Origin of the sequence: Kitasatospora atroaurantiaca (assembly GCF_007828955.1) — a bacterium.
Taxonomy (GTDB): Bacteria; Actinomycetota; Actinomycetes; order Streptomycetales; family Streptomycetaceae; genus Kitasatospora; species Kitasatospora atroaurantiaca.
Genome location: NZ_VIVR01000001.1, coordinates 2,270,434 through 2,500,485, shown reverse-complemented (window position 1 = coordinate 2,500,485; position 230,052 = coordinate 2,270,434). Strand labels below are relative to the sequence as shown.

General features: G+C 71.4%; 204 protein-coding genes, 5 tRNA genes, 5 pseudogenes and 1 riboswitch (2 of these 215 cut by a window edge). Of the genes and pseudogenes, 139 read left to right on the top strand and 75 right to left on the bottom strand.

Annotated features, from left to right (window positions below):
• From ngcE to FB465_RS11580, 3 genes are all read left to right on the top strand, one after another.
• Positions 1-280 carry the 3' end of an N-acetylglucosamine/diacetylchitobiose ABC transporter substrate-binding protein gene (gene ngcE, locus FB465_RS11590; RefSeq protein WP_145790072.1) on the top strand. The gene continues 1,127 nt to the left of window position 1, outside the view, so only the last 280 of its 1,407 coding nucleotides appear in the window; its start codon lies off the left edge, out of view; it ends in the stop codon at positions 278-280.
• 77 nt (positions 281-357) lie between these two features.
• Positions 358-1,290, top strand: a complete 933-nt coding sequence (locus tag FB465_RS11585) for a carbohydrate ABC transporter permease (RefSeq protein ID WP_145790071.1) — start codon at positions 358-360, stop codon at positions 1,288-1,290.
• 13 nt (positions 1,291-1,303) lie between these two features.
• The gene (locus FB465_RS11580) at positions 1,304-2,245 is read left to right on the top strand and encodes a carbohydrate ABC transporter permease (RefSeq protein ID WP_145790069.1); all 942 of its coding nucleotides are present in this window, start codon (positions 1,304-1,306) and stop codon (positions 2,243-2,245) included.
• A gap of 84 nt (positions 2,246-2,329) precedes the next feature.
• Here FB465_RS11580 and pepN read toward each other — a convergent pair whose 3' ends face one another.
• Positions 2,330-4,891 (bottom strand): aminopeptidase N, encoded by a 2,562-nt coding sequence (pepN, locus tag FB465_RS11575; RefSeq protein WP_145790067.1) that lies wholly within the window; start codon positions 4,889-4,891, stop codon positions 2,330-2,332.
• Between the two features lie 181 nt (positions 4,892-5,072).
• Between pepN and FB465_RS11570 the strand changes: the two genes are divergently transcribed.
• Positions 5,073-5,708: a mycothiol-dependent nitroreductase Rv2466c family protein gene (locus FB465_RS11570; RefSeq protein ID WP_145790065.1), complete on the top strand. Its 636-nt coding sequence runs from the start codon at positions 5,073-5,075 to the stop codon at positions 5,706-5,708.
• A 131-nt stretch (positions 5,709-5,839) separates the two neighbouring features.
• Here FB465_RS11570 and FB465_RS11565 read toward each other — a convergent pair whose 3' ends face one another.
• Positions 5,840-7,246 (bottom strand): amino acid permease, encoded by a 1,407-nt coding sequence (locus FB465_RS11565; RefSeq protein ID WP_145790063.1) that lies wholly within the window; start codon positions 7,244-7,246, stop codon positions 5,840-5,842.
• A gap of 276 nt (positions 7,247-7,522) precedes the next feature.
• Here FB465_RS11565 and FB465_RS11560 point away from each other — a divergent pair, with 276 nt between their 5' ends.
• Together FB465_RS11560 and FB465_RS11555 are read left to right on the top strand one after the other, a co-directional pair.
• On the top strand, positions 7,523-8,122 hold the full coding sequence (locus FB465_RS11560; RefSeq protein ID WP_145790061.1) for a biotin transporter BioY: 600 nt from the start codon (positions 7,523-7,525) through the stop codon (positions 8,120-8,122).
• A gap of 191 nt (positions 8,123-8,313) precedes the next feature.
• Positions 8,314-8,799, top strand: coding sequence for a ribose-5-phosphate isomerase (locus FB465_RS11555; RefSeq protein WP_145790060.1), 486 nt, complete (start codon positions 8,314-8,316; stop codon positions 8,797-8,799).
• A gap of 27 nt (positions 8,800-8,826) precedes the next feature.
• On the opposite strand, the pseudogene FB465_RS11550 reads toward FB465_RS11555, so the two are convergent.
• A pseudogene (locus tag FB465_RS11550) lies at positions 8,827-10,151 on the bottom strand (GNAT family N-acetyltransferase).
• A 234-nt stretch (positions 10,152-10,385) separates the two neighbouring features.
• Here FB465_RS11550 and FB465_RS11545 point away from each other — a divergent pair.
• Both FB465_RS11545 and FB465_RS11540 read left to right on the top strand, forming a co-directional pair.
• On the top strand, positions 10,386-11,618 hold the full coding sequence (locus FB465_RS11545; RefSeq protein WP_145790058.1) for a PP2C family protein-serine/threonine phosphatase: 1,233 nt from the start codon (positions 10,386-10,388) through the stop codon (positions 11,616-11,618).
• 562 nt (positions 11,619-12,180) lie between these two features.
• Positions 12,181-12,375, top strand: coding sequence for a hypothetical protein (locus FB465_RS11540; protein ID WP_145790056.1), 195 nt, complete (start codon positions 12,181-12,183; stop codon positions 12,373-12,375).
• Positions 12,376-12,463: 88 nt separating this feature from the next.
• On the opposite strand, the gene FB465_RS11535 is transcribed toward FB465_RS11540, so the two are convergent.
• A complete protein-coding gene (locus FB465_RS11535; RefSeq protein ID WP_145790054.1) occupies positions 12,464-13,240 on the bottom strand; it encodes a DUF6348 family protein in 777 nt (258 codons plus the stop codon).
• Between the two features lie 387 nt (positions 13,241-13,627).
• Positions 13,628-13,804, top strand: a riboswitch (cyclic di-AMP (ydaO/yuaA leader).
• A 9-nt stretch (positions 13,805-13,813) separates the two neighbouring features.
• Here FB465_RS11535 and FB465_RS11530 point away from each other — a divergent pair.
• Complete coding sequence (locus FB465_RS11530; protein ID WP_145790052.1) at positions 13,814-14,800, top strand: M23 family metallopeptidase; 987 nt, start codon at positions 13,814-13,816, stop codon at positions 14,798-14,800.
• 343 nt (positions 14,801-15,143) lie between these two features.
• Here FB465_RS11530 and FB465_RS11520 read toward each other — a convergent pair.
• Positions 15,144-15,217, bottom strand: a tRNA-Gly gene (locus FB465_RS11520).
• A gap of 176 nt (positions 15,218-15,393) precedes the next feature.
• Between FB465_RS11520 and FB465_RS11515 the strand changes: the two genes are divergently transcribed.
• The 6 genes from FB465_RS11515 (at position 15,394) to clpX (ending at position 21,909) form a co-directional block, all read left to right on the top strand.
• Positions 15,394-15,467 (top strand) — tRNA-Pro (locus FB465_RS11515).
• A gap of 136 nt (positions 15,468-15,603) precedes the next feature.
• Positions 15,604-17,085: an MDR family MFS transporter gene (locus FB465_RS11510; RefSeq protein ID WP_145790050.1), complete on the top strand. Its 1,482-nt coding sequence runs from the start codon at positions 15,604-15,606 to the stop codon at positions 17,083-17,085.
• Positions 17,086-17,322: 237 nt separating this feature from the next.
• Complete coding sequence (tig, locus tag FB465_RS11505; RefSeq protein WP_145790048.1) at positions 17,323-18,708, top strand: trigger factor; 1,386 nt, start codon at positions 17,323-17,325, stop codon at positions 18,706-18,708.
• A gap of 270 nt (positions 18,709-18,978) precedes the next feature.
• Positions 18,979-19,596, top strand: a complete 618-nt coding sequence (locus tag FB465_RS11500; protein ID WP_344016082.1) for an ATP-dependent Clp protease proteolytic subunit — start codon at positions 18,979-18,981, stop codon at positions 19,594-19,596.
• 52 nt (positions 19,597-19,648) lie between these two features.
• A complete protein-coding gene (locus FB465_RS11495) occupies positions 19,649-20,305 on the top strand; it encodes an ATP-dependent Clp protease proteolytic subunit (RefSeq protein ID WP_145790047.1) in 657 nt (218 codons plus the stop codon).
• Positions 20,306-20,619: 314 nt separating this feature from the next.
• Positions 20,620-21,909 carry an ATP-dependent Clp protease ATP-binding subunit ClpX gene (gene clpX, locus FB465_RS11490; protein ID WP_145790045.1) on the top strand — a complete coding sequence of 430 codons (1,290 nt, stop codon included), beginning with the start codon at positions 20,620-20,622 and terminating at the stop codon, positions 21,907-21,909.
• Between the two features lie 74 nt (positions 21,910-21,983).
• Here clpX and FB465_RS11485 read toward each other — a convergent pair whose 3' ends face one another.
• A complete protein-coding gene (locus tag FB465_RS11485) occupies positions 21,984-22,784 on the bottom strand; it encodes a hypothetical protein (RefSeq protein WP_145790043.1) in 801 nt (266 codons plus the stop codon).
• A 29-nt stretch (positions 22,785-22,813) separates the two neighbouring features.
• Complete coding sequence (locus FB465_RS11480; protein ID WP_145790041.1) at positions 22,814-23,767, bottom strand: hypothetical protein; 954 nt, start codon at positions 23,765-23,767, stop codon at positions 22,814-22,816.
• A gap of 178 nt (positions 23,768-23,945) precedes the next feature.
• On the opposite strand from FB465_RS11480, the gene FB465_RS11475 reads away from it, so the two are divergent.
• Entirely contained in the window at positions 23,946-26,585 is a 2,640-nt protein-coding gene (locus tag FB465_RS11475) for a valine--tRNA ligase (RefSeq protein WP_145790040.1), read from the top strand.
• Positions 26,586-26,989: 404 nt separating this feature from the next.
• Positions 26,990-27,523 (top strand): hypothetical protein, encoded by a 534-nt coding sequence (locus tag FB465_RS11470; protein ID WP_145790038.1) that lies wholly within the window; start codon positions 26,990-26,992, stop codon positions 27,521-27,523.
• Between the two features lie 33 nt (positions 27,524-27,556).
• On the opposite strand, the gene FB465_RS11465 is transcribed toward FB465_RS11470, so the two are convergent.
• Entirely contained in the window at positions 27,557-29,065 is a 1,509-nt protein-coding gene (locus FB465_RS11465; RefSeq protein WP_145790037.1) for a chitinase, read from the bottom strand.
• Between the two features lie 110 nt (positions 29,066-29,175).
• On the opposite strand from FB465_RS11465, the gene murQ reads away from it, so the two are divergent.
• From murQ to FB465_RS11360, 21 genes are all read left to right on the top strand, one after another.
• On the top strand, positions 29,176-30,117 hold the full coding sequence (gene murQ, locus FB465_RS11460; protein WP_145790035.1) for an N-acetylmuramic acid 6-phosphate etherase: 942 nt from the start codon (positions 29,176-29,178) through the stop codon (positions 30,115-30,117).
• A 9-nt stretch (positions 30,118-30,126) separates the two neighbouring features.
• Positions 30,127-31,524 (top strand): bifunctional tetrahydrofolate synthase/dihydrofolate synthase, encoded by a 1,398-nt coding sequence (gene folC / locus FB465_RS11455; protein WP_145790033.1) that lies wholly within the window; start codon positions 30,127-30,129, stop codon positions 31,522-31,524.
• A 2-nt stretch (positions 31,525-31,526) separates the two neighbouring features.
• Positions 31,527-31,859, top strand: coding sequence for a DUF4233 domain-containing protein (locus tag FB465_RS11450; RefSeq protein ID WP_145790031.1), 333 nt, complete (start codon positions 31,527-31,529; stop codon positions 31,857-31,859).
• A 272-nt stretch (positions 31,860-32,131) separates the two neighbouring features.
• The gene (gene ndk / locus FB465_RS11445) at positions 32,132-32,545 is read left to right on the top strand and encodes a nucleoside-diphosphate kinase (protein WP_145790029.1); all 414 of its coding nucleotides are present in this window, start codon (positions 32,132-32,134) and stop codon (positions 32,543-32,545) included.
• A 296-nt stretch (positions 32,546-32,841) separates the two neighbouring features.
• Complete coding sequence (locus FB465_RS11440; protein ID WP_145797275.1) at positions 32,842-33,867, top strand: rod shape-determining protein; 1,026 nt, start codon at positions 32,842-32,844, stop codon at positions 33,865-33,867.
• Between the two features lie 103 nt (positions 33,868-33,970).
• Positions 33,971-34,915 (top strand): rod shape-determining protein MreC, encoded by a 945-nt coding sequence (mreC, locus tag FB465_RS11435; protein ID WP_145790027.1) that lies wholly within the window; start codon positions 33,971-33,973, stop codon positions 34,913-34,915.
• A gap of 3 nt (positions 34,916-34,918) precedes the next feature.
• Positions 34,919-35,560 carry a rod shape-determining protein MreD gene (gene mreD, locus FB465_RS11430; protein WP_145790026.1) on the top strand — a complete coding sequence of 214 codons (642 nt, stop codon included), beginning with the start codon at positions 34,919-34,921 and terminating at the stop codon, positions 35,558-35,560.
• Positions 35,561-35,573: 13 nt separating this feature from the next.
• Positions 35,574-37,781: a penicillin-binding protein 2 gene (mrdA, locus tag FB465_RS11425; protein WP_145790024.1), complete on the top strand. Its 2,208-nt coding sequence runs from the start codon at positions 35,574-35,576 to the stop codon at positions 37,779-37,781.
• Positions 37,778-38,977 (top strand): rod shape-determining protein RodA, encoded by a 1,200-nt coding sequence (rodA, locus tag FB465_RS11420; protein WP_145790022.1) that lies wholly within the window; start codon positions 37,778-37,780, stop codon positions 38,975-38,977. Before mrdA ends, rodA begins: the two co-directional genes overlap by 4 nt.
• 213 nt (positions 38,978-39,190) lie before the next feature.
• Positions 39,191-41,116, top strand: a complete 1,926-nt coding sequence (locus tag FB465_RS11415; protein WP_145790020.1) for a TIGR03960 family B12-binding radical SAM protein — start codon at positions 39,191-39,193, stop codon at positions 41,114-41,116.
• A gap of 73 nt (positions 41,117-41,189) precedes the next feature.
• Positions 41,190-41,834, top strand: coding sequence for a hypothetical protein (locus FB465_RS11410; protein ID WP_145790018.1), 645 nt, complete (start codon positions 41,190-41,192; stop codon positions 41,832-41,834).
• A 152-nt stretch (positions 41,835-41,986) separates the two neighbouring features.
• Positions 41,987-42,751 (top strand): TIGR03936 family radical SAM-associated protein, encoded by a 765-nt coding sequence (locus FB465_RS11405; RefSeq protein ID WP_145790017.1) that lies wholly within the window; start codon positions 41,987-41,989, stop codon positions 42,749-42,751.
• Positions 42,752-43,170: 419 nt separating this feature from the next.
• Positions 43,171-46,608 carry an Rne/Rng family ribonuclease gene (locus FB465_RS11400; RefSeq protein WP_145790015.1) on the top strand — a complete coding sequence of 1,146 codons (3,438 nt, stop codon included), beginning with the start codon at positions 43,171-43,173 and terminating at the stop codon, positions 46,606-46,608.
• A gap of 223 nt (positions 46,609-46,831) precedes the next feature.
• Positions 46,832-47,146 (top strand): 50S ribosomal protein L21, encoded by a 315-nt coding sequence (rplU, locus tag FB465_RS11395; protein WP_145790013.1) that lies wholly within the window; start codon positions 46,832-46,834, stop codon positions 47,144-47,146.
• A gap of 16 nt (positions 47,147-47,162) precedes the next feature.
• Entirely contained in the window at positions 47,163-47,420 is a 258-nt protein-coding gene (gene rpmA / locus FB465_RS11390) for a 50S ribosomal protein L27 (protein ID WP_030058248.1), read from the top strand.
• A 112-nt stretch (positions 47,421-47,532) separates the two neighbouring features.
• On the top strand, positions 47,533-49,008 hold the full coding sequence (gene obgE, locus FB465_RS11385) for a GTPase ObgE (RefSeq protein WP_145790011.1): 1,476 nt from the start codon (positions 47,533-47,535) through the stop codon (positions 49,006-49,008).
• A 103-nt stretch (positions 49,009-49,111) separates the two neighbouring features.
• Entirely contained in the window at positions 49,112-50,248 is a 1,137-nt protein-coding gene (gene proB, locus FB465_RS11380) for a glutamate 5-kinase (protein WP_145790009.1), read from the top strand.
• Positions 50,249-50,328: 80 nt separating this feature from the next.
• On the top strand, positions 50,329-50,838 hold the full coding sequence (locus FB465_RS11375) for a hypothetical protein (protein ID WP_145790007.1): 510 nt from the start codon (positions 50,329-50,331) through the stop codon (positions 50,836-50,838).
• A 165-nt stretch (positions 50,839-51,003) separates the two neighbouring features.
• Positions 51,004-52,320 (top strand): glutamate-5-semialdehyde dehydrogenase, encoded by a 1,317-nt coding sequence (locus tag FB465_RS11370; RefSeq protein WP_145790005.1) that lies wholly within the window; start codon positions 51,004-51,006, stop codon positions 52,318-52,320.
• 75 nt (positions 52,321-52,395) lie between these two features.
• Positions 52,396-52,980, top strand: a complete 585-nt coding sequence (locus tag FB465_RS11365) for an SCO2584 family spore wall biosynthesis protein (protein WP_145790003.1) — start codon at positions 52,396-52,398, stop codon at positions 52,978-52,980.
• Between the two features lie 90 nt (positions 52,981-53,070).
• Positions 53,071-54,132, top strand: coding sequence for an SCO2583 family membrane protein (locus tag FB465_RS11360; RefSeq protein ID WP_145790001.1), 1,062 nt, complete (start codon positions 53,071-53,073; stop codon positions 54,130-54,132).
• A 25-nt stretch (positions 54,133-54,157) separates the two neighbouring features.
• Here the strand turns inward: FB465_RS11360 and FB465_RS11355 are convergent, their stop codons facing one another.
• Positions 54,158-55,213, bottom strand: coding sequence for a M48 family metallopeptidase (locus FB465_RS11355; protein WP_145789999.1), 1,056 nt, complete (start codon positions 55,211-55,213; stop codon positions 54,158-54,160).
• A 191-nt stretch (positions 55,214-55,404) separates the two neighbouring features.
• On the opposite strand from FB465_RS11355, the gene FB465_RS35770 reads away from it, so the two are divergent.
• The 8 genes from FB465_RS35770 to FB465_RS11325 all read left to right on the top strand — a co-directional run bounded on the left by FB465_RS35770 (position 55,405) and on the right by FB465_RS11325 (position 59,853).
• The gene (locus FB465_RS35770; protein WP_170290568.1) at positions 55,405-55,551 is read left to right on the top strand and encodes a hypothetical protein; all 147 of its coding nucleotides are present in this window, start codon (positions 55,405-55,407) and stop codon (positions 55,549-55,551) included.
• 153 nt (positions 55,552-55,704) lie between these two features.
• Entirely contained in the window at positions 55,705-55,851 is a 147-nt protein-coding gene (locus FB465_RS35765; RefSeq protein WP_170290567.1) for a hypothetical protein, read from the top strand.
• A gap of 106 nt (positions 55,852-55,957) precedes the next feature.
• Positions 55,958-56,584 (top strand): nicotinate-nucleotide adenylyltransferase, encoded by a 627-nt coding sequence (gene nadD, locus FB465_RS11350; protein WP_145789998.1) that lies wholly within the window; start codon positions 55,958-55,960, stop codon positions 56,582-56,584.
• Between the two features lie 16 nt (positions 56,585-56,600).
• Positions 56,601-58,391: an LCP family protein gene (locus tag FB465_RS11345; RefSeq protein ID WP_145789996.1), complete on the top strand. Its 1,791-nt coding sequence runs from the start codon at positions 56,601-56,603 to the stop codon at positions 58,389-58,391.
• A 91-nt stretch (positions 58,392-58,482) separates the two neighbouring features.
• Positions 58,483-58,920: a ribosome silencing factor gene (gene rsfS / locus FB465_RS11340; protein WP_145789995.1), complete on the top strand. Its 438-nt coding sequence runs from the start codon at positions 58,483-58,485 to the stop codon at positions 58,918-58,920.
• Complete coding sequence (locus FB465_RS11335; RefSeq protein WP_145797274.1) at positions 58,917-59,564, top strand: histidine phosphatase family protein; 648 nt, start codon at positions 58,917-58,919, stop codon at positions 59,562-59,564. Before rsfS ends, FB465_RS11335 begins: the two co-directional genes overlap by 4 nt.
• 106 nt (positions 59,565-59,670) lie before the next feature.
• Positions 59,671-59,743, top strand: a tRNA-Ala gene (locus tag FB465_RS11330).
• Between the two features lie 37 nt (positions 59,744-59,780).
• Positions 59,781-59,853: transfer RNA gene (locus tag FB465_RS11325), tRNA-Ala, on the top strand.
• A 73-nt stretch (positions 59,854-59,926) separates the two neighbouring features.
• Here the strand turns inward: FB465_RS11325 and FB465_RS11320 are convergent.
• Positions 59,927-60,838 (bottom strand): helix-turn-helix transcriptional regulator, encoded by a 912-nt coding sequence (locus FB465_RS11320; RefSeq protein ID WP_246192617.1) that lies wholly within the window; start codon positions 60,836-60,838, stop codon positions 59,927-59,929.
• Between the two features lie 101 nt (positions 60,839-60,939).
• On the opposite strand from FB465_RS11320, the gene FB465_RS11315 reads away from it, so the two are divergent.
• From FB465_RS11315 to FB465_RS11280, 8 genes are all read left to right on the top strand, one after another.
• Entirely contained in the window at positions 60,940-62,376 is a 1,437-nt protein-coding gene (locus FB465_RS11315) for an MFS transporter (RefSeq protein WP_145789993.1), read from the top strand.
• Positions 62,377-62,610: 234 nt separating this feature from the next.
• Positions 62,611-62,683 (top strand) — tRNA-Ala (locus tag FB465_RS11310).
• A gap of 111 nt (positions 62,684-62,794) precedes the next feature.
• Positions 62,795-64,090: an NsdA family TPR-like regulatory protein gene (locus FB465_RS11305; protein ID WP_145789991.1), complete on the top strand. Its 1,296-nt coding sequence runs from the start codon at positions 62,795-62,797 to the stop codon at positions 64,088-64,090.
• A 229-nt stretch (positions 64,091-64,319) separates the two neighbouring features.
• Entirely contained in the window at positions 64,320-67,202 is a 2,883-nt protein-coding gene (gene leuS / locus FB465_RS11300) for a leucine--tRNA ligase (protein ID WP_145789989.1), read from the top strand.
• A gap of 217 nt (positions 67,203-67,419) precedes the next feature.
• Positions 67,420-68,148: a hypothetical protein gene (locus tag FB465_RS11295; protein WP_145789987.1), complete on the top strand. Its 729-nt coding sequence runs from the start codon at positions 67,420-67,422 to the stop codon at positions 68,146-68,148.
• 79 nt (positions 68,149-68,227) lie between these two features.
• Complete coding sequence (locus FB465_RS11290; protein ID WP_145789985.1) at positions 68,228-69,073, top strand: DegV family protein; 846 nt, start codon at positions 68,228-68,230, stop codon at positions 69,071-69,073.
• A 117-nt stretch (positions 69,074-69,190) separates the two neighbouring features.
• Positions 69,191-70,096 (top strand): ComEA family DNA-binding protein, encoded by a 906-nt coding sequence (locus FB465_RS11285; protein WP_246192616.1) that lies wholly within the window; start codon positions 69,191-69,193, stop codon positions 70,094-70,096.
• 7 nt (positions 70,097-70,103) lie between these two features.
• The gene (locus tag FB465_RS11280) at positions 70,104-72,722 is read left to right on the top strand and encodes a ComEC/Rec2 family competence protein (RefSeq protein WP_246192615.1); all 2,619 of its coding nucleotides are present in this window, start codon (positions 70,104-70,106) and stop codon (positions 72,720-72,722) included.
• Here the strand turns inward: FB465_RS11280 and FB465_RS11275 are convergent.
• Positions 72,688-73,557 (bottom strand): helix-turn-helix transcriptional regulator, encoded by an 870-nt coding sequence (locus FB465_RS11275; RefSeq protein ID WP_145789983.1) that lies wholly within the window; start codon positions 73,555-73,557, stop codon positions 72,688-72,690. The two genes, FB465_RS11280 and FB465_RS11275, sit on opposite strands and share 35 nt — an antisense overlap.
• 114 nt (positions 73,558-73,671) lie before the next feature.
• Positions 73,672-73,929: a hypothetical protein gene (locus tag FB465_RS11270; protein ID WP_211785966.1), complete on the bottom strand. Its 258-nt coding sequence runs from the start codon at positions 73,927-73,929 to the stop codon at positions 73,672-73,674.
• Between the two features lie 101 nt (positions 73,930-74,030).
• Here FB465_RS11270 and holA point away from each other — a divergent pair, with 101 nt between their 5' ends.
• The gene (gene holA / locus FB465_RS11265; RefSeq protein ID WP_145789979.1) at positions 74,031-75,026 is read left to right on the top strand and encodes a DNA polymerase III subunit delta; all 996 of its coding nucleotides are present in this window, start codon (positions 74,031-74,033) and stop codon (positions 75,024-75,026) included.
• A 24-nt stretch (positions 75,027-75,050) separates the two neighbouring features.
• On the opposite strand, the gene FB465_RS11260 is transcribed toward holA, so the two are convergent.
• The 3 genes from FB465_RS11260 to FB465_RS11250 form a co-directional block, all read right to left on the bottom strand.
• Positions 75,051-75,809 carry a hypothetical protein gene (locus FB465_RS11260; protein WP_145789978.1) on the bottom strand — a complete coding sequence of 253 codons (759 nt, stop codon included), beginning with the start codon at positions 75,807-75,809 and terminating at the stop codon, positions 75,051-75,053.
• A 388-nt stretch (positions 75,810-76,197) separates the two neighbouring features.
• Positions 76,198-76,455: a 30S ribosomal protein S20 gene (rpsT, locus tag FB465_RS11255; RefSeq protein WP_145789976.1), complete on the bottom strand. Its 258-nt coding sequence runs from the start codon at positions 76,453-76,455 to the stop codon at positions 76,198-76,200.
• A gap of 132 nt (positions 76,456-76,587) precedes the next feature.
• Positions 76,588-76,893 (bottom strand): antibiotic biosynthesis monooxygenase family protein, encoded by a 306-nt coding sequence (locus FB465_RS11250; protein ID WP_145789974.1) that lies wholly within the window; start codon positions 76,891-76,893, stop codon positions 76,588-76,590.
• A 236-nt stretch (positions 76,894-77,129) separates the two neighbouring features.
• On the opposite strand from FB465_RS11250, the gene lepA reads away from it, so the two are divergent.
• On the top strand, positions 77,130-78,998 hold the full coding sequence (gene lepA, locus FB465_RS11245; protein WP_145789972.1) for a translation elongation factor 4: 1,869 nt from the start codon (positions 77,130-77,132) through the stop codon (positions 78,996-78,998).
• Positions 78,999-79,063: 65 nt separating this feature from the next.
• Here the strand turns inward: lepA and FB465_RS11240 are convergent, their stop codons facing one another.
• Together FB465_RS11240 and FB465_RS11235 are read right to left on the bottom strand one after the other, a co-directional pair.
• Complete coding sequence (locus FB465_RS11240; RefSeq protein ID WP_145789970.1) at positions 79,064-79,657, bottom strand: hypothetical protein; 594 nt, start codon at positions 79,655-79,657, stop codon at positions 79,064-79,066.
• A gap of 41 nt (positions 79,658-79,698) precedes the next feature.
• Positions 79,699-80,208: a MarR family winged helix-turn-helix transcriptional regulator gene (locus FB465_RS11235; protein WP_211785760.1), complete on the bottom strand. Its 510-nt coding sequence runs from the start codon at positions 80,206-80,208 to the stop codon at positions 79,699-79,701.
• A 73-nt stretch (positions 80,209-80,281) separates the two neighbouring features.
• On the opposite strand from FB465_RS11235, the gene FB465_RS11230 reads away from it, so the two are divergent.
• Positions 80,282-81,247: a DMT family transporter gene (locus FB465_RS11230; RefSeq protein WP_145789968.1), complete on the top strand. Its 966-nt coding sequence runs from the start codon at positions 80,282-80,284 to the stop codon at positions 81,245-81,247.
• 19 nt (positions 81,248-81,266) lie between these two features.
• On the opposite strand, the gene FB465_RS11225 is transcribed toward FB465_RS11230, so the two are convergent.
• Both FB465_RS11225 and FB465_RS11220 read right to left on the bottom strand, forming a co-directional pair.
• Positions 81,267-83,165 (bottom strand): ABC transporter ATP-binding protein, encoded by a 1,899-nt coding sequence (locus tag FB465_RS11225; protein WP_145797269.1) that lies wholly within the window; start codon positions 83,163-83,165, stop codon positions 81,267-81,269.
• A gap of 152 nt (positions 83,166-83,317) precedes the next feature.
• Complete coding sequence (locus tag FB465_RS11220; protein ID WP_145789967.1) at positions 83,318-85,051, bottom strand: ABC transporter ATP-binding protein; 1,734 nt, start codon at positions 85,049-85,051, stop codon at positions 83,318-83,320.
• Between the two features lie 281 nt (positions 85,052-85,332).
• Between FB465_RS11220 and FB465_RS11215 the strand changes: the two genes are divergently transcribed.
• On the top strand, positions 85,333-87,228 hold the full coding sequence (locus FB465_RS11215) for an AMP-dependent synthetase/ligase (RefSeq protein WP_145789965.1): 1,896 nt from the start codon (positions 85,333-85,335) through the stop codon (positions 87,226-87,228).
• Positions 87,229-87,276: 48 nt separating this feature from the next.
• The gene (gene hemW, locus FB465_RS11210) at positions 87,277-88,506 is read left to right on the top strand and encodes a radical SAM family heme chaperone HemW (protein WP_145789963.1); all 1,230 of its coding nucleotides are present in this window, start codon (positions 87,277-87,279) and stop codon (positions 88,504-88,506) included.
• Between the two features lie 371 nt (positions 88,507-88,877).
• Here hemW and FB465_RS11205 read toward each other — a convergent pair whose 3' ends face one another.
• On the bottom strand, positions 88,878-89,705 hold the full coding sequence (locus tag FB465_RS11205) for a DUF3097 domain-containing protein (protein ID WP_145789961.1): 828 nt from the start codon (positions 89,703-89,705) through the stop codon (positions 88,878-88,880).
• 84 nt (positions 89,706-89,789) lie between these two features.
• Between FB465_RS11205 and FB465_RS11200 the strand changes: the two genes are divergently transcribed.
• Positions 89,790-90,443 (top strand): hypothetical protein, encoded by a 654-nt coding sequence (locus FB465_RS11200; RefSeq protein WP_145789959.1) that lies wholly within the window; start codon positions 89,790-89,792, stop codon positions 90,441-90,443.
• A gap of 4 nt (positions 90,444-90,447) precedes the next feature.
• Here the strand turns inward: FB465_RS11200 and pspAB are convergent, their stop codons facing one another.
• A complete protein-coding gene (gene pspAB / locus FB465_RS11195; protein WP_145789957.1) occupies positions 90,448-91,032 on the bottom strand; it encodes a PspA-associated protein PspAB in 585 nt (194 codons plus the stop codon).
• A 24-nt stretch (positions 91,033-91,056) separates the two neighbouring features.
• Positions 91,057-91,980 carry a zinc metalloprotease HtpX gene (htpX, locus tag FB465_RS11190; RefSeq protein WP_145789956.1) on the bottom strand — a complete coding sequence of 308 codons (924 nt, stop codon included), beginning with the start codon at positions 91,978-91,980 and terminating at the stop codon, positions 91,057-91,059.
• Between the two features lie 265 nt (positions 91,981-92,245).
• Between htpX and hrcA the strand changes: the two genes are divergently transcribed.
• The 11 genes from hrcA (at position 92,246) to FB465_RS11135 (ending at position 104,645) form a co-directional block, all read left to right on the top strand.
• The gene (gene hrcA / locus FB465_RS11185) at positions 92,246-93,334 is read left to right on the top strand and encodes a heat-inducible transcriptional repressor HrcA (protein WP_145789954.1); all 1,089 of its coding nucleotides are present in this window, start codon (positions 92,246-92,248) and stop codon (positions 93,332-93,334) included.
• A gap of 70 nt (positions 93,335-93,404) precedes the next feature.
• A complete protein-coding gene (gene dnaJ, locus FB465_RS11180) occupies positions 93,405-94,547 on the top strand; it encodes a molecular chaperone DnaJ (RefSeq protein WP_145789952.1) in 1,143 nt (380 codons plus the stop codon).
• A gap of 335 nt (positions 94,548-94,882) precedes the next feature.
• Positions 94,883-95,632 carry a 16S rRNA (uracil(1498)-N(3))-methyltransferase gene (locus FB465_RS11175; RefSeq protein ID WP_145789951.1) on the top strand — a complete coding sequence of 250 codons (750 nt, stop codon included), beginning with the start codon at positions 94,883-94,885 and terminating at the stop codon, positions 95,630-95,632.
• Between the two features lie 57 nt (positions 95,633-95,689).
• Positions 95,690-98,902 carry a S41 family peptidase gene (locus FB465_RS11170; protein WP_145789949.1) on the top strand — a complete coding sequence of 1,071 codons (3,213 nt, stop codon included), beginning with the start codon at positions 95,690-95,692 and terminating at the stop codon, positions 98,900-98,902.
• A 133-nt stretch (positions 98,903-99,035) separates the two neighbouring features.
• Positions 99,036-99,395, top strand: coding sequence for an HIT domain-containing protein (locus FB465_RS11165; RefSeq protein ID WP_145797268.1), 360 nt, complete (start codon positions 99,036-99,038; stop codon positions 99,393-99,395).
• Between the two features lie 4 nt (positions 99,396-99,399).
• A complete protein-coding gene (locus tag FB465_RS11160; RefSeq protein ID WP_145789948.1) occupies positions 99,400-100,383 on the top strand; it encodes a ribonuclease Z in 984 nt (327 codons plus the stop codon).
• A gap of 171 nt (positions 100,384-100,554) precedes the next feature.
• Positions 100,555-101,658 (top strand): PhoH family protein, encoded by a 1,104-nt coding sequence (locus FB465_RS11155; protein ID WP_145789946.1) that lies wholly within the window; start codon positions 100,555-100,557, stop codon positions 101,656-101,658.
• 14 nt (positions 101,659-101,672) lie between these two features.
• Positions 101,673-102,167 (top strand): rRNA maturation RNase YbeY, encoded by a 495-nt coding sequence (ybeY, locus tag FB465_RS11150; protein WP_145789944.1) that lies wholly within the window; start codon positions 101,673-101,675, stop codon positions 102,165-102,167.
• A 12-nt stretch (positions 102,168-102,179) separates the two neighbouring features.
• Positions 102,180-103,505 carry a hemolysin family protein gene (locus tag FB465_RS11145; protein ID WP_211785759.1) on the top strand — a complete coding sequence of 442 codons (1,326 nt, stop codon included), beginning with the start codon at positions 102,180-102,182 and terminating at the stop codon, positions 103,503-103,505.
• Between the two features lie 280 nt (positions 103,506-103,785).
• A complete protein-coding gene (locus FB465_RS11140) occupies positions 103,786-104,016 on the top strand; it encodes a hypothetical protein (RefSeq protein WP_145789942.1) in 231 nt (76 codons plus the stop codon).
• 89 nt (positions 104,017-104,105) lie between these two features.
• Positions 104,106-104,645: a DUF4383 domain-containing protein gene (locus FB465_RS11135; protein WP_211785758.1), complete on the top strand. Its 540-nt coding sequence runs from the start codon at positions 104,106-104,108 to the stop codon at positions 104,643-104,645.
• Positions 104,646-104,695: 50 nt separating this feature from the next.
• Here the strand turns inward: FB465_RS11135 and FB465_RS11130 are convergent, their stop codons facing one another.
• Entirely contained in the window at positions 104,696-106,120 is a 1,425-nt protein-coding gene (locus tag FB465_RS11130) for an MFS transporter (RefSeq protein WP_145789940.1), read from the bottom strand.
• A 58-nt stretch (positions 106,121-106,178) separates the two neighbouring features.
• On the opposite strand from FB465_RS11130, the gene FB465_RS11125 reads away from it, so the two are divergent.
• Positions 106,179-107,057, top strand: coding sequence for a helix-turn-helix transcriptional regulator (locus tag FB465_RS11125; protein WP_145789938.1), 879 nt, complete (start codon positions 106,179-106,181; stop codon positions 107,055-107,057).
• Here FB465_RS11125 and FB465_RS11120 read toward each other — a convergent pair whose 3' ends face one another.
• The gene (locus FB465_RS11120) at positions 107,058-107,993 is read right to left on the bottom strand and encodes an AraC family transcriptional regulator (protein ID WP_145789936.1); all 936 of its coding nucleotides are present in this window, start codon (positions 107,991-107,993) and stop codon (positions 107,058-107,060) included. It abuts the gene before it with no gap.
• Positions 107,994-108,125: 132 nt separating this feature from the next.
• On the opposite strand from FB465_RS11120, the gene FB465_RS11115 reads away from it, so the two are divergent.
• The gene (locus FB465_RS11115; protein ID WP_145789934.1) at positions 108,126-108,644 is read left to right on the top strand and encodes an anthrone oxygenase family protein; all 519 of its coding nucleotides are present in this window, start codon (positions 108,126-108,128) and stop codon (positions 108,642-108,644) included.
• A gap of 4 nt (positions 108,645-108,648) precedes the next feature.
• Here the strand turns inward: FB465_RS11115 and FB465_RS11110 are convergent, their stop codons facing one another.
• Positions 108,649-109,521, bottom strand: a complete 873-nt coding sequence (locus FB465_RS11110; protein ID WP_145789932.1) for a LysR substrate-binding domain-containing protein — start codon at positions 109,519-109,521, stop codon at positions 108,649-108,651.
• Positions 109,522-109,608: 87 nt separating this feature from the next.
• Between FB465_RS11110 and FB465_RS11105 the strand changes: the two genes are divergently transcribed.
• The 4 genes from FB465_RS11105 to era all read left to right on the top strand — a co-directional run bounded on the left by FB465_RS11105 (position 109,609) and on the right by era (position 112,271).
• Entirely contained in the window at positions 109,609-110,610 is a 1,002-nt protein-coding gene (locus FB465_RS11105) for an aldo/keto reductase (RefSeq protein WP_145789930.1), read from the top strand.
• Between the two features lie 71 nt (positions 110,611-110,681).
• Positions 110,682-111,035, top strand: a complete 354-nt coding sequence (locus FB465_RS11100; RefSeq protein WP_145789929.1) for a cytidine deaminase — start codon at positions 110,682-110,684, stop codon at positions 111,033-111,035.
• 94 nt (positions 111,036-111,129) lie between these two features.
• Positions 111,130-111,294 carry a hypothetical protein gene (locus FB465_RS35760; RefSeq protein ID WP_170290566.1) on the top strand — a complete coding sequence of 55 codons (165 nt, stop codon included), beginning with the start codon at positions 111,130-111,132 and terminating at the stop codon, positions 111,292-111,294.
• Positions 111,295-111,341: 47 nt separating this feature from the next.
• A complete protein-coding gene (gene era, locus FB465_RS11095) occupies positions 111,342-112,271 on the top strand; it encodes a GTPase Era (protein WP_145789927.1) in 930 nt (309 codons plus the stop codon).
• Positions 112,272-112,304: 33 nt separating this feature from the next.
• Here the strand turns inward: era and FB465_RS11090 are convergent, their stop codons facing one another.
• From FB465_RS11090 to FB465_RS11080, 3 genes are all read right to left on the bottom strand, one after another.
• Positions 112,305-112,907 carry a TetR/AcrR family transcriptional regulator gene (locus FB465_RS11090; RefSeq protein ID WP_145789925.1) on the bottom strand — a complete coding sequence of 201 codons (603 nt, stop codon included), beginning with the start codon at positions 112,905-112,907 and terminating at the stop codon, positions 112,305-112,307.
• A 97-nt stretch (positions 112,908-113,004) separates the two neighbouring features.
• A complete protein-coding gene (locus FB465_RS11085) occupies positions 113,005-115,197 on the bottom strand; it encodes an MMPL family transporter (RefSeq protein ID WP_145789923.1) in 2,193 nt (730 codons plus the stop codon).
• On the bottom strand, positions 115,194-115,688 hold the full coding sequence (locus FB465_RS11080; protein ID WP_145789922.1) for a hypothetical protein: 495 nt from the start codon (positions 115,686-115,688) through the stop codon (positions 115,194-115,196). Before FB465_RS11080 ends, FB465_RS11085 begins: the two co-directional genes overlap by 4 nt.
• Before the next feature lie 168 nt (positions 115,689-115,856).
• Between FB465_RS11080 and FB465_RS11075 the strand changes: the two genes are divergently transcribed.
• Complete coding sequence (locus FB465_RS11075; RefSeq protein ID WP_170290565.1) at positions 115,857-117,050, top strand: sensor histidine kinase; 1,194 nt, start codon at positions 115,857-115,859, stop codon at positions 117,048-117,050.
• Positions 117,047-117,697 carry a response regulator gene (locus FB465_RS11070; protein WP_145789918.1) on the top strand — a complete coding sequence of 217 codons (651 nt, stop codon included), beginning with the start codon at positions 117,047-117,049 and terminating at the stop codon, positions 117,695-117,697. Before FB465_RS11075 ends, FB465_RS11070 begins: the two co-directional genes overlap by 4 nt.
• Here FB465_RS11070 and FB465_RS11065 read toward each other — a convergent pair.
• From FB465_RS11065 to FB465_RS11055, 3 genes are all read right to left on the bottom strand, one after another.
• The gene (locus FB465_RS11065) at positions 117,694-118,329 is read right to left on the bottom strand and encodes an NAD(P)H-binding protein (protein WP_145789916.1); all 636 of its coding nucleotides are present in this window, start codon (positions 118,327-118,329) and stop codon (positions 117,694-117,696) included. The two genes, FB465_RS11070 and FB465_RS11065, sit on opposite strands and share 4 nt — an antisense overlap.
• 173 nt (positions 118,330-118,502) lie before the next feature.
• Positions 118,503-120,137, bottom strand: coding sequence for a phytoene desaturase family protein (locus FB465_RS11060; RefSeq protein ID WP_145789914.1), 1,635 nt, complete (start codon positions 120,135-120,137; stop codon positions 118,503-118,505).
• 57 nt (positions 120,138-120,194) lie between these two features.
• A complete protein-coding gene (locus tag FB465_RS11055) occupies positions 120,195-121,109 on the bottom strand; it encodes an ACP S-malonyltransferase (RefSeq protein ID WP_170290564.1) in 915 nt (304 codons plus the stop codon).
• A gap of 255 nt (positions 121,110-121,364) precedes the next feature.
• Between FB465_RS11055 and FB465_RS11050 the strand changes: the two genes are divergently transcribed.
• The 5 genes from FB465_RS11050 to FB465_RS11030 all read left to right on the top strand — a co-directional run bounded on the left by FB465_RS11050 (position 121,365) and on the right by FB465_RS11030 (position 124,898).
• A complete protein-coding gene (locus FB465_RS11050) occupies positions 121,365-121,640 on the top strand; it encodes an acyl carrier protein (RefSeq protein WP_145789910.1) in 276 nt (91 codons plus the stop codon).
• The gene (locus FB465_RS11045) at positions 121,633-122,856 is read left to right on the top strand and encodes a beta-ketoacyl-[acyl-carrier-protein] synthase family protein (RefSeq protein ID WP_145789908.1); all 1,224 of its coding nucleotides are present in this window, start codon (positions 121,633-121,635) and stop codon (positions 122,854-122,856) included. The genes FB465_RS11050 and FB465_RS11045 overlap by 8 nt, the downstream gene beginning before the upstream one ends.
• A complete protein-coding gene (locus tag FB465_RS11040; RefSeq protein WP_145789906.1) occupies positions 122,853-123,965 on the top strand; it encodes a beta-ketoacyl synthase N-terminal-like domain-containing protein in 1,113 nt (370 codons plus the stop codon). Before FB465_RS11045 ends, FB465_RS11040 begins: the two co-directional genes overlap by 4 nt.
• A 79-nt stretch (positions 123,966-124,044) precedes the next feature.
• Positions 124,045-124,494, top strand: coding sequence for a MaoC family dehydratase N-terminal domain-containing protein (locus FB465_RS11035; RefSeq protein WP_145789904.1), 450 nt, complete (start codon positions 124,045-124,047; stop codon positions 124,492-124,494).
• Positions 124,491-124,898, top strand: a complete 408-nt coding sequence (locus tag FB465_RS11030) for a MaoC/PaaZ C-terminal domain-containing protein (protein WP_145789902.1) — start codon at positions 124,491-124,493, stop codon at positions 124,896-124,898. The genes FB465_RS11035 and FB465_RS11030 overlap by 4 nt, the downstream gene beginning before the upstream one ends.
• 53 nt (positions 124,899-124,951) lie before the next feature.
• On the opposite strand, the gene FB465_RS11025 is transcribed toward FB465_RS11030, so the two are convergent.
• The 7 genes from FB465_RS11025 to FB465_RS10995 form a co-directional block, all read right to left on the bottom strand.
• Positions 124,952-125,968: an SMP-30/gluconolactonase/LRE family protein gene (locus tag FB465_RS11025; protein ID WP_170290563.1), complete on the bottom strand. Its 1,017-nt coding sequence runs from the start codon at positions 125,966-125,968 to the stop codon at positions 124,952-124,954.
• Between the two features lie 381 nt (positions 125,969-126,349).
• Positions 126,350-127,393: a hypothetical protein gene (locus FB465_RS11020; protein ID WP_145789898.1), complete on the bottom strand. Its 1,044-nt coding sequence runs from the start codon at positions 127,391-127,393 to the stop codon at positions 126,350-126,352.
• 86 nt (positions 127,394-127,479) lie between these two features.
• Positions 127,480-128,922: an MFS transporter gene (locus FB465_RS11015; RefSeq protein ID WP_145789896.1), complete on the bottom strand. Its 1,443-nt coding sequence runs from the start codon at positions 128,920-128,922 to the stop codon at positions 127,480-127,482.
• A 172-nt stretch (positions 128,923-129,094) separates the two neighbouring features.
• On the bottom strand, positions 129,095-129,532 hold the full coding sequence (locus FB465_RS11010) for an ester cyclase (protein ID WP_211785757.1): 438 nt from the start codon (positions 129,530-129,532) through the stop codon (positions 129,095-129,097).
• A 47-nt stretch (positions 129,533-129,579) separates the two neighbouring features.
• Entirely contained in the window at positions 129,580-130,284 is a 705-nt protein-coding gene (gene fabG / locus FB465_RS11005) for a 3-oxoacyl-ACP reductase FabG (protein ID WP_145789895.1), read from the bottom strand.
• 64 nt (positions 130,285-130,348) lie between these two features.
• Positions 130,349-130,990 (bottom strand): HAD family hydrolase, encoded by a 642-nt coding sequence (locus FB465_RS11000; protein WP_145789893.1) that lies wholly within the window; start codon positions 130,988-130,990, stop codon positions 130,349-130,351.
• A 54-nt stretch (positions 130,991-131,044) separates the two neighbouring features.
• Positions 131,045-132,052, bottom strand: a complete 1,008-nt coding sequence (locus tag FB465_RS10995; protein WP_145789891.1) for an AfsA-related hotdog domain-containing protein — start codon at positions 132,050-132,052, stop codon at positions 131,045-131,047.
• A gap of 438 nt (positions 132,053-132,490) precedes the next feature.
• Between FB465_RS10995 and FB465_RS10990 the strand changes: the two genes are divergently transcribed.
• Positions 132,491-133,177 carry a MerR family transcriptional regulator gene (locus FB465_RS10990; protein ID WP_246192614.1) on the top strand — a complete coding sequence of 229 codons (687 nt, stop codon included), beginning with the start codon at positions 132,491-132,493 and terminating at the stop codon, positions 133,175-133,177.
• A 13-nt stretch (positions 133,178-133,190) separates the two neighbouring features.
• On the opposite strand, the gene FB465_RS10985 is transcribed toward FB465_RS10990, so the two are convergent.
• Positions 133,191-133,907: a class I SAM-dependent methyltransferase gene (locus FB465_RS10985; RefSeq protein WP_145789887.1), complete on the bottom strand. Its 717-nt coding sequence runs from the start codon at positions 133,905-133,907 to the stop codon at positions 133,191-133,193.
• 250 nt (positions 133,908-134,157) lie between these two features.
• Here FB465_RS10985 and FB465_RS10980 point away from each other — a divergent pair, with 250 nt between their 5' ends.
• The 3 genes from FB465_RS10980 to FB465_RS10970 all read left to right on the top strand — a co-directional run bounded on the left by FB465_RS10980 (position 134,158) and on the right by FB465_RS10970 (position 137,236).
• Complete coding sequence (locus tag FB465_RS10980) at positions 134,158-135,042, top strand: AfsR/SARP family transcriptional regulator (protein ID WP_145789885.1); 885 nt, start codon at positions 134,158-134,160, stop codon at positions 135,040-135,042.
• Positions 135,043-135,495: 453 nt separating this feature from the next.
• Positions 135,496-136,554 carry a sensor histidine kinase gene (locus FB465_RS10975; protein ID WP_170290562.1) on the top strand — a complete coding sequence of 353 codons (1,059 nt, stop codon included), beginning with the start codon at positions 135,496-135,498 and terminating at the stop codon, positions 136,552-136,554.
• The gene (locus tag FB465_RS10970) at positions 136,544-137,236 is read left to right on the top strand and encodes a response regulator (RefSeq protein ID WP_145789881.1); all 693 of its coding nucleotides are present in this window, start codon (positions 136,544-136,546) and stop codon (positions 137,234-137,236) included. The genes FB465_RS10975 and FB465_RS10970 overlap by 11 nt, the downstream gene beginning before the upstream one ends.
• Positions 137,237-137,401: 165 nt before the next feature.
• Here the strand turns inward: FB465_RS10970 and FB465_RS10965 are convergent, their stop codons facing one another.
• Entirely contained in the window at positions 137,402-138,409 is a 1,008-nt protein-coding gene (locus FB465_RS10965) for a LacI family DNA-binding transcriptional regulator (protein WP_145789879.1), read from the bottom strand.
• A gap of 160 nt (positions 138,410-138,569) precedes the next feature.
• Between FB465_RS10965 and FB465_RS10960 the strand changes: the two genes are divergently transcribed.
• The 12 genes from FB465_RS10960 to FB465_RS10900 all read left to right on the top strand — a co-directional run bounded on the left by FB465_RS10960 (position 138,570) and on the right by FB465_RS10900 (position 156,241).
• On the top strand, positions 138,570-139,811 hold the full coding sequence (locus FB465_RS10960; protein WP_342791795.1) for an MFS transporter: 1,242 nt from the start codon (positions 138,570-138,572) through the stop codon (positions 139,809-139,811).
• 26 nt (positions 139,812-139,837) lie between these two features.
• Positions 139,838-140,548 carry an alpha/beta fold hydrolase gene (locus FB465_RS10955; RefSeq protein WP_145789877.1) on the top strand — a complete coding sequence of 237 codons (711 nt, stop codon included), beginning with the start codon at positions 139,838-139,840 and terminating at the stop codon, positions 140,546-140,548.
• A 2-nt stretch (positions 140,549-140,550) separates the two neighbouring features.
• Positions 140,551-143,043: a beta-glucosidase gene (locus FB465_RS10950; RefSeq protein ID WP_246192613.1), complete on the top strand. Its 2,493-nt coding sequence runs from the start codon at positions 140,551-140,553 to the stop codon at positions 143,041-143,043.
• Between the two features lie 164 nt (positions 143,044-143,207).
• Positions 143,208-143,564, top strand: coding sequence for a hypothetical protein (locus FB465_RS10945; protein ID WP_145789875.1), 357 nt, complete (start codon positions 143,208-143,210; stop codon positions 143,562-143,564).
• Positions 143,561-144,541, top strand: a complete 981-nt coding sequence (pstC, locus tag FB465_RS10940) for a phosphate ABC transporter permease subunit PstC (protein WP_145789873.1) — start codon at positions 143,561-143,563, stop codon at positions 144,539-144,541. The genes FB465_RS10945 and pstC overlap by 4 nt, the downstream gene beginning before the upstream one ends.
• Positions 144,538-147,321 carry a phosphate ABC transporter permease PstA gene (pstA, locus tag FB465_RS36275; protein ID WP_211785756.1) on the top strand — a complete coding sequence of 928 codons (2,784 nt, stop codon included), beginning with the start codon at positions 144,538-144,540 and terminating at the stop codon, positions 147,319-147,321. The genes pstC and pstA overlap by 4 nt, the downstream gene beginning before the upstream one ends.
• Positions 147,318-149,924, top strand: coding sequence for a hypothetical protein (locus tag FB465_RS10925; protein ID WP_145789871.1), 2,607 nt, complete (start codon positions 147,318-147,320; stop codon positions 149,922-149,924). Before pstA ends, FB465_RS10925 begins: the two co-directional genes overlap by 4 nt.
• 102 nt (positions 149,925-150,026) lie before the next feature.
• A complete protein-coding gene (locus tag FB465_RS10920) occupies positions 150,027-151,028 on the top strand; it encodes a substrate-binding domain-containing protein (RefSeq protein ID WP_211785755.1) in 1,002 nt (333 codons plus the stop codon).
• A 53-nt stretch (positions 151,029-151,081) separates the two neighbouring features.
• A complete protein-coding gene (locus FB465_RS10915; RefSeq protein ID WP_145789869.1) occupies positions 151,082-152,674 on the top strand; it encodes an Ig-like domain-containing protein in 1,593 nt (530 codons plus the stop codon).
• Positions 152,675-152,794: 120 nt separating this feature from the next.
• Positions 152,795-154,468: a WxL protein peptidoglycan domain-containing protein gene (locus FB465_RS10910; protein WP_170290561.1), complete on the top strand. Its 1,674-nt coding sequence runs from the start codon at positions 152,795-152,797 to the stop codon at positions 154,466-154,468.
• Positions 154,465-155,388 carry a sortase gene (locus FB465_RS10905; RefSeq protein WP_211785754.1) on the top strand — a complete coding sequence of 308 codons (924 nt, stop codon included), beginning with the start codon at positions 154,465-154,467 and terminating at the stop codon, positions 155,386-155,388. The genes FB465_RS10910 and FB465_RS10905 overlap by 4 nt, the downstream gene beginning before the upstream one ends.
• Before the next feature lie 31 nt (positions 155,389-155,419).
• The gene (locus tag FB465_RS10900; RefSeq protein WP_145789865.1) at positions 155,420-156,241 is read left to right on the top strand and encodes a phosphate ABC transporter ATP-binding protein; all 822 of its coding nucleotides are present in this window, start codon (positions 155,420-155,422) and stop codon (positions 156,239-156,241) included.
• Here FB465_RS10900 and FB465_RS10895 read toward each other — a convergent pair.
• Together FB465_RS10895 and FB465_RS10890 are read right to left on the bottom strand one after the other, a co-directional pair.
• Entirely contained in the window at positions 156,217-156,516 is a 300-nt protein-coding gene (locus FB465_RS10895) for a protealysin inhibitor emfourin (protein ID WP_145789864.1), read from the bottom strand. The genes FB465_RS10900 and FB465_RS10895 overlap by 25 nt on opposite strands.
• Positions 156,517-156,595: 79 nt before the next feature.
• Positions 156,596-157,615, bottom strand: a complete 1,020-nt coding sequence (locus FB465_RS10890) for a M4 family metallopeptidase (protein ID WP_145789862.1) — start codon at positions 157,613-157,615, stop codon at positions 156,596-156,598.
• Between the two features lie 315 nt (positions 157,616-157,930).
• Between FB465_RS10890 and leuA the strand changes: the two genes are divergently transcribed.
• The 4 genes from leuA (at position 157,931) to FB465_RS10870 (ending at position 162,320) form a co-directional block, all read left to right on the top strand.
• Positions 157,931-159,712: a 2-isopropylmalate synthase gene (leuA, locus tag FB465_RS10885; RefSeq protein WP_145789861.1), complete on the top strand. Its 1,782-nt coding sequence runs from the start codon at positions 157,931-157,933 to the stop codon at positions 159,710-159,712.
• Positions 159,713-160,038: 326 nt separating this feature from the next.
• A complete protein-coding gene (locus FB465_RS10880) occupies positions 160,039-160,584 on the top strand; it encodes a TerB family tellurite resistance protein (protein ID WP_342791794.1) in 546 nt (181 codons plus the stop codon).
• A 156-nt stretch (positions 160,585-160,740) separates the two neighbouring features.
• Positions 160,741-161,487, top strand: a complete 747-nt coding sequence (gene recO / locus FB465_RS10875) for a DNA repair protein RecO (protein ID WP_145789858.1) — start codon at positions 160,741-160,743, stop codon at positions 161,485-161,487.
• A 2-nt stretch (positions 161,488-161,489) separates the two neighbouring features.
• Positions 161,490-162,320, top strand: a complete 831-nt coding sequence (locus FB465_RS10870) for an isoprenyl transferase (RefSeq protein ID WP_145789856.1) — start codon at positions 161,490-161,492, stop codon at positions 162,318-162,320.
• A 93-nt stretch (positions 162,321-162,413) separates the two neighbouring features.
• Here the strand turns inward: FB465_RS10870 and FB465_RS10865 are convergent, their stop codons facing one another.
• The 4 genes from FB465_RS10865 to FB465_RS10850 are packed head-to-tail and all read right to left on the bottom strand — an operon-like array spanning position 162,414 to position 165,662.
• A complete protein-coding gene (locus FB465_RS10865) occupies positions 162,414-162,827 on the bottom strand; it encodes a Fur family transcriptional regulator (RefSeq protein ID WP_145789854.1) in 414 nt (137 codons plus the stop codon).
• Positions 162,828-162,862: 35 nt separating this feature from the next.
• The gene (locus FB465_RS10860; protein ID WP_145789852.1) at positions 162,863-163,855 is read right to left on the bottom strand and encodes a metal ABC transporter permease; all 993 of its coding nucleotides are present in this window, start codon (positions 163,853-163,855) and stop codon (positions 162,863-162,865) included.
• Positions 163,852-164,694: a metal ABC transporter ATP-binding protein gene (locus tag FB465_RS10855; RefSeq protein ID WP_145789850.1), complete on the bottom strand. Its 843-nt coding sequence runs from the start codon at positions 164,692-164,694 to the stop codon at positions 163,852-163,854. The genes FB465_RS10860 and FB465_RS10855 overlap by 4 nt, the downstream gene beginning before the upstream one ends.
• Positions 164,695-164,711: 17 nt before the next feature.
• Positions 164,712-165,662: a metal ABC transporter substrate-binding protein gene (locus FB465_RS10850; RefSeq protein ID WP_145789849.1), complete on the bottom strand. Its 951-nt coding sequence runs from the start codon at positions 165,660-165,662 to the stop codon at positions 164,712-164,714.
• A gap of 190 nt (positions 165,663-165,852) precedes the next feature.
• On the opposite strand from FB465_RS10850, the gene FB465_RS10845 reads away from it, so the two are divergent.
• On the top strand, positions 165,853-167,235 hold the full coding sequence (locus tag FB465_RS10845) for a glycine--tRNA ligase (protein WP_145789847.1): 1,383 nt from the start codon (positions 165,853-165,855) through the stop codon (positions 167,233-167,235).
• 171 nt (positions 167,236-167,406) lie between these two features.
• On the opposite strand, the gene FB465_RS37480 is transcribed toward FB465_RS10845, so the two are convergent.
• The 3 genes from FB465_RS37480 to FB465_RS10820 all read right to left on the bottom strand — a co-directional run bounded on the left by FB465_RS37480 (position 167,407) and on the right by FB465_RS10820 (position 171,125).
• Positions 167,407-168,747 carry a hypothetical protein gene (locus FB465_RS37480; protein ID WP_170290560.1) on the bottom strand — a complete coding sequence of 447 codons (1,341 nt, stop codon included), beginning with the start codon at positions 168,745-168,747 and terminating at the stop codon, positions 167,407-167,409.
• A 200-nt stretch (positions 168,748-168,947) separates the two neighbouring features.
• A complete protein-coding gene (locus FB465_RS10825; protein WP_145789842.1) occupies positions 168,948-169,526 on the bottom strand; it encodes a riboflavin biosynthesis intermediates N-glycosidase in 579 nt (192 codons plus the stop codon).
• Positions 169,527-169,601: 75 nt separating this feature from the next.
• A complete protein-coding gene (locus tag FB465_RS10820) occupies positions 169,602-171,125 on the bottom strand; it encodes an MFS transporter (protein WP_246192612.1) in 1,524 nt (507 codons plus the stop codon).
• A 102-nt stretch (positions 171,126-171,227) separates the two neighbouring features.
• On the opposite strand from FB465_RS10820, the gene FB465_RS36270 reads away from it, so the two are divergent.
• Positions 171,228-172,070, top strand: coding sequence for a helix-turn-helix transcriptional regulator (locus FB465_RS36270; RefSeq protein ID WP_246192611.1), 843 nt, complete (start codon positions 171,228-171,230; stop codon positions 172,068-172,070).
• Between the two features lie 398 nt (positions 172,071-172,468).
• On the opposite strand, the gene FB465_RS10815 is transcribed toward FB465_RS36270, so the two are convergent.
• Complete coding sequence (locus FB465_RS10815; protein ID WP_145789840.1) at positions 172,469-172,966, bottom strand: hypothetical protein; 498 nt, start codon at positions 172,964-172,966, stop codon at positions 172,469-172,471.
• A gap of 135 nt (positions 172,967-173,101) precedes the next feature.
• On the opposite strand from FB465_RS10815, the gene FB465_RS10810 reads away from it, so the two are divergent.
• The 11 genes from FB465_RS10810 (at position 173,102) to FB465_RS10760 (ending at position 191,843) form a co-directional block, all read left to right on the top strand.
• Positions 173,102-174,325 (top strand): sensor histidine kinase, encoded by a 1,224-nt coding sequence (locus tag FB465_RS10810; RefSeq protein WP_145789839.1) that lies wholly within the window; start codon positions 173,102-173,104, stop codon positions 174,323-174,325.
• Positions 174,313-174,960: a response regulator gene (locus FB465_RS10805; RefSeq protein ID WP_145789837.1), complete on the top strand. Its 648-nt coding sequence runs from the start codon at positions 174,313-174,315 to the stop codon at positions 174,958-174,960. The genes FB465_RS10810 and FB465_RS10805 overlap by 13 nt, the downstream gene beginning before the upstream one ends.
• The gene (locus tag FB465_RS10800) at positions 174,957-175,730 is read left to right on the top strand and encodes a DUF4097 family beta strand repeat-containing protein (RefSeq protein WP_145789835.1); all 774 of its coding nucleotides are present in this window, start codon (positions 174,957-174,959) and stop codon (positions 175,728-175,730) included. The genes FB465_RS10805 and FB465_RS10800 overlap by 4 nt, the downstream gene beginning before the upstream one ends.
• A gap of 109 nt (positions 175,731-175,839) precedes the next feature.
• Positions 175,840-176,601 (top strand): hypothetical protein, encoded by a 762-nt coding sequence (locus FB465_RS10795; RefSeq protein ID WP_145789833.1) that lies wholly within the window; start codon positions 175,840-175,842, stop codon positions 176,599-176,601.
• 18 nt (positions 176,602-176,619) lie between these two features.
• The gene (locus FB465_RS10790) at positions 176,620-178,707 is read left to right on the top strand and encodes a CHAT domain-containing protein (protein ID WP_145789831.1); all 2,088 of its coding nucleotides are present in this window, start codon (positions 176,620-176,622) and stop codon (positions 178,705-178,707) included.
• Positions 178,704-184,040 carry a hypothetical protein gene (locus FB465_RS10785; RefSeq protein WP_145789829.1) on the top strand — a complete coding sequence of 1,779 codons (5,337 nt, stop codon included), beginning with the start codon at positions 178,704-178,706 and terminating at the stop codon, positions 184,038-184,040. The genes FB465_RS10790 and FB465_RS10785 overlap by 4 nt, the downstream gene beginning before the upstream one ends.
• Entirely contained in the window at positions 184,037-185,338 is a 1,302-nt protein-coding gene (locus FB465_RS10780; protein WP_145789827.1) for a hypothetical protein, read from the top strand. The genes FB465_RS10785 and FB465_RS10780 overlap by 4 nt, the downstream gene beginning before the upstream one ends.
• A gap of 105 nt (positions 185,339-185,443) precedes the next feature.
• Positions 185,444-186,622, top strand: a complete 1,179-nt coding sequence (dusB, locus tag FB465_RS10775) for a tRNA dihydrouridine synthase DusB (RefSeq protein WP_145789825.1) — start codon at positions 185,444-185,446, stop codon at positions 186,620-186,622.
• A gap of 564 nt (positions 186,623-187,186) precedes the next feature.
• On the top strand, positions 187,187-189,895 hold the full coding sequence (ppdK, locus tag FB465_RS10770; protein ID WP_145789823.1) for a pyruvate, phosphate dikinase: 2,709 nt from the start codon (positions 187,187-187,189) through the stop codon (positions 189,893-189,895).
• A 238-nt stretch (positions 189,896-190,133) separates the two neighbouring features.
• A complete protein-coding gene (locus FB465_RS10765) occupies positions 190,134-190,589 on the top strand; it encodes a ribonuclease domain-containing protein (protein ID WP_145789821.1) in 456 nt (151 codons plus the stop codon).
• 12 nt (positions 190,590-190,601) lie between these two features.
• Complete coding sequence (locus FB465_RS10760) at positions 190,602-191,843, top strand: ADP-ribosylglycohydrolase family protein (protein WP_145789819.1); 1,242 nt, start codon at positions 190,602-190,604, stop codon at positions 191,841-191,843.
• 7 nt (positions 191,844-191,850) lie between these two features.
• On the opposite strand, the gene FB465_RS36265 is transcribed toward FB465_RS10760, so the two are convergent.
• Positions 191,851-192,270: a hypothetical protein gene (locus tag FB465_RS36265; RefSeq protein WP_211785750.1), complete on the bottom strand. Its 420-nt coding sequence runs from the start codon at positions 192,268-192,270 to the stop codon at positions 191,851-191,853.
• A 577-nt stretch (positions 192,271-192,847) separates the two neighbouring features.
• On the opposite strand from FB465_RS36265, the pseudogene FB465_RS10750 reads away from it, so the two are divergent.
• Positions 192,848-193,461 (top strand): annotated as a pseudogene (locus FB465_RS10750) (MOSC domain-containing protein).
• 54 nt (positions 193,462-193,515) lie between these two features.
• On the opposite strand, the gene FB465_RS10745 reads toward FB465_RS10750, so the two are convergent.
• The gene (locus tag FB465_RS10745; RefSeq protein WP_145789817.1) at positions 193,516-194,235 is read right to left on the bottom strand and encodes a GNAT family N-acetyltransferase; all 720 of its coding nucleotides are present in this window, start codon (positions 194,233-194,235) and stop codon (positions 193,516-193,518) included.
• Positions 194,236-194,923: 688 nt separating this feature from the next.
• Here FB465_RS10745 and FB465_RS10740 point away from each other — a divergent pair.
• Positions 194,924-195,868, top strand: coding sequence for a PAC2 family protein (locus FB465_RS10740; protein ID WP_145789815.1), 945 nt, complete (start codon positions 194,924-194,926; stop codon positions 195,866-195,868).
• 42 nt (positions 195,869-195,910) lie between these two features.
• On the top strand, positions 195,911-196,876 hold the full coding sequence (locus FB465_RS10735) for an SGNH/GDSL hydrolase family protein (RefSeq protein WP_170290559.1): 966 nt from the start codon (positions 195,911-195,913) through the stop codon (positions 196,874-196,876).
• 44 nt (positions 196,877-196,920) lie between these two features.
• Here the strand turns inward: FB465_RS10735 and nirD are convergent, their stop codons facing one another.
• The 4 genes from nirD to FB465_RS10715 form a co-directional block, all read right to left on the bottom strand.
• On the bottom strand, positions 196,921-197,274 hold the full coding sequence (nirD, locus tag FB465_RS10730; RefSeq protein ID WP_145789811.1) for a nitrite reductase small subunit NirD: 354 nt from the start codon (positions 197,272-197,274) through the stop codon (positions 196,921-196,923).
• Positions 197,271-199,877 carry a nitrite reductase large subunit NirB gene (gene nirB, locus FB465_RS10725; RefSeq protein WP_145789810.1) on the bottom strand — a complete coding sequence of 869 codons (2,607 nt, stop codon included), beginning with the start codon at positions 199,875-199,877 and terminating at the stop codon, positions 197,271-197,273. Before nirB ends, nirD begins: the two co-directional genes overlap by 4 nt.
• On the bottom strand, positions 199,874-201,175 hold the full coding sequence (locus FB465_RS10720) for an NAD(P)/FAD-dependent oxidoreductase (protein WP_145789808.1): 1,302 nt from the start codon (positions 201,173-201,175) through the stop codon (positions 199,874-199,876). Before FB465_RS10720 ends, nirB begins: the two co-directional genes overlap by 4 nt.
• A gap of 344 nt (positions 201,176-201,519) precedes the next feature.
• Positions 201,520-203,586, bottom strand: a complete 2,067-nt coding sequence (locus tag FB465_RS10715) for a molybdopterin oxidoreductase family protein (RefSeq protein WP_145789806.1) — start codon at positions 203,584-203,586, stop codon at positions 201,520-201,522.
• A 196-nt stretch (positions 203,587-203,782) separates the two neighbouring features.
• Here FB465_RS10715 and FB465_RS10710 point away from each other — a divergent pair, with 196 nt between their 5' ends.
• Entirely contained in the window at positions 203,783-204,550 is a 768-nt protein-coding gene (locus FB465_RS10710) for a sirohydrochlorin chelatase (protein ID WP_145789804.1), read from the top strand.
• On the opposite strand, the gene FB465_RS10705 is transcribed toward FB465_RS10710, so the two are convergent.
• Positions 204,522-205,835 (bottom strand): MFS transporter, encoded by a 1,314-nt coding sequence (locus FB465_RS10705; RefSeq protein ID WP_145789802.1) that lies wholly within the window; start codon positions 205,833-205,835, stop codon positions 204,522-204,524. The two genes, FB465_RS10710 and FB465_RS10705, sit on opposite strands and share 29 nt — an antisense overlap.
• Positions 205,832-206,428, bottom strand: coding sequence for a winged helix-turn-helix domain-containing protein (locus FB465_RS10700; protein WP_145789801.1), 597 nt, complete (start codon positions 206,426-206,428; stop codon positions 205,832-205,834). The genes FB465_RS10705 and FB465_RS10700 overlap by 4 nt, the downstream gene beginning before the upstream one ends.
• Before the next feature lie 135 nt (positions 206,429-206,563).
• On the opposite strand from FB465_RS10700, the gene FB465_RS10695 reads away from it, so the two are divergent.
• The 3 genes from FB465_RS10695 (at position 206,564) to FB465_RS10685 (ending at position 211,038) form a co-directional block, all read left to right on the top strand.
• Positions 206,564-207,862: a deoxyguanosinetriphosphate triphosphohydrolase gene (locus FB465_RS10695; RefSeq protein ID WP_145789799.1), complete on the top strand. Its 1,299-nt coding sequence runs from the start codon at positions 206,564-206,566 to the stop codon at positions 207,860-207,862.
• A 65-nt stretch (positions 207,863-207,927) separates the two neighbouring features.
• Entirely contained in the window at positions 207,928-209,829 is a 1,902-nt protein-coding gene (gene dnaG, locus FB465_RS10690; protein WP_145789797.1) for a DNA primase, read from the top strand.
• Between the two features lie 81 nt (positions 209,830-209,910).
• Entirely contained in the window at positions 209,911-211,038 is a 1,128-nt protein-coding gene (locus FB465_RS10685) for an RNA polymerase sigma factor (RefSeq protein ID WP_281292333.1), read from the top strand.
• A gap of 24 nt (positions 211,039-211,062) precedes the next feature.
• On the opposite strand, the pseudogene FB465_RS10680 reads toward FB465_RS10685, so the two are convergent.
• The 3 genes and pseudogenes from FB465_RS10680 to FB465_RS10670 all read right to left on the bottom strand — a co-directional run.
• Positions 211,063-211,623 (bottom strand): annotated as a pseudogene (locus tag FB465_RS10680) (pyridoxal-dependent decarboxylase); the annotation flags it as partial.
• A 59-nt stretch (positions 211,624-211,682) separates the two neighbouring features.
• On the bottom strand, positions 211,683-212,021 hold the full coding sequence (locus FB465_RS10675; protein ID WP_145789793.1) for a hypothetical protein: 339 nt from the start codon (positions 212,019-212,021) through the stop codon (positions 211,683-211,685).
• Positions 212,022-212,217: 196 nt separating this feature from the next.
• Positions 212,218-212,412, bottom strand: coding sequence for a hypothetical protein (locus tag FB465_RS10670; protein ID WP_145789792.1), 195 nt, complete (start codon positions 212,410-212,412; stop codon positions 212,218-212,220).
• 280 nt (positions 212,413-212,692) lie between these two features.
• Here FB465_RS10670 and FB465_RS10665 point away from each other — a divergent pair, with 280 nt between their 5' ends.
• Positions 212,693-213,658, top strand: a complete 966-nt coding sequence (locus FB465_RS10665; protein ID WP_145789790.1) for a hypothetical protein — start codon at positions 212,693-212,695, stop codon at positions 213,656-213,658.
• A gap of 8 nt (positions 213,659-213,666) precedes the next feature.
• Here the strand turns inward: FB465_RS10665 and FB465_RS10660 are convergent, their stop codons facing one another.
• Positions 213,667-213,933, bottom strand: coding sequence for a hypothetical protein (locus FB465_RS10660; RefSeq protein ID WP_145789788.1), 267 nt, complete (start codon positions 213,931-213,933; stop codon positions 213,667-213,669).
• A gap of 15 nt (positions 213,934-213,948) precedes the next feature.
• A complete protein-coding gene (locus FB465_RS10655; RefSeq protein ID WP_145789786.1) occupies positions 213,949-214,275 on the bottom strand; it encodes a hypothetical protein in 327 nt (108 codons plus the stop codon).
• A gap of 246 nt (positions 214,276-214,521) precedes the next feature.
• Here FB465_RS10655 and FB465_RS10650 point away from each other — a divergent pair, with 246 nt between their 5' ends.
• Both FB465_RS10650 and FB465_RS10645 read left to right on the top strand, forming a co-directional pair.
• The gene (locus tag FB465_RS10650) at positions 214,522-215,055 is read left to right on the top strand and encodes a helix-turn-helix domain-containing protein (RefSeq protein ID WP_145789785.1); all 534 of its coding nucleotides are present in this window, start codon (positions 214,522-214,524) and stop codon (positions 215,053-215,055) included.
• 150 nt (positions 215,056-215,205) lie between these two features.
• The gene (locus tag FB465_RS10645) at positions 215,206-215,652 is read left to right on the top strand and encodes a hypothetical protein (RefSeq protein WP_145789784.1); all 447 of its coding nucleotides are present in this window, start codon (positions 215,206-215,208) and stop codon (positions 215,650-215,652) included.
• Between the two features lie 76 nt (positions 215,653-215,728).
• Here FB465_RS10645 and FB465_RS36850 read toward each other — a convergent pair whose 3' ends face one another.
• Entirely contained in the window at positions 215,729-216,052 is a 324-nt protein-coding gene (locus FB465_RS36850) for a hypothetical protein (protein WP_246192609.1), read from the bottom strand.
• On the opposite strand from FB465_RS36850, the pseudogene FB465_RS37910 reads away from it, so the two are divergent.
• Positions 216,033-216,254 (top strand): annotated as a pseudogene (locus FB465_RS37910) (hypothetical protein); the annotation flags it as partial. The gene FB465_RS36850 and the pseudogene FB465_RS37910 overlap by 20 nt on opposite strands.
• A gap of 43 nt (positions 216,255-216,297) precedes the next feature.
• On the opposite strand, the gene FB465_RS36845 reads toward FB465_RS37910, so the two are convergent.
• Genes FB465_RS36845 through FB465_RS10625 form a run of 3 tightly spaced genes read right to left on the bottom strand, consistent with a single transcriptional unit; the run spans position 216,298 to position 216,900 of the window.
• Complete coding sequence (locus FB465_RS36845) at positions 216,298-216,462, bottom strand: hypothetical protein (RefSeq protein ID WP_246192608.1); 165 nt, start codon at positions 216,460-216,462, stop codon at positions 216,298-216,300.
• Positions 216,449-216,667 (bottom strand): hypothetical protein, encoded by a 219-nt coding sequence (locus FB465_RS10630; protein WP_145789780.1) that lies wholly within the window; start codon positions 216,665-216,667, stop codon positions 216,449-216,451. Before FB465_RS10630 ends, FB465_RS36845 begins: the two co-directional genes overlap by 14 nt.
• Positions 216,664-216,900, bottom strand: a complete 237-nt coding sequence (locus FB465_RS10625; protein WP_145789779.1) for a hypothetical protein — start codon at positions 216,898-216,900, stop codon at positions 216,664-216,666. Before FB465_RS10625 ends, FB465_RS10630 begins: the two co-directional genes overlap by 4 nt.
• A gap of 189 nt (positions 216,901-217,089) precedes the next feature.
• Here FB465_RS10625 and FB465_RS10620 point away from each other — a divergent pair, with 189 nt between their 5' ends.
• A complete protein-coding gene (locus tag FB465_RS10620; protein ID WP_145789777.1) occupies positions 217,090-218,520 on the top strand; it encodes a helix-turn-helix domain-containing protein in 1,431 nt (476 codons plus the stop codon).
• 115 nt (positions 218,521-218,635) lie between these two features.
• On the opposite strand, the gene FB465_RS10615 is transcribed toward FB465_RS10620, so the two are convergent.
• Positions 218,636-219,025 carry a hypothetical protein gene (locus FB465_RS10615; RefSeq protein WP_145789775.1) on the bottom strand — a complete coding sequence of 130 codons (390 nt, stop codon included), beginning with the start codon at positions 219,023-219,025 and terminating at the stop codon, positions 218,636-218,638.
• Positions 219,026-219,092: 67 nt separating this feature from the next.
• Here FB465_RS10615 and FB465_RS10610 point away from each other — a divergent pair.
• Positions 219,093-219,320: pseudogene (locus tag FB465_RS10610) on the top strand (IS982 family transposase); the annotation flags it as partial.
• Positions 219,321-219,338: 18 nt separating this feature from the next.
• On the opposite strand, the gene FB465_RS10605 reads toward FB465_RS10610, so the two are convergent.
• Complete coding sequence (locus FB465_RS10605) at positions 219,339-220,043, bottom strand: NUDIX hydrolase (protein ID WP_342791793.1); 705 nt, start codon at positions 220,041-220,043, stop codon at positions 219,339-219,341.
• A 251-nt stretch (positions 220,044-220,294) separates the two neighbouring features.
• On the opposite strand from FB465_RS10605, the gene FB465_RS10595 reads away from it, so the two are divergent.
• Positions 220,295-220,705: a hypothetical protein gene (locus FB465_RS10595; protein WP_145789771.1), complete on the top strand. Its 411-nt coding sequence runs from the start codon at positions 220,295-220,297 to the stop codon at positions 220,703-220,705.
• Between the two features lie 404 nt (positions 220,706-221,109).
• Here the strand turns inward: FB465_RS10595 and FB465_RS10590 are convergent, their stop codons facing one another.
• From FB465_RS10590 to FB465_RS10565, 6 genes are all read right to left on the bottom strand, one after another.
• On the bottom strand, positions 221,110-221,463 hold the full coding sequence (locus FB465_RS10590) for a hypothetical protein (protein WP_246192607.1): 354 nt from the start codon (positions 221,461-221,463) through the stop codon (positions 221,110-221,112).
• An 89-nt stretch (positions 221,464-221,552) separates the two neighbouring features.
• On the bottom strand, positions 221,553-221,930 hold the full coding sequence (locus FB465_RS10585; protein WP_145789770.1) for a hypothetical protein: 378 nt from the start codon (positions 221,928-221,930) through the stop codon (positions 221,553-221,555).
• Positions 221,931-221,992: 62 nt separating this feature from the next.
• On the bottom strand, positions 221,993-222,376 hold the full coding sequence (locus FB465_RS10580) for a hypothetical protein (protein ID WP_145789769.1): 384 nt from the start codon (positions 222,374-222,376) through the stop codon (positions 221,993-221,995).
• A 5-nt stretch (positions 222,377-222,381) separates the two neighbouring features.
• Positions 222,382-223,086 (bottom strand): N-acetylmuramoyl-L-alanine amidase, encoded by a 705-nt coding sequence (locus FB465_RS10575; protein WP_211785749.1) that lies wholly within the window; start codon positions 223,084-223,086, stop codon positions 222,382-222,384.
• A 2-nt stretch (positions 223,087-223,088) separates the two neighbouring features.
• Positions 223,089-223,736, bottom strand: coding sequence for a DUF1906 domain-containing protein (locus FB465_RS10570; protein WP_145789767.1), 648 nt, complete (start codon positions 223,734-223,736; stop codon positions 223,089-223,091).
• Position 223,737: 1 nt separating this feature from the next.
• Positions 223,738-224,637 carry a C1 family peptidase gene (locus FB465_RS10565; RefSeq protein WP_145789765.1) on the bottom strand — a complete coding sequence of 300 codons (900 nt, stop codon included), beginning with the start codon at positions 224,635-224,637 and terminating at the stop codon, positions 223,738-223,740.
• A 306-nt stretch (positions 224,638-224,943) separates the two neighbouring features.
• Between FB465_RS10565 and FB465_RS10560 the strand changes: the two genes are divergently transcribed.
• The 8 genes in view from FB465_RS10560 to FB465_RS10525 are tightly spaced (at most 10 nt apart) and all read left to right on the top strand, a layout consistent with a single transcriptional unit that may run on beyond the window.
• Positions 224,944-225,978, top strand: a complete 1,035-nt coding sequence (locus FB465_RS10560) for a glycosyltransferase family 4 protein (RefSeq protein ID WP_145789764.1) — start codon at positions 224,944-224,946, stop codon at positions 225,976-225,978.
• Positions 225,975-226,373, top strand: a complete 399-nt coding sequence (locus FB465_RS10555) for a DUF3307 domain-containing protein (RefSeq protein ID WP_145789762.1) — start codon at positions 225,975-225,977, stop codon at positions 226,371-226,373. The genes FB465_RS10560 and FB465_RS10555 overlap by 4 nt, the downstream gene beginning before the upstream one ends.
• Positions 226,374-226,383: 10 nt before the next feature.
• The gene (locus tag FB465_RS10550; protein WP_145789760.1) at positions 226,384-227,082 is read left to right on the top strand and encodes a glycosyltransferase family 2 protein; all 699 of its coding nucleotides are present in this window, start codon (positions 226,384-226,386) and stop codon (positions 227,080-227,082) included.
• The gene (locus FB465_RS35750; protein ID WP_170290556.1) at positions 227,075-227,242 is read left to right on the top strand and encodes a hypothetical protein; all 168 of its coding nucleotides are present in this window, start codon (positions 227,075-227,077) and stop codon (positions 227,240-227,242) included. The genes FB465_RS10550 and FB465_RS35750 overlap by 8 nt, the downstream gene beginning before the upstream one ends.
• A complete protein-coding gene (locus FB465_RS10540; protein WP_145789756.1) occupies positions 227,239-227,865 on the top strand; it encodes a methyltransferase domain-containing protein in 627 nt (208 codons plus the stop codon). Before FB465_RS35750 ends, FB465_RS10540 begins: the two co-directional genes overlap by 4 nt.
• Positions 227,862-228,947, top strand: a complete 1,086-nt coding sequence (locus tag FB465_RS10535) for a hypothetical protein (RefSeq protein ID WP_145789755.1) — start codon at positions 227,862-227,864, stop codon at positions 228,945-228,947. The genes FB465_RS10540 and FB465_RS10535 overlap by 4 nt, the downstream gene beginning before the upstream one ends.
• 2 nt (positions 228,948-228,949) lie before the next feature.
• Positions 228,950-229,831, top strand: a complete 882-nt coding sequence (locus FB465_RS10530; RefSeq protein ID WP_145789753.1) for an NAD-dependent epimerase/dehydratase family protein — start codon at positions 228,950-228,952, stop codon at positions 229,829-229,831.
• Positions 229,824-230,052 carry the 5' portion of a DUF7213 family protein gene (locus FB465_RS10525; RefSeq protein ID WP_145789751.1) on the top strand. The gene runs 35 nt beyond the window's last position, so the window shows 229 of its 264 coding nt (coding positions 1-229); its start codon is at positions 229,824-229,826; the stop codon falls past the right edge of the window. Before FB465_RS10530 ends, FB465_RS10525 begins: the two co-directional genes overlap by 8 nt.

Genomic DNA, 230,052 nt, shown 5'->3' with positions numbered 1-230,052 from the left:
CAAGGAGGCCTCGGGCAAGTTCGCCCAGACCGCCAACAGCCTCACCTGCCTCAAGGACGGTGTCGGTCCCGAGGTCAAGCTGAAGCCGGGCACCGCCTCCACCGTGGTGGCCCTGAAGGCCGCCGGCGCCAACACCTTCAACTTCCAGTACCCGAACACCGCGAGCAAGTTCGACGAGGACCTGCAGAACGCCTCGGGCGAGCTGATGGCCAAGCGCATCACTCCGGCGGAGTGGATCAAGCGCGCCAAGGACTCGGCCGCCAAGAACAAGACCGCCTGACCAGCGGAGTGACAGACGCACCGGGGGCCCCGCACCGCCCCCGGTGCGTCAACGCCTGACGGACAGGAGAAGTGACGATGCGTCACGGCAAGTACCCCTTCATCGTGGGGTTCCTCTTTCTACCGATCGTGCTGTACGTGGGCCTGGTGCTGTGGCCGTACGCGCAGACCTTCGGCTACTCCCTGACCGACTGGTCCGGGCAGAGTCAGGAGATGAACTTCGTCGGCCTGGCGAACTACGGCAAACTCCTCGATGACCAGGTCTTCCTGGGCGCGCTCTGGCACAACCTGTTCCTGCTGATCCTGCTTCCGGTCGTGACGATCCTGATCGCACTCTTCTTCGCCTTCATGCTCAACGTCGGCGGCAAGGGCGGCACCGGGGGAGTCCAGGGCGTGCGCGGGGCCGGCTTCTACAAGGTGGTCTTCTTCTTCCCGCAGGTGCTCTCCATCGCGATCCTCGCGGTGCTGTGGGGCGCGGTCTACCGTACCGACGGCAGCGGTCTGGCCAACGGCATCCTGATCAAGCTCGGTCTGGCGACCGAGCACGACCCGGTGCAGTGGCTCTCCGACCCGGACATGGTCATGTGGTGCGTGCTCGCCGTGCTGGTCTGGGCGGGCGTCGGCTTCTACCTGGTGCTGTTCTCGGCGGCCATGCAGTCCATCCCCAAGGACATCTACGAGGCGGCGCTGCTGGACGGTGCCAAGCGCGGCCAGACCTTCTTCAGGATCACCCTGCCGCTGCTCTGGGAGACCGTGCAGACCGCCTGGGTGTACCTGGCGATCGTCGCGATGGACGCCTTCGCGCTGGTCTCCAGCATCACCCCCGGCGCCTACTTCGGCGGTGGGCCCGACCACCACAGCGAGTTGATCTCCACCTATCTGATGCGCGGCTTCCTGCGGAACGGCCAGGCGGGCTACGCATGTGCGATGGGTGTGGTGATCTTCTTCTTCACGCTGATCCTGTCCGTTGTCTCGCTGTGGGTCACCAAGCGCGAGAAGATCGAGTACTGAGCGGGGCATTGGCATGAGTACCAGCATCGACAACGCGACCGTACCCGCGCAGCGTTCGGCCAAGAGCCGCCCGGCGAGCAAGCAGCAGCGCTTCGCCGACGGCGGGGGAGCGCTGAACGTCTTCTCGCACGGCTTCCTGGCCCTGTGGGCCGTCCTGATCATCCTGCCGCTGGCCTGGGTGGTCCTCGGCTCCTTCAAGACCGACGCCCAGATCAACGGCAGCGCCTGGTCCTGGCCGTCCAGCTTCGGCTTCGACGCCTTCGGCCGGGCCTGGACCAAGGGCATCGGCGGCTTCTTCCTCAACACCCTGATCGTCCTGGCCGGTTCGGTCACCCTGACCATGCTGCTCGGGTCGATGGCGGCCTATGTGCTGGCCCGCTACGAGTTCAAGGGCAACAGGGTCATCTACTACCTGTTCGTGGCCGGCGCGATGTTCCCGGTCTACCTGGCCCTGGTGCCGCTGTTCTTCATGGTCCGCAACCTCGGCGAGATCACGCCGCTGCTGGGCCTGAACAGCTATGCGGGCCTGATTCTGGTGTACGTCGCGTACTCGCTGCCGTTCACCGTCTTCTTCATGTACTCGTTCTTCCGGACCCTGCCCACCGCCATCCATGAGGCGGCGCTGCTGGACGGCTGCTCGCACAGCCGGGCGTTCTTCCAGATCATGGTGCCGATGGCCAAGCCGGGTCTGATCAGCGTCGGCATCTTCAACGTGCTCGGCCAGTGGAACCAGTACATCCTGCCCGTCACCCTGATGCAGCCGACCACGGCGGGCGAGGCCGACCACTCGATGCTCGCCCAGGGCCTGGTCAACCTCGCGCTGCAGTCCGGCTACAAGAGCGACGCGCCCGCGCTGTTCGCCGGTATGACCATCGCGATGCTGCCGGTGCTGGTGGTGTACCTCTCCTTCCAGCGCCAGGTGCAGTCGGGCCTCACCTCGGCCACGCTCAAGTAGGCGCTCTCCCTGGGCAACCGGGCAACATCAGGGGCGCGGGGCTCTGTGTGGTCAACAGAGCCCCGCGCCCCTGCCCGGCTTGCGTCAGCCGCAGTCGCAGGCCTGGGCCCGCAGTGCGCGGGCCAGGTCGTCCCGGCACTCCAGAACGAGCCGCCGAAGCGCCGGTGCAGCCTGCCGGTGGTCCGCCAGCCACGCGTCGGTGGCGGCCAGCGTCTCCTCGGTGGTCTGCAGCCGCGGGAAGAAGCCGCCGACGATCCGCATCGCGATCTCGATGCTGCGCTGGGCCCAGATGTCCTCGAGCATCTCGAAGTACGGGGCGATGTACCCGGCGGTGAGCTCACGCTGGTTCGGCTGGGCGAAGCCCGCGATCTGCGCCTCCACCAGGGCGTTGGGCAGCTCGCCGGAGTCGACCACGGCCGACCAGGCCGCGGCCTTCGCGCCCGGGGTCGGCAGCGCGGCCAGGCAGTGCGTCAGGTGCTGCTTGCCGCTGGCCGTGTTGTCCCGCTCCAGCTCGGCCCGGAGCTCCTCGGAGCTCGCCGCACCGGCGGCGGCCAGGGTGAGCCAGAGCGACCAGCGCAGCTCCTGGTCGACGGCCAGGCCGTCGATCCGGGCGGTGCCGGCCAGCAGTCCGCTGACCAGCCGCAGGTGTTCGGTACCGGTCGCGGTCTGAGCGAGGAAGCGGGCCCAGGCCAGCTGGTGGTCGCTGCCCGGCGCGGCGGCACGCAGTTCGCGCAGCGCGCTCTCGGCCAGCAGTCGGCCGGCCTCGGGCCGCGAGTCCGGGTCGGCGTACAGGTCCAGCGCGCCCTTGGCCTGCAGGTGCAGGGACTGCAGCACGCCGATGTCCGACTCCGACCCGGCGAAGCGCTGCACCAGGGCGAGGTAGTCGCGGGCCGGCATCAGGCCGTCCCGGGTGAGGTTCCAGACCGCCGACCAGGTCAGCGCGCGGGCCAGCGGATCGGCGATGTCGCCGAGGGCCGCGCGCAGGGTCTCCAGGGAGTGGTCGTCGAAGCGGATCTTGCAGTACGTCAGGTCGTCGTCGTTGAGCAGCACCAGCGCGGGCCGGGGCTGCCCGGCGAGCTCGGTGACAACCGTACGCGCGCCGGTGACGTCCAGCTCGACCCGGTGGGTGCGCTGCAGGTTACCGACGCTGTCGCGTTCGTAGAGGCCGATCGCAATCCGGTGCGGGCGCAGGACGTCCCCGTCCTGGAGCACGGCCAGCTCGGTGATCCGGCCCTCCGCGTCGGCGGTGATCTGCGGGGTGAGCGAGTTGACCCCGGCGGTCTGCAGCCAGGCGGCGGACCAGGAGGAGAGGTCGCGCCCGCTGGTCTCCTCAAGCACGCCGAGCAGGTCGCCGAGCACCGTGTTGCCGAAGGCATGGCGCTTGAAGTACTGCCGCGCGCCCTCGAAGAAGGCCTCGCGCCCGACGTACGCCACCAGCTGCTTGAGCACCGAGGCGCCCTTGGCGTAGGTGATGCCGTCGAAGTTGAGCTTGGCGTCCTCGAGGTCGCGGATGTCCGCGGTGATCGGGTGCGTGGTCGGGAACTGGTCCTGCCGGTACGCCCACGCCTTGCGGCGGTTGGCGAAGGTGATCCAGGCGGACCGGTACTTGGTGGCCTCCAGCTGCGAGAAGGAGCCCATGAAGTCGGCGAAGGACTCCTTGAGCCAGAGGTCGTCCCACCACTTCATGGTGACCAGGTCGCCGAACCACATGTGCGCCATCTCGTGCAGGATGACGTTCGCCCGGCCCTCGTACGCCGCCTCGGTGACCTTCGAGCGGAAGACGAACTCCTCGCGGAAGGTGACGCAGCCCGGGTTCTCCATCGCGCCGATGTTGTACTCCGGCACGAAGCACTGGTCGTACTTGCCGAACGGGTACGGGTAGTCGAACTCCTCGTGGAAGAAGTCCAGCCCCTGCTTGGTGACGGTGAAGATCTCGTCGGAGTCGAAGTACTGGGCCAGCGAGCGGCGGCAGGTGGCGGCGAGCGGGATCTCCAGCGTCGTGCCGTCGGCCAGCTTGCGGCTGTAGTGGTCGCGCGCGACGTGGTACGGGCCGGCCACCACCGCGGTCAGGTAGGTGGAGATCGGCTTGGTCGGCGCGAAGGTCCAGGTACGGGCGGTGCCTTCGGCGGTGACGTCCTCGTGCACGGCGTTGGAGTACACGTCCCAGGCGGCCGGCGCGGTCACCGTGAAGTGGAACGGTGCCTTGAGGTCCGGCTGCTCGAAGTCGGCGAACACCCGCCGGGCGTCGGCCGGCTCGTAGTGGGTGTAGAGGTACGTCTCGCCGTCGACCGGGTCGACGAAGCGGTGCATGCCCTCGCCGGTCCGGCTGTACGCGCAGTCGGCCTCGACCACCAGCAGGTTCTGCTCGGCCAGGCCGTCGAGCGTGACCCGGGCGCCGTCGAAGACCTCCGCCGGGTCGAGCGCGCGGCCGTTGAGGCTGACGGACCGGACGGCGGGGGCGAGCAGGTCCGCGAAGGTGGCCGCGCCCGGTGCGGAGCAGCGGAACGCGACGGTGGTGGTCGACCTGAAGGTGGCGGCCGCCGGATCCACGGCTGAGGTCACATCGAGGTGGACGTGGTAGCTCTCCACGCTGAGGATGCCGGCCCGCTGCTGGGCTTCCTCGCGGCTCAGGTTCTTGCCCGGCACGGGCGGTACTCCTTTGTCCGGCGCGCACGCTGTGCTTGGTGTGTCGGGAGGTCTTCCCGGGGGCATCCTTTCACGCACGGTCGTCCGTGCCATTGCACAGGTCCGGCGGAATCAGCGGCGGCCCTTCGCTGTTGCGCCCTGGTGGAAGAGCCCGCGCACCCCCGACCGAAGGACGCCGTCAGTGACGACCGCAGACTCCCGCAAGATCGCCGACTTCTGGTTCGACCCCATCTGCCCCTGGGCCTGGATGACCTCACGCTGGATGCTCGAGGTGGAGCAGCTCCGCCCGGTGGACACCAAGTGGCACGTGATGAGCCTGTCCGTCCTCAACGAGAACCGTGAGGACCTGCCGGAGCGCTACCGCGAACTGCTGGGCAAGGGCTGGGGCCCGGTCCGCGTACTGATCGCCGCCGCCCAGGCGCACGGGGACAAGGTGCTCGGCCCGCTCTACACCGAGCTCGGCACCCGCTTCCACAACCAGGGCCTGCCCAACGAGCGTTCGACCATCGAGGCCGCGCTGGAGGCGGCCGGTCTGCCGGTCGAGCTCGCGGACGCGGCCGACACCGACGCGTACGACGAGGCCCTGCGCGCCTCGCACGCCGAGGGAATCGGCCTGGTCGGCGAGGACGTCGGCACCCCGGTGATCGCGGTGGACGGCCCGGAAGGCGGCCGGGTCGCGTTCTTCGGCCCGGTGGTCACCCCGACCCCGCGCGGCGAGGCCGCCGCCCGGCTGTGGGACGGCACCCTGCTGGTCGCCTCGACGCCCGGCTTCTACGAGATCAAGCGCACCCGGACGGCCGGGCCGTCCTTCGAGTAAGGCCGACCCTTAACGAGTAACGGCCAACTCGAAGGGGCGCGGGGAACTGCGCGAGGCGGAAGGCGACGGTCCGTACCTTCCGGTTTCGCGCAGTTCCCCGCGCCCCTGGTCGTTGCCCCGACGCGTGAGGGTCAGGCGTTGCGGCGCTGCTTCCAGTACCCGAGCGCCGAGAGCACTGCGACGAGGACGCCCGCCGCGTAGAGCTGCTCGCGGTTGCCCTCGGTGGTGGTCATCAGGGCCAGGATGCCGACCACCGCGGCCAGCGCAGCCCAGGTCAGGTACGGGTAGCCCCACATCCGGACGGTGAGCAGCTCGGGCGACTCGCGCTCCAGCCGCTTGCGCATCCGCAGCTGGGCGACGCAGATGAAGATCCAGACCACCAGGATCGCCACGCCGGTGGTGTTCATCAGCCAGGTGAACACGGTGTCCGGCCACACCTTGCCGGCCAGCACCGCGCCGAAGCCGAAGGCACACGAGGCCAGCACGGCCACGCGCGGCACGCCGCCGCTGACCTTGGCCAGCACCTTCGGGCCCTCGCCCCGGGAGACCAGCGAGTACGCCATCCGGGAGGAGCCGTAGATGTTGGCGTTCATCGCGGACAGCAGCGCGATCAGCACCACGACCTGCATGATCGTGCCGGCTGCGGGGATCCCCAGGTGCTGGAGCACCGTCACGTACGGGCCGTCGGAGGCGACCTTCGGGTCGTTCCACGGGACCAGGGTGACGATCAGCGCCATCGAGCCGATGTAGAAGACGGCGATCCGCCAGACCGCGGTGCGCACCGCGTTCGCGACGTTGCGCTTGGGGTCGTCCGACTCGGCGGCCGCGATGGTCACCGTCTCCAGACCGCCGTACGCGAAGACCGAGGCCAGCAGGCCGACGATCAGGCCGTCCAGGCCGTTCGGCAGGAAGCCGCCCTGGCCGGTGAGGTTGCTGGTGCCGGGGGCGCCGTGGCCGAGGACACCGGTGACACCGAGGATGCCGAGGGCCAGGAAGGCCGCGATCGCGGCGATCTTGATGGCGGCGAACCAGAACTCGAACTCGCCGAAGTTCTTCACGGCGGTGAGGTTGCTGGCGCAGAAGAACACCATGAAGACGCCGACCCAGGCCCAGGCGGGCACGCCGGGGATCCAGCCGTTCATGATCTTGCCGGCGGCGGTCGCCTCGGCGGCGACACCGCAGCAGAGCATCACCCAGAACATCCAGCCGGCCGTAATCCCGGCCCAGGGCCCGATCTCCCGCTCGGCGTGCACCGAGAACGAGCCGGAGGCGGGACGGGCGGCGGACATCTCACCGAGCATCCGCATGACCAGCATGACCAGCAGGCCGGACAGCGCGAAGGCCAGGATGACGGCCGGCCCGGCGGCGGCGATACCGGCACCCGAGCCGACGAAGAGGCCGGCGCCGATCACCCCGCCGAGCGCGATCATCGAGAGGTGTCGCTGCTTGAGGCCGTGCGACAGCTGCTGGCCCGAGGACCCGGAATCGGACGCCAGGTCCGTGGGCTCCAGCGTCTGCTGTTGGGTGGGGGTCGGCATAAGGGCGGATCCAGACTGTACGAATAGCGGCAAGAGCGCTCCACTATTCGGCACGGTCGGTGGCCATGCCAACAGGATGTGCCCGGAGGACCGGTATCCGGACACCGATGTGACCGAAAGTGATCCGATCCGTACGCGACCGGGTGTCGGGCAGCCGATTCCGACAAGTCCCGGGGCTGACGCTTGGTCGGATCCGACGCCGTCAGGGCGTACCCGCACGACATAGGTTCACCAGTGATCACCGAATACGTCGTGCCAGAACTGGAGTCCTGCCCCATGGCCACCGCCACGTCCGTACCGACCACCGCAGTCCTCGCCGACCTGGTCCCGCGCGCCACCACCCGGCTCGGCGGCCAGGCCCGCGAGCTGCTCCTGGTGGGCGGTGGCGCCGCGCTCACGGGTCTCGCCGCACAGCTCTCCGTGAACGTCCCCGGCTCGCCCGTCCCGGTCACCGGCCAGACCTTCGCCGCGCTGCTGGTCGGCACCGCGCTGGGCGCCCGGCGGGGCATCGCCTCGCTCGGCCTGTACCTGCTGGCCGGGATGGCGGGGCTGCCCTGGTTCGCCCAGGGCGCCTCGGGCTGGGCGATGCCGAGCCTCGGCTACGTGCTCGGCTTCGTCCTGGCGGCCGGCCTCACCGGTGCGCTGGCCCGTCGCGGTGCGGACCGCAGCCCGCTGCGGACCGCCGTCGCGATGGTGCTCGGCAACCTCGCGATCTACGCGGTCGGCGTTCCCTACCTGGCCGCCTCGCTCCACGTCTCCCTCGCCAAGGCGGCCGACCTCGGCCTCTACCCGTACCTGCTCGGCGACGGCCTCAAGGCCCTCCTCGCCATGGGCGCCCTTCCCCTCACCTGGAAGCTCCTCGCCCGCCGCGGCTGACCTGCGGCCGGCCATGTGAGGGCGGTCGGCTTCAGGGCTGGGGGGAGAACTGCGCGACGTCGGAAGGTACGGACCGTTGCCTTCCGGTTTCGCGCAGTTCTCCCCCAGCCTTCGGCCGGGAGGTGCCCCCACGCGCCCCTGATCGGCTGGCCCGTCGCGGTTCGGGCGCACGTGCATGCCACACTTCTCGCATGCGCGTGTACCTGGGTTCCGACCATGCCGGATACGACCTCAAGAACCACCTCGTCCAGTGGCTGAAGGAGAACGGCCATGAGCCGGTCGACTGCGGCCCGCACATCTTCGACGCCGAGGACGACTACCCGCCGTTCTGCCTGCGCGCCGCCGAGCGCACCGCCTCCGACCCCGAGGCGCTGGGCATCGTGATCGGCGGCTCGGGCAACGGCGAGGCGATCGCCGCCAACAAGGTCAAGGGCGTCCGTGCCGCGCTGGCCTGGAGCGAGCAGACCGCCTCGCTCGGCCGCGAGCACAACAACGCCAACGTCATCAGCATCGGCGGCCGGATGCACACCGAGGCCGAGGCCACCCGCTTCGTCGAGATCTTCCTCAACACCCCGTACAGCGGCGAGCCGCGCCACACCCGCCGCATCGAGATGCTGAGCGAGTACGAGACCACCGGTGAGCTGCCCCCGATCCCGGCGCACCACCCGCAGGTCTGACGTCACTTCAGCGCTGCCGCACGGGGCCTAGAACCCGTGCGGCAGCCAGGGCGCCACGTCCGACGCGAACGCCCGCGAGGCCTCCGCCAGTGCGCCCTCGCGCAGCTCGGACACCCGCCCGGCCGCGGCCAGCGCCGCGAGCGTCGTCCCGCCGAGGTAGGCCGAGCCCAGCTCCCGTACGGTCAGCGCCAACCCGGCCGGCTCGGCGGTCCGTACGCAGGACGCACCCTTGCCCTGGCCGTCGCTCTGCAGCTTCCAACGCCCGGTGTTCCACGGGCAGAACTCGTCCTCGACGTCCAGCACCACCTCCACCGGCGCCGCGTACCCGCGCTCCTGGAGTGCGGCGCCGACGTCCACCAGCCGCACGAACAGGCCGTCGCGCAGGCGCGGCTCCAGCCGGCGCGGGTCCGCGACCAGGTGCAGCAGCGGGTCGTCCACCGGGCGGCTGCGGATCGTCACCGTGTCCGTCAGGTCGAGGTCCAGCAGGAAGGCCCAGACCGCCGCGTACACCTGCGGTGACAACGCCTCGACGTCGCGCACCCGGACCGTCCCGGCCGAGTTGTTCGCGCTGCTCCACTCCGCGTTGACCGCGTAGCGCGCGTACCCGAGCAGCCGGCCGCTCTCCCGGTCCTCCGCCAGCACGCACTGCAGCGGCGAGAAGCCGCCGCGCGAGCCGGGAGCGTCCAGTACCGGCAGCTGCTCCCAGCCCGGCCGGCGCTCCAGCATCCCGGGGCGCAGCGGCACCTTCGCCGCGTACAGCTCCTCGCAGGCCGGGCCGCTCTTCACCGGGTCGGCGAGCCGCAGCCGGACGCGGCGCCCGTCGTCGGCGGCACCGGGAGGTGGCCGCGCGGAACGGTCAGCGCCATCCGCCAGGTGCCGACGCCGTAGCCGAACCGCCCGTAGATGGCCGGTTCGGAGGCGGTGAGCACCGCCAGCGACTCGCCGCGCTCGTGGATGTCGTCCAGCTGACGGCGCATCATCGCGGTCAGCAGACCGCGCCGCCGGTGCGTGGGCAGGACGCCGACCATGGTGACACCGGCGGCGGGCACCACGGCGCCGCCCGGCACCGCGATCCGGAAGGTGAACGCCCCTGCCCCGCCGACCACCGTCGAGCCGTCCCGGACCGCCAGCGAGCGGTCCAGCTCGGTCAGGCCGCGCCAGAGCTGCCGCTCCTCGGGCTCCTCCTCACGGCCGCCGAACGCGACCTCCAGGCTTCGGTACCAGCCGTCCCACTCCTCGGCTCGGAGCGTACGGACTGTCAGGTCGGCAGGAAGGTGGCCACGAACGTCGCCCCGAACGTCGCCAGGAAGGTCGTCGGGCAGGTCGTCAGGTACGGCGGCATCGGCGGTCATATGCCCAGTGTGACCACCGGCATCCATCGTGCGCGACCGACTTTCGCAATGTCCCGTACATGCCGGTGGGCCGCCCGCCCCTTTCGGCGCGCGCTCACCCCCCGCGCGCCGTGCGCGGGCGCCGCCTCCGACCCCTGTCCACGGCTGAAACCCGCTGAACACGCACGGAACAACCAGACCGAGACCATCCACCCCGTCGACGCCGACCCGCGGCGGTGGATAGGGTCAGAGCCCATGGCTGGCAGCACGCCGGGCGCACCGCCCCAGACGACTGCGACGGGCTCCGCCGCGACAGCGGCCAAGGATCCCTGGACGGCCCGGTGGCGCATCAAGCTCTACCGGGCCCGGCGAAGGCTGCGCAGAACCGGGGTCGACTACTTCCGCGGCGACGCCTCCGACTGGCTCGCCTTCGGCGCCTTCCTGGCGATGATCCCGCTGCTGGTCCTGCTCAACGTCTGGATCCCCGCCTGGATCCCGCCCACCGCACTGGTCCTGCCGATCCTGGCGGGTGCCCTGCTGCTGCGCCCCGGCACCCTGGTGCTGCTCTACGCGGCCGCCGCGCTCGGCCTCTCCACCGAGTCCGTCATCCACACCGGGGAGCGGGTGGCCAGCGACCGGCCCGAGGCCTACGTCTTCGGCGTCACCCCGGGCGCGGCCCTGGTGGTCGGGGCGGTCGGCGTCGCCGGACTGCTGCTCGCCCAGTTCCGCAGCCGGGTCGGCGTGCCCTGGCGCGGCGGCGGCTCGATGCTCTTCGACCTGCGCGAGCGGCTGCGGGTGCAGAGCCGCGTCCCGCAGCTCCCCGAGGGCTGGTACGCCGACATGGCCCTGCGCCCGGCCGGCGGTCAGTCCTTCTCCGGCGACTTCGTGGTGGCCGCCCGCACCGGCCCCGGACAGCGGGTGCTGGAGGCCGTCCTGGCCGACGTCTCCGGCAAGGGCATGGACGCGGGCTCGCGCGCCCTGCTGCTCTCCGGCGCCTTCGGCGGCCTGCTCGGCTCGCTGCCCGCCCACGAGTTCCTGCCCGCCGCCAACGGCTATCTGCTGCGCCAGGACTGGGAGGAGGGCTTCGCCACCGCCGTCCACCTGGTGCTCGACCTGGACACCGGCGAGTACGAACTGCTCTCGGCCGGCCATCTGCCCGGTATGCAGCGGCTCTCGGGTGCCGGGCGCTGGGAGGTCAAGGAGTCCTCGGAGGGCCCGCTGCTCGGGATCTACGACGGCGCCAAGTTCGAGGGCGTCCGGGGCCGGCTGAACCGGGGGGACCTGCTGATGCTCTGCACCGACGGCATGGTCGAGATCCCCGGCCGGGATCTCTCGGAGGGCATGGACCGGCTGATGGGCGAGGCCGACCGCCTGGTCGCCGGGGCCCTGATGAGCAGCGGCAGCCGGGGCGCGGCCGTCCGGCTGATCGAGACGGTGGCCAAGGACGTCAACGACGACCGGGCGGTGCTGTTGCTCTGGCGGCAGTGAGAGCGGTGGCCGCCGCCGCCCGTCGGGCTGAGGCCTGGCGCCCGCATGTCAAGCCCGGGTGGTGATCTTCGGCCATTCCTGACGGCTCGTCGCCCGAGTGGATCTACCCGGTTCCCAGCCGCCGGTCGCCCGCTCCGAAGCCGGTCATCCGGGCCCTGCCGACGCTCCGTCAGAGGAGCTCCGCTATCGTCTCGGTCGGCGGAAATTCGTCTCACATCGCAGGATCTTCGGGCCTGCCTTCCGGCAAGTCCTTTACGCAGTCCGCACGAACGACCACACTGAGTCCGGGTGGGACTGGTCGATTCTCGGGGGATTGGGGGCGCCACATGCGGCTGACGGCAAGCGTCGTACGGCTGCTCGGTGCCCCGGTTGCGGCGTGATCGGTCGGCTTCCGCCCGGGACCGTCCGCGCCACAGCTGGGTGCGGAGGGGGCAGTCCGGCAGCGGCGGCAGCACGCGGTCGGGCGGTCTTCCGGACAGGCCGGGGTCCGGCGTCGCCATGGGGTTTCGGCACGGAGCCCCGACGCAGCCACGCTTCGAAAAGAATGAGGAAGTGAGTCCGGGTGGCCTTCTCCGTCTCCGCGTTGTTCCTGTTCGGCGTCATCGTCGTCATCTTCATCCGCAACAAGCAGCTGAAGACCAGTCATGCGATCATCGCCGCGCTCTTCGGCTTCATGGTCAGCCAGTCCACGGCGGCCAAGCCCATCCAGGACTTCCTCAACCAGCTGGCACAGACCATCTCCTCGGTCGCCAGCTGACGCCTCCTCGGCGGACGCGCGCGTCCACCGAGGCTTCTTCCGTCGAGCACGTGACCCGGACGTTCCCGAGGCCCTCGGGCCGGCGGGTCTACTGGCCTGCCCGCCGGGCCTGCCACCAGCGGCTGACCAGGCCGCGCCGTGGCGCCGGCGCGTGCACCGGAGCGGGTGCCGGCTCGGGGCGTACGGGCTCCGGCCGGGTGACGCCCTCGGCCGCGAGCAGGATGAACAGGCGGGCCCAGCAGAGGCGTTCGCCGCGGGGCCAGTCCATGGCGCGCAGTGCCGCCGAGGCGGGCTCCGACACCTCGCCGTTCACCCGGACCTCGGCGATGTCCTCCCCGGCCCTGCCGCCGAGGAAGAGCTTCACGCCGTTCACGTCCGGCGCCGTCAGCTCGGGCCGCAGCGCCTCGGCCAGCGCGGGCAGCACCTGGTGGTCGGCCAGCCAGCCCGTCAGCCGCTCGGTGCCGAAGCCGAAGACGGCGGCGGGGCCCTGCACGGCGTGCCAGTCGGACAGCTCGGCGTGCCGGTAGTGGTCGGCGTGCTCGCCGCGGTGCTCGAGCAGCTCCAGCACCGTGGTGGCGGTCGTGGTGGCCCACATCTTCACGGCGTTGTCGAGCTTCTCCTCCTCGGTCTTGCCGAGCCCGGCCGCGCAGTCCCACACCACGGGGGCGTCCGCGCGCCCGAGGTGGAGTACGAAGCCCAGGTCGACGTGGCCGGCGCCGCCGTCGCCCGGGTGCTCGCGGACGGCCACCGCGGTGGTGCCGGGCCCGCGCACCACGCTGCCGTCGACCGTGAACTCCTTGCCGTAACGCGCCATTTCGCGGACCACGCTGCGCTGGATCACTGCGAGTCGGTCCTGCGGACGCACGGGCGGCTCCTCGATCGAATGAGGCATCGAACTTCGAACATCGAACGCGAGCGAGAGTATCGGCCCAGGGCCCCAGCGGGAAACGCATCGTCAGCTGTCGAGGTGCCGTGAGGTGACCGGGGTCACCGAAGATTCTTCCGGCGGTGCCGGACCGTGTCCGGACGGGCACACAGGGTCGGATCGGTCACGGCACGGCGGCCGCTCTCGCACGCAGGGTGAAAGATGAGAACGCGGTGAGCAGTACCCGCTCGGCGGAGAGTGACCTCGGGCCCGTTCACCCTTATCCGGGCCTTACATCCCGCTCGCCGGGGACTTGCCTTGTGTACGTCCCATCGGCTTTGCTTCGACACCTGCCCGGCCATCGTCCGGGCGGCTCACCGGGCAGAACGCCAAATCCTGCCGCTGCCCGGCGCCTCGAACCAGGCACTGCACGGCAGGAGCGGGGGACCCAAGGTAAGTCGCCGATCCCGGTGTTCCGGGACGGCTTGGGGTGAAGCCGCTCTCTTTCCGCGGCCGGGCATCTCCCGCCCGAACCCGACAGCTCACCTCGCCGGCGTCGGAGAGGACCCCCTCATGTCCGCAAAGGGCAAGCACCGCCGCATAAAGCTGTCCCGCCTCACCCGCATCGCCGTCGCCACCGGCGTGGCCGGTGCCTCCCTCGCCCTCCCGGTCACCGCCGCGAGCGCCCACGGGACCGACAGCCACCAGTCGACCGCGCCCGCCGCGTCGACGACCACCAAGACCTCCATCGACGCCATCGAGGTCAAGCCGGTCGCGGAGACCACCTCCGCTCCCGCCCCCGCCGCCTCCGCCGCGCGCTCGTACGACGTCGTCAGCGGCGACACCCTCTCGAAGATCGCGGACGCCCAGCAGGTCGGTGGCGGCTGGCAGAAGCTGTACGAGGACAACCGCAGCGTCGTCGGCAGCAACCCGAACCTGATCTTCCCCGGCCAGCACCTCTCGCTCTCCGGCAAGGCCGCCGCCGCTGCGCCGCAGGCCGCGACCCCGAAGCAGGAGGCTCCGAAGCAGGAGGCCCCGAAGCCGTCGACCGCCAAGGCCGCGGCGCCGAAGGCCTCCTCGTCCTCCTCCGCCGCCAAGTCGTCGACCGCGAGCTCCTCCGACTCGGTGTCCTCGTCCTCCGCGGTCGCCGCCTCCTCGGGTTACACCGCTCCGGTGAGCAGCCGCATCACGACCGGCTACGGCGTCGCCGGTTCCTCCTGGTCCAGCGGCCACCACACCGGCGTGGACTTCCCGGTCTCCACCGGCACCTCGGTCAAGGCGATCGCCGCCGGCACCGTCGTCTCGGCCGGCTCGGGCGGTGCGTACGGCAACGAGGTCGTCATCAAGCACGCCGACGGCAAGTACTCCCAGTACGCCCACCTGTCGTCCATCTCCGTCAGGGCCGGCCAGACCGTGACGGTGGGCCAGCAGATCGGCCTCTCCGGCGCCACCGGCAACGCGTCCGGCCCGCACCTCCACTTCGAGGTCCGCACCGGCCCGGCCTACGGCTCCGACATCGACCCGGTCGCCTACCTGGCGAGCCACGGCGTCAAGATCTGACACCCCGTCGGACACCCGCGCGGCCCCGGCCGGTGATCACTCACCGCCCGGGGCCGCGCCCGGCGGACCCTCGCCACCAGGGCATACCGCTCGTCGCCCACCGGACCGCCCCACAGTCCGGAATCGCCACCGAGGGGCTCGACCCGCAGCTCGACGACCAGCGGGCGCACGGCCGCAGCCAAGGCGTCCGCAGTGGCATTACTGAACGGCACCCAGGCCCAGGTCCTCCCGCCGCAGCAAGATCGATCCGGACGGGCACGGCCCGGGCGCGACGCCCTGACGGACCTTCAAACGACTTCGGCCCCAGGCCGGCGGATGAACCGCTGACCTGGGGCCGAACTGATGGAGCGGGCGACGAGAATCGAACTCGCGTGGCCAGTTTGGAAGACTGGGGCTCTACCATTGAGCTACGCCCGCGTGCATGTGCCTGAGCACACGCCGCCCCCGGGCCGTTGCCGGTCGCGAGGACAGGGTCAGCGTACCTGGTCGGGCCGGTTGCTTGCACACCGCTTTCGGCTCCGGGCATGTCCCGCGGCCCGCCGATATAACGGCGAACAGGGTGTTGTCGACGTGTACGCTTCCTCTCGGCACCACGGGGTGTGGCGCAGTTTGGTAGCGCGTCCGCTTTGGGAGCGGAAGGCCGTCGGTTCGAATCCGGTCACCCCGACAGTGCGGCAGGGTCTCGTCCGCGGGCGGGGCCCTGTTGGCGTTTGCGGGGTCGCTCGGGCACCCTGGAATGTTGATTGTTCACCCAATGTGGCGATCGACGGACCCCCCGAGACCCGACTGAACAGCGAGCCCCCATGCCTGCGCCCGACCCCGCCGCCGTCACCCCTCGCCGGGGGCTCGACCCGAAGGTCGCCGTCGGTGTGGTCTTCGTGGCCGCACTCTTCATGTCGATCATGGACACCACGATCGTGAACGTGGCGCTCCCCTCGATCGGCCGCCAGTTCGCAGTCGACCCCGCCTCGGTCGGCGTGGTCAACGTCGGCTACCTGGTCACCCTCGCCGTCTTCGTGCCGCTCTCCGGCTGGCTGGGCGACAGGTACGGCACCCGCAGGGTCTTCCTGGCCGCCCTCGCCCTGTTCACGGTGGCCTCGCTGCTCTGCGGCAGCGCGGGCAGCCTCGACCAGTTGACGGTCTACCGGATCTTCCAGGGCGCGGCCGGCGGCCTGCTCACCCCGGTCGGGATGACCATGCTGTTCCGGGCCTTCCCGCAGGAGGAGCGGATGCGCGCCACGCGCGTCCTGATGCTCCCCACCGCCGTCGCGCCTGCGCTCGGCCCGGTGCTCGGCGGCTGGCTGGTGGACAGCTGGTCCTGGCACTGGGTCTTCATCGTCAACGTCCCGATCGGCATCCTCGCCCTGGTCTTCGGCGTCCTCTTCCTCCCCGACTACCGCACCGAGCGGGCCGGCCGTTTCGACGCCGCCGGCTTCCTGCTGGCGGCGGTCGGCTTCGGCCTGGCGATGTACGCGCTCTCCGAGGGCGCGAGCCAGGGCTGGGGGACCGTCAGGATCCTGGTCCCGGCGGCGGTCGGCCTGGTCGCCCTCGCGGCTCTGGTGGTGGTCGAACTCCGCCGCCCCGAGCCGATGCTGGCCCTCCGGCTGTTCCGCGACCGGATCTTCCGTACGGCGAACCTGCTCTCGCTCTTCTCCGGCGCCGCCTTCCTCGGGATGCTCTACCTCTTCCCCCTGCTGATGCAGGACGCCCTCGGCATGGACGCCCTGCACAGCGGTCTGATGGTCTTCCCTGAGGCGATCGGCGTGATGATCGCCTCACAGGTGGCCGGCCGCCTCTACCCGAGGGTCGGCCCGCGCCGGCTGCTGGTGGCCGGCGCCACCGTGGTGGCGCTCTGCCTGGCCCTGATGGCCGCCATCGGGCCGGGGAGCAACCTGTGGGCCGTCCGGGTGTTGCTGTTCGTCACCGGCTTCGCCATGTCGCACGTCTTCATGCCGTCCCAGACTGCGGCCTTCTCGACCATCTCCCCGGCGTCCACCGGGGGCGCCTCGACGCTCTACAACGCTCAGCGCCAGCTCGGCTCGGCACTCGGCGTGGCGATCCTCGGCACCGTGCTGGCGGCCGTCGGAACGGTGACCACCACGGTCGGAGGTACGCCCACGGCGAACCTTGACGCGTACCGCGCGGCCTTCCTGGTGGCCTCCGCCCTTGCCCTGGTGGCGGCCGTGACGGCCCTGTTCGTCCGGGATTCGGACGCTGCGGCGACCATGCGCAGGGCCCCGGGGACCGACCGTGAGCCCGAGCCCGCGGGCGTGTCGGCGGCCTGATCAGCGTCGCCCTGGCGTCCGCCTTTCGTGGTACCGGTAGGATGGGTCGCTGGCGGTAGTCCCTGTGGCATGCGTGCAGGTCAACCGCCCGAGGGCGAGGAGTCACGCTCACCGTCCACCCCCGTACGGGAGATGCAGCTCCAACCGCCCATCGCCCGTCTCGCCCGCCAGTACCGGCCCACGGCCGCACGAAGCGGGCGGAGACAACCAGACCGCAAGCCCTTAGGAGACCCAACCGTGAAGAGCGCCGTCGAGACTCTGAACCCGACCCGGGTTCGACTCACCGTCGAGGTGCCCTTCGAGGAGCTCAAGCCCAGCCTCGACGCGGCGTACAAGAAGATCAACCAGCAGGTCTCGGTCCCGGGCTTCCGTAAGGGCAAGATCCCGAACCGTGTGATCGACCAGCGCTTCGGCCGTGCGGCCGTGCTGGAGGAGGCCGTCAACGACGCCCTTCCGCGCTTCTACACGCAGGCCGTCGACGAGGGCAAGATCGAGGTCCTCGGCCAGCCCGAGATCACCGACATCGAGGGTGTCGAGAAGCTCGCCGACGGTGGCGACCTCAAGTTCACCGCCGAGGTCGACGTCCGTCCCGAGATCACCCTCCCGGACTTCGCCGGCATCGAGGTGGCCGTCGACCCGATCGTGGTCGACGAGGCCGACGTCGAGAAGTCGCTGGAGCAGCTGCGCGAGCGCTTCTCCTCGGTCAAGGACGTCGAGCGCGCCGCGGCCGCCGGCGACGTCGTGGTCGTCGACCTCGAGGCCAAGGTCGACGGTGAGGTGCCGGAGGACGGCACCGCCACCGGCGTGAGCTACGAGATCGGCTCCGGCCGCCTGCTGGACGGCATCGACGAGGCCGTCATCGGCCTGTCGGCCGGCGCCTCCGCCACCTTCACCACCGAGCTCAAGGGCGGCACCCAGGCCGGCAAGAGCTCCGAGGTCACCGTCACCGTGACGGCCGTCCAGGAGAAGGAGCTCCCCGAGCTGGACGACGAGTTCGCCCAGCTGGCGAGCGAGTTCGACACCCTGGAGGAGCTGACGGCCGACTCCCGCAAGCGCCTGGAGCGCATGCGTGAGTTCGACCAGGCCACCCAGGCCCAGGAGCGCGTCCTGGACGAGCTGCTGAAGCTGGTCGAGATGGAGTACCCGGAGAAGCTCCTCAAGGACGAGATCGAGACCCGCCGTCACAACCTCGAGCACCACCAGCTCGAGCCGATGGGCCTCACCCTCGAGACCTACCTCGCCACCCAGGACAAGTCCCTCGAGGACTTCCTGGCGGAGACCGAGGAGCAGGCCAAGAAGGGCATCAAGACCCAGTTCGTGCTCGACGAGATCGTGGGCAAGGAGGAGCTCGGCGTCAACCAGGAAGAGCTCACCGAGCACCTGATCCGCCGTGCCGCCGGCTCCGGCCTCACCCCGGACCAGTTCGCCCAGCAGGTCGTCCAGGGTGGCCAGGTGCCGCTGCTGGTCGGCGAGGTCGCCCGTGGCAAGGCGCTGGCGCTGGTCGTCGAGGCCGCCAAGGTGACCGACACCAACGGCGAGCTGGTGTCCTTCGAGGACGAGGAGACCGAGGAGTCGGGCGAGACGGTCGAGGCCGCCACCGCCGACGAGACCCCCGAGGCCTGAGTTCAGCAGTAGGCAACACCGGCAGTAGGCATCACCGTGGGCCCGGGCACCGTTTGGTGGCCGGGCCCACTGCCGTCTCTTCCCGTACCAACCCTGCGCTCACAGCGAACAGCTCTGCGTGGGGGATTCTGCGGCCGGGCCTGCGCGTTAGGGTCCATGGACAGCGACATTCACAGCAGTGAGCTCTCAGAGCTGTGCGACATACGACGGCCGCAGGTCGGCCTTCAATTCGACTGAGCAGGTGGCTAAGTGACGTTCCCGCAGATGCAGATGCCTGGCCTGATGGCGCCGCACGCCGCCGCTGGTGACGTGCTCGGCGGCCTGGGGGACCAGGTCTACAACCGGCTGCTCAACGAGCGCATCATCTTCCTCGGCCAGCAGGTCGACGACGACATCGCCAACCGGATCACCGCCCAGCTGCTGCTCCTGGCCGCTGACCCGGACAAGGACATCTACCTCTACATCAACTCCCCGGGCGGCTCGATCACGGCCGGCATGGCGATCTACGACACCATGCAGTACATCAAGAACGACGTGGTCACGATCGCGATGGGCATGGCGGCCTCGATGGGCCAGTTCCTGCTCACCGCGGGTGCCAAGGGCAAGCGGTTCTCGCTGCCGAACGCCAACATCCTGATGCACCAGCCCTCCGCCGGCCTCGGCGGCTCGGCCACCGACATCCGGATCCAGGCCGAGCAGCTGCTGCGCACCAAGCGCCGGATGTCCGAGCTGATCGCGCAGCACAGCGGCCAGTCCTTCGAGCGGGTCACCGCGGACTCCGACCGCGACCGGTGGTTCACCCCGGAGGAGGCCAAGGAGTACGGCCTGATCGACTCGATCATGCACAGTGCCGCGGACGTCCCCGGCGGCGGCGGCACCGGCGCCTGACAGCAGCCGGCAGCAGAAAACCCGACCGTACGCTTCGGAGGACAGACACCCCATGAACACCCCCCAGACGCCCCGCGGCGAGTACTACGGCGCCCGCGCCGAGGGCCGCTACATCGTCCCGCGCTTCGTCGAGCGCACCTCGCAGGGCATCCGCGAGTACGACCCGTACGCCAAGCTTTTCGAGGAGCGCATCATCTTCCTCGGCTCGCAGGTGGACGACGTCTCCGCGAACGACATCATGGCCCAGCTGCTCTGCCTGGAGTCGATGGACCCGGACCGCGAGATCCAGATGTACATCAACTCGCCCGGCGGCTCCTTCACGGCCCTGACGGCCATCTACGACACCATGCAGTACGTCAAGCCGGACATCACCACCGTCTGCATGGGCCAGGCGGCCTCGGCGGCTGCCGTGCTGCTGGCGGCGGGCACCCCCGGTAAGCGGATGGCGCTGCCGAACGCCCGGATCCTGATCCACCAGCCGTACACCGAGACCGGCCGCGGCCAGGTGTCGGACCTGGAGATCCAGGCCAAGGAGATCTTCCGGATGCGCGAGCAGCTGGAGGAGATGCTGGCCAAGCACTCCAACAAGGACGTCGCCACGGTCCGTGACGACATCGAGCGTGACAAGATCCTGACGGCCGAGGAGGCCCTGGAGTACGGGCTGATCGACCAGATCATCTCGACTCGCAAGACCTCGCTCACCGACTGACCTCGGGCAGCTCCGGGGCGGGGCGTACGTGACGTACGGGGTGTACGTGACCTACGCCCCGCCCCGGTCTGTTCCGGTCGGGCCCCTCGGCCCGGCACAATCGGTAGTGGCTCATGCCTCGCGCCCCACGCCTGTCGGACGGCATCTGTTCGGTATCAATTCGCCCAGGGCGTAGGGCAGAGCTGTCGAAGTCGGCGGAATAACCGGCTCGGCAGAGTACCGTCGGATAGCGAGACCGACCGCCGACGGCGGGCCGGTCCACAGCACCAGGCCCCGGAACCCCCGCGGGGCCCCTGGCGAAGGGGAAGCACCTCGTGGCACGCATCGGAGACGGTGGCGACCTGCTCAAGTGCTCGTTCTGCGGCAAGTCGCAGAAGCAGGTGAAGAAGCTGATCGCCGGGCCAGGCGTGTACATCTGCGACGAGTGCATCGACCTGTGCAACGAGATCATCGAGGAGGAGCTCGCCGAGACCTCCGAGGTGCGCTTCGAGGAGCTCCCGAAGCCCCGCGAGATCTACGAATTCCTGGATCAGTACGTGGTCGGCCAGGACCTCGCCAAGAAGGCGCTGTCCGTGGCGGTCTACAACCACTACAAGCGCGTCCAGGCCGGCGAGACGGGCCGCAGCGGCGGCAACGGCCGCGAGGACGCCATCGAGCTGGCGAAGTCCAACATCCTGCTGCTGGGCCCCACCGGCTCCGGCAAGACGCTGCTCGCCCAGACCCTGGCCCGGATGCTCAACGTGCCGTTCGCGATCGCGGACGCCACGGCGCTCACCGAGGCCGGGTACGTCGGCGAGGACGTCGAGAACATCCTGCTCAAGCTGATCCAGGCGGCCGACTACGACGTCAAGAAGGCCGAGACCGGGATCATCTACATCGACGAGATCGACAAGGTCGCCCGCAAGAGCGAGAACCCGTCGATCACCCGCGATGTCTCGGGCGAGGGCGTCCAGCAGGCGCTGCTGAAGATCCTGGAGGGGACCACCGCCTCGGTGCCCCCGCAGGGCGGCCGCAAGCACCCGCACCAGGAGTTCATCCAGATCGACACGACGAACGTGCTGTTCATCGTGGGCGGTGCCTTCGCGGGCCTGGAGCGGATCATCGAGGGCCGGGCGGGTGCCAAGGGCATCGGTTTCGGCGCGACGATCCGCAGCAAGCGGGAGTCGGACGCGAGCGACCACTTCCGCCAGGTGATGCCGGAGGACCTGGTGAAGTTCGGGATGATCCCGGAGTTCATCGGCCGTCTGCCGGTGATCACCAGCGTGCACAACCTCGACCGCGAGGCGCTGCTGCAGATCCTCACCGAGCCGAAGAACGCGCTGGTCAAGCAGTACCGCAAGCTCTTCGAACTGGACGGCGTGGAGCTGGAGTTCTCCCGCGACGCGCTGGAGGCCATCGCCGACCAGGCGATCCTGCGCGGCACCGGTGCCCGTGGCCTGCGGGCGATCATGGAGGAGGTGCTGATGTCCGTGATGTACGAGGTGCCCTCGCGTCAGGACGTCGCCCGCGTGGTCGTCACCGGTGACGTGGTCTCCAAGCACGCGATCCCGACGCTCGTCCCGCGCGACATGATCAAGCGCGAGCGGCGCGAGAAGAGCGCCTGACGCAGTACGCCCGACGCAGTACGCGAAGGGGCCCCGCGCACCGACCGGTGTGCGGGGCCCTTCGTCGTACCGGCCTACTTCTTGATCTCGGCGACCTGACGCAGCTCGCGAACGGCCGCGGCGGCCTTCGCCAGGTCCGGCTGATCCTTGGTGTCCGCCTGGCCGGTCAGCACGCCGACCACCGAGCTGCCGTCGGCCCAGACGCAGAGGCTGTCCGTCTCGCGGGTGGCCTTCATGAGCTCACAGGAGAGCGTGCCGCCGAGCGGCCCGGCGTCGAAGGTCGTGCGGTCGCTGAAGGTGGTGCCCTTGGTGCCGGCGCCCTTCTCGAAGCCCCGGTAGAAGTCGTCCACCTGGACGCTCGGCGCGATCACGTTGCCGTAGCCGCCGAACACGATGACACCCTTGCCGGTGCTCTTGTCGTCGTAGACCGCACTCACGGCGGTGGGGGTCCAGGCGTTCTTGCCCTGGCTGAAGGACTGCTGCAGGCTGCTCTGCAACCTGTCGGCCAACGGGTTGGCGGTGTCCTTCGGCATCCCCTGGAAGCTCTCCGGAAGAACGACCTTGTGGGTGCCGGTCTTTGACGCCACATCGAGGATGAAGTAGCCCAGCAGGCCGCCGCCGAGCAGCAGCACGCCGCCGATGCAGCCGAGCACGATCCACAGCGTCCGGCGGGACTTCTGCGGGGGCTGCGGCGGGTAGCCGTACGCTCCGGGATAACCCGGAGCCGGGTAGCCGGGAGCGCCGCCCTGCTGCGGGACGGAGCCCCAGGGCTGCTGGGGCGCGCCGTACTGCGGTGCGGGCGGTGCGGGCGGCGGCGGAGCGCCGTAGGGCTGGGCGGGCGGCTGGGCCGCGCCGTAGGGGTTCTGCTCGGACACAGCTGTTCGCCTCCGGTGGGGGAGCTGGGCTACTTCGCGACGACCATCGCGTCGCGGATGGTGCGAGCCTGCTCGGCCGCCTGGGACTGGGAGAGCTGGGTGGAGCTGCCGGAGAGCGAGATGTGGGTGAAGGTCACCGAGGCGGCGGTGGAGTGGTTGGCCCAGATGCAGATCGGGACGTCGAAGCCGCTCGTGGTGGCGACACCGCAGGACATCTTGCCGCCGGGGTCCTTGGCGTCCTTGGCGTCGACCGAGGCCAGCGGCGTCTTCCAGCTCATCTTCCCGGAGGCGGTGATCTGCGCGCTGGACTGGGTGATGATCGCGTTCGGGTCCTGGATCTTGCCGTACGAGCCGCCGACCGTGATGGAGTCCGTGCTGTCCGCGCCCTTGACGTAGGTGGCGAGCAGACCGCCGTCGTACGAGCTGTAGCCGTTGCCCTTCTCCGACGGGTCGCCCGGGTTGTCCTTGTTGGACTTCCGGGTGTAGCCGCCCGGCAGGCTGACGGGGGCGGACAGCTTGTACTTGCCCTGCGTCGAACCGCCGCCGCCACCGCTGCCGCCGCTCGTGCTGCTGGAACCGCCGGTGGTGGCACCGCCCGTGCTGACGTTGGTGGTGTGGGTGTTGTCGTCACTGCCGGCCAGCCCGTAGATCGCCAGCCCGCCGCCGACCAGCACCAGCGCGCCGACCACCAGACCGATCACCAGACCCGCGTTGCTCTTGCGCGGCGGGGGCGGGTAGCCGCCGGGCGCGCCGTACGGAGCCTGCGGGGGCACCTGCCCCTGCGGGAAGCCGGGCTGCTGGCCGAACTGCGGCGCGGGCGGCTGCTGCTGCGGGTAGCCGTAGCCGGGCTGCTGCTGGGGTGCGCCGTACTGCGGCGGCTGGCCGTACGGTGGTGCCGGCTGCTGCGGTGCGCCGTACTGCGGCGGCTGCCCGTACGGCTGCTGCGGCTGGCCTTGCGGATACTGCTGCCCCTGGCCGTACATCGGCTTCGATCTCCCCCGCCGCACCAGAGCGGCCGTCTGTGGCTACTTGTCGTCAGTGCCCGTACGAATAGGCGTACGAGTATCGGGGCACGCTACCGTACGGCGCCGCCGCGCCGTCCGGGTGGTCCACCCGGAACGCGTTCGTAACGGACCCCCCGTCTTACGTAAACTGTGCGTCGTGACCGACACGACGAACCAGCGCCCCGAGCACTCCTACCCCGGGGACGACGCAGCCACCCTCCCGACGACCTACGCCCCGGCGGAGGTAGAGGGCGAGCTGTACGAGCGCTGGGTGGAGCGCGGGTACTTCAACGCGGACGCCAAGAGCGAGAAGCCCGCCTACACCATCGTCATCCCGCCGCCGAACGTCACGGGCGCCCTGCACCTGGGCCACGCCTTCCAGCACACGCTGATGGACGCGCTGACCCGCCGCAAGCGCATGCAGGGCTTCGAGACGCTCTGGCTCCCGGGCATGGACCACGCCGGCATCGCCACCCAGAACAAGGTGGAGCAGCAGCTCGCCGAGTCCGGCCTCTCCCGCCACGACCTGGGCCGCGAGGCCTTCGTCGAGAAGGTCTGGGAGTGGAAGGAGAACTACGGCGGCCAGATCCTCGGCCAGATGCGCCGCCTCGGCGACGGTGTCGACTGGTCGCGCGAGCGCTTCACCATGGATGAGGGCCTCTCGCAGGCCGTCCAGACCATCTTCAAGAAGCTCTTCGACGACGGCCTGATCTACCGCGCCGAACGCATCATCAACTGGTGCCCGCGCTGCCTCACCGCGCTCTCCGACATCGAGGTCGAGCACGAGGAGAGCCCCGGCGAGCTGGTCTCCATCCGCTACGGCGAGGGCGAGGACTCCATCGTCGTCGCCACCACCCGCGCGGAGACGATGCTCGGTGACACCGCCGTCGCCGTCCACCCGGACGACGAGCGCTACAAGCACCTGGTCGGGCGCACCATCGCGCTGCCGCTGACGGACCGTCGCATCCCGGTCGTCGCCGACGAGCACGTCGACCCCGAGTTCGGCACCGGCGCCGTCAAGGTGACCCCGGCCCACGACCCCAACGACTTCGCCATCGGCCAGCGGCACAGCCTGCCCAGCATGAGCGTGATGGACGAGCACGGTGTCATCACCGTGCACGGCCCCTTCCTCGGCCTGGACCGGCTCGAGGCGCGCTCGGCCGTTGTGGGCGCACTGCGCGAGCAGGGGCGCATCGTCGCCGAGAAGCGCCCCTACATGCACGCCGTCGGGCACTGCTCGCGCTGCCACACCATCGTCGAGCCGCGCCTGTCGCTGCAGTGGTGGGTCAAGGTCGAGCCGCTGGCCGCCGAGGCCGCCACCGCCGTCCGTGACGGCCGGGTGCAGATCCACCCGAAGGAGCTGGAGCGCCGCTACTTCGACTGGGTCGACAACATGTACGACTGGTGCATCTCGCGCCAGCTGTGGTGGGGCCACCGGATCCCGGTCTGGTACGGCCCCGAGGGCCAGGTCGTCTGCGTCGGCCCGAACGAGGAGCCGCCGTCGGGCGAGGGCTGGCACCAGGACCCGGACGTCCTGGACACCTGGTTCTCCAGCGCCCTGTGGCCGTTCTCCACGCTGGGCTGGCCCGAGCAGACGCCGGACCTGGAGAAGTTCTACGCCACCGATGTCCTGCTCACCGGCCACGACATCATCTTCTTCTGGGTCGCCCGGATGATGATGTTCGGCCTGTACGCGATGGACGGCCAGGCGCCGTTCCACACCATCGCGCTCACCGGTCTGGTCCGCGACCAGTTCGGCAAGAAGATGTCGAAGTCCTCCGGCACCGCCGTCGACCCGCTGGACTGGATGAACGCGTACGGCGCCGACGCCGTCCGCTTCACCCTGGCCCGCGGCGCCAACCCCGGCGCGGACGTGCCGATCGGCGAGGACTGGGTCCAGGGCTCGCGCAACTTCTGCAACAAGATCTGGAACGCCACCCGCTTCGCGCTGATGAACGGCGCCACGGTGGACGGCCCGCTGCCGGCGCCCGAGGAGATGACGGCGGTCGACCGCTGGATCCTCTCGCGCCTCAACGAGACCATCGCCGAGGTCGACGGGCTCTACGACGACTACCAGTTCGCCAAGCTCTCCGACGCGCTCTTCCACTTCGCCTGGGACGAGGTCTTCGACTGGTACGTCGAGCTCTCCAAGACCACCCTGGCCAAGGGCGGCGCGCAGGCCGACGCCTCGCGCCGGGTCCTCGGCGAGGTCCTGGACGTCACGCTGCGGCTGCTCCACCCGGTGGTCCCGTTCGTCACCGACACGCTCTGGACCACGCTCACCGGCGCCGAGTCCCTGGTCGTCACCGAGTGGCCCAAGGACAGCGGCTTCCGCGACGCCGCGGCCGAGTCGGAGATCGCCACCCTCCAGCAGGTGGTCACCGAGGTCCGCCGGTTCCGCTCGGACCAGGGTCTGAAGCCGGGTCAGAAGGTCCCCGCCACCCTCGACCTGACCGGCACGGTGCTCGCCGTCCACGAGGACGCGATCCGCTCGCTGCTGCGGCTGACCCTCCCGGACGAGAGCTTCTCGGCCACCGCCTCCCTCCCGGTCGCGGGCGCCACCGTCGCCCTCGACCTCTCCGGCACCATCGACGTCGCGGCGGAGCGCAAGCGCCTCGCCAAGGACCTCGCGGCGGCCGAGAAGGAGAAGGCCCAGACCACCGCCAAGCTCGGCAACGAGGGCTTCCTCGCCAAGGCTCCCGACGACGTGGTCGCCAAGATCCGCTCCCGCCAGGAGGCCGCCGAGGCCGACATCGCCCGCATCACCGCCCAGTTGGCCTCCCTTCCGCAGGCCTGACACACCGGCAGACCCCGAGGGCCGTACCACCCGCACCGAGCGGGGGGTACGGCCCTCGGCCGTTCACCCGGTGGACGGGTTTGCCATCCACCGTTGCCGGCAAAGGGAGTTGAATATCTCCGGCGCCTTTACTGCGAGCCGCTATTCGGCGCAACGCCGACGGCTGCTGATAACCCGTTCGGCCGAATTCAACCGCCTGCTGCGGCAGGCGGCAGATGTGCACGAAGAGTTGAAACACCGCAGGGTGGAGGGCTGTTCGCCGCCATTCAAGGGTATTGCCGCGCGGCCGAACTCCTGGCGATTATCTCCACACCATATGCGGTCGTGTTAAGCGGAGATTGCAGTTCGACTGTGTACGGTGAGCAGAAGTTCTGCTGCGGTGGCGACTGACGGGAGGGCACAGCGTGGTGGTGACCAAGGAGTTGGCCGACGAACTTCCTGTGGAGGCGGTCGAGGAGGCCAAGGCCCGGGCGGCGACGCTGCTGCTCGCCTTCAGGCACGGAAACCAGCTGGCATTCGACCATGAACTGGACCGGCTCTTCGAGGAGCAGGTCGAACGCGAGGTGACCACCCTGCTGGTCTGGATCGCGGCCGAGGCGGTGCGCAAGGCGTACGCGCCGGAGGCGGGCGACCGGGTGCTGCGGGCGCTGGCCAGGCGGGCCCCGTCGGACACCTCGGGGGTGGCCGTGGACGAGGAGACGGCGGACGCGGCCTGGCTGGTGGACGCCGTCGGTGCGGGCGACGTGGCGGGGGTGCGGGCGATGGTGGCGTCCACCGCGGACACCACGTACCTGCTGGGCGGGCTGCTGCAGGCGGTGGCGATGATGCTGCCGCTGCTGCCCGAGGGCGAGGCGGAGGAGATCACGGCCGAGCTGCGGCACCGCCACGGTGGCCGTACGGGCCGGGCCCCCGGTATCCCGGAGGCCCGGCAGTCGTAGGGGTTGTAGCGCTGTGGCTCGCCCGCTCGCCTGTTACGGCATGGCGTGCAGGTGGCTGCCGACGGTGGAGGCGATGCCGCCGCCGTTCCTGGCGTCCCAGTTGGTCGACCAGGTCATCGCGCCGCCGATCCCCGGCCAGGTCTGGCTCGGCTTGAACGAACCGCAGTTGGTGCCCGAGGCCAGGCAGTCCAGCGCGGCGTTGACCACGCTCGGGCTGACGTACCCGCCGCCCGCCGCGCTGGTGGACGCGGGGACACCCAGGCCGACCTGGCCGGGGCTCAGGCCGCCCTTGAGCTGGATGCAGGCGAGCGCGGTGAGGAAGTTCTCGGTGCCCTGCGCGTAGACGTTGCCGTCGCAGCCGTTCATCGAACCCGAGTTGTAGTACTGCATGTTGACGATGGTGAGGACGTCCTTCACGTTCAGCGCCAGCTTGAAGTACTCGTTCCCGGTGGACTGCATGTCGATGGTCTGCGGTGCCATGGTGAGCACGAATCCGCTGCCCACCCTGCTCGCCAGCGAGTGCAGCGCCTGGCCCATGTAGGTGGCGTTGATGCCGTTCTCCAGGTCGATGTCGACTCCGTCGAAGCCGTACTGCTGGATCAGCGCGTAGGCGCTGTTGGCGAAGTTGGTCGCCGAGGCGGAGTCGCTGACCGAGATGGTGCCGTTCTGGCCGCCGACCGAGATGATCACGCGCTTGCCGGCCTGGTGCTTGGCGGCGATTTCCGCCTTGAACTGGGCGACGGTGTAGCCGCCGAGCCGGCTGGAGAGGGTGCTGTCCAGGGTGAAGCTGATCGCCCCGGGCGTGGTGGTCGCGTCGGCGAAGGAGACGGCGATGATGTCGTACGCGGCCGGCACGTCGCTGATCCGCTGGACGGTGGCGCCGTTGTCGAAGTTCTGCCAGTAGCCGGTCAGTTTGTGCTTGGGCAGACCGGTCGACGGCGGGGTGCTGGTGGGCGTCGGGGTGGGCGTCGGGGTGGGCGTCGGTGTCGGTGTGGTGGTGCTGCCAGTCGGGCTCGGCTGCGGGCTGCCGGGGCCGACCAGCGAGACGTCGTCCGCGAGGTAGGCGCCCTGCGCGTACCAGCCGTGAACGTAGACCGTCACCGAGGTGGTCGAGGCGCCGGTGGTGAAGGTCGTGCCGAGCTTGTTCCAACTCGTACTGCTGGACCAGGTGCTGGGGTCCGCGCCGCCCGTGCCGGTGGCACCGAGATAGACGTACGGCCCGAGCACCCAGGCGCTCAGCGTGTACGTGGAGGACGGTTTGACCGTGACGGTCTGGACGCACTGGGCGTTGTCGCTGCTGGTCGGTGTCGACTGCAGGGCGTACGAGCCGGAGTGGACCTGGCTGCCGGTCGGCTGCCCGGAGTTCGCGGTGCAGACCCAGGGGGCCAGGTGGTTGCCGCTCTCCAGACCGCCGTTGGCGACCAGTTCGACGTCGGCCGCCTGGGCGCCGGGGGTGGCCAGCAGCAGTCCGATCAGGGCGAGGACGACCGACGTCAGGCCGGCGAGGAGGACGTTGAGCGTACGACGAGGTCTTGCGCGCATGCCATCTCCAGTGGGGGGTGTCGATGGGTGCGGTGCGGGGAGCTGACTCACAAGGTGGAGTAGACCAATCACCCTGTCAAGGGCGCGGGCACGGTAGTAGTTTGGGCACCATGAGCTCCGAACTCCTGGCCCGGCTCGCCGAACTCACCACGGAGGCGGTCCGCGAGGACCTCGCCGGGATCGACCTGCTGCCCACCGTCGAGATCGCCCGGCTGATGAACGCGGAGGACGCCGGAGTCCCCGCCGCGATCGCCCCGCTGCTGCCCGCGATCGCCGCCGCCGTCGACGCGGTGGCCGAGCGGATGGCCCGGGGCGGCCGTCTGATCCACGCGGGAGCGGGCACCGCGGGCCGGCTCGGTGTGCTCGACGCGAGCGAGTGCCCGCCCACCTTCAACACCGCGCCCGGTCAGGTCATCGGGCTGATCGCCGGTGGCGCCGAGGCGATGGCCGGGGCGGTCGAGGGGGCCGAGGACTCCCGCGAGGCGGCCGTCGCCGACCTGGCGGCGCTGGGCCTGACCGCCGACGACACCGTGGTCGGCATCTCCGCCTCCGGCCGGACGCCCTACACCGTCGCCGCCGTCGAGTACGCCCGCAGCCTGGGGGCCCTGACCATCGGCCTCGCCTGCAACGCGGACACCGCTCTCGGCGCCGCGGCCGAGCACCCGCTGGAGGTGGTGACCGGCCCCGAGCTGCTGGCCGGCTCCACCCGGCTCAAGGCCGGCACCGCCCAGAAGCTGGTGCTCAACATGTTGTCGACGATCGTGATGATCCGGCTCGGGAAGACCTACGGGAACCTGATGGTCGACGTCCGCAGCTCCAACGAGAAGCTCCGCGCCCGCGCCCACCGGCTGGTCGCCGAGGCCACCGGGGCGCCGGACGAGGAGGTCGGGGCCGCGCTGGCCGCCGCCGGGGGAGAGGTGAAGGTGGCGATCCTGGCACTGCTCGCCGAGGTGGACGCTGCCACCGCGGCCGGCCTGCTCACCGAGCACGACGGCAGGCTGCGCTCGGCACTGCGGCACGCCCCGGGCGGAGGCGCCCCCGGTGCTCCGTAGACTGGCAGCGTGAGCGACAAGGCCGAGCAGAACCCGTACACGATCCGCCCCAGCAGCGCAGACCCCGCCGATCCGGTGGACGGGCTGCGTGCGGTCGAGGCCGCGCTGGCCCAGCGCTGGCCGGAGAACAAGCTGGAGCCCTCGCTCGACCGGATCGAGGCGCTGATGGACATCCTCGGACAGCCGCAGCGCTCGTACCCCTCGATCCACATCACCGGCACCAACGGCAAGACCTCCACCGCCCGGATGGTCGAGCAGCTGCTGAACACCTTCGAGCTCCGTACGGGCCGCTACACCAGCCCGCACGTCGAGACGGTGACCGAGCGGATCAGCCTGGACGGCGTCCCGATCAGCCCCGAGCGCTTCATCGAGACCTACCGCGACATCGAGCCGTACATCCAGATGGTCGACGCGCAGCAGCCCGTCGCGATGTCCTTCTTCGAGGTGCTCACCGGCATGGCGTACGCGGCCTTCGCCGACGCGCCGGTGGACGTGGCCGTCGTCGAGGTGGGCATGGGCGGCTCCTGGGACGCCACCAACGTGATCGACGCGGCGGTCGCCGTCATCACGCCGATCTCGCTCGACCACACCGACAAGCTGGGCGGGACGCCGGGCGAGATCGCGGTGGAGAAGTCCGGGATCATCAAGCAGGGCGCGCTCGCCGTCGTCGCCCAGCAGCCGCTGGACGCCGCGCAGACCATCCTCAAGCGAGCGGTCGAGGTGGACGCCACGGTCGCCCGCGAGGGTATGGAGTTCGGGGTGGTCCACCGCGAGGTCGCCATCGGCGGGCAGCTGGTGACGTTCCGTGGGCTCGGCGGCGAGGAGTACGAGGACGTCTTCATCCCGCTGCACGGCGCCCACCAGGCCCACAACGCGGCGCTCGCGCTGGCGGCGGTCGAGGCCTTCTTCGGGGTCGGCGGAGCCGGCGGCGGGCGGCTGGACGTGGACAAGGTGCGCCAGGCGTTCTCGGGCGTCAGCTCGCCGGGACGACTGGAGGTCGTCCGCCGCAGCCCTACCGTCCTCCTGGACGCCGCGCACAACCCGCACGGCGCCGAGGCGACCGTCGCCGCGATCGGGGAGTCCTTCGGTTTCACCAAGCTGGTCGGCGTCATCGCCACCAGCGGCGACAAGGACGTCTCCGGCCTGCTGGAGGCCTTCGAGCCGATCCTGGCCGAGGTGGTCATCACCCAGAACTCCACCCACCGCGCGATGCCGGTGGACGACCTGGCGGCGGTGGCCGTGGAGATTTTCGGTGAGGATCGCGTGCAGGTCGAGCCGAGGCTCGACGACGCCATCGAGGCGGCCGTGACCCTCGCGGAGGAGGACGACCTCGGCGGCGCAGGCGTCCTGGTCACCGGCTCTGTCATCACGGTGGGCGAGGCTCGCCTGCTGTTCGGGAGGAAGTAACCATGCGGACGCTCTGTGCCTCGACACTGATCGGCGAGGCCCTGCTGATCATGTTCGCCGCTCTGGTGGCGATGCAGCTGACCAGCGTCTCCGCCGTGACCGTCTGGACGGTCAGCGGGATCGCGATGCTGCTGTGCGTGCTGCTCTGCGGCATGATCACCCGCCCCGGCGCGGTCGCGGTCGGCTGGGGGCTCCAGCTCGGCCTGGTCGCCAGCGGGCTCGTGCTGCCCACCATGTACGGTCTGGGCTTGGTGTTCGCGGCGCTGTGGTGGTGCTCGGTGCACTACGGCCGCAAGATCGACGAGGTCAAGGCCGCCCGCGCGGCGGCCGCCTAGTGGCTCCGCCAGTAGGCGAGCACCGATCAGGATTGGGCATCCCAGGGGCGCGAGGAACTGCGCGAAGCGGGAGGCTGCAGGCCGTTGCCTCCCGGTCTCGCGCAGTTCCTCGCGCCCCTGGTAGTGCAACTGGCTCGACTGCCTCACCTACTGGCGGACGCTCTTAACGCCCTGAGCAGCCCGTGCTCGCGTACCGGCTGCTCAGGGCAGGTAACCTCTCGGGGGTAGCCCCCGCATACACCATGCAGTACCGATTCCCCAGGAGCCGCACCGTGTCCCAGCGCACTCTCGTCCTGCTCAAGCCCGACGCCGTCAAGCGCGGCCTGGCCGGCGAGATCATCAGCCGTATCGAGCGCAAGGCGGGATGGCGGCTCACCGCCGTCGAGCTGCGCACGTTCGACCGCGCGACGCTGGAGCACCACTACGAGGAGCACGTCGGCCGCCCGTTCTACGAGCCGCTGCTGGAGTTCATGACCTCGGGCCCGTCGATCGCGCTGATCGTCGAGGGCGAGAACGTCGTCCCGGGCCTGCGCGCGCTGTGCGGCGCGACCGACCCGCTGCAGGCGGGCCCCGGCACCATCCGTGGCGACTTCGCGACCATCACCCGCGAGAACCTGATCCACGCCTCCGACTCCGAGGCCTCCGCCGAGCGCGAGATCAAGATCTTCTTCCCCTCGCACGCCTGACCGATTCCCCTGGTCGGGCGGGGTGCGTGCAGCGCCTGGCCCGACCAGGTGAATCTCAGAATCTGATCCTCAAATACGGAACTCCGAGCTCCGACACGGCGTCCCAATCCCATGAGATGCCATCGCGCCGCCGGAGAATGGGCGGCATGCCGTGCCCCGCTGTTCGCGATGACCGGCGTGGCTACGATGGAGCACAACTCATGGGCCCGGTACGGCTGCTCAGCCGATGTCCGCCCCCACTCCCCGTCACCTGAATCCGAGCTCGGGAAGGCACTCCACACCCCATGGCCAACAACCTGTCGTTCATCGGCCGTGACATGGCGATCGACCTCGGCACTGCCAACACGCTGGTGTACGTCAGGGGCAAGGGGATCGTCCTCAACGAGCCGTCAGTCGTCGCGGTCAACACCAACACCGGCGGCATCCTGGCGGTCGGCTCCGAGGCGAAGAAGATGATCGGGCGTACGCCCGGGAACATCGTCGCCATCCGGCCGCTCAAGGACGGCGTGATCGCCGACTTCGAGATCACCGAGCGGATGCTCCGGTACTTCATCCTGAAGATCCACCGCCGCCGCTACCTGGCCCGCCCCCGCGTCGTGGTCTGCGTGCCCTCCGGTATCACCGGGGTCGAGCGCCGCGCCGTGATCGAGGCCAGCGCCCAGGCCGGTGCCCGCCAGGTGCACATCATCGAGGAGCCGATGGCGGCCGCGATCGGTGCGGGCCTGCCCGTCCACGAGGCCACCGGCAACATGGTGGTGGACATCGGCGGCGGCACCACCGAGGTCGCGGTCATCTCGCTCGGCGGCATCGTCACCGCTCAGTCCATCCGGGTGGCCGGCGACGAGCTGGACAACGCGATCGTCCAGCACATCAAGAAGGAGTACTCGCTCCTCCTCGGTGAGCGCAGCGCCGAGCAGATCAAGATGAGCATCGGTTCGGCCTTCGCGCTGGAGGGCGAGAAGGACGAGCACGCCGAGATCCGCGGCCGCGACCTGGTCAGCGGCCTGCCGAAGACGGTGGTGATCTCCGCCGCCGAGGTCCGCGAGGCCATCGACGAGCCGGTCAACTCCATCATCGACGCGGTCAAGACCACCCTGGACCAGTGCCCGCCCGAGCTCGCGGGCGATGTGATGGACCGTGGAATCGTGCTCACCGGCGGCGGCGCCCTGCTGCGCGGCCTGGACGAGCGGCTGCGCCGCGAGACCGGCATGCCGATCCACATCGCCGAGAACCCTCTCGACTCCGTCGCGCTGGGCTCCGGCAAGTGCGTCGAGGAGTTCGAGGCACTCCAGCAGGTACTCGACGCCCAACCGCGTCGTTGAGCAAGTCAGACAGTCTTTCAACTGAACGGCCCTCACCGGGCGCCCACAGCGCCCGGCGAGGGGCCCGGCACCGGTCACGGAACGAAGGGGCAGCTCCAGCACCGTGAGGGACACCCGAGAGAGCCGGCTACTGCTCATCCTGCTGGTCGCCGTCGCCTTCGCACTCATCACCGTCGACATCAGGGGCGGTGAGAGCTCCCCGCTGGGCGGTGCCCGACGGGCCGCCGCCGGCCTCCTCGGGCCGGTCGAGAAGGCCGCGTCGGACGCCGTCGACCCGGTGGCCGGCACCGTCCGGGCGCTCCGCGACGCGGGCACCCACCAGCAGCGGCTGGACCAGATCACCCGCGAGAACACCGAGCTGCGCCAGCGCCTGGCCTCCTCCGACACCGCGTCCGGCCGTACCAAGCAGCTGGACGAGCTGCTCCGTACGGCCGGCGCCGGCGGCTACACCATCAAGGCCGCCCAGGTCATCGCGATCGGCGCGGCCCAGGGCTTCTCCTGGACCATCACCATCGACGCCGGCAGCGACGACGGCCTCACCAAGGACATGACCGTGATCAACGGCCAGGGCCTGGTCGGCCGAGTCACCACCGTCGCCCGCACCACCGCCACCGTGCTGCTCGCCTCCGACCCCGGCTTCACGGCTGGCACCCGGCTGGAGAGCAGCGGCGAGATCGGCTTCGCCAACGGCCAGGGCACCGGCCCGATGCGGGTCTCGCTGCTCAACGGCAAGGCGCAGGTCAAGACGGGGGACCGGCTGGTGACCTTCGGCTCGCAGAGCGGCCGCCCGTTCGTCGCCGGGGTACCGGTCGGCAAGGTGGTCGAGGTCGAGGCGACGCCGGGCCAGCTCACCAAGACCATCCTGGTCGAGCCCTTCGTGCAGTTCACCCGGCTCGACCTGGTCGGCGTGGTGGTCGTACCGCCGCGTACCGACCCGCGCGACGCGGTGCTGCCGCCGTCCCCGGCCCCGGCACCCTCCGCCGCCCCTTCGGCCCCCGTGGCGGCCGTACCGCCGACCGCCGCAGCCAGTCCCACAGGGGGGAACTGAACCGTGCGCCCCAGCCGCATCCTGCTCTCCGCCGTCCTGGTCCTGCTCGGCCTGGTGATCCAGGTCAGCGTGCTCGGCCAGCTCCAACTGCCCGGCGCCACGCCGGACCTGCTGATGCTGATCGTGGTCGGCCTGGCCCTGGTGTACGGGCCGACCGGCGGCTGTCTGGTCGGCTTCACGGCCGGCCTGCTGGCCGACCTCGCCCCGCCCTCCGACCACGCCATCGGCCGCTACGCGCTGGTGCTCTGCCTGCTCGGGTACGCCGCCGGGCTGCTGCGCCCGGAGGGCGGCCGCCACCGCTCGGTGTCCAGCGCCCTGGTCGTGGTGGCCGGGGCGGCCGTGGTGTCCACCCTGATGTACGCGACGGTCGGCGCACTGGTCGGCGACACCGCCGCCCGGCACGTCGGCCTCACCGGACTGGTCTTCAGCGCGCTGCTGTACGACGTCCTGCTGGCGCCGTTCGTGGTGCCCGCCGTGATGCTGCTGGCCCGCCGCTTCGACAACGATCCCGCCCACGCGGAGGCCGACGACTCCAGCGGCCCCGGTCTCGGCACGCTGGCCCGCTACCGCACCACCCGCGAGGCCTCGCCGCTGCCGAACTACGGCAAGAAGAAGCGCATGCTCGGCCTGGCCAAGCGCCCCTGAGGAGCGACCGCACGTGAGCAATATCCCGGAGACCGGCCGCACCCGGCGGGTGACGATCCGTCTGGTGGTCCTGCAGATCCTGGTGCTGTCGCTGCTCGCCACGCTCGGCGGCCGGCTCTGGTACCTGCAGATCCGCACCGGCAGCGAGTACGTCGCCAAGGCACAGGGCAACCACATCCGCGAGGTGGTCGAACCGGCCATCCGCGGCGAGATCCTGGACGCCTCCGGCCGCGTGCTGGTCGGCAACGAGGCCAAACTGGTGGTCTCGGTCAGCCGGACCTCGCTGCTCCAGCAGAAGGACCACGGCAAGGCCGTGCTGACCCGGCTCGCCCAGGTGCTCGGCGTACCGGCCAAGGAAGTCCAGGAGAAGGTCCGGCTCTGCGACGCCAAGACCCCGCAGCCGTGCTGGAACGGCTCGCCGTACCAGCCGATCCCGGTCACCCAGCAGGCCACCACCCAGCAGGCGATGCAGATAATGGAACGCCGCGAGGACTTCCCCGGCGTCACCGCCCAGCCCACCTCCGTCCGGCGCTACCCGGGCACCGAGGGGGCCAGCGCCGCCCAGGTGCTCGGCTACCTCTCGCCGGTGACGGACGAGGAGGTCAGCAAGTCGGCCGAGAAGACCGGCCGTGAGCGGCGGCTGCCCTCCGACCAGGTCGGCCGGGCCGGGCTCGAGTCCGTCTACGACGACGACCTGCGCGGCACCACCGGCATCGACCGGCTGGAGGTCGACAACCTCGGCCGGGTCATCGGCAGCGCCGGCAACACCCCCGCGCAGCCCGGCAACAACCTGGTGACCAGCATCGACGCGCGGGTCCAGAAGGCCGTCGAGGACCAGCTGGCGCAGGCCATGACGGACGCCCGGAAGGTCTTCGACAAGGAGACCAACAAGAACTACGAGGCCGACTCGGGCGCCGCCGTCGTGATGGACGTGCACACCGGCCGGATCATCGCGATGGCCAGCGCACCCACCTTCGACCCCAACCTCTGGGTCGGCGGCATCTCGGCCAAGGACTACCAGGCCCTGACCAGCAAGGATTCCAACTTCCCGCTGATCAACCGGGCCATACAGGGTCAGTCCGCGCCGGGTTCCACGTTCAAGGTGATCTCCACGACCGCCGCCGTGCAGGCCGGCTACTCCCTCAACGGCCGCTACCCCTGCCCGAAGAGCCTGACCATCGGGGGCCGCGAGTTCAAGAACTTCGAGAGCGAGAGCTTCGGCGACATCTCGCTGGAGAAGGCGCTGGAGATCTCCTGCGACACCGTCTTCTACGGCCTGGCCTACGACCAGTGGATGAAGGACGGCGGCATCAAGCCCAAGAAGGACCCGGGCGACTGGTTCTTCAAGACGGCCCACCAGTTCGGCCTCGGCGCCAAGACCGGCATCGACCTGCCCGGCGAGGTGCCCGGCCGGGTGCCCGACCGGCAGTGGAAGCAGTCCTTCTACGACGCCAACAAGGACGCCTGGTGCGCGCAGGCGGCCAAGGGCGGCCACGAGTACACCGACGAGATCGCCCGCGAGAACTGCATCGACGGCAATGTGATGCGCGCCGGTGACTCGGTCAACTTCGCCATCGGCCAGGGCGACACCCTGGTCACACCGCTGCAGATGGCCCGGATCTACTCCGCCCTCGCCAACGGCGGCACGCTCTACCGGCCGACCGTCGGCAAGGCGATCGTCAGCCCGAACGGCAAGCTCGTCCGGGACATCGCCCCGCACGAGGACGGCAAGATCCCCGCCCAGGGGCAGCTGCTGAGCTACATCGACCAGGCCACCGCCGGCGTCATCACCAGCGGTACCGCGGCGTGGAAGTTCACCGGCGCGGGCTGGCCGCAGGGCAAGATCGAGCTGCACGCCAAGACCGGCACCGCCGAGGTCGCCGGCAAGCAGACCACCTCGTGGCTGACCACGTACAGCGCCGACTATGCGGTCGTGATGACGATAAGCCAAGGTGGCACCGGCTCCGGTGGTTCCGGTGACTCCGTCCGCCGGATCTACCAGGCGCTGTACGGCGTGGACGACAAGGGCAACGTCGACAACAGCAAGGCGCTGCTGCCGAAGCCGCAGGCCGAGCTGCCCAAGTTCAACCCGGACGGCACCGCGATCATCAAGCCCGCCGCCTACCTCGACCCGACGCCGTCGACCGGCGCCGGCACCCCGTACACCCTGGCGCTCGCCGCTCTGGAACCCACCCGCGCCAACGGAAGGGGCCGGGCATGACCTCCTACGGCTCGTACCGGCCCGTCCGGCTCTCACCGCAGCGCGGCTCGGTGGCCCGGGTGCTGGCCAAGGACTCCCCGCTGCGGCGGCTCGACTGGATCATGATCCTGGCCGCGCTGGCGCTCTCGCTGGGCAGCTCGATGCTGGTCTGGTCGGCCACCCGGGGGCGTGACGCGCTGACCCACGGGGACCCGCAGTACTTCCTCTACCGGCACCTGACCAACCTGGTGATCGGGGTGGCGCTGTGCGTGGTGGTGGTGTTGATAGGGAATCGCCGGCTGCGCACCGCCGTGCCGTTCGTCTACATCGCCGTGCTGCTGATGCTCGTGGCGGTGCTCAGCCCGCTGGGCTCGACCATCAACGGCGCGCACTCCTGGATCCAGTTCGGCGGCGGCTTCTCGCTGCAGCCCGCCGAGTTCGCCAAGCTGGGGATCGTACTGGGCATGGCGGTGATCCTCTCCGCCCAGGTGGACGCGGGCGAGCGGGAGATCCCGTCCGACCGCAGTGTGGTGCAGTCACTCGGGGTGGCCGCGCTCCCGATGGCCATCGTGATGCTGATGCCCGACCTCGGTTCGGTGATGGTCATGGGCGTCACCATCATGGGCATCCTGCTGGGCTCGGGTGCGGCCAACCGCTGGGTCTTCGGTCTGATGACGGTGGGGGCCGCCGGCGCGGCCGCGATCTGGCAGCTGGGGATCCTCAGCAAGTACCAGATCGACCGCTTCGCGGCCTTCGCCAACCCGGCCCTCGACCCGGCCGGTGTCGGCTACAACACCGCCCAGGCCCGGATCGCCATCGGCTCGGGCGGGCTGACCGGCATGGGCCTGTTCCACGGCACCCAGACCACCGGCCAGTTCGTCCCCGAGCAGCAGACCGACTTCGTCTTCACCGTCGCCGGCGAGGAGCTCGGCTTCGCCGGCGGCCTGGCGCTGATCCTGCTGCTCGGCGTGGTGCTCTGGCGCGCCTGCCGGATCGCCCGCCAGGCCACCGACCTCTACGGGACCATCCTGGCGGCCGGCATCATCACCTGGTTCGCCTTCCAGGCCTTCGAGAACATCGGGATGAACCTCGGCATCATGCCCGTCGCCGGGATCCCGCTGCCCTTCGTCTCGTACGGCGGCTCGTCCATGTTCGCGGTCTGGATCGCCGTCGGCCTCCTCCAGTCCGTCCGCAGCCAGCGCCCCATAGGGACCTGAGCACCTCTTTCTTGGGCCCTCCGGGCGCTCGTACCCGACGCTGACGCTCGCCCTCCTTGCCCGCCATCGGGCAGGAGGGGCCCACCCTCCGGCACTCCCTCCTGCGTCGGTCGCTTGTCGCTCGTCTCTCTCAGCATCGGCGCGCCCTTCGGACCTCCGCAGTCGGGCTACTCTTGAGGGTCACCTTGTCCACGTCGTAAAGGGCGCACCCGCATGCCAGTCGAATCGGTCTTCCCACGCCTGGAGGCCCTCCTCCCGCACGTCCAGAAGCCGATCCAGTACGTCGGCGGCGAGCTCAACTCGACCGTCAAGGACTGGGACGCCTGCGACGTCCGCTGGGCCCTGATGTACCCCGACGCCTACGAGGTGGGCCTGCCCAACCAGGGCGTCATGATCCTCTACGAGGTGCTCAACGAGCGCGAGGGCGTGCTGGCCGAGCGCACGTACAGCGTCTGGCCGGACCTCGAGGCGCTGATGCGCGAGCACCAGGTGCCGCAGTTCACCGTGGACGCCCACCGCCCGGTCAAGGCCTTCGACGTGTTCGGCCTGAGCTTCTCCACCGAGCTCGGCTACACCAACATGCTCACCGCCCTCGACCTCGCGGGCATCCCGCTGGAGGCCAAGGACCGCACCATCGACGACCCGATCGTCCTCGCGGGCGGCCACGCGGCCTTCAACCCCGAGCCGATCGCGGACTTCATCGACTGCGCGGTGATCGGTGACGGCGAGCAGGCCGTGCTCGACATCACCGCGATCATCCGCGCCTGGAAGGCCGAGGGCCGGCCGGGCGGCCGCGACGAGGTGCTGCTGCGCCTCGCCAAGACCGGCGGCGTGTACGTGCCGCGCTTCTACGACGTCGAGTACCTGCCCGACGGCCGGATCGCCCGCGTCGTCGCGAACCAGGGCGCGCCGTGGCGGGTCAGCAAGCACACCGTCATGGACCTGGACGAGTGGCCCTACCCCAAGCAGCCGCTGGTGCCGCTCGCCGAGACCGTGCACGAGCGGATGTCCGTCGAGATCTTCCGCGGCTGCACCCGGGGCTGCCGCTTCTGCCAGGCCGGCATGATCACGCGCCCCGTACGGGAGCGAAGCATCACCGGCATCGGCGAGATGGTCGAGCGCGGGCTGAAGGCGACCGGCTTCGAGGAGGTCGGCCTGCTCTCGCTGTCCTCCGCCGACCACACCGAGATCGGTGACATCGCCAAGGGCCTGGCCGACCGCTACACCGAGGACAAGATCGGCCTCTCCCTCCCGTCCACCCGCGTCGACGCCTTCAACATCGACCTCGCCAACGAGCTGACCCGCAACGGTCGTCGCTCGGGCCTCACCTTCGCCCCCGAGGGCGGCAGCGAGCGCATCCGCAAGGTGATCAACAAGATGGTGTCGGAGGAGGACCTGATCCGCACCGTCGCCACCGCCTACGGCAACGGCTGGCGCCAGGTGAAGCTGTACTTCATGTGCGGCCTGCCCACCGAGACCGACGAGGACGTGCTCCAGATCGGCGAGATGGCGAAGAACGTCATCCAGAAGGGCCGCGAGGTCACCGGCCAGAACGACATCCGCTGCACCGTCTCCATCGGCGGGTTCGTGCCCAAGCCGCACACCCCGTTCCAGTGGGCCCCGCAGCTCTCCGCCGAGGCCACCGACGCCCGGCTGGCCAAGCTGCGCGACTCGATCCGCGGCGACCGCAAGTACGGCAAGAACATCGGTTTCCGCTACCACGACGGCAAGCCCGGCATCGTCGAGGGCCTGCTCTCCCGCGGTGACCGCCGCATCGGCGCCGTGATCCGCGCGGTCTACGAGGACGGCGGCCGCTTCGACGGCTGGCGCGAGCACTTCTCGTACGACCGCTGGATGACCGCCGCCGAGAAGGGCCTGGCCGGCACCGGCGTCGACGTCGACTGGTACACCACCCGCGAGCGCACCTACGAGGAGGTGCTGCCCTGGGACCACCTGGACAGCGGCCTCGACAAGGACTGGCTCTGGGAGGACTGGCAGGACGCCCTCGAGGAGGTCGAGGTCGACGACTGCCGCTGGACCCCGTGCTTCGAATGCGGCGTGTGTCCCCAGATGGACACCAAGATCCAGATCGGCCCCACCGGCAAGAAGCTGCTCCCGTTGACCGTCGTCAACTCGTAACCGCAGCCCGTAACCTGACGGCCCTTCCCGTGCGTCCTGCACGGGGAGGGCCGTTGCCCGTGCAAGGAGACCGATGGAGCAGCAGAGGCCGGCCGAGGGGTGCCTGGTCGGGGTGGTGCGGGGCGTCGCGCTGGTGGTCGTGGTGCCGCTGCGGTTCCTCTGGGAGTTGCTGGTCATCGTGCTGCGCCCGGTCGGGGTGGCGCTGGAGTGGGCCGGGCGGATGCTCGGCAAGCTGCTGTACGGCCTGCTGGTGTGGCCGTTGGCCGTGCTGTGGCGGTACGTGCTGGCGCCGGTCGGGCGGGTGCTGATCGTCATCCCGCTGAGCCGGCTGTACCGGGAGATCCTGACGCCGGTCGGCCGTGGGCTGCTGGTGGTGTTGACGGCCCTGGTCAAGGGGCTCGCGTGGCTGGTCGAGTACCTGGTCCTGGTCCCGCTGTACACGCTGTGGCGCCATGTCCTCGCCCCGGTCGGCCGTGCGCTGCTGTGGCTGCTGCGCCATCTGCTGGTGATCCCGCTCGTCAGGTTGTGGCGGACGCTGCTGTACCCGGTACTCCGGGAGATCGGCCGGGCGATCGCCTGGGCCTGGCGGATCGGCGGGCGGATCTGGCGCTTCCTGGTGGTACGGCCGTGCCGCTGGGTGCGGCGCGAGGTGTGGTGGCCGGTCAAGGCGGAGGTCCGCCGGGTGCTGCGCGAGGTCCGGCGGGCGCTGCTGGGGTGAGCGGGCGGGCGGGGTAGGTGGGCCACAGCGCGTACCCTTGTGCTGACAGAGTCCGGCTCGAGCGCAGCACGCGCCGCCGGACTGGCAAACTGACTAAGGACTGAGCGACCCTGGCACGCCGTACGCCCGACGGTCCGCCGCCTGCGCCGACGGTGCAGCGCATCCGTCTCCGCTACACCAAGCGCGGCCGTCTGCGCTTCACCAGCCACCGTGACTTCCAGCGGGCGTTCGAGCGCGCGCTGCGCCGCTCGGCCGTCCCGATGGCCTACTCCGCGGGCTTCACCCCGCACCCGAAGGTCTCGTACGCCAACGCCGCACCCACCGGGGTGGCCAGCGAGGCCGAGTACCTGGAGATCGGCCTGGCCGAGATCCGTGACCCGGAGGAGCTGCGCGCGCAGCTCGACGAGTCGCTGCCCACCGGTCTGGACATCACCGAGGCCGTCGAGGTTCGTACCCCGAACTTCGTGGAGCGCCTGGAGGCCTCCGAGTGGCAGGTCCGCCTGGACCGTGTCGCACCGGAGGACGCGGCCCGGGCCATCGCGCTCTTCCTTGCTGCCGAGCAGGTCGAGGTCGAACGGCTCACCAAGAACGGCGTGCGGGTCTTCGACGCGCGCGGCGCCGTGGCGGCCCTGGAACTCCTCCCGCCGCAGGTCGGCGACGGTAACGACACTGCCACGGACGGTACCGCCGATGTTCGTACGGGCAATCCCTGTGCGATACTGCGGCTGGTAGTACGACACGCCACACCAGCCGTACGACCCGACGACGTTTTGTCAGGTCTCCGTGCGACGGCCGACCTGGCGCCGCCGGTCCCCGCTGAGGTGACCAGGCTGGCGCAGGGGCCGCTCGACGAGGAGACCGGCACGGTGACCGACCCGCTGGCGCTCGACCGCGCCGCGGCCCCGGCAGGCCTTTAGCAGCCGCCGGGCCGCGCGCACCTGCGTCCGCCTAGCGGGGGGAAGGCCGGGCCCGGAAGATTCCGGGCCGTGGCCCTCCAGGCCCCCGCGGCTCCCCAGGGGAGCGAGCGCCGTCGCACGCAGGCCAGCCCCTTGTGGCCCGCCGACCCGGATGGTCGGTGGGCCCGAGGACCCGTCCGGCAGCCATCCGGTTCGGGGGACGGCCCGGCTTTGAAAACTCAGAAGACTGGTTACACCAGAAGACTTTCGACACCCCGCACCGTGCGGGGCGCCGAGCGAGACTACGAGCCCCTGTGCGGCCTCGCGTCCGCACGGCGACACCGTGGGAGTCGGCCCGCGAAGCTCGCGGCCGACCGGAACACAGGTGCCGCGCCGTGCCCGGATGCGGAGCCCGGGGGCCTGACGGGAGATCCACCCGCATGCTCGAGAACACCGAACCGCAGCAGTCTGCGGCCCCGGCCGGCTCCGATTCCGACAGCTCCGCCGCGCCGCCGCGACGTCGCCGCCGAGCGGTTTCCCGCCCGGCAGGCACGCCGCAGGGCGCAGCCGTGGAGGCCGCCGAGACCGTACTGCCGGCCGAGACCCCCACCCCCGAGCTGCCGGCCGAGCCGGTCGCCGCCCCGGTGGCGGAGCCCGCTGCCGAGAAGCCCGTACGGGCCCGCCGGACCCGTAAGCGTGCCGAGTCCCCGGCCGGTGCGCCGGAGGCCGCCGAGGTCGTCGTGACGGCCCCGGAGCCGGCTGCCGAGCCCGAGGCTCCGGCGGAGCCGGTGGCCGAGGCCCAGGCCGAGCCCGCCGAGAAGCCGGTGCGCGCCCGCCGGACCCGTAAGCGTGCCGAGTCCCCGGCCGGTGCGCCGGTCGTCGCCGAGGCCGAGGCGGCCGCCGAGCCTGGTGCCGCCGCGCCGACTGCCGAGCCCGCCGCCGAGGAGGCCCCTGCCGCCCCCGCGCGCCGCGCCCGCCGTACCCGCCGGGTGGCCGAGCCCGCGCCGGTCGAGGTCGAGGAGACGCCGGAGGAGGAGCCCGTCGAGGCCGAGGCCCCCGCCGAGGAGCCCGAGGCCGTCGAGGAGCCGCAGCCGGTGGTCGAGGAGGCCCCGGCCCCCCGGGCCCGTCGCCGCGCCGTGCGCCCGTCCACCGCGATCTTCCAGGCTCCGGTCTTCCAGGAGCCGACCCCCTTCGTGGCGCCCGCCCCGGCCGCCGCTCCGGCGGCGCCCGCCGCCGCCCAGGCACCGGCTGCGCCGGCCGCCGAGGTCTCGGAGGAGGACGAGTTCGAGTACAGCGGCGTCGGCCGCCGCCGCCGGACCGGCCGCCAGGCCGTCCGGGTGCAGACCCCGTCCCGGACCGCGCCCGCGGCCAGGAAGCCGGTCGAGAAGGCCCCCGCCGAGAAGCCCGTCGAGGTCCCGGTCGAGGAGCCGGTCGAGGCGGCCGCCGTGACCGCGGGTCCGGAGGCCGAGGAGGAGTGGGAGGACGGTCGTCCGTCCCGCCGTCGCCGCCGGGGCGGCCGTCGTCGCCGCCGTGGCGAGGCCGAGGAGTTCGAGGCCGAGACCGCCGAGGCGGAGCAGCCCGAGGTGGCTGCCGCCGAGGAGGAGGAAGAGGAGGAGGACGACCTGGCCGGTGGCCTGGCCTCTTCCCGTCGCCGCCGTCGCCGTCGTCGCCGCAGCGGTGAGGCCGGTGTCGAGGTCGCCGCCGAGACCACCGAGGACGGCGTCCGTACGGTCGTCAAGGTCCGTGAGCCGCGCCGCCGCTCCACCGAGCCGTCCTTCGACCCGGACGAGGTGCAGTCCATCAAGGGCTCCACCCGGCTGGAGGCCAAGAAGCAGCGCCGCCGCGAGGGTCGCGAGCTGGGCCGCCGCCGGGTGCCGATCATCACCGAGGCCGAGTTCCTGGCCCGTCGTGAGTCGGTCGAGCGCGTCATGGTGGTCCGCCAGAACGGCCAGCGCACCCAGATCGGCGTCCTCGAGGACGGCGTGCTGGTCGAGCACTACGTCAACAAGGAGCAGGCCACCAGCTACGTCGGCAACGTCTACCTGGGCAAGGTCCAGAACGTGCTGCCGTCGATGGAGGCCGCCTTCGTCGACATCGGCAAGGGCCGCAACGCGGTGCTGTACGCCGGTGAGGTCAACTTCGGTGCGCTGGGCGGCCACGGCGGCCCGCGCCGGATCGAGTCGGTGCTGAAGTCCGGCCAGTCCGTGCTGGTGCAGGTCTCCAAGGACCCGATCGGCCACAAGGGCGCCCGCCTGACCAGCCAGATCTCGCTGCCCGGCCGCTACCTGGTCTACGTGCCCGAGGGCTCGATGACCGGTATCAGCCGCAAGCTGCCCGAGAACGAGCGGGCCCGCCTGAAGCAGATCCTCAAGAAGATCGTCCCCGAGGACGCGGGCGTCATCGTGCGCACCGCCGCCGAGGGCGCGAGCGAGGACGAGCTGACGCGTGACGTGCAGCGGCTGCAGGCGCAGTGGGAGGAGATCCAGAAGAAGGCCTCCTCCGGCAACGCCCCGGCGCTGCTCTACGGCGAGCCGGACATGACCGTCCGGGTCGTCCGCGACATCTTCAACGAGGACTTCACCAAGGTCATCGTCTCCGGCGACGAGGCGTGGAACACCATCCACGAGTACGTCGGCGGCGTGGCCCCGGACCTCGCAGAGCGGCTCCAGCGCTGGACCTCGGACGTGGACGTGTTCGCCACGTACCGCATCGACGAGCAGCTGATGAAGGCGCTGGACCGCAAGGTCTGGCTGCCCAGCGGCGGTTCGCTGGTCATCGACCGCACCGAGGCGATGGTCGTGGTCGACGTCAACACCGGCAAGTTCGTCGGCCAGGGCGGCAACCTCGAGGAGACCGTCACCCGGAACAACATCGAGGCGGCCGAGGAGATCGTGCGCCAGCTGCGGCTGCGCGACCTCGGCGGCATCATCGTGATCGACTTCATCGACATGGTGCTGGAGTCCAACCGGGACCTGGTGCTGCGCCGTCTGCTGGAGTGCCTGGGCCGGGACCGGACCAAGCACCAGGTGGCCGAGGTCACCTCGCTGGGCCTGGTGCAGATGACCCGCAAGCGGGTCGGCCAGGGCCTGCTGGAGTCCTTCTCCGAGGGCTGCGTGCACTGCAACGGCCGCGGCGTGATCGTCCACATGGAGCAGCCGACCGCCCCCGGTGGCGGCGGTGGCCCGGTGGGCACGGCCGGCGAGGCCGCCGCGGGTGGCGGCAAGCGCCGTCGCCGGGGCAAGGGCGGCGCCGCGCACGAGGAGCCGCAGGCGGTCGAGGAGACGCACGAGCACGAGGAGTTCGAGATCGTCTCCGGTGCCGAGCAGCTGGAGATCGTCGCCTCCGAGCCCGTCGCGGAGCCGGTGGCCGAGCCCGAGGTCAAGGCGGAGCCCGAGGCGCAGCCCAGCCTGGTCGAGATCCCGGCCGCGCCGGCCGTCGGCGGGCGTACCCGCCGCCGCGCGGTGCGCAAGGCGACGGCACCCGCCGGGGCTCCCGGCGAGGCCGAGATCGTGGTGCTGCAGGCCCGTGCGGACGCCGCCATGGAGGCCGCCCTCGCGGCGGCGCCGACCGCCCCTGTGGCGGAGGCGGCGGAGCCCGAGGCGGCCCCGGCGGAGGCAGAGGTCCCGGCCGAGGCCGTGGCAGCTGTCGAGGCCGTGGAAGCCGTCGAGCCCGCGGAGGTCGTCGAGACCGCCGAGGCCGAGGCCGAGGCGCCCGCGCCGAAGAAGCGCGCGCCGCGCAAGGCCGCCGCCAAGAAGACCGCTGCCGCCAAGACCACGGCGACGGCCAAGAAGACCACCGCCCGCAAGACCGCGACCAAGCGGACGAGCGCGGCGGCCAAGAAGGCTGCGGCTGCCGAGGGTGATTCGGCGGCCGAGTGAGCCCTCACCGAGGGGCGGGCGGACTGCCCGCCCCTCGGTGTGTACGGTGCCGGTTTGCCCCTGGGGCGGCTGGTACGTATTCTTGACAGTCGGCGTGTTTACGCCATGCTCCCGAGCACATCACCTCCCGGTTCTTCGTCAGAAGGGCTGGGGGAGGCCCCTGTGTCCGTACCCAGGTGGCTGGCATCGAGAGTTCCGACCGAGTATGGAAAGCAGGTACCGCATGTACGCGATCGTTCGCGCCGGCGGCCGCCAGCACAAGGTCGCCGTCGGCGACGTGCTGGAGATTGACCGCATCGACGCCAAGCCGGGTGACTCGGTGGAGCTCTCGACCATCCTGGTCGTCGACGGTGAGGCTGTCACCTCCGACCCCTGGGTGCTCGCGGGTGTCAAGGCTCACGCCGAGGTCGTCGACCAGACCAAGGGTGACAAGATCGTCATCCTGCGTTACAAGAACAAGACCGGCTACCGTCGGCGCCAGGGTCACCGCCAGCGTCACACCGCCGTCCGCATCACGAGCATCGACTCCGCGAAGTAAGTAAGGGGATAGCGAGATGGCACACAAGAAGGGCGCAAGCTCTACCCGTAACGGCCGTGACTCGAACGCCCAGCGCCTCGGCGTGAAGCGCTTCGGCGGCCAGGTCGTCAGCGCGGGCGAGATCCTCGTCCGCCAGCGTGGCACCCACTTCCACCCGGGTGCGGGCGTCGGTCGCGGTGGCGACGACACCCTGTTCGCGCTGACCGCGGGTGCGGTGCAGTTCGGCAACCGTCGCGGCCGCAAGGTCGTCAACATCGTGGCCGTCGAGGCCTGAGTCTTCTGACCCAGCGTCAAGACTCGCAGGAGGGTGGACCGGAATATTCCGGTCCACCCTCCATGCTTTACAGAAGTTCGACTCTTCTTTCTTTGCTCTGGAGGCACATCCAATGACCACCTTCGTGGACCGCGTCGAGCTGTACGTCGCCGCGGGTAACGGGGGCCATGGCTGCGCCTCCGTGCACCGGGAGAAGTTCAAGCCGCTCGGCGGCCCCGATGGCGGGAACGGTGGTGAGGGCGGCAGCGTCATCCTCACCGTCGACGCCAACATCACCACCCTGCTCGAGTACCACCACTCGCCCAAGCGCAAGGCCACCAACGGCAAGCCGGGCGCGGGCGGTCACCGTACCGGCGCCAACGGCGAGGACCTGGTGCTGCCCGTTCCGGACGGCACCGTCGTCATGGACAAGCAGGGCAACGTGCTGGCCGACCTGGTCGGCCACGGCACCAGCTTCGTCGCCGCCGCCGGCGGCCGCGGCGGTCTGGGCAACTCGGCGCTGGCCTCGGCCCGTCGCAAGGCCCCGGGCTTCGCACTGCTCGGCGAGCCCGGCGAGGCCCGCGACATCGTGATGGAGCTCAAGTCCGTCGCCGACGTCGCCCTGGTCGGCTACCCGAGCGCGGGCAAGTCCTCGCTGATCTCGGTGCTGTCCGCCGCCAAGCCGAAGATCGCGGACTACCCCTTCACCACCCTGATCCCCAACCTCGGCGTGGTCACCGCCGGCGACCTGGTCTACACCGTCGCCGACGTCCCCGGCCTGATCCCGGGCGCCAGCCAGGGCAGGGGCCTCGGCCTGGAGTTCCTTCGGCACGTCGAGCGCTGCTCGGTGCTCGTGCACGTGCTGGACTGCGCGACCCTGGAGCCGGGCCGTGACCCGCTCTCCGACCTGGAGACCATCGAGGCCGAGCTGAGCGAGTACGGCGGGCTGGACGACCGGCCGCGCCTGGTCGCGCTCAACAAGGTGGACGTCCCCGACGGCCAGGACCTCGCCGACATCACCCGTGCCTCCCTGGAGGAGGCCGGCTACCGGGTCTTCGAGGTCTCGGCGGCCTCCCGCCACGGCCTGCGCGAGCTGAACTTCGCCATGGCGCAGATCGTCGCCGAGGCCCGCGCCGCCAAGCCGATCGAGGAGGCGACCCGCATCGTGCTGCGGCCCACGGCCGTTGACGACGCCGGGTTCACCGTCACCGAGGAGGACGGCGCCTTCCGCGTGCGCGGTGTCAAGCCGGAGCGCTGGGTCCGCCAGACCGACTTCTCCAACGACGAGGCCGTCGGCTACCTCGCCGACCGGCTGGCCCGCCTCGGCGTCGAGGACCAGCTGTGGAAGGTCGGTGCCAAGGAGGGCGACACCGTCATCATCGGCCCGGACGACAACGCCGTCGTCTTCGACTGGGAGCCGACCATGGCCGCCGGTGCGGAGATGCTCGGCCGCCGCGGCGAGGACCACCGCTTCGAGAGCCCGCGCCCGGCCGTCGACCGCCGGCGCGAGAAGCAGAAGGTGCGCGACTCCGCCGAGTCGGAGTACCTGGCCTTCGAGGCGATGTCGAGCAACCGTCCGGCCGTCGAGGGTGACGACGAGGACTACTGAGTCCACGGCGTCCGCCTGCTGAAAAGCTGATGGGGCCCGCTGTCCGGATCGCGTAGATTACGCACCGGCGGCGGGCCCGCCCCATGTACCAGCGGAGGACTTGATGACGGATCAGACACTGCGGCAGGAAGTCCTGACCGCCCGGCGGATCGTCGTCAAGGTCGGTTCCTCCTCGCTCACCACCGCCGCCGGCGGCCTGGACGCCGACCGGGTGGACGCCCTGGTGGACGCGCTGGCCAAGATTCACAAGCAGCCCGGCGCCCCGGAGATCGTGCTGGTCTCCTCGGGCGCCATCGCGGCCGGCCTCGCCCCGCTGGGCCTTGAGCGGCGCCCGCACGACCTCGCCCGTCAGCAGGCCGCCGCCAGCGTCGGCCAGGGCCTGCTGGTGGCCCGGTACACGGCGTCCTTCGCCCGGTACGGCGTACGGGTCGGCCAGGTGCTGCTGACCGCCGAGGACGCCAGCCGGCGGGCCCACTACCGGAACGCGTACCGCACCCTGGACCAGCTGCTCGCGATGGGCGCGATGCCGATCGTCAACGAGAACGACACCGTCGCCACCGCCGAGATCAAGTTCGGTGACAACGACCGGCTGGCCGCCCTGGTGGCCCACCTGGTCCGGGCCGACCTGCTGATCCTGCTCTCCGACGTGGACGGCCTCTACAACGGCGACCCGAGCAAGCCCGGCACCAGCAGGATCGCCGAGGTGAGCGGCCCGCACGACCTGGACGGCATCGAGATCGGCAGCGCCGGCAAGGCCGGGGTCGGCACCGGCGGCATGGTCACCAAGGTCGAGGCGGCCCGGATCGCCACCGGCGCGGGCATCCCCGTGGTGCTCACCGCCGCCAGTCACGCGGCCGACGCCCTGGCCGGCCGCCCGACCGGCACGCTCTTCCTGCGCACCGGCAGCCGCTCCGCCGACCGCCTGCTCTGGCTGGAGCACGCCAGTTCCCCCAGGGGCGCCCTCCAGCTCGACCCGGGGGCCGTCGAGGCCGTGGTCTCGGGCGGGAAGTCACTGCTCCCGGCCGGGGTCACCCGGGTCGACGGGGACTTCGCCGCCGGTGATCCGGTGGACCTTCTTGGCGAAAACGGCCACATCGTGGCTCGTGGACTGGTCAACTTTGATGCGAGGGAGTTGCCCCGTCTGCTCGGCCGGTCCACCCGAGAACTGGCCCAGGAGCTCGGTGCCGCGTACGAGCGCGAGGTCATCCACCGCGACGACCTGGTCATCCTGCGCGGCTGACGGGCAGCTCGCGGGGTGCCCTCCCTCCGGGGTAGGGCCCCGTCGGCCCGGACACGACGTCGCCGAACAGGAGGCCGCCGGTGGGACGCAGGCGTCAGAGAGCGCTGCCCGGTCAGCCGCCCCAGCGGAGGCTGACCAGCATCGCGGGCGGCCGGGGCGAGGGCGAGGGCGAACCCGTGGCCGAACCACGGGAGGTCGTACGGGAGTTGCGCTCGACGGCCGATGATGCCGCAGCCGCCGAGGCCGAGCAGCCCCGGCTCTGGCACGTGGTCCTCAGCGTCGCGGGAAAGGTCACCCCGCTGGCCGAGCTGCGGGCGGGCCTCGAGCGGCTGGCCCACGACCACTCCTTCTTCCTGACGGCCCGTTACGCCGCCGACCACGCCGAGCTCCGCTACTGGGAGCAGGCCCGCGACCTCCACGACGCGGCGGCGATCGCGCTGCGGCTGTGGGGCGAGCACAAGGTGACGGCGAACTTACCTCCGTGGGAGATCGTCGGCCTGGAGGTCGTCGACCGGCCGACCTACCACAAACGGGTCGCCGAGGGCTTCGGGGACCCGCCCCCGCACCTGGGCGGCGTGCACCCGTACTGAGGGCCTTCAGGGGCGCGGGGAACTGCGCTGCCAGGCATGCACCTCCGTAGAGGGCTGGTCGCGCACGCAGTTGATCGAGCAGAGCCCCGCGCCCCCGGTGGTAGCCCGATCTCACCGGGTGAAATGCGCGCAGCCCGGGGGTGCCGCAGTCGCTACCCTTGCGGCATGACCAGCGATCACGCCAGCACCGAGAGCCCCGTCCTCGCCGTCGCGCGCCGAGCCCGTGAGGCGGCCGCCGAGCTCGCCCCACTGCCGCGCAAGGCGAAGGACGCCGCGCTGCTGGCGATCGCCGATGCGCTGGTGGCCAGGACCGCCGAGATCACCGCGGCCAACGCCGAGGACGTGGAGCGGGCCCGCGCGGCCGGCACCCCCGAGTCGGTGATCGACCGGCTCACCCTCACCGAGGAGCGGGTCGCGGCGATCGCCTCCGACGTACGGGACGTGGTGAGCCTGCCCGACCCGGTCGGTGAGGTGGTCCGCGGCTACACCCTGCCGAACGGCCTCGACGTCCGCCAGGTCCGCGTCCCGCTCGGCGTGGTCGGCATCGTCTACGAGGCCAGGCCCAACGTCACCGTCGACGCCGCCGCGCTCTGCCTCAAGTCGGGCAACGCCGTCCTGCTGCGCGGCTCGGCCTCCGCGTACCGCTCCAACACCGCACTGGTCGCCGTCCTGCGCGACGCGGTGGCCGAGGCCGGTCTGCCCGCCGACGTGATCCAGCTGGTGCCCGGCGAGAGCCGGGACTCGGTGCAGGAGCTGATGCGCGCCCGCGGTCTGGTCGACGTGCTGATCCCGCGCGGCGGCGCCTCGCTGATCCGTACGGTGGTCGAGGGCTCCACCGTCCCGGTGATCGAGACCGGTACCGGCAACTGCCACGTCTACGTGGACGCCCAGGCGGACCTCGCGATGGCCGTCGGCATCCTGCTCAACTCCAAGGCCCAGCGGGTCAGCGTCTGCAACTCCGCCGAGACCCTGCTGGTCCACCAGGACGTCGCGGACAGCTTCCTGCCGCTCGCGCTGGCCGCGCTGGCGGAGGCGGGAGTGACGGTGCACGGCGACGACGCCGTCCTCAAGGCCGCCGAGGGCTCGCAGGCCACGGTCGTCCCGGCCACCGAGGAGGACTGGGAGACGGAGTACCTCTCCTACGACCTCGCGGCCGCCGTGGTGCCCTCGCTGGAGGCGGCCGTGGCGCACATCCGCCGCTGGTCCTCCGGCCACACCGAGGCGATCGTGACCACCTCGCAGGCGGCCGCCCGCCGGTTCACCCAGCTGGTCGACTCCACCACCGTGGCCGTCAACGCATCCACCCGGTTCACCGACGGGGGTGAGTTCGGCTTCGGTGCGGAGATCGGTATCTCCACCCAGAAGCTTCACGCCCGGGGCCCGATGGGCCTGCCGGAACTGACCTCCACCAAGTACATCGTCACCGGTGACGGCCATGTCAGGGGCGAGGCGACGCAGACCGTGGGCGGCGACGGGAGCTGAAATCCCGCCCCGATCGTGACGGTGCAACTGCGAGGAGCCACAGACAAAAGGCCCGCCCGGTAATACATTGAGTCCGTGGCTGAGGATGTGGGGGGCTCGCCGTACTCCGACGGCGCCGACCACGGTGGTGCGGACGACGAGTTCGCCACCGTGGTCTTCGACGAGGCTTTCGTCCGGTCCGCCGCCGTGCACGAGCCGAGCGCCAAGGAGCGGCAGCTCGCCGCCGCCGAGGCCAGGTTCGAGCCGGACACCGCGGCGCTCGGCCGGAGCTACGAACCGACGGGCGCGGACGGGCTGCCGCTGGAGCTGCGCCCGCACCCGAGCGGCCTGGACGACGACCGCCTCTACCCTGACCCGTGGTCAGGCCCCGGCCGGGCCGCCCGGGCCAGGCGCCGCTCCCGCTGGGGCCGCCACGCCGGGTACGACCCGGTCCGGGCCGGCCGCGGGCGGTACGTCGCCCAGCAGCGGTGGCACCGGCCGGTGGCCTGGGTGCTCGCCGTGGTGATGGGTGTCAGCGTGGTCGCGGTCGCGGTGGCGGCGATCTACCGGGGCACCGGCGGCGCCGCCGAGCCGCCCGGCCGCCCGGAGACCGGCACCAGCTCGCCCGGCGCCGCCTCCAGCCCGCCACCGCCCTCCTCGATGGCGCTGCAGACCGGGTGAGAGGCACTGCCGGCGGCGGTTACCGTCCGCCACGCAGAAGTTACGCCCAGACCCTCGTAGCGGGCCGTACCCCCGCCTTACTCTGGTGTTATGGGTGACCCGCGCGAGCCTCCGGAGGGTACGCCCGACGGTGGTTCCGGAAACGAGGACGAGTACCGATCCGTCGTCTTCGACGAATCGTTCGTGAGGGCTGCCCGGATCCAGGAGCTGTCCGCCCGCGAGCGGCTCGGCAGCAACTACTCCCGTGCCGTGCGGTCCAGGGTGGGGCTCGGCCCCTTCGGCTCGCTGCCCCGGCAGGCGGTGGCACTGCTGCTGCTCGTCGTGCTGGCCTTCGCCGCCGCCGTGTACTTCGGGGTGAGTTCCCCGCGCCGGCAGGCCGCTCAGCCGACCGGCAACCAACTGACCGTCAGCCTGGTGGCACTCAGCCCGAGTTCGGCCGTCACCGGCGTCGACCCGAAGAACCCCTTCGCGGGCCTGCCCACCGGCTACGCCGACGGCGCGGCCGGCCTGGGAACCCCGTCGGGCACCGCGACGGCCCACTTCACCAGGACCGAGGTCACCCGGGCCCTGGACACCGTCCAGCGCTTCCTGGTCACCTCCTCGCTGAGCCCCGCCGGTCTGGTGCAGGGCGAGACGGGCGAGGTCCGCAGCCTGGTGACGCTCGGCGAGCAGGCCCAGTACGACCAGAGCTTCGGCACACCGCGTGACGACCAGCACCATGCCGCGACCGGCTGGCTGGTGCGCTTCGACCCCGGGCAGGTGGCACTGGCCGACAACGCGGTCAAGGTGACCGGCAGCATGCGGGTCGCCGAGGCGGACAGCGGGACGCTCGAGGTCACCACCGACCACACCTTCGTCTACGCGCTGCGGCCCGCCGGGACGGACGTCTCCGCGCCGGTCAGCCTGTTCTCCGTCCGCCGCGAGCTGCGCTTCGAGTTCGACCGCTCGGACATCGGCGCCGCCCGGCTGCGGCTGGTCGACTCCGTCCTGCAGTCCGGCCCGACCTCGTGCGGCGCACAGCTGGCCGACCACCTCCAGCCGATCCTCGCCACCCCCGGCGCCGCGTCCTCCACGCCGCCCGCCGTCGACCCGGCTGACCACTCCCGCCCGGCCTGGCAGCTGTGCGGGACGCTCGGCCGGATCACCGGCTGAACGCCCCGCACAGCCCCGCGTTCCCTCAGCTCTCCTCGCGCGGCGGCTCGGCAGGGCCGCGGGCGCCGGCGAAGGTGTCCCGGAGCTTGCCGCCCACCGTGCCGACGCCACCGGCGACGTCGCGGATCAGGCCCATCAGCGGGTCCTTGCTCTCCTTGACCGACTTCGAGTAGGAGTCGGCAGCGGCCTTCCACTGCTCGCCGACCGAGGTGTCCGGGTCGTCGGCGCGGCGCGGGTAGGCCCCGGCCAGGATCGAGCGGTACTCGTCGCTCTCGGCCCACTTCTTCAGCTTGGCCACCCGGACCACCGCGAAGGGGTGGGTCTGCGGCAGCACCTGGAGCAGCTTGATCACGCCGTCGCGCAGGTCTCCGGCCTTCTCGTACTCCTCGGCCTGCTCCAGGAAGGCGTCCACGTTCATCTCGCCCAGGTTGTGGCCGCCGGCCAGCTTCATCAGGCCGCGCATCGAGGCCTGCAGGTCCTGGCCGGCCAGCAGACCGGCGCGGTCGCAGGAGAGCTCGGCCTTGCGGAACCACTCCTTGAGAGCGGTGATCACGGCGGTGATGGCGAGGTTCCCCAGCGGGATCCAGGCGATCCGGGCGGCGATGTTGGTGAGGATCAGCAGCATCGTCCGGTAGACCGCGTGGCCGGACATCGCGTGGCCGACCTCGTGGCCGATCACGGCCCGCAGCTCCTCCTCGTCGAGCAGCTCGACCAGGCCGCTGGTCACCACGATGATCGGGGTGTCCATGCCGATGCACATGGCGTTCACGGCCGGGTCCTGCGTCACGTACAGGTCGGGGACCTGCTCCAGGTCCAGGACGTACGCGGCGTCACGGACCATGCTGTGGAGCTCGGGGAACTGCCGCTCGGAGGTCTTCACGGCCGTCGCCAGGAACATCAGCCGGACGCTGCGCTCGGAGACCAGCCCCGCCAGCTTCTTCAGGACCTCGTCGAAGCCGGACAGCCTCCGCAGGGCGACCAGGGCCGAGCGGTCCGCCGGGTGCTCCCAGGCCCGGGTGGAGATTCCGGGGAAGCGCTCGCGGCGACGGCTCGGGCTGTTGTCCTTGGTCATGTCGGTCATGGTGTGAGTACCTCCTGGTCGACGCCGGCACCGGCTCCCCGCCGGCCCCCGCTGCTGTTGGCTACAACGTCTGTTCGTGCGTACTCGTCCCCGGCGCTCACGGTACCCCCGGGGGTGCCGTCCGATGTCCGGTACGCCCCGGTCTACGCTGGGTGGACCGGACCGAGCAGTACAGACCGAGGAGCCCGCCGATGTCCCCCGCCACCCTTGTGAGCCTGGCCGGACCGATCTCCACCGAGGCCGGCCCGGGGCTGTTCCTGCGGATCGTCCTGATCGCCTCCGTGGTCGGCGTCGGCCTGCTGGCCTGGCTCCTGGTCAGGGCCGGGCGCAACAACTGACCTACGGGGGACCGCGCGCGGCACCCGACCTACGGGGGATCAGACGCGGTGGGCCGCCGCGCGGTTGCGCAGGCCCCACCCGTACGATGAGCCCGCGGGTCCTCCCGGCCCGCGTCCTGGTCCCCTCACCGAGCCGAGAAGGTCCCGCCGACCATGAGCACTGCTGCACTCCCCGCCCTCGCCCAGCTCGCCGAGGGCGGCAACCACGAGAGCCTCAACCCGCTCCTGACCGGTGGCGTGGCGCTCTTCATCCTCCTGCTGCTGCTCTACGTGACCACGCGCTTCAACCGCGACCGCTGAGCCGGGCCACCGTCAGGGAGCGCTCGGCGAGCAGCCGAACGCTCCCTGTAGTCGCCCTGGGGCGGGCTTGCCCTGGCGCAAGGCACGTCGCGTAAGGTGTGGCGGCATGGGACAGCAGGCCGAGACCCCCGGCGGACCGGTGAAGAAGCGCCTCGGCGTGATGGGTGGCACCTTCGACCCGATCCACCACGGGCACCTGGTCGCCGCCAGCGAGGTGGCGAGTGCATTCCACCTCGATGAGGTGATCTTCGTACCGACCGGCCAGCCGTGGCAGAAGACCGACCGGCAGGTCACGCCCGCCGAGGACCGCTATCTGATGACGGTCATCGCCACCGCGGAGAACCCGCAGTTCTCGGTCAGCCGGATCGACATCGACCGCAAGGGCCCCACCTACACCGTGGACACCCTGCGCGACCTCCACGCCCTGCACCCGGACGCCGACCTGTTCTTCATCACCGGCGCCGACGCCCTGGCCCAGATCCTCTCCTGGCGGGACTCCGAGGAGCTCTTCTCGCTCGCCCACTTCATCGGATGCACCCGCCCGGGGCACACTCTGTCGGACGCCGGCCTTCCGGTGGGCGGGGTCTCCCTGGTGGAGGTCCCGGCGCTGGCCATCTCCTCCACGGACTGCCGGATGCGCGTCGCCAAGGGCGAGCCGGTCTGGTACCTCGTGCCGGACGGTGTGGTCCGTTACATCCACAAGCGGGCGCTCTACGCGCCGGCCCAGCCTTGATCCCGGGAGGGACGGCGTGACCGGATCGGCAGACCGCAGGGGACAGGACGGCGACGGCTACGGCCAGCAACAGGCCTGGCAGCAGCAGCCGGTCTACGACCAGTACGGGCAGCAGCAGGGCTACGTCCAGGAGCCGTACCCGCAGGAGCAGCAGTACCAGGAGTACTACCAGCAGCCCGGCTACGACCCGTACGCGCAGCAGCAGGCGTACGTCCAGGACCATCCCCCAGCCTCCGGCCGGGGGTACCCCCATCAGGGCTACCAGCAGCAGTACCCGCAGCAGCAGGAGTACCAGCCGCAGCAGCCGGTCTACGACCCCTACGGCCAGCAGCAGGCCTACGTGCAGGACCCCTACGGCACCGGGCAGCAGCCCGTCGTGCAGCCGGCGGCCCAGCCCGTGGCACCCGTCCAGCCCGTGGCACCCGTGCAGCCGGCCCGGCCCGTCCGGCCGGTCGTCCCGCCGCGTCCGCGTCCGGCCGAGCCCGTCGTGCCGGTCCGGCCGGAGGAGCCCTCCGAGCAGGTCGGCGGCCGCCGTACCGCCAAGGTGCAGGCCGAGGACTACGGGACGGGCGAGTTCACCTTCGTCGACGAGGAGGCGGAGGAGACCGAGGACGTCATCGACTGGCTGAAGTTCGCCGAGTCGCGCAGCGAGCGCCGTGACGAGCGTCGCCGCAAGCTGCGCAACCGCGCGATCGGCCTGGTCGTGGTGCTGGCCCTGGCGGCCGGCGCCAGCGCGGGCTACCTCTGGTGGACCGGCAAGATCGGCGGCGCCCCCACGGCGGCCAAGGCCGCCGGGCCGCGGCAGGTGAACGTGGTGCATCTGAGAGACCTTCAGGGCAAGGTCAGCACCGCCCTGCTGGTCAACGACGAGGCGGGCCAGAAGGGTTCGGTCCTGCTGCTGCCGGAGACCCTCAAGCTGCCCAGCACCGGGGACACCGCGACCGTCGCCCTCGGCCAGGCGATGGACTCCGTCGGCCCCTCCGCCACCCGGGACGGGCTGAACACCGTGCTCGGCGCGACCGTGGCCGGCACCTGGCGGCTGGACACCCCGTACCTGCAGCTGCTGGTGGCCCAGCTCGGCGGCATCAAGGTGGACACCAACGCCGAGGTGCACGACGCGGCCGGCAAGTCGCTCGCGCCGGCCGGCAAGGCGGTCACGCTGAACGGCCAGGCGGCCGTCGCGTACGCCACCTACCAGGCGACCGGTGAGGGCCGGGACGCCCAGCTGGCCCGGTTCGGGCAGGTGCTCGACGCGCTGGTGCGCACCATGCCCACCGACCTGGCCGAGGCCCAGGACGACGTGCACCGGATGAACGCGGTGCTCGACCCCTCGCTGCCCGAGCAGGCGCTGGCGGGCGTCCTGGCCCAGCTCGCCAAGCAGGCGAAGAACGGCCACTTCGGCACCGCCACGCTGAAGGTGAAGCAGGACGGCACGCTGGACGAGGCGACCGCCGGCCAGCAGGTCAAGGAGGTCCTCGGCGGCACCGTGCACAGCGCCCAGGGCGGCAGCAGCGCGACGGTCCGGGTCAGCATCCTGAACGCCTCCGGCAACGCGGATGCGGCGAACTCGGCGGCCGTCCAGGTCACCAACTCCGGTCTGGACGTCGTCCCGGCCAGTGACAAGTCCGGCAGCACCCAGGCCACCAGCGAGATCCGCTACGCCGACGACTCCAAGCAGGCCGCCGCGAAGTCGCTGGCGACCAGCCTCAACCTGAAGGAGACGGCGGTGAAGAAGGTCACCGACGCGCAGAACGCGGACCTGGTGGTCGTGCTGGGCAAGGACTATCAGGTCCCCAAGCAGCAGTAACGCGGCGAGGCCCCGGTAATCCGACCGGGGCCTCTCGTTCTTCGTGAGATCCTGGAAGGCGTTATCTCTGTAGCCAAGCCGGAAGAACACTGTGACTGCCACGGACCACAGCCAGGAACTGATCAACGTCGCCGCCCAGGCGGCGGCTGACAAGCTGGCCCACGACATCATCGCCTTCGACGTCAGCGACGTGCTGGCGATCACCGACGCCTTCCTGATCGCCTCCGCGGCCAACGACCGCCAGGTGAAGTCGATCGCCGAGGAGATCGAGGACCAGCTCCGCGAGAAGCTCGACGTCAAGCCGGTGCGCCGGGAGGGCGAGCGCGAGGGCCGGTGGATCCTGCTCGACTTCCTGGACATCGTGGTGCACGTCCAGCACTCGGAGGAGCGCTCCTTCTACTCCCTCGACCGGCTGTGGAAGGACTGCCCCGAGCTTCCGATCCCCGCCGACGCGCTGGCCACCCGCAACCGTCCCGAGAACGCCGTCACCGACGCCGCCGGCAACGTCACCGCCGAGGACGAGAGCTGAGCCGCGCCGCGCGGGGCCCGCGCATCGTCTTCTGGCGACACGGCCAGACGTCCTGGAACCTCGAGTCGCGGTTCCAGGGCACCACCGACATCGAGCTGACCGACCAGGGCATCTTCCAGGCCCGGCGGGCTGCCAAGCTGCTGGCCGGGCTCCGCCCCGACCTGCTGATCTCCTCGGACCTCAAGCGCGCCAAGCACACGGCCGCCCAACTGTCCAAGATCACCGGCCTGGACGTGCAGCACCACGAGGGCCTGCGCGAAACCTACGCGGGCGAGTGGCAGGGGCTGACCAACGCCGAGATCCGGGCCCGCTTCCCGGAGCAGTACGAGGCGTGGGCGCAGGGCGAGCCGGTCCGGCGCGGTGGCGGCGAGCTGAGCACCGAGGTGGCCGACCGCTCGGTCCCGGTCGTGCTGCAGGCGGCCGAGAAGCTGCCGGAGCACGGCACCCTGGTCGTGGTCAGCCACGGCGGCACCATCCGCACGATGCTCGGGCGGCTGCTCGGCCTGCACCCGGCCCAGTGGGAGTGCTTCGGCGGTCTCTCCAACTGCTGCTGGTCCGTGCTGGGGCAGGGCGCGCGCGGCTGGCGCCTGCTGGAGCACAACGCGGGCACGCTGCCGCAGCCGGTGATCGGCGACGACACCTGAGCGACGGGGAGGGGATTTCGCAGTTCCGGGCCTGACCAGCTAGAGTCTTCCTCGTTCGCAGGAAAGAACGCCGCCCGAGAGGGAGGCGGGGAGTTCCTCCGAGTGCGGGGCTGTAGCTCAGTTGGTAGAGCGCTTGCATGGCATGCAAGAGGTCCGGGGTTCAATTCCCCGTAGCTCCACTCCGCACCAGTGGTCCGCGAGGGCCGCGCGTGTCGCGGGGCTGTAGCTCAGTTGGTAGAGCGCTTGCATGGCATGCAAGAGGTCCGGAGTTCAATTCTCCGTAGCTCCACAGCGAGACCGAGGCCGCCTTCCCGTCAGGGAGGCGGCCTTCGTCGTACCGGTAGCCGTGAGTGCCACGGTGGTCAGCAGTCGTGGCGGTGGTCGGCCGGCGGGGTGCCGGGGTTCGCCGCGAGCCACTCGATCCGCTCGCGGTCCCGCGGGCCCTCCGGGGTGTAGACCACCAGGTAGACCTCGGGTGCGGCCGGGATGGTCAGGTACGAGGCCTGGAACCGCATCTCGCCCACCGCCGCGTGCCGGAAGACCTTGAGCGAGGTCCTGGGCGGCGCGACCTCCTGGCGGGCCCACAGCTCACGGAACTCCGGGCTGGCCGCCGCGAGGTCCCGGATGTACTCCTCCCAGACCGGCTCCCCGACGTGCCGCCCGTACGCGCCCCTCAGCACGCCCACCATCCGGGGCAGCTCCTCGTCCCGGTTGAGGAACGGGTTGCAGCAGTCCGGCACGGTGAACGCGCACCACATGCTGTTGCGCCGCCCGTCCGGCGAGCGCGGGCGGGTCGCGCCGGGGAACAGTGCGTCGTACGCGCCGTTGAACCGCAGCAGGTCGTAGCGGCCGTTGCAGATCGCGGCGGGCAGCGGGTCGAGCTGGTCGATGATCACCTGGTTCACCGGGTCCAGGATCGGGCAGGCCGTGTCCGCGAGCCGCTGCGGGCTGAAGCCGGCCAGCCGGAACAGGTGGTCCCGTTCGGTGCCGTCGAGCCGCAGCGTCCGCGCCACCGCCTCCAGCACCTGCTCGCTCGCGTTGATCGGGCGCCCCTGCTCCAGCCACGTGTACCAGGTCACCCCGACCCCGGCCAGCTGCGCCACCTCCTCGCGGCGCAGCCCCGGCGTACGGCGGCGCAGGCCGGGCGGCAGGCCGACGGCCTCGGGGGTCACCCGGGCGCGGCAGGCCTTGAGGAACCTGGCCAGTTCCGTCCGCCGCCGGTCCTTCCCCGGTGCGGCGGCCACGGCCTCGGTACGTTCGTCCAGCATGGTCATCCCCCCATCGTGACGGATCCCCGCTGCCGCTGACAGGTGCTGTCAGTACCAGGATCAGCAGGCTCTAACCACCAGTATCAGCGCGCCCGCACGATGGGTCCATGACGGACCTTCAGATACGCGCCACCGCCGCACCCGCGGCCCCGGGGACGACGGCCCGGCCGGGGCTGCTCCTCCTTCTCGTCCTCACCGGCCAGTTCATGGCCCTGCTCGACGTCTCCATCGTCAACGTCGCCGTCCCGACCATCAGGACCGACCTGCACGCCTCCGGCGCGGCCCTCCAACTGGTCATCGCCGGCTACACCATCGCGTACGCGGTGCTGCTGATCTCCGGCGCCCGGCTCGGTGCCCGGTTCGGCTACAGCAGGCTGTTCCAGTACGGCCTGGTCGGCTTCACCGCGGCCTCGCTGGCCTGTGGCCTCGCCCCGAACACCGGCTCGCTGATCGGCTTCCGTCTGCTCCAGGGCGTGGGGGCGGCGCTGATGGTGCCCCAGGTGATGAGCCTCATCCAGCGCACCTACACCGGCGCCGCGCGCGCCCGTGCGCTCGGGCTGTACTCGGCGGTGATCGCAGGCGGTATGGCCATCGGACAGGTGCTCGGCGGCCTGCTGGTCAGCGCGGACCTGTTCGGCGCCGGCTGGCGGCCGGTCTTCCTGGTGAACGTACCGATCGGGCTGGCGCTGCTGGCGTTCAGCCGGCGGCTGCTGCCGGTACTTCCGGGCGACAGCAGCCGCCGCTTCGACCTGGTGGGGCTGGTGGTGCTGGCGGTGGCCCTCGGGTTGCTGGTGGTGCCGCTGGTGCTCGGGCACGAGCTCGGCTGGCCGGTCTGGGCCTGGGTGGCGCTGGCGGGCAGCGCGGCGATGTTCGGGCTGTTCGGCGTGGTCGAGCGGCGGATCGCCGCCCGCGGCGGCCAGCCGCTGATCCCGGGCCGGGTGCTGCGCGCACCCGGGCTGGTACCGGCGGCCGGGGCGATCTTCCTGATCATGGCGGGCTTCGCCGGCTTCATGTTCGCCTTCGCCCTGCACCAGCAGGCCGGCCTCGGCCACAGCGCGCTGCGCGCCGGTCTGCTCTCCGGGCCGGTCGCGGTCGGCTTCGGCCTCTCCAGCCTGCACTGGCAGCGGCTTCCCCAGCGGCTGCACCTGCCGCTGCCGATGCTGGCTCTGGCCGTGGTGGCGCCCGCCTACCTGGTCTTCGGGGTGATCCTGCGCGGCGGCGCCGAGATCGGCTTCGGTGCCGAGGCGGTGCTCACAACGGCGGGCCTGGCGGCCGGCTGCGCGTACAGCCCGCTCTTCGCCCGGGCGCTGAGCAGGGTCGACCCGGCGGACGCCGCCGACGGCAGCGGGGTGGTGGTGACGGTGATCCAGGTCGGCCAGGTGGTCGGGGTGGCCCTGCTCGGGACCGTCTTCCTCGGCGAGGTCAGCTTCCCGGCCCCGGCCCGTACGTCAGGGCACGCGCTGCTGGTCACCAGCGCCGCCATCGCGCTGGCGTTCGCGGCGGCCGCCGCCTTCGCCCTGCGCACCCGCCGCGCGGCCGGCTGAGCGGGTCCTGATCCGTCCGTCCATGACGTGGCCGGCGCTGCTCAGCGGGGGTGAGCAGCGCCGGGCGGCGGTCCGAGCAGGTGGCCGTGCTCCCGTCGGGGAACGGCGTGCGCTGACCGGTCATCAGCGGGACCCGGCTGTTCTCCGGGGCGGAACTGATTAGTGGACTGGGCCCAGGACCGTGTAAAGTAGGCGACGTCGCCGAGGGAAACAACCGGTGACGTCGCAGGTCAAGGGGCTGTAGCTCAGTTGGTAGAGCGCTTGCATGGCATGCAAGAGGTCCGGGGTTCAATTCCCCGTAGCTCCACAGGACATGAAGGCCGCCTCCCGAATCGGGAGGCGGCCTTCGTCGTGTCGGCAGCGGCGCGGGATGCGGGGACCCTACCGAGGCGCCGGGCCCGCCCGCTACGGTCGTGGCATGGCCGATCTGGCGCGCAAACGGAACGAAGAGCTGGCCCGGATACTGCACCAGCTCGGGTGGAGCCCCGAACGGCTGGCCCGCGAGGTCAACGCCGCACTCCCCGCCGCGCTGGCGATCAGCTCCACCGCCCCGTACAAGTGGCGCGACCGGGGCATGGTGCCCCGGGCCCCGCACGACCAGACCGTCTGCGAGGTGCTCAGCCGCACCGTGGGCATCGCCGTCACGTACGAGCAGCTCTGGGGCCAGATGGGCAGCAACCGCGGCGCCAAGATCCTCTCGCCGCGGCTGCTGACCGACCCGTGGACGGCCGACACCGCGCAGACCGCCCTCCGGGAGGCCGGGGCGGACGCCGCACCCGTACGGCTCACCGACCTCTTCCGCGGCGACGAGCTGGAGCAGGCGGCCCGCCACTGGGCCTCGCCGGCCCCCGAGGTCACCGGCGGCGAGGGCGCCCTGCGGATCGCCCGCGAGCAGCTGGCCGACCTCCGGCTCTCGTATGACAGCAAGCAGCGCCTGGAACGAACCTACGGCGGCGGACTGATCCTCGACCTCGCCAAGGCCGAGCTGGCCATGGTCGGCAAGCTGCTGGAACTCGGCGCGTACGACGAGACGCTCGGCCGGGAGCTGTACGGCGCGGCGAGCCGGCTGGCCAGGCTGGTCGGCTGGGCCAACTACGACATGGGCAACGACGCGGCGGCGCAGCGGGCCTTCGTCGCGGCCCTGCGGGCGGCCCATGTGTCGGGCGATCCCCGGCTCGGGGTGAGCGTGGTGGGCTGTCTCGCCGTGCAGGCCACCCACAACTCGGGCGGGCGCGGCCTGGACGCGGTGGCGATGCTCTCCACCGCGCTGCGGGCGGCCGAGGAGGTGCTGACCCCGCGTGAGCGGGCACTTCAGCTGGGCCGGATAGCGCGGGCGCACGGCAAGAAGGGGGAGCAGATCAGTGCCGAGGCCGTCGCCGAGCGGGCGTTCCTGGCGCTGGAGGGCGAGTCCGGGCACGGTCAGGAGTGGGCGGACCTGGAGGGCATGGTGGGGGAGGGGTACCTCTTCCTGGGCGACCACGAGCGGGCACAGCACCTGCTGGCGGGTGCCGTCGCCGCGCTGTCGCCCGAGCGGGCGCGCGCGAAGGCGCTGCTGATGGTGCGGCTCGCCGACTCGTACCAGCGCACCGGGGAGCACCAGGAGGCCGAGCGGATCGCGGACGAGGCGCGGCGGCTGGCGGCGGGGATGCAGTCCGCGCGGGTGGCGCGGGCGCTGCGGGACTTCGACGCGGCGGCGCGGGCCACGGTCGGCTGACCGGAGGCGGCGCTCCGCGCCGACCCGGCCTTGGGGCGCTTGGCCGTGCGGTACCCTGAGCCCATGCGAACCGTGCGCCTGCTCCTTAGCCGGCCGCGCTGACCAGGACCGGCTGAGCCTTCGGGCGGGTGCCGGAGTCGGCGTGGCGTCCCCTCCTGCGAGGGGCTTTTTTGTTTCCCGGACCTGGCCGCTGGTTCGCTAACTGACATCGATGGAGCCCTGAAGGACCATGAGCGAGACGACCCCTGCTTCCGGCGCGGCCGAGGCCGCCACCGAGCCCTTCCGCTACGGCGCCGCGCTGGCGGCCGAGATCGAGTCCCGCTGGCAGGACGTCTGGGAGAAGGAGGGGACGTTCAACGCCCCCAACCCGGCCGGTGCCCTGTCGGACGCGGCGGCCGGTGACGTCTCCGCCAAGCCGCACAGCTTCATCATGGACATGTTCCCGTACCCCTCCGGTGCCGGCCTGCACGTCGGCCACCCGCTGGGCTACATCGCGACCGACGTCTACGCCCGCTACCAGCGGATGACCGGCCACAACGTGCTGCACACCCTGGGCTACGACGCCTTCGGCCTGCCGGCCGAGCAGTACGCCGTCCAGACCGGCACCCACCCCCGCGTCTCCACCGAGGCGAACATCGCCAACATGCGGCAGCAGCTGCGCCGCCTGGGCCTGGGCCACGACTCGCGCCGCTCGATCTCCACGATCGACCCCGAGTACTACCGCTGGACGCAGTGGATCTTCCTGCAGATCTTCAACTCCTGGTACGACTCCGAGGCCGACCGGGCCCGTCCGATCGCCGAGCTGATCGCGCAGTTCGAGAGCGGCACGCGTCGGACCCCGGACGGGCGCGCCTGGGCGTCGCTGTCCGGCGCCGAGCGCGAGGAGCTGCTGGGCGAGTACCGGCTGGCGTACTCCAAGGAGGTGCCGGTCAACTGGTGCCCCGGGCTGGGCACCGTGCTGGCCAACGAGGAGGTCACCGCGGACGGCCGCTCCGAGCGCGGCAACTTCCCGGTGTTCAAGTCCAACCTGCGCCAGTGGATGATGCGGATCACCGCCTACTCCGACCGGCTGATCAAGGACCTGGACCTGCTGGACTGGCCCGAGGCCATCAAGCTGCAGCAGCGCAACTGGATCGGGCGTTCCGAGGGCGCCCGGGTCGACTTCGCCGTCGGCGGCGACCGGGCGATCACCGTCTTCACCACGCGCCCTGACACCCTGTTCGGCGCCACCTACATGGTGCTGGCCCCCGAGCACGAGCTGGTCGACGCGATCGTCCCGGCCGAGTGGCCGGCCGGCACCCACGAGGACTGGAAGGGCGGCGCCGCCACCCCCGCCGAGGCCGTGGCCGCGTACCGCGCCGAGGCCGCCGCCAAGTCGGACGTCGAGCGCCAGGTCGACGCCAAGATCAAGACCGGCGTCTTCACGGGCGCCTACGCCGTGAACCCGGTCAGCGGCGAGCCCGTCCCGGTCTTCATCGCCGACTACGTGCTGATGGGCTACGGCACCGGCGCCATCATGGCCGTCCCCGCCCACGACCACCGCGACTTCGCCTTCGCCCGCGCCTTCGACCTGCCGATGCGCTGCGTGGTCGAGCCGACCGACGGCCGCGGCGAGTCCACGCGGACCTGGGACGACGCCTTCGACACCTACGACTCCGTCATCGTGAACTCGGTGCACGACGAGCTGTCGCTGAACGGCCTGAGCGTCGTCGACGCCAAGGCCGCCGTGACGGCGTGGCTGACCTCCCACGGCATCGGCGAGGGGACGGTCAACTACCGCCTGCGCGACTGGCTGTTCAGCCGTCAGCGGTACTGGGGCGAGCCCTTCCCGATCGTCTACGACGAGGACGGCGTGATGCACGCGCTGCCCGAGTCGATGCTGCCGGTCGAGGTCCCCGAGGTCGAGGACTACTCTCCGCACACCTACGACCCCTACGACTCCACCTCGTCGCCGAAGACTCCGCTGTCCCGCAACGAGGCCTGGGTCACCGTCGAGCTGGACCTGGGCGACGGTGTGAAGACGTACCGCCGCGAGACCAACACCATGCCCAACTGGGCCGGTTCGTGCTGGTACGAGCTGCGCTACATCGACCCGGTCAACGGCGAGAAGGTGGTCGACCCGGCCAACGAGCGCTACTGGCTGGGCGCGACCGCCGAGAAGCCGGCCGGCGGCGCGGACCTGTACGTCGGCGGTGCCGAGCACGCGGTGCTGCACCTGCTGTACGCCCGCTTCTGGCACAAGGTGCTGCACGACCTGGGCCACGTCTCCTCGGTCGAGCCGTTCCACAAGCTGTTCAACCAGGGCATGATCACCGCGGACGTCTACCGCGACGAGCGCGGCTTCCCGGTGCCCGCCGCCGAGGTCGAGGAGCGCGGCGGCACGTACTTCTGGAACGGCGAGCCGGTCAAGCGCGAGGCCGGAAAGATGGGCAAGTCGCTGAAGAACGCGGTCGCGCCCGACGAGATCGCCGACGAGTACGGCGCGGACACCCTGCGCCTGTACGAGATGTCGATGGGCCCGCTGGACGTCTCCCGCCCGTGGGACACCCGCGCGGTCGTCGGCTCGTACCGCTTCCTGCAGCGGCTGTGGCGCAACATCGTCTCGGAGGCCAACGGCGAGCTGGTGGTGACGGAGGAGGAGCCCGACGAGGCGACTCTGCGGGCGCTGCACAAGGCGATCGACGGCATCCGCGGGGACATGGCCGGACTGCGCTTCAACACGGCGGTCGCCAAGGCCATCGAGCTGAACAACTTCCTGGTGAAGCGCGGCTCCACGCCGCGTGCGGTGGCCGAGCAGATCGTCCTGCTGGTCGCCCCGCTGGCCCCGCACATCGCCGAGGAGCTGTGGCGCCGCCTGGGCCACACCGAGTCGCTGGCCCACACCGACTACCCGGTCGCCGACCCGGCGTACGTGGTCGACGAGACGGTGACCTGCGTCGTCCAGATCAAGGGCAAGGTCAAGGCCCGGCTGGAGGTCGCGCCGTCGATCTCCGACGCCGAGCTGGAGGCCCTGGCGCTGGCCGATGCGGCGGTCGTCGCCGCGATCGGCGACGCGCCGGTCCGCAAGGTGATCGCGCGGGCACCGAAGCTGGTGAACATCGTCACCGGCTGACCGATGCCGGTTCGCGGCGGGCGGCCTCTCCCGGGGTTTCGGGAGGGGCCGCCCGTTGCGTTGCCCTGTGCCTGAGGGGAGTCCTGAGGGAGATCCCTGAGCCGTCCCTGATCTCCTGCGCGATGTCCGGTTTGACCCGCCCCGGTGGTGGCCTCGGCGGCTACCGTGGGAGTCCTGGTGGTCGTAGCCGGCCGCATCCGGTGGAAGGTGGCTCGTGATGGACGTGCTCGGCGTGGTGATCGCCCTGGTCGTGCTGTTCGGGGTGGGCGTGCTGACCATGGTGGTGATCGGTGCGGTGAAGGCCGCGCGAGCGGTCGCGGCGAAGGTCGAGCAGCATGAGGCCAACGCCCGGCGGGCGGTCGAAACCGCCACCCTGAAGGCGAAGAAGTACACCAAGCCGGGTTCCCAGGGGCAGATCGCCGCAGTCCGGCTGTCGCTGCGGACCTCGCTCGACGGGACCAGGAGGGTGCTGGAGGACGGTCTGACGCAGGACGGCCAGCTGGCCGAGGCGCTGCAGCTGCTGACCCGGCTGGACGCATACGCGGCGGAGCTGGACGGCGAGCTGCGGGTGCTGGAGCGGGAACCGGACGCGGGCCGGGTCGCCGCCAAGCTCCCGGAGCTGCGGGAGCGGGCCGAGCGGATCACGCACTCCGCCGAGTCGATGCGCTGGGCGGCGCAGGACCGGATGCGCCGCTTCGCCGACGACGAGCTGGCGCGGCTGAGCGAGGAGTGCGCGAGCGAGGCGGGCGCGCTGCGGCACTGGGACTCCGGCCCGGTGCCGTCGTCCTCCCCCGCCGGTCCTGACCCTGTGCGGAAGGGGCTCTCCACGGGGCGTCAGATGAGCGCGGAGGAGGTTCTCGGGCTCGCGGAACCGCTGACCCGCCTCGCGCAGCGCCTGCGCAAGCCTTCCACGGGCCCCTCGACGGGGAGTTCCTCGGCGATGTAGGCGGTGTGGGCGGGTTTCACGAAACCATCGCAGCTGGGAGCGCTGTCTTCTGCCTCGCACGGGGAGTAACCTCCGGCTCATGCCCGACCACCTCGCACTCGTCACCGATTCAACGGCCTACCTGCCGCAGGACGCCGTGGACCGTCATCGGATCGCGGTGGTCCCGCTCAGCGTCGCGGTGGGCGACGAGGTCCTGGCCGAGGGCGTCGAGATCTCGCCCAAGGACGTCGCCGAGGCGCTCCGCGGCAAGCACAGGGTGACCACTTCCCGGCCCAGCCCGGAGACCTTCGCCGCCGCCTACCGCGCGGCGGCCGAGGAGGGGGCAAGGGCGGTCGTCTCGCTGCATCTCTCGGCCGAGCTCTCCGGTACGTACGAGGCCGCTCTGCTCGCTGCCGCCGAGGCTCCGATCCCGGTCCGGGTGGTGGACAGCCGGCTGGTCGGTATGGCGCTGGGCCACTGCGTCCTGACGGCCGCGCAGGCCGCCGAGGACGGCCGCGGCCTGGACGAGGTCGTGGCAGCGGCGACCGCGCGGGCGGCGCGGACCAGCGGCTTCTTCTACGTCGACACCCTGGAGCACCTCCGACGAGGCGGCCGGATCGGGCCCGCGCGAGCCCTGCTCGGCTCGGCGCTCGCGGTGAAGCCGCTGCTGCATCTCTCCGGTGGCCGGATCGAACCGCTGGAGAAGGTCCGGACGGCCTCGCGTGCGATCGCCCGGCTGGAGGAGATCGCGGTGGAGCGGGCGGGGGAGGCGGAGGTCGACATCGCGGTGCACCACCTGGCCGCCGAGGACCGGGCCGAGCCGCTCGCGGAGCGCCTGCGGGAGCGCGTACCGGGCCTGCGGGACCTGTACGTGGGGGAGGTCGGCGCGGTGATCGGCGCCCATGTGGGGCCCGGGCTGCTTGCCGTGGTGGTCTCGCCGCGCTGAGCACTGCGCAGCGCAAACTCCCTCGTTCGAGTGAGGGAAGTTATCCACACCCCCGAGTTGTCCACAGGGAATTGAGCATTTCCGGGCGGGCGCCGATTCCTCCGTACCGTCCTCGGCATGAGGACGATGACCCCGGGCGCCGTGCGGCGCCGAGAGACCACCGAGACCGTCCGCGACCGGATGTCCAACCTGTTCGCGACCTCTGCCGCCGACGAGGGGGAGATGCTTCTGCGGGCCGCCCGCAGCGCGGGTCCACCCCGGCCGGGCCCGCTGCCCGGCGCCGATCCCGAGCCTTCGACGGGCACGTCGAACGAGGCCGAGCGTGAGCCTGAACCGGATCTCCCGGCTGAACCTGCTTTCAGGCACCCTTGTGCCCGGAGCCGGTGGCGGTCCGCCCTGATGCTCCACCCCGCGATGATGCTCGACCGTAGGGCCCTTCTGGGCCTGGGTGTTCTGCTCCTGTTCGCCGTCGGCTACGCCGTCCAACACTTCTGGCTGGCCCGTCCACAGTCGGTCGCGATTCCCGTCTCCACAGCGGTGACGGCCCCGGCCGCCACGCGCACCGGCGCCGGGCCACCGCCCGGGTCACCTGCCGGCTCGGCTCCGTCCGGGCCGACGGTGGTGGTCGATGTCGCGGGCAGGGTCCCGCACCCGGGCCTCCGTACGCTGCCGAGCGGCTCCAGGGTCGCCGACGCGCTGGGCGCAGCCGGCGGCCCGCTGCCGGACACCGACACGGCCGGCCTCAACCTGGCCCGTGTCCTGACCGACGGTGAGCAGATCGTCGTCGGCGCGCCCGCCGGACAGCCGGCCTCGGCCGTCGGCGGTCCGAGAACGCCGCTCAGCCTCAACCACGCGACCATCGAGCAGCTCGACGCACTTCCGGGAGTGGGCCCGACGCTGGCTCAGCGCATCGTCCTCTTCCGGCAGGAGCACGGCGGCTTCCGCTCGCTCGACCAGCTCCGCCAGGTCTCCGGCATCGGCGAACGGAAGTTCGGCGAGCTGCGTGCCCTGCTCAATCTCTGAGGCCCCGTTGGCTCCGCCGACCGTCACCCCGACCCGCCTGCCGGGCAAGCACGAGCCCGCCGACCTCCGCCTCCTCGTCCCGGCCGTGTCGGCCTGGGCGGTCACCTTCACCGTCCTCCACCTCGGCCCGGAGCACCGCACCTTGCTGCTCCTGCTCGCCGCGATGGCAGCCGCCGCAGCTCTGGTCCTCTTGGTCGGCACAGGCCGCCGGCCCTCCGCCACGGTCCTCGCCGCCGTTCTTGTCACCGCGGCCGCTGCCACCATCACCACCGTGCTGCACACGGCGGACCTTCATCGCGGCCCGCTACCGGTGCTCGCCCACCCACCGCCCATGGCCTCGGCCGCCGAGTCCGACGGCGTCCCGGGCCGCGTTCCCGACGCGGGCCCCGACCCGCCCGCTGAGCTCAGCGTCGACCTCACCCTTGCCGGCGATCCCAAGTCCCACGTCTCCCGGACGCGCGGAACCGCGCCGGGCCAGTCGCTGCTCACCATCAGCGCCACCGTCGACCGGGTCACGCTGCCGGAACCTCCGACCGCCATCCGTACCCGAACGCCCGTCACCGTCATGGTCCGCGCCCAGGACGCCCCCGCCTGGCAAGGGCTGCTCCCCTCCACCCGGCTCAGCGCCGACGTACGGGTCCTCCCCGCCGACGACGGTTCCGTGAGCAGCGCGGCCGTCGTGCTGGCCCACGGTCCGCCCAGGCTGCTTGCTCGGCCCGGCCTGCCGCAGTGGGTGGCCGGCCGACTGCGAGCGGGCCTCCGCGCGGCCTGCGACCACCTGCCGCCCGACACCAGAGGCCTGCTCCCGGGCCTGGTCGTCGGCGACACCTCACGACTGCCCGACGGCCTTCACGAGGCGTTCCGGGCCACCGACCTCGGACACCTCACCGCGGTCAGCGGTGCGAACCTCGCGATCATCCTGACGGTCCTGATCGGTACGCCGGCCAGGGCCGGTTCGCCAGGACGCGGCGGTCTGGCAGGTCTGCTGGGTCTACCGCTGCGCGTGACGGCCCTCCTCGGCACCGCGCTGACCCTGGCCTTCGTGACCGTGTGCCGCCCGGACCCGAGCGTGCTGCGCGCCGCCGCCACCGGCCTGATCGGTCTGCTCGCCCTCGCCACCGGACGTCCCCGCCAGGCGCTGCCCGCTCTCTCGGCGGCTGCGCTCGTCCTGATCCTGCTCGACCCGTACCTCGCCCGTTCCTACGGCTTCGTGCTCTCCGTCCTCGCCACCACCGGGCTGCTCACCCTCGGCCCGCGGTGGACGGCCGCGCTGCTCCGTCGGGGCTGGCCCCACCGCCTCGCCACCGCCGTTGCCGCCACCGCCGCGGCCCAGGCGCTCTGCGCACCCGTCACCATCCTGTTGGCGCCCCGGATCAGCCTGGTCGCCGTCCCCTGCAACCTGCTCGCCGAACTCGCGGTCGCACCGGCCACCCTGCTCGGCTTCGCCGCCCTGTCCATCGACCCGTTCTCCCGTGCCGCCGCCCGCCTCCTCGCCGATCTGGCCGCTCTGCCCGCCGGTTGGCTGGCGGCGGTCGCTCGGCACGGCGCTGCTCTGCCCGGCGCGCAACTGGCCTGGCCAGGAGGCCTGTTCGGCGCCGTCACACTGGCCCTGACCACCCTCGCCCTCGGCTGGGCCGCCCGTCCTTTCCTTGCTTCGTCCCGACGCTCCGACCGCAGTCACGTCCGCGCGGCGCTGGCCGCCGCGCTCGGGCTGGCCCTGCTGGTCGTCCTCCTGCGCCCGCCGCTGCTCACCCGGATCGCCACCGGCTGGCCGCCGCCGGGGTGGAGGTTCGTCATGTGCGACATCGGCCAGGGAGACATGACCGTTCTGCCGCTGTCATCCGACCCCGGCGGGGTTCCCGACAGCGCGATCGTGGTCGACGCCGGTCCCGACCCGGGTGCTGCCGACACCTGCCTTCGCGACCTCGGCATCACCCGGATCGCGCTGCTGATCATCAGTCACTTCCACGCGGACCACGCCGAGGGGCTGCCCGGGGTCCTGCATGGCCGTAGCATCGGCGCGCTCCAGGTCACCACCCTGGACGCCCCGCCGGGCGAGCACGCCCGCGTCCTCGGCTGGGCGGCCGACGCCCGGGTCCCGGTCCTGCGCGCGCAACGAGGCGAACACCGAAGCGCGGGCCCCCAGCTCTCCTGGGACGTCCTCTGGCCGGACGGGCAGCTCGGCCCGGCCACCCCAGGCGCGAACAACGCCAGCATCGCCCTCCTCGCCACGGTCGGCCCACCTGAGGACCCGCTCAGGATCGCCCTCCTCGGCGACCTCGAACCCCCGGCGCAGGCCGCCCTCCGCGCCTACCTACGCCCACCCCGGGTCGACATCCTCAAGGTCGCCCATCACGGCTCCTCCAACCAGGACTGGGACCTCATCGACGCCCTGCACCCCCGCCTCGCCCTGATCTCCTGCGGCGTCGACAACCCCTACGGCCACCCCTCCTCCCACACCGTCAGCCGACTCGGCGCCCTCGGCTCCGCCGTCCTGCGCACCGACCGCTCCGGCGACATCGCCGTCCTCGGCACCCCCACCGACCTCCGTGCCGCCACTCACCCCCGCGAGCGCCGGCACTCCCAAGGCCTCAGAGCTCCTCGGCCCCGCCCGCCGCCGAGCTGAACTGCTCCTGGCCCACGACCCGCACCAACTCCAGATGGTTGATGTCCGGCGTGCCGGGTGGCGGGGTGAAGATGAGGAGGCGCTGGTCCTCCACCGGGGTCAGCAGGGACTGGCAGTCGAGGTTGATCGGGCCGACCGTCGGGTGGATGACCCGCATCCTGCTGGTGCGCCGGACGCCGACCTCGTGGAGCTCCCAGAGGGCGGTGAACTCGCGGCTCGCGGCGGACAGGCGCTTGACCAGCGCGGTGGACTCGGCGTCGTTCCCCCGTCGCGCGACGGCCGCGCGCAGGTCGGCGGCGTGCACCCGGCTCAGGCGGTCGTGCTCCTCGGCCGGGTACGCCTGCCGGACAACCGGGTCGGTGAACCAGCGCCAGATGACGTTGCGTTCGTCCTCCTGGACGGAGCAGACGGTGCCGAACAGCGCCGTCGCCATGTCGTTCTGCGCCAGCAGGTCACCGAGGTCGCTGAGGATCTGCGCCGGGGTCTCCTTGAGCTGGTCCAGCAGGTAGAGCAGGCCGGGCGAGACGTGGGTGCCGCAGTGGCGGCCGGCGGGCGGGCGGTGGCCGGCCAGCAGGTAGAGGTGGTCCCGCTCGTCCTCGGTGAGCCGCAGCGCGCGGGCGAGCGAGGCGAGGATCTGCGGTGAGGGCTGCGGGCTCCGGGCCTGCTCCAGGCGGATGTAGTAGTCCGTCGACATCCCCGCGAGCTGGACCACCTCCTCGCGGCGAAGCCCCGGCGTGCGGCGCCTGGGCCCGGACGCCAGCCCGACGTCCTGCGGGCGGAGGCGCTCGCGGGAACGGCGGAGGAAGTCGGCGAGTTCGCGTCTGTCCATGTCCATGGCTGCCATGATCCCTGCAGCATCGCCGGTCAACCAGGGATTCCCGATCCCAGGCACAGCGCCTGCCATGAGGCGTCAGGGAACTGTCGACGCGTCAGCACCCCGCGAAACGGCTCAGGCCTCCTCGCGCCAGCCGTCGTGCTCGGCGGCGGCAGCGTCCAGCGCGGCCAGCTGCTCCGCCGTCCATCCGGTCTCCTCCGGCGCCTCGATGACGACCAGCCACTGGGCGTCCTCCGCGTCGTCCTCGCCGGCCAGCGAGTCCCGGACGAGTTCGAGATCGCCCAGGTCGGGCCGGCGGGCGGACAGTTCCTCCGCCGCCTCCTCGGCGGCGTCGCGGTCGGGGAGGACGAGCAGTTGGCGGCTGTTGTTCAGGGTCACGGGACCATTGTGCAGATGCCGCAGCCGACCGAGGTGCCCGGGTCGGGCGCCTGCGCGCACGGTGCTGTCGGTGCCCCGTGCGATCCTGGTACGCGATGGCCAGGAAGAGTGCACCCGACGACCTGCTCGCCCCGCTGACCCTCGCGGTCGGCCAGGAGGAGCTGCTGCTCGACCGCGCGGTTGCCCAGGTGGTGGCTGCCGCCAGGGCGGCCGACCCGGACACCGACGTACGCGATGTCGCCCCCGGTGCCCTCCAGCCCGGTAGCCTCGCCGAGCTGACCACGCCGTCGCTCTTCGCGGAGCGCAAGGTCATCGTCGTCCGGGCCGCCCAGGATCTCTCCGCCGAGTCGGTCAAGGAGGTCAAGGCGTACATCGAGGCACCCGCCGAAGAGGTGATCATGGTGCTTGTGCACGCCGGCGGCGCCAAGGGCAAGGGCCTGCTGGACGTCGGCCGCAAGGCGGGCGGCCGCGAGGTGGCCTGCGCCAAGCTGACCAAGGCCGGGGACAAGCTGGCCTTCATCCGGGGCGAGTTCCGCACGCTCGGCCGTTCGGCCAGTCCGGAGGCCTGCCAGGCACTGCTCGACGCGCTCGGCAGTGACCTGCGCGAGCTGGCAGCCGCCTGCAGCCAGCTCACCGCGGACGTCGAGGGCACCATCGACGAGTCGGTCGTCGCCCGCTACTACAGCGGCCGGGCCGAGGCCACCGGCTTCGAGGTCGCCGATCTCGCGGTCACCGGCCGGGCGGCCGAGGCGCTGGAGCGGCTGCGCTGGGCGCTGGCGGTCGGCCAGCCGCCCACCGGTATCACCTACGCCCTGGCCTCCGGTGTCCGCAGCATCGGCCGTCTCGCCACCGCCGGCCGGAACATGCGCCCGGCCGACCTCGCCCGCGAGCTGGGGATGCCCCCGTGGAAGGTCGAGCGGGTCCGCCAGCAGATGCGCGGCTGGACGGGCGATGCCGTGGCCACCGCCCTCACCGCGATCGCCCAGGCGGACGCCGCCGTCAAGGGTGGGTCCGACGACCCCGCCTACGCGCTGGAGCGGGCCGTGGTCGCCGTCGCCCGGGCGGCCCGCTCGGGAGCCCGCCCCTACTGACGCTCGGAGCTCCGGGGCCGGAGCTCAGGCCCCGCCGATCGCCTTGAGTACGTCCCGACTGTCCATCAGCAGCGCCTGCCGGATGGTGTCCCGGTCCGGCGGCGTGCCCTTGCCCTCCTGGTACGAGCCGGACCAGCTCAGGTAGTAAGTCAGCCCGCCGTCGCGCACGTACAGCACCTGGGTGAGGTAGTGCCAGGTCCGGTCCGAGCTGCTGGGGTCGTCGAGGTAGCCGATGTACGCCTGCTCGCCGAGGCTCGGCACCTCGCTGATCTGGTACTTGCGCTGCTGAAGGCTCGACTTCTGCGCCTCGAACTCCTGCCGCGGGTCGACCGCCTTGTGCAGCTGAGCCTCCAGGTAGAGCGAGGAGTACTCGGTGTCACTGCTGCTCTTCTTGAGGTACTTGCTGCAGTACATGTCGTCCATCGCCGCGTGCCGGGTCGAGTAGTGGTACGGGGTGCCGGACTGCGCGGGGTAGAGCTGGGTGAAACGGGTGAACCGGGCGGTGGTGCACAGGTCGTCGACCACGCGGTAGCCGCCGAGACCGGGGGCCTTGCCGCCGGTGGTGACGATGCCCGGCACGGTGATGACGGCCGTCGCCCACACCACCGAGGCCACCAGCGCGCCCGCCACGCCCCACAGCAGACTCCGGCGCGAGGACGAGGCGGCCGGGCGTGCCTGGACGGGCGCCGGTCCGGAGGACACCGGGGGAGGAGGCGGCCCGTAGCCCGACGGCCGGCCGGGGAAGCTGCCGTACCCGGGGCCGGCGTCTGTTGGTGTCGACATCTGTTGAGCCCCCAACTGGGTGTCCTGCGCGCTGGTCGTAGCACCGAACCATATCGGTGAACAGGATGTCGCAGAGAGTGAGGGGGTGTCACCGTCCGCCGACCGGGGCGACCCGGGCCCGGAACGCCGACAGGCGCCGCAGCCGCCCGGGGAAGGGCCAGCTGCGACGCCTGTTCGGTTCTGCCGTGTGTACCGCACCCGCGTGGCGAACGCAGGCCGCGTGCGGTACGAGTCTTTGCGCCTCAGGGCTCCGGGTAGAGGGCCGGAGTTCCGACCTGAGGGGAAGGGTCCACGGGGGGCGGGTAGAGGGCCGCCGGTCGCGCAGACCGTGCCGGGACGGGCCCGGCGGGGAAATCGGTCAACCAAAAGGTCAGCCGGAATCCGACAATCAGGCAGCGACGCGCTTGGTGATCGCGGACTTCTTGTTGGCGGCCTGGTTCTTGTGGATGATGCCCTTGCTGGCGGCCTTGTCGAGGGCCTTGGAGGCCTCGCGGGCCAGCACGGTGGCCTTCTCGGTGTCACCGGCGGCAGCGGCCTCACGGGCCTTGCGCAGGGCGGTCTTCAGCGAGGACTTGACGGCCTTGTTGCGCAGGCGCGCCTTCTCGTTGGTCTTGTTGCGCTTGATCTGGGACTTGATGTTCGCCACGAAGGAGCCTCAGTCTTGTCTGTGAAAAACGATGAACGGGCTGCACCGGCGGCTCGGTCAGGCTGAGAGGGCATGCCGAGGCCGGGTGCAGCGCCCCACGCTACCAGGGGCCCGGGGCCTGCCCCAAACCGGCTACGCCGTGAGAAGCGGCTCGCCGTAGTGCTCCACCTCGGGGAACGGCGCGTAGAAGTGGTGCAGCAGGGCCCGCCACTCCTGGTACTCGGGCGATCCGCGGAAGCCCTCGGTGTGGTCCTCCAGGGTCTCCCACTCCACCTGGAGCAGGAACCGCGCGCCCCGCCCCTCGTCCAGGCAGCGCCGCAGCGCCAGTGAGCGGAAGCCCTTCTGGACCGCGATCAGTGGCTTGGCCTGGGCGAACGCGCCGAGAAAGGCGTCCTCCCGGCCGGGCAGGACGTCGAGCAGTGCACTCTCCAAGATCATGAGAGTCGATCCTGCCGCATCCACCGGCCGGGCGGGAAGAGCGGGAGAGCGGGCCGGAAGGGCACAGGCAGGGCAGGGGAAAAGCAGGCCGGAAGAGCTGCCCGGCGCAGTGGTCCCGGCTCGTGGGAAGATGGACGGAACCATTTCGATCGGACGAGACCGTCCGGTCCCCGGGAAGCCGGTCAGTGATGACCAGGGCACTCCCGGCCCCCGGACCAACGGAGAATCGGACCAAGGTGCCCGCGACCCCCAGCAATGTGCCAGAGCCCAGCCGTACCGACCCGGCGCTGATCCGCAACTTCTGCATCATCGCCCACATCGACCACGGTAAGTCGACGCTCGCAGACCGGATGCTGCAGATCACCGGCGTGGTCGACCCCCGGCAGATGCGCGCCCAGTACCTCGACCGGATGGACATCGAGCGCGAGCGCGGCATCACCATCAAGTCGCAGGCGGTCCGTCTCCCGTGGGCGCCGAACACCGGTGACAACACCGGCACGACGCACATCCTGAACATGATCGACACTCCGGGCCACGTCGACTTCACGTACGAGGTGTCCCGCTCGCTCGCCGCCTGCGAGGGCACGATCCTCGTGGTCGACGCCGCCCAGGGCATCGAGGCGCAGACCCTCGCCAACCTGTACCTGGCGCTGGAGAACGACCTCACGATCATCCCGGTCCTCAACAAGATCGACCTGCCGGCCGCCCAGCCGGAGAAGTACGCGGCCGAGCTCGCGCACATCATCGGCTGCGACCCGTCGGACGTCCTCAAGGTCAGCGCGAAGACCGGCCTCGGCGTCGAGGACCTGCTCGACCACGTGGTCGAGAAGATCCCGGCCCCGGTCGGCGTCAAGGACGCCCCGGCCCGCGCGATGATCTTCGACTCGGTCTACGACTCCTACCGCGGCGTGGTCACCTACGTCCGAGTGGTCGACGGTCAGCTCACCAAGCGCGAGCGGATCTCGATGATGTCCACCGGCGCGACCCACGAGCTGCTGGAGATCGGCGTCATCTCGCCCGAGCCCAAGGTCGCGGACGGCCTCGGCGTCGGCGAGGTGGGCTACATCATCACCGGTGTGAAGGACGTCCGGCAGTCCAAGGTCGGTGACACCATCACCTCGATGCACAAGGGTGCGACCGAGGCGCTGGGCGGCTACAAGGACCCCCGTCCGATGGTGTTCTCCGGCCTCTACCCGCTGGACGGCAGCGACTACCCGCTGCTGCGCGACGCCCTCGACAAGCTGCGCCTCAACGACGCCGCGCTGGTCTACGAGCCGGAGACCTCGGTCGCGCTCGGCTTCGGCTACCGCTGTGGCTTCCTCGGCCTGCTGCACCTGGAGATCATCCGGGAGCGCCTGGAGCGCGAGTTCAACCTCGACCTGATCTCCACCGCCCCCAACGTGATCTACCGGGTGGTCATGGAGGACGGCAGCGAGCACGTCGTCACCAACCCGAGCGAGTTCCCGACCGGCAAGATCGCCGAGGTGCACGAGCCGGTGGTGCGCGGCACCATCCTCGCCCCGAACGAGTTCGTCGGCGCGATCATGGAGCTCTGCCAGGCCCGCCGCGGCAACCTCCAGGGCATGGACTACCTCTCCGAGGACCGGGTCGAGCTCCGCTACACCCTGCCGCTCGCCGAGATCGTCTTCGACTTCTTCGACCAGCTGAAGTCCAAGACCCGCGGCTACGGCTCCTTCGACTACGAGCCCATCGGCGAGCAGACGGCCCAGTTGGTCAAGGTCGACATCCTGCTGCACGGCGACGCGGTGGACGCGTTCTCCGCGATCGTGCACAAGGACAAGGCCTACAACTACGGCGTCATGATGGCCGGCAAGCTCCAGAAGCTGATCCCGCGCCAGCAGTTCGAGGTGCCGATCCAGGCGGCCATCGGCTCGCGCGTGATCGCCCGTGAGACCGTCCGCGCGATCCGCAAGGACGTTCTCGCGAAGTGCTACGGCGGTGACATCTCGCGTAAGCGGAAGCTGCTCGAGAAGCAGAAGGAGGGCAAGAAGCGGATGAAGATGGTCGGCCGCGTGGAGGTCCCGCAGGAGGCCTTCATCGCCGCGCTGTCCACCGACGCGGACGCTCCCAAGGAGAAGAAGTAGGCGGTAGCGCCTGAGGGCCCGCCACCCGGGAACGGGTGGCGGGCCTTTTCGCACTTCGGGTGCCGTCAGCCTTGGCCGGGGAAGGCCGGGTCGACCGTGATGACCACGTGCGGTGCGTGTCTGGCGATGGTGGTGAGGAGCCGTTGGGTGTCGAGCTGCCAGAGGTGGACGGGGCGGCTGGCGCTCAGCAGGTCGAGGCACATGCCGGAGGCCCGCTCGTTGGCCCGGGCCAGGGCGGGGTTGGAGGAGGCGGCGGGGAGCGGTGGCGCGCCCTCGGTGCGGTGGAGGCCGACGAAGGCCATGGAGCCTGCACGTTGGACCCAGAGCTCGACCCCGACGATGTCGCTCCACGGCACGAGTGCCGTGGTCCTCGCGTACCCCAGGGGGTAGCCGCCCAGCAGGATGCCGTCGGTGTCGACGCGCAGGGCGACCTGCCGTCTCCGGACGGTCGCGAACGAGAGAGCGGCGGAGCCCGCTCCGAGCAGGAGCGCCAGAACTCCCAGCACCACGATCACCGCGCCGAGGGTTCCCCCCTTTGCCGCGCCCACGGCGAGCGCGAGCACGGCGACGGCCGCGGTCATGGCGTTGGTGACGGCCTTTCGAGAGGTCCTTCTGGTCCAGCCATAACGGGTCTCGTACACATCGTCCGTTGTCAGCACGGGTGTGAGTGTGGCAGTGGTGGGGCCGCTGCGGAAGATGTTCAGCCGCTTGCAGTGGTCGCGTCGAGCAGTCGCCGCAGCAGCCGGTTGAGGGTCTCGGCCTCGTCCGGGTCGAGTGCGCCGAGCGCCTCCTGCTGGACGGCCAGGCCGGCGCCGACGGCCCGGTCGACGATGTCGAGGCCGGCGGGCGTGAGGGTGATGCGCAGGCCGCGGCGGTCGTTCGGGTCGGGGGAGCGGCTGAGCAGCCCGGCCCGTTCCAGCTTGTCCAGCCGGCCGGTCATGCCGCCGGTGGTGAGCATCAGGGTGGCGGTCAGCTCGCGGGGCGAGAGGGTGTACGGCTCGCCGGCGCGGCGGAGGGTGCCGAGCACGTCGAACTCGCCGCGGCCGATGCCGAGGGGCGCGTAGGCCTGCTCCATGCGGTCGCCCATGGCGCGCGATAGCCGGAAGATCCGGCCGAAGGCCGCCATCGCCTCGGTCTGCAGGTCGGGCCTGACCCGGGCCCACTGCTCGGTGATGGCGTCCACGGCGTCCGGTCGCAGGGCGTTGTCCATACGGAAAGTCTGGCACAGGATCGCTTGCACGGAAGTAGCTTGACATTAAGTAGCTTAGAGCTAAGTTACTTACATGCTTTCGACATTCGGCGCCAAGCGCGCCCTGGCCCTGACCGCCCTGGCCCCGCTCGCCTGGGGCTCCACCTACGCCGTGACCGCCGAGCTGCTCCCCGCCGACCGGCCGCTGCTCGCCGGCACCCTGCGTGCCCTGCCCGCCGGTCTGGTGCTCCTCGCGGCCACCAGGCGGCTGCCCCGGGGCGACTGGTGGTGGCGGGCGGCCGTACTCGGGGCGCTCAACATCGGGGTGTTCTTCGCGCTGCTCTTCATCGCCGCCTACCGCCTGCCCGGTGGTGTCGCGGCCGTGCTGGGCGCGATCCAGCCGCTGCTGGCGGCCGGGCTCGCCGTGCCGCTGCTGGGGGAGCGGGTCGGGCGGCGCGCGCTGCTGGCGGGCCTGGCCGGGGTGCTCGGGGTGGCCCTGGTGGTGCTGCGGGCCACCGCGCGGCTGGACGTGATCGGGGTGCTCGCAGGGCTCGCGGGCGCGGCCTGCATGGCGGCCGGCACCGTACTGGCCAAGCGCTGGGGCCGCCCGGAGGGCGTCGGCCCGCTGGTCCTGACGGGGTGGCAGCTGACGGCCGGCGGGCTGATGCTGCTCCCGGTCGCCCTGCTGGTCGAGGGCCCGCCGCCCGCGCTCACCGGCATGAACCTGCTGGGGTACGGCTACCTGGCGGTGGCCAACACGGCGCTCGCGTACTGGCTCTGGTTCCAGGGCATCGGCCGGCTGCCCGCGACCTCCGTCGCCTTCCTCGGTCTGCTCAGCCCGCTGTCGGCCGCCACGATCGGCTGGGCCGCCCTCGGGCAGTCGCTGACGGCCCTTCAGCTGCTCGGCATGGCGGTGGCGCTCGGCAGCACCCTGCTGGGCCAGCGGCCGCAGCCGAGCCCGGCCCAGGCCCAGGCCAAGGAAGGCCGCGACACGACAGTGGGAGACAGGCCGAGCCTGTCTCCCACTGAAGATGACCAGTCCCGCCGGTCCCGTGCCTAGTCGCCCGGTCGCCCGTTGGCTAGTCGACCTCGGCGACCGCCTGGGCGAACTGGGCCTCGTACAGGCGGGCGTACGCGCCCTTGGCCGCGATCAGCTCGTCGTGCGAGCCCTGTTCGACGATCGAGCCGTTCTCCATCACCAGGATCACGTCGGCGTCCCGGATGGTGGAGAGGCGGTGGGCGATCACGAAGCTGGTACGGCCGCTGCGCAGCCGCGCCATGGCGCGCTGGATGAGCACCTCGGTACGGGTGTCCACGGAGCTGGTCGCCTCGTCCAGGACGAGGATGCTCGGCTGGGCCAGGAACGCCCGGGCGATGGTGATCAGCTGCTTCTCGCCCGCGCTGACGCCGGTGCCCTCGTCGTCGATGACGGTGTCGTAGCCGTCCGGCAGGGTCCGGACGAAGCGGTCGACGTGTGCGGCCCTCGCCGCCTCGACCACCTGCTCGCGGGTCGCCTCCTCGGCGCCGTACGCGATGTTCTCCGCGATGGTGCCGCCGAACAGCCAGGTGTCCTGCAGCACCATGCCGATGCCGGAGCGCAGCTCCTCGCGGGACATGGCGGCGATGTCCACCCCGTCCAGGGTGATCCGGCCGCCGCTGACCTCGTAGAACCGCATCAGCAGGTTGACCATCGTGGTCTTGCCGGCGCCGGTCGGGCCGACGATGGCCACGGTGTGGCCCGGTTCGACCTTGAGCGAGAGAGCGTCGATCAGCGGCTTCTCCGGGTCGTACCGGAAGGAGACGTCCTCGAAGGCGACCCGGCCGCGCAGCTCCGCCGGGCGCTCGGGCATCGCCGGCTCGGGCGTCTGCTCGGGGGCGTCCAGCAGCTCGAAGACCCGCTCCGCCGAGGCCACCCCGGACTGCACCAGGTTGGCCATGCTGGCGACCTGGGTCAGCGGCTGGCTGAACTGCCGCGAGTACTGGATGAAGGCCTGCACGTCGCCGATCGACAGCGCACCACTGGCCACCCGCAGACCGCCGACCACGGCGACCAGTACGTAGTTGAGGTTGCCGATCAGCATCATCGCGGGCTGGATGATGCCCGAGATGAACTGGGCCTTGAAGCTGGAGGCGTAGAGCGCCTCGTTCTCCTTGCGGAAGGTCTCCGCGGCCTCCTGCTGGCGCCCGAAGACCTTGACCAGCGCGTGGCCGGTGTACATCTCCTCGATGTGCGCGTTGAGCTTGCCGGTGGTCCTCCACTGGGCGACGAACTGCGGCTGGGCGCGCTTGCCGACCTTGGTCGCCACCATCACCGAGACCGGCACCGAGATCAGCGCGATCAGCGCCAGCAGCGGTGAGATCCAGAACATCATCGCCAGCACGCCGATGATGGTGAGCAGCGAGTTCACCACCTGGCCCATGGTCTGCTGCATGGACTGGCCGATGTTGTCGATGTCGTTGGTGGCCCGGCTCAGTACCTCGCCGCGCGGCTGCTTGTCGAAGTAGCTGAGCGGCAGCCGGGAGAGCTTGGCGTCGACGGACTCGCGGAGCCGGAACACCGTGCGCTGGATCGCGCGGGCGGCCAGCCGGCCCTGGAAGATGCCGAAGACGGCCGAGGCGAGGTAGATCGCCAGCACCCAGAGCAGCACGGTGCCGATGGCGTTGAAGTCCATGCCCTGGCCGGGGGTGAAGTGCACCGTGGAGAGCACGTCGGCGATGCCGCCCTGGCCATTCGCCCGCAGGTCGGCCAGCACCTGAGCCTGGGTCACCCCTGCGGGGTAGTGCTTGCCGACCACCCCCGCGAAGATCAGGTCGGTGGCATGGCCGAGCACCTTGGGCCCGATCACCGCGCAGCCCACGCTGAGCACGCCGAGGGTGAGCACCCCGTAGAGGGCGCCGCGCTCGGGGCGCAGCAGCTTCAGCAGGCGTCGGCTGGAGCCCTTGAAGTCCATCGACTTCTCGGTCCCCTGACCGCCCATGAAGCGGGCGGGCCCGGCCGGACCGCGCCGCGCGGCGGCGGTCTGAGAGTCGCTGACCGCGGCCGGCTTCTCGAGCTTGGTCGCGGGTGTCGTGGGCGTTGTGGGCGTCGCAGTAGTCTCGGGTGTCTTCTCGGGCGTTTTCTCGGGCGTGGTCACGCCGCCTCCTGCTCGGTGAGCTGGGAGAGCACGATCTCCCGGTACGTCGGGTTGTCGGCCATCAGCTCGTGGTGCGTGCCGCTGCCGACCACGGCGCCCTCGTCCAGCACGATGATGCGGTCGGCGTCCCTGATGGTGCTGACCCGCTGGGCGACGATCAGCACGGTCGCCTCGGCGGTCTCCTGGGAGAGTGCCTTGCGGAGTCTGGCGTCGGTCGCGTAGTCGAGCGCGGAGAACGAGTCGTCGAAGAGGTAGATCCCGGGCTTGCGCACCAGCGCGCGGGCGATCGCCAGCCGCTGCCGCTGACCCCCCGACACATTGCCGCCGCCCTGGGCGATCGGGGCGTCCAGGCCTTCGGGCAGCGCCTCGACGAAGTCCTTGGCCTGCGCCACCTCCAGCGCGTGCCAGAGCTCCTCGTCGGTCGCGTCCGGCCGGCCGTAGCGCAGGTTGCTGGCCACCGTGCCGGAGAAGAGGTACGGCTTCTGCGGCACCAGCCCGACCGACTCGGCGATCAGGGCGGGCGACATCTCCCGTACGTCCACGCCGTCCAGCAGCACCTGGCCGCCGGTGGCGTCGAAGAGCCGGGGCACGAGGCCGAGCAGGGTGGACTTGCCGCTGCCGGTCGAGCCGATCACGGCGGTGGTCTCGCCGGGCCGGGCCAGGATGTCGATGCCTCGCAGCACCGGGGCCTCGGCTCCGGGGTAGCGGAACTCGACCTCGCGCAGCTCCAGGTGGCCGCGGCGGAGCAGCTCGGTGACCGGGTCGGTGGGCGGGACGACGCTGGTCTCGGTGGCCAGCACCTCCTGGATGCGTTCGGCACAGACCTCGGCGCGCGGCACCATCATGAACATGAAGGTGGCCATCATGACGCTCATCAGAATCTGCATCAGATAGGAGAGAAACGCCGTCAGGGCGCCGATCTGCATCTCGCCGCTGTCGATCCGGTGCCCGCCGAACCACATCACGGCGACGCTGGAGACGTTCACGACCATCATCACGGACGGGAACATGAAGGCCATCATCCGGCCGACCCGCAGCGAGACGTCCGTGAGCTCCTGGTTCGCCCCGGCGAACCGGTCCTGCTCGTGGCCGTCCTTCACGAAGGCGCGGATGACCCGGATGCCGGTGATCTGCTCGCGCAGGACCCGGTTCACGGTGTCGATCCTGGTCTGCATGCTGCGGAACTGCGGCCGCAGCCGGCGGACGAGCACGGTGACCACGGCGCCCAGCAGCGGGACCACGATCAGCAGCAGCCCGGAGAGCGGTACGTCCTGGTTGAGCGCCATGACGATGCCGCCGACGCACATGATCGGCGCGGCGACCATCAGGGTGAAGCCCATCAGCACCAGCATCTGGACCTGCTGGACGTCATTGGTGGTGCGGGTGATGAGCGAGGGCGCGCCGAAGCCGCCGAGCTCCCGCGCGGAGAAGCTCTGCACCCGGTCGAAGACGGAGGCGCGGATGTCCCGTCCGATCGCCATCGCGGTACGGGCGCCGTAGTACACCGCGCCGATCGAGCAGACGGCCTGGGCCAGCGAGACGGCGATCATCACTCCGCCGATCCGCAGGATGTAGCCGGTGTCCCCCTTCACGACCCCGTCGTCGATGATGTCGGCGTTGAGGGTGGGCAGGTACAGCGCCCCGATGGTCGAGACGAGCTGAAGCAGTACCAGCAGGGAGATCGGTTTGGTATAGGGGCCCAGATGGGCCCGCAGGAGTTTGATCAGCACCGTGACACTCTCGTTGTCGGCTGGGGGATTCGCACCCCATTTTCGGTCTTCCCACGGGTCTGCGTGCGGGTTTACCGTGGCCCGGCCCGCAGACTTGTCCTGTCCTTTGCACTGCCGGACCGACGGTGTGCCAGCTGGCGTCACCCCCTTACGGAACGGCTCCGCACCCCCTAGGCTGCTGATTGCCCTCTTGTTACTCGCTGGTTAACAAGGTGGCCGGTCGGCTGCCCCCCACCGCCACCGCTCTCCACCCTCGACCACCCGCCCCCCGGAGGTCCTCGTTGAGTTCCGCGCAGTCCATGATCGAGCGGCGTCCGCCCTCTGTGGCACACCTCTTCCTGAGCAGAGTAGAGGCCACACCTGACGCCGAGGCCTACCGGTACCCCGCCCCCGTGGACGAGCACGCGGCAGACGGCGCCCCGGGCGCCGAGCAGTGGCGCTCGCTGACGTGGGCGCAGACGGCCGACCGGGTCAAGGCCGTGGCCGCGGGTCTGATGGCGATCGGGATCGGGTCGGAGGACCCGGTCGCGCTCTCCTCCTCCACCAGGATCGAGTGGATCATCGCGGACATGGGCAACATGTGCGCCGGTGCCGCCACCACCACGGTGTACCCCAGCACCAACGCCGACGAGACGGCGTTCATCCTCTCCAACTCCGGCAGCAAGGCCCTCTTCGCCGAGAACGAGGCCCAGCTCGCCAAGGCCGTCGCCCACCGTGACCAGCTCCCGGCGCTCAGAACGATCATCCTCTTCGACGCCCCGGCCGAGCTCCCGGAGGCCGAGGGCTTCGAGGTCATGACCCTGGCCGAGCTGGAGAAGCGCGGCACGGAGTACCTGGCCGAGCACCCGGACGCGATCACCAAGGCGGTCGACGCGCTCGACCGCGAGCAGCTCGCCACCCTGATCTACACCTCCGGCACCACCGGCCGCCCCAAGGGCGTGCGCCTGGTGCACGACTGCTGGTCGTACGAGGGCGTCGCCCAGGAGGCCAGCGGTCTGCTGCGCTCGGACGACGTGCAGTTCACCTGGCTGCCGCTGTCGCACGTGTTCGGCAAGATCCTCATCTCCGGCCAGATCGTCACCGGCCATGTGATGGCCGTGGACGGCCGGGTGGACCGGATCGTCCACAACCTCCCGGTGGTCCGGCCCACGCTGATGGCCTCGGCGCCGCGCATCTTCGAGAAGGTCTACAACGGCATCGCCGGCCGGGCCCGTGCCGAGGGCGGCCTCAAGTACAAGATCTTCCTGTGGGCCGCCAAGGTCGCCCGTGACCACGCCCGGATCACCCAGGCCAACCGGGTCGCCACCGGCAAGGACAGCGCACCGCTCGCGCTGACCGTCCAGCACGCCATCGCCGACAAGCTCGTCTACACCAAGATCCGGGCCGCCTTCGGAGGTCGCCTGCGCGGTTCCGTCTCCGGCAGCGCGGCGCTCGCTCCCGAGATCGGCTACTTCTTCCTGGGTGCCGGTGTGCCGATCCTGGAGGGCTACGGCCTGACCGAGACCAGCGGCGGCTCCAGCGTCAACCGGGCCGAGGACATCCGGGTGGGCACCGTCGGCGTGCCGCTGCCCGGCACCGAGGTCCGGATCGCCGAGGACGGCGAGATCCTGCTGCGCGGCCCCGGCGTCATGCGCGGCTACCACGACCTGCCCGAGCAGACCGCCGAGGTCCTGGAGCCGGACGGCTGGTTCCACACCGGTGACATCGGCGAGCTGGTCGACGGCTTCCTGAAGATCACCGACCGCAAGAAGGACGTGTTCAAGACCTCCGGCGGCAAGTACGTCGCGCCGAGCGAGATCGAGGGCAAGTTCAAGGCGATCTGCCCGTTCGTCAGCAACATCCTGGTGATCGGCAACGGCCGCAACTTCTGCAGCGCGCTGATCGGCCTGGACGAAGCGGTGATCATGCCCTGGGCCGCCGAGCACGAGCTGGCCGGAAAGTCGTACGCCGAGGTGGTCGCCTCCCCGCAGGTGCGGGAGCTGATCAACGGCTTCGTCCAGAGGCTCAACACGGACCTGCAGCGCTGGCAGACGATCAAGAAGTTCAGCCTGCTCCCGCGCGACCTCGACATCGAGCACGGCGAGCTGACCCCGAGCCTCAAGATCAAGCGCCCGGTGGTCGAGAAGACCTACGCCGACGCCGTCGCCGAGATGTACGCGGGCTCCGTCGAGGCGTGATCCTTCTGTCCGGTACGGCTCACCCGGGCCGTACCGGACAATAGGGGTATGCCCTCCGCACTTCCCGACGGCGAACCGCTGCCGTCCGACGGTTCCCTGCCCGCCCACGCCCTCAAGGGGCTCGGCGAGCGGCCCTTCGGTTTCTACGTGCACGTGCCGTACTGCGCGACCCGCTGCGGGTACTGCGACTTCAACACCTACACCGCCACCGAGCTGCGCTCCTCGGGGGCGGTCGCCTCGCAGGAGACGTACGCCGACAACCTGGTCGCGGAGATCCGGCTGGCCCGGAAGGTGCTCGGCTCCGTGGACCTGCCGGTGCAGACCGTCTTCCTCGGGGGTGGCACGCCGACGCTGCTGCCCGCCGGGGACCTGGTGAAGATGCTGGCGGCGATCCGTGAGGAGTTCGGGCTGGCGGCCGGCGCCGAGGTCACCACCGAGGCCAACCCGGAGTCGGTGAACCCGGCCTATCTCGCCGAGCTGCGCGAGGGCGGCTTCAACCGGATCTCCTTCGGCATGCAGAGCGCCCGGCCGCACGTGCTCCAGCTGCTCGACCGCCACCACACCCCCGGCCGCCCGGAGGCCTGCGTCGCCGAGGCCCGCGCGGCGGGCTTCGAGCACGTCAACCTGGATCTGATCTACGGGACCCCCGGCGAGTCCGACGACGACTGGCGCGCCTCGCTGGACGCCGCGATCGGCGCCGGGCCCGACCACATCTCCGCGTACTCGCTGATCGTCGAGGACGGCACCAAGCTGGCCGCCCGGATCAAGCGCGGCGAGCTGCCGATGGTCGACGACGACGTGCACGCCGACCGGTACCTGATCGCCGAGGAGGCGCTGTCGGCGGCCGGTTACTCCTGGTACGAGGTCTCCAACTGGGCCACCACCGAGGCCGGGCGCTGCCGTCACAACGAGCTCTACTGGACGGGCGCGGACTGGTGGGGCGCGGGGCCCGGTGCCCACAGCCATGTCGGCGGGGTCCGCTGGTGGAACGCCAAGCATCCGGCGGCGTACGCCCAGGCTCTCGCGGAGCAGCGCACGCCCGGGCAGGGGCGGGAGGTCCTCCCGGACGAGGACCGGCGGGTCGAGCGCATCCTGCTCGAGCTCCGGCTGCGGGAGGGGTGCCCGCTCTCGCTCCTGGCGCCGGCGGGCCGTGAGGCCGCGGAGCGGGCGCTCGCGGACGGCCTGCTGGACCCGGTCTCGTACGAGGATGGCCGGGCCGTCCTCACCCTCCAGGGCCGCCTGCTGGCAGACGCGGTCGTCCGCGACCTGGTGGACTAGCCGCCACAGCGGGTCGCGAGCGTGACCGCTCAGGGCAACCACAACAGGGGCGCGGGGCTCTGCTCGATTAACTACGTGCGCGCGCAACCGTGCACCGACGTTGTGCCCTGGTCGCGCAGTTCCCCGCGCCCCTGGGGGTGCCCCCGACTCGAACGGTGAGCCCGCGCCCCTGGGCTCAGGCCTGCCGGCCCCAAGGTCACCGCCCCGAGATCGATGCGGGCGGCCTCGCCGGGTTCGTCGGGCTCGAACAGGGCGTCGCCGTAGCTGCCGGGTACCTCTGGGTCCTCGGGCATCGCGTCCTTCCGCCGGGCTCCTCCCCAGTGTGCGGCGACACCTGCACGGACCCGGGCATGTCGGGCCCGTGTCCCGGCTCAGTCCGTCGAGGTGACGAAGTCGATCAGTTCCTCGACGCGGCCGAGGAGTTGTGGTTCGAGGTCCTTGTAGGAGTTCACCGAGGCCAGGATGCGCTTCCAGGCGGCAGGGGTGTCGACCGGCCAGCCGAGGCGGCGGCAGATGCCCTCCTTCCAGACCTCGCCGCGCGGCACCTGCGGCCACGCCGGGATGCCCACGGCGGACGGCTTCACCGCCTCCCAGACGTCGATGTACGGGTGGCCGACGACCAGCACCGAATCGCCCGTCACCTGCGTGGCGATCCGGTGCTCCTTGGTACCGGGCAGCAGGTGGTCGACCAGGACGCCGAGCCGCCGCCCGGGCCCGGGCCCGAACTCGGCGACGATGGCGGGCAGGTCGTCGATGCCCTCCAGGTACTCGACGACCACGCCCTCGATCCGCAGGTCGTCGCCCCAGACCCGCTCCACCAGCTCCGCGTCGTGCCGCCCCTCGACATAGATCCGCGACTCGCGCGCGACCCGCGCCCGGGCGCCGGGCACCGCCACCGACCCGGAGGCGGTCCGCCCCGGCTTGACGACGGGCGCGGGCCCGCTCGGCCGGACCAGGGTGACGACCCGCCCCTCCAGCAGGAACCCGCGCGGTGTCAGAGGGAAGACCCGCTGCTTGCCGAAGCGGTCCTCCAGAGTGACCGTCAGCCCCTCCGCCGTCTTCTCGCACCGCACCACCGCCCCGCAGAACCCGGTGGCCGCCTCCTCCACCACCAGATCACGCTCGGCCGCCACCTCGGGTGCGGGCTGCTGCCGCTTCCAGGGCGGGGTCAGGTCCGGTCCGTACTGCCTGCTGCGCATTCACCGGAGTCTACGAGGTCCGACCCGGCATCAGCCGGAAGTCCGTCAGCCGGTTGGCCGTCAGCCGGTTGATACGGTCACGCCGTGTCCGATGCGCCTGGATCCCCGAGAGTCCCCGTCACCGCGGCCGATGTCGCACACGCCGTGGGGCTGGCGGTCACCGCCCTGCGTACGGCGCCGCCGGCGGCGGACTGGGACGCCCTCGCAGGCTCCTCCGAGTGGGGCTGCTGGGAGACCGTCGAGCACCTCGCCGACGGTCTCTTCTCCTACGCGGCGCAGCTGGCGCCCGAGGCACCCCCGATGGACGGGTTCATCCCGTTCGTGTGGACCCGTCAGAAGCCGGGCGGGCCGGCGAACGTGCTCCTCGCGGACCGCGGCTCGGGCCCGGCAGGGCTGCTGCAGATCCTGGAGGTGGGCGGCACGCTGCTGGTGGCGATGGTGCGTACGGCGTCCCCGCGGACCCGCGCGTTCCACGGCTACGGGGTTGCGGATCCGGAGGGCTTCGCCGCCATGGGCGTCGTGGAGACCCTGGTGCACACGCACGACGTCGCCGAGGGCCTCGGCGTGGCCTGGGTGCCGCCCGCGGACCTGTGCGACCGGGTGCTGGGCCGCCTGTTCCCCGACGCGCCGGTGGACACCGAGCGATGGCCGACGCTGCTCTGGGCCACCGGCCGGGCGGAACTGCCGGGCCGTCCGCGCCTGACCTCCTGGCGCTGGTACAGCGCGCCCCGGGACTGACCGCTCACAGCCCCGGCGCGCCCCAGACGGGGAACCAGCGGCTGAGGTCCTGTTCGACCCGCAGGTCGTTGGTGAGCATCGCCTTGACCTGGAGTTCCAGCGGATTGTTGCGCTTCTCGCCGCCGCCCGGCATCGGGGCGAAGGGGTAGAAGGTGCCGCGCTTGTAGAGGTAGACCAGGCCGAGGGGCTGGCCGGCCTCGTTGCGGAAGCCGACGATCGAGCAGAGCAGCTGGGGGCCGAAGCCGTTCGCCTCCAGTTCGCTGTTGACCGCGTGGAGGTCGTTGACCAGGTCGGGGAGTTCCTCGGGGGTGTGCCGGGCGAGCAGCCAGGAGTAGCCGTAGGAGTCCTGGCTTGCCTCGACCGGGACGCCGCCGGTCGCGGTGTCCGCGTCCAGCAGGGCGCGGACCTGGCGCTCCACCTCGCCGAAGGCACCGCCCTCCACGGCGGCGAAGCAGACCGACCCGAGCCCGGTCGGTCTGAAGCCGGCCGCCGCCTCCAGGGTGAGGGCGGCGGAGGGCACGCCGAAGAGCTGGTCGAGGTCGGGCCTGACCGGCTTGCTACGGCCGAACAGGGCATCCAGGAATCCCATGAAGTCTCCTCAGCGGTGTGTCCGTCACTGGCCGAGCTGGGCGGAGATCCGGCCGAGCTGCTCCAGCCGCGTCTCCAGCGACGGGTGGGTGGAGAACAGCTGGGTGGCGGCGTCGCGGGCGCTGAGCGCCGGGGCGAAGTAGAAGGCGTTGTACGCCTGCGCCTTGCGCAGGTCCTCGCTCGGGATGGCGGCGATCTGCCCGGTGACCTTGGTGAGGGCCGAGGCCAGCGCGCTCGGCCGTCCGGTGAGCTGGGCGGCGGCGCGGTCGGCGGCCAGCTCGCGGTAGCGGGAGAGCAGCCGGGTGAGCAGGAAGCTGATCGCGTAGACCACCATGCTGACCACCGGGATGATCAGCATCGCGATGGCGGTGTTGCTGTCGCTGCTGTTCCGGTTGCCGCTGCCCATGAACCCGCCGTACAGGGCGATCCGGGTCATCACGCCGGCCAGCACGCCGAGGAAGCCGGCGATGGTCATCACCGCGACGTCCCGGTGTGCGACGTGCGAGAGCTCATGCGCCAGGACGCCCTCCAGCTCCTCGGGCTCCAGTCGTCGCAGCATTCCGGTGGTCACGCAGACCACCGCCTTCTCGGGCTTGCGGCCGGTGGCGAAGGCGTTCGGCATGTCGTTGTTGGCGACGGCGACCCGGGGTTTGGGCATGTCGGCGAGCGCGCAGAGCCGGTCAATGGTGCCGTGCAGCTGCGGGTACTGCTCGGGGGTGACCTCGTGGGCGCCCATCGCCCGCTCGGTGATCTTGTCGCTGAACCAGAACTGGGCCACGAAGAGCCCGCCGGAGATCAGGACGATCAGCGGCCACGCCCCGCGCAGCAGGGCGATCAGCACACCGGTGAAGCCGACGTAGAGCAATCCGATCAGGAACATCGTGGTGACCATCCGACCGGTCAGCCCACGGTCGGGTGCGAAGCGGGAGTGCTGCGGTGACGCCGACATCGCTGCTCCTCAGATAGCGCGCGAAACAGCTCGCGAAGTAGCTCGCTCGCCTTCGATGCTGCCACTCGCCGGGCCTGGCGGCACGATCCGCGCGCGGCGGATCTGCCGGGGATCACGTCGAGGATCACGTGGGCGGGCCGTTCCTGCCGTCGTACCCGCCCCGTACACTGGCAAGTACGGTTCTGGCACTCTGCCTTCCAGAGTGCCAAGGGCTGGTGGGTTGACGGTTCAGACGGTTCAACGGACGAAGACGGAGGTGCGTGCCATGTTCAGCGAGCGCAGGGCCGACGAACGCAAGTCGGATGCTCGCCAGCTCGACACCCGTCTTGACGTCCGGCCGCTGGACGAGCGCAAGCTCGCGGTGCTGCGCGCCATCGTGCAGGACTACGTGGGCACCGAGGAGCCGGTCGGCTCGAAGGCCCTGGTCGAGCGGCACAACCTCGGCGTCTCCCCGGCCACCGTGCGCAACGACATGGCGACGCTGGAGGAGGACGGCTACATCCACCAGCCGCACACCAGCGCCGGCCGTATCCCGACCGACAAGGGCTACCGCCTCTTCGTCGACCGGCTGGCCGAGGTCAAGCCGATGAGCGCCCCCGAGCGCCGGGCCATCCGGCACTTCCTGGACGGCGCGGTCGACCTGGACGACGTGGTGGCCCGTACGGTGCGTCTGCTCGCGCAGCTCACCCGGCAGGTCGCGGTGGTCCAGTACCCGTCGCTGTCCCGGTCCACCGTCCGGCACGTCGAGCTGGTCGCGCTCGCGCCGGCCAAGGTGATGCTGGTCCTGATCACCAACACCGGCCGGGTCGAGCAGCGGATGGTCGACTGCCCGGGCACGGTGGGCGAGACCGTCCTGGCCGAGCTGCGTGCCAAGCTGAACGCCCACGCGGGCGGCCAGCGCCTCCCCGACGTCCCCGGTCTGCTGGAGGACCTCCCGGCGGCCTTCGAGACGGCCGACCGGCCGACCGTCACCACCGTCCTGGCCACCCTCTTCGAGACCCTGGCCGAGCAGAACGAGGAGCGGATCATGCTGGCCGGCACGGCCAACCTGACCCGCTTCGGGCACGACTTCCCGCTCACCATCCAGCCGGTGCTGGAGGCCCTCGAGGAGCAGGTGGTGCTGCTGCGCCTGCTGGGTGAGACGGCCGATGCCGGGATGATGGTCAGAATCGGGCACGAGAACGAGTACGAAGGCCTCAATTCCACCTCGGTGGTCTCGGTCGGCTACGGTTCGGGCGACCAGAGTGTTGCGAAGTTGGGTGTGATCGGTCCGACCCGGATGGACTACCCGGGCACAATGGGGGCGGTGCGAGCGGTGGCACGGTACGTGGGCCAGATCCTGGCCGAGTCGTAGCAACACAGCACCGTTTCAACGGTGACAACCAGTCGCAGCACTTCTAGAGGCGGAACAAGCGGAGCATTTGGTGGCCACGGACTACTACGCGGTACTCGGCGTCCGACGGGATGCGGGGCAGGACGAGATCAAGAAGGCGTTCCGACGCCTTGCCCGTGAACTGCACCCGGACGTCAACCCGGACCCGAAGACGCAGGAGCGGTTCAAGGAGATCAACGCCGCCTACGAGGTGCTCTCCGACCCGGCCAAGCGCCAGGTCTACGACCTCGGCGGCGACCCGCTCTCCCCGAACGGTGGCGGCGGCGCGGGCGGCTTCGGCGCGGGCGCGGCCGGCTTCGGCTTCTCCGACATCATGGACGCCTTCTTCGGCGCGGCCTCCGGCCAGCGGGGCCCGCGTTCGCGCACCCGGCGCGGCCAGGACGCCATGATCCGCCTGGAGATCACCCTGGAGGAGGCCGCCTTCGGCACCACCAAGGAACTCCAGGTCGACACGGCCGTCACCTGTACCACCTGCTCCGGCGAGGGCGCCGCTCCCGGCACCTCCGCGCAGACCTGTGACATGTGCCGCGGCAAGGGCGAGGTCTCCCAGGTCACCCGGTCCTTCCTGGGCCAGGTCATGACCTCCCGTCCCTGCCCGCAGTGCCAGGGCTTCGGCACGGTCGTGCCGACCCCGTGCCCCGAGTGCGCCGGCGACGGCCGGGTCCGCGCCCGCCGTACGCTGACCGTCAAGATCCCGGCGGGCGTCGACAACGGCACCCGGATCCAGCTGGCCGGCGAGGGCGAGGTCGGCCCCGGCGGCGGCCCGGCAGGCGACCTGTACGTCGAGATCGCCGAGACCGCGCACCCGACCTTCCAGCGCCGTGGCGACGACCTGCACTGCACGGTCACCATCCCGATGACGGCCGCCTCGCTCGGCACCCAGGTGCCGCTGCAGACGCTGGACGGCATGGAGGAGGTCGACATCCGGCCCGGCACCCAGTCCGGCCAGTCGATCCCGCTGCACGGCCGGGGTATCACCCACCTGCGCGGTGGCGGGCGGGGTGACCTGATAGTGCATGTCGAGGTGCAGACGCCCACCAAGCTCGACCCGGAGCAGGAGGAGCTGCTGCGGCGGCTTGCGGTGCTGCGAGGCGAGGAACGGCCCTCCGGCCAGTTCGCGCCGGGCCAGCAGGGGCTCTTCTCCCGCCTGAAGGACGCCTTCAACGGCCGCTGAGCAGCACCTTCAGGGGCGTCCTTCTGGAAGGGCAACCTTCAGGGGTGCGAGGAACTGCGCGAAATCGGAAGACCGCCTGCCGCACCGTCTCAACGGACGGGTACCGGGTGCCACCTGCTCACCGAGACCGGGTGAACGGAGTCGCCTCCCGTCTCGCGCAGTTCCCCGCGCCCCTGGGGTTCCCTGAGCAGTTCGTGGGGGCGGCACGGGTTGCTCCGTACGGTTCGGTGCGGCTCCGGAGCCTTCCGGTTCGCGCAGTTCCCCGCGCCCCTGAGGGTTGACCCGACCAGTTCGTCTGGACGCACTATCAGTACGTATGACCGGAGGTTTGCCCCGTGACCGCGCCCGTGTTCGTTGTCGAGACCAGCAGGCTCACCGGGGTGTCCGTGGGCGACGTGGTACGGCTGGACGGCCCGGAGGGGCGGCATGCCGCTGCCGTGAAGCGGCTGGAGCCCGGCGAGGCGGTCACCCTCGCGGACGGGCTCGGCCTGGGTGCGGACGGCACGGTCACGACCGTCCACGGCAAGGACGCCCTGGACGTCACCGTGGCGACGGTGCGTCAGGAGCCGGAGCCGGCGCCCCGGATCGTGGTCGTCCAGGCGCTGCCCAAGGGCGACCGGGGTGAGCTGGCCGTCGAGACCATGACCGAGGTCGGCGTGGACGTGGTGATCCCGTGGGCCGCCTCCCGCTGTATCACCCAGTGGAAGGGCGAGCGGGGGGCCAAGGCCCTGGCCAAGTGGCGGGCCACCGCCCGGGAGGCCGGGAAGCAGTCACGCCGCCTGCGCTTCCCCGAGGTCCGCGAGCTGATGACGACCCGCCGGCTGGCGCCGTTGCTGGCCTCGGCCTCGCTGGCCGCCGTCCTCCACGAGGAGGGAGCCGAGCCGCTCGCGTCCGCCTCCCTGCCGGACACCGGGGACATCGTCCTGATCGTCGGCCCCGAGGGCGGGGTCTCCCCGGACGAGCTCGCCGCCTTCGCCGAGGCCGGCGCGAAGCCGTACCGGCTCGGCCCGTCGGTGCTGCGCACCTCGACCGCCGGGGTGGCGGCCGGTGCGCTGCTGCTGGGCCGGACCGGCCGCTGGTCCTGAGCGATCGCTCACGGAGAAACGCCTGAGTTCGCCCCCGGTGCTTTGTACCGTGGATCCGTGACCGAACCCCAGAGCACCGACGTCGGCGCCTATCTGCGCCACCCCCACCTGCACGGTGACCTCGTCACCTTCGTCGCCGAGGACGACATCTGGCTGGCGCCGATCAGCGGAGGCCGCGCCTGGCGGCTGACGGCCGACCAGGTCCCGGTCGGCCACCCGAGGTTCTCGCCCGACGGCCGGCACATCGCCTGGACGTCCACCCGCGACGGCGCACCCGAGATCCACGTCGCCCCCACCGAGGGCGGCCCCTCCCGCCGCCTGACCTACTGGGGCAGCGCCAGGACGGGCCTGCGCGGCTGGACCGCGGACGGCCGCCCGATCGCCGTCACCACCGCCGGCCAGGCCACCCTGCGCCGCACCTGGGCCTTCGCCGTGCCGCTGGACGGCGGCGAGCCCGGCAGGCTCCCGTACGGGCCGATCGGCGGCCTCGCCCAGGAGCCGGACGGCGAGCGCACCCTGCTGCTCTCCGCCTGGAGCCGCGAGCCCGCGCACTGGAAGCGCTACCGGGGCGGCACGGTGGGCAAGCTCTGGATCGGCGCGCGGGAGTTCCACCGCCTGCACGTGGACCTGGACGGCAACATCGAGTCCCCGCTCTGGGTGGGCGGCCGGGTCGCCTTCCTGTCGGACCACGAGGGCACCGGGCAGCTGTGGTCCAGCCTCCCGGACGGCTCCGACCTCCGCCGCCACACCGAGGGAGAGTTCTACGCCCGCAACGCCTCCACGGACGGCACCCGGGTGGTCTGGCACAGCGCCGGGGAGCTCTGGATCCTCGACGACCTGGACGGCGCCGAGCCGCGCCGCCTGACCGTCCGGCTCGGGGGCTCCCGGACGGGCCGTCAGCCGCACCCCGTCCCGGCCGCCGGGCAGCTGGAGAGTGTCGCCCCCGACCGCACCGGCCGGGCCGGCGCCGTCGTGGTGCGCGGCAGCGTGCACTGGCTGACGCACCGTGAGGGCCCAGCCCGGGTGCTGGAGGAGACGCCCGGGGTCCGGGCGCGGCTGGCCAGGGTCGTGCCCGGCGCCGACGGCGAGCAGGGGGCCGTCTGGGTCACCGACGCCGAGGGTGACGACGCGATCGACTACGCCCCCGCGGTGCTGGGCACCGAGCGCCGCCGGCTCGCCGCCGGGCAGCTCGGCCGGGTGCTGGGCCTGGCCGTCTCGCCGGACGGCAAGCAGCTCGCGGTCGCCTCGCACGACGGCCGGGTCCTGCTGGTCGGTCTGGCCGACGGCGCCGTCCACGAGCTCGCCCGCAGCGAGAACGGCGAGGTCAACGGCCTGGTCTTCGCCCCGGACTCGGGGTGGCTGGCCTGGTCCCAGCCGGTGCTCAGCCCCTGGGCGCTGCGGCAGATCATGCTGGCCGACCTGACGACCCGTACGGTCAGCGAGGCCACCCCGCAGCGCTTCATCGACTACTCGCCGGCCTTCACGGCCGACGGCAAGCACCTCGCCTTCCTGTCGGTGCGCAACTTCGACCCGGTGTACGACGCGCACGTCTTCGACCTCTCCTTCCCGACCGGCTGCCGCCCCTACCTGATCACCCTGGCGGCCGACACCCCGTCACCCTTCGGCCCGCAGCGGGCCGGGCGCCCGGTGGGCGAGGACGAGGAGCCGAAGAAGAAGGACGCCGCCGAGGAGAGCACCGACACCGCGCCCGCGACCCGGGTCGACCTGGAGGGGATCGCGGACCGGATCATCCCGTTCCCGGTCGAGGGCGGCCGCTTCGGCAGCCTGCGCGCGGCCAAGGACGGCGTGCTCTGGACCCGCCTGCCGCTGCTCGGCGAGCTCGGCGACAACGCCGCCTCGCTGGAGGACGACCATCCGCGTCCGGCCCTGGAGCGCTTCGACCTCAAGAAGCTCAAGGCCGAGCAGCTCCTCGCCGAGCTGGACGGCTTCGCCGTCAGCGGCGACGGCGGCCGCCTCGCGGTGCTCGACGAGGACGGGCTGCGGATCGTCCCCGCCGACCACAAGGCCGGTGACGACGAGGACCTCGACGTGGACCTCGCCCGGGTCCGGGTCACCATCGACCCGGCGGCCGAGTGGCGGCAGATGTTCGACGAGAACGGCCGCCTGATGCGCGACAACTACTGGCGCGCCGACCTGAACGGCTTCGACTGGGCCGGAGCGCTGGCCCGCTACCGGCCGCTCGTGGAGCGGGTCGGCTCGCACGACGAGCTGGTCGACCTGCTCTGGGAGACCGTCGGCGAGCTGGGCACCTCGCACGCGTACGTCATGCCGCCCGGCCGGGGCACCGAGGCGGCCCGCCGCCAGGGCCTGCTCGGCGCGGACCTGGTGAAGGACGGCGAGGTGTGGCGGGTCGGGCGGATCCTGCCCGGCGAGTCCTCCGACCCGCGGGCCCGTTCGCCGCTGGCTGCGCCCGGTGCCGCCGTCCGGGTCGGGGACGCAGTGCTCGCCGTCAACGGCCGCCCGGTCGACCCGGTCACCGGCCCCGCCCCGCTGCTCGCGGGCACGGCCGGCCAGCCGGTCGAGCTGACGGTGGCGGGCAAGGACGGCTCGGACCGGCGGCACCCGGTGATCGTCCCGCTGGCCGACGAGGAGCCGCTGCGCTACCACGACTGGGTGGCCGGCCGGCGGGCCGCCGTCCGGGAGCTGTCCGGCGGGCGCCTCGGCTACCTGCACATCCCGGACATGCAGAGCGTCGGCTGGGCCCAGATCCACCGTGACCTGCGGGTGGAGATGGCGAAGGAGGGCGTGATCGTCGACATCCGGGAGAACCGCGGCGGCCACACCTCCCAGCTGATCATCGAGAAGCTCAACCGCCGGATCGTCGGCTGGGACCGCGGCCGCGACCTGGCCGACCCCGCCTCGTACCCGGCCGACGCCCCGCGCGGACCCGTCGTCGCGCTGGCCAACGAGTTCTCCGGCTCGGACGGTGACATCGTCAACGCCGCCATCCAGGCCCTGAAGATCGGCCCCGTGGTCGGCACCCGCACCTGGGGCGGTGTGATCGGCATCGACGGCAAGTACAGCCTGGTCGACGGCACCGGTGTGACGCAGCCCAAGTACGCCTTCTGGCTGGAGGGCTACGGCTGGGGCGTGGAGAACCACGGCGTCGACCCGGACGTCGAGGTACCGATCGCCCCGCACCAGTGGGCCGCCGGCGAGGACCCGCAGCTCGCCGAGGGCGTCCGGATCGCCCTCGCCTCGCTCGCCGAGAACCCGGCGAGGACCGCTCCGGAGATGCCGGAGATCTAGGCCCTGTCCGGCGGGGGGTGGGGAGGCCCGCACCGGGCCTCCCCACCTCGCACCGGCGGCTGACTCCTGATCAGCAGGCGGCTCGGCTAGGCTGCCGCCCGTAGCGATGAGAGCTCAGCACGAGGAGACCCAGATGGCCGGCGAGGCGCAGTCCGACTGCCTGTTCTGCAAGATCGTGGCGGGCGAGATCCCGGCGACCGTCGTCCGGGAGACGGCGGACACCGTCGCCTTCCGGGACATCAACCCGCAGGCCCCGACGCACGTCCTGGTCGTTCCCAGGGCGCACTACCCGAACGCCGCCGCCCTCGCGGCCGCCGACCCGGCGCTCACCGCCAGGGTGATCACCGAGGCCGCCGAGGTCGCCGCGGAGGAGAAGATCGCCGAGTCCGGCTACCGGATGATCTTCAACACCGGCGCGGGCGCCGGGCAGACCATCTTCCACGCCCACGTCCACGTGCTCGGCGGCCTGGCGTTCCACGAGGGCCTGGTCTGACACCGTGTCACAGCGCGAGCTCGTCGTCCTCGGCACCGCCAGTCAGGTGCCCACCCGGCACCGCAACCACAACGGCTACCTGCTCCGCTGGGACGGCGAGGGCCTGCTCTTCGATCCCGGTGAGGGGACGCAGCGGCAGATGCTGCAAGCCGGGGTCTCGGCCACCTCGATCACCCGGATCGCGGTGACGCACTTCCACGGCGACCACTGCCTGGGCCTGCCCGGGGTGATCCAGCGGATCAACCTGGACCGCGTCCCGCACCCGGTGGACGCCTACTACCCGGCCACCGGCGAGGTCTTCTTCGAGCGGCTGCGGAACGCCTCGGCCTTCCACGAGACCGCCGAGCTGCGCCCGCGCCCGATCTTCGAGTCCGGCCCGCTGGAGGCGCCCGGTGCCGCCTTCACACTGGACGCGGTACGGCTCTCGCACCCGGTCGAGTCCTTCGGCTACCGGCTCACCGAGCCGAGCGGCAGCCGGCTGCTGCCGGACCGCCTGCGGGCCCTCGGGCTGGGCGGCCCGGCCGTCGGCCGGCTGCAGAAGGAGGGGCGGATCGAGCTGGACGGCCGTACCGTCACGCTGGACGAGGTGAGCGTGGCCAAGCCCGGCCAGCGGTTCGCCTTCGTGATGGACACCCGGCTGTGCGACGGCGTCGGGGAGCTGGCCGAGGGAGCGGACCTGCTGGCGATCGAGGCGACCTTCCTGGAGCGGGACGCCCACCTCGCGGAGGACCACGGGCACCTCACCGCGGCCCAGGCCGCCAGGGTGGCCACCGAGGCCGGCGTACGGACCCTCGTCCTGACCCACTTCTCCCAGCGCTACCCGGATCTCGGCGAGCACCTCGCGGAGGCCCGCAAGCACTTCGACGGGGAACTGGTGATCGCCCAGGACCTGGTACGCGTCCCGGTGCCGCCGCGCCGGGCCGATGACCACAGCCCGGTGCCGCCGCGCCGGGCCGACGGACAGGGTCCGGTGCCGCCGCGCAGATGAGCGAAAACCATTCGCGTCGGCAGGTGATCTGCCCCAGCATCGAATCCGCCGCCCGGCGGCGGTGCCGTGCCGCCGCAGCGATCATCAGTGCGGCGTACCCTGGTGACCCCGGACAGACCGAGCGGCACCCCGAGACGACGGATGGGATGAGGCAGGCCGTAGCGCCGACCCATGAGTGACACATCACAGACCCGTACCGATGGACAGCCGCGCCCCGACGGCGAGACCAGCGCCCGGATCGTCATCCCGGAGAAGCACCCGATGGTCACCCTGCTCGGTGCCACCGACTCCCTCCTGCGGGTGATCGAGCAGGGCTTCCCCGACGCGGACATCCACGTCAGAGGCAACGAGGTGACCGCGACCGGCGACCGCGCCGAGGTCGCCCTCGTCAAGCAGCTGTTCAACGAGATGATGCTGGTGCTGCGCACCGGCCAACCCCTGACGGAGGACGCCGTGGAGCGCTCCATCGCCATGCTCCGCAGCGCCGCGGACAACCCGGACCACCCGGCCCCGTCCGAGGTCTTCACCGCGAACATCCTCTCCAACCGGGGCCGGACGATCCGCCCCAAGACGCTCAACCAGCAGCGCTACGTCGACGCGATCGACAAGCACACCATCACCTTCGGCCTCGGCCCCGCCGGCACCGGCAAGACCTACCTCGCGATGGCCAAGGCCGTTCAGGCCCTGCAGGCCAAGGAGGTCAACCGGATCATCCTGACCCGCCCGGCCGTCGAGGCGGGGGAGCGGCTCGGCTTCCTGCCCGGCACGCTCTACGAGAAGATCGACCCCTATCTGCGGCCGCTCTACGACGCGCTGCACGACATGATCGACCCGGATTCGATCCCCCGGCTGATGGCCGCCGGCACCATCGAGGTCGCCCCGCTCGCCTACATGCGCGGCCGCACCCTCAACGACGCCTTCATCATCCTCGACGAGGCCCAGAACACCTCGCCCGAGCAGATCAAGATGTTCCTCACCCGCCTGGGCTTCAACTCCCGGGTGGTGGTCACCGGTGACACCACCCAGATCGACCTCCCGAGCGGTACCAGGAGCGGCCTCAAGGTCGTCCAGGAGATCCTGGCGGACGTGCCCGACATCCACTTCTCCGTCCTGACCAGCACCGACGTGGTGCGCCACAAGCTGGTCGGCCGCATCGTGGACGCGTACGAACGCTGGGACGCCCTGCAGGAGACCGACGTCCCGACGCCGCCCCGCAAGCCCGTCCAGCGGAAGGGCGCCCGCGCCCCCCGACAGTCCCATCGCACCGAAAGCTGAGTACCAAGCCCTCCATGTCGATCGACATCGCCAACGAGTCCGGTTGGGACGCCGACGAGGAGTCCATCCTCGACGTCGCCCGCTTCGCCCTCGACAAGATGCGGATCCACCCGCAGTCCGAGCTGTCCGTGATCCTGGTGGACAGCGCGGCGATGGAGGAGCTGCACATCCAGTGGATGGACCTCCCGGGCCCCACCGATGTGATGTCCTTCCCGATGGACGAGCTGCGGCCGGGCAAGGAGGGCGAGGAGCTGCCGCAGGGCCTGCTCGGCGACATCGTGCTCTGCCCCGAGGTGGCCGAGAAGCAGGGCCTGGACGCACCCTCCAAGCACTCGATGGACGAGGAGCTGCAGCTGCTCACCGTCCACGGGGTGCTGCACGTGCTCGGGTACGACCACGAGGAGCCCGAGGAGGAGCGTGCGATGTTCGCGCTCCAGAAGCGCATCCTGGACGACTGGCGGGCCGGCCGCGGGCTCTCGGGGATCTCCCCGGCGCCGACCACCCACTGAGGCCGGTCGTCTGTGAGTGGTGAGAGTACGAGCTTCCTGTTCGGGGCTCTTCTGCTGGTCGTCCTGGGCTGGTTCGCCGCCTGCGCCGAGGCCGGCATCTCGCGGATCTCCAGGTTCCGCGCCGAGGAGGCCGTCCGGGCCGGGCGGCGCGGCGCCGACCGGCTGCTGACACTGGCCTCAGACCCGATCCGCTACCTCAACCTGGCGACCCTGATCAGGGTCGCCTGCGAGATGGCGGCCGCGGTCCTGGTCACCGTGGTCTGCGTGCGCAGCCTGAACCAGACCTGGCAGGCCGTGCTGCTGGCCGTCGGAGTGATGGTGCTGGTGTCCTTCGTCGCGGTGGGTGTCTCGCCGCGTACGATCGGCCGCCAGCACCCGCTGACCACGGCGACGGCGGCCTCCTTCGTCCTGCTGCCGCTGGCCAGGATCCTCGGCCCGATCCCGAAGCTGCTGATCCTGCTCGGCAACGCGCTCACCCCCGGCAAGGGGTACAAGGAGGGGCCGTTCGCCTCCGAGGCCGAGCTGCGGGCCCTGGTGGACCTGGCCGAGAAGGACGACCTGATCGAGGACGAGGAGCGCCGTATGGTGCACTCGGTCTTCGAGCTCGGTGACACCATCGTCCGCGAGGTGATGGTGCCGCGCACCGACCTGGTGATGATCGAGCGCCACAAGACGGTCCGTCAGGCGCTCACCCTGGCGCTGCGCTCCGGCTTCTCGCGCATCCCGGTGGTCGGCGACAACGAGGACGACGTGGTCGGCATCGTCTACCTCAAGGACCTCGTCCGCCGCACCCACATCAACCGGGACGCCGAGTCGGAGCCGGTCTCGGACGTGATGCGGCCGGCGGTGTTCATCCCGGACAGCAAGCCGGCCGTCGACCTGCTGCGCGAGATGCAGCAGATGCGCTCGCACGTGGCGATCGTGATCGACGAGTACGGCGGCACGGCCGGCCTGGTCACCATCGAGGACATCCTGGAGGAGATCGTCGGCGAGATCACCGACGAGTACGACCGGGAGATCGCCCCGGTGGAGGACCTCGGGGACGGCTCGTACCGGATCACCGCGCGGCTGCTGGTCGAGGACCTCGGCGAGCTGTTCGGCCTGGATCTGGAGGACGAGGACGTCGAGACGGCCGGCGGCCTGCTCGCCAAGCACCTCGGGCGGGTGCCGATCCCCGGCTCCTCCTGCGAGATCCCGGTACCGGAGGAGGCCGCGACCGACCTGACGGCGATCCGGCTCACCGCCGAGAGTTCGGCCGGCCGGCGCAACCGGATCGGCACGGTGGTCGCCTCGCCGGTCCGCGAGGGCGACGACGCCGAGGACACCGAGAACGACTGACAGGGGCCTGCCGGGCTTGGAGCGTCCGCCACCAGGTGGGGCAGCGGGCCAACCACAGGGGCGCGGGACCCTGCTTGATCAACTGCGTGCGCGAGATCGGAAGGCAACGGCCTGCAGTCTTCCGTTTCGCGCAGTTCTCCCCCAGCCTTCGGCCGGGAGGTGCCCCCACGCGCCCCTGGGATGCCCAAACCTGAACGATGGCCCGCCTACTGGCGGAGGCTCCCATCGGAAGGCCCAGCAGGAATTGCCGGGCCGTCCGGCTCCGCCGCACCATGGAAACATGACGCATCAGTTGCGCGCGGAGTACGGCCCGGCGGGCAGGTCCGGCGGGGCCAGGATGTGGCACGTCGTCCGGAACGCCGCCCCCAACACCGGCCTGTGCGGCCGCGAGCTGGACCCCGACGCCGAGTCGAAGCCCGAGGAGGACTGGGGGACGGGCCTGCGGGCCTGCCAGCAGTGCGGCTCGCTGTACATGCACGAGGTCCCGCACCTGCCGGCCGACCACTTCTAGGACGCTTCCCGGTCGCCGTAAAGGCGCCGCCGTGCGGCCTGCGCCATCCGGAGTAGCGTGGAGACGGCTCGGATTCTGTGGAGGTCATCATGAAACTGCAGGACGAACTTCCCATGGATCACAAGCTCGCCCAGGTCTACCGGTTCGGCGCGGGGCTGGGCGGCGTGTTCCTGCTGGTCTTCGGCATCCTGGGGCTGCTGGACCACCCCGGTTTCCTGAGCACCCATGGCGACCACATCGCCGGGCTGTCGACCAACGGCGCGCTGAGCGTGCTGTCCGTGGTCATGGGGGTGGTGCTGATCGGCGGGGCCGTGATCGGCCGGAACTTCGCCTCGAATCTCAACATGGTCGTGGGTGTGCTGTTCATCCTGGCCGGCTTCGCCGGGCTGACCGTGCTCGGCCGCTCGGACGCCAACATCCTGAACTTCCGGATGTCCAACGTCCTGTTCAGCTTCATCTTCGGCTTCGTGGTGCTGACCTTCGGCATGTACGGCAGGGTGAGCAGCCATCTGCCGCACGACAATCCGTACTGGAAGAAGCGCCAGCGACAGCGCCAGGAACTGCCGTCAGGACCGCCGACCTTCGTGAAGATCCTCAAGCCCGGCCCGCCGAATCCCATCGGCCACTGAGATGCGACGACGGCCCGCGGGGAGCGATCCCCGCGGGCCGTCCGCGTTGCTCACGCCCGGCGCCGCAGGCCGAGCCGCACCAGCAGGGCGACCACCACGACGATCGCGGCGTCCAGACCGAGACCGAGCCGCACACCGCCCAGGGTGGCGGCGGCGAAGCCGTCCCCGGCGCTCTGCAGGACGTCGATCCGGGCCGCCGCCACCGCGCTCAGCAGGGGGATGCCGATGGTGAGGCCGACCTGCTGGGTGCTGGTCACCAGTCCGGTGGCCAGGCCCTGCTCCTCGTCCGCCAGGCCGGAGGTCGCGGTGATGCTGTACGCGACGATGGCCCACAGGTGGCCGATGCAGGCGAGCGAGCCGGACAGGACGACCAGCCAGGCACCGCTGTGCGCGCCGACCGTCACCATCACGGCGGTGAAGGCCGCCTGGATCAGCAGCCCGGTCACCAGGGTGCGGTGCGCCCCGAGGCGGCCGACCACCTTGGGCGCGATCGCGCCGCTCCCCGCCGCCGCCAGGCCCAGCACGCCGAAGACCAGACCGGAGGCGCCCGGGCTGAGGTCCAGCACCTGCTGCAGGTAGAGGGTGCTGAGGAAGATCACCGAGCTCATCATCGAGAAGGTCACCAGCCCGCCCACGTTGCCCCAGGCGACCGTGCGCCGCCGCAGCACCCGCAGCGAGACCAGCGGCTCGGCCGTGCGGGACTCGATCACCACGAAGGCGGCGAGCAGGGCCAGGCCCCCAGCCAGCCCGACGAGCACGTCGGCCCGGCCGAAGCCGGTCTGCGCGGCAGTGGAGAGCGAGTAGATCAAGGCCAGCAGGCCGCCGGTGATGGTCGCAGCGCCGGGCAGGTCCAGCTTCGGCCGTTCGGGCAGCCGGCTCTCGGTCAGCAGGCCGGGGGCGGCGAGCAGGACGCCGAGGCCCATCACCACGTTCAGTGCCATGGTCGAGCGCCAGCCCAGGCCCTCGGTGAGCACGCCGCCGAGCAGCATCCCGGCGGTGAAGCCCAGCGAGAGCAGCAGGCCCGAGACGCCCAGCGCCCGGTCGCGCTCGGGGCCCTCCCGGAAGGTGGTGGTGAGCAGGGACATCCCGGCCGGAACGATCATCGCCGCGCCCAGGCCCTGGAGTGCCCGCCCGGCCAGGAAGGAGGCCGGGTCCCAGGCGAGGGTCGCCAGCAGCGAGGCGACGGTGAAGGCGGCCAGACCGGCCAGGAAGAGCCTGCGCCGCCCGTACAGGTCGGCGATCCGGCCGAACAGCAGCAGGAAGCCGCCGGAGGGCAGGGCGAAGGCGGTGACGCCCCACTGCAGGTCGGCCTGGCCCAGGCCGAGGTCCTCGCCGAGGACGGGCAGGGCCACGTTGAGGATCGAGAAGTCGAGCGCGACGGCGAACTGCGCCGCGCAGAGGACGAAGAGGATCAGTTTGGCCCGGGTGCTCAGCCGTGGGGCTGTCGCGGGCGCCGCGATGGTGTCGGTTGCCATGCCTGCCATCCTTCGGCGGATCAGCACGCCGTGGAGAGTGGGTACTTATCCTGGTGGCATGACCACCAGCCAGGCACTGACATCCGATCCGGACCTCCAGCGACGGCGCGATCTGCGCGAGTTCCTGATGACCCGTCGGGCCAGGGTGACCCCGGCCGAGGCGGGGCTGCCCGACGGAGGCGCCCGGCGCCGTACGCCGGGTCTGCGCCGGGAGGAGGTCGCGGTGCTCGCCGGGGTCGGGGTCTCCTGGTACCAGTGGCTGGAGCAGGGGCGCGACATCACGGTCTCCCCTCAGGTACTGGACGCCGTCTCCCGGGTGCTGCGGCTCAACGACGCCGAGCGGCGCCACCTGTACGTCCTGGCGGGCCTGAACCCGCCGCTGCCCTCGGCGGCCGCGGCGCCGGTCTCGGACGGCCTGCGGCGGCTGATCGACGCCTGGATGCCCTTCCCGGCGCACATCCTGGACCCGTACTGGAACACCATCACCTTCAACGAGGCGGCCGGGCTGGTCTTCGGCTACGGCGAGCAGGACGTGAACTGCCTGGTCAGCTACTTCACCAACCCGATCTACCGGGCACGCAACACCACCTGGGAGGCCAACGCGGGGTTCGTGGTCGCGCAGTTCCGGGCGGCCGTCTCGGAGCGGCCGGGGGACACCGGCTACCAGGCGATCGTGGACGAACTGGCCGGGATCAGCCCGGAGTTCGCGGAGCTCTGGTCCCGGGGTGACGTCAAGGCGGGCGGGATGCTCGGCAAGGAGATCGACCACCCGACGGTCGGGGTGCTGCGGTTCGAGAGCACCCAGCTACGGGTGCCCGAGCGGCCGGACCTGACCATCGTGCTGCACAACCCGGCGCCGGGAAGCGAGACGGGGGCCAAGCTGGAGTGGCTGACCAGCCCGCAGGGCCGGCGCGGGCTGATGCGGCCCGCCGGGTGATCACCGTCTGCCGTCGCGGTGCTCCTGCGGGCTGATGCCGCGTTCACGCTTGAAGGCGGTGCTGAGCGCGAAGGCGCTGCCGTAGCCGACCCGGCGGGCCACCGTGCCGACGGTGGCCTCCGGTTCGAGCAGCAGGTCGGCGGCCAGCGCCAGCCGCCAGCGGGTCAGGTACGCCATCGGCGGCTCGCCGACCAGCTCGGTGAAGCGGCGGGCCAGCGCCGCGCGGGAGACGCCGGCCTTCGCGGCCAGCCCGGCGACCGTCCACGGGTGGGACGGGTCCTCGTGCAGCAGCTCAAGGGCGCGGCCCACCACCGGGTCACCGTGTGCGCGGTACCAGGCCGGGGCCTCGGCCTCCGGACGGGAGAACCAGGCCCGCAGGACGGTGATCAGCAGCAGGTCCAGCAGCCGGTCGAGCATCACCTCCTGGCCGGGTTCGTCCCGTCCGATCTCCTCCGCGAGCAGGGGGAGGAGAGGCGAACTCCAGGCGTCGGCGGCCAGCACCAGCAGGTGGGGCAGTGCGCCGGTCAGCCGCCGGCTGACCTCGCCCTCCAGTTGGTAGGTGCCGCTGAGCAGCACCGCCGAGCCGTCCGGTCGCTCGCCCCAGGTGCGGACGCCCAGGTCCATGTCGTCGCAGAGCTCCTCACCCGCGGGGGTGGTGGAGAGCTGCCCGGGCTGGATGAGGATCCGTGGCGGGGTCGCCGGGTCGTCGGCGACCGTGTACGGCTCCGGGCCGCGGACCACAGCGACGTCCCCGGGGCGCAGCCGCACCGGCGGGGCGCCGTCGGGGACCACCCAGGCCTCGCCGCGCTCGACGGCGAGCAGGGTGAGCGGCGCCCGGTCCTGGATCCGCAGCGACCACGGCGGCTCCAGCACCGACCGCAGCAGGAATGCGCCACGTGCTCTCGGCCCGTCCAGCAGCCCCGCGAGTGCGTCCATGCGTACGAGTGTATGGACGCTCGCGCATGGGCGGGAGCGTCTCGGCGATGGTCGGGACCCCCGTGCGGGCGGTGGACTGACGGTACGACGGAAACGCCGACCGACCACGTCCGATCCGCCCTGGAGGCTGCCATGTTCGCCCTGTTCCGGACCACCTCACTGCTCGCGGCCACGGTGTGCACGGGGCTCACCGCGGGCCTGTTCTACGCGTACGCCTGCTCGGTGATGCTCGCGCTGGGCACGGTGGACGACCGTACCTTCGTCGACGTGATGCAGCGGATCAACACGGCCATCCTGAACGGCTGGTTCGCGGTCGGCTTCGGCGGCGCGGCGGTCTTCGCCGTGCTGGCCGCGGTGCTGCACGGGCGCGGGGACGGGCGGTCCGTGCTGCCGTGGATCGTGGCGGCGATCGTGCTGTACGGAGTGATGTTCGTGGTCACCGGCGTGGTCAACGTGCCGCTCAACAACGAGCTCGCCGCCGCCGGGGAGCCGGGCGGGATCGCCGATCCCGCAGGCCTGCGGGCGCACGTCGAGGGCACCTGGGTGCGCTGGAACATCGTGCGCACGGTGGCCTCCACGGCCGCCTTCGGCTGCCTGGCCTGGGCTCTGGTGCTGGAGGGGCGGATCCCGTCGGCCGGGGCGGCCGGCTGAGTGCTCAGCCGCTGCGGGTGACGAAGGCGGCCACCAGCTCCGCGATCTCCGGGCGGGTGTCGGCGGTGCGCCAGACCACGGCCAGTTCGGCCGGGGCCAGGCCGCGTACCGGGCGGCAGACCACGTCGGGGCGCTGGTAGAGCAGCGCGTTGCCCTCGGCCAGCAGGACGACGCCCAGGCCGGAGGCCACCGCTTCGAAGACCTCGTCGGGAGAGACGCCCTCCGCCCCGATCAGCGGCTCGCGGCCGGCCCGCTCCGCCGTGCCGAGCCAGAACTCGCGCAGCGGTCCGGCGGCGCGGGGGAGGGCGATGAAGGGCTCGTCCAGCAGCTCGGCGAAGTCGATCTCCGGCTGGGCGGCTCTGCGGTGACCGGCCGGCAGGGCGACCCAGCGGCGCTCGCGGACCAGGGTGTGGGAGCTCAGGCCGGTGCCGGTGAGCGGGAGCCAGAGCAGCGCCGCGTCCGAGCCGCCGTCGGCGAGCCCCGCGCTCGGGTCCTCCCAGCTCACCAGGCGCAGCGCGATCCGCCAGCCGCGTTCGCGGAAGCCTGCCAGCACCTCCCGCTGCAGGTCGCGGCCGACGGCCGTCTGCATCCCCATGGTGAGCGAGAAGGGCGCGCCCGCCGCCCGCGCCTCGCGCAGCGCGTCCTCCCACTCGGCCACCAGCCGGCGGGCCCGGGGCAGTAACGCCGCCCCCTGCGGCGTGAGCACCACCTCGCGGGCTCGGCGCTCGAACACGGCGAAGCCGAGCTGCCGTTCCAGCGCCCTGATCTGCTTGGAGAGCGCCGGCTGGGAGATGAACAGCCGTTCGGCGGCCCGGCTGAAGTGCAACTCCTCGGCTACGGCGGTGAAGTAGCGCAGATCCCGTACGTGGACGTCCATATCCGATGGTTATAGCCGAGGGTCTTGGACGGTGCGTCAGTTTCGGAGGGAGAGTGGATCTCGCCACCACACCTGAGGAGATTCACGATGAGCGTTCGTACTCTCGGCACCTTGACCACCAGCCCGATCGGCTTCGGCGCGATGGTGCTCTCGCCCGGCATGTACGGCGAGATCGACGACGACCGCGCCGAGCGCGCCCTGCGGGCGGCCCTGGACGCCGGGGCCACCCTGATCGACACCGCCGACGGCTACGGCGTGGACGGCCACAACGAGAAGGTGGTCGGCAGGGCGATCGCCGGGCGCCGGGACGAGGTGGTGCTCGCCACCAAGTTCGGCTTCCGCATCCCGGAGGGCGCCGAGTCGCACCGCTTCCCGGTCACCGCCGCCTTCGGCGAGCTGGCGCTCAACGCCGACCCCAAGTACGTCCGGGGCTACGCGGAGCAGTCGCTGCGCAATCTCGGCACGGACGTGATCGACCTGTACTACCCGCACTTCCCGGACCCGGAGGTGCCCTTCGAGGAGACCGTCGGCGCGGTCGCCGAGCTGATCGGGGACGGGCTGGTGCGCCAGCTGGGCCTCTCCAACGTCACGGCCGCTCAGCTGCGCCGCGCGCACGCCGTGCACCCGGTGGCGGCGGTGCAGGTGCAGTGGTCGATGTGGGTGCCGGTCGACCCGGAACTGCTGGCCACCGCCCGGGAGTTGGGCGTGGGCCTGGTGGCCTGGAGCCCGCTCGGCGGGGGGTTCCTCACCGGCACCGTGCAGCAGCTGGGCGAGGGGGACTTCCGGCGGAACCTGGAGCGCTTCGACGAGGCGAACCTGAAGGCCAACAACGACCGCTACGCCCCGCTGCGCGGGATCGCCGCCGACCTCGGGCTCACGCCGGGGCAGCTGGCGCTGGCCTGGCTGCTGCACCAGGACGAGCACGTGGTGCCGATCCCCGGCAGCCGTACCCCCGCGCACATCGCCGACAACCTCGCCGCCGCCCGGGTGGAGCTGCACCCGGAGACCCTGGAGCGGATCACCGAGGCGCTCGACCGCTTCGCGCCGGTCGGCCGGGGCGACCTGCTGGAGGGCCGGACCGACGTCTGAGCGGCAGGGGCCCGGTGGTCCTGCCGGAACGTGCCGACGCCCGAGGAGCACGGACGCCTATGCTCAGCGGCATGAGCGACCTCACCGAACTCGACCCTGAAGACAAGAAGATCATCACGCTGGCCCGCTCCGCCCGCGCCCGCAACGGCGTGCCGGAGGGAGCGGCCGTGCGCGACGAGACCGGGCGGACGTATGTCGCCGGAACCGTCGCCCTGGAGTCGCTGCGGCTCAGCGCGCTGCAGACGGCGGTCGCCATGGCGGTCGCCAGCGGCGCGAAGAGCCTGGAGGCGGCCGCCGTGGTCTCCGAGGCGGCCGAGCCCGCCGAGGCGGACCTGGCGGCCGTCCGCGACCTGGGCGGCGCCGGCACGCCGGTGCTGCTGGCGGGGCCGGACGGCGCACTGCGGGTCGCGGCCGAGGCGCGCTGAGCCGGGCGGGTGCTTCGTACGGACCCCGAGGGTCCGGGCGAAGCACCCGCCGCGCGGGACCGGGCGGATAGTCTGACCGGCGAGGGGGTGTGTCATGGGGGCACTGGGGTTCTTCGCCGCGCTGCTGCTCAGCGTGATGGGCATGGGCCGCTGGAAGGAGACCGGTTCGCCGTACTGGCTGATCGGCTCGATCGCGCTGTTCGTCCTGACCCTGGTCGGCGCTCTGACCTCCCGGGGAGGGCGTAAGAAGGCCGGCTGACGCGGGCGTGTCCGTTCGCGCTCGGGTGATCAGGGAGAATGGTGGGCATGAGTGCCCCTTCATCCCCGTACCGCTCCGGGTTCGCGTGCTTCGTCGGCCGTCCCAACGCGGGCAAGTCGACCCTGACCAACGCGCTGGTCGGGACGAAGGTCGCGATCACCTCCGACCGCCCGCAGACCACCCGCCACACCGTGCGCGGCATCGTGCACCGCCCGGACGCGCAGCTCGTCCTGGTCGACACGCCCGGCCTGCACAAGCCCCGCACGCTGCTCGGCGAGCGGCTCAACGACCTGGTCCGCTCCACCTGGGCGGAGGTCGACGTGATCGGCTTCTGCCTGCCCGCCGACCAGAAGCTCGGCCCCGGTGACAAGTTCATCGCCAAGGAGCTCGCCGAGGTCAGGAAGACCCCCAAGGTGGCGATCGTCACCAAGACCGACCTGGTCGACTCCAAGAAGCTCGCCGAGCAGCTGATCGCGATCCAGCAGCTCGGGGTCGAGCTGGGCATCGAGTGGGCCGAGATCATCCCGGTCTCGGCCGTCGGCGACAAGCAGGTCGACCTGCTGGCCGACCTGCTCGCGCCGCTGCTCCCCGAGGGCCCGCCGCTCTACCCGGACGGCGACCTCACCGACGAGCCCGAGCTGATCATGGTCGCCGAGCTGATCCGCGAGGCGGCGCTGGAGGGGGTCCGGGACGAGCTCCCGCACTCGCTCGCCGTGGTGGTCGAGGAGATGATCCCGCGCGAGGGGCGTCCGGCCGACCGTCCGCTGCTGGACATCCACGCCAACGTCTACATCGAGCGGCAGAGCCAGAAGGCGATCGTCATCGGCGCCAAGGGCTCCCGGCTCAAGCACGTCGGCACCACGGCCCGCAAGCACATCGAGGCGCTGCTCGGCACGCCGGTCTACCTGGACCTGCACGTCAAGGTCGCCAAGGACTGGCAGCGCGACCCGAAGCAGCTGCGCAAGCTCGGCTTCTAGCCCCACGCGGGCCGGCTTCCGGGGCCAACTCCTTCACAGAGGCGAGGGGTTGGCCCCGGCTCCGCGCAGCAGGGTGTCCATCACCAGGGAGGCCAGCTCGGCCGGGCTCCGGCCGGCGCCGTCCCCCTCGACGGCCTCGCCGATCAGGACGTAGTAGACCCGGCGCAGCCAGTCGAGGTCGACGTCGGGGCGGAGCAGCCCGGCCTGCTGGGCGCGGCGGAACAGCTGGTCGCAGCGGGCCAGGATCTCGGCCCTGATGCGGTCGCTCTCCGGATCTACGCCGGCCGGCCGGCCCATGCCGTACCCCCAACTGATCTTCACCTCAAGGACGTTGACCGTCACCTGGTAGAGCGCCACCAGCGGTGGCAGCTGCTCGGGCCGGCTGCTGTCGATGGCGTCCGCGAACTGCCTGGTGGCCCAGGCTCCCAGTGCCTCGATCAGGGCCTCCCGGGTGGCGAAGCGGCGGTGGACGGTGGTCCTGGCCACCCCGGCCTCCGCGGCGATCTGCTCTATGGTCGCCGCCGGGTCCTTGCGGAGCACCCGTTCCGCCGCGGCCAGAATCGTCCGGACCGTCCGCTCGGAGTCCGCGCGCAGCGCGCGCCGCCCCCGAGCAGCCGCCTGCCCGCGCTGCTCCATCACGCCTCCCGTGTGCCGAGTCAGCAGACTACCTCGGCAGCACGTTCGGAACGGGTGGAGAGGCGCAGGTCAGGCGGCCGCTCGGCCAACGATTCCGTCAGCCGTTCACCGGCTCCTCGACGAGGGCGGCGGTCGGGGTCGAAACCTCGTCCCCGTGTGCAAGGTTGACGCGCCGCCAGATCCGCTTCAGGGGCGCCGGCGCCCACCAGGCCCGGTGGCCGAGCAGCTTCATCGTCGCGGGGACGAGCACGGCCCGGACCAGGGTCGCGTCCACCACGATGGCGATGACCAGGCCGACGCCGATCATCTGCATGAAGGCGATCGAGGAGGTCAGGAAGCCGCAGACGACGACCACCAGCAGCAGGGCGGCACTTGTGATGATCTTCCCGGTGCGCTGGAGGCCGAGGGCGATGGACTCGCCGGGGTCGTTGTTGCGGTCGTAGCTCTCCTTGATCCGGGAGAGAAGGAAGACCTCGTAGTCCATCGCCAGGCCGAAGGCGATGGCCACGATCAGCACCGGGAAGTTGGCGTCGATCGCGCCGATCGGGGTGAAGCCCAGCAGGTCGTGCAGATGCCCGTCCTGGAAGATCAGCTTGATCGCGCCGAACGCCGCCGAGAGCGAAAGCAGGTTCAGCAGAACGGACTTGAGCGGGATCGTCACCGAGCCGAAGGCCAGGAAGAGCACCAGCGAGGAGACCACGGCGACGAACAGCGCCATCCACGGCACCCGGGCGCCGATCATGTCGACGATGTCCACCCGGGAGGCCGGCATACCGGTGAACTGTGCGGTGGCACCGTCCGGCGGGGTCTGGGAGCGCAGTTCGTCGACCATGGTGCGGGCGTCCCGCGACATCGGGTCCATCGAGTAGTGGGCGGTGATCCGGGCCAGGTTGTCCTGGGTGTTGGTCACCGTGGCACCGGTCACGCCGGGGACGGAGTCGAGCCGGGCGGCGTACTCGCCCAGCGGGCCGGTCGAGCCGCTCGCCGGGCCCGGGAGGGCGACCACGGCGGTGATCGTCTTGGTCGGGTCCTGCCTGAAGTCCGTGCCGAGCTGCTGGGTGACCACCCGGGCGTCCGAGCTGCTGGGCAGCACCCAGTCACCGGGACGGGCCCAGTTGACGCCCAGGAACGGTGCGCCCAGCCCGATCAGCAGCGCCACCACGGCGAGCGTGGTCAGCAGCGGGCGGCGCATCACCGCCTTGGCCGTCCGGTACCACCGGCCCTCGATCTCCAGCCGGGGCGGCGCGTTCCTGCGGTCCCAGGGCATCGGCACCCGCCAGGAGTTGATGCGGTGTCCGGTGAGGTGGAGCAGCGCGGGCAGCAGGGTGAGCGAGCCGATCACCGCGAAGGCGACCACGGAGACCGCCGCGTAGCCCATCGAGCTCAGGAAGCGGGAGGGGAAGAGCGTCAGGCTTGCGAAGGAGATGGCGACCGCGAGGCCGGAGAAGGCCACCGTACGGCCTGCGGTGGCGCTGGTCCGCTCGACCGCGAGGTCTACCGACGCTCCCGCTGCCAGTTCCTCACGAAACCGGTTCACCATGAACAGGGCGTAGTCGATGGCCAGTCCGAGCCCGAGGATGGTGATCACGTTGATCACGCTGCTGGAGATGTCCACGAAGAGGGTGAGCACCCGGAGCACGGCGAAGGAACCCAGTGCCACCACCGCTCCGACGGCCAGCGGGAGGGAGGCCGCGACCGCGCTGCGGAAGATGAACACCAGCAGGATCAGCAGGAGCGGCACCGAGAGCATCTCGGCCCGCCCGATGTCCTTGCCGGTCAGCCCGTTGACCTGTTCGGTCATCGCGGTGATGCCGCCGAAGCGGACCTCCGTGCCGGGGACCTTGAACTTCTCCTCGATGGCCTGCAGCGCCTTGACGCGCTCCTGGTCGTCCGAGGACTTGAACTGCAGCGCCACATAGGTGGAGTGGCCGTCCTTGCTGAGGAAGTCCGGGTTGTTGCCGGTCGACCAGTAGGTGTCCACCCGGTCGAGGTCGGTGCGGGGCACGGCGGCCACGGCCGACTGGATCGGCCCGGCGAGGGCCGGGTCGGTGACCGGCCGGTCGGTGCTGCGGTAGAGCACCACGACGTCGTCGGCCTGGCGGCCGAGCGGCCCTGCGAGCACCTTGTCGGCCTTCGAGGACTGGCTGGCCGGGTCGTCGAACCCGGCCCCGCCCGTGATGGCGCCGAACACCGTGGTGCCCCAGCCGCCGGCCACCAGGGTGAACAGGACGGCACCGATGATGACCCATCGCCGGTGCGCGGCGGCGAACCTCCCGATTGACGCGATCACTTGAAGACTCCTTCGGGGGATGGGGAGAGAGGCGTGCCGGTGGTGCGGCGGTGCACCCGCAGGGCGAAGAGCACACAGCCCACCGCGTAGGGCAGTTCCAGCGTCGCGGCGGTGAGCAGCGCCATCGGCAGGTAGTCCGAGGGCGCGGTGGCCACGTCGAACCACAGGTCGGTGACCATGAAGACGGCGAGTCCGGCGGCGACCAGGCCGACCCGGGAGTCGCGCCGCAGCGCGAGCCGGGCGGCCAGCAGCATGGTGACGGTCACCAGGCTGTTGAAGCCGACCCAGAGCACCCGGCGGTCCGGCTCGGCGTAGAAGCCGACCATCACCGTCCAGACGGCGATCACCAGCGCGGAGAGCGCGAAGACGTACCCGGCGAACGGCCGCCGGGCCCGGCCGTGGGCCCGCCCGGAACCGGTGCGGTCGTCCTCGGCCGCAAGAGGGAGCAGCGCCACATTGGCCGGGACGCCACCGGCATGAGCCTTGGTCATGAATCCAGGGTTCCGGCAGGATGGAGCCGTGGCCTCGGGCGACCGGTCGGACCTCCCGGCCACCTGGACGTGCTCCGGCGGCCTGAAGGAGGAGATCGCTCCTCCCTCTGGGGGAGGATCATGAAGCGCGCTGACCGCCGTACAGTCTCACGTGTGGTGCGGGAGTGGATGGGACGTCTCTTCGGCCGCCGGTTCGGGCCGATGCGGCTTGCGCTGGTGGCCTTCGGCCTGGGGTATCTGCTGCTCCTGCGCAGGCCCGCCGAGCTGGGGGCGATGGACTGGTTCGTCGGCCTCGGGGTGCTGGTGCTCGCCTCGCTCGCGGGGTTCCGGCCGTTACCGGTCGTGCTGGGCCAGGCGGGGATGCTGGCGCTGGCGGAGCTGTACGCACCGGCCGTGATGGTCGAGGTGAAGGTCGGAGCCAGCGCCGCGCTCTTCGAGCTGGCGGCACGCCGGTGGGGCCGGCCGACCGTGGTGGCCGGGACGGCCCTGATGGCGGCCCAACTGGTCTCCGCCGCCGCCACGGTGGAGGGCATCGGCTCGGCGCTCTACCGCGCGGCGGTGATCGTCAGCGTGCCGGTGCTGCTGGCCGGCTACATCCGTTCCGCGGAGGCGGCCGCTCGTACCGCCCAGGAGAGGGCCCGCGAGGCCGAGCACAGCCGGGACCTCGCCGAGTGGGGCGCCAGGATGGGTGAACGCGCCGCGATCGCCCGCGAGTTGCACGACATGGTGGCGCACCATCTGGCCTCGACCGTGCTCCGGGTCGGCGTGGCGCGGCACGTCCTGCCGCGGACCGACCAGCGGCTCGCCGAGGTGCTGGACGACGTGCACGCCAGCGCCACCACCGCGCTCACCGACCTGCGGCGGCTGCTCACCGCGCTGCGCGACCCGGCCGCCGACCACCTCGCCCCGCTGCTCGCCGAGACCACCGACCTGCCGGCCACCGTGCAGGGCGTGGTGGAGCAGTCCCGGCAGGCGGGGCTGACGATCGAGGCCGAGATCGGCCTGCAGATCGCCGAACTGGACGCGATCCGCAGTCTGACCGTGCTGAGGCTGGTCCAGGAGGGGCTGGCCAATGTGACCAAGCACGCCGGGCCGTACGCCAAGGTCCGGCTCCGGGTGGCGATGGAGGAGGGGACCTTGCAGCTGGACCTGGAGAACGACCTGCCCCGACCGGGCGGGCTGAACGGCCTCGGCATGCCGGAGCAGGACGGCACCGGGTACGGGCTGCTCGGGATGCGCGAGCGGGTCGCGCTGGTCGGTGGCACCATCGACGCGGGGAAGATCCCCGGAGGCTGGCGGCTCACCGCGAGCCTGCCCGCCTCGGGTTCGGGCGCGGCCACGACGGACAGGAGGCGACCGTGATCAGTGTGCTGATCGCCGACGACCAGCACCTGGTCCGGGCGGGCGTACGGATGCTCTGCGAGTCCACGCCGGACATCACGGTGGCCGGGGAGGCGGTGAACGGTGCGGAGGCGCTGCGGCTGGCCGAACGGCTGCAGCCGGACGTGGTGCTGATGGACCTGCACATGCCCGGGACCGACGGCATCACCGCGACCCGCCAGATCCTCCAGGTCCGGCCCGCGACGCGGGTGGTGGTGCTGACCACCTTCGACGACGACGACCGGCTCTACCCGGCGCTCAGCGCGGGTGCCTGCGGCTTCCTGGCCAAGGACGTCTCGCCGTCGTCGGTGCTCGACGCGATCCGCCGGGCGGCGGCGGGCGAGAGCCCGTACAGCCCCACCGTGCTGCACCGGGTGGTGGCCAGGGCCTCCTCGAACTGGAACGGCGAGGGTGACCGGCGGCGCGAGACCGTGCACTTCACCGAGCGTGAGCAGGTGGTGCTCCGGCTGGTCGCGGAGGGGCTCTCCAACACCGAGATCGCCGAGCGGATGCACATCGGGGTGACCACGGTGAAGACCCATGTGTCGAACCTGATGACCAAGACCGACAGCCCGAACCGGGTCCGGCTTGCGGTGCTGGCGATCCAGCAGGGCCTGGCCGGCGGCTAACCGGCGAGGCCGGCGAGGGCGGTGCCGATCGGTACCGCCCCGCCGCCGACCTCGAACATCCGCCGGTGGGTGGTCGGTTGGCCGATCGAGTCGACCACCACGGCCGCCAGGTCGTCCCGGGAGAGCCGGCCGTCGCCGATGCCCCGGACCGCGATCCGGCCCGTCCCCGCGGTCTCGGTGAGCCAGGGCGGACGGACGACCGTCCAGGCCAGTTCGGAGCAGGCGAGGAAGTCGTCGGCCTCCTGTTTGGCGAGGCCCACCTCGCGCAGGACGCCGGGGAGCCGGGTCACGTCGTCGACACCGGCCATCGAGACCTGCACCCAGCGGGTGACCCCGGCTCGCTGCGCCGCGCCGATCGCGGCGATCACGCCGTCGCGGTCGACCTCCTTGGCATGCAGGACGTTACGGGCGGCGGCGGCGTTGAGCACCACGTCCGTCCCCGCGAAGGACCGCTCCAACTCCGAGGCGGAAGCGGTGACATCGATCACCGCGGACTCCGCACCGCAGGCCCTGAGCCGGGCACCCTGGCTCGGCGTTCTGACTGCCGCGAACGGTGAAAGCCCCTTTGCCACAAGGAGGTTGACGATTCGAAGACCGGTGGCGCCCCCGGCGCCCAGCACGGTGATCCGCATGAGGACCTCCTCAGACTCGCGTCAGAAAAGACGCCTTAATTCTACGAGTTGAGACATTCGCGTAGCAACTAGGCGTCAATGATCGGTGGTTGACGTCAGCATGGCCCTGCCGCCCTGGAGAACCGGGCGGCAGGGCCATGCGGTGCCATGTGGTGCCATGCGGGGCCCGCCGGTCAGCGGGAGACGGCCAGGGGATCCCAGTCGGCCGGCCGGTCCGGCAGCCGGGCGGGGTCGCCGAGCACCCGTCCTGAGTGCACCTCGTGCATCAGGCGCTCCTCGAGGATCTGTGCCGCGCAGGCGATGCCGCTCACCGCGACACCCGTGATCCCGTTGCCGTAGCGGGTGTTGGCCCCCACCACGTGCAGACCCTCGATGAAGGTGCGGGTGTCGGGGCGGCCGCCGGGCCCGCCCCACTCCGCCATCCCGAACGGCGTGCCGCCGGTGGAGAGGGTGTACCGCTCCTGGGTCAGCGGCGTCGCCGTCTCCAGGTGCGTGATGTGGCTGCGGAACGGCCCCATCGCCTCCTCGGCTGCATCGAGGACGGCCTCGGTCAGCCGCTCCTTCTCGGCTCGGTAGACCTCCTCCCGGCGGTAACTCCCGCCGTCGGCCGGGCCGTTCTCCACACCCCAGCGCCGGTACCCGGGCGGGCAGAGCGTCATCAGCTGGAAGTTGCTGTGGCCCGGCGGGCGGAGGTGGCGTGCGTGCGGGTCCTTGAGCGAGGCGTACGAGGCGAAGACGAACGGGATCGGGTAGAGCTCGTCGGCGGCCAGCTGCCGGTAGTAGGCCGAGATGTCCTCGCCCCGGTACCACCAGAGGTTGGCGTTGGGACGGTCCGGTAGCTCGGTGTCGAGCGCCACGTACACCGTCGCCCAGGGCAGCGCCATGACCGCCTCCCCGGTCTTCGCCGCGAGCTTGCGCGGGAAGTGCTCGGCGCCGACCAGGTCGAGCACCGTCCGGCGGTAGTCCGCGTTGGAGACCACCAGCTCGCTGCGGACCACCGAGCCGTCCGCCAGGCCGACCCCGGTCACCCGGCGGTCCTCCACCAGGATCCTCTCCACCCGGCTCCGGGTGCGCAGCTCGCCCCCGTACGCCCGGATCACCTCCAGCAGCGAGGCGGCGAGCATCTGGCCGCCGCCCTCGGGGTAGTAGGCGCCGCGGATGTAGTGGTCGGTCATCGTCGCGTGCATCGCCACGGTCGCCTGCTCGGGCCCCATGCCGTAGTTGGGCGAGAGCGCGGCCAGCGCGGTACGGGCCGGGGCCGAGAGGCCGTGGTGGTCGAAGAGTTCGGAGAGCAGGCGGCGCCCCCAGGACACGGTGTACGGGGACCGCTCGGGCAGTTCGGCCAGCGGGATGTCGGCCGCCGAGATGATCGCGCTGCGGCGCTCCTCGCCCAGGCCCGCGATCACGTCCAGTGCCCCGGCGATCCCGGCCGCGTCCTGCGGCAGCGCCGCCACCAGACGCTTCCGGTAGGCCTCCCAGTCGGCCGGGACGTCCACCGAGACCCCGGGCAGCACGATCCGGTCGAAGCCGTCCTGGTCCATCGGCAGGTAGCGCACCCGGCCGTCGAGGCCGAGCCCGCCGAGGATCGCCGGGAGCAGGCCGTCCGGGCCGCAGTCGCCGAGATAGTGCAGGCCCACGTCGAACTCGTAGGAACGGCGGCGCCGGAACACGTGGCTGTTGCCGCCGGCCACCGCGCCCTGTTCCAGGACCAGCACCCGCCGTCCGGTAACCGCCAGATATGCGGCGCACACCAGGCCGCCCACTCCGGACCCGATGACAACGGCATCCCAGCGGCTGTCGTCCGACATTGAGAATTCCCTCCCGATTAATGTGCAGGAAAAGACCGGCTGTTATGTGACGGACCGTCAGGCAGGGAGCAGCGCAAGCTTCGCGGGCTCGCTGACGGAGAGCCGGGGCACCTCCGGCGCGATGGATTTCGCCATTCCGCCGAGCGCCCGGCCCGGACCGACCTCGACCAGCAGATCGCAGTCGAGCTCGCGGACGAGCGTGCGCACCGAGTCGCTCCACCGCACCGGGCTGACCACCTGGTGCTTCAGCAGCTCGGGCCAGGGGGCGAGGTTCCAGTACGGGCGGGCGTCCACGTTGGCGACCACCGGGACCCGGGCGGGGCCGAACTCCACCGAGTCCACGACCCGGCCGAAGGCGGGCAGGGCGGAGAGCATCAGCGGGGTGTGGAAGGCGCCGTCCACGGTGAGCGGCTGGACGCGCAGGGCGCCGAGCCGCTCGGCGGCCTCGGCGCAGCGGGCGACGCCGTCCAGGTCGCCGGAGATCACGGCCTGCAGGGGCGAGTTCAGGTTGGCCACCCAGACCCGGCCGCCCTCGGCGCGGATCTCGGCAGCGGCCTCCTCCAGCGGGGCGAGGTCCAGGCCGAGCACGGCGCTCATGGTGCCGGGGGCGGTCCTGCAGGCGCTCCGCATGGCCCGCCCGCGGGCCGCCACCAGCCGTACCGCGTCGTCGAAGCCGATCACCCCGGCGGCGGTGAGCGCGGTGTACTCGCCCAGGCTGTGGCCGGCGCACGCCACCGGGGTGACCACGCTGGGGATCTCCTCGCGCAGCTCGCCGAGGATCACCCACTCCAGGACGAAGGTGGCCAGCTGGGCGTTGTCGGTGCGCCGCAGGGTCTCCTCGTCGGCGTCCAGCAGCAGGGCGGCGACATCCTCGCCGCTGACCTCACTGGCCCGCTCGACGGCCGCCCAGGCCGGGCGGTCCGCCCAGGGCCGGCCCATGCGGGGGCGCTGCGCGCCCTGGCCGGGAAACATCAATGCCAGTCTCGGTGCACTCATCTCGCTGCCTTTCCGTGGGGTTCCTGACGGATACGCGCGCCACAATCCTGCGGGGTCCGATTGAAAGCCGGATAGCAGCGCGATAAAAGCTCGCAATCGGCCGATCGGACGGAATGTCACTTTCGGTGCACCCTTTGCCTCTTTGGTGCAGAGCGCCTTGTCGGGCCGCCGAATACGACCGTACGTTCGTGGCATTCCACCGAAGAATCGGAATCTCGAGAGGGAATGAGCATGACTCAGCAGACCGTCGAGTCGGGGACCGACTACCGCGAGCAGGTCAGCGCGATCGTCATCGAGGAACTGGAGCTCGAACCTGACGAGTTGACCGAGACCGGACACTTCATCGAGGACTACGACAGCGACTCGCTCTCGCTGATCACCGTGATCGCCCGGATCGAGCGCGAGCTCGGCGTCACCATTCCCAAGACCGACCTGGGCGAGCTCGTCAACCTGAAGCTCCTGGTGGAGGCAGTGACCAAGTACGCCGGGGAGCGTACGGATGCCTGAGCAGCCGCACCGCCGGGTCGTCATCACGGGACTCGGCGCGGTCAGCCCGGTGGGCATCGGGGCGGACGCCTTCGCCTCGGCCATCCGGGCCGGCCGCAACGGGACTTCGGAGATCCGAAGCTTCGACGCGAGCCTGTTCCCCAGCCGCCGGGCCGGTGAGGTGCACGACTTCGAGCCCTCGGAGATCCTCACCAGCCTCGACCCGCGCTACTGGGGCCGTAGCGGTCTGCTGGCCGCGGCGGCCGCCCGCCTGGCGGTGGGGGACTCCGGGCTCGACCCGGAGCTGCTCTCGCGCAGCCGGGCAGGCTCCATCATGGGCACCACGAGCGGCGAGTCCGCCGTGCTGCAGGAGCTGGCCGGGCAGTGGATCGGCGAGGGGCTGAAGAACCTGGAACCCCGGCTGGTCAAGCAGGCCCCGGCCAGCCAGATCGCCAACGCGGTCAACAGCGAACTGGGCCTCACCGGCGACGCCCAGACCATCCCGACCGCCTGCTCGGCGAGCAACTACGCGCTGGGCTACGCCTACGACATGGTGCGCAGCGGCGAGGCCGACTTCATGCTGGCCGGCGGCGCCGACGCCGTGAACCGGCTCACCCACGCCGGGTTCTACGCGCTCGGTGCGATGGCCGAGGACCTGCCCCGGCCGTTCGACGCCAACCGCACCGGCATCCTGACCGGCGAGGGCGGCGCAGCGCTGCTGCTCGAACCGCTGGAGCACGCCCTGGCGCGCGGCGCGCAGATCTACGCCGAGGTGCTCGGGTACGCGGCCAACTGCGATGCCGAGCACATGGTCCACCCGGACGCGGCGAGCATCGCGGATTGCATCCGCGCCGCCCACCGCAACGCCGGGGTGACGCCCGACCAGATCGACTACATCTGCGCCCACGGCACCGGCACCCCGACCAACGACGCCACCGAGGTGCAGGCCGTCCGGGAGGCCTTCGGCGACCGGCTGCCGCCGATCAGCTCGATCAAGTCGATGCTCGGGCACACCATGGGTGCGGCCAGCGGCTTCGGCGCGATCGCCTGCTGCAAGGCGCTGGAGCAGGGCTTCCTGCCGCCGACCGCCAATGTGATCGAGGTCGATCCGGCCTTCGGTCCCGGCGTGGACTGCGTACCGGGGCAGGGCCGTTCGGCTGAGCTGAACATCCTGCAGAACCACGGCTTCGCATTCGGCGGCAACAACGTGATCACCATCCTGGGGAGGCTCAAGTGACAACGGCGGTCGCCATCCAGCCGCTGGCGGTGGTCGGCTGCGGCGTGGTCTCGCACGCCGGCTACGGACTGGCCCCGCTGGGCGAGCTGCTGCGCGCCGGCGCGGCCGGGCCTGCCGAGCCGGCCGGCCCGGACGCCGGGGACTACCCGCCGCGCGCCGTCCGCACCGTGCCGGAGTTCAAGGTCGCCGACCACCTCGGCCGCAAGGGCAACCGGTACCTGGACCGGCTCACCTCCTTCGGTCTGGTCGCCTGCAAGCAGGTGCTGGAGGAGGTCGGGGCGCCCGAGACGGCCGAGGAACGGGCCCGGACGGGCGTGGTGATGGCCACCAACACCGGGAGCGTGTCGAGCCACAGCGCGCTGCTGCACGACACCCTGGCCCAGGAGAAGCCGTACCAGCTGAACCCGGCCCAGTTCCCGAACACGGTGATGAACTGCGCCGCCGGGCAGATGGCCATCCGCAACAAGCTCAAGGGCCTCAACGCCACGGTGGCCGGCGGCCAGACGGCCGGACTCTTCGCCTTCCGGCACGCCCGGATCGCGATGGCGCTCGGCCGCGCCGACCGCTTGCTGGTCGGCGGGGCGGAGGAGCTCAGCGGACCGGCGGCCTGGGCCTGGCACCGGACCGGTGTGCTGACGGAGCAGGCCGCGCTCGGCGAGGGCTGCGCGGTGTTCGTGGTCGAGGAACCGGGCGAGCGCGAGCCGCTGGCCCTGCTGCTCGGCTGCGAGGTCGGCTACTTCGGCCCCTCCGCCGAACCGGCCGGGCAGCGGCACAGCCTGTCGGGCGGCCTGGCCCTGGTCATCGAGCGGGCGCTGGAGCGCAGCGGCGTACGGCCGGAGGAGATCGACACGGTCTCGCTCGGCGCGACCCACCACATCGGCCTCGACCGGGTGGAGGAGCGCGGCGTACGGGCTGCGCTCGGCGGCGCGCTGCCCTCGCCGGTCCGGGTCGGCGAGGTGCTGGGCGAGACGTACAGCGCGGCCGGGGCGCTGCAGCTCGCGGCGCTGCTGGCGCTGTGGGCCGGCGAGCCGGCCGGGCCGAGGACCGGTCTGGTCACCTCGGTCGGCCATGACGGCAACGCCGGTGCGCTGGTGGTCCGGCGGGCCTAGGAAGAGCTGGTGCGGGCAGCGGCGCTCCGGGAGTGGGCGCCGCTGCCCGCTGTGCTGTGGTGAACTCTGGGAGAGAACAATGGTGTTGAGTCAGTCGTACGCCGGGCGGCGGTATCCGAGGACGGAGCCGTACGAGGTCGGCCGGGAGAAGATCTGGGAGTTCGCGCAGGCGATCGGCGAGCCGCACCCGGCGTACCGGGACCCGGAGGCGGCCAGGAAGCTCGGCCACCCCACGGTGATCGCGCCGCCGACCTTCGCCATCGTGCTGTCGATGCAGGCGGAGGAGCAGGTGACGCTGGACCCGGGCTTCGGCTTCGACTTCTCCCGGGTGATCCACCGGGACCAGCGTTTCGAGTACTCCCGCCCGGTGCTGGCCGGGGACCTGCTGACGGTCGCCGTCGAGGTGGTGGCGGCCGACTCGGTGGACGGCAACGACGTGGTGACGCTGCGCGGGGACGTCCGCGACGCCGAGGACCGGCACGTCTGCACCACGACCTCGACCCTGGTCTCGCGGGCGGTGACGGCATGAGCGCCGTGCTGGTGGGCGCCCAGCTGCCGTCGCTGTCGCTGCGGCTGACCCGGGCCGGGCTGGTCCGCTACGCCGGCGCCTCCGGGGACCTCAACCCGATCCACTACAGCGACCGGGTGGCCTCCTCGGTCGCGCTGCCCGGCGTGATCGCCCACGGGATGCTGACCATGGGCGCCTCGCTGCGTGCGGTCAACGAGTGGACGGGGAACCCGGGTTCGGTGCTCGACTACAGCACCCGGTTCACCCGCCCGGTGGTCGTGCCGGACTCCGAGGACGGGGTGGAGGTCACCGTCGAAGGCGTGGTCGCGGCGGTGCAGGACGACGGGCGGGTGCGGGTGGACCTGACCGTCCGCTGCAACGGCGAGAAGGTCCTGGCCAGGACCAGGGTCGTCGTCCGGCTCTGAGCGCACGGCAGCGCCCGCTCCCCGCCTCCGGGAGAGCGGGCGCTGCCGTCTGTTCAGAGCCGGCGCAGGGTGAACTCGGGCGTGGGCCCGTGCCCGGTCTGCAGGGCGAGGATGTGCCCGCTCAGCACGTAGGTGCCGTACGGCGTCACGGCGGCCGCCGTCGGGCCCTCGACCGGCCACCGGTCGGCCGTCCGGACCGGCCGGGCGCTGCGCCAGCCGTCGTAGGAGCGCAGCACCGTCACCGAGTCCTTGCCGTCCGGGACGCCGGAGATCCTGCCGTTGGCGTTGCGGACCACCACCAGGGCGCCGTCGGGCCGCAGCGCGATGCCGTCCGCGCCGGCCAGCGGTGCGGGGAGGCCGACCTCGGTGACCTCCGGGGTGCCCGCGGTGGTCACCCGGAACAGGCGGCCGGTCTCGTAGTGGCCGACCAGCAGGTAGCCGCCGGGGTGCCAGACGATGCCGTTGTCCCCGACCACCTCCGGCGCGAGGCGCGGGTCGGTGACGAGCGGGGCGGCGTGCCCGTCCGGGTCGATCCGCACGATGGTCGCCGAGGCCGGGTTGGTGACGTAGACCGCGCCGTCGTCGTCCACCGCGAGGTCGTTGGCAAAGCTGGCCCCGCCGTCCTCGAACAGCGGTATCCGCTGGGTGAGTTGCCCGGTGACCAGGTCGTAGACCGCGATGCCGGAGGTCGGCGGCTGGGGGAGCGGCATGGCCTGGCGGATCCAGAAGTCGGAGTACGCGACCAGGATCCGGCCGCGCGGCAGGTCCACCTTGATGCCCAGGGTCGACACCATGCCGAAGGCGGGCGCGAGTTCGCGGACGGTGCCGTCGAGACCGACGGTGGAGAGGGTGCCGGCCTGGGCGGACCCGACCAGGAAGGCCCGGCGGGTCGGGTCCCAGGCGACGCTCTCCGGGTAGAGGTCGGTGCCGCGCGCGGCAACCGTGGCCGGGCCCGTCCACCAACGGCCGGAAGAGCCCGCCGCCGGGGCGGCCGAGGCGGCGGGTGCGGCGGAGGCCAGGACGACGGCTGCGGCGAGTGCGGCGGAGAGACGACGTGCGGTGCGGGACAACGTGAACTCCTGCTCGGTGCTGGGGAACTGTGGATGGTGTCGTTCACCCCAGAGATCCCGCTGTGCGCGTGCGGTGCGGCGCAGCTGGTCGGGGCGGCCGGGGGTGGTGCTCGGTCTCGGTCTGGTGGCTCGGACGGGTACGGAACGTCTCATCTCGACTCCTGCCTTGGTGGGCTGACCTGGCGGCTGTCGCCAGGAGATTCGGGGGCGCGGCGGGAAGGCGGTCACCGGCATCGCGCGGGCACCTCGGGTTCGACTCCTGCGACCGTCGACCGTTGACCGGCGGACGGGAGGGTCAGGTCCGGTGCTCGACCTGGGACTGCTGCCGGCGGCGCCCGGGCCCGCCTCTCCGAGGGGGAGCGGGTGCCGCCGGCCGTGCGGTCAGATCCGGTTGAGCGTGAAGGCCGGCGTCGGGCCCTGACCGGTCATCAGGTCGTAGACGTGTCCGCTGAGCACGTAGTCGCCGTACGGGGTGGTCGCGGCCGCGGTCGGGCCGCTGACCGACCAGGGCTCGACGCGCTGGGCGATCCGGGCGCTGCGCCAGCCGTCCCGCGAGCGCAGCACCGTCACCGCGTCGACGCCGCCCTCGACGCCGGCCACCCGGCCGATCGAGTTGCTGACGGCGACCACGCTGCCGTCGGGCTTGAGGGTCAGGCCGTCCACGCCGATGAGCGGCTGCGGGAGCTCGACCTGGCGGACGGCCGGACTGCCGGTGGCGGAGCTGCCGGTGGTCGGGATGCGGAAGAGCGTGCCCTTGTCGTAGAGCGCGAGGAGCAGGTAGCCGGAGGGGTGCCAGACGATGCCGTTCGGGCCGACGGTGGTGGTGGCGAAGCGCGGGTCGGTGACGAACGGGGTGACCGCGCCGTCCGGCGTGATCCGGACGATGGTCGCGGAGACCGAGTTGGTGACGTAGATGGTGCCGGCCGCGTCCACGGCGAGGTCGTTGGCGAAGCTGCCGCCGCCGTCCTCGAAGAGCGGTATGCGCTGTTCGAGCCGGCCGGTGGTGAGGTCGAAGACCGCCACTCCGGAGGTCGGCGGCTGGGGGAGCGGCATGGCCTGGCGGATCCAGTAGTCGGTGTAGGCGACGACGAAGCGGTTGCGCGGCAGGTCGATCTTGATCCCGAGGGTGGAGACGATGCCGAAGGCGGGGGAGAGCTCCTTGACGGTGCCGTCCAGGCCGACGGTGGAGATCGTGCCGTAGCGGGCGGAGCCGACCAGGAAGGCCCGGCGGGTCGGGTCCCAGGTGAGGTTCTCCGGGTAGAGGTTGGGGGCCTGGGCGGTGATCGCCTCCGGTCCCCGGCGACAGGCGGCATCGGCGGCCGCGGCCTCGCGGGTGGTCGCACCGGCGGAGGCCGGGGCGCCGACGGCGAGGGCGCAGGCGGCGGCGACCAAGGCCGCCGAGAGTCTGACCGTGGTGCGGGACATGGTGAACTCCTCTGTGGTGGAAGGTGTCTGGTCATGCGACAGGGCCGCCGGTGGCCCGGCGGCCCTGTCAGGGGGAATGGTGAGGTTCAGTCGACGGCGACGGCCGGCCGGGGCTCGGCCGTCGCCTGCTGCGGGGCGGGCGGCAGCGGCTTGCGGATGAGCAGCGCGCCGAGCGCGCCGATCAGCACGACGGCCACGCCCAGCCAGATGGCCTGCTGCAGACCGTGGACGAAGGCCTCGGGCGCATCGTGCGAGCCCTTGGCCAGCTGCGAGTTGAAGCCGTGGGTGAAGATCGTGGTGAGCACGGCGATACCGAGGGCGCCACCGAACTCGCGGATGGTGTTGTTCACGCCGGAGGCCTTGTTGTGCTCGTGCTCGGCGACACTGCTGATCACGGTGGCCGGGTTGGCGGCGAACACCAGCCCCATCCCGACGCCGGCGAGCACCAGGGCGGGTACCAGTGCCCCGTACGAGATGTCCGGCGTGATGATCAGTGCGATCCAGGCCAGCGACACCGCCTGGAGGGCCGAGCCGGCGGCCTGCAGGATGCCGCCGCCGATGCGGTCCACCAGCATGCTGGCGATCGGGACGACCACCATCGGCGCCGCCGTCCAGGGCAGGGTGCGCAGACCGGCCGCGAACGGTGAGTAGCCCATCGGCCCCTGCATGAACTGGGCGAGGAAGAAGATCGAGCCGAAGACGCCGAAGTACATGGTGAGCGAGACCGCGTTGCTCACCATGAACGAGCGGATCCGGTACATGGCCAGCGGCACCAGGGGCTGCTCGGTGCGCCGTTCGAAGGCGATGAAGGCGACCAGCAGGGCGACGGCCAGCGCCAGGCCCAACACCGTACGGGGCGCGGCCCAGCCGTGGTCGGCCGCGCCGACGATGCCCCAGACCGCGCTGATCACGGCGCCCGTGACCAGCGCCATGCCGACCACGTCGAGGTTGGAGTCGCGCCCCTTGCTCTCGCGGATCGCCCAGAGCGCCAGCGGGACGGCGATCAGGCCGACCGGGACGTTGATCCAGAAGATCCAGTGCCAGTCGAGGCCCTCGGTGACCAGCCCGCCGGCCAGCGGTCCGACCGCGATGCCGAGGCCGTTGACGCCGCCCCAGACGCCGACCGCGAGGGCGCGCTGCGCCTGCGGTACGGCGGCCACCGCCAAGGTCAGCGAGACGGGCAGGATGGCGGCGGCGCCGGCGCCCTGGACCACCCGCGCGGCGACCAGCTGGCCGACCGAGTCGGCCAGGCCGCAGGCGGCGGAGCCGAGGGTGAAGAGCACCACTCCCCAGTTGAAGACGCGGCGGCGGCCGAAGCGGTCGCCGAGCGCGGCGCCGGCCAGCAGCAGGCCGGCGAAGGCCAGCACATAGCCGTTCACCACCCACTGCAGCTCGGACTGCTTGACCTTGAAGTCGTTGCTCATGTTCACCAGAGCGTTGGTCACGACCAGGTTGTCCAGGGACACCATGAACATCGGGACCGAGGTCGCCACCAGTGCCCAGAGAGCACCTGGTCTGTTGCTCGCCATGTCCAGCTCTCCTTCGACGGCCCACAAGAGTGGGTACTGGGACTATCCACTATCGATACTGGACATTATCGGTACCACCGACCCCCGCACGCAAGCAGGAACGAGGGCCGTGGTCGGGCGGGCCGGCGGTGGCGCGAACCGCCGGCCCGCCCGAGTCTCAGGCCCGGGAGACTCAGGCCGCGTCGCCGGTGGGAGGCAGCTGGATCTCGATCGCGCCGAGCTGGGCGAGCAGGAAGAGGTCCTGCCGGCAGGCCCAGTGCTCGACGACCAGGCCGTTCTCGATCCGGTAGATGTGGATGTGCTCGACGTTGACCTGGCGGCCGGTGGCCTCGATCCCCAGGAAGTTGCCGACGTGCTTACCGGTGAACCGGACCCGGATCACCGCCTTGTCGCCGTCCGCGAAGCTGTCCAGGTGCTCCCAGTTGGCGTCCTCGAAGACGCTGTTCATCCAGCGGGCGGTGCCCAGGTAGCCGCCGGGGCCGCCGGGGGTGCCGGGGGGTGCCTCGTAGTCGACGAACTCCGGGGCGACCAGCTTGTGGGCCACCTCCTCGTCGAGGTCGTTGAAGATCCGCCCCATCTCGTAGGCGATCTCGAGCACGCTCTCGGGCATGACGTTCCTCTCCAGGGTCTTTCTCAGGTGGGTGAATTGACGGTTGGTCAGTGGCCGACGCCGGCGCCGCCGGTGACCGGGATGACCCCCGCCGTGACGTACGCGGCTTCGTCGCTCGCCAGGAACCGCACCACGGCGGCGACCTCCTCGGCCGTCCCGGCCCGGCCCAGCGCCGTCTGGCCCAGGACGAAGTCGCGCCGGGCGTCGGTGACGTCCTTGACCATGTCGGTCTCGATCAGCCCGGGGCTGACCACGTTGACCGTGATCCGCCGCCGGCCGACCTCGCGGGCGAGCGAGCGGGCGAATCCGATCATCGCGGCCTTCGAGGCCGCGTAGTTGGTCTGGCCGGGCGCGCCGGCCATACCGCTCATCGAGGACATGAAGATCATCCGGCCCCAGCGGGCCTTGACCATGTCCGTCGTGACCTCCTTGGCGACGTTGACCGCGCCGAGGAAGTTGGTCTCCATCACGGCCCGGAAGTCCTCGTCCTCCATGGCCACCAGCAGCTGGTCGCGGGTGATGCCGGCGTTGGAGACCAGCACCTCGACCGGGCCGTGCTGGATCCGGACCTCCTCCACCGCCGCCTTGACGGCCGCCGGGTCGGTCACGTCGCAGCGCACCCCGAACAGGCCCTCCGGGGGCTCGCCGGAGCGGTAGGTGACGGCGACCTTGTCGCCCTGGGCGGCGAATACGCGGGCGGTGGCCAGGCCGATGCCCCGGTTGCCGCCGGTGATCAGTACGGAACGACTCACTTCTGCTCCTGTCCGGTGAACTTCCGGGAAGGTGTCTGACGGATCTGCCTGATCTGATGTGTCGTCAAGCCGCGAGCAGCCGGTCCAGCTCGGCGCCGGCGCTCGCCGCGTCGGCGAACTGCACCGCCTGCCAGCCGGCTTCGCGGGCACCGGCGACGTTGTGCGGCAGGTCGTCGACGAGTACGCAGCGCTCGGCGGGGACGCCCGCCCGCGCGGCGGCCAGCTCGAACATCCCGGCGGACGGCTTGCGATGGCCGGCCTCGAAGGAGAGCAGCACGGCGTCGAAGTGCTCGTCCGGGTCGACCATCCGGCGCCAGTGCGCGTCCCAGGCCGGCGGCATGTTGGAGAGCATCCCGACGAAGGTCCCGGCGGCGCGCAGCGCGTCCAGCCGGCCGAGCCAGTCCAGATTGGTCTCGCGGCCGTCGAACCAGATGTCGGCCAGCGTGGTCAGCTCGGCCGTGTACCCGTGGTCGGCGGCCAGCACCTCGCCGATCTGCTTCAGCCACTCGCTCTCGCTGACCAGCGGGGTGTCGATCGGCAGCATGAAGTCCTCGGTGCCGTACCGGGCGGTGACCTTGCCGAGGGCCGTCATCAACGCGTCCGGGTCGAGCTTCATGGTGGTGCAGAACTTCTCGAAGGTGTGGCCGAGCGGCGGGGTCAGCACGCCGCCGAAGTCGGTCCACACGGCGAAGGCCGCTGCGCTCATGGGTCGCCTCCTGTCTGTGGGTCTCGGGTGGAGGTGGGGCTCTGGTGGGGCGGGTTACGCCGTCGGCCCGATGGCCGAGGAGGCGACCAGGGTCACGGTGACCGTGGCGATGACCTCGCCGCCCTGGGTGAACTCGACCGGCAGGACTCGCCTTTCCGCGCCCGAGGGCGGGAGCGGGGCAGAGGCGGTGACCGGGGCGTCCAGCTCGGCGAAGCGGCTGAAGCTCGCCTCGACGCCGACCACGTGCGTACCGGACACGGCCGCCGCACCCGCCGTCCCGCCGACCGCCAGCAGCGCCAACTGCCGTGCCGCCTCGACCAGTACGGCCGCCGGCAGGTGGTCGTAGTCGTGGTCGAAGAGCGAGCGGTTGCCGAAGCGGGGTGCGACCAGCGCGCTCGCCGTACCGGCCCCGACCTCCGCGCGGGCCAGTACGACGTTCAGCGGGTTGGCCCGGCCGACCAGGCCGGCCTCGACCTGGCCCGCCGGTGCGAGATCGGGGAAGTCCGAGGTGAGCGGTGCCGGGGTGCCGCGCTGGGAGTGCCGGAGGATGTCGTGCTCGTGGTGGTTGACGAACAGCACGTCCATCGCGTGCTCGCCCACCCGGGTGCCGTCGATGAAGAACTGCTGGTCCACCCGGCCGCGGCGGACCCGCCCGGTACGCGAGCGCTTGCCCGAGTACTCGGTGTCGATCCGGAGCTCGGCCGGGACCCTGCCGATCACCAGTGCCGCCAGGCCGTCCAGCGCGAGGGTGAAGGAGTCGACGATCATCGCCGTTCCCGGCTTCAGGCCCATATGGGCGTGCGAGCCGGCGATCCCGGCCTGCCGGCCGGACTCCAGCAGCAGCAGCGGGTCGAACAGCGCCGGGCGCTGCATATGGTCGCTGAAGTACCCGTGGTTGAGCGGAAGTTGGGCACCGGCGCGGACACTGAACTCGCCCAGCTGCTGCACGTCGGTGACGAACACCTCCGAGACCGCCGTCCGGTGTACCAGCCCGCGTTCGACGGTGCGCCCGAAGCTCAGCCCGGCCCTCGGCCGGACCGCGGGGTCCAGGTCTGTGGTCATACCTGCTGCTCCCTTCGGAAGGAGATCTCGGGGCCGCCCGGAAGGGCACCTCCGGGGCGGCCGGGGATCCGTCCGCGGACGAATCCCGGCTGCGGAGCAACCTTCGCGCAGGGGGGTCAACAGGCCGTCCAAGCCGGATCAAAGGAGTCCGCAGGCCCACGAACGGCCGAGGACTGAACCACGAGCGGCCGAGGGCTGAACCACGAGCGGCCGAGGGCTGAACCACGAACGGCCGAGGGCGGCCACCGCAGAATGTGCGGTGGCCGCCCTCGGCCGTTCCATCGGGATTCACGAAGTCGCTGCACACGGCTGGAGCAACTCCAGTTTGGAGACATATGCTATCCATAACGTCGCCTGGCTGAGCTGAGCACGGGCGTGCGGAAATGGACGGGAGAGACGATGCGAATCGGGGAGTTGAGCAGCCGAACCGCTGTGCCGGTGCCCACGATCAAGTACTACCTGCGCGAGGGCCTGCTCCCGGGTGGGGAGCGGACCAGCCCCAACCAGGCCCAGTACGGCGAGGCCCATGTGCGGCGGCTCAAGCTGGTCCGCGCGATGCTCGACGTCGGCAAGCTCTCCATCGCGGCGACCCGTGAGGTCCTGACGGCGATCGACTCGCCCGGCAACACCCTGCACGGCATGCTCGGCGTCGCCCAGTCCGCCGTCACCACCAAGGTGCCCGCCGGTACCGACGAAGCCTGGAAGTCGGCCGACGAGTTGGTGGCCGAGCTGGTGGAGCGCCGGGGCTGGCAGGTCAAGCCGAGCAACCCGGCCTGGCAGACCCTCACCCAGATCGTGGTCACCTTCCGTGATCTCGGCCAGGACGACCTGCTCGACATCTTCGAGGAGTACGCGGTGGCGGCCGAACGGCTCTCCGCCGCGGAGCTGGCGGTGATCGGGCGCCGGTCCGAGCCGGACAGCAAGGTCGAGGGCGCGGTGCTGGGCACCGTACTCGGCGATGCGCTGATGTCGGCGATGCGCAGGCTGACCCAGGAGGACGCCTCGCACCGCTCCTTCAACGCACCGGCCGCCGACGCCGAGCAGCCGGCGGCTGGGAAGGCGCGGTCCGTACCGGCGAAGCCGGTCCGCACCCGGCGCACCACCCGGGTGGCCGCCGCAGGCTGACCCGTCGGCCTGCTCAGCGGCCCGCCGGTACCAGCGCGCTCCGCATGGAGAGGTGGTGCACCCGGGCCGGGGGCAGGTTGCCCAGGACGAAGTCCTGGCCGAACTGATGCTCCGTCAGGACGCGTGCCAGTACCGCCTGTACGCCGAGGGTGCGGGCCCTGGCCCGCCCGGTGGTGAGGCCGCGCCGGAGGGCGGGCACCCCGGCGTACGCGAAGAAGGAGAGCGTTCCGCCCGGGTTGAGCGTCCTCAGCAGTCCGTCGAGGATGGCCGCCGTGGACTCCGCGTCGAAGTTGGCGAACGGCAGCCCGCAGACTATGGCGTCGTAGCGCCCGAGCTCCTGGTCCTGGACGAAGCCCGGGCGCAGCCTGACCCGGCCGGCGACCGCGCGCAGCGCCGGGTCCGCCACCAGCGCGGTCTCCAGGCGTCGGACGAAGCGCGGGTTCGCCTCCACCAGGTCCAGGGTGTCGGCCGGTCCGAGCGCCCGGGCGATGTGGCGGGTCACGGTGCCGGTGCCGGGCCCGACCTCGAGAACCGCCCTGGCCGCCGGGTACTCCGGCCTGCTCTCGAAGTGCCGGCTCTCGGGGTGCCGGCTGTCGGAGTGCCTGCTCTCGGTGTGCCGGGGCCGGACGTGTCGTGACAGGGCCCGCCCCAGTCCGTCGCCGCTCGGTGCGATGGCGCCGGTCTCCCGGTGGGTGCGGAAGAACTCCTTGGCGAACATCAAGTCGATCATGGTGCTCCGCCCGATGGCTGAGTAATGGATATCACGACTATCGATAGCGGACATTACCAGGATCTGTCCAGCATGCCACTGGCCGGACTCAAGCCCCGCATGCCACGCCCGCCCGTACCTCCAAAGGCACATCGCCCGATCCCCCTTGCGGCGCCCGGCCTTGCCAACGCGGCATCAGGGGTGCCTAGCCTGAGCGGGACGCAACGGGGTGCTGATCGCACCTTGATCCAGTCAGACGGGGGAGAAAGAAATGATCCACTTCGGAGTCCTTGGCGCCCTTGAGTTGACGACCGATCAGGGGGATCGCACACCCCGCGGGCCGAAGGTCCGCAAGGTGCTGGCGCTGCTCCTGCTGAACGCCAACCAGGTGGTGAGCGTCGACGCGCTGACCACCGAGCTCTGGGACGGCGAGCCGCCGAACGCGGCGCTGTCCACCGTCCGGACTCACGTCTACCACCTGCGGCGCCTGCTCGCCGAGGCCGATCCGGACGGCGCCGAGGAGGCTGGGGAGCTGATCGTCACCCGGCCGCCGGGCTACCTCCTGCGGCTCCGAGACAACCAGCTGGACCTGCGGCTCTTCGGCCGACTGGTGTCCCAGGGCCGGGCGTTGATCGACGAACGGCGCCTGGCCGAGGCCCGCGAACGGCTCGACCAGGCGCTCTCGCTCTGGCGCGGCCTGCCGCTCGCCGACGTCCTGCCCGGCCAGCTGCTGACCGGCCACATCTCGGGCCTGGCCGAACTCCGCACTCAGGCTCTGGAATTGCGCATCGACGTGGACCTGCGGCTCGGCCGGCACCGGGAGCTGGTCGCCGAGCTGCGCGATCTGGTGGCGGCGCACCCCCTCAACGAGTGGTACCACGCCCGGCTGATCGACGCCCTGCACCGATCCGGCCGGCGCGGCGATGCGCTCGCGGCCGTGGACGACCTGCGCACACTGCTGGACCGGGAGCTCGGACTCCAACCCTCCCGGGAGATCCGGCAGCTCCAGTACGAGATCCTCACCAGCCATGACCGCTGGGGGGAGCAGCCCCGCGACGCCCAGCGGCATCACTGGCCCGCACAGCAGCTGCCGCACCAGCGCGGCCGGGCCCGTGGCCGGGTGGGGGTTGCGATCTTGCCCAGGACTGATGGATAGTGCTTGTGGATTGTGGGAATTGCCACTATCCATGTAGGGCGAGAGGGAGGGTGTAGCGCACTTAATCGACGGACAGATTTCCGGCCGGCTTCACATTCGTACCGTTCGGTTTTCCGATTGCCGGGTTTCTGTTGACGCAGAGTGCATCATCGATATCACAACAGCGCCATTCCGGACCGGAATACGGCATTCACACCTCCAGGCGGCAAGCTCTCTCCACGTACCGTCCCCCCGCGGTCGGCGAGATTCCGGAACTCCCGTGTCCAGCCTTCTGGTCAGCAGATCTGACGGTCCGTCATGGCGCAGGGGAACGATGTTGACGCTCTCGAACGTATGACGGCATGATGCGAACACCGGCATGGGTGTTCCGCACACGTGTCGACGGGGATACACAAAGAGCCTTGGGGGTGGTTCGACATGGGATGCGAGGTCGGAACTGAAATCGGTTCGGCCATGGCGCGTTCACTGGACGTGCACGGACCGGATATTATCGCCAGATACCGGGAGGAACTCTTCAGAGCCGGTAACCCGCTCGCCGTGGACGAACAGATCTGGCGGGAGTCGGCGCAGCAGGCGCGCGCCGTCCTCGCCGACTGCGTGCTGGCCCTGGAGCTGGGGCGACGTCAGACCGCCCGTACGGCAGCCACGCAGGTGGCGGACCACGGCCGACGTCGCGCCTCGGCCGGAATCTCCCCGCGCTACGCGGTGGTGGCGGGCACCGTGCTCTTCGAGATCGTCATGGACCGGCTGGTCCCTGCCGCCGAGGGCAGACCGGAGGGCGCGGAACAGATCCGGATCGCCGCCGAGGCCCTGCAGCAGAGCATCAGTTCCCGGCTGGAGACGGCGGTGGTCGGCTACGACCAGGTACTGCTGGAGCGGATCAACCGCCTGCAGTCGGGCGGGCAGCGCTCACTGGCCCGGGCCATCCACGACGAGCTCGGCAACACCATCTCCCTGGCGATGCGTCATCTGGAGCTGTACGAGCACCTCACCCCCGGCCCGGCCAAGCCGGCCGATGCCCAACTCGTAGCGGCGAAGCAGGCGCTGGTCGACTCGATGCAGGGCATCAGGGACATCGTCACCTCGCTGCGGAGGGACGAGCTGGCCGGCTCGCTGGAGCAGGCCCTCAAGCTCTTCGTCGCCTCGGTCGGCGGCACCCGCCCCGAGATCGAGGTGCGGGTCACCGGCGACGAGGCGTGGGCGCCGCAGCACGTACTGGTCGAGGTGTTCCTGGCCGTCCGGGAGTGCCTGCGGAACAGCCTGTCGCACGCGGACGCGGACTGGATCTGGGCCGATGTCACGATCAACCCGCACTCGATCGGGGTCAGCGTGGTGGACGACGGTGTCGGCTTCGACGTCACGGCGGCACTGGAGGCCGGCGCCAACGGGCTGACCTCGGTCACCGAGCGAGTGGAGCTGCTGGGAGGAGTCGCCGCGATCTCGGGGATCCCCTCGGTCGGCACCCGGGTGACCATGTCGATACCTCTCCCGGAGTGGGCCGATGGCCATTAGGACAGCCCCGATCCGGATCCTCGCCGCCGACGACCACACCCTGCTCCGTACCGCCCTGTGCCAACTCCTCGACGCCGAGGAGGACATGAAGGTGGTGGCGCAGACCGGCAGTGGTACCGCGCTGCCCGAGCTGGTCGCCGCCCACCGGCCGGACGTCGTCCTGCTCGACGTCGAGATGCCGGGCAGCCACCCGCAGACCATGTCCAGGACCCTGCTCACCCGTTTCCCCTGGATGCGGCTGATCATCCTCAGCATGTACGACGGCCCGCCGCTGGTGCAGGAGTTGCTGGCCCTCGGCGTCCGGGGGTACCTGCACAAGAGCGTCTCCCGCGAGTCGCTCGTCTCCACGATCCGCACCGCGGCCCGCGACGACCAGCAGGTGACGGTCTCGGTGTCCCGGACGAGCCTCTCGGCGCTGACCGCCGACCCCGCGGTGAGCGCGGCTCGGCTCTCATCCCGAGAGCTCGGCGTGCTGGAGCACGTCGCCAACGCACTGAGCAACCGGCAGATCGCCGCACTGCTCGGGATCACCGAGGGGACGGTCAAGCGGCACCTGCGGAACATCTTCGACAAGCTGGGGGCGGTCTCGCGGATCGACGCGGTCAACAAGGCCGTCGCCGCCGAGCTGATCAATCCACCGGTGGTGCCGCCGCAGCGGTCCCCGGTGCTCGAGCGGCTCTGACTCCTTCCTCGCCTCCGGGCGCTCCTGACCCGGTGTCGACACTCGCCCTCCTTGCCCGCCATCGGGCAGGAGGGGCCCACCCTCCGGCGCTCCTTCGTCGCTTGTCGGTCGTCCCTTTCGACACCGGCGCGCCCGGAGGCGAGGGAGACCGGGGCTCGCGCTCCGTCAGGAGGACTCGCGTTCGACCAGGCGGACCGTCAGGAGGTTTCCGGTCACCGGGACGGAGCTCGGGTCGGCGACCAGCTGCTCGACCAGGGAGGCGAGTTCCTCGCCCTTCGGCAGACTCATGTGCACCGTGCTGAGCCGCGGGCGCAGCAGTGCGCCGAGCAGCAGGTCGTCGGCGCCGACCACGGCGACCTGCCGGGGGATGTCCACGCCGGCGTCCTGCAGGGAGCGCATCAGGAGCATCGCGTACTCGTCGTTGTAGGCGAAGACGGCGTCCAGGCCGAGCTCGCGGCAGCGGGCCGCGGCCTGGACGCCGGACTCCTCGGTGTACCCGAGCGGCAGCAGCTCGACCCGGGCGTCGAGCCCGGACGAGGCCACGGCCGACCTGACGCCGGCCGTCCGGGGCCCGCTGAACTGGTCCAGGTCGCGGTCCCCGGGCACCACCACGCCGATCCGCCGGCGCCCCCGGGCGAGCAGATGGGCGCCGGCGGCCGCGCCGACCTCGTGCTGGTCCATCACCAGGGCGTGCGCGCCCGGGACGGGGCGGGTGCCCAGGGTGAGGACGGCCCTGGTGCCGGCCCGGTGCAGGATCCCTACACCGGCGGGAGTGAGGATCGACTCCAGGCAGAGCACCGCCGCCGGGCGGAGTTCGGCCCAGCCGCGCGCGGGCTCCTCGCCGCCGCCCCGGCTGGGGCCGTACAGCACGCTGGTGTACCCGTGGCGCTGCAGTGCCTGCTGGAGCTCGCGGTAGAACCCGCTGAAGAGCGGGCCGATCGGCGCCGAGGAGCCGACCAGCAGGACGAGGCCGGTGCGGCCGGCCCGGAGCGAGCGGGCCGCGGCGTGCGGGACGTACCCGAGCTGGTCGGCGGCGGCGCGGACGCGCTGCCGGGTCTGCTCGCCCACCCGGCCGCCGGCCGTGTCGTTGAGCACGAAGGAGACGGTCGCGCGGGAGACCCCGGCGAGCCGGGCTACGTCCGCGCTGGTCGGGGGCGGCGGGGTGCTGGTCATAACGGATCGAATCTTTTCACGCGCAGGGGCTGGCCCGGGCCGGGGGTGCACTGTTAGATGTGTGCTTACACGAGTAAGCGTTACACGTGTAACCTGCACTTCAGCGATATTCCGCCATGCCCGGCCCCACCCCCCCCGGGCAGTTCTCTTGGAGGGCAATGTGGCCCTTTCCCCCACCTCCACCGCCGACCTGGACTCCAGACCCGACGAGACCACCGCCCGTCGCGGCCTGCTGCCCCTGCTCTTCGTCGGCAACTCCGCGATGTACGCGCTCTACCTCGGCGTCGGCGGCGTGCTCCTGCCCCTGCAGGTCGAGCACATCGACCCGGCGGCGAAGGTCGCCAACCTGGGCCTGATCGGTGGCGTGGCCGCGATCTTCGCCACCTTCTTCAACCCCTTCGCCGGGGCGCTCTCCGACCGGTCCGGCCGCCGCAACCCCTGGATCCTCGGGGGCGGGCTGGCCGCGGTGGCCGTGATGGCCCTGCTCGGCAGCGTCGCCACGGTGCTGCTGGTCGCCATCGCCTGGTGCCTCGGGCAGGCGGCGATGAACTTCTACCAGGCAGCCCTCACCTCGGTGGTCCCCGACCGGGTGCCGCAGGCCCGGCGCGGCGCCGCCTCGGCCGCCGTCGGGCTCGGCCTGCCGGTCGGCAGCATCATCGGTGTGGTGACCGCCTCGGCCTTCTCGGAGCGGTACCGCACCGGCTATCTGGTGCTCGGGCTGCTGGTCGCGGCGGCAGCCGTCCTGTTCAGCAGCTGCGCCAAGGAGCAGCGGATGCCCGCCAAGGCGCCCGCGCCGCTGCGCGAGCAGGCGGCGGCGTTCCTGGGCGTGCTGCGCGAGCACGACTTCCGCTGGGCCTTCATCGGGCGCGCCCTGCTGGTGCTCGGCTACTTCGCGGTGGTCGGCTACCAGCTCTACATCCTGCAGGACCACATCGCCCTGCCCGACGGCCTGTCTCCGGCCGGCGCGGTGGCGGTCCTCACGCCGGTCTCCGCCGTGGCGATGGCGATCTCCACCGTGCTCGGCGGAGTGCTCTCCGACCGGCTCGACCGGCGCAAGCTCTTCGTCGGGATCTCGGCCGGCCTCTCCGGGCTCGCTCTGCTGATCCCGGTGTTCAGCCCGACGTGGGCCGGGATGCTGGCCTTCTCGGCCGTCAACGGCCTGGCGTTCGGCTGCTTCATGGCGGTCGACACCGCACTCGTGACCATGGTGCTGCCCAAGGCCGAGGACGCCGCCCGCGACATGGGCGTGCTCAACATCGCCAACGCCGGCCCGCAGATCCTGGCACCCTTCGTGGCCTCCGCGGTGGTGAGCCTCGGCGGTTACACCCCGCTCTTCCTCCTCGGCGCGGCTCTCGCGGTACTCGGCGCGCTCGCCGTCAGACCGATCAGCAGCATTCGCTGACCGATCATCAGAAAGGTTTCAGACAAGTGAAGTTGCACACCCAGGAATGGGGCTCCGGCGACCGCGTGGCGCTGCTGGTGCACGGCATCATGTCCGACCACCGTACGTGGCGCCGGGTCGGCCCGGCGCTGGCCGACCGCGGCTACCGGGTGATCGCGGTGGATCTGCGCGGTCACGGTCTCAGCCCGCGCGGCTCGGGCGCCACCCCCACAGACCGGTACAGCCCCGCGCTCTTCGCCGACGACCTGGTGGACACCCTCCCGGTCGGTGCCGAACTCGCCCTCGGCCACTCGCTCGGCGCTCTCACCCTGCGGTACGCGGTGGACCGGCTGAAGCCGCAGCGGGCCGTCTACTCCGACCCCGCCTGGCAGTTCGCCAAGGCCGAGGTGGAGCCGGCGATGTTCGTGGCGTTCCAGCAGGCCGGCCGCGAGCAGATCGCCGCCATGAACCCGCGCTGGGAGGAGGCGGACATCGACGTCGAGCTCGCCACCCTCGCCGCCTGGGACTCCGACTCCGCGCTGGCCCTCGCCGGGAACCACGCGTACGCGGGTCTGCCCGAGGCGCCCGCCGTCCCCTCCCTCGTCCAACTCGCCGACCAGAGCTTCCTGATCGGCCCCGAGGACGCGGCACTGCTGCGCGAGCGCGGCTTCGAGGTCAGGACGGTGCCCGGCGCCGGACACACCATCCACCGGGACGACTTCGAGGGCTTCATGGCCTCGCTGGACGGGTGGATCTGAGGATGAACGTGGATCTGCGGACGAACAAGGAGACCGTGATGACCGACGCCCAGCGCGCCGCCGCCGTCGAGTCGGCACTCGCCCGGCTCGACCTGCCCGCCAAGGTCGCCCTGCTGGCCGGGGCCGACATGTGGTCGCTGCCCGCCAACGAGGAGATCGGCCTCGGGCGGCTGGTGATGTCCGACGGCCCGGCCGGGGTCCGCGGCGAGCACTGGACCGCCGACGACCCGTCGGTCGCGATCCCCTCGCCGACCGCGCTGGCGGCCACCTGGGACCTCGAACTGGCCCGCCGCACCGGCCGGTTGCTCGCCCAGGAGGCCCGCCGCAAGGGCGCCCACGTGGTGCTCGCGCCCACCGTCAACCTGCACCGCAGCCCGCGCGGCGGCCGGCACTTCGAGTGCTACTCGGAGGACCCGCTGCTCACCGGCGAGATCGGCGCGGCGCTGGTGGCCGGGGTCCAGGACGGCGGCGTGGGCACTACGCCCAAGCACTTCGTCGCCAACGACTCGGAGACCGACCGCTACACGGTGGACGTCCGGGTCGACGAGCGCACCCTGCGCGAGCTCTACCTGGCGCCCTTCGAGGCCATCGTCAGGAAGGCGCACCCCTGGGGTCTGATGGCCGCGTACAACGGCGTCAACGGCCCCACCATGAGCGAGCACGACGAGCTCAACAACCGCGTGCTGCGCGAGGAGTGGGGCTTCGACGGCATCCTGGTCTCGGACTGGACGGGTGCCCGGGACACCGTACGGGCCGCGCTCGGCGGCCTGGACGTCGCCATGCCGGGGCCGGCCACGGTGTACGGGGAGCACCTGGTCACCGCCGTCCGCGAAGGCCTGGTGCCGGAGTCGACGGTGGACGAACTGGCCCGCCGCGTGCTGCTGCTGGCGGCCCGGGTGGGCCTGCTGGCGGGTGCTCCGGCCGCCGTACCGGCCGAGCTGCTGCCCGCGCCGATCGACGGCGAGGCGCTGGCCCGGGAGGTGGCGGCGCGCTCCTTCGTGCTGCTGCGCAACGAGGGCGGCGTGCTGCCGCTCGACCCGGCGCCGGGCCGGATCGCGCTGATCGGCGCCGCGGCGGCCGAGGCCCGGATCGGTGGCGGCGGCAGTGCCCAGGTCTTCCCGACCGGTGTGGTGAGCCCGCTGGACGGCCTGCGGGCCGCGCTCGGCGAGGGCGTCGAGCTCAGCTACGCCGTCGGGGCCGACCCGCGGACCTTCCTGCCACCGGCCGCCTTCCCGGGAACGGCCGAACTGACCGGTACGGACGGGCAGTTGCTCGGCACGGCCAAGCTGTCGGACGGAGCCGTGCGCTGGCTGGGGGCACTGCCCGGCGGGGTGGAGTTCGCCGAGCTGCGCCACGTCCGGCTGGAGACCACGGTGACGGCGGCCCGGCCGGGGCGGCACGAGCTGGCGATCCGCGGCGTCGGCCGGTTCCTGCTGGAGGCGGACGGAGAGGTCCTCTTCGACGGCGAGCTGCTTCCGGAGGGGGACGACCCGGCGGGCGGCTTCCTCAATCCGCCCGAGCGGCGGTTCGGTGTGGAGCTGGCCGGCCCGGTGGTCGTCCGGCTGAGCCACACCATGCCGGAGACGAGCGCCTTCGCCGGATTCGGCATGGTCTCCTTCGCGCTGGGGCACGGCGAACCGGCCGCCTCGGCGGACGAGCTGATCGAGGAGGCCGTGGCGGCCGCCCGCGCGGCGGAGGTCGCGATCGTGGTGGTCGGGACCACCGAGGAGGTGGAGAGCGAGGGCGTCGACCGTGACGCGCTGCGGCTCCCCGGCCGTCAGGACGAGCTGGTGGCCCGGGTCGCCGCCGCGAACCCGCGGACGGTCGTGGTGGTCAACTCGGGCGCCCCGGTGCTGATGCCCTGGCGGGCCGAGGTGGCGGCGGTGCTGCTGGGCTGGTTCCCGGGCCAGGAGGCCGGGGCCGCGCTGGCCGACGTCCTGCTCGGCGCCGCCGAGCCGGCCGGCCGGCTGCCCACCACCTGGCCGGCCGAGGAGGCGGACTGCCCGGTCTGGGAGGTCACCCCGGCCGACGGCCGGCTGACCTACGACGAAGGCCTGTTCATCGGCTACCGCGCCTGGCAGCGCAGGGGAGAGGCGCAGCCCGCGTACTGGTTCGGCGAGGGGCGCGGGTACACCGAGTGGTCGTACGAGGGGCTGGAGGCGCGGCTGAGCGGTGAGGCCGACACCTTGGCGGAGGTGTCCGTCCGGGTCCGCAACACCGGCCGGCGCACCGGCCGCGAGGTGGTGCAGGTGTACCTGGCGCCGGACGGCGTCGACCGCAGCCGGCCGGATCTGCAGCTGGCCGCCTTCGCCGTGGTGGAGGCCGCGCCGGGCGAGTACGCCACGGCCCGGGTGAGCATCCCGCGGCGCGCGGTGCAGACCTGGGACTCCGAGGCGCGGGCCTGGCGCACCCGTCCCGGGGTGTACACGGTGGAGGCCGGTCGCAGCGCGGCCGATCGTCCGCTGACTCTTGCCCTGGACGTCTCGGCCGGTTGACGGATCGTCAGATTCGTACGTGCGGTGTGCGACTCGTGCAGGAGTCGCGCACCGTTCGTTCAGGCGTCGCGTGTCCGGCGTTCACTGTTCCGCACCTGAGAAGCCCTCCTGAGCCGAGACGGTCTGTTCCGGCCACGGAGCGCTTGCGGAAGGCGAACAGCGGCATGGGGCATTCCAGATTTCTGATCGTCAGCAGACCGCCGCGCCCCGACGTGGCGCCCGGCGGGACGGTGTGGCGGCTGCTCGGTGCGAACAACCGGCACCTCGGGCAGAGCGAGGAGACCTTCCGGGACGTACCGTCCTGCCGGGCGGCCATCGAGCAGCTGCAGCAGCGGCTGGACCAGGGCCGGGCCACCATCGGCGCCGTCGACCGCGGTCAGCTCTGGCGCTGGCGGATCGAGCTGGACGGCCGGACGGTGGCCTGTTCGGCGCGCGGCTACCGGCGCCAGCGCGAGTGCCAGTACAACCTCGCCCGCTTCCTGGCCGGGGCCCGCAGCGCGGAGCCGGGGAGCAACGCGTGACGGACTCCCCGCGTGCGCTGACGGCCGACCCGGGCTTGCCGGACCGCATCTTCCTGGCCTGGGCCCGTGGCAGCGGCGCTCTCGTCCTGCTGGTGATGCTCGGGGTGGGCGGCTACCTCGCCGTCCGTGCGAGCACCGCGCTGCGCACCGCCGGTCTCTCCTTCCTGACCACCGAGGCCTGGAACCCGGACGGCGGCCACGGCCAGTTCGGCATCGCCGCCGTACTGGTCGGCACGGTGCTGATCGGCGGCATCGCCGTCTGCCTGGCCGTACCGCTGGCGCTCGGCAGCGCGCTGTACATCAGCGAGTACGCGCCCCGGCGGCTCAAGCGCACCCTGATCGGGATGGTCGACCTGATGGCGGCCGTGCCCAGCGTGGTCTACGGCGTGTGGGGCTTCGTGCTGCTGCAGTACAAGCTGGCCGGCACCGCCCGCTGGCTCTCCACCTACCTCGGCTGGATCCCGCTGCTGCACGTCAACGGTGTGGACGTGGACGACCCGCTGAACCCGCCGCTGATCTACACCGCGTCCAGCCTGATGGCGGGCACCGTGGTCGCCTTCATGATCACGCCCATCATGTGCTCGATCATGCGCGAGGTGTTCGACCAGGCCCCGGCGGGCGAGCGCGAGGGCGCGTACGCCCTGGGCAGCACCCGCTGGGGGATGATCCGCGCGGTGGTGCTGCCGTTCGGGCGCGGCGGGATCATCGGCGGGACGATGCTCGGCCTCGGCCGGGCCCTCGGCGAGACGATCACCGTGTACCTGATCCTCTCCATGCACTTCGAGATCCAGCCGCACATCCTGCAGACCGGCGGCAGTGCCGTCGCCCCGCTGATCGCGCTGCGGTACGGCGACTCGACGGACTTCTCCATCTCCGCGCTGATGGCCGCGGGGCTGACGCTCTTCCTGCTCACGCTGGTGGTCAACTTCGCCGCGGCCGCCGTGGTCGCCCGCAGCCGCTCGGGGGCCAGCTCATGACGACCGTCGTCCCCGGCCCGGCCCCCGCCGTGGAGCAGCCCCGCCGCCGGACCGGCGCCCGCCGGGCAAGTGACCGCTACGCCTTCCTGTGGAGCCTGGCCGGCGCGCTCGCCTTCAGCTCGCTGCTGTTCCAGCGGTTCGCCCCGTTCAGCGGCGGCGTCGGCTTCGCGGTCTGCACCTGGCTGGCCTTCCTGGGCTTCTACGCGCTGCTGGTCTCCCGGGACGAGAGCGCGCTCGCCGTACGCGACCGGCTGGCCTCGGCCGTGGTGCACAGCATCGCGGCGCTGCTGCTGGGGGTGCTGGTCTGGACGGTCGGCTATGTCTTCCTGCACGGCTTCGACGCGCTGCGGCACACCAACTTCTACACCCAGGACCTCTCCGAGGCCGGCCCCGCCGACCCGCTGACCAAGGGCGGCGCGCTGCACGCCCTGATCGGCACGCTCACCCAGATCACCATCTCCCTGCTGATCACCATCCCGCTCGGGATCAGCTGCGCCGTCTTCCTGAGCGAAGTCCCCGGCCGCTTCAGCCGCTTGGTCCGCACCTTGGTGGAGGCGATGACGGCGCTGCCGTCGATCCTGGCCGGGCTCTTCATCTACGCCGTCCTGGTGCTCGCCCTCGGCTTCTCGCGCTCCGGCCTGGCGGCGGGCGTGGCGCTCTCGGTGATGATGCTGCCGATCCTGATCCGGGCCACCGACGTGGTGCTGCGCCTTGTCCCCGCCTCGCTCAAGGAGGCCTCGTACGCCCTGGGTTCGAGCCGCTGGCGCACGGTCTGGACGGTGACGCTTCCCAGCGCCCGCTCCGGGCTGGCCACCGCGGTGATCCTGGGCGCGGCCCGCGGGATCGGCGAGACCTCGCCGGTGCTGCTCTGCTCCGGCTACACCAAGAACCTCAACCTCGACCCGCTGCACGACCCGCAGGCCTCGCTGCCCTTGATGGCCTTCACGCTGGTCAAGTTCCCCTCCCAGCTGCAGGTCTCGCGCGCCTTCGGCGCGGCGGCGGTGCTGCTGACCCTGGTGCTGCTGCTCTTCCTCGTCGCCCGGACCCTCGGCGGCCGAGGCCCCGGCGAGCTGACGAGACGTCAGCAACTCCGCCGCGCCCGCCGTTCGGCCGAGGACGTGCGGCGGATGGCGACAGCCCGACCCTCCCGGAAGGAACCCGTGATCTCCCGTACCGTCACCGTGCTGGCCGCGCTGGCACTGATCTGCTCCTCGCTGCTGCTCGGTGCGGCACCCCGGGCGGCGGCCGAGGACTACCGCCGGATCAGCGGCGCGGGCTCCACCTGGAGCAGCAACGCGATGGACTCCTGGATCAGCAACGTCCGGCAGTACGGCATGACCATCGACTTCGACGCGCAGGGTTCCTCGTACGGGCGCAACCAGTTCAAGAACGGGGCGACGGACTTCGCGGTCTCCGAGATCCCGTACGGGCTCACCGACGGCGGGCAGTTCGACGCTCCGCCGCCCTGGCCGATGGCCTATCTGCCGATCGTCGCCGGCGGCACCTCGTTCATGTACAACCTGAAGATCGGCGGGCAGCGGGTCACCAACCTGCGGCTCTCCGGGGACGTCATCGCCAAGATCTTCACGGGCAGGATCACCCGCTGGAACGACCCCGCGGTGCAGGCCGACAACCCCGGCCTGAAGATGCCCGACGTGGCCGTCCGCCCGGTGGTCCGCTCGGACGGCTCGGGCACCACGGCGCAGCTCACCACCTGGATGAGCAAGCGGCAGCAGAACATCTGGGACGACTACTGCCGCAGCACCCCGCGGCACACCCCGTGCGGGACGACCTCGTTCTTCCCGCTGCTGAACGGCAGCACCTGGCAGGCGCTGGGCACCTCGGTGGCCGTCGCCAACGCCGTCGCCAACGAGTCCAACGTCGGCGCCATCACCTACGTCGAGTACTCGTATGCGCTGAACAGCAACTTCCCGGTCGTCAAGATGCTGAACCGGTCCGGCTACTACGTCGAGCCCAACGGCAGGAACGTCTCCGTGGCGCTCAAGAGCGCCGCGATCAACCCGTCCGACCTGACCCAGCAGCTCGACGGCGTGTACGACAGCACGGAGCGCAGCGCGTACCCGCTCTCCAGCTACAGCTACATGGCGGTGCACACCTCCGAGGTCGGCACCTTCAGCAGGGACAAGGGGCGGACGCTGGCCGCCTTCGGCTACTACTTCCTCTGCGAGGGCCAGAAGCAGGCCGACGGGCTGGGCTACTCGCCGCTGACGCCGCAGCTGGTCAAGTCCGCCTTCGAGCAGTTCGCCAAGGTCCCCGGCAGCGAGGCACGCGCCTTCGACGCCTCGAAGTGCACCAACCCGACCTTCGGCCCGGGCGGGCACAACCCGTACGCGGAGAGCGCCGATCCGCCGCAGGACTGCGACCGGAAGGGCTCGGCCACCCAGTGCGGGACGGGTACGGGCGGCGCGAAGCAGACCACGCCGGTGGGCACCGGCTCGGGCGGTGGCGCGGGCTCGGCCTCCGGCGGCGCGGCCGGCTCCGGCGGTGCGGGTGGGGCAGGGGCCGCAGGCGGTACGGGCGGCGCGGCCGGGGGGTCGGCGGCCGGCGGTGACCCGGCGCTGACCGGTGGCGGTGGCGACGGGGGAGCGGCGGGCGGCGGCCAGCAGGTCAGCGCGGACTCCGTGGCCATCTCCGCGACGGCCGGCAGCGGTCTGCGGCACGCGCTGATGCTGATCGCGGGCGCGCTGCTGGGCGGGGTCATCGTGCTGCCGCCGCTGGTCGCGGGCCGTGCGGCCCGGAGCCGGGAGGAGCGGCGATGAGACGGTCCGGGACGGTCCGGCGGGCGCTGCGTACGGCCGGTGCGCTCACCCTGGTGCTGGCCACGGCCGGCGGCGCGGCGCTCTCCGCCGACCCGGGCGGGCCCCCGGCCGGGGTCGCCGCGGCGTCCGAGGCGAGCCCGCAGATCCCGGTCGACCCGATCACCGGCGCCCCGGCCCCGATCGATGCGGCCCCTGCCCCAGCCCCCGCCCCGGCGGCCCGGCCCGGAGCCGCGCAGCCCGAGGCGGGGGCGACCGCCGTCCGGCCCGCCGCGGTCAGCCCGGAGCCGGTCACCGTCCGGGGCCAGGGCGAGTTCGCCGGCCTCGAGGTGACCGTCGGCCAGACCACCCACCTGGTCAACCAGGTGGTCGGGATCACCTGGAAGGGCGGCAGGCCGACCTGGCCCAGTCCGATGTCCTTCGGCCAGAACTACCTCGAGTTCATGCAGTGCTGGGGCGACGATGGCACCGGGCCGGACCGCGAGCAGTGCCAGTACGGTGCGACCAAGGGTGACAGCCGCGGCGGCGCGTACGTGCCCAGCAGGCAGCTCAACTACGGCCGTACGCTGGTGGATCCGGCCGAGACCCGGAAGCCGACCGGGGAGAACCAGAACGTCTACGCCCCCTTCCGGCCCGCCACCGGCGCCCCGGCGGAGACCGACGGCACCAGCCAGTTCTACGACGTGCAGTCCACCAACGAGGTGCCCTTCGCGCCGACCCGCGCGGACGGCACCGGGCAGCTGTTCTTCGAGATCCAGACCGGTATGGAGGCTCCCGGCCTGGGCTGCGGCCAGACGCCCAAGGGCGCGCCGGGCCCGTTCGCCGAGGGCCGCCGCTGCTGGCTGGTGATCGTGCCGCGCGGTGAGCACGAGGTGGACGGCCAGGCACCCACCGGGGACTCCGCCAAGCTGCAGTCCTCGCCGCTCAGCGCCACCAACTGGAGCCGGCGCCTGGTCGTCCCGCTGCACTTCGAGCCGGTCGGCCTCTCCTGCCCGATCGGCAGTATCGAACGGCCCACCGCCGGCAGCGAGTTGGCCGCCGAGACGATCTGGCGCTGGCAGCCGGTGCTCTGCCGGCAGGCCGGCGGGATCTTCAGCTACACCCAGACGACCGACACCCTGGCCCGCACCCGCCTGGTACGCAGCGACCCGGGGCTGGTCTACCTCGGCTTCCCGCTGGCCCAGAAGTACCAGGCGCGCGGCCGGACCCCGGTCTACGCGCCGCTCGCGGTCTCCGGGCTCACCATCGCCTTCGACATCGAGAGCCAGTCCTACTCCCGGACCCCGCCGGAGATCCGGCAGAAGGACGGCCAGCGGATCCCGGACATGAACCTGACGCCCCGCCTGGTGGCCAAGCTGCTCACCCAGAGCTACCGGTACGCCGTCAACCCGGGTGATCCCGATGTTCCCGCGGCAAACCCGCTCGACCTCACCTCCGACCCCGAATTCCTGGAGCTGAACCCGCAGTTCAAGGATCTCTACTTCCCGTCCAGAATCCCCGACCTGCTGCTGCCGACTGGCGACAGCGACGCCGCGCTGCTGGTCTGGATCTGGCTGCTGAGCGACCCGGACGCCGCCGCTTTCCTCAAGGGCGCGGTGAGCCCGAAGTGGCACGACTCGGTCAACCCGGCCTTCCTGCGGGACGGCCTCCAGGGGCTGCACGCCAACTACCCCAAGCCGGACGACTACTGCCAGAAGTTCCCCGACGATCCCACCGGCCGCCCGGACTGGTGCAACCTCGACTCGCACCCGCTCTCCAACACCATGCGTGAGGCGGCCAGGGCCGCCGCCCGCGGGGACACCCTGGCGAAGTCGGTCTGGGACGCCACCACCACGCCCGGCTCACTCAAGAAGGGCCCGCCGCAGGCCCAGGGGCTGCGTGGCGTGATGGCCGTGACCACCACCGCGCAGGCGGCCAGGTACGGTCTGAGCACCGCCCGACTGCGCAACTCCGCAGGCGAGTTCGTCGCGCCCACCAACGCCGCACTGCTCACCTCGGCCGCAGCGGCCGTGCCCAGCGGGGTCGCCGACGTGATGCTCGCTGACCCGGCCTCGAAGGCGAAGGGCGGCTACCCGCTGACCAGCATCACCTACGCCGCCACGGTGCCCTCCGCGCTCGACCGGGAGAGCGGCAAATCCTATGCCGCGCTGCTGCGTTACGCGATGGGCGACGGCCAGACGCCGGGCGTCGCGGCCGGGCAGCTCGCCGAGGGCTACGCACCGCTGCCCGAGGCGATGCGGGAGCGGACCAGGTCGGCGGCCAAGCTGATCGAGGACCGGGCCGGCGTACCGGAGACCGTGACGGCGCCGGCTGTCCCCGCCCCTCGGCCCAGCGGCCCGCTCGCGCCCCAACCACCCGAGGAGGCGCCGCCCGGCCAGGCGGCCCGGGACGCGCAGGACGCGCCCGCCCAGCCCGCCTCGCCGGCTCCGTCCTCCCACACCCCGACCACGCTCGCCCCGACGGTACCGGCCGCGCCGGTCGCCCGTACCGCCCGAACCGAGGTCGGCGGTCTCCGCTACCTGCTGCTCGGCGCGCTGATCGCCGGGCTGCTCGCGGGCGCTGCCGGGCTCCTCGTCCCGCGGCTGCTGCGCAAGCGGAGCCGCTGACCCCGACCACCTCTACCCCGACCACCGCCGACGTACGTGCGCCACCCGGCGGAAGAGCCCTTCCGCCGTGCCCGAAAACAGCCCTTGTGAGGAAAGAACACCGTGAAGAGTCTCACCAAGAGCCACCTCGCCAAGTGCGTCACCGTCGCGGCCGGCCTCGGCCTGGTGGTGGCGGGGACGGGCTCTGCCCAGGCCGACCCGTCCGGCGCCCCGACGTACCGGCAGCTCGCCGGCGTCGGCTCGGACACCACCCAGGGCGTGATGAACGCGCTCGCCAACACCATCACCGTCGGCGGCCAGAAGGTGATCGGCTCGTACGACGCGGTCGGCTCGGCCACCATCAACACCCAGGCGGCCGCCGCCTGCCAGGGCCTCAACCGGCCGAACGGCTCCGGTGCCGGCCGCACCGCGCTGCTCAACGAGCTCAACAAGGGCAACAACTGCCTGCAGTTCTCCCGCTCCTCCAGCCTCAACCTGTCGGCCGCCACCCCCGGCCTGACCTATGTGCCGTTCGCCGTGGACGGCGTGACGTACGCCGTCAGCGCGGGCAGCTCGCTGCCGCTCGACCTGTCCACCGCCGACCTGCACGCCATCTACAGCTGCGACCCGGGCTACGTCGGGACCGCGCCGAACTACAGCATCCACCCGCTGCTGCCGCAGGCCGGCTCGGGCACCCGGAGCTTCTGGGAGGCCACCGTCGGCATCACCGAGGCCGATGTCGCCGCCAACAAGTACCCCTGCCTCAGCGACACCAAGGGCGGCAAGAAGATCGAGGAGCACGACGGCCGCGTCCTCGACGCCAACTCGCTGGTGCCCTTCTCGATCGCCCAGTACATCGCGCAGAGCTCCGGCACCCTCGCCGACCTGCGCGGCACCGCCCAGCTGGGCAACGTCAACGGCGTGCCCTCGGTGCTGCTGAACACCAGCGCCGCGGCCACCCGCGACGTCTACAACGTCATCCCGACCGGCAAGGTCGGCACCAGCCCGTGGAGCGACGTCTTCGTCGGCGCCAACTCGCAGATCTGCCAGCAGTCCGCCGTCATCAAGCAGTACGGCTTCGGCACCAATGCCAACTGCGGCGACACCTCCCGTACCACCGGCTGACGCACCGTCACCTCCACTGCGTGAACTCCACTGCCAGAAAGGCACGAATCACCGTGAGCATCCGCATTCCGCGCTCCGTAGCGCTCGGCGCGGCCACCGTCCTGGCCGCCGGCAGCATCAGCATGATCGGCTCGGTCGCCGCCTACGCCGACAGCCCCAGCCCGACCATCGGCACCCTGGCCGTCAACCCGGCCACCGGTGCCGACGACGAGCTGATGAGCGTGGTCTCCTCGGGCTCCTGCCCCGGCGGCACCAACCTGCAGACCCTGGTCTTCGGGCAGGGCTTCCCGGTCGACGGCTACGGCGTCTCGCTCAACCAGGCACAGTCCGTCTTCCCGCCGGACGCCCAGGGCCGCCTCACCGTCCCGCTCAACGACACCATGCGCAGCTTCGCGCAGAAGAACGGCTTCACCACGCTGAGCGGCAAGTACGAGTTCCACCTGCGCTGCCGCGCCAAGATCGGGACGACGTACTTCGGTGACTTCGTCGGCGCGATCTGGTTCACCAGCCCCACCGCCTACACCTCCACCGACCCGAACGCACCGGCCGCCACCGCGACCACCACCGCGCTCACGGTCACCCCGAACGGATCGGCCACCGTCGGCAGCGACGTCACGCTGAGCGCCACCGTCTCCCCGGCCGCCTCCGGCACCGTGCAGTTCCTGGACGGCACCACCGCGATCGGTTCGCCGGTCGCCGTGACGTCCGGCCAGGCCTCGCTCACCTCCAACGCCCTCACCGAGGGCGCGCACAGCCTCTCGGCCGTCTTCACCTCGACGGACGCCGCCTTCCTCGGCTCGACCTCCGCCGCCACCTCGTACACCATCAGCCCCAAGGGCGCGGCGGCCACCACCACCGCGCTGGCCGTCTCCCCGGCGGGCTCGGCGGCCAAGGGCACCCCGGTGCAGCTGAGCGCCACCGTCACCGCGGGCGCCGAGGGCACCGTCGACTTCAAGGACAACGGCACCGTCATCGGCAGCCAGGCGGTCAGCGGCGGCACGGCCCAGCTCTCCACCAGCAGCCTGGCCGAGGGCGACCACTCCTTCACCGCCGCCTTCACCCCGGCCGACCCGGCCAAGTTCGCCGCCTCGGCCTCCGCCGCCGTGGCCTTCACCGTCACCCCCGTGGTCACCCCGCCGCCGTCCGGTTCGACCCCGCCGGCCCCGGTCTCCGAGACCATCACCACCACGGTCGCCCCCGGCGCCCTGGTGATCAGCGTGGCCGGCAGCAACGTCACCCTGCCGCCGCTCACGCTGAACAGCACCAGCACCCTCTTCTCCACCACCGGCCCGATCCAGACCGTCACCGTCACCGACACCCGGGCCGGTGCGCCGGGCTGGTCGGTCAGCGGCCAGGTCGCGCAGTTCAGTTCGGGCGCCAACGCCATCAACGCGCAGAACCTCGGCTGGGCCCCGAACCTGGTCTCCAAGGGCGACAGCCTCAAGGTCACCCTCGGCGGCCAGGTCAACCCGGCCAACGCCGTCGAGGCCAACGACACCGGTGTGCTCGGCCTGAAGTCCGCCCGGACGCTGGCCACCGCCACCGGCCTCGGCACCGCCAAGTTCGGCGCCGACCTCACCCTGCTCGCCCCGACCTCCACCCTGGCCGGGACGTACCAGGGCGTGCTCACGCTGACCGCGATCTGACGATCCGTCGCACAGATCCCGTCCCACGGATCCCGTCACACAGTGGCCGTCCTGGTGGTCCCCGTACCGCCAGGACGGCCCCCTGAACTGTCCGTACCGCACCCGAGGATGACACCGCCGATGCGCAGATGGCTCCTGGTACTCGCCCCAGCCCTGCTGGTCCTGCTGCTCGGCGGCGGACCGGCGCACGCCGACGACCAGCCCGCCGGAAGCCCGCCCGCCGGCGCCGCGCAGACCTTCGGCATCCAGCCCGCGAGCGCCACGGAGCCGGACAGCCGCGGCACCTTCTCCTATGCCGCGACGCCCGGTGCCGTGGTCAAGGACCACGTCGCGGTCTGGAACTACAGTGACCAGCCGCTCACCCTGCGCCTCTACCCGGCCGACGCGTTCAACACCGACTCCGGCGGCTACGACGTGCTGCCCGAGGGCAGACCCTCGACCCAGGCGGGCACGTGGCTCAAGACCGCCGCCGACTCGCTGACCCTGCCGGCCCGCAGCCGGCAGATCGTGCCCTTCACCCTCGCCGTCCCGGCCGCCGCCTCGCCCGGTGACCACGCCGCCGGCATCGTCGCCTCGCTGCGCCGCGAGAGCAAGGACGCCAAGGGCAACGCGGTGACCGTGGACCAGCGGGTCGGCGCCCGGGTGCACGTCCGGGTCTCGGGCGAGCTCCGTGCCGAACTCAGGGTCGAGAACGCCCGGGCGGTGTACCACCCGAGCCTCAACCCTCTCGCCGCCGGGCACACCACCATCAGCTACTCGGTGCGCAACACCGGCAACGTGCGGCTCGGCGGCAGGCAGGCCGTCCGGGTGAGCAACCTCCTCGGCTCGATCGCCACCGGCAACGCGCCCGCCGATCTCCAGGAACTGCTGCCGGGGAACGTCGTCACCTACCGTCTGGACGTGGCCGGGGCCTACCCCACCCTCTGGGCCACCGCCGGGATCACCATCGACCCGCTCGCGATCGGCGGCGACCGGGACCCGAAACTCTCCAGCAGTGTCTCCAAGCAGCGGTTCGCCAGCATCCCGTGGGCGCTGCTGGCAGTCGTGCTCCCCCTGGCCCTGTTCGGCGGCCGGTGGTGGCAGCGGCGCCGCCGCCCGGCCCCTCCCGCCGTCCCGGCGCCGGTCGCGGTCGGAGCGCTGCTCGTGGCGGGCCTGCTGCTCGTCCAACTCCCGCTGGCGCCCAAGGCATCGGCCGCGGACACCGGAACACTCGCCTTCGACTACGCGACGGGGCACGACGACGACGCCATCGATCTGCTCACCTCCGGGCAGTGCCCCGACCCGGCCGCCGACTACCTCGCCGTACGGATCGCCGGCTCCGGCTTCCCCGCCGAAGGCGCGCCGCTCACCGGGACGGTCGCCGCCTCGGTGTACCGGCTCGCCTCCAACGGCGGGTACGTGCTGCCGCTCAGCAACACCCTCCGCGTGGTCGCCACCCGGAACGGTTCCGGGCCGCTGCACGGCGCGTACACCATCACCGCGAGCTGCCGAGGCAAGGTCAACCCGGCCTCGCGACGGGACTTCACCGGCGTGCTGACCTTCACCACCCCGAGCACCTGGCAGGCCGTCACCGTCGCTCCGGAGGGCGTGCTCCACGGTGCCGGGGCCGACCCGGTGACCATGGCGAGCACGCCGCAGGCCGCGCCCGAGGCCGCCGCCGCCCCGAAGCCGCAGGGCGCGCCGGTGGCTTCCTGGGTGGCGACCGGCGCCGGGATCCTGCTGCTCGGCTGGATCGGGCTGCCGTACGCGCGCCGCCTGCGCGCCGGGCGCGACAGGGGCGAGGCCGCCGAATGACCGTGACCGATCTGCCACCCGCGCCCGTCGCCGATCCGTGCGTCGCTCCGCCGGTGGGCCGGACTCGAATGCGCCCGGACGGGCCGCAGTTGGTCGGTGCCGCACTGGCGATCGTGGCCGCCCTGCTGCTGGGGCTGCTCCTCGACCTCGGCCCGCTCGGCGGCCTGCGCCACCTGCGCGACCACGAGACCGGCTACGCCGAACTGCGCGAGAGCCTCGCCATGGGCACCACCCCGATCGGCCAGCGCGCCAAGGACGGGAGACTCGTCGAACTCGGCACGCCTGTGGCCCTGTTGGAGATCCCGGAGCTGGGCCTGCGCGAGGTGGTGCGGGAGGGGACCACCGGCGCCGTGCTGGAGGCCGGGCCCGGTCACCGCCGGGACACCCCGATGCCGGGCCAGGCTGGCACCAGCGTCCTGCTCGGCCGCCAGGCCGGGTTCGGCGGGCCGTTCGGCGCGCTGGGCAGCCTGCGGGCGACCGAGACCTTCACCGTCACCACCGGCCAGGGCACCCACACCTACCGGGTCCTGGACGTCCGCCGGGCCGGCGACCCGGTGCCCGCCGCCCTGAAGAACGGCTCGGGCCGGCTGGTCCTGGTCACCGGGGACGGGCCCCGGTACGCGCCGTCCGGCACGCTGCTGGTCGACGCCGACCTGGTCTCCGAGGTGAAGCCCGCCAACGCCCGCCCGCTCACGGCCGACGCGCTGCCACCCGCCGAGCGGGTGATGGGCACCGACGGCGACGCCTGGATCCCGCTGGTGCTCTGGGGCGAGTCGCTGCTGCTCGCCGCCGTCGCGCTGGCCCTGGCCTGGTCGCGCTGGGGGCGGCTGCAGGCGTGGATCGTCGGCGTCCCGGTCCTGAGCGCGCTCGCGCTCTCGGTCGCCGACGAGGTCGCCCGCCTGCTGCCCAACCTGATCTGACATACCGTCACAGAACGAAGGGGATCGCCGTATGACCAGCATCGACAGCACGGTCGTGCTGCCCGGCCCGCGGACCACCGCGGGCAGCCTGGACGCCCGCGCCGTCTCGGCCTGGTTCGGCGACCGCAAGGTCCTCGATCAGGTCTCGCTGACGATGCCCGCCGGGCAGGTCACCGCGCTGATCGGCCCGTCCGGCTGCGGCAAGTCCACCTTCCTGCGGATCCTCAACCGGATGCACGAGCTGATCCCGGGCGCCGCCCTCGCGGGAGAGGTACTGCTCGAAGGCTCCGACATCTACGCACCCGAGCGCCGCCTCACCAGCGCCCGCCGCGACATCGGCATGGTCTTCCAGAAGCCCAATCCCTTCCCCGCGATGTCCATCTACGACAACGTGGTGGCCGGCCTCAAGCTCACGGGGATCCGGGCCTCCCGGGCCGAGAAGGACCACCTGGTCGAGGAGTGCCTGACCAAGGCCGGCCTCTGGCGCGAGGTCCAGGACCGGCTGCGCCAGCCCGGCGGGGCGCTCTCCGGCGGCCAGCAGCAGCGCCTGTGCATCGCCCGCTCGCTGGCCGTCCGCCCCAAGGTGCTGCTCATGGACGAGCCCTGCTCCGCCCTCGACCCGACCTCCACCCGCCGGATCGAGCAGACCATCCGGGAGCTGGTGCACGAGGTCACCATCGTGATCGTCACCCACAACATGCAGCAGGCGCACCGGGTCTCCGACCGGTGCGCCTTCTTCCTCGCCGAGCACGGGACCCCGGGCGGGATCGTCGAACACGGCCCGACCGAGGCGATGTTCACCACCCCGGCCGACCCGCGCACCTCCGACTACGTCAACGGCCGCTTCGGCTGAGCCGACAGCTGGACGCCCTCGCGCAGGACCAGCGAGATCAGCTCGCGCTGGGACTCGCTCAGCTTCGGGTCGGCGCAGTAGACCGTCCGGCCGTCCACGGTGATCTCGTAGTGGAAGCCGTCCGGCACGCCGTACGAGGGGGCGCGAAGGCCCCCCGCCACGGCCTCGCGGGCGAGGGCGTGGACGTGCGGCGCGTCGTGGCGTTCGGCGGTGTCCAGCTCCGCACGGTGGGCGAGGCCGGCCAGGCCGCCGGTCCGGGTCACCTGGATACGCATGGTTGTCAGTGTGCTACGCAGTGGTGGGATTTGCAGAGTTTTTACAGAGTTGCCCCCGCGCACTGCGCGGCTGCTGTACTCAGGTCGTGCTGACGCCGACCTGGGACCAGGCCGCCACGACCGTGTTCGCCACCGCCTCGTCCTCGTACCTGGCCCGGGCGGCGGCCACGGTGGCCCGGGCGAAGGCGGTGAAGTCGGAGTCGTGGGCCAGCCCGCCACCGGTCAGGGTGTCGTACCAGATCTGCCCGGCGCGCTCCCAGGCGTTGCCGCCGAGGGCGGTGGCCAGCTGGTAGAAGGCGTGGTTGGGGATGCCGGAGTTGATGTGCACCCCGCCCTGGTCCTCGGCGGTGTCGACGTAGTCCCGCAGATGGGCGGGCTGCGGGTCCTTGCCGAGCCGCTCGTCGTCGTACGCCGTGCCGGGGGCCTTCATCGAGCGCAGCGCGACGCCGTGCACCCCGGGCGCCAGCAGGCCCGCGCCGATCAGCCAGTCCGCCTCGGCGGCCGGCTGCCGCAGAGCGTACTGCTTGACCAGGGAGCCGAAGACGTCCGAGACGGACTCGTTGAGCGCGCCGGACTGGCCGCGGTAGTCCAGGCCGGCGGTGTACTGGGTGACGCCGTGGGTGAGTTCGTGGCCGATGACGTCCTGGGAGATGGTGAAGTCGTTGAAGATCACGCCGTCGCCGTCCCCGAACACCATCCGGGCGCCGTCCCAGAAGGCGTTGTCGTAGTCCCGCCCGTAGTGGACGGTGGCGTCGAGCGGCAGCCAGCTGCCGTCGATGGAGTGGCGGCCGTAGATCTCCTCGTAGAGCGCGAAGGTGGCCCCGAGGCCGTCGTAAGCACGGTTGACGGGGGCGTCCTTGACCGGCGGCTGGCCCTCGAGGCGCACCGGCTTGCCGGGTGCGCGCTGGGCGTGGTGGGCGTCGCCGATGGTGCGGCTCAGCCGTTGCGCCGGGACCTTGGGCGCGACCGCGCTCAGGCGGGCCTCGCGGTGGACGACGTCCAGGGCCAGCGAGCGCTGGGCGGCCTCGTGGCCCTGCTCGGCGAGCCGGTCGAGTACGTACGGCGGAATGATCGTGCAGAACTGGGCTGCTGGTGTCATGTCGCCCAGGGTGAGGCATTGATGACCGCTTGTCACGATGCCGTTCGTCTCAAGGAGTGGAATCGTGGCGGGGTTCACTGTGTCCGGCCGGTGACCTGGGTTACGCTCGACAACATCATGCGTTACGGGCTGCTTCTTCTTAGCTGCCGCGGCGAGGGCCTGTAGACCACGTAGGCCGGCTCCCTCGCCGCGGGGATCGTGCTGTGCCCATGTATCGCGCAAGCGATGCAGTTCGATGCGGCGCAGTAGTCGGCCAGTCGGGTGTTCACCTCCCCGGCCAGCCCGCAATCGACAGAGAAGCCGAGAGTCTCCTTCATGACTGAGCAGTCCTCCATCGCTCGCGCGTTCAACGACCGCCCCACTCCCATCACGGCGGCCAGCGTCCAGCAGAAGCCGTCCGGCATGCCGTTCGAGCGCTACGTACCCTTCGGCACCATCGACCTGCCGGACCGCACCTGGCCGAGCAAGATGATCACGCAGGCGCCGCGCTGGCTGTCGACCGACCTGCGCGACGGCAACCAGGCGCTGATCGACCCGATGTCCCCGGCCCGCAAGCGCAAGATGTTCGACCTGCTGGTGAGGCTGGGCTACAAGGAGATCGAGGTCGGCTTCCCGTCCTCCGGCGCCACCGACTTCGAGTTCGTCCGCTCGCTGATCAACGAGGGCGCGATCCCCGAGGACGTCACCATCTCGGTGCTGACCCAGGCCCGTGAGGACCTGATCGAGCGCACCGTGGAGTCCCTGGTCGGCGCGCCGCGGGCGACCGTCCACCTGTACAACGCGACCTCCCCGCTGTTCCGCCGGGTGGTCTTCAAGGGCAGCAAGGACGACATCAAGGGCATCGCCGTCGACGGCACCCGCCTGGTGATGGAGTACGCCGAGAAGATCCTGCGCGACGACACCGTCTTCGGCTACGAGTACTCGCCGGAGATCTTCATCGACACCGAGCTGGACTTCGCGCTGGAGGTCTGCGAGGCGGTCATGGACGTCTGGCAGCCCGGCGAGGGCCGCGAGATCATCCTGAACCTGCCGACCACGGTCGAGCGCTCCACCCCGAACGTCTACGCCGACAAGATCGAGTGGATGTCGCGGAACCTGTCCCGCCGCGAGTTCATCGCGCTGTCGACCCACCCGCACAACGACCGCGGCACCGGCGTCGCCTCGGCCGAGCTGGCCATCATGGCGGGTGCCGACCGCGTCGAGGGCTGTCTGTTCGGGCAGGGCGAGCGAACCGGCAACCTGGACCTGGTCAACGTCGGCATGAACCTGTTCTCGCAGGGCGTGGACCCGATGATCGACTTCTCGGACATCGACGAGATCCGGCGGACGTACGAGTACTGCAACCAGATGGTCGTACCGGAGCGCCACCCCTACGCCGGCGACCTGGTGTACACCTCCTTCTCCGGCTCGCACCAGGACGCCATCAAGAAGGGCTTCGACGCCCTGGAGGCCGACGCGGCGGCGGCCGGCGTGCCGGTCGGCGAGTACACCTGGGGGGTTCCGTACCTGCCGATCGACCCGAAGGACGTCGGCCGCTCCTACGAGGCCGTCATCCGGGTCAACAGCCAGTCGGGCAAGGGCGGCATCGCGTACGTCCTGAAGAACGACCACAAGCTGGACCTGCCGCGCCGGATGCAGATCGAGTTCTCGCGGATCATCCAGGCCAAGACCGACGCCGAGGGCGGCGAGGTCACCCCGGCGGACATCTGGGCGGTCTTCCAGGACGAGTACCTGCCCACCAAGGACAACCCGTGGGGCCGGATCGCGCTGAGCGGCTCGCGCAGCCTGACCACCGAGGACGGCCGCGACGCCCTGTCCACCGAGGCCGTGGTGGACGGCGTGCCGGTCACCCTGACCGGTACCGGCAACGGCCCGGTCTCCGCCTTCGGTGACGCACTGGCCCGGATCGGCGTGGACGTCCGCGTCCTGGACTACGCCGAGCACGCGCTGAGCGAGGGCGGCGACGCCCAGGCCGCCGCGTACGTCGAGTGCGCGGTGGACGGCAAGGTGCTGTGGGGCGTCGGCATCGACGGCAACACCGTGCTGGCCTCGCTGAAGGCGATGGTCAGCGCCGTCAACCGGGCGCAGCGCGGTTAGTTCGTACGAGGGGGCCACCCAAACGGGTGGCCCCCTTTGCATGTGTCCCACGCCACATTTTTACCCGTTCGGGGTGCTGACACATTCCCGTAACCGTGGCAACATCGATCCACCGGAACCAGGGTCGGTGGGACGGCTGTTGGAGTCCGGTCGCGTGACCTGCCCATTGAAGTGCAGGCCGCCTGCCATGTCTGGGGAGTGGCGCCGTGACAGGGTTGTGGGGTGTTCGCCCTCGCTGGCGGACGGACGTCCTCGGTGATTTCTTCTGTCCGGGCTGTGGCGGGGACCGCAACTACCGTCGGCAGCACGGTCGTCGGTGGCTGCGGTTGCTCGGCACCCCTCTCCTGCCCCTCGGCCCGGTGATCGGCAGCGTGCAGTGCACCACCTGCCACGGCCGGTACGGCGTCGAGACCCTGGACCAGCTCACCAGCGTCCGCCTGGCGGCGATGCTGCGCGACGCCCAGTACACGGTGGCGCTGGCGGTGCTCGCGGCCGGCGGCACCGGCGGCCGGGCCGCCAGGGACGCCGCCTGCACGGTCATCCGCGAGGCCGGCTTCGAGGACTGCGGCGAGGCCCAGGTGCTCGCCGCGCTGGCCGCACTCTCCGGCGTCGGCGACGGCGGGCCGATGGACGTCGACGGCCTCGGCAGCGGTCTGACCATCGAACTGCACGCAGCGCTCGAACCCCTCTCCCCGCATCTCGCCCAGCAGGGCCGCGAGCGCCTGGTGCTCCAGGGTGCCTGGGTCGCACTGGCCGACGGGCGCTACCTCCCGCAGGAGCGCGCCGCACTGGCCGCAGTCGGCCGCTGCCTGAAGCTCGCCGAAGGCCGGGTCGACGAACTCCTGGAGGCGGCCACCATCGCGCCGCACTGAGCCCCCACAGGCCGGGCCCGACTCCCCCCTCCGGGCCCGCCGTGACCCGCACCCGCGGGTGTCCCCCCACGGACCCGGGTGCGGGCACACGGCTGCCCGGCGCACTGCCCAGGTGCGGGAGAATGGTCGGATGAACTCTCGAGTCGGGGCACCCGCATGAGTCTGTTCCGTGACGACGGCGTGGTCCTGCGCACCCAGAAGCTGGGCGAGGCCGACCGGATCATCACCCTGCTCACCCGGCAGCACGGCAAGGTCCGGGCGGTGGCCCGGGGCGTCCGCAAGACCAAGTCGAAGTTCGGCGCCCGCCTGGAGCCGTTCTCCCACGTCGACGTGCAGTTCTACAGCCGGGGCAGCGACCTCGTCGGCCGCACGCTCCCGCTCTGCACCCAGGTGGAGACCATCGCGCCGTACGGCGGCACCATCGTCACCGACTACGGCCGCTACACCGCAGGCACGGCCATGCTCGAGACGGCGGAACGATTCGCCGAGAACGAGGGCGAACCGGCCGTCCAGCAGTACCTGCTGCTGGTCGGCGGACTGCGGACGCTGGCCGCCGGGCTGCACGAGTCGCACCTGGTGCTGGACGCCTTCCTGCTCCGCTCGCTCGCGGTCAACGGGTACGGCGCGAGCTTCACCGACTGCGCCAAATGCGGTCTCGAGGGCCCGAACCGCTTCTTCTCGCTCCAGGCGGGCGGGGTGCTCTGCTCGGACTGCCGGGTACCTGGCAGTGCCGTACCCTCCCCTGAGACACTGGTACTGCTCGGCGCGCTGCTGTCAGGGGACTGGCAGACGGCGGACAACTGCGAGCCCCGGTACTGGCGGGAGGGCAGCGGGCTGGTGGCCGCCTATCTGCAGTGGCACCTGGAGCGGGGAATCCGCTCGATGAGATACGTGGAGAAGTGAGCATGGCAGCGCGACGGCTCTTCGGCAGCAAGCAGAGGGAGTACGTTCCCCCGACCCCGCACCCGAGCGGTGCCAAGCCGCCGAAGCTCCCCGGCGAGCTCGTCCCCAACCACGTCGCGATCGTGATGGACGGCAACGGCCGCTGGGCCAAGGAGCGCGGGCTGCCCCGCACCGAGGGCCACAAGATCGGCGAGTCGGTCGTCCTCGACGTCCTCAAGGGCGCCATCGAGCTCGGCGTGAAGAACATCTCGCTGTACGCCTTCTCCACCGAGAACTGGAAGCGCTCGCCGGACGAGGTGAAGTTCCTGATGAACTTCAACCGGGACGTCATCCGCCGCCGCCGCGACGAGATGGACGCGATGGGCGTCCGGATCCGCTGGGCCGGCCGGATGCCGAAGCTGTGGAAGAGCGTCGTCCAGGAGCTCCAGGTCGCCGAGGAGCAGACCAAGGCCAATGACGCCGTCACCCTCTACATGTGCGTCAACTACGGTGGCCGGGCCGAGATCGCGGACGCCGCGGCGGCCATCGCGGCCGACGTCGCGTCGGGGAAGCTGGACCCGAAGAAGGTCTCCGAGAAGACCATCGCCAAGTACCTGTACCACCCCGACATGCCGGACGTGGACCTGTTCCTGCGCCCCAGTGGCGAGCAGCGCACCTCCAACTTCCTGCTCTGGCAGAGTGCTTACGCCGAGTTCGTGTTCCAGGACGTGCTCTGGCCGGACTTCGACCGCCGGGACCTCTGGAGGGCCTGCGAGCAGTTCGCGATGCGGGACCGCCGTTTCGGCGGCGCCATCCCCAACGAGGTCACGGCCGAGGTGCCGAACCAGCGCTGACCCGCTTCCTTGCGCGAAGAAGGGCCCGGGATCTCTCCCGGGCCCTTCTCGCGCACCTGCCGTCCAGCCCTGCTCAGTCCTGCTCAGCTCTGCTCAGCCCTGCTTGGCCGCGCACTCCGCGCAGGTCCCGAAGATCTCCAGGGTGTGGGCGATGTCACTGAAGCCGTGCTCGGCGGCGACCGCGTTGGCCCAGCGCTCGACCGCCGGACCCTCCACCTCGACGGTGCTCCCGCAGTGACGGCAGACCAGGTGGTGGTGGTGCCCGCTGCTGCAGCGACGGTAGACGGCCTCACCGTCGGCGGTGCGCAGCACGTCCACCTCGCCCGCGTCGGCGAGCGACTGCAGGGTGCGGTAGACGGTGGTCAGCCCGACCGAGTCGCCCCGGTGCTTGAGCATGTCGTGCAGTTCCTGCGCGCTGCGGAAGTCCTCGATCTCGTCCAGGGCCGCCGAGACGGCGGCTCGCTGCCGAGTGGATCGGGCGCGCGGCGACGGGCCTGCGGTGGTCACCGTGGGTCCTCCTGGGGGTGGGGGTGTCTCGCACCTCATTGTGCCAGCCCCTGACTTGCCGCCGTGTCGCTCTCCCGGCCTGCGCTCCGGCCTCCGGTCGGCCCTGCGCTCAGGCCTGTGTTCTGGCCTGCGTTCTGCCCTGTGTTCTGGCCTGTGTTCTGGCCGGGCAGGGCGACCTCGCACACCTCGGGCCCGGTGTCGGCCGCGGTGCGGTGCCGCCGCCTGGCCAGTGGTGCGGCGATCGCGCTGAACAGGGCGAAGACCGCGATGGCGAGCAGCACGATCGCCGGGCCTGATGGCACGTCGGCCTGGTACGAGCCGCTCACCCCGGCCACGGCGACGGTGATCCCGAGCGCGATGGCGGCCGCCTGGGTCGCGGCGAAGGACCGGGTGAGCTGCTGGGCGGCGGCGACCGGGACCACCATCAGCGCGCTGACCAGCAGCAGGCCGACCACCCGCATGGCCACCGTCACGGTGACGGCCGCCATCACGGCGAGCAGCAGGTTGAGCAGACGGACCGGGATGCCGGTGACCCGGGCGAACTCCTCGTCCTGGCAGATCGCGAAGAGCTGGCGGCGCAGGCCGATGGTGACGGCGATGACGACGGCGGCGAGTACCGCGATGGTGGCCAGGCCAGTGGCGGAGACGGTGAGGATGGATCCCCAGAGGTAGCTCTCCAGGCTGCCGCTGCCGGCCTGGGCGCTCATGCTGACCAGCAGCTTTCCGCAGGCCATACCGCCGTAGAAGAGCATCGCCAGGGCGATGTCGCCCCGGTTGTTGCCGCGCGAGCGGACCAACTCCATGACGATGGCGCCGAGCACGCAGACCAGTACGGCCATCCAGACCGGACTGGTCTGGAAGATGAAGCCGAGGCCCACACCGGTCAGCGCGACGTGCCCGATGCCGTCGCCCATCAGGGCCTGGCGTCGCTGCACCAGGTAGATGCCGACGGCGGGCGCGGTGATGCCGACCAGTACGGCGGCGAGCAGCGCCCGCTGCATGAAGTCGTAACTGAGCATCTCGGTCATGCCAGCAGTCCAGGGGTGGTGGTGTGGTGGTCGTCCGCGTGCGGGTGGACGTGGTCATGGCCGGGCAGGGCGTGCTGCCCGGTGTTGGGGAGTGGCGGCCCGTCGTGGGCCACGCAGCCGTCGCGCAGCACCACGGCCCGGTCGATCAGCGGCTCCAGCGGGCCGAGTTCGTGCAGCACGAGCAGGACGGCCGCGCCGCGCTCGACCTCGCGGCGCAGGGTGTCGGCGAGCACCTGCTGGCTGGCCACGTCCACGCCCGCCATCGGCTCGTCCATGATCAGGAGGTCCGGTGCACCGACCAGCGCGCGGGCGATCAGTACGCGCTGGTGCTGCCCGCCGGAGAGGTCGGCGACGCCGTCGTCCGCCCGGTCCAGCATGCCGACGGCCGCCAGCGCGCGGTCCACGGCGTCCCGGTCCTTGCGGCGGAACGGCAGCAGCCGGTGCTGCGGGAGCCGCCCGGTGGAGACCACCTCGCGGACCGTCGCCGGTACGCCGCTGGCGGCGGTGGTGCGCTGCGGCACGTACCCGATCCGGTGCCAGTCCTTGAACTTGGCGTACGGGGTGCCGAACAGCTCCAGGCCGCCGCGGTCCAGCGGGACGGAGCCGATCACGGTCTTGACGGTGGTGGACTTGCCGGAGCCGTTGGCCCCGAGCAGGGCGACCACCTCGCCGCGCTGCACCTTGAGGTCGATGCCGCGCAGGACGGGGCGGCCGCCGAGGGAGGCGACGGCGTCGCAGAGACAGACGGCCGCGGGCGCGGCACCCACCGAGAGGGGGTGCCGCGCCTGGTCGGAGTCCGTCGTCGCTGCTGTCGCAGTCGTGGGTATGACAGAGCTCATGGGTGTGGGGTGTCCCGTCAGCTGGTGGCGCCGAGCGCGGCCTGCAGGTTGGTGAGATTGCGCTTCATGATCGAGAAGTAGTCGTCGTGGGAGGAGGCCTGGACGCCCTCGATCGGGTCGAGCACCGCGGTCTTCAGGCCGAGGTCCTTGGCGACGGTGTCGGCCAGCTTGGGGCTGACCAGGGTCTCGAAGAAGATGGTGGTCACGCCGTTGTCCTTGGCGGCCTTCTGGATCTCGGCGAGGCGGGCCGGGGTGGGCTCGGCCTCCGGGTCCACGCCGTTGATCGCGATCTGGTTCAGGCCGTAGTGGTCGGCGAGGTAGCCGAAGGCGGCGTGGCTGGTGACGAAGGTCTTGGACTTGGTGGTCTTCACCCCGGCCTGGAAGTCCGTGTCCAGGGCCGTCAGCTTGGTGACCAGCTCGTCGGTGTTCTTCTGGTAGTCCGCGGCGTGGTCCGGGTCGGCCTTGGCCAGCTCGGCGCCGACGCTCTTGGCGACCGCCGCGTAGCGGGTGGGGTCGAGCCAGATGTGCGGGTCGCCGGCCGGGCCCTTGGCACCTTCGCCGCTCTTCGCCGCCTCTGTGCCCTCGTCGATGTGGTGGTCGACCAGGGGGGAGGCGGCGGTGGCGTCGACGACGTGCTTGGAGTCGGACTGGCCGACCGCCTGGTCGACGGTGGGCTGCAGGCCCTTCAGGTAGACCACCAGGCCCGCCTGCTGGACGGAGGCGACCTGCTTGGCGGTGAGTTCGAGGTCGTGCGGCTCGACACCGGCGGCGGTCAGGTCGGTGACCTTCACGTGGTCGCCGCCGATCTGCGAGGCGAGGAACTCCATCGGGTAGAAGGACGCCACCACGCTCAGCTTCCCGTCACTGGTCTTGGCACTGCTCGTACCGCCGCAGGCGGACAGGACGAGGGCGCCGACGACGGCAGTGGCGGTCAGGGCTATGGAGGTGGGAAGGCGTCGCAGCATCATGACAACCATTCTCAACTTAGGTGGAAATGATTGTCAACTCACCTGCTTGGCCGATCGAAGGACAGGATTCTCGGTGAATACCGATTTGAACCCCCTACCCGCGTGCCCGGTAACCTGAGGTATTCGGGTGCGCGCAACCAGCCGCGCCTTGACCATGCCGTCGTACTGACGTCGTACTGAAGAGAGCACTGTGGCCGCCGACAAGATCGACACGATTGTCAGCCTGAGCAAGCGCCGTGGCTTCGTCTACCCCTGCAGCGAGATCTACGGCGGTACCCGTGCCGCCTGGGACTACGGGCCACTGGGCGTGGAGCTCAAGGAGAACATCAAGCGCCAGTGGTGGCGTGCGATGGTCACCGCTCGGGAGGACGTCGTCGGGATCGACTCGTCGGTGATCCTGGCCCGCGAGGTCTGGGAGGCCTCCGGCCACGTCGCCACCTTCAACGACCCGCTGACCGAGTGTCTCTCCTGCCACAAGCGGTTCCGCGCGGACCACCTGGAGGAGGCGTACGAGGCCAAGCACGGCAAGCTGCCGGCCAACGGCCTCGCCGACATCAACTGCCCGAACTGCGGCAACAAGGGCGCCTTCACGGAGCCCAAGGAGTTCTCGGGCATGCTGAAGACGCACCTCGGCGTCACCGAGGACGCGGGCGGCCTGGCCTACCTGCGCCCCGAGACGGCCCAGGGCATCTTCACCAACTTCAAGGCCGTGCAGACCACTTCGCGCAAGAAGCCGCCGTTCGGCATCGCCCAGGTCGGTAAGAGCTTCCGCAACGAGATCACCCCCGGCAACTTCATCTTCCGGACCCGCGAGTTCGAGCAGATGGAGATGGAGTTCTTCGTCAAGCCGGGCGACGACGAGACCTGGCACGAGTACTGGCTGCAGCAGCGCTGGGACTGGTACGTCGGCCTCGGCCTGCGCACGGAGAACATGCGCTTCTTCGAGCACCCGAAGGAGAAGCTCTCCCACTACGCCAAGCGCACGGTGGACATCGAGTACCGCTTCAACTTCGGCGGCACCGAGTTCTCCGAGCTGGAGGGCATCGCCAACCGGACCGACTACGACCTCACGGTCCACAGCGAGCACTCCGGCCAGGACCTCAAGTACTTCGACCAGGAGTCCGGCGAGCGGTACTTCCCGTTCGTCATCGAGCCGGCAGCGGGTCTCAACCGCGCCATGCTGGCCTTCCTGATCGACGCCTACTTCGAGGACGAGGCGCCCAACGCCAAGGGCGTCATGGAGAAGCGCGTCGGCATGCGGCTCGACCCGCGCCTCGCGCCGGTGAAGGTGGCCGTGCTGCCGCTGTCGCGCAACGCCGACCTCTCGCCGAAGGCGCGCGGCCTGGCCGCGGACCTGCGGACGGCCTGGAACGTCGAGTTCGACGACGCCGGCGCGATCGGCAAGCGCTACCGCCGCCAGGACGAGATCGGTACGCCGTTCTGCGTGACGGTCGACTTCGACACCCTTGAGGACAACGCGGTCACCATCCGTGAGCGTGACACCATGGCGCAGGAGCGCGTCTCCCTCGACCAGGTGAAGTCCTACCTCGCGGCGCGCCTGATCGGCTGCTGACGCCCGCCCTCGTACGCCTCGCCCTCGTGTGCCTCGCCCACGTGTGCCTCGTCCGGCCCCTCACGGAGACATTCCGTGGGGGGCCGACGTGTGTGCTCCGGTGCTGCGTTTTGCGTCTGTCTGCGGCGGTGGAGGCTGAGGGTTGAGGCCGAGGGCGGAGGCTGAGGGAGCTCAGCGGCGGCTTCGGGGGCGTGGGCTCGGTGCGGTGGGCAGGCTTGCTGAACGGAGCGCCGCAAGGGCGCTGCGCTGGCGGCTCTCGTCCAGAGCGGTCACGGCGGCGAGCAGCATCTCGTAGAGGGCGGGCCGGTGGACCAGGCCGCCGCCGAACAGGGCCAGGTCGGAGGCCGAGCGCAGCCTTGACACCTCACTGATGAGGGTGAGAGCCAGCGACTGGTCCAGCTCCAGGGCCAGCACGGCGAGTTCGCCGATCTGGCGGCCGGCTGCCTGGTGCAGAAGGCTGCGGGCGTCCTCGGGGCGGCCCGAGTCGCGCAGCAGGGCGGCGAGGGCAGCCAGTTCGGCAGGTGGGGCCGAACCCCACTCCCAGAGCAGGGTCAGACCGTCCGCCGCCAGGCCGGTGCTCTCCAGCGCACCGAGCAGGGCGGGCAGAGCGGAAGCCGGGTAGCCCCAGAGCGCGTGGAACAGCTCGGCGGCCTCGTCCGTCAGCCCGGTCCGGCGCAGCTCGGCCAGCGTGCCGGCCGCCTGGGCGGCGGCGCCGTGCGCGGTCGTACGGGCGACATAGGCCGCAGCGCCTGCCGGGCCGCCCGCGCGCAGCATCGCCACCAGCCGGGCCACATCGGCGGGCGCGAGCATCACGGCGGCCTGGGCGGCCACGGCGGCGGACTCGTTGGCTGAGCCGTGCTGGTGCAGGGAGGTGATCCGTGCCGAGAGTGCGGTGAGCTCGGCGGCGGTGCGCAACTGCGGGGTCGGGGCAGGGGGCTGGGCGGCGGGGGGTTGGGTGGTGGGGGGTTGGGTGGTGGGGGATTGGGCTGCGGCTTGGACGTCAGGGACCTGCCTGGGGTGGGCATCGCGCGGTGATGCTGGTGACTCCGGCTTTCGTTTCGCCGCCGCAGGCTTGGCGCCGCCGAACCGGGCTCCGGTCATAGGTGCCGCTGCGACCGTCGGAACGGTCGGTTGTGGGACCGGGCTCTCCTGGTATGCGCCGCCGAACCGGGCACCGGTCGGCCGCTTCGCGGCCGGCGGTTCAGGTTCGGCCGACTGCCGCTGCTGGTCCTCCATGGCCAGGAGGCGTTCGCTCAGCTCCAGACAACGGGCACCCAATCCGTCCCGCAGGGTCTGCACCTGGGCCAACTGCCGCAGCAGCTCCGGGTCCGGCCGCTGCTGCGCGGCCGCGTAGCCACGGACGCCCTCCGGGCCGCCGGACGCGGTACGGAGCTCCTCGTTGAGCCGGCGCTCGCGCTGCGCCGCGTACTGACGGGCGCGTAGCAGCTCGTCCAGTTCCGTCCGAAGCGCCTGGATGTCTGCTGCTTGTGGGTTGAGCTCCTGCACCGCCATCGCACCGTCCCGACTTGTCCGCCTCCGGGGGCGTCCCTGATACGCACCCCTCCGGTCATGACCTCGGGCCATCCTGGCGGGGTGATACGGCAGTCGTGTTACGGGAGTGAGTCCGGCCTTTTTCGGTCTGCTGCTCGGGCGGTCGGGGTCGGTTGGGGGTCGGACGGGCGTCAGGAACCGCGCAAGCGGTGCTGCACCAATCAGCCTGCCAGCCGGGCCCGGGCCTCCATCAGTGCGAATCCCAGCAGGTTGAGGCCGCGCCACTCCTGAGGCTTGGTCGCCCGGTCGTTGTCGGCCGCCAGCCCGATGCCCCAGAGTCGGTCCATTGGGCTGGCCTCCACCAGCACCCGCTGCCTGGTGCCGAGGAGGTACTCGCGGAGGGCCTCGTCCTGGCCGAACTTGGCCACATTGCCCTCGACCACCAGCTCGAACCGCGCGGCGGACCAGCGCTGTTCGTCGAAGCCCTGGACCAGTCGGCCCAGCTTCTTGGCCTCGGCCGGAGTCCGGGCCTTCAGGATCCGGGGAAGCACCTCCGCGTCCCCGAAGAGCCGGGCCTTGCCCGCCATCATCCAGTGCTCCGCCGTGGAGTACGTGACTCCGTCGATCGTGAACTCGGACGGCCACCACTGGCTCAGTGACCCCGGACCGACCCGGCCGTCACGCTCCGGCCGGTGGCCCCAGAAGAGCAGGTACTTGGGCTGTGCACCTGCCGCCACCAGGGCACTGAGCTCCTCGCGGGTACGGGTGTCGGCGGGAGTGAGCGGCTGGGTCGTCGTCATACCGCCATCCTGACATCCGGGGCTGACAAGGGGCTCGGCCTTTTCGCCGGGCCGAGCTGACCGACTGGACCTGGCTCAGCCGACGGATCGGGGGAGTCGGGTGCTGAGGCAGAAGATGACCACCGATCCGGTCAGCTGGACCCCTAGCACCAGAGCCAGGGTGTGGGCGATGCCCAGGGAGGGAGAGAGTGCGAGGAAGAGCGTTCCCAGCGTGGCCACGCCCAGCGCCAGGCTGGACTGCTGAGTGGTCGCCAGGACGCCGCTCCCGACACCCGCCCTGTCCAGGGGAATCTTGGACAGCACCACTCGGAAGAGCGGCGTGCCGATCAGGCCCTGGCCGATGCCCGCCAGCGCCACGCCCGGCAGCATGCGCAGTGAGGAGAAGTGTGCCCAGTCCGTCAGCACGGTGGTGATGAGGGTGGCCAGGCCCAGCCCCTGCACGACGGCCCCGGCGGTGATCACCCTGCTGCCGAACCGGCCGATCAGCCGTGGACCGCTGAGCGAGGCGAAGAAGTAGCCGACGGCCATCGGCACCAGTGCCCAGCCGGCGGCCACCGGGCCCAGCTGCAGCCCCTGCTGCAGCATGACGGCCACCACGAACATGAAGCCGCCGAAGCCGGTGAAGTAGGGGACCGCGACACCGAGTCCGCGCCGCATCTCGGGGATGCGCAGAAGGGAGAGCGGCACCAGCGGAGTCCCGCCCGACCGCTCCGTGCGCCGCTCCACGAGCAGGAACGCGGCGGCAAGGAAGGGGAAGGCGCTGAGCAGCAGCCAGGACCAGAGCGGCCAACCTGCTGCGCGCCCCTCCATCAACGGGACGAACAGCGCGAGCAGCGCCGCCGTCAGGAGTACGGTGCCCGGCAGGTCGACCCTGGCCGCTTGCGGTGCGCGGCTCTCCGGCACGTACCGGACTGCCAGCACCGCAGTGACCAGTGCGAACGGCACGTTGAGGAGGAAGACCGCGCGCCAGCCCGTGCCGAACAGATCAGCGGAGACCAGCATCCCGCCCAGCACCTGGCCGATGACCACGGAGATCCCGCCGACAGCGCCGTAGATGCTGAGCGCGCGGGCGCGCTGAGCACCGCTGCTGGCGGCAGTTATGGTCGCCAGCACCTGGGGGAGCAGCAGGGCCGCCGACGCGCCCTGCGCCGCTCGGGCCGCGACGAGGGTCCAGGCCGTGGGCGCGATGCCGCAGGCCAGTGAGGTCAGGGCGAAGGCGGCGGCGCCCGCGATGAAGAGCCGTCGTCGGCCGAAGGTGTCGCCCAGCCTTCCACCGAGCACCAGCAGCACCGCGAAGGCGATGCCGTACCCGGCTGCCACCAGCTCGAGGACGGCGGGCCCGGCGGCCAGGTCGTGGTCGATGGTGGGGAGCGCGACGTTGACGATGAAGAAGTCGAGCATCGGCAGGAAGGCGCCGAGCAGCACCGTGACGAGGCCGGCCGGACCGAGGCCGGCCGGACCGAGGCCTGCCGTACCGGGGCTGGCCGTGACGGGGTCGGCCGTGACGGGGCCCGCCGTGACGGGGCCCGCCGTACCAGGGGTGGAGGTGGCGGGTCGCGCCAGGGGTGTGGTCTTGGGGAGCGCTAGTTGCTGGGTCACGACTACTACGATCGGGGCCCGCTCACCCTGGTACCAGAGAGTGTTTATCCAGGTATAACGACTACCTGGCAACAGGCTCCGAAGTGCCGCATGCTTGAGTCCATGACGACCAGCACCGCGCCCGCCGCCACCCGCCGCCAGGAGTTGGCCGCCTTCCTGCGCAGCCGCCGCGAGCGGATCTCGCCGGAGCAGGTCGGCCTGCCGTTGACCGGGCGTCGCCGGACGCCGGGGCTGCGCCGCGAGGAAGTCGCGCACCTGGCCGCCGTCGGGGTCACCTGGTACACCTGGCTCGAGCAGGGCCGGGATATCCAGGTGTCGAGCCAAGTCCTGGACTCCGTTGCCCGGACGCTGCAACTCGACCCGACCGAGCGGGCGCACCTCTTCGTGCTGGCCGGCGCCGAGGACCCCGCCCCGGTCGTCGACTGCCCGACCGTCACGCCGGCCGTCCGGACGCTGCTCGACCAACTTGAGCCGCTTCCTGCCGCGGTGCTCAACAGCCGTTACGACATCCTGGCGTTCAACCGGGCGTACACCCGGATCCTCGGTGATCTCGACGCGCTGCCCTTCGAGGACCGGAACGTCATGTGGCTCGCCTTCACCGACTCCTACTTCGCCTCGGTGCTCGTCGACCGGGAATCGGCGCGCGCGGCCGTCGTCGCCCGGTTCCGTGCCTCGATGGCCGATCATGGTGCCGAGCCGGCCTGGAAGTGCCTGCTGCAGCGGATGCGTCAGGCCTCTCCGGACTTCGAGGCGATGTGGGAGCGGCACGAGGTGGAGGGTCTTGGCAACGGGCTCAAGCGCTTCCTGCTGCCCGGTGTCGGGCTCCTCCGGGTCGAGTACACCAACCTCTGGCTCGGCCCACGGCCGAGCACCAGGCTTACGGTCTACACCCCACTGGACGAGGAGACCCGCGGCCGGCTGGAGCAGTTGGCCGCGGAAGGCTGAGCCGGTGAGTGGACGGACGCCCTGGCGGACCGTCAGCCGAGGAGCCGGTCGGCCGGAGACCGTCGACGGATGGGCCGGCCGGCCGAGGGCCAGTGACCCGCAGAGCCATGCCAGCGGGAACTCCGCGCACAGCGCCATCATCAGGGCGGCTGCCAGCTCGGCACCGGGCGCGGCAGTCCGTACGTCGTACCAGGCGTCACCCAGCAGCAGGGCTGTGGCGAGCGCTGCCGCCGACCGGTGCTCATCGCCGCCCCGGCGCAGCACGACCCCGGTGACGATCAGCGCGGCGGCTTCCGCCGAGTCGAGCACGGCCCACCCGGCACCGCCCGGCGCGGCCGCCAGCAGCGCCACCCACGGCAGCAGCAGGACCCCGCATGCGATCAGCAGCCGCTCCGCGGTCATGACGCCCTCCCCGCCCGTAGGCGGGTCGGTGGCTCGTCGCCGTGCTGCACCAGCACACCACCGCACGGCTCATCAGCCCAGGCCAGCCAGAACGCGTCTGCCAGCGGGACCACCCGAGCCGACTGACGGGACCGGCCCAGCCACCCGCCGGTGAAGGCCACCACGGGCAGTGACCCGTCGGCCGGCAGCCGCCCCCAGGCGAAGCCCGCCGGGCGACCGCCTCTGATACAGCGTCGGGCACCGCGCAGTAAGGCGGTACTGAGCGTGGAGGCGACCATCACGTCCAGCAACTCGCCGTGCTCGTAGACCTCCAGGGCGACCCGCCCCCGCCGTGGCTGCGTGGTGCGGACCGACCACGGGCCCGACCGTGGCCCCGACAGCGGCCCCGACTGCTGCGGCTCGAGCGCGGCCGCCGAGTGGCGCTGTGCGGTGTGGTCTGCGGTGTGGTCCGCGGTCTGCTCTGCCCTGCGCTCTGCGCGCCCCGTGTTCGTCATGCCCTCAAGGCTGGCCAAGATCGGACGCCCAGTCGGTAGCGTACGCATCCGTCTTTGGGGTGTACCTAGGTACACCCCAAAAGCGGAAGCCTGCTTCATGGTGGGGCCGGATTCGTGCCCTCTAGGCTGTCCGGCATGTCAGCTTCAGCCCTCCGCCGCGTGCTCGCCCGGGGTGCCGCCCACGCCCCCTGGGCAGCGGCCACCCGGCGGGACGCGCTGTTCATCGCAGCAGGGGTGCCACTGGGCCTGCCCACCCTGCTGTCGCTGAGCGTGCCGAAGGCGGCCGGGCTCCTCCTACTCGTGGTGGTCTGCCTCGATCTGCTGACGACGGCTCAGCGCAGCCGCTTCCGGACCTTGCGCGGTTTCGAGGTGCCCGGCCGTCCGGCCGGCGATGCGGGCTGGCTCGTCCGGTTGCGCGCCGGGCTGACCTGGCGGCAGGCCGCCTACCACGTGCTCGCCGCGCCGGTGTTCTCCGTCGCCGCCGTCGTGATCCTGCTCGCCTTGGGAGCGGGCCTGGTGATGGCGACGGTCTACGGTTGGGCCTTCCTCATGCCGCACGCGAGCGCGCTGCGCTCCGGCCCGGGCTGGACGACTCACGACGCCGTGGCCACGGTGGGCGGCCTCGCCCTGCTCTGGGCGGTCCCATGGGCAGCCGCCTGGTTGGCCGGGCTCGACGAGCGGGCCGCGCGCACCCTGCTCGGTCCGAACCGGGCCGAGGTGCTCGAGCGCCGGGTCGAGGATCTCGCCGAGAGCCGAGCCGGGGTGGTGGACGCCGCCGATGCGGAGCGCCGCCGCATCGAGCGGGATCTGCACGACGGCGCCCAGCAGCGCCTGGTCTCGCTGGCCATGAACCTCGGCCTGGCCCGCCGCACTCTCGGAGACGTTCCACCCGAAGCCATGCAGGTCATCGTGGAGGCGCACGAGGAGGCCCAGGCCGCCATCGTCGAGTTGCGCGACCTGGTCCGAGGACTGCACCCCGTGGTCCTGGAGGACCGCGGGCTGGATGCCGCTCTCTCCGGTATCGCCGCCCGTGCGCCCGTCCCCGTGCGGCTCGAGGTGGACCTGCCCGCCCGCATCGCCCCCACCATCGAGGCCGTCGCCTACTTCACCGTCTCCGAGGCCCTGGCCAATGTGGCCAAACACGCCAGAGCCTCCCGGGTCGACCTGTCGGTACGTCAGCAGGCCGAGCAGCTGCGGATCGTGATAACCGACGACGGGGTCGGCGGCGCCGATCCCGCCAGGGGCACCGGGCTCGTCGGGCTGCGCAAACGCGCCGCCTCGGTGGACGGCACCCTGGCCATCACCAGCCCCCTCGGGGGCCCGACCACCATCACCGTGGAGTTGCCGTGCGAGCTGTGATCGCCGAGGACTCGGTCCTGCTGCGAGTGGGCCTGGTCAAGGTCCTGGAGGCGGTCGGCTACGAGGTCGCCGCCGCCGTCGGCGACGCCGAGCAGCTGCTCACGGCCGTCGAGCAGCACGCACCGCAGGTCGTGGTGGCAGATGTCCGGATGCCACCCGGCTACACCGACGAGGGCGTCCGCGCCGCGCTGATGATCCGTCGCCAGTGGCCCGAGACGGCGGTGCTGCTGCTCTCCCAGTACGTGGAGGAGCGCTACGCCGCCGATCTGCTGTCCGGCAACACCAGCGGCGTCGGCTATCTGCTCAAGGAGCGGGTGGCCAACGTGGACGACTTCGTGGACGCCCTGCAGCGGGTCGCCGAAGGCGGTACGGCACTGGATCCGGAGGTGGTCGCCCAACTGCTGCTCCGTCGGCACCGGGACCCGTTGGAGCGGCTGACACCCCGCGAGCGGCATGTCCTGGCACTGATGGCGGAAGGTCGCTCCAACACAGCCATCGCCGAGACCCTGGTGGTCAGCGACAGCGCGGTGGCCAAGCACATCAACAGCATCTTCACCAAGCTGGATCTGCCGCCCGCCGATGCCATGCACCGCCGGGTGCTGGCGGTGCTCCGCTTCCTGGAGGTGGGCCAGTGAGTGCCCGCGGGCTCTGGCGGCTTCTGGGCGGACTGGTGCTGGGCCTGGCAGTGCTTGCCGGCGGTTCGGCTGCCTGGGGCCAGCTGGCACGCCAGAGCGACACGGACCATCAGACGTACTGGCAGCCGATCAGCGCCGTGGAGGTGGATTCCGGCAGTGCCATGGTCAAGATCGAGGCAGGCGCCGCAGACCGGGTGACGGTCTCGGAGAATCTGGACTGGGCGCTGCGTCGTCCGTCCGTCTCCCGGACGGTGACGGGCTCCGTCCTGAAGGTCTCGGTCAGCTGCCGCACGCCGGTCGGCCTGATGGGCTGCGGCGTGACCCTCGACATCCAGGTCCCGGCCGCGACCGCGATCCGGGCCAAGGGCAGCTCCGGCACCACACTGGTCCGTGGGGTCTCCGGGGAGATCCGGGCCCGGACCACCTCCGGGCAGGTGCGACTGGACGGCGTGAGCGGTCCGATCTGGGCCTGGGCGACGTCCGGGCAGATCACCGGCAAGGAGCTGGCTTCCCAGGTTGTCCAGGCCGCCGCCGGATCCGGTCGGGTCGACCTGTCCTACGCCCGCTCACCCCATTCCGTCACAGCCACCACCACCTCGGGCTCGCTGGCGGTCTCCGTCCCCGCGGACCGGACGCGGTACCGGGTCGACGGCCGCACCACCTCCGGCTCCTGGGATGTCGACCCAGGCCTGCTCGACAGCGCCGCCGATCGCACTATCGACGTCACCACCATGTCAGGGCAGGTCAGCGTCATGTACGCGACCAGGTGAGCAACTGCGTGTAACTGTTCGGTAGCATCCCTCTTCAGTAGAGGGCGGATTCGCGATGCTGACGGATGAACAGATGCCGGAAGCAGTACGTCGAGTGGGGAGCGGTCGGGTGGCGGGGGAGCAGAGCCGGGAAGCCGTGGGAGTCGGGTCGCAGGCCGCCGAGGGCGGCATAGCAGGATCCGGCGCCGGCACAGACACCGGCAGCGGCACGAGCGCCGGCGCCACGTCCGCGGCGGAGCCCGGGGCAACCGCGGGTCCGTCGAAGCCGCAGCTCGTACTGGCGAGTCTGGTGATGGCCTGTTACATCGCCTTCCTGATCGTCCTGGTGAGCAAGCGAGGTGACGAGAACTGGGACCGTCTGGTCTACCTCTTCTCCGGGTTCGAAGCGATCGTGTTCGCGGCGGCCGGCATGGTGTTCGGCACGTCCGTGCAGCGCAGCCAGCTGAACGCCGCGCGCCAGGAGGCGGCTGTAGCCAAGGAGGACGCGGCTCGCAACGCGCAGGACGCCCAGCACCTCAACGCCCTGTCCGCGATCATCGAGGCGAAGGCGGCCGGCCCGGCTCCCAACGGATACCCGGCTCCCAACGGTAACCAGGCTCCCAACGCATACCCGGCCGCCAACGGGTACCCCGCTGCCGACGCGTCACAGCCCCCGGCCGGAACCTTCGGCGGCCGCCCCAACCCGGACCCGACGAGCCCGGACCCGACGAGCCCAGACCCCTACGGCCGCGACCCCCACACCCGTGACCCCCACACCCGCGACCCCCACACCCGTGACCCCCGCGGCCTCGCCCTCAACAGCCCAGCGGCGAGCGCCGATCTCGCGGAACTCGCCCGCATCGTCCAGGCGATCCGCAGCACCCGGGGCTGATCGCGGCTCGTGTATCCGATGACCGCCGTACACACCCTCCTCATCCGCATCGACGAGCTGCGCCCCGACAGCCCCGGCTACCCGGTCACGGTTTTCGTGGACCCCTTCGACTCCTGGCCAGGCGGCCCAGGCGGCCCGGGCGGCCCAGGCGGCCCGGGCGAACTGCACCGCCAGGGCTGGATCCCCCGATTACACCCACCGGGCGAGGCCGGCAACGGCCAGCAGGCATGGAGCGCCTCGCAGCTGACCGAAGCCTGTTCCCTCCTCGACGGCCCCTACGACGCCCGGACGGCTGCCGCCGCCGGAGGTCTCGCCCAGCGGATGCTCGACGAGTCCGAGGTCTGGCAGGTCTGGAGCGACTACGCCAAGCGCTCCAGCGGAGCCGGGCGCCCGCTGCTGACGCTGTTCGACGTACGGGACGCAGCTCTGCGCGAGCTGCCGTGGGAGCTGCTCGTCGCGCCCGAACTCGGTCACCAGCACATCGCCCAGCACCACCTGCACCGCCTCGCCAGGGCACGTTGGCAGCCGAGGCCGCTGAGCGCGCTGTCGCTTCCGTTGCGGGTCCTGCTCGTGGTCGGAGAGGACGACGACAAGCGCCTGCGGATGGACGCGGAGGTCGAAGCCGTCCGAACGGCGCTGCGTGGTCCGGTGGGTGACTGGCATATGGAGGTGCTCACCACGCCCACGCGGCAGGAGTTCTTCCAGGCGTACGACCAGCTCAGGCCCCAGGTCCTGCACTTCGCCGGGCACTGCGTCAACGACGGATTCGGCCGCGCGGTGCTGCGGCTGCGCCCTCCCGGCGCCGAGCCATGGCACCTGACCGGCCCGGAGATCGCGGGCAGGTTCGCCGAGCACCCTCCACAGCTGGTGGTGTTGAACGCCTGCCGAGGGAAGACCATCAGCCTCGATCCGGCGGTCAGCGTCGCGGGCCAGGAGCGTTCCGGAGTCCTCAGGTCGGCCGCCGACGGCTTCCTGGACGCCGGAGTGACGGCCCTGGTCACCATGTTGGGTGACCTGGAGTCGCCGAGCGCCGGGTTGTTCGCCGAGACCCTGTACACCGAACTCGCCGCCGAGCAGCCGCTGGACGACGCGGTGTGGCGAGCACGCCGGAAGCTGTCCGACAAGTACGGCCTCGACCGGCCCGACTGGGCGTTGCCGTCCCTCACCGTGACCACCGCACCCACCCACGTCCTCGGCCGCCGTGCGCTGACCCCGCGCCATGCGGCCGAGAAGCGTTTCGAGGACCCCGGCGCGCCGATGAGGCTCACGGTCGACCGCGTCACCGAGCGTCGGCAGCTGCTCGACGGCTTCGGCCCGTACGGACCGGCCAGGCCGGTCGTCGTGGTGACCGGACCGGAGAAGATCGGCAAGACCACGCTGGTCCGCCACGCGCTGCACATCTGGCACCGCAACGGCGCCGGGACCGTCCGGGTCGACCTGCGGGCCCGCGGTCGCAGCATCGCCTGGCGGGACGCGCTCGGCATGATCGGCGACGCCCTGCGGGTGGCCTACCCGGCCGAGGCCGACGCCGCGTTGCAGCAGTTCGACCGGCGGTGGCGGAGCGAGGCCTCGGGCGTCACACGGCTCGCCGACCACCTCTCCCAGCTCTTGCCCGCCGGCCTGGGCGAGAGCGTGGGCCTCGGCGAGGACCAGACGGCAGGCCTGTTCCGGACGTTCGGCCAGGCGCTGGACACCCTTGCCGAGCAGGGCGCGGGCCACGGTCTGGTCCTCGCACTCGACGATCTGTCGATGATCGAGGAGGGAGCGGTCCACGACCTGTTCGCGCCGTACCTGCTCAAACCGCTCCTCGCGCGGCCGGACACCCGGGTACGGTTCGTCCTGATCACCGGTTCCGCAACCGACAACCCCGGGCAGATACTTCCGTGGGACGTCGCGGCGGAGGCCGCGCACGTACGGGTCGGTCCCTTCAGCGCGGCGGACGCCAAGGACATCTTCGCCGAGTACGGATCCGCCCTCGGCTTCACCGCCGAAGTGGAGGACCGCTGGCGCCAGTTGGTGAACGCGTGGGCCGGCGGCGGACAGAGCGGATTCGGTCCGATCAGCCTGATCCAGGCTCGGGAGTTCTTTCGGGGGAGGCCGCAGTGACACCACCGGTCGACTGGCTGCACGGCGCCATCGACGACCTCCGGCACGGCGCGGACCTCGGATCGCTGCTGCTCGACGGCTTCACCCCGGCCGACCGCGAGACCTTACGGCGGTGCGCCGCCGTCACCCGCTTCAACCGGGCGCTCTACGACGCCCTGCTCCAGGTGCCGGGAGGCGCAGGCCTCCACGCGCTCGAACAGCGCGGTGCACTGACGGAGGATCAGCAGGACGGCACCCTGCGCATCGCCGACCATCTGCGCGGGCCGAGCTGGGAGAGCTGGTGGCCGGCGGGCGACCGTGGGACGGAGTTCCCCGAGCCCCTGCGGGCGTTCGCCGCCGAACTCGCCGCCCACTACCGGGACCGCGAGCCCGACCAGGTCGAGGAGATCCGGCAGCTGCTGCGCTGCGACGAGCCCGAGGCGCTGCGCTGCTTCCGGGCCGCCTTCGACCGGGCCGACCGCGCACTGGACCTCGCCCGGTGCCAGGACCTGCTCGCCGTCCTCGACGATCCCCACGCCTCCCGCGCGGCGAGCCCCGCTCTGCTGGAGCTGCGAACGGCCGCGCGCGTCCGACTGCAGTCCCGTGCGCTGTGGCGGACGGCGCACCAGCAGAGCGCGCACTACTTCTCCCGCCCGAGGGCGGAGGAGCCGCTGCGGGCGCTGCTGACGGACAGCGGGGCGAAGGTACTTCAGCTGCACGCGCCCGGTGGTGCGGGGAAGACCAGCCTGCTGCGCTGGTTCGCCGCCAGGCACTGCCAGGAGCGGGACACTCCGGTGCCGTGCGCCTGGATCGACTTCGACACCGCCGACCCGCTGACCGCAGCCGCTCACCCCTGGCTGCTGCTCCTGGAAGCCGCCACCCAGTTCGACCGTCAGCTTCCGGGCGAGCCGTTCGCCACCCTGCTGCTCGAGTACGGTCCGCTCGCGCCCGCGCTGGCGCGCAACGCGGGCCCGTCCAGCCTTGACCGTCTCGACGGCCTCGCCGATCCCGCGTCCCTCGGCCGCCGCATCACCGCGCGCTTCACCGCCACCCTGGCCGAGGCCCTCACCGGGCTCGGCGTGCCCGCCGTGCTGCTGCTCGACACCTTCGAGGAGCTCACCCTCCGGGCAGCGCCCGACAGCGCCGCCCTGCCCCGGCTGCTGGAACAGGTCCAGTGCGAGGTCCCGGAGCTGCGGCTGGTGTTCTCCGGGCGCTACGACCTGGCAGAGCCGCTGCCCGAGAGCCCCAACAGCCCCGAGGCATCGGGCGCGGGCGTCGAGCGCCTGCCCGGATTCGCTCGGCTCTTCCCGGACGCCGCCCGTGCGAAGGTGTCCCCCTTCAGCGCCTGTGAGGCCGACGGCTACCTGCTCGCCCGCGGGATCCATGACCACCGGCTGCGCGGGGCCGTGATCTCGGTGAGCGGTGGCCTTCCTTTCACACTGGCCCTGTTCGCCGACATCGCGACCACCCTGACTCCCCAGCAGATCCGCGAAGCCCCCGGGCCGAAGCTGTTGTACGCCATCGACCGCGTCCTGGAACGGATCGACGACGACCGGGTGCGCTGGGTGCTCCGCTACGGCGTACTGCCGCGGCGGCTGAGCCTGCGCTTCGTCCGCGAGGTGATGTACCCCCACCTCGTCCGGGGAATCCGTGGCGAGAGCGACGCCGACGACCCGGACCAGGACGCCCGCCGGGTGCTTCGCAAGCCCATCCTGCAGAAGGCCAGGCCGGGGCTGAGCGATGAGGGGACGGAACTCGAGAGCCTCTGGCGGGAGCTCACCGCCTACGCGGGGTCCTCCTCGTGGGTCTCCGTCGATCCCCTGCACCCCGAGGAATTGATCTTCCACCACAACGTGCGGGCGCCGCTGCGCCGGCTGCTCGCCGTGCACCCGGTGCACCGGCTGCTGCACCGGGACGCCGCCGACCACTTCCGCGCGCTGGCCGAGACCGAGCCCGCCGAGTGGGTGCGATGGACCTCGGAGGAGCTCTACCACCGCTTCCAGCTGGGCGAGGACGAAGGCATCGCGGCCTGGCACGGCGCCAGGAAGCGGTCCGCCGACCGCCCCGACCGACTCGGGGAACTCGCCCGTGACCTGCTCGGTCCCGACTACCGGCCAGAGCACGCGGACCGGGCCGACCGGGCGGATGCCACCGGCGTCCTGCCCGAGGTGGTGCGGGCTCAGGCACAGCTGCTCACGGCTCAGGCGGCCCTGGACAACCCGGCAGGCATCAGCAGTTCGCAGTGGGTGAGGGTGCACCAGGGCCTCGTACGGGCCAGAGGCGGCCTCAAGAGGGTAATCGCACCCGTGGAGGGCGGCTTCGCCGAACTGGTCCGCGCCGACACCTCGGCATGGGCCAACGCCCTCGTCGACGTGTTGCTGCGGCTGGGAGATCTCCCCGCCGCCGCGGAGGAGGCGACCGCCGCACTCCGTCAGTTCGCCGGGCGGCTGCGACCGCAGGAGGAGGCCGCCATCCGGGTGCGGCGGGCATCCTCGCTGCTCAGGCTCTGTCGACCGGACGAAGCCGAGGAGGACTTCAGGACGGCGTACAACGCCCTCGCCCGTACCGACAGCAGGGCGGCGGCAGGGATCGCGGGTACGGCCGCCGAAGCCCTGCTGGACAGCGGGCAGATCCGGCTGGCCGCAGGCTGGCTCCCGGAGATCACCGAGGCCGACGACGGCGCCGGCACGGACCAGGTCCGCACGCACGACCGACTGCTGCTCTCCCTCGGCCGCCCGGGCGACCAGCTGGACGATGGGTGGGACCCGCGCGATCCGTGGAGCGCGCTGGCGGCGGCGCGGTCGCTGCTCGCGCTGCACCGGCCCGTGGCGGCCCATCAGGCACTCGCGGCCGCCGAGGCCGCCATCGTGCACGAGGAGACATCCCGCTCGTCGGAGACATGGGAGGCGGACCGGTCCTGGGAGGTGGCTCGGACCACGGTGACCTCCGAGGTGCAGGCGATGCTCCGCGATGCCGGGGCGGCGCTCGGGGAGTGGGCCCCGCTGATGGTCCAGGAGGTCTCGGACCAGGAGCTGGCGGCACATCTTGTGGGCGCGGTCAGGGCGCTGGTCCACGCGGGGGGCTCGCTCACCGACGCCGAGCGGCTGCTGGACCGGGCCGGCCGCTTGGGCGGCTGGAACGGCTTCGAGGAGTGGACGGCGGAGAACGCGGACTGGCGGCTGCTCTGGTGGCAGGTGCACCTGGAGATGCAGAGGCTGCGGCTGCCGGGGCTCGACGATCTCTACGAGGCCATGGAGTTCGCCGCCGCTCAGGACCCCGACCTGGCGTTGCGGACGCTGATCGGCCTGGCCATCCTCGATCCGCCGGCGGGCGCGGACTTCGTACTGCAGGACCTGCCCGCCGTCCTGGCCGCGTTCCCGACCAGGGAATCGGTGCTCATCCGGCTGGGAGACCTCACCCGGTGCGCCAGGCCCTGGGACCTGCCGGAGGACCAGGCGGCAGCCATCCTCCGGGAGTGCCTGAAGGGCCCGCTCGACCTGGCGGAGTGGAGCAGCAGTGACCAGTCCGCCGCGCTCGGACTCCACCTGGTGGAGCTCCTCAGGCTGCTCGGCAGGCCGATCGAGGCGATGGCACTGCTGCGCTCGTGCTCGGAACGGCTGGCGCCGCACGAGCCGTTCGTATGGCTGCACTGGGCCCGGGCCATGCGCCGACTCGGCAGCCCGGCGCCGGTACCTCCGTGGGTGCCCGGCCTGCTGTCGGCGGAGTACGCCGCCTATCCGACGCTCCGGGCCGAGGCCGCGATCGGTCTCGCGCGTGCCCGCTTCGCCTCGGGGCAGTACCGCGAGGCGCGTGAGCTGGCGGCTTCGGCATGGCGGTTGGTGGGCGGCCCGGCGGATGCCGTGGCCGACCGGCTCAGTGTGGACTGCCTCGAACTGCTGGTCCGGCTCGAGGATGCAGACCGCGGTGGACTCCCGGCCCCGGTCGAGGATCCGGACGACGCCCTCTCGGAGCACCTCATCGCGCTCGGGCTGGCCCTTCCCGCCTCACCCGTGAGCCGGTGGCCGGCGATCGGGCTCGGCGGGTCGGGCGCGGCCGTCGGGGGGCCCAACAGGGAGGTGGCGTTCCAGTACCGGCTGCCCCCGGTGGCGGCACGACGATTCGTACGACCGGCGCGCGCGGTCCCGGAGATCCGGGCCGAACTCGATCTCGACGGCCGCTCGCAGCGCCTGGAACTGACCCTGTCGGCGCGTCCGCCGTCGTTCGTGGGAGCCACCCGCGCGATCGGCACAGAGCTGCCGGGCTGGCTCTGGACCGATGGACAGACGGAGCTGCTCCCCATGGGGCTGCTGCAGGAAGCCGTCAACCGCCCGCTCGAGTGGGCCACGGAGGCCGGCGAGCTCCTGCGGACCCTCGCGGCTCCCCAGGATCTCCGGCTCCCCGGTGACCTGGAGGGCGAGGAGCAGATCGACGTGCGCCTGGACCTCAGCGCGTCCGAACTCTGGCCGGTCCCGTGGGAGTGGATCTGGAGCGTACGGCCGCCCTTCGGCGACCGGCCCCCGCGCCGGCTCTACCGGTCGGGTGACGAGCGTCTGCGTGAGCGGCACCTCGCCCTCCTCTCGCGTCGGGTGTGGGACAGCTCGGGTCCGCCGGACCGCGCCCTCCAGCCACGGCTCCTGGCTCGCCTCGTGGCCGAGAAGGCAGCCGAGGCCAGGTCTGACCGACCCCTGAGAGTGGTGATGCTCCGGCCGCTCCAGAAGGGCCGTAACCCCTCGTCCGAACGGAATCTCCCGGAGACGGCCTACACCTCCTCCGGCCGGTACTCCGTCGAGATCGGGGCGAGAGCGGACATGCACCGGCCGCACGACCGCGACCTCCTGCATGTCCAGGGAAGCTTCGTCGAGTACCGCGGTGCCATCGCGCTGGACCTCCACGACGGCCTCCCGCCGGTGCTCCCCGAGGAGCTGGCCCCCCGCATCCCCCCGAAGTCCCTGTGGCCACTGCTCGTTCTGGAGGCCCTCCGGCCGGCGTCCTCCAGCGAGTGGACCCGGCAGGTACTGCTGCGCAACGCGTTCGCGCACAAGGTCCTCGAGCAGGGGACCTTGCCGGTCGTGCTGGCGGTGGGCCCCTTCCAGGACCAGAGCGAGCATCGCCGAGTGCTGGCCGACGCCCTGGCGGACGGCCGCAGGCCGGGCGAGGCGGCGGCCATGGTCACCCGGGCGACGGTTCGCCAGTTCGGCCGAGGGGTGGTGGTGGTCGGTCTGCTGGCTCTCCCGGCGCTCTTCAGCCACCTGCCGATGGACTGCCTGCTGCCCCTCGGCACCGACCTGCCGCCCGTCGGCACCGACCTGCCGCCCGTCGGCACCGACCTGCCGCCCGTCGGCACCGACCTGTGAGCCCCGCCGCCCGCAGGGTGACCGCGCTGCTCGCCAAGGCCGACAGCCTCGATGCCGACCTGCGGCACTGGCTGGACCTGAGCGAGGCCGATGCCGACCTCCCCGAGCACCACTCGCAGATCCGCGCGGTCACCGCCGCGCTGGCGCCCCACCTGGAGCGCCTGCGCGTGCAGGCCGAGGAGCACCCCGAGGCCTGGGCCGACACCGAGCAGCGGCTGGCTGCGCTGTACCAGCTCTGGGGGTTCGTCCGCGACAAGCTCACCCTGCGGACGCTCCCCACCACCCGCCGGTTCCTCGCGCTCGCCGACGACTTCGCCTGGGCCTGCTACGCCCCCGCGCACGACGCCGCCCAGGGCGCTCGTCCCGCCCTCGGCCTTCCGCCGCTGCCCGCCGAACCGCCGCTGGTCTTTCTCGCCGCCGACGCCGTCCCGTTCACCCGGACCAGGGGCCGCACGCTCAGCGCCGCGCCCGACGCACCCCTGCCGGGGGAGAGTCTCGCGACGGCGCTCGGTCTGCTCCCGGTGCCGCTGGTGGGCGTGCCGTGGTTCCAGCTCGGCCATCTGCCGGAGGTGCTGGTGGTCGCGCACGAGGTGGGTCACTGCGTACTGGAGGAGCTCGGCCTCGGCCCTGCACTGCGTGCCCTGGTCGCCGCCGAGTACCCGGTGCAGCCGGCGGCGTGGTGGCTGGACCGGTTCCACGAGGCCTTCGCCGATCTGTACGGGACGCTGGCGGCGGGCCCGGCCTATGCGCAGGTGCTGGCCGACTTCGTCTCCGTCCGTCCCGAGGCGCCCGAGGCCCCGGGCTACCCGCCGGCCGCCGTACGCCTGGCGCTGGCCGCCGACGCGCTCACCGTCCTCGGGCTGCCGGGGGAGGCCGACCGGGTCAGGGCGCGGTGGGGCACCGAGTTCCGGGCTTTCGGCGAGGCCCCGGACGTCCGGCGCTTCGCGGAGACCGTGCTCACGACGCCGCTGGCCGAGCTGGGCGGGAGCCGGCTGGCCGACCTGTTCCCGGTGGCGCGCTCCGACAGCGCCGCCCGATCCGCTGCGGCCGCCCTGCTCGACGGTGGTGCGCTGCTCCCGGCCTCCGCCACCCCGCACAACCTGCTGCAGGCGGCCGCGCTGGCCTTCGTCGCCGATCCCGGGGGCTACCGGACGGCCAAGCCCGCGATCACGGAACGCGTGCAGGCACTGGCGGACACGCACCGGGTGCGCGGCCTCCGCGGGCCGGCGGGAGCACCGGGAGCACCGGGAGGGACACCGGACGAGGCACTCTGGAAGCTGCTCGGCGGGCAGGCCTGACCGGCCCGTCGAGCAAGCGAGCAGGTCGTCCGATCGGGTGAGGGAGAATAGAGGCCGTTGGACCCGCACCCACCGAGCCCGCTCTCCTGTTGAGGACCCGCCCGTATGACCAGCACGCCCACCGGCACCCCGGCCGCCCCGGCCACCCCCGAGTTCGCGCCGCTGAACATCGGACCGATGCAGGTGTGGCCGCCCGTCGTCCTGGCGCCGATGGCGGGGATCACCAACGCCCCGTTCCGGACGCTCTGCCGTGAGCAGAGCGGCGGCAAGGGTCTCTACGTCTCCGAGATGATCACGACCCGGGCGCTGGTCGAGCGCAATGCCAAGACCATGCAGCTGATCCACTTCGACCCGAGCGAGAAGCCGCGCTCCATCCAGCTGTACGGGGTCGACCCGGTGACCGTCGGCAAGGCGGCCCGGATGATCGCGGACGAGGGCCTCGCGGACCACATCGACCTCAACTTCGGCTGCCCCGTCCCCAAGGTGACCCGCAAGGGCGGCGGCTCCGCGCTGCCGTACAAGCGGAACCTGCTGCGCGAGATCCTGCGTGAGGCGGTCGGCAACGCCGGCGGTCTCCCGGTCACCATGAAGATGCGCAAGGGCATCGACGACGACCATCTGACCTACCTGGACGCGGGCCGGATCGGCGCCGAGGAGGGCGTGTCGGCCATCGCGCTGCACGGCCGCACGGCCGCCCAGCACTACGGCGGCACCGCCGACTGGTCGGCCATCGCCCGGCTGCGGGAGTCCGTCCCGGCCGAGATCCCGGTCCTGGGCAACGGTGACATCTGGTCGGCCGAGGACGCGGTCCGGATGATGCGCGAGACGGGCTGCGACGGCGTCGTGGTCGGCCGCGGCTGCCTCGGCCGGCCTTGGCTCTTCAAGGACCTGGTCGCGATCTTCGAGGGCGATGTCGACCACGCCCGCCCCAGCTTCGCCGATGTGGCGAAGGCGATGGTCCGGCACGCGCAGCTGCTCGGGGAGTGGATGGGCGACGAAGGGCGCGGCGTGGTCGACTTCCGCAAGCATGTCGCCTGGTACACCAAGGGCTTCTCGGTCGGTTCGGAGCTGCGGGTGAAGCTGGCGATGTCCAGTTCACTGGTCGAACTGGGGGAGACCCTCGCCCAGGTCGAGCAGGAGCAGCTCTGGCCGGCCGGCGCGGACGGTCCGCGTGGCCGGACCAGCGGAAACAACCGTGTTGTACTTCCCGAGGGCTGGTTGGACGATCCGTACGACTGCGCCCTGCCCAGCGCTGACGCCGAGTCGGACACCTCGGGTGGATGATTTGGACGCAGTGGCCAATTAGGCCCTTCGGTCCGCATTGCCGGACCGGCCCAGCCCTCTTGGACAACCTGGCCAAGAGGGCTCCTTTGTGGCGGATTTCGGTTACCAGGAGATTTCACGACTCGACGCAAGGTGACGAAGCGTGGAGTCCGCCTACGCCCGACGGCTGAGATGCGCCCGTGACGCTTGCCACATATCGTTGCGATTGACGGCTGGTCAGGTGGGCCTGGAGGGGTGCGAGAGTGCAAATCGCTTCCCGAAGGGCTTTGAGGCGGATCGGCGCAGCTGACTGCAGGAAATCAAGCCGGGGCAACACGGCGGATGGTCCGCCACTACTCTCTGTCCGGTTCGTGTGATCTTCATGTTTCCATGCGTTCACTACTTGAAGCATTGCTAGCGTCAGCCGGACGATTTCGCCAACAGAGGTGAACGCCCTGACGGGCATTCGATCTGTCGGGTCGTCGCCCGTTCCGAGGCTCGTACGGCCTATTGGCGGCGCAAAAGTGCCTTCGAAATGGGTATGTTCTCCGGCGTCAGGGCCACCGTGTGCGAGGAGACCGACCCGTGCCGTCCCAGCAGAAGTTTGTTTACTCCTTCACCGAAGGAAACAAGGACCTCAAGGACCTTCTTGGCGGGAAGGGTGCGAATCTCGCCGAGATGACCAACCTGGGACTCCCCGTCCCTCCCGGGTTCACCATCACCACGGAGGCCTGCAAGGTCTTCCTGGAGACCGGCAGCGAGCCTGCCTCGCTCCACGAGGAGATCAGCCGCCACCTGGTGGCCCTCGAGGAGGAGATGGGCAAGCAGCTCGGCCAGGCCGACAACCCGCTGCTCGTCTCCGTCCGCTCCGGGGCCAAGTTCTCCATGCCCGGCATGATGGACACCGTCCTGAACATCGGCCTCTCCGACGCCTCGGTGGCCGGCCTCGTCGCCCAGTCCGGCAACGAGCGGTTCGCCTGGGACTCGTACCGCCGCCTGGTGCAGATGTTCGGCAAGACCGTGCTGGGCGTCGACGGCGAGCTGTTCGAGGAGGCGCTCGAGGAGGCCAAGAAGGCCAAGGGCACCGAGCTCGACCTCGACCTCACCGCCGAGGACCTGCGCGCCCTGGTCGACACCTTCAAGGCGATCGTGCTCCGCGAGACCGGCCGGGAGTTCCCGCAGGACCCGCGCGAGCAGATGGACCTGGCGATCCACGCCGTCTTCCACTCCTGGAACGGTGACCGGGCCCGCCTGTACCGCCGCCAGGAGCGCATCCCGAACGACCTGGGCACGGCGGTCAACGTCTGCTCCATGGTCTTCGGCAACCTCGGCGAGGACTCCGGCACCGGTGTCGCCTTCACCCGTGACCCCTCCACGGGCGCCGTCGGCGTCTACGGCGACTACCTGTCCAACGCCCAGGGCGAGGACGTCGTCGCCGGCATCCGCAACACGCTGCAGCTGTCCGAGCTCGAGAAGCTCGACAAGAAGTCGTACGACGAGCTCATGGCGATCATGCACAAGCTCGAGCTGCACTACCGCGACCTCTGCGACATCGAGTTCACCATCGAGCGCGGCAAGCTCTGGATGCTGCAGACCCGGATCGGCAAGCGCACCGCCGCCGCCGCCTTCCGGATCGCGGTCCAGCTGGTCGACCAGGGTCTGATCGACCTGGACGAGGCGCTGCACCGCGTCACGGGTGGCCAGCTCGCGCAGCTGATGTTCCCGCGCTTCGCCCCCGACGCGAGCTCCAAGCAGGTCGCCAGGGGCATCGCGGCCTCGCCGGGTGCTGCAGTCGGCAAGGTGGTCTTCGACTCCTACACCGCCGTGAAGTGGTCCCGCTCCGGCGAGAAGGTCATCCTGGTCCGCCGGGAGACCAACCCGGACGACCTGGACGGCATGATCGCCGCCGAGGGCATCCTCACCTCGCGCGGCGGCAAGACCTCGCACGCGGCCGTGGTGGCCCGCGGCATGGGCAAGACCTGTGTCTGCGGTGCCGAGGAGCTCGAGGTCGACACCAAGCGCCGCCGCTTCACCACCGCCGACGGCCAGGTGGTCGAGGAGGGCGACGTCGTCTCCATCGACGGCGCGAGCGGCAAGGTCTACCTCGGCGAGGTCCCGGTGCTCCCCTCCCCGGTGGTGGAGTACTTCGAGGGCACCCTGCACGCCGGTGCCGACGTCCAGGGCGGTCTGGTCCAGGCCGTGCACCGGCTCGTGTCGCACGCCGACGTACGCCGCCGGCTGGCCGTGCGCGCCAACGCCGACAACGCCGAGGACGCGGGCCGCGCCCGCCGGTACGGCGCCCAGGGCATCGGCCTGTGCCGCACCGAGCACATGTTCCTCGGCGAGGAGCGCCGCAAGGAGGTCGAGCACCTGATCCTGGCGGACAACGACAAGGACCGCGAGCAGGCGCTCTCCACCCTCCTTCCGCTGCAGAAGGGCGACTTCGTCGAGCTCTTCCAGGCGATGGACGGCCTCCCCGTCACGGTCCGTCTGCTCGACCCGCCGCTGCACGAGTTCCTTCCCGACATCACCGAGCTGTCGGTGCGCGTCGCCCTCGCCGAGGCCCGCAAGGACCCGAACGAGAACGACCTGCGCCTGCTCCAGGCCGTGCACAAGCTGCACGAGCAGAACCCGATGCTGGGTCTGCGCGGCGTGCGCCTCGGCCTGGTCATCCCGGGTCTGTTCGGGATGCAGGTCCGGGCCATCGCGGAGGCTGCGGCGGAGCGCAAGCTCGGCGGCGGCGACCCGCGGCCCGAGGTGATGATCCCGCTGGTGGGCACCGTCCAGGAGCTGGAGATCGTCCGCGACGAGTGCGAGCGAGTACTCGCCGAGGTGGCCTCCTCCACCGGCGTGGAGCTGGACATCAAGCTCGGCACCATGATCGAGTTGCCTCGCGCCGCCATCACGGCCGGTCAGATCGCGGAGGCCGCGGAGTTCTTCTCCTTCGGCACCAACGACCTGACCCAGACCGTCTGGGGCTTCTCCCGGGACGACGTGGAGGCTTCGTTCTTCACGGCCTACCTGGAGAAGGGCATCTTCGGGGTCTCGCCGTTCGAGACCATCGACCGCGACGGTGTCGGCGCGCTGGTGAAGCTGGCCGCCGAGGCCGGCCGGGCCACCCGCCCGGACCTCAAGCTCGGCGTCTGCGGCGAGCACGGCGGTGACCCGGACTCGGTGCACTTCTTCCACGAGGTGGGGCTGGACTACGTGTCCTGCTCTCCCTTCCGGATCCCGGTGGCGCGCCTGGAGGCAGGCCGCGCCGCCCTCGAGACGGCGGGCAGCGACTCGCGCTGACGGGGGTTGACCCGTCACAGCGCGGTCCCATCGCTGACCGCACCCCCTCCGAAGGGGAGGGGCGTACGGCGGAGCTCGGCGCAGGAGAGCCGCCGTACGTAGGAGCCGGGGCGGGAACGGACAATGGCGTCCGTTCCCGCCCCGGTGGCATGTCCGCACCCCGGGCGCTCTGCGCCATTCGGGTGAGGGTCGAACCCCGTTGACCAGGGCTTTCGGCGGACCGGGCAAGCTGGAGCCCATGACCAGCCGAAATCGCCTGATCGTCGTCGCGGTTCTCCTCGTCTGTGCCATCGCCGCCGCAGCGGCCTACGCGCTGCTCGGGAACGGCAAACCCGCCTCCACCCCGGTGAAGCCCTCCGCCACGGCCCGGGCCACGGCCGCCGCCGGAGCCTGGCTGCCCGCCGACCCCGCCATGGCCGACGTCTGCCGCAGCAGGCTGCCCAGCCAGGCCCGCGACACCCTCACGCTGATCGCCGAGGGCGGCCCGTACCCGTACCGCTCGGACGGCGTCGTCTTCGAGAACCGCGAGAGCCGCCTCCCCCGGCATCCCAAGGGCTACTACCACGAGTACACCGTCGTCACCCCGGGCTCCGAGGACCGCGGCACCCGACGGGTCGTCACGGGCACTGTCGGCGAGGAGTACTGGACGGCCGACCACTACAACACCTTCCAGGAGATCGACGTCCGCTGCTGAGGATCTGCTTGGATGACGGTGATGACAGAAACCGATCCATCCTTCGACTCCCTGCAGGGCCTCTCCGTGGGCGACGCGTTCGGCGCCCAGTTCTTCGTCCCCGAGAACCGCGGGTTCCTGACCGGGCGGCAGGCCCCGCCCGGCCGCTGGCCCTGGACGGACGACACCGAGATGGCCTGTTCGGTGTACGCGGCCCACACCGAGCGCGGCGGCATCGACACCTTCGACCTCACGCACGCCTTCGCCCACCGCCACGACTTCGACCGGGGCTACGGCCCGTCCGCCAACCGCCTGCTAAGGCTGATCCGCGAGGGCGGGGACGCCGGGCGGCTGGCCGCCGAGGTCTTCGACGGCCAGGGCTCGTACGGCAACGGCGCCGCGATGAGGGTCGCCCCGCTCGGCGCGGCCTTCGCCGAGGACCCGGCGGCCGCCGTCCGGCCCGCGGCCGACACGGCCGTGATCACCCACACCCATCCGCAGGCCGTGGACGGGGCGATCGCCGTCGCCGTGGCGGCCGCGTACGCCGTCCGGGCACGTACCGAACCGACCACGCCCGAGGCTTTCCTCACCGCCGTTCGGAGGCTCACCCCGCACGGAGCGGTCCGTGCGGGCATCGGCGAGGCGATCGGGCTGCTCGGGGAGCAGGACCACCGACTGCCCGCGCAGGTGCTGGGCAACGGGAGCCGGGTGAGCGCCGTGGACACCGTTCCGTTCGCGCTCTGGGTGGCGGCCCGTCACCTCGCCGACTTCGAGACGGCGCTCTGGCAGACGGTCTGGGCGGGTGGAGACGTCGACACCACCGGCGCGATCGTCGGCGGCATCGTCGCCGCGCACACCGGTACGGCCGGCATTCCCGCCGCCTGGCTGGCCGCCCGTGAGCCGCTGCCCGGCTGGGCGACGCCGGACCCGGGCAGCGTGGCCGACGGCATCCGGCACAGGGCGGGCCTGCTGCAGCCGATCCAGCTGCCGCGCCCCACCTCCGTGCCCGACCTGGTCTGGACGGAGGCGGAGTGGCAGCGGGTGCGGCAGGGCCTGCCGGAGCGGGACATGGACGACCGCTGGCTGTCGTACACCGCCGAGGGCGTGATTCATCTGCACCGCAGCTGGACCGGGTACGGCATCTTCGAGGTCCGGGTCGAGCCCGTCCGGGGAGGCGGCCGGCGTCCGGTGTCGGCGGTGGCCGAGGCACGGCCGGACAGGTTCGACGACGGTGCGCCGGCCGAGCTGCTGGCCCGGCTGCTGAAGACGCTCTGATCCGGCGTCACCAGGTGTCGACGGCGTCCATCGACTCCAGGTAGTACTGCACCTCCGGCACGGTGACGTCGATCGGCCGGCCGGCCCGGTACAGCGTGCAGGTGACGGTGCCGTTGGCCTCCAGGCGCAGGTGGCGCGGGGCGTGCTGCGGGTTGGCCTGGATCACCGCCTGGATGCTGGTCAGCAGCCAGCACGTCCCGAAGCGGCCCTGGGACATGTCCTGCCAGGACATCGCCTCGGTGGCACCGGAGACCCGCTTCCAGCTCTCGGTGAAGTACGCCCCGTCCACCTGCGCGAACGGTCCCTTGGGCAGCACCCAGCCGTGGTCCTCGCAGTCGTGCTCGAACTCCGGCTGGCTGCACGGCATCGCGCTGCCGATCAGCATCGCCGCGTACGGACTCACCGAGCGCAGCAGCCAGTTGAACATCTCCTGCTGGCGCCGGTGGTCGTACGCCTGCTCGCCGTCCGCCTCCGACGTGGGTGAGCGCGTCCCAGCGCTCCAGCCCCTGCGGGCCGAACCGGCGGATCACCATGTCCAGTTCGGCGGGTGGCAGCGGCATCAGCAGGTGGCCCACCTGGTCGAGGAGGGACCGTGCTCCGAAGCGGTGCTCATCGGCGAACAGCAGGTCCCAGGCCTGCCGCCCCACCGCGTCTGCCCGCTGCGGGTACGGCGGCGGGCCCGGCGGCTGCCAGGGCAGTTCGACCTGCGGGTGGCCGCCCGGTACGTAGTCGAGCCGGCTCCGGCTTACGTCGTCGGTCAGCCGCTGGACGACGTTGACGGTCTGCATGATCGCCCGTCCGCCGGGGATGAAGGGTGCGGCGATGTTGGCTGCCTGCCGCCAGTTGTTCCGGTGGTAGCTCACCGCGCGATCCCCCTGCTGTCCCCTGTCATGCCCTGCCGACCCCGACCCAAGAGGATATGCGCTCCCTCCGTCCGGTGATCACCGGCCCCCGCCCGCGATATCCCGGTGCTTGGCGCGGCCGGCGAGGCCTACGCTGCCCGGATGGCTCACCTACTCTCCGTCAACCTCGCCCACCCGCGCCCGAATTCGGCGAAGGCCTCCGTCGGTATGACGGGTATCGACAAGAGGCCGGTCGACCACCCGGTCGAGCTCCGCGCGCCGGGGCCCAAGGGCACCGGGCCGCGTACTCCCGGGAGAACCTGGACCTCTGGCAGCAGGAGCTCGGCCGGGAGCTGCCCGGGGGCAGCTTCGGCGAGAATCTCACCACCGTCGGGCTCGACGTCGATCACGCGCTGATCGGCGAGCGCTGGCGGATCGGCGAGCAGGTGCTGCTGGAGGTCGCCGTGCCGCGCGTCCCCTGTTCCACCTTCGCCGCCTGGCTGGCCGAGCAGCGCTGGGTCAAGCGCTTCACGGCCCGGGCGCTGCCGGGTGCGTACCTGCGGATCCTGGAGCCCGGTGAGATCCGGGCCGGCGACACCGTCACCGTCGAGCACCGGCCGGCCCACGAGGTCACCGTCGAGCTGTGCTTCCGGGCACTGACGACGGACGCCGGGCTGCTGCCCCGCCTGGTCGACATCGCCGAACTCCCGGACGAGGTGCGCGAACTCGCCCGCAGGCGCACCGGAACGACGCCCCCGTACGCGGCGGAGGACTGAACCCGAGGAGCGGCAGAGCGGCGGCGGAGACTCGCCGCCGCCGCCGCGTGCCGGTCAGGCGTGGATCAGCGGGCCGCCGTGTCTAAGACACTCCTGGTTGAGAGCGGGATCCGGGGCGCTCGGCGAGGTCGCGGCGGCGATCCGGAGCTCGATGATGTCCCGGACGGCCGGCCACTCCTCGTCGAGGATGGAGTAGAAGGCGGTGCTGCGGACCACGCCGTCCAGCCCGCGGGAGTGGGCCCGCCGGACGCCCTCGCTGGTGGCGCCGAGCCGCTCGATCGCGGTGCGGGAGCGCAGGTTGCGGGCGTCGGCGCGCAGCGAGATCCGCTGGACCCCCCAGGTCTCGAAGGCGTACCGGAGCATCAGCAGCTTCGCCTCGGTGTTGATGCCGGTGCCCTGGGCGCGCGGGGAGAGCCAGGTGTTCCCGATCTCGGCGGCGTCCGGCACGGCGTCCCGCGGGTCACCGAAGGGCACGCCGGGGACCGGCGGCCAGACCAGCGGACCCTGCCAGTAGTCGAGTTCCAGGAACCGGGTGGAGCCGACCACCCGGTTGTCCGCCACGCTCACCGTGGCGAAGGGCAGGGACCGGCCCGCCGCCTGGTCCGCCAGGGCACGCCGGATGTAGTCCCGGGCCGCTTCCAGGCCGTGCGGGACGGGAGTGAAGGCGTAGGTCGTACGGTCCTCGGCGCCGGCTTGGGCGAGAGCCTCGGCGTGGTGCTCGGCCAGGGGCTCCAGCCGCGCGGTGCGGCCGATGAGGGTTACGGGTACGGGCACGGATCCTTCGGTCCTTCGGCGGTCGGAGGGACCCTCGCACCGGGGTACGGCACGGGGGTGGTGGTCTTTCGCCCCGGCCCGGAGCCTGCCGCGCCCGGTTGCGCGTACGCCGGAGGCCCGGTCGTACGGCTGGGGGCGGCAACCCGGAGGCGGGCAGCGCGGTGCCGGAACGGGATCCGGGTCGACGGACCGGTCCGGCGGGATGAGCGAGGGGACAGTGTGCGTCCGCGAGATGGCCGAATGAGGAACGAGAGCGCGAAGGGAAGCAGGCGGCCAGGTGAAGGCAAGGTGCGGTGAGAGTGGCTGGCCGCACACCGGGCCGGGACGTGGAGCACGGCGTGACAGACGACGTGACGACGACGCGGCGATGCGAGGCAGCGAGAGGACGATACCCGCCAGAAGGCGGTGCGTCACCTCGCGGCGCGCCATCGGGGGCGCACAGCTCTCCGACGTACGCCGTCAAGAACCCCGCGACGGCGGCGCGAGCCCCTGGGCAGGGCTCCCACCTGGGCATTCGTACCGGGGTGCGATGATTCTCCCACCGGGGTTCCGACCAGGGTGGGGACAGCTCCGGCAGGTGGGAATGCCGACGGCGTCCGGCACGCTGGACTGAACGGACGGCCGGGCCGGGGCAGGCCGGGTCAGACCGACTAGACGACCGACGAGACGGAACGGGGCTGGGTGCGCGGTGCGTGATCCCAAGGAGCTGTATCAGCTGGAGCAGCAGGGCGTGGACGCGCTGGCCGAGGCGTCCGCGGCCGCCGGGCCCGACGCCGCCGGCCTGGTACTGCTCTACCACTTCGAGGGCTTCATGGACGCCGGCGAGGCCGGCGGCCAGGTGATGGCGCACCTGCTGGAGCACGGCGCACCCCGGGTGGTGGCCCGCTTCGATCACGACCGGCTGGTCGACTACCGCGCCCGCCGCCCTGCGATGACCTTCGACCGCGACCGCTGGACGTCCTACGACCCGCCGGAGATCCTGCTCCAGCTGGCGCACGACTCCGTCGGTACGCCCTTCCTGGTGCTCACCGGCCCGGAGCCGGACACCGAGTGGGAGCTGTTCGCGGCCGCCGTCCGCGAGCTGGTCGAGCGCTTCGACGTCCGGTTGTCGGCGGACTTCCACGGCATCCCGATGGGGGTCCCGCACACCCGCCCGGTCGGCCTCACCCCGCACGGGAACCGGCTGGATCTCGCGCCCGGCTACCCGCGGTGGTTCGACCAGGCCCAGGTGCCCGGCAGCGCCCAGGCCCTGCTGGAGCACCGGCTGGCCGAGGCCGGCCACGACGTGCTGGGCTTCGCCGTGCACGTGCCGCACTACGTCGCCCGCTCGGCCTACCCGGCCGCCGCCGTGGTGATCCTGGAGGCCGTCCAGTCGGCCAGCGGCCTGGTGCTGCCCGGCACCGAGCTGCGGGACAAGGTCGGCGAGGTGTACGCGGACATCGAGGAGCAGCTGGCGCAGGGCGACGGCGAGCTGCGCTCGGCGATCCGGGGCATGGAGGGCCAGTACGACGCGGTGGCGGGCGCGGACGGCCGGGAGAGCCTGCTGGCCCAGGCGACCGACCTGCCCTCGGCGGAGGAGCTGGGCCGGCGCTTCGAGGAGTTCCTGGCGGAGCACGAGCGCGACGCCGACTGACGGCTCATGCTGGAGTCGATCCGGCCGACGCAGGGGGAGTGTGTGGACGTCAGGCGTGCGGGAGTGCTGCTAGGGCTGCTGTTGACCGTCGGCTGCGGTGCGGCGACCACCCATCCGCCGAGCCCGGCGCCGTCCGGCACGGCCGCCACGGCCTCGGCAGCCCCGCCGGCGGGCCCCTATGTGGCGCTCGGGGACTCGTACACCTCGGGCCTGCAGATCGAGCCGCAGGTCGGCACTCCGCCGGGGTGTGCCCGCTCGGGGGTCAACTACCCGTCGCTGGTGGCGAAGGCACTGGGCCTGGCCGGTGGCGCCTTCACCGACGCCAGCTGCAGCGGGGCCAGGACACGTGATCTGACGGGTGCCCAGCGGACGGACGGCGGCACCAACGCACCGCAGCTGGACGCGCTCGCCCCGGCCATCCGGCTGGTGACGCTCGGGATCGGCGGCAACGACGCCGGGTTCATCGACGTGATCGGGCAGTGCGCCAAGGAGAGCGTCAAGCAGACCCTGCTCGCCGACCTCACCCGGACCCCGGCGGCGGAGTCGCCCTGCCGCACCTACTACACCGCCGAGAACGGCCAGGACCAGGTGCAGCGCAAGGTCGACGCCGCGGGCGAGCGGCTCGCGGACGCGCTGCGGGAGGTCAGGCGGCGGGCCCCGCAGGCCAAGGTGTACGTGGTCGGGTACCCGGCACTGCTGCCGGCGGACGCGGCGGCCTGTACCGCGACGCTCGGGCGGAGCGTGCCGGCCGGCGACATCGCCTTCCTGGTGGAGAAGGAACGTCAGCTCAACGCGATGCTCAGGCAGCGGGCCGAGGCGGCCGGCGTCGGCTACGTCGACACCTTCGCCGCCTCGGCCGGGCACGACATGTGCGCGGGTGAGTCCACCCGCTGGGTCGAGCCGCCGTTCCCGGCCGCCGGGCTGGCGCCGGTGCACCCCAACGCCCGTGGGCAGCAGGGGATGGCGGCGGCGGTTCTCCGGACGCTCGGGGCCGGTGGCCGTCCGTAGATCAGGGCATTGGGCTACGGACGGCCACCGGAGACTCGGAGGTGCTACCCGCGGTTCAGCCGGACGGCGTGCACGGGGATCCGTACCGACTCGTCGTCCAGGCACTCCCCGGTCGCCAGGTCGAAGCGCTGCTTGAGCAGGGGCGAGGCGACGTAGACCCGGCCGTCGGGGGTGGAGCCGACCAGGCCCCGCGAGAGCACGTACGCCCCGGTGAACGGGTCCCGGTTGGCGACGGCGTACACCTCGTCCTGGTGGTCGCGGAAGACGGCGGCCTGCTGGCCGTCCGGCAGCAGGACGGCGACGCCGCGGCCGGGGGTGAGCTGCTCCCAGTCGCAGACCGGGGTCCAGGAACGGCCGGTGAGCAGCTCGACGCGGGTCGAGATCGCAACGGTGGTCATCGGGTCTCCAGAAGCGGCGAGTTGTCGGGGTCGAGGGCGGCGAGCAGTTCTTCCTCGGTGGCGAGCAGGGTCAGGTCCGGCTTGACCTGGTCGCGTTCGGGGGTGAAGCGGATGCTCGGGTCGGCGACGCCGGGGGCGTTGACGAAGGAGACGAAGCGGCGCAGCCGCTCCGGGTCGGCCAGGGTGGCCGCCCACTCGTCCTGGTAGTCCGAGACGTGGTGGGCCATCAGGGCCTCCAGGTCGGCGGCCAGGCCGAGGGAGTCGTGGACGACCACGTCGCGGACGTGGTCGAGGCCGCCGTCTATCCGCTCCAGCCAGGTGGAGGTGCGCTCCAGCCGGTCGGCGGTGCGGATGTAGAACATCAGGAACCGGTCGATGAGCCTGATCAGCTCCTCGTCGCTCAGGTCCTGGGCAAGCAGGTCGGCGTGGCGCGGGGTGGCACCGCCGTTGCCGCCGACGTAGAGGTTCCAGCCGTTGGAGGTGGCGATCACGCCGAAGTCCTTGCCCCGGGCCTCCGCGCACTCCCTCGCACAGCCGGAGACGGCCGACTTGAGCTTGTGAGGGCTGCGCAGCCCCCGGTAGCGCAGCTCCAGGTGGATCGCCATGGCCACCGAGTCCTGGACGCCGTACCGGCACCAGGTCGAGCCCACGCAGGACTTCACGGTGCGCAGCGACTTCCCGTACGCGTGCCCGGACTCGAAGCCGGCCTCGACCAGCCGGGACCAGATCAGCGGGAGCTGGTCCACCCGGGCGCCGAAGAGGTCGATCCGCTGACCGCCGGTGATCTTGGTGTAGAGGCCGAAGTCGCGGGCCACCTCGCCGATCACGATCAGCTTGTCCGGGGTGATCTCGCCGCCGGGGATGCGGGGGACGACCGAGTACGAGCCGTTCTTCTGCATGTTGGCGAGGAAGTGGTCGTTGGTGTCCTGCAGGGCGGCCTGCTCGCCGTCCAGGATGTGCCCGGAGGCCTCGAGCTCAGGGGCGAGCGAGGCGATGATGGAGCCCACCGTCGGCTTGCAGACCTCACAGCCCTCCCCCTGGAGACGGCCGTGCTCGGCCAGCAGCTGCCGGTGGGTGGAGATCCGCTTGACCCGGACGATCTCGTAGAGCTCGGCGCGGGTGTGCGCGAAGCAGGGGCAGAGCCCCTTGTCGACCTCGACGCCGCCCGCCTCCAGCTCCTCCGCGACGATGGTCGAGAGCAGCTTGATGCAGGAGCCGCAGCCGGTACCGGCCTTGGTGCACTTCTTGACCTCGGGGACGGTGGTGCAGCTGTGCTCGGTGACGGCCTCCCGGACGGTCCCCTTGGTGACGTTGTGGCAGTTGCAGACCACCGCGTCGTCCGGCAGCGCCGAGCCGCCCAGCGAGACCGGCGCGGCCAGTCCGGCGGGCAGGACCAGCGACTCGGCCGGGACGGGCAGCGGGTTTCCGGTGCCGGCCAGCGGACGCAGCGAGGCGTACACCTCGGCATCGCCGACCAGGATGCCGCCGAGCAGGGCTCCCTCGGGGGTGACCACCAGCTTCTTGTAGACGCCGGAGCGGGAGTCGGAGTAGACGACGTCGAGCGCGCCGGGGGTGGTCCCGAAGGCGTCGCCGAAGCTGGCCACGTCCACGCCGAGCAGCTTGAGCTTGGTGGAGAGGTCGGCGCCGGTGAACTCCTTCGCGGCCTGCCCGGCCAGCTGCCCGGCGACGGTGGCGGCCATCTCGTAGCCGGGCGCGACCAGGCCGTAGACCCGGCCGTCGACGGCGAGGGCGCACTCGCCGATGGCGAAGACGTCCGGGTCGGAGGTCCGGCAGAGCCCGTCCACGGCGATGCCGCCGCGCTCGCCGACCGTCAGGCCGCAGTCGCGGGCCAGCTGGTCGCGCGGGCGGACGCCGGCCGAGAAGACGACCATGTCGACATCGAGCTTCTGCCCGTTGGTGAAGGTCATGCCGGTGGCGCGGCCCTCGGGGGAGACCATGACGGCGTTGGTGCCGACGCCGGTGTGCACCACCACGCCCATCTCCTCGATGGTGCGGCGCAGCGCCTCGCCGCCGCCCTCGTCCACCTGGACCGGCATCAGCCGGGGGGCGAACTCGACCACGTGGGTCTCCAGGCCGAGCCCCTTGAGTGCGCCCGCCGCCTCCAGGCCGAGCAGTCCGCCGCCGACCACCGCGCCGACGCGGGCGTCGGCCGCGTACGCCTCGATGGCGTGCAGGTCCTCGATGGTGCGGTAGACGAAGCAGCCCTCGGCGTCCTTGCCGTCCACCGGCGGGACGAACGGGTACGAGCCGGTGGCCAGTACCAGTGTGTCGTAGGCGATCACGTGCCCGGCGGCGGTGGTGACGGTCTTCGCCGCGCGGTCGATCGCGGTGGCGGGGGAGGAGAGGTGGACCTCGTAACCGTGCAGGTCGGTGAAGCCCTCCTCGGCGAGGAGCAGGTCCTCGGGGGTCTTCCCGGAGAAGTACGAGGTCAGGGCGACCCGGTCGTAGGCGTGCCGGGGTTCCTCGGCGAGTACGACGACGCGGTAGCGGTCGGCGGCGCCGGCGTCGGCCAGGGCTTCCAGGAAGCGGTGGCCGACCATGCCGTACCCGACCAGGACGACGGTCGGCTTGGTGGTGGTCATCGGGAAGTCCCTCCGGAGATGGTGCTCTGGGTGGTGAGCAGGTGGAGCGGGTGTGCTGACAGGGCCTCGTCGCCCTCCCAGGTGTGGGCCAGGGTGCCGACGGTGTCGAGGTCGCCGAGCAGGACGCCGCCGACCAGGCGGTCGCCGCCCTGCTCGTCGCGGCGGACGATCACCTTGCGGTAGGTGCCGCGGCCGGCGTCGGAGAGGCGGACCACGCGGTCCTCGGGGCCTGCGGGCTCGGTCGCGCCGAAGGCGGCGATGTCGAGCGGGTCGTGGTCCGGGGTGGCCAGGGTGAGCCGGGTGAGCAGCCGGCTGCCCCGGTAGGCGGTGTCCTGGCCGCTGAGGATGCGGGCCAGTACGTCCGCCTGCTCCTGCGCGGGGCCGGCCAGGCCGTAGAGCACTCCGTCGTGCTCGGCGCAGTCGCCGAGGGCGTGGATGTACGGGTCGCTGGTCCGCAGCCGGTCGTCCACCACGATGCCCTGACGGATCGTCAGCCCGGCCGCCTGGGCGAGTCCGGTGCGCGGGCGGACGCCGACCGCGATCACCAGCAGGTCCGCGTCGAGCCGGAATACGTCGGCGAGTTCGACGCCGGTGACCCTGCGCGGGCCGGGGGCGTCCTCGGTCAGGACGGACCGGACACGGCACTCGGTGTGCACCTCGACGCCGAGTTCGGACAGGTGGGTGCGGAGCAGTTCACTTGCCTGGAAGTCGAGATGACGCTCCATCAGGTACTCGCCCTGGTGGGCCAGGACGACCTGGACACCCCGCGAGGCCAGCGCCCGGGCGGCGCTCACGCCGAGCAGCCCGCCGCCTACCACCACGGCCTGCCGGACACCCGGCAGGTAGGCGTCGATGTCGGCGCAGTCGGCCATCGTGCGGAACGCGAAGACCCCGGCGGGGAGCTCGTGCCTCTCACGGCCGGTGAGGGAGTCGTCGAAGAGCCCGCGCAGCGGCGGCAGTACCGGGTTGCTGCCGGTGGCGAGCACCAGCCGGTCGTACGCGAGCTCGGAGCCGTCGTCGCACAGCACCCGGCGCTGCTCCGGATCGATCCGCACCACCCGGGCCTGCCGCCTGTCCACCTGCGCGGGCAGTGCGGCGAGCGCCGCGATCTCGGGGGCGTACCGGCCGGCCAGCACCTCGGCGAGCAGCACCCTGTTGTACGGCGGGTGCTCCTCCTCGGCGAGCAGGAGCACCTCGTGCTCGCCGAGCGAGGTCAGCTGCTGCGCGAGCCGGTGGCCGGCCATGCCGCCGCCGACCACCACGGTGCGGTGCGCTGCGGGGATGTCGGTCGCTGTCATGCCTCTGAGCATGAGTCCGCGGTGTTACCCGGCCGGTGCGGTGCTGTTTCGCGGGCGGAACTTCGGCCTCAGCGGAGGCGGGGCGCGGATGTGAGCCGGAAAGCGAGGGCTCGGCATATCTTCGTGTGCGATTTCGAGAGTGTTCCGGATACGCAGGAGGAAATCCCGTTCGCCCGGGCGGCCGGTTACCTACCGGAGAGCCGGGCGGCCATCAATGAGTGGCGGACGGATTTCATGCTGCAGGTCACGGAGGGGACCGGGACGTTCAGCTGCCTGCGTCAATCCCCCGGGAATCACCGAGATCTCGTCGATCACCCTCAAGTTCCAGAAGGGTGCCGACATGCTCAGGCCCGCTCGAGCCGGACCGCGCAGGCCTTGAACTCCGGCATCCGCGAGACCGGGTCGAGGGCGGGGTTGGTGAGCAGGTTGGCGCTGCCCTCGCCCGGCCAGTGGAACGGCATGAAGACGGTGTCGGGCCGGATCGCGGTGGTGACGCGCGCGGGGGTGACGGTCCGCCCGCGCCGGCTCACCACGGCGACCCGGTCCCCGTCCCGCACTCCCAGCCGCTCGGCGAGCTGCGGGTGCAGCTCGACGAACGGGCCGGGGGCGGCGGCGTTGAGCGCGTCCACCCGGCGGGTCTGCGCGCCCGACTGGTACTGGGCCAGGACACGGCCGGTGGTCAGCCGTACCGGGTACTCGGCATCCGGCTCCTCGGCCGCCGGCCGGTGCTGGACGGCGGTGAACCGGGCCCGCCCGTCCGGCGTCGCGAAGCGGTCCAGGAAGAGCCGGGGAGTGCCCGGGTGCTCCTGCGACGGGCAGGGCCAGAACACCCCGTCCTCGGCGGCGATCCGCTCGTAGCTGATGCCCGCGTAGTCGGCGGGCCCGCCGCTCGACGCCCGGCGCAGCTCGTCGAAGACCTTCTCCGCCTCGGTCGGGAAGCCCTCGCCGTGGCCCAGCCGCCCGGCCAGCTCGTGCAGCACCTCCAGATCGCTGCGCACGCCCCCCGGCGCGTCAACTGCCTTGCGGCGGAGGATGACCCTGCCCTCCAGATTGGTCATGGTGCCGGTCTCCTCGGCCCACTGGGTGACCGGCAGGACGACGTCGGCGAGTGCCGCCGTCTCGGAGAGCACCACGTCGCTGACGGCCAGGAAGTCCAGCGACCGCAGCCGGTCCGCGATGTGCGCGGCGCGCGGCGCCGAGACCACCGGGTTGGAGCCCATCAGCAGCAGCGCCTTCACGTCCGTCCCGAGCGAGTCCAGCAGCTCGTACGCGCTCCGCCCGGGGCCGGGGAGCGCGTCCGGGTCGACGCCCCAGACCGCGGCGACGTGGGCGCGGGCCGCCGGGTCGTCCAACTTGCGGTAGCCCGGCAGCTGGTCGGCCTTCTGGCCGTGCTCGCGGCCGCCCTGGCCGTTGCCCTGGCCGGTGAGGCAGCCGTAGCCGGCGTTCGGGCGGCCCGCGTTGCCGGTGGCCAGGCAGAGGTTGATCCAGGCGCTGACCGTGTCGGTGCCCTTGGCCTGCTGCTCGGGGCCGCGCGCGGTGAGCACCATCGCCGACCCGGCGTCGCAGAACATCCGGACGGCATCGCGGAGCTGGGGGAGCGGGACACCCGTCACCGACTCCACGTGCTCCGGCCAGTGGGCCATCGCGGCCGCCCGGGTCTCGGCCCAGCCGGTGGTGCGCTCGGCGATGAACGCCTCGTCCGTCCGGCCGTCCGCGACCACCAGGTGCAGCATGCCCAGCGCGAGGGCGAGATCGGTGCCCGGGCGCGGGGCCAGGTGCAGGTCGGCCAGCTCGGCCGTACGGGTGCGGCGCGGGTCGACGACGATCAGCCTGCCGCCGTTCTCCTGGAGCTCGCGCAGATAGCGGACGAACGGCGGCATGGTCTCCGCCGGGTTGCCGCCGACCAGGATCACGCAGCCGGCCCGCGGAATGTCCTCCAGCGGGAAGGGCAGCCCCCGGTCCACCCCGAACGCCCGGATCCCGGCCGCCGCCGCGGAGGACATGCAGAACCGGCCGTTGTAGTCGATCGCCGAGGTGCCCAGCACCACCCGGGCGAACTTGCCCAGCAGGTACGCCTTCTCGTTGGTCAGCCCGCCGCCGCCGAACACCCCGACGGCGTCGCGGCCGTACGAGGCGGCGGTGCCCGACACCTCGGCGGCGATCCGGTCCAGCGCCTCCGGCCAGCTCGCCGGGCGCAGCTCGCCGTCCCGCCGGATCAGCGGCGTGGTCAGCCGGGCGCCGGGGCCCAGCACCGCGGCGGCGTTGGAGCCCTTGCCGCAGAGCGCGCCCTGGTTCACCGGGAAGCCGGGGCGCTCCACCACCGAGACCGGGACCGGGCCCTCGGTGCGGCGCAGGCCCATCCCGCACTGCAGCGCGCAGTAGGGGCAGTGGGTGTCGGTGGCATCGTTCATGGCGCCCAGCTTGCTACGACGCTGTTTCGCCGCGGCGGCCCGGACGTTACGGGCCCCGCACACCGCCCTCACCTCGGCCTTCGGCGGCTGTGAGGCAGCCGGCTCACGGGCCCGGACACGCTCCCGTGAGGCCGGGGAAACCAGTCGTGACGGTGGAGCAACGGCAGGGAAACAGCGCTCGGCGACGCTTGCTGTCATGACGCCGACCCTCCCGCCCGCCACCGCCGCCCCGCTGCGGGTGCTGCACGCCGCCCGGCGCCCGGCCCTGGTCCTGGTCGCGCACGGCTCGCGCGACCCGGCCGCGCTCGCCGAGATCCGCCGGCTGCTCGCGCTGCTCCGCGCCGCCCGGCCCGAGCTCGATGTCCGCCTGGCCCACCTCGGGCTCAACGCGCCGCTGCTCCCCGAGGTGCTGGACGGGCTGAGCGGGCCCGCCGTCCTGGTGCCGCTGCTGCTCAGCCGGGGCTACCACGTCAAGGTCGACATCCCCGCCGCGCTGTCCGCGGCGCCGCAGGTCAGCGGTGTGATCGCGGCCCCGCTGGGGCCGGATCCGCTGCTCACCGAGGCACTGCACGGCCGGCTCGCCGAGGCCGGCTGGGGCGGGGCCGCAGGCCGGGGCGATGCCGTCGTCCTCGCCGCCTCCGGCTCTCGGGACCGGGACGCGGCCGCCGACACCGAGGCCCAGGCCCGGCTGCTCGCCGCCCGCCTCGGCGTACCCGTACTGCCCGGCTATGTCGCGGCGGGCGGCCCTAGCGTCGCGGAGGCGGTGGCCCGGCTCGGTGCCGAGGGCCACCGGCGCGTTGCCGTTGCGGGCTACTTCACCGCTCCGGGGGACTTCGCGCGGCTGGGCGCCGCAGCGGGCGACTGGCTGACCGCCGCCCCGCTGGGCGCCCATCGGGCGATGGTCCGGCTGGTCCTCGACCGCTACACCGCGTCGGTCAGCAGGCTTGTGCCACGGGCCGCCTGACCGGCTCCGGGCCGTCCGCCGGTCCGCTCGTCGGCATCTGCTCGTCCGGGAGGTCCCGGCAGCGCCGGACCGGGGAGAACCACAGGATCAGGGCGGCCAGCGGAACCGCGGCCGTCATCAGCCACATCGCCGGGCGGAGGCCGAGCTCGGTGCCGAGCAGGCCGCCGAGCAGCGCGCCCACCGGGATGCTGCCGAAGTTGAGCACCGCGCTGCTGGCGGAGAGCCGGCCGAGCAGGTCGGGCGGGCAGTAGCGCTGCTGGAAGGTCGACTTGATGATATTTCCGGCCACCACCCCGGCCGAGACCCCGAACCCGCCGAGCACGTAGAGCAGCAGCCCCGCGCCGTCGGTGGTGAGCGGGATGAGCAGGGTGAGCAGCGGCAGCACGAACTCGAAGAAGAGCATGGCCCGTGCCGTCCCCATCCGGGCGGCCACCCGTCGGGCCAGCATCGCGCCGACGATGCCGCCGGTCGAGGCGACGGCCACCAGGACGCCCACCGCCCCCGACTCCAGCCCGACCTCGCGGATCAGGAAGACCACCAGGATCGACTGGTATCCCGTCAGCGCCAGGTTGGCGGAGGCGCCGAACAGGGTGAACGTACGGAACCACACATCGCCGGCCACCAGCCGCAGGCCCTCGCCGACCTCCTTGCGCAGCGACCGACGCGGCCCGTCGCCCCGCTCGCGGACCGGCTCGCGGTGCCGGATCCGCCCGGTGCACCAGAGCGAGAGCAGGAAGGTGCAGGTGTTCGCGAGCAGCCCGTTCACCGGTCCGGCCAGCTGGGCGATCAGGCCGCCCGAGCCCAGCCCGACGATCCCGGCGGCGGAGGCGCTGCCGTGCAGCTTGGCGTTGCCCTCGGCGCGGTCGGCGGGCTCCAGCAGGGTGGGCAGATAGGCGGTGTACGCGGTCTGGAAGAAGACCCCGGCGGCTCCGGTGGCCAGCGCGACGACGATCAGCTGGGTCATCGTCAGGAGGCCGGCGTGGGCGGCGATCGGAACGCCGGCGAGGGTTAAGAGCGAGGCGGCCGTGGCGGCGAGCATGATCGGCCGGGATCTCATCCGGTCCACCCAGACCCCGACCGGCAGGCCGATGATCAGCCAGGGCAGCCAGCCGGCGGCGCTGAGCAGACTCACCTGGAAGGTGGAGGCGTGCAGCGTGGCGACGGCGATCAGCGGCATGGCCAGGCCCGTGACGGCGGAGCCGAACTTGTTGGCGGTCTCGCCGAGCCACAGCAGACGGAAGTCGCGGTGGCGGCGGAGCAGGCCGTGGGTGAGTGCGTCGCTCATGCTGTCTCGGTTCCTTCCGGAGTGGCGCCCGCTCGGGGCAGGGCGTGGATCTGGACGATGACGGGCCGGGCGTCCGGGTCGGGCTCGGCGTCCGGGTCCGGGGTGTGGCGGGTGACGACGGCCATCAGCTCGTCGTTGAGCGCGCGCAGCTGAGCGGGCGTCAGGCGCAGGTTGTTCCAGTCGGAGATCGTGCCGGCGCCTCGCCACTCGCCCTCCCACTCGGCGGCCAGCGAGTCGGAGACCCGCTGGAACTGGAGCTGGAGCATCTCCTGCAGATAGACCGAGAGCGCCCCGCGCGACTCCGCGTCCTCGGCGAAGTCCGTGGTGTGGAGCACGTTCTTCCGGCGGACCACTCGCCACCAGCGCTCCCGCTTGGTGCCGCGGCCCACCTCCTCCTCGATGAAGCCGTGCTCGGCGAGGTGGCGCAGGTGCCAGCTGATGGTGCCGGTGCTCTCGCCGAGGCGCTCGGAGAGCCGGGCCGAGGTGGCCGGGCCGCCGCCGTTGAGCGCCTCCAGGATGCGCATGCGCAGCGGGTGGGCCAGCCCCCGCAGGCTGCCGGCGTCGATCCGGCGCTGGGCTTCGGGTTCGTTCATGGCTTCACCCTAGAGTGCAGAGGACTCTCTGCATAGAGGTCTCTGCAGAGATTCCTCTGCAACTTTCCCGGACGGAGCTCCGATTGCGCGGCGCGCCGGTGGAACGTCAGTCACCGGGCGTACGGTGACGGGTATATGGACGACACCGCGCACCGCACCACTCCGTACGACCCCTCCGCCGAGGCCCGCTGGGTGCCCGAACCGGACAAGCGTCCGGGCCGTACGGCCTTCCAGCGTGACCGCGCCCGTGTTCTGCACTCCGCCGCGCTGCGCCGGCTGGCGGGCACCACCCAGGTGGTCGCCCCGATGCGCAGCGACTTCCCGCGGACCAGGCTGACGCACTCGCTGGAGTGCGCCCAGGTCGGCCGCGAGCTCGGCGCGGCACTCGGCTGCGACCCGGACCTGGTGGAGACCGGCTGCCTGGCCCACGACATAGGACACCCGCCCTTCGGCCACACCGGCGAGGAGGCGCTCGACCAGGCCGCCGAGGCCTGCGGCGGCTTCGAGGGCAACGCCCAGTCACTGCGCATCCTCACCCGCCTGGAGCCCAAGCGCTTCGCCCCGCTGGACGAGGCCCCTGCACGGCTGGCCCCCTGGCCGGGCCGCAGCGTCGGGCTCAACCTGAGCCGGGCCGCGCTCGACGCCGCCACCAAGTACCCCTGGCCGCGCGGCGGCCACCCCACCAACCCCACCTCCACCAAGTACGGCGTCTACGCCGACGACCTGCCGGTCTTCCGCTGGCTGCGCACCGGCGCGCCCGCCGACCGCAAGTGCTTCGAGGCCACGGTCATGGACTGGTCCGACGACGTCGCCTACTCCACCCACGACGTCGAGGACGGCCTGCAGGCCGGCCACATCGACCCGTCGGCCCTGCGCTCCGTCGAGGAGCGTGCCGAGCTGTTCAAGATCGCCGAGCGGTACGCGCCGGAGGCCGCCGCGGAGGAGTTCGGCGAGGCCCTCGACCGTCTCCAGGCCCAGGAATGGTGGCCGAAGTCGTACGACGGCTCGGCCAGGGCCCGGGCCGGCCTCAAGGACCTCACCAGCCAGCTGATCGGCCGCTTCTGCCTGGCCGCCGAGCAGGCCACCAGGGCGCGCTACGGCCCCGGCCCGCTCACCAGGTACGCCGCCGAGCTGGTCGTGCCGCCCGGCGTCCGGGTGGAGTGCGCCGTGCTCAAGGCCGTCGCCGTCCGGTACGTGATGCAGCGCGACGAGCAGGCGCAGCTGCGCGCCCGCCAGCGCATCGTGATCGCCGAGCTGGCGTACGTCCTGGGCCAGCGCGCGCCCGAGGGCCTCGACCCCGTCTTCCGGGCGCTGTACGAGGAGGCGGAGGACGACCGGGCGGCGCTCCGGGCGGTGATCGACCAGATCGCCACGCTGACCGACGCCTCGGCACTCGCGCTGCACTCCCGGATGGTCGGGCAGGCCTGGACGTGAGCACCGCGCGCGAGCCGGGTCGCCGGTCATCCTGGATCACCGTGGTAAGGCCGTAGACTTCCGGGGTGGCTGGGCGGATCAGGGACGAGGATGTACAGGCGGTGCGCAACGCACTGCCCATCGACGCGGTCGTCGGCGACTACGTCCAGCTGACCAACGGCGGCGGCAGCCAGCTCAAGGGCGTCTGTCCGTTCCACGACGAGAAGTCGGCCTCCTTCTACGTCCACCCGGGCAAGGGCGTCTTCCACTGCTTCGGCTGCGGCGAGAGCGGCGACACGATCTCCTTCCTGATGAAGATCGAGCACTTCTCCTTCGCCGAGGCCGTCGAGCGGATGGCCGGCCAGGCGAACATCACCCTCCGCTACGAGGAGGGCGGCTACTCGCCCCGCCACCAGCAGGGCGAGCGCACCCGCCTGGTCGAGGCCCACAAGGTCGCGGCCGCCTGGTTCCAGGAGCAGCTGGACTCCGCGGAGGCCGAGATCGGCCGCCGCTTCCTCGCCGAGCGAGGCTTCGACGCCGACGCCGCCAAGCACTTCGGTGTCGGCTACGCCCCGGCCGGCTGGGAGCACCTGGTCCGCTACCTGCGCGGCAAGGGCTTCACCGACAAGGAGATCCTGCTCGGCGGCCTGGCCTCGCAGGGCCAGCGCGGCGGCCTGATCGACCGCTTCCGTGGCCGCCTGGTCTGGCCGATCCGTGACACCACCGGCGAGGTGATCGGCTTCGGCGCCCGCCGCCTGCGCGAGGACGACAACGGGCCGAAGTATCTCAACACCCCCGAGACGCCGATCTACAAGAAGTCCAACGTCCTCTACGGCATCGACCTCGCCAAGAAGGACATCGCCAAGACCGGCCGGGCCGTGGTGGTCGAGGGCTACACGGATGTGATGGCCTGTCATCTCGCTGGCGTGACAACGGCGGTGGCCACCTGCGGCACCGCCTTCGCCGAGGATCACATCAAGATCATCCGTCGGCTGCTGATGGACACCTCCCAGTACCGCGGCGAGACCGTCTTCACCTTCGACGGCGACGCCGCCGGCCAGAAGGCCGCCCTGCGCGCCTTCGAGGACGACCAGAAGTTCGCCGCCCGTACCTCCATCGCCATCACCCCGGGCGGCATGGACCCGTGCGAGCTGCGCCTCGCCAAGGGCGACGAAGCCGTCCGTGAGCTCATCGAACACCCCGTCCCGCTCTTCGAGTTCGCCCTCCGCTCGGCCGTCGCCCGGCACCGGGTGGACACCGCCGAGGGGCGCGCGGCCGCGCTCGAAGAGGCGTCCCAGATCATCGTGAAGATCAAGGACCGCTCGATCCAGCACGAGTACGCCGTCCAACTCGCCGGCCTGCTCGGCATCCTGGACGAGCAGTTCGTGGTCCGCCGGATCTCCCAGCTGGCCCGCTGGCAGCGCGAGAACCAGCAGCAGCCCCGCCAGCAGCTCCGCCGCCAGGACGCCCCTCAGCCGGTCCAACCACAGCGCCCCGCCTACCGGTTGAACCCGAAGGACCCGGCCCAGTTCGTGGAGCGCGAGCTGCTCAAGCTGTCCCTCCAGCACCCCGAGCTGGTCAGCCCGGCCTTCGACAACTACGGCGACGAGGAGTTCCCCACCCCGCCGTACACCGCCGTCCGCCAGGCCGTCCGCAAGGCCGGCGGCGCCGCGTACGGGGCCACCCTGCCCGACTTCACCGCAGCCGTCCGCGAGGTCTGCCCGGACGACCAGGTGCGCAACCTGGTCACCGAGTTGACCGTGGAGCCGATCCGCACCCGCCGTGCGGCCGACGCCATCTACGCGGGCGAGTTCCTGGTCAAGCTCCGGATGCAGGCCGTGGACCGCCGCATCGCCGAGGTCCGCGCCCAGCTCCAGCGGCTCGGCAACCGGGCCACCGCCGAGGAGTTGAGCGCCGTCCAGGGCGAACTCTGGGCGCTCCAGCAGTACGCGCAGCAGCTGCGCAGCCGCGGCGCCGCCGGGCTCTGACCCCGCCGCCGCGAGAAAGTCCGCGCACGACTCTCGGCCCATCGGTGTGGCGTACCCCACACTGATGGGTATCCCAGTCCCGTGTGGCGCGGCTCCCCCCACGAGCCGCGCGCGGCCCAGAGAGGGATGCCCGTGGAACTGTCCGCTGTGCACCCGGCCGTCGTGGACGAGGACGGCGCCGATCACGACCGTGCCGACGCCCCGCCACCCGAGGACGCCCGGGTACCCGAGCAGAGCGGCCCGGCCACGGACGAGGTGGAGGCCGACGAGCCGCTCCCCGCCCTGGACGAGGCCTCCGGCCCGGCCGCCGACCTGCTCCGCCAGTACCTCCGCGAGATCGGCCGGATCCGCCTGCTCACCGCCGTCGAGGAGGTCGAGCTCGCCCGCCAGATCGAGGCCGGCCTCTTCGCCGAGCAGGCCCTCGACCGCAGCCCCGGCCCGGACGAGCGGCTCACCGACGAGCTCGACCACCTGGTGCTGCTGGGCCGGATGGCCAAGCGCCGCCTGATCGAGGCCAACCTGCGCCTGGTGGTCTCGGTCGCCAAGCGGTACGTCGGCCGGGGCCTGACCCTGCTCGATCTGGTCCAGGAGGGCAACCTCGGCCTGATCCGGGCGGTGGAGAAGTTCGACTACGAGCGCGGCTACAAGTTCTCGACGTACGCCACCTGGTGGATCAGGCAGGCGATGAGCCGGGCCCTGGCCGACCAGGCCCGGACCATCCGGGTGCCGGTGCACGTGGTCGAGCTGATCAACCGGGTGATGCGCGTCCAGCGGGCGATGCTGCAGGAGTACGGCGCCGAGCCCAGCGCGGCCGAGGTGGGCAGGGTGCTGGAACTCTCCGAGAGCAGGGTCCGCGAGGTGCTGCGGCTGGCCCAGGAGCCGGTCTCCCTGCACACCCCGGTCGGCGAGGAGGACGACGTCGCCCTGGGTGACCTGATCGAGGACGCCGACGCCGCCTCGCCCGCCGAGACCGCCGCCTTCCTGCTGCTGCGGGAGCACCTGGAGGCGGTGCTGGCCACGCTGGGCGAACGCGAACGCCAGCTGGTCCGGCTGCGCTACGGCCTGGACGACGGCCGCCCCCGCACCCTGGAGGAGATCGGCCACCTCTTCGGCGTCACCCGCGAACGGATCCGCCAGATCGAGGCCAAGACCCTCGCCAAACTCCGCGGCCACACCTTCGCCGAGCAGCTCCGCGCCTACCTGGACTAGGCCGCCGAGCGGCTCGTGCGGCGCTCAGTGATGGAAGGCGGCCCGGGCGGGCACCCCGAGGCTGCTCAGCGGTGCGGGCTGGCTCTTGAGCTCCGGAACAAGGCGGGCGAGGTCGGCGAGCAGCAGGTCGGCCAGGTCGATGGAGAACCCGTTGCGGCAGACCACCCGGAGCACCGAGAGGTCCGTCCGGTTTTCCGGGAAGGTGTACGCGGGGACCTGCCAGCCGCGCTCGCGCAGCCGACGGGAGACGTCGAACACGTCGAAGTTGACGTCCTCGGTGGTGGTGAAGGCGAAGACGGGAAGCTGGTCGCCGCGGGTGATGAGCCGGAAGCAGCCCATCTTCTCGACGCCGGCGGCGACGTACTGCGCCACGTCCCGGCAGGCCTGCTGCACGGCGCGGTAGCCCTCGCGGCCGAGCCGCAGGAAGGCGTAGTACTGGGCGACCACCTCCGCCCCGGGCCGGGAGAAGTTCAGGGCGAAGGTGGGCATGTCCCCGCCCAGGTAGTTGACGTGGAAGACCAGCTCGTCGGGCAGTGCCTCCGCGTCCCGCCAGAGCGCCCAGCCGACGCCCGGGTACACCAGCCCCTACTTGTTACACATATGGGGGTGTTGAGCTCCGAGGGGTTGACGTCAGGATCGGCTGGTCAGCACGCCTTTCGGGAGCCGGTTGCCCGCGCGGCTTCGTCGACCGCGTCGGTCAGCGCCCCGCGCAGTCCCTCCACCATCAGCACCAGCTCGGCGCGCTGTGCTACGGCCAGGTCGGCATCCTCGGCCGAGTCCAGTACCGCCTGTGCAGCCGGGGCCATCGCCTGAAGGCGGATCATGTCGGCCAGCGATCCGCGCAGCCTCTCGACCATAAGTACCAGGTCGGCGTTGCTCGCCCTGATCAGGTTCGTCATGACTGCGTCAGATAGGTCGACCCGCGCGAGCTCGATGCGCTCGCGGGCGAGATCGGGTAGCAGGATGGGGCGCTCGTTGGCCACGAAGTGATCTGCCCAACTGAGAGTGCTTGTCAGCGGGCTCGGACCCGCCGCGGAGTCTCGCCACCAGAAGTGGCTGCGCTGGGGGAAGGGGAGTGGGAGACTCACGCGGCTGGCTCCACTGGGCAAGGGTGGAGCCCGGCCGGGCTACGGCGGGGCTGGCGCTGCGCCGCGTGGGCCGGCAGACCGGCGCGGTTGGTCAGCCGCCCCAGTGGGTGTCGTTGGGGGTGTACACCGGGTCCGTCGGCGTCGGCGTCGGCGTCGGCGTCGGTGCCGGCGTCGTGGCTGCCGGGCTGGTCTCCGGCGGCGTGGTGGTGTCCGCGTGCGCGATGCCCGCAGTCAGTGTGATGAGCGCGGCGGCGACGGCCAGAAGTGGTGCTGCAGTCTTCTTCATGTGGTTCCTCGGGTGAACGGCTGGGTGGCGATGTGTTGAGATCGCCTCTGCTTCCCCAAGCACATTCGGACGTGCGTGCTGGTGTCAACTTTTCCGTCCCCCATCTTCTGCGGCTGCTGGCCTGTGGCCGATTCGCTGGGTGGCGGCGCGGCTGCCGTGGCTTGTTGATGGTGCATCAAGTTCGCTTGCAATCCTTGCGCACCGCTGGTTGCCAGGGGAAGGGAAGCGTGGCGTAATAAGCTGCGACCGCATAAAGATGCGCGCAACTTGAGGAGGTTCCGTGGTCGGGCCAACGGTGCCCCCGCCGCATGCCGTCATCAGCGATGAGGCCAGAGAGCTGTACGCCCGTATGGCGACGACCGGGACCCAGCCGAGCGACGGTGACGAGGAGGCCGTGCGGCTCCTTCGGAACCTTGGTCTGATCCGGGATGATCCCGCACAGGGCTTCGTGCTCGTGGATCCGCAATATGTCGGCGCCCGATGGGAGGCCTCGCTCTTCTCCGGTGCGGCGGCGATGCTTGAGCAGGCGTCTGCCGTCTCCGAGGCGCTCAGGCCGCTGAGGTACTCCTTCGACCACCGGGCAGCAGAGACCGCGGGCCTAATCGAGTACTACCGCGGCTCGGAGGCGATCAACTGGCGGCTTGAGCAGATCCTGGGCGGATGCGGTTCCGAGTTGCTGGTGTGTCAGCCGGGCGGCCCACGACGCCCCGAGATCATTCGGGAGGCCGTTGGTCGGGACCTCGCCGCACTTCGTCGAGGCGTCACCATGCACACGCTCTACCACGAGCACGCGCGTACGGGCGCTGCGATGGACGACTTCGTTGACGTGATGACCGCGGCCGGCGCCGAGATCCGGACCCTGGATGAGCACTTCGAGCGAATGATCATCATTGACCGCCGAATCGCAGTGATCCCGGGGGACGGGATCCTCACGGACTCGGCCGAGACCGTCGCCTACGTGGTGAACGACCCCGGGGTCGCAGGCTTCGTTGCCCGGAAGTTCGAGCAGGACTGGAAGCGCGCGACCCCGTGGGGCGACGTGGGAAACTGCCCTGCGCGCCTCGACGGGCGGAAGGTTGCCATCCTGCGTGGGCTGGCCGCTGGTGAGAGCCAGCAGCAGATCGCCCGCCGGCTTGAGATCCGCCCGCGAGCCATGGCGGAGGCCATCGCTGAGCTGAAGGCGTTGTTCGATGCCCAGACGCTCTTCGAACTGGCCTGTCGCTGGAAGGATGCTGGCGGTGCCTGAGCGGGTCTTCACTTCTGGCTTTGCCGGAGGGCGGCTGCGATCTTCTTGAGGGCGGTCGCGTTGGCGCTTCCGAGGTTCACGAGAGGATGCCCTGCCATCACGCTCGGCAGATCGATGACCAGCCCTGGCAGGGCGGCGTCGATGCTCTCAAGCGCGTCACGTAGGTCCTCGATGGCGGTCTCGATTTCTGCCCAGGGATCGGCTGATAGCGCTGGACGTGCTGATGCGGTGCCGACGCTGGCCGCTGGCACGAAGCTGTGCTGTCTCGTCGTCAACTTGCTCTCCGTTGGTCACCCGGGCAGTGCGCCGAGCTCGCCGTCGTCCTGTTGTCCAGCGGGCCGCATGTCCTCAAGGAGGCAAGCCAGCTCGTGGTCGAGGTCGGTGTCTGTGGTGCGGGTGGCGTGGAGGAGGCACTCCCGGCTGGGGCCGGGGGCGGTCGAGCGCTCAGGTGTGACGGAAGCGGCAGTCGGCGCTGCAGAGGCGGCGAGCGCGAGGTGGGTTTGGGCTCTGGCCAGGGTCGCGCTGAGCCAACCCGTCGGGTCCAGGGAGTCGGCGAGGCAGGCGGCCTTGGCGATCAGCCGTTCGACTTCGCGAACATGGTCGGCAGGTGTAGGCATGGGGCTCCTCAGATGTGGGGTGAGGGCCAGGCAACGGACGCGAGGCCGAGTGGCGAGCCGTCCGGTATCGCGCGCTCAGGTAACCATGGTTAGGGTCAAGTCTCAACCCCTTTAGCCGCCGGTAGGGCTGGGAGCTCGCCCTTTCGGGCCAGGATTGACGCGTGGGGGTCAACTCTCGGACTTCGGAACCTTGGGGAGGTCTCAAGTTTGACGGTGGAGCTATCCCGTCCGGGGGATGTATGCGGCATGATGGCCCGCATGGAGCAAGACTGGGCCAGGCTCGGACGCGCAGTCGCCGTTGCGCGCCAGGACGCCGGCATGACGCAGAACGAGCTGGCGACAGCCGTCGGCGTAGGCTTGTCCACGATCAAGACACTGGAACGAGGAAGTCGGAAGTATCTGAAGGTTCAGCCGACGCATCGCGGTGTCGCCCGCGCCCTGGGCTGGGCCGAGGACTGTGTTGAGGATGTACTTGCGGGCGGCGACCCGCGTCCGGAGCCGGCCCTCAGGTCCACAATCCCCGTACCCACGGGGGAGCTTCCTGCTGGGCTTTCCGAGCGTGCCAAGTGGGCGCTCGGCAGTGGCAGGGTCGTAGATTCCGACGTCATCAGTGCCTCTCCGGGGGGTGACGGTGGGGTGGAGGTAGTGATGGTCTTCAAGGCCGCGGAAGGTGTCTCGCCCGAGCAGTTGTCCAGGGACTTCGCGTTTTGGGAGCGAATGCAGCGGCTAGCGCGCGACGTCTGGACTCATCACGATATCCAGTCCGTCGAGAAGCCTTAGTCAGGCTCATGACCAGTAAATATTACGCAGCGTCAGATTTCTGTGGATACTGGTGAGCTGCCGTGTGACGTGGGATTCTGATGATCCGCCCGGGGCGTGCTCAACCGGGCGAGCCGCATCGTGCCGGCACGCTGCCCAGAGGGGGTTCACATGTCACTCGTACCTATCGAGCGTTTTCTCTACGAGATCAGACCAGCCAAGGATCTTCCGCCGGGCAAGGCCTACCACCTTATCGAGCGGGAAGGCGAACTGATTGGCTGGTTCGCCGAGGGACACCTGAGCGAGCTGTGCTGCGAGCAGCTGAACGCATTCCACGCAGAGTTCTTCAACCAGATGATGTGGCTTCAGAATTGGGATCCCGAGATCGATAGGCTCCGCCCCCCGGACGACCTTCCGACAGGCGTAGCGGAGGCCAGGTACGTCTTCGTCACCGAGGAGGCGATGCCCCGTGGCCGAACGTGCAATCCGGTGGAGGCGGAGCGTGAGTTCATCTGGCAGATTCGCGACGGCGAGATGTCCGAGCAGGCCCGGCAGGAGCTCAATGCATACCTGGAGATACTTATCGGGCGCGGCCTGTTCGTGCAGCAAAAGCCGTAGACCGAGATGACCCCCTCGCAGAGCGATAGCTCAGCGAGGGGGTTCGTCGTTCCTGGTGCGCTCCTGACCACGATGCTCACATCGAGCTTCCTCGTACGGCAGCCGCGATCTTCTTGACGACGGTTGCGTTGGCGCTTCCGAGGTTCACGAGTGGGTGTCCTGCCATCACGCTCGGCACATCGATGACCAGCCCCGGCAGCGTGACGTCGATACGCGCGAGCGCGTCTCGGAGGTCTTCGATGGCGGCCTCGACCTCTTCCCATGGATCGGCAGTCACCGCACGCCCGCTGCTCGACGCGATGGCGCAGAGTCGACGTTGTCGGCCGCTGTGAAGGCGTGTTGTCTCGTCGTCAAGCTGCTCTCCGGTAGTGATCCCCCCGATGGGCCAGTCCCTGGCCATCTGCCTCATATTTGCGGCAGACATTCGATCAGGTCCAGGTTGGTTAGATGCCGACCGATCAACCAGCTTGGGTACTCGACGAACGACGATAGGTCGGGCGCCGCATCAGGTGCCTCCGTGCTGCAAAGGGATTTCCCAGGAGCGACTCGGCCAGCAGGCCGGGATCGATCGGCACACCATCTACCGCACCGAGCTCGGATCCAATAGCCCGTCACTGGACGCGCTCGTGCGCGTTTCCCGCGCTCTCAGCGTGCCCCCTCACGCGCCTCTTCCAGGACGATTGACGGGCATCCCTGGTGCTGGTCGATGGCTTCGGCGCGGTCGTTGATCGGCCACCGGTACCGGCCGTACGCGTAGTCCCCGCAGTGAATGCAGTAGCCGTACGTCAGCTCGGGCTCAGGGGCGGCCACAGCCGACCTCCGACAAGTACTTGTTGCCGCGGATCCACCCGTTGGCGCCGTCTTCCGTGCTGTACAGATCGAGCTCCCCGATGCTGTCGAGGACCAGCTTCCCCGTCTTCGTGTCCCGGATCACCCACAGGCCGGGCAAGGGGCGCTTGCCATCCCGGGGACGCTCGGGCAGCTGTTCGGGGATGTACCGTCCGTCGGCGCTCACTGGCCGGCCGCCAGGTGCTCGGAGTGCACCACGACGGGCCACCCGTACGGCGAGGCGCCTTCGCCTGCGTCCGTGTAGACGTGCCCAGCAGGCACGAGCTTGCCGTCGGCGCCGTTGCAGTCAACGCATCTGCGGCCGTGCAGCTGCTCGCCGTTGACATGGATTCTCCGTGACTGTCCGACCAGCGGCCTGAACTCGACCAGAGTCGTACTGGGTGAGGTGCTGATCGTCATGGGCAGAGCATCGGCCAGGCTGGGATGAGGGGGCAATGACGAGGAACTCGTGAAACTGGTACGGCTTCACGGCCCGCACATGACGGACTGTCGGTTCATCACGGCGGGCCCGTGAAAGCCGTCACCCGGGTAGTCCAGGCCCGGCTACGGTGGGAGAGCACCCTCCGCCCGCGATGCTGGAGCCCGCCCATGGCCCGTCCGAATCCCCGGCCTGTCGCCGACCGGCTCCGCCAGCAGGCAGCGCTCGACGGCTGGACGCCCTGGCAGCTCGCTCACCAGATCACTACCGAGTGCGGTATCTCGCGGCTGCAGGCTTACCGGCTCGCTCAAGGGTGGACGCTGGACGCCGCAGTGACCGCATACGCGGCCGTCCGGGGCCGACTGACGGTGCAACAACTGTCCGCGTGGGAGAACGGCAGCACCCGCCCCGGGGAGGGGCACCTCGACGGGCTGTGCCAGCTGTACGAGACGCGCCCCGACCGGCTCGGCTTCGCTACGGACTACACCCCGGGCACCACACCCGACGCCCCGGTCAGGCCCACGCGCGCAACCCCGCCACCGGATGACGCCCCAGCGTCCCGCGAGGAGACCGCCGAGCGGCGGACCCTACTCCGCACCCTCCTGACCGGCGCCGGTCTGCACCTGTCCGCCCCGGCGCTGAACGCGCTCGCCGACGTACGCGAGACCATGGCCGAGACGCTGAACGAAACGCTCAGCGAGATGACGATGGAGCAGTGGGAACGGTCCGCCGTCGAGTACGGCCACGCCTACCAGATGAGCCCACCCGGGCAGCTCCTCGCCGAGTCGGTGCTGGACTTCGTCGAGGTGCAGCAGCTCCTCGCCCGCCGCCAGGCCGCCGACTACCGGACCCGCCTGTGCCACGTCGCCGCGCAGCTGGCCGGCACTGCGGGCATGGCTCTCGTCGCGTTGGGCGAGCAGCGTGAGGCCCGCTCGTGGTTCCGGTGCGCCCAGCTCGCCGCAGAGGAGACCGGCGACCGGGCGCTCCGCGCGTGGCTGCTGGCGCGGGAGGCTGTGATCCCGTTCTACTTCGGGTCGCCGCAGGCCGCGGCCGACCTGGCGGAGCGCGCCCGCCTCGTGGCGGGCAACACCGCGTGCGCTACTGCAGCGTGGGCGCCAGCGTTGGAGGCGCGTTCGCTCGCGAGGCTCGGACGGGCCGACGACGCCCGGCAGGCGATGCAGATCGCTGAGCGTGCTTTCGCCCGCCTCGGCGCCGACCAGAAGAGCGACACTGCGTACGGCTATACGGAGCGTCAGATGCGCTGGCACATCGGCAGCATGCACACCGTGCTCGGCGATACCCGCCGCGCGCAGGCTGCTCTTGATGAGGCGCTGACGATGTACGCCCCCATCGAGCACCTCGACCGCGCGCTGATCGCCCTGGACCAGACCGCCGGGCTCATCCACGTGGGCGAGGTCGCGACGGCCGCGCAGGTTGCCGTGCAGACGCTGGAGATGCTCCCGGCCGAGCATCGGACGGGCATCGTCGTCTCGCGGGCCCGGGAGGTCGCGGCGGCCATCCCGGCGCGGGCGGTTCGGATGCCCGCAGTGCGGGATCTGCGTGAGGCGATTGCGGCGTCGGTGCCTGCGCTGCCCGCCTAGATGATCAATTCCAAGGGATGCCTGCGGAGGGTGTGGGGTGGGCGGCGGCCGAAGCCACCACGAGACGGTCAGGCGGCGGGCTGTCGGCCCTGGTTGTCGAGGTGGCAGCGGGCGGTCAGGCGTCAGGGTCGACTTCGGGGTGCGTGAACCGCACGGGCTTGCCCAGCGACCGGGCGTAGGCGATTTCGGCTCGGGTGCTGTCTCCGATGTAGTCGCCGACTACGAGCACCTCATCAGCGAGCCGGATCTTCGCCCGGTGCAGATCGTCGAGTCGAGCCTTCAGCGCCTCGGCCTCGACAGGATCGGACCAAAGTTCGTGCGGCGACTTCATGTCACAGCCCGGTTTGACGATAATCTTTCCGGCTTTGGTCTCCCGCAGATCGGCCTCGTTCATCTCGGTCATGAAGCGGGTGGAGCCGCAGATCACGACGATACGCGGGAGGCTCAACAGCTTCTTCGCGTCGGCGAGCCTCTCCTCGGGGGTGAGCAGTTGCGGGTATGACACTGGTTCCTCCTGGTGGTGTGGTCCAAGGGGTGCCTGCGGAGACGAGAACGAGGGTGTCCAAGATCGTGAACGGGAACGGCCTGGCGCAGCCCTGTTCAAGCCGCTGCGACAGGTCATCGAATCGATCAACGAGACCTTCAAGGGACAGCTTGACCTCGAACGGCACCGAGGGCGCACACCCGGAGGTGTCATAGCCCGCGTCATGCAACGCATCCTCGCGCTGACCGCCGCGATCTGGCACAACGACGCCACCGGACAAACCGTCCTACGCTCACTGATCGCCTACGATCACTGACCCCTTGGACTAGATCATCTAGGGCCAGCGGGCGAGGAGCTGCAGGAGGCCGGTGACGGCGACGCCTGCGACGATCTCCCGCCGGTCGATCATGCCCTGGATGCGGTCCAGGGGGATCCACTCGATGCGGTCAGCCTCGTGGGTATCGACCGGCGGGGCGATGTACTGGGCGTCGCGGGCGAGGAAGACATGGTGCTCGGCGTTGCTCATGCCGCCGACGGGCTGGTTGTAGGCAAGCGGCTGCACGTCGGTGACGCGCCAGCCGGTCTCTTCCTCGACTTCCCGTACGGCGGCGGCCTCCAATGACTCGCCGTCCTCGACGATGCCGGAGGGGATCTCCCAGTTCCAGGTGTCGGTGGCGAAGCGGTGGCGCCACATCATCAGCACCGCGTCACGCTGGTTGAGGACGACGGTTGCTGCGACCGGCGCCCACTTCACGAGGTGGTGTTCGTAGCGAGGTTGGCCCGGCGGTTCGACGTCGACGAGGTCGAGCTCGACCCAGGGGCTGGTGTAGATGGTGCGGCTGCCGTGGACGGTCCACTCGCTCAAGGTGCTGCCTCTCGCCATGGGGTGGTGGCTGAGGATCTTGTCACATGCGGGCCGTACGATGTGGGGGTGGCGAAAGCCCTCGAACTTCCCGCGGAGCTGGTCGACCTGCAGCGTGCCGCCCTGGCGGCCGACACTGCGGCGAGCGAGTACGCGGCCGGCCTGCGGCGCGGGCAAGGTGAAGTCCAGCCGGGCGGTCGAGGCCGTCGTCGATCTGCAGCGGCCTATGCAGCCCGTCGGTCAGCACCGCCTCGTCGCCGACCTCAACGAGCGGGCGCGGCCTGTCATTGCTGCGGCCTGATCGCCTGAGCGCTCCCGCCTGTTGAACAGGCGGGAGCGTTTTGGCGTAACGACTCGGCAACTCCGGAGCGTTCCACCGGCGGCCGCTGCCACTCTGTGCCGTCTCACCGCGAGCAGAGGACAGCGACATGGCCAGCCAGCAGCAACCCAGCGCCACCCCCACGCCCCTCGTTGGCTGTCTCGGGCTTATCGCCGCAGTCATCATCGGCGGAGCGGGCTGCAGCCTGCTCAGCGATGACCAGGAGCCCGCCACGCCGGACCCCACCCCGGCGCAGAAACTCGCCGCCCTCGACGGCGGCAACCGACCGGCTGCCGACTACCAGCAGCTCCTCAACCTGTGGTCCCCCAACTGCACCCAGGACCAGGCCGAGCTTGCCGGCCTCACCTACGCCGCGCTGGAAGACCTCCGCAAGAACGGGGTCACCGGGGAGACGGAATACAGCGTCCTCGCGCAGCTCAACGGCTCGACCCGCGCCGGAACACCGACGGACTGCAAGGTCGTGGCGGCGGCCTACCTCGTGCTCCGCGAACGCAGTTAGCCGGCGCGCTACCGAAGCTTCCGAAGGAGCATCGGGGGCGTGATCGGCACGTAGGTGGGGGCTCGTAGAAGAGGCCGTGCCGAAGCCTCGCCAGCAGGTCCGGACGGGCCCGGTACCGGGGTCGGGGTGGACGCGTCGCGACCGGGCATTTCCGCTGGCCCCTACGGCCTTCGGGTCTTGGTGGTCCGGCGAGGCCCGAGTCGCCGCAGGTGCCGGGTGGGCCGGCCATCGGGGATGGCCGAGCTGTTGGACCTGGCGGGCCAGGATGTCGCGCGCGAGGTTGGCGTCACGCAGCTCCGCGCTGAGCTGGACGACCTATACGGCGCGGCAGGCGACGAAATGGAGCGTGACGACTGCGGTGATGAGCACGAGTGTCTCTGCGCGCAGGACGCTGCGGCGTTCGGTCATGAGGTGGTCGCCGCCCAGATTGCGACCGCTGCGGAGAGAAGGGCGAGCAGGACCGGCACGATCATCTGGTAGAGCCGGGCCTGGCGTTCTCGTTCGCGGCGGGCAGCTTCGGCCAGCTTGTACGCCTCCAACGCGTCCTCCAATGCCTTGAGGTCGGACCGTGTGACCTGAACCTCACGGACGAGGTCCGCGATCCGCTGGTCAACGTGGGCTGACTGGAGGGTGTAGACGTCGGTGGAGACGACCCGGTCGAGGCGAGAGTTGATCCCGGCGATCATCTGCTGGAGGTCCGTGCGGAGCGCCCCCACCATCCGCCCGAGTTCACCCACTGTCAGATCATCGTCAGCCAATTCACCCTCCCCCCGATCGAGTCGACATGTGGTCTCTGAGCGCCGTGCGGCCCGGCGGTGGCAACAGGCGGGGCCGCAGCGGCGCTCACTCAGCGCTCCGTGCTGGCGGAGTTGGCAGCGGGGCCGGCGGACAACAGCGGTGGAGGGACGGGCGCAGTGATCTGGGTTCGGACGAACATGCTGATCAGGACGGCGATCAGAGACATGGTGACGGCCTGCTGGTCGGCGGACCAGTGCAGGCCGAGCCCGACAGCGAGCGCGAGGAGCGCCTGTGCTGCGCCGAGGATGGCGGCGGCTACGCCGTCGTGTGCCATGAAGGCGACGATCAGGCCGACCAGGGCGGCGGCTGCTGCGTTGATCGCTGCCTGCTGGTCGGTGCTGACGTGCAGTCCGAACGCGGCACCGGTTTTGACGACGACGGCTACCAGTGCGAGGAGGAGGGCGGGCTCTCTGCCGAGGATGCGCATGATGTCTCCTGATCAGTGGGTGGTGGGGCGGTGGGGGCGAGGTTGGCGCCACTCGTGTTGGGTCAGGGCTTGAGGACGGCTTCGATGCGGTAGCCGACGGGGATGGAGTCGGCCTTGTCGTCGGCGGTGCGGGGGACGCGGCAGATGCTGATCTTGTCGTCGCCTGCCCACGCGTCGATGCGGGTGACAGCGCCGTCCGAGGGGACGTCGATGATGTTGATCCGCCAGCCGCCCTTGGCGTTGGAGTTGTGGATCGCGACGCGGAGCTTGGCGTTGCCGAAGTCGGATCCGAAGCCGTAGAAGACTCGGCCCCAGCCGATCTCGGGGCTGCTGTCCCAGACGGGCGGGAGGACCAGCAGGGTGGCGTTGCCGGTCAGGGCGGGGTTTGGGGCGCCGTTCGGGCCGGTGGCGAATCCGGGCTTGACCTCGCCGATCACAAGAGCCATGCGCTCTACCTCACTTCTTCGTCGAGTCGCCGGCGGCCGCTGGCGGGCGCCGGGGAGGGGTTGGGGGTGCCGGTGGCGAGTGCCAGGAGCTGGGTGATGTCGATGTCCCCGGGGTCGCCGTGGGTGTTCTCGGGGACATGCATGTGGCCGCACCAGCCGGTGAAGCTCGTCCACTGGTCGAAGGTCATGCGGACGCCGTTGTTCGCGCCGGAGCTGGCCGGGTACGCCTCGAAGCGCAGGCCGGAGGTCAGCGGGATGCCGTGCTGGTCGGACAGCCAGCGCAGCAGCCAGGCGACTTCGGCGAGCGCCCAGTGAGGGGCGTCCGGCCAGTAGATGTAGTCGACGCCGGCGTGCAGCGTCTTCGATCCGAGGCTCCACGTCTGGGCGTTGTCCGTGTCGCAGGTGCCCACGAGCTCGATCTGGAAGCAGTTGGCCATGTTGGTCTGGACGCCGCCGGGGGCGTTGACCAGGGCGCGGGCGGACTCGTCGACGCCGAAGTGCTGGTGCCAGACGATCCGGCGTCCGGCCATGTCGGGGACGCCTGTGACCTGCGGCGCCTTCGCACCGGAGTCGTAGTCGTAGAGCGTCGGGCCCTCGGTGGTGTGCAGGACACCGCAGTTGGCCTCCATGCCGGCGCCGGAGTACTGGCCGTCGCCGAAGAACAGGTCGAGGAGCGCTCCGGGGATCTTCTGCGGGCCGGTCAGGGTCACGGCTACCTCACCTCTTCGTCGAGTCGCCGTCGGCCTGCCGGGGGCTGCGCCACGTTGGGGGTAGCCGGGCTGACGCCGGGCATCCACTGGCCGTAGTCGGCAGTCATGGCGGTGTTCCAGTCGCATTCGACGGCGTTGATGGTGGTGGTGCCGTCGGTCTGGCGGATGTGCGCCCGGGCGTCCCACTGGCCGCCGGACCAGGCGTCGGCCTGCCACGCCCACCGGCATACTCCGGCGTCCAGGGCGCGCTGCACCGTGCGGTACCCGCCGTACACGCCGACCCGGTCGACGCCCAGCACGGAGGCCGCGCCCTGTAGGTAGTCGTTGATGGCGCCCTGCTGGTCGGCGGTGACGTCGAAGTCCGCGGCGAAGTAGATCGGTCGGCCGGCGGGGATGCCCGCGGCCCAGGCCTGGGCGACGGCGAGCTGGGCGTCGGCGACGCCTGCCGCCCGGCCGGCGAGCGGGCGTTGGGCGCTGTCCTCGAAGACGACGACCAGCCAGATGCCGTGCGCGGCGAGGTCGTCGGCCTCGGCCCGGGTGATGGCCTTGCTGGTGTCGTGGCTGAGGTAGCGGGCTGCGAAGGTAGCCCCGACAGCTTGGAGGGCGGCGCCGCCGGGGTGGTCCCACGCGTAGTCGACTCCGGTGGCCATGTCACAGGCCCCTGTCGGCGAGCCACGCGCGGGCTGCAGTCGCGAGCTGTACCTCGGCTGGGATGTGCGGCGCCGGGCCCGGAGTTGGTGCGGGTGTTGCGGGCGCCCAGGCGGGCACGGTGACGTCGCCGTGCTGGGAGAGCAGCCAGCGAAGGTCCGCCGCGGTGAGGTAGGCGCGGCCTGCGCTCCCCCAGCTCTCGCCCCAGCTGTTGGTGACCCAGTACTCGTCCAGGTGCGCGTCGTACGCGACGATCTCCACCTCGTGCCCGCCCGCGACACCGGAGGCCTGGTCGACGGGGATGCGGCCGTCGGCGGCCGGGGTGAACATCGAGCGGCGCCAGGGGATGCCGATGATGACCGGGCCGGTCTGCAGCGCGGACGCGAGCGCCTGGAGGGAGAACGCGTGGCTGTAGCCGGTCGCGAGGCCGAGCGCCTTCAGTGCCTTCGCGGCGCCGAGGCCGGATGATCCGGTGTCCTGCGGCGGGTAGGCCCCGGGGAAGCTGTCGAGGCGCGTCGCCAGGCTGTACAGGGCGACGGCGAACTGCTCGTCGAGCTGGTGCTCGCCTGCGGTGAAGTAGCCGCGGGAGGCGGCCGCGCCGGCTGGGCTGATGGTCACCGTGGTGGTGGCGGTGCGCCCGGCGGAGTCCGTGCCGAGCGCGCCGGTGGCGGCGTTGGCCGTGCAGGAGCCGAGGTTGCCCTGGTTCAGGACGGGGATGCGGCGGGTCCAGTTGGCGTCCTTGATGGCCGACTTGGGGAGCACGCCGTGCGCGTACGCGAGGGAGCGCGGGTCGTGGTCGACGTGGCGGCCGAGACAGATGCCCGGTGAATGTGGTCTGTTGAGTGCCACGCCCGCGGCCGTGGATGATTCGGGGTGGTCCGCGTCCTGAGCTGGTCCTGCCATGCGGGGACTCCAGAGGGTCGATGTCGGCACGGGCCCGGTGCAGGTCAGCGCCGTGATCCGTGACCCTCCATCCCGGCTCGGCGCTCACCAGCGCACCGGGCCCGCACCCCCAGACTCACCAGCCCCACACGATCGCTCGTGATGCGGCCATGCCCTCTGACCTGCATTTCCACCGCTGCGAAGGACCGCGCCTAGGGTCTGGCCCGCGACCGGCCTCCGAGGGCCCGGCCGCCACGCGGGGCCCGGTCTGTAGCGGGCACGGGCCCCGCCGCCAGCCCGCTACAGCCCGCTCCGGAGGACCCAGCAATGGGCAGCACCGTTCCCCAGACCCAGCGTGACGTCTTCGGCTGGCTCGCCGACCGCAACGGATGCGGGCACCTGCGCATCGAGGTCCCCCTGGGCGAGCTCGCCCGGCACGGTGTCGCCTCCGGCTACTCCGACCGCATCCCCAAGGGCCGGCAGGGTGAACTTCTCATCGACCCGGACCTGTTCAAGACGGTCATCGCGCAGCGGACCTGCAACCCCGGGCCGACTCTGCTGTGGCAGAACACCGCCCGCGCATCCCGACGCCCGCGGCTGATCTACGAGCTGGACGATGACCTCCTCGACATCGACCCCAGCAACACCCGGGCGCACGCCTTCTTCAGCCAGCCGCACATCCGCGCCAACCTGCTGACGAACCTGGCAGTCGCCGACGCCGTCACCGTCTCCACCGAGGCACTCGCCTCTGTCGTCCGCCAGCACACCGCCGCGCCGATCCACGTCATCCCCAACTACCTGCCGGCGTGGCTGCTCGACCACGAGCGGCCCAGCAGCGGCGACGACACCGTGACGATCGGCTGGGGCGGATCCTCCACCCACCAGATGGACATCACCCAGATCGGCACCCACCTGCGGCGCATCATGGAGCGCAACCCGCACACCGAGCTGCACCTCATGGGCACCAACTACGCCAAGGACTGGGGCATCAGCGACCGGGTCCGGTTCACCGAATGGACGCAGTCCGTCCCCGAGTACTGGCGCCGCATCGACTACGACGTGATGCTCGCCCCGCTGCGCCCGCACGTCTTCAACGCCAGCAAGTCAGCACTGCGCCCCCTCGAAGCGGCAGCGCTCGGCATCCCGGTCGTCGCATCCGACTACGGGCCCTACGCCGAGTTCGTGCGCCACGGCGAAACCGGCTTCCTCGTCAAGCACGACCACGAGTGGGGCCGATACCTGCGCGAGCTCGTCAACGACCGGGCCATGCGCGAGGAGATGGGCGCCGCTGGCCGCCGCCAGGCCGCCGACTGGACGGTCGAGGGCAACGTCGGGGCGTGGGCGAAGGTGATCGAGGGATGACAGGCGGAGCGGTACTCGGGATTCTGCTGGCGCACCTCTGCGGGGACTACCTCTTGCAGAGCCACTGGATGGCCAACGAGAAGACCAAACGGTGGTGGCCCGCCTGGGCCCATGCCCTCACCTACGGTCTCCCGTACATCGCGGTCACCAGATCGATCCCCGCGTTGGCAGTGATCGTGGTAACGCACGCGCTCATCGACCATTACCGGCTCGCCCGCCATGTCTGCTGGGCGAAGAACCTGATGGGCGCTAAGGAGTACCGGCGTCCGTGGCGTGAGTGCTCTGGCACGGGTTACCCGGTCGAGACTCCGGCGTGGCTGGCGGTCTGGCTTCTGATCATCGCGGACAACACCATCCACCTGCTGATCAACACGGCTGCTGTCGTGTGGCTTTGAGGGGAGAACCGTGTCTGACCTGACCATCATCGTGCCGACCCGGGGCCGGCCAGACAACCTCTGGGCGCTGTGGCTCGCCTTCAAGGAGACGTGCACGGCGGACACCGTGCTGCTCGCCGTGGTCGACGACGACGACCCGTACCTGCCGAGCTACGAGCAGCGCCACAGCTGGGCAGCCGGTGACCCGCGCTTCCTGCTGCTCATCGGGCCACGGCTGCGCCTGGGCGGGACGCTGAACATGGTCGCGCCGTACCAGGCCGGGCGGTCCAAGGCCGTGGGCTTCCAAGGGGATGACCACCGGCCGCGCACGGTTGGCTGGGATACCCGATACATCGAGGCGCTCGACCAGCTCGGCACGGGGATCGTGTACGGCAACGACCTCATCCAGGGCCCGAACCTGCCCACGCAGGTCGCGATGACGTCGGACATCATCCTGGCGGCCGGCCACATGATCCCGCCCGGCCTGACCCACCTGTGGATCGACAACTCGTGGCTCGCCCTCGGCCGGGCCCTCGACGCCATCACCTACCTGCCCGACGTGGTGGTCGAGCACTGCCACCCCATCGCTGGCCACGCCGCATGGGATCAGGGCTACGCCGAGTGCAACACCGACGAGCTCATGGACACCGACCGAGCCGTGTTCGAGGCATGGCGGGCCAACGGTCTGGGCCGCTGGGTCCAGCAGATCAAGGAGTACCAGCGTGGCTAAGGGCAACAAGAACAAGCAGACTGCCGCCGAGCAGGCGATCCGAGCCTTCGACTTCTGGGACTACGGGCTGAACGAGGTCGACCCCGAGAGCGAGTACGCGGAGTGGGTCGCGCCCCTGGCTGCCGCTGTTGTGGCTGCCATCGAGGGGACTGCGTCGTGACCGAGTGGAAGCTCTTCACGGACGACGTGCCGCACGTCTCCACGCCTGAGTTCCACGAGCACCGTGAGCGGGCCCCGCACCTCGAACAGCCCGTGCACCGACCCCGGCTGGAGATGGCCGCCGAGTTGGTTAACGCAGCGGCGCTGAAGTGCTGGCGCAAGAACACCAGTGGCGAGCCCATCGGGCACCACACGGTCTCCGATCTCGGCTGCGGTGACGGCGGGTTGCTGTCGCTGCTGGGCCACCTCGGAGACATCGACGCCTGGGGCTACGACTTCCAGCCCTCCAACTCGGCAGGCTGGGCAGAGCGTGGCGTTCGGGCCGAGGCGCTCGATGTGTTCGGCGCCGACTCCTCGATCGTGCGATTCGGCCTCACCACGGTGACCACCGAGGTCTTGGAGCACCTCGCCGACCCGCACAGGGCCGTCCGCTGGATCGGCAAGCACTCCCGCTACCTGGTGGCGTCGAGCCCGTGGAACGAGACTCCGGAGTCCCACGACGAATGCCACGCATGGGCGTTTGACCACGATGGCTACCGGGCGCTCATCGAACAGGGCGGCTACACCGTGCTGCGCCACGAAACCGTCGGGCAGTTCCAGTTGATCCTCGGGGAGCGGTCGTGAGCCTGCGCTGGCACGCCCTCAACAACGAGAAGGTGGACGGCCACAAGGCCGGGACCGTCAGCAACCGGAGCTTCTGGCTCGGCGGCCTGCCCCGCCTGATCCTCCTCTGCCGCGTCTTCGGGCACCGTCCCGTCGTCGACGGCTACGGGCCCGATGGCAGTAGCGACCGGGCAGCCCGCTGGGTCGCCTGCCACCGCTGCGGCCTCCGCCCCAACCCCCAAGCCGCCCTCGACCCCTCGCAGTGGAGCATCGGCGCCCGCTACACCGGCCCGTTCAGCGACACCCCACCACCCGCCAAGACCGAGCACACCGGGCCGTACATCCCGCCTACCGTCCCCGGCCGCTGGCCCGCCGGCCCTACCGGAACCATCGGGGGGCAGCTCATCCTCGGGAAGTCCTTCGGCGGCGCCAGCATCGAGCTCAAGGTCGGCAACGCAGGCAGCGAGCACGTCCTCGCCGTCCACCTGCGGATCAACCCGATCTTCGCCCTCTACCTCCACACCGAAGACCACGGCACCTGGCTCCAACGCCGCCTCAACCCGCGCGGCTATGACTCCCGCGTCACGGGCCTGGACATCGGCGACGGCCGGCTGTCGTGGAAGCTGTGGGCCAAGCGCGACGAGTGGAGCCGCAGCACACCACGCTGGCAGCAGGGCTCAACGGTCATCAACCTCCTCGACCGGTGGCTCGGCCCGGTCCGCCACGAGTACGACAAGATCGGGCAGCCGAGGCCCGGCCGCGTGACGATGCCCGAGGGCGACACCCACATGGTCGAGCTGCAACTGGAGAAGGTCCGCACTGGGCGGCGCCGCGGCCGCAAGACGGAGTCCTGGTCGGTCGACTGGACCAGCCGGGCCGGCATCCCCTTCCGCAACCACACCTGGAAAGGCGACGGGGTCCACGGCTCCGCGGTCAAGGTGTCGGCGGCCGCCGTGGAACGGGGCCGCTGGCCCGAGGAGTCTTGCGCCCGGATCGCGGCCTCTGTCGCAGAGGACCGGTCCCGGTGCGGCTGGCGCCCCGCCCAGCCGTACGGCTGGCCACAGCCCAACTACAACGCCGAGTTCGACGTCGAGGTGTTCTGACAATGCGAGTCCTCCTCACCGGCTCGGCCGGTTTCATCGGCCGCCACCTCCACCGCGAGCTGGACCGGCGCGGCCACACCGTGACGACATGTGACCTGCGGGCCGCGCACATCGGCGACGCCCTGGAGTTCTTCCGCCGTGACCGCACCCGCTACGAGCTGGCGATTCACTGCGCCGCGATCGTGGGCGGCCGCGCCTCCATTGACGGCTCGCCGCTCGGCGTCGCGACGAACCTGGCCTTGGACTCGTGGTTCATGCGCTGGCTCGCGGCCACGAAGACTCCGAGGGCCGTCTACTACTCCAGCTCTGCGGCCTACCCGGTGGAGCTGCAGGGCGAGGGCTCCGGGCACCGGCTCACCGAGGACGACATCGACCTCGCCAGGCCCGGCCGGCCGGACGCAACGTACGGGCTCGCGAAGCTCACCGGCGAGCAGCTCGTGCCGTACGCCGAGGCGGAGGGCTGCCGCGTGCACGTGCTGCGCCCGATGTCCGGGTACGGTCCCAGCCAGTCACCGGCCTACCCCTTCCCGGCGTTCATCGGCCGGGCGCTGCGACGCGAGGACCCGTACGAGATCTGGGGCTCGGGCCGGCAGGTGCGCGACTGGATCCACATCGACGATGTCGTGGCCGCCACGCTGGCCGCAGTGGACCAGGACGTGACCGGCCCGGTGAACCTCGGGACCGGCCGGGCGACGAGCTTCGACGAGCTGGCCGAGATCGTGTGCCGCGAGGCCGGGTACCGGCCGCAGTTGAAGCACCGCCTCGACGCTCCGGACGGAGTGCAGTACCGCGTCGCCGACCCGGCCCGGCTGCTCGGGTTCTACCGGCCCCGGGTGAGCCTGGAAGAGGGCGTGCGCCGGGCTCTGGAGGTCGGCCGTGGCTGAGCGGAACCCCACCGCCCGGGCGGCCTACGAGCGGTTGGAGGCGGCGCTGCACGCTGTCCTGGAAGTAGAGGAGTTCGAGGGCCTCCCGACGGAGTGGGTCATCGTTGTCGCCTGCCAACGCATCGACGACGAGGGCAGGGGCGTGACCCAGATCGGGACCCTGCTCCCCGACGGGGACTCCCTGCCCTACCACCGCCTGATGGGCCTCCTCGACTTCGCCC

Excerpts from the sequence above, each read along its gene's own strand:
- FB465_RS10585 (WP_145789770.1), bottom strand. The coding sequence starts at position 221,930 with ATGCGCATCCTCGGCAGAGAGCCCGCCCTCCTCCTCGCACTGGTAGCC.
- recO (WP_145789858.1), top strand. The coding sequence starts at position 160,741 with ATGAGTCTGTTCCGTGACGACGGCGTGGTCCTGCGCACCCAGAAGCTG.
- FB465_RS10700 (WP_145789801.1), bottom strand. The coding sequence starts at position 206,428 with ATGAACGAACCCGAAGCCCAGCGCCGGATCGACGCCGGCAGCCTGCGG.
- FB465_RS11080 (WP_145789922.1), bottom strand. The coding sequence starts at position 115,688 with ATGACCAAGGCTCATGCCGGTGGCGTCCCGGCCAATGTGGCGCTGCTC.
- FB465_RS11075 (WP_170290565.1), top strand. The coding sequence starts at position 115,857 with ATGGGACGTCTCTTCGGCCGCCGGTTCGGGCCGATGCGGCTTGCGCTG.
- FB465_RS11030 (WP_145789902.1), top strand. The coding sequence starts at position 124,491 with ATGAGCGCCGTGCTGGTGGGCGCCCAGCTGCCGTCGCTGTCGCTGCGG.
- hrcA (WP_145789954.1), top strand. The coding sequence starts at position 92,246 with ATGTTCAGCGAGCGCAGGGCCGACGAACGCAAGTCGGATGCTCGCCAG.
- FB465_RS10895 (WP_145789864.1), bottom strand. The coding sequence starts at position 156,516 with ATGCGTATCCAGGTGACCCGGACCGGCGGCCTGGCCGGCCTCGCCCAC.
- hemW (WP_145789963.1), top strand. The coding sequence starts at position 87,277 with ATGCCCTCCGCACTTCCCGACGGCGAACCGCTGCCGTCCGACGGTTCC.
- FB465_RS11225 (WP_145797269.1), bottom strand. The coding sequence starts at position 83,165 with ATGGGCGGTCAGGGGACCGAGAAGTCGATGGACTTCAAGGGCTCCAGC.
- FB465_RS11010 (WP_211785757.1), bottom strand. The coding sequence starts at position 129,532 with ATGCCCGAGAGCGTGCTCGAGATCGCCTACGAGATGGGGCGGATCTTC.
- FB465_RS10925 (WP_145789871.1), top strand. The coding sequence starts at position 147,318 with ATGAGACGGTCCGGGACGGTCCGGCGGGCGCTGCGTACGGCCGGTGCG.
- FB465_RS11370 (WP_145790005.1), top strand. The coding sequence starts at position 51,004 with ATGACCAGCGATCACGCCAGCACCGAGAGCCCCGTCCTCGCCGTCGCG.
- FB465_RS11140 (WP_145789942.1), top strand. The coding sequence starts at position 103,786 with ATGACGCATCAGTTGCGCGCGGAGTACGGCCCGGCGGGCAGGTCCGGC.
- FB465_RS11115 (WP_145789934.1), top strand. The coding sequence starts at position 108,126 with ATGTTCGCCCTGTTCCGGACCACCTCACTGCTCGCGGCCACGGTGTGC.
- FB465_RS35765 (WP_170290567.1), top strand. The coding sequence starts at position 55,705 with ATGAGCACTGCTGCACTCCCCGCCCTCGCCCAGCTCGCCGAGGGCGGC.
- FB465_RS10655 (WP_145789786.1), bottom strand. The coding sequence starts at position 214,275 with ATGCCTACACCTGCCGACCATGTTCGCGAAGTCGAACGGCTGATCGCC.
- FB465_RS10670 (WP_145789792.1), bottom strand. The coding sequence starts at position 212,412 with ATGAAGAAGACTGCAGCACCACTTCTGGCCGTCGCCGCCGCGCTCATC.
- FB465_RS11295 (WP_145789987.1), top strand. The coding sequence starts at position 67,420 with ATGGACGTGCTCGGCGTGGTGATCGCCCTGGTCGTGCTGTTCGGGGTG.
- FB465_RS11135 (WP_211785758.1), top strand. The coding sequence starts at position 104,106 with ATGAAACTGCAGGACGAACTTCCCATGGATCACAAGCTCGCCCAGGTC.
- FB465_RS37480 (WP_170290560.1), bottom strand. The coding sequence starts at position 168,747 with ATGGCGGTGCAGGAGCTCAACCCACAAGCAGCAGACATCCAGGCGCTT.
- ybeY (WP_145789944.1), top strand. The coding sequence starts at position 101,673 with ATGTCGATCGACATCGCCAACGAGTCCGGTTGGGACGCCGACGAGGAG.
- FB465_RS11545 (WP_145790058.1), top strand. The coding sequence starts at position 10,386 with ATGGCTGGCAGCACGCCGGGCGCACCGCCCCAGACGACTGCGACGGGC.
- FB465_RS11360 (WP_145790001.1), top strand. The coding sequence starts at position 53,071 with ATGGGTGACCCGCGCGAGCCTCCGGAGGGTACGCCCGACGGTGGTTCC.
- FB465_RS10810 (WP_145789839.1), top strand. The coding sequence starts at position 173,102 with ATGTCAGCTTCAGCCCTCCGCCGCGTGCTCGCCCGGGGTGCCGCCCAC.
- FB465_RS11530 (WP_145790052.1), top strand. The coding sequence starts at position 13,814 with ATGTCCGCAAAGGGCAAGCACCGCCGCATAAAGCTGTCCCGCCTCACC.
- pstA (WP_211785756.1), top strand. The coding sequence starts at position 144,538 with ATGACGACCGTCGTCCCCGGCCCGGCCCCCGCCGTGGAGCAGCCCCGC.
- FB465_RS11400 (WP_145790015.1), top strand. The coding sequence starts at position 43,171 with ATGCTCGAGAACACCGAACCGCAGCAGTCTGCGGCCCCGGCCGGCTCC.
- FB465_RS11555 (WP_145790060.1), top strand. The coding sequence starts at position 8,314 with ATGCGCGTGTACCTGGGTTCCGACCATGCCGGATACGACCTCAAGAAC.
- FB465_RS11285 (WP_246192616.1), top strand. The coding sequence starts at position 69,191 with ATGAGGACGATGACCCCGGGCGCCGTGCGGCGCCGAGAGACCACCGAG.
- FB465_RS11055 (WP_170290564.1), bottom strand. The coding sequence starts at position 121,109 with ATGTTTCCCGGCCAGGGCGCGCAGCGCCCCCGCATGGGCCGGCCCTGG.
- FB465_RS11500 (WP_344016082.1), top strand. The coding sequence starts at position 18,979 with ATGCCTGGCCTGATGGCGCCGCACGCCGCCGCTGGTGACGTGCTCGGC.
- FB465_RS11015 (WP_145789896.1), bottom strand. The coding sequence starts at position 128,922 with ATGGCGAGCAACAGACCAGGTGCTCTCTGGGCACTGGTGGCGACCTCG.
- FB465_RS11060 (WP_145789914.1), bottom strand. The coding sequence starts at position 120,137 with ATGTCGGACGACAGCCGCTGGGATGCCGTTGTCATCGGGTCCGGAGTG.
- FB465_RS10985 (WP_145789887.1), bottom strand. The coding sequence starts at position 133,907 with ATGATCGACTTGATGTTCGCCAAGGAGTTCTTCCGCACCCACCGGGAG.
- FB465_RS36270 (WP_246192611.1), top strand. The coding sequence starts at position 171,228 with ATGACGACCAGCACCGCGCCCGCCGCCACCCGCCGCCAGGAGTTGGCC.
- rodA (WP_145790022.1), top strand. The coding sequence starts at position 37,778 with ATGACCTCCTACGGCTCGTACCGGCCCGTCCGGCTCTCACCGCAGCGC.
- FB465_RS36265 (WP_211785750.1), bottom strand. The coding sequence starts at position 192,270 with ATGTTCAACTGGCTGCTGCGCTCGGTGAGTCCGTACGCGGCGATGCTG.
- nadD (WP_145789998.1), top strand. The coding sequence starts at position 55,958 with ATGGGACAGCAGGCCGAGACCCCCGGCGGACCGGTGAAGAAGCGCCTC.
- FB465_RS11125 (WP_145789938.1), top strand. The coding sequence starts at position 106,179 with ATGACCACCAGCCAGGCACTGACATCCGATCCGGACCTCCAGCGACGG.
- pspAB (WP_145789957.1), bottom strand. The coding sequence starts at position 91,032 with ATGGGATTCCTGGATGCCCTGTTCGGCCGTAGCAAGCCGGTCAGGCCC.
- FB465_RS10790 (WP_145789831.1), top strand. The coding sequence starts at position 176,620 with ATGACCGCCGTACACACCCTCCTCATCCGCATCGACGAGCTGCGCCCC.
- murQ (WP_145790035.1), top strand. The coding sequence starts at position 29,176 with ATGAGCTCCGAACTCCTGGCCCGGCTCGCCGAACTCACCACGGAGGCG.
- FB465_RS11510 (WP_145790050.1), top strand. The coding sequence starts at position 15,604 with ATGCCTGCGCCCGACCCCGCCGCCGTCACCCCTCGCCGGGGGCTCGAC.
- FB465_RS11100 (WP_145789929.1), top strand. The coding sequence starts at position 110,682 with ATGAGCGACCTCACCGAACTCGACCCTGAAGACAAGAAGATCATCACG.
- FB465_RS11105 (WP_145789930.1), top strand. The coding sequence starts at position 109,609 with ATGAGCGTTCGTACTCTCGGCACCTTGACCACCAGCCCGATCGGCTTC.
- FB465_RS11585 (WP_145790071.1), top strand. The coding sequence starts at position 358 with ATGCGTCACGGCAAGTACCCCTTCATCGTGGGGTTCCTCTTTCTACCG.
- era (WP_145789927.1), top strand. The coding sequence starts at position 111,342 with ATGAGTGCCCCTTCATCCCCGTACCGCTCCGGGTTCGCGTGCTTCGTC.
- proB (WP_145790009.1), top strand. The coding sequence starts at position 49,112 with ATGACGGATCAGACACTGCGGCAGGAAGTCCTGACCGCCCGGCGGATC.
- FB465_RS10710 (WP_145789804.1), top strand. The coding sequence starts at position 203,783 with ATGACGCCGACCCTCCCGCCCGCCACCGCCGCCCCGCTGCGGGTGCTG.
- FB465_RS10565 (WP_145789765.1), bottom strand. The coding sequence starts at position 224,637 with ATGGCAGGACCAGCTCAGGACGCGGACCACCCCGAATCATCCACGGCC.
- FB465_RS10765 (WP_145789821.1), top strand. The coding sequence starts at position 190,134 with ATGACCAGCCGAAATCGCCTGATCGTCGTCGCGGTTCTCCTCGTCTGT.
- FB465_RS11495 (WP_145790047.1), top strand. The coding sequence starts at position 19,649 with ATGAACACCCCCCAGACGCCCCGCGGCGAGTACTACGGCGCCCGCGCC.
- FB465_RS10760 (WP_145789819.1), top strand. The coding sequence starts at position 190,602 with ATGACGGTGATGACAGAAACCGATCCATCCTTCGACTCCCTGCAGGGC.
- FB465_RS10720 (WP_145789808.1), bottom strand. The coding sequence starts at position 201,175 with ATGACAGCGACCGACATCCCCGCAGCGCACCGCACCGTGGTGGTCGGC.
- FB465_RS10910 (WP_170290561.1), top strand. The coding sequence starts at position 152,795 with ATGCGCAGATGGCTCCTGGTACTCGCCCCAGCCCTGCTGGTCCTGCTG.
- FB465_RS10715 (WP_145789806.1), bottom strand. The coding sequence starts at position 203,586 with ATGAACGATGCCACCGACACCCACTGCCCCTACTGCGCGCTGCAGTGC.
- leuS (WP_145789989.1), top strand. The coding sequence starts at position 64,320 with ATGAGCGAGACGACCCCTGCTTCCGGCGCGGCCGAGGCCGCCACCGAG.
- FB465_RS11260 (WP_145789978.1), bottom strand. The coding sequence starts at position 75,809 with ATGTCGACACCAACAGACGCCGGCCCCGGGTACGGCAGCTTCCCCGGC.
- FB465_RS35760 (WP_170290566.1), top strand. The coding sequence starts at position 111,130 with ATGGGGGCACTGGGGTTCTTCGCCGCGCTGCTGCTCAGCGTGATGGGC.
- FB465_RS11065 (WP_145789916.1), bottom strand. The coding sequence starts at position 118,329 with ATGCGGATCACCGTGCTGGGCGCCGGGGGCGCCACCGGTCTTCGAATC.
- FB465_RS10950 (WP_246192613.1), top strand. The coding sequence starts at position 140,551 with ATGAACGTGGATCTGCGGACGAACAAGGAGACCGTGATGACCGACGCC.
- FB465_RS10625 (WP_145789779.1), bottom strand. The coding sequence starts at position 216,900 with ATGACGATCAGCACCTCACCCAGTACGACTCTGGTCGAGTTCAGGCCG.
- FB465_RS10815 (WP_145789840.1), bottom strand. The coding sequence starts at position 172,966 with ATGACGAACACGGGGCGCGCAGAGCGCAGGGCAGAGCAGACCGCGGAC.
- FB465_RS11020 (WP_145789898.1), bottom strand. The coding sequence starts at position 127,393 with ATGTCCCGCACCACGGTCAGACTCTCGGCGGCCTTGGTCGCCGCCGCC.
- FB465_RS11355 (WP_145789999.1), bottom strand. The coding sequence starts at position 55,213 with ATGACCGACATGACCAAGGACAACAGCCCGAGCCGTCGCCGCGAGCGC.
- htpX (WP_145789956.1), bottom strand. The coding sequence starts at position 91,980 with ATGTCGGCGTCACCGCAGCACTCCCGCTTCGCACCCGACCGTGGGCTG.
- FB465_RS11290 (WP_145789985.1), top strand. The coding sequence starts at position 68,228 with ATGCCCGACCACCTCGCACTCGTCACCGATTCAACGGCCTACCTGCCG.
- FB465_RS11090 (WP_145789925.1), bottom strand. The coding sequence starts at position 112,907 with ATGGAGCAGCGCGGGCAGGCGGCTGCTCGGGGGCGGCGCGCGCTGCGC.
- nirD (WP_145789811.1), bottom strand. The coding sequence starts at position 197,274 with ATGACCACCGTTGCGATCTCGACCCGCGTCGAGCTGCTCACCGGCCGT.
- FB465_RS10995 (WP_145789891.1), bottom strand. The coding sequence starts at position 132,052 with ATGACCACAGACCTGGACCCCGCGGTCCGGCCGAGGGCCGGGCTGAGC.
- FB465_RS35770 (WP_170290568.1), top strand. The coding sequence starts at position 55,405 with ATGTCCCCCGCCACCCTTGTGAGCCTGGCCGGACCGATCTCCACCGAG.
- FB465_RS11165 (WP_145797268.1), top strand. The coding sequence starts at position 99,036 with ATGGCCGGCGAGGCGCAGTCCGACTGCCTGTTCTGCAAGATCGTGGCG.
- FB465_RS11035 (WP_145789904.1), top strand. The coding sequence starts at position 124,045 with ATGGTGTTGAGTCAGTCGTACGCCGGGCGGCGGTATCCGAGGACGGAG.
- FB465_RS11410 (WP_145790018.1), top strand. The coding sequence starts at position 41,190 with ATGGAGCAGCAGAGGCCGGCCGAGGGGTGCCTGGTCGGGGTGGTGCGG.
- FB465_RS11130 (WP_145789940.1), bottom strand. The coding sequence starts at position 106,120 with ATGGCAACCGACACCATCGCGGCGCCCGCGACAGCCCCACGGCTGAGC.
- dusB (WP_145789825.1), top strand. The coding sequence starts at position 185,444 with ATGACCAGCACGCCCACCGGCACCCCGGCCGCCCCGGCCACCCCCGAG.
- FB465_RS11275 (WP_145789983.1), bottom strand. The coding sequence starts at position 73,557 with ATGGACATGGACAGACGCGAACTCGCCGACTTCCTCCGCCGTTCCCGC.
- obgE (WP_145790011.1), top strand. The coding sequence starts at position 47,533 with ATGACCACCTTCGTGGACCGCGTCGAGCTGTACGTCGCCGCGGGTAAC.
- FB465_RS11560 (WP_145790061.1), top strand. The coding sequence starts at position 7,523 with ATGGCCACCGCCACGTCCGTACCGACCACCGCAGTCCTCGCCGACCTG.
- FB465_RS36850 (WP_246192609.1), bottom strand. The coding sequence starts at position 216,052 with ATGGCCAGGGACTGGCCCATCGGGGGGATCACTACCGGAGAGCAGCTT.
- FB465_RS10905 (WP_211785754.1), top strand. The coding sequence starts at position 154,465 with ATGACCGTGACCGATCTGCCACCCGCGCCCGTCGCCGATCCGTGCGTC.
- FB465_RS11045 (WP_145789908.1), top strand. The coding sequence starts at position 121,633 with ATGCCTGAGCAGCCGCACCGCCGGGTCGTCATCACGGGACTCGGCGCG.
- FB465_RS10970 (WP_145789881.1), top strand. The coding sequence starts at position 136,544 with ATGGCCATTAGGACAGCCCCGATCCGGATCCTCGCCGCCGACGACCAC.
- FB465_RS10695 (WP_145789799.1), top strand. The coding sequence starts at position 206,564 with ATGGACGACACCGCGCACCGCACCACTCCGTACGACCCCTCCGCCGAG.
- FB465_RS11120 (WP_145789936.1), bottom strand. The coding sequence starts at position 107,993 with ATGGACGCACTCGCGGGGCTGCTGGACGGGCCGAGAGCACGTGGCGCA.
- rplU (WP_145790013.1), top strand. The coding sequence starts at position 46,832 with ATGTACGCGATCGTTCGCGCCGGCGGCCGCCAGCACAAGGTCGCCGTC.
- FB465_RS10645 (WP_145789784.1), top strand. The coding sequence starts at position 215,206 with ATGTCACTCGTACCTATCGAGCGTTTTCTCTACGAGATCAGACCAGCC.
- nirB (WP_145789810.1), bottom strand. The coding sequence starts at position 199,877 with ATGACCACCACCAAGCCGACCGTCGTCCTGGTCGGGTACGGCATGGTC.
- holA (WP_145789979.1), top strand. The coding sequence starts at position 74,031 with ATGGCCAGGAAGAGTGCACCCGACGACCTGCTCGCCCCGCTGACCCTC.
- FB465_RS11250 (WP_145789974.1), bottom strand. The coding sequence starts at position 76,893 with ATGATCTTGGAGAGTGCACTGCTCGACGTCCTGCCCGGCCGGGAGGAC.
- FB465_RS10580 (WP_145789769.1), bottom strand. The coding sequence starts at position 222,376 with ATGGCTCTTGTGATCGGCGAGGTCAAGCCCGGATTCGCCACCGGCCCG.
- FB465_RS11000 (WP_145789893.1), bottom strand. The coding sequence starts at position 130,990 with ATGAGCGCAGCGGCCTTCGCCGTGTGGACCGACTTCGGCGGCGTGCTG.
- FB465_RS10705 (WP_145789802.1), bottom strand. The coding sequence starts at position 205,835 with ATGAGCGACGCACTCACCCACGGCCTGCTCCGCCGCCACCGCGACTTC.
- FB465_RS10570 (WP_145789767.1), bottom strand. The coding sequence starts at position 223,736 with ATGGCCACCGGAGTCGACTACGCGTGGGACCACCCCGGCGGCGCCGCC.
- rpmA (WP_030058248.1), top strand. The coding sequence starts at position 47,163 with ATGGCACACAAGAAGGGCGCAAGCTCTACCCGTAACGGCCGTGACTCG.
- FB465_RS10870 (WP_145789856.1), top strand. The coding sequence starts at position 161,490 with ATGGCAGCGCGACGGCTCTTCGGCAGCAAGCAGAGGGAGTACGTTCCC.
- FB465_RS10890 (WP_145789862.1), bottom strand. The coding sequence starts at position 157,615 with ATGACACCAGCAGCCCAGTTCTGCACGATCATTCCGCCGTACGTACTC.
- FB465_RS11205 (WP_145789961.1), bottom strand. The coding sequence starts at position 89,705 with ATGCGCAGCAGGCAGTACGGACCGGACCTGACCCCGCCCTGGAAGCGG.
- FB465_RS10595 (WP_145789771.1), top strand. The coding sequence starts at position 220,295 with ATGGCCAGCCAGCAGCAACCCAGCGCCACCCCCACGCCCCTCGTTGGC.
- FB465_RS11235 (WP_211785760.1), bottom strand. The coding sequence starts at position 80,208 with ATGGACAACGCCCTGCGACCGGACGCCGTGGACGCCATCACCGAGCAG.
- FB465_RS10650 (WP_145789785.1), top strand. The coding sequence starts at position 214,522 with ATGATGGCCCGCATGGAGCAAGACTGGGCCAGGCTCGGACGCGCAGTC.
- FB465_RS11155 (WP_145789946.1), top strand. The coding sequence starts at position 100,555 with ATGAGTGACACATCACAGACCCGTACCGATGGACAGCCGCGCCCCGAC.
- FB465_RS11110 (WP_145789932.1), bottom strand. The coding sequence starts at position 109,521 with ATGGACGTCCACGTACGGGATCTGCGCTACTTCACCGCCGTAGCCGAG.
- FB465_RS10825 (WP_145789842.1), bottom strand. The coding sequence starts at position 169,526 with ATGACGACGACCCAGCCGCTCACTCCCGCCGACACCCGTACCCGCGAG.
- FB465_RS10965 (WP_145789879.1), bottom strand. The coding sequence starts at position 138,409 with ATGACCAGCACCCCGCCGCCCCCGACCAGCGCGGACGTAGCCCGGCTC.
- FB465_RS11415 (WP_145790020.1), top strand. The coding sequence starts at position 39,191 with ATGCCAGTCGAATCGGTCTTCCCACGCCTGGAGGCCCTCCTCCCGCAC.
- FB465_RS11580 (WP_145790069.1), top strand. The coding sequence starts at position 1,304 with ATGAGTACCAGCATCGACAACGCGACCGTACCCGCGCAGCGTTCGGCC.
- FB465_RS10980 (WP_145789885.1), top strand. The coding sequence starts at position 134,158 with ATGATCCACTTCGGAGTCCTTGGCGCCCTTGAGTTGACGACCGATCAG.
- FB465_RS11480 (WP_145790041.1), bottom strand. The coding sequence starts at position 23,767 with ATGTACGGCCAGGGGCAGCAGTATCCGCAAGGCCAGCCGCAGCAGCCG.
- FB465_RS11565 (WP_145790063.1), bottom strand. The coding sequence starts at position 7,246 with ATGCCGACCCCCACCCAACAGCAGACGCTGGAGCCCACGGACCTGGCG.
- FB465_RS10860 (WP_145789852.1), bottom strand. The coding sequence starts at position 163,855 with ATGACCGAGATGCTCAGTTACGACTTCATGCAGCGGGCGCTGCTCGCC.
- FB465_RS11315 (WP_145789993.1), top strand. The coding sequence starts at position 60,940 with ATGACGGACCTTCAGATACGCGCCACCGCCGCACCCGCGGCCCCGGGG.
- FB465_RS11050 (WP_145789910.1), top strand. The coding sequence starts at position 121,365 with ATGACTCAGCAGACCGTCGAGTCGGGGACCGACTACCGCGAGCAGGTC.
- leuA (WP_145789861.1), top strand. The coding sequence starts at position 157,931 with ATGACTGAGCAGTCCTCCATCGCTCGCGCGTTCAACGACCGCCCCACT.
- FB465_RS10855 (WP_145789850.1), bottom strand. The coding sequence starts at position 164,694 with ATGAGCTCTGTCATACCCACGACTGCGACAGCAGCGACGACGGACTCC.
- FB465_RS10560 (WP_145789764.1), top strand. The coding sequence starts at position 224,944 with ATGGGCAGCACCGTTCCCCAGACCCAGCGTGACGTCTTCGGCTGGCTC.
- FB465_RS10945 (WP_145789875.1), top strand. The coding sequence starts at position 143,208 with ATGGGGCATTCCAGATTTCTGATCGTCAGCAGACCGCCGCGCCCCGAC.
- FB465_RS10620 (WP_145789777.1), top strand. The coding sequence starts at position 217,090 with ATGGCCCGTCCGAATCCCCGGCCTGTCGCCGACCGGCTCCGCCAGCAG.
- FB465_RS10975 (WP_170290562.1), top strand. The coding sequence starts at position 135,496 with ATGGCGCGTTCACTGGACGTGCACGGACCGGATATTATCGCCAGATAC.
- FB465_RS10530 (WP_145789753.1), top strand. The coding sequence starts at position 228,950 with ATGCGAGTCCTCCTCACCGGCTCGGCCGGTTTCATCGGCCGCCACCTC.
- FB465_RS11465 (WP_145790037.1), bottom strand. The coding sequence starts at position 29,065 with ATGCGCGCAAGACCTCGTCGTACGCTCAACGTCCTCCTCGCCGGCCTG.
- FB465_RS10555 (WP_145789762.1), top strand. The coding sequence starts at position 225,975 with ATGACAGGCGGAGCGGTACTCGGGATTCTGCTGGCGCACCTCTGCGGG.
- FB465_RS11450 (WP_145790031.1), top strand. The coding sequence starts at position 31,527 with ATGCGGACGCTCTGTGCCTCGACACTGATCGGCGAGGCCCTGCTGATC.
- FB465_RS10850 (WP_145789849.1), bottom strand. The coding sequence starts at position 165,662 with ATGATGCTGCGACGCCTTCCCACCTCCATAGCCCTGACCGCCACTGCC.
- FB465_RS11320 (WP_246192617.1), bottom strand. The coding sequence starts at position 60,838 with ATGACCATGCTGGACGAACGTACCGAGGCCGTGGCCGCCGCACCGGGG.
- FB465_RS10900 (WP_145789865.1), top strand. The coding sequence starts at position 155,420 with ATGACCAGCATCGACAGCACGGTCGTGCTGCCCGGCCCGCGGACCACC.
- FB465_RS11305 (WP_145789991.1), top strand. The coding sequence starts at position 62,795 with ATGGCCGATCTGGCGCGCAAACGGAACGAAGAGCTGGCCCGGATACTG.
- FB465_RS11230 (WP_145789968.1), top strand. The coding sequence starts at position 80,282 with ATGCTTTCGACATTCGGCGCCAAGCGCGCCCTGGCCCTGACCGCCCTG.